The organism is Salinicoccus sp. RF5 (genome assembly GCF_020786625.1).
In the GTDB taxonomy this organism is placed as follows: domain Bacteria; phylum Bacillota; class Bacilli; order Staphylococcales; family Salinicoccaceae; genus Salinicoccus.
In genome coordinates, this window is the sequence record NZ_JAJGRC010000003.1 from 113,651 (window position 1) to 324,030 (window position 210,380).

At 49.8% G+C, this 210,380-nt stretch carries 214 protein-coding genes, 1 tRNA gene, 1 rRNA gene and 1 pseudogene (1 of these 217 cut by a window edge); 145 read left to right on the forward strand and 72 right to left on the reverse strand.

Annotation, left to right across the window (positions count from 1 at the left end):
- Positions 1-260: the end of a DUF2382 domain-containing protein gene (locus LLU09_RS09805; RefSeq protein ID WP_228311578.1), read on the forward strand. The gene continues 655 nt to the left of window position 1, outside the view; only the last 260 of its 915 coding nucleotides appear in the window; its start codon lies off the left edge, out of view; the stop codon is at positions 258-260.
- 50 nt (positions 261-310) lie between these two features.
- Here LLU09_RS09805 and LLU09_RS09810 read toward each other — a convergent pair whose 3' ends face one another.
- The gene (locus LLU09_RS09810; RefSeq protein ID WP_228311579.1) at positions 311-1,066 is read right to left on the reverse strand and encodes a hypothetical protein; all 756 of its coding nucleotides are present in this window, start codon (positions 1,064-1,066) and stop codon (positions 311-313) included.
- A 192-nt stretch (positions 1,067-1,258) separates the two neighbouring features.
- Here LLU09_RS09810 and LLU09_RS09815 point away from each other — a divergent pair, with 192 nt between their 5' ends.
- A complete protein-coding gene (locus LLU09_RS09815) occupies positions 1,259-1,966 on the forward strand; it encodes a DNA alkylation repair protein (protein WP_228311580.1) in 708 nt (235 codons plus the stop codon).
- Between the two features lies 1 nt (position 1,967).
- On the opposite strand, the gene LLU09_RS09820 is transcribed toward LLU09_RS09815, so the two are convergent.
- Complete coding sequence (locus LLU09_RS09820; protein ID WP_370632500.1) at positions 1,968-2,681, reverse strand: DUF554 domain-containing protein; 714 nt, start codon at positions 2,679-2,681, stop codon at positions 1,968-1,970.
- Positions 2,682-2,882: 201 nt separating this feature from the next.
- On the opposite strand from LLU09_RS09820, the gene LLU09_RS09825 reads away from it, so the two are divergent.
- A complete protein-coding gene (locus LLU09_RS09825) occupies positions 2,883-3,668 on the forward strand; it encodes an SDR family oxidoreductase (protein ID WP_228311581.1) in 786 nt (261 codons plus the stop codon).
- A 49-nt stretch (positions 3,669-3,717) separates the two neighbouring features.
- Here LLU09_RS09825 and LLU09_RS09830 read toward each other — a convergent pair whose 3' ends face one another.
- Positions 3,718-4,611: a YitT family protein gene (locus tag LLU09_RS09830; RefSeq protein WP_228311582.1), complete on the reverse strand. Its 894-nt coding sequence runs from the start codon at positions 4,609-4,611 to the stop codon at positions 3,718-3,720.
- Positions 4,612-4,939: 328 nt separating this feature from the next.
- Between LLU09_RS09830 and LLU09_RS09835 the strand changes: the two genes are divergently transcribed.
- Positions 4,940-5,662: a sulfite exporter TauE/SafE family protein gene (locus LLU09_RS09835; protein WP_228311583.1), complete on the forward strand. Its 723-nt coding sequence runs from the start codon at positions 4,940-4,942 to the stop codon at positions 5,660-5,662.
- A 95-nt stretch (positions 5,663-5,757) separates the two neighbouring features.
- On the opposite strand, the gene LLU09_RS09840 is transcribed toward LLU09_RS09835, so the two are convergent.
- Positions 5,758-6,495, reverse strand: coding sequence for an SDR family NAD(P)-dependent oxidoreductase (locus LLU09_RS09840; protein WP_228311584.1), 738 nt, complete (start codon positions 6,493-6,495; stop codon positions 5,758-5,760).
- Positions 6,496-6,577: 82 nt separating this feature from the next.
- Entirely contained in the window at positions 6,578-7,462 is an 885-nt protein-coding gene (locus tag LLU09_RS09845) for a c-type cytochrome (protein ID WP_228311585.1), read from the reverse strand.
- Positions 7,463-7,840: 378 nt separating this feature from the next.
- Between LLU09_RS09845 and LLU09_RS09850 the strand changes: the two genes are divergently transcribed.
- From LLU09_RS09850 to LLU09_RS09860, 3 genes are read left to right on the forward strand one after another with little or no spacing between them, the layout of a single operon-like run.
- Positions 7,841-8,464, forward strand: coding sequence for an NAD(P)H-binding protein (locus tag LLU09_RS09850; RefSeq protein WP_228311586.1), 624 nt, complete (start codon positions 7,841-7,843; stop codon positions 8,462-8,464).
- 34 nt (positions 8,465-8,498) lie between these two features.
- Complete coding sequence (locus LLU09_RS09855) at positions 8,499-10,079, forward strand: FMN-binding glutamate synthase family protein (protein WP_228311587.1); 1,581 nt, start codon at positions 8,499-8,501, stop codon at positions 10,077-10,079.
- A gap of 23 nt (positions 10,080-10,102) precedes the next feature.
- On the forward strand, positions 10,103-10,291 hold the full coding sequence (locus LLU09_RS09860) for a hypothetical protein (protein ID WP_228311588.1): 189 nt from the start codon (positions 10,103-10,105) through the stop codon (positions 10,289-10,291).
- A gap of 97 nt (positions 10,292-10,388) precedes the next feature.
- On the opposite strand, the gene LLU09_RS09865 is transcribed toward LLU09_RS09860, so the two are convergent.
- Positions 10,389-11,438, reverse strand: a complete 1,050-nt coding sequence (locus LLU09_RS09865; RefSeq protein WP_228311589.1) for a homocysteine S-methyltransferase family protein — start codon at positions 11,436-11,438, stop codon at positions 10,389-10,391.
- Positions 11,439-11,687: 249 nt separating this feature from the next.
- Between LLU09_RS09865 and LLU09_RS09870 the strand changes: the two genes are divergently transcribed.
- From LLU09_RS09870 to LLU09_RS09880, 3 genes are all read left to right on the forward strand, one after another.
- Entirely contained in the window at positions 11,688-12,332 is a 645-nt protein-coding gene (locus LLU09_RS09870; protein WP_228311590.1) for a helix-turn-helix transcriptional regulator, read from the forward strand.
- A 16-nt stretch (positions 12,333-12,348) separates the two neighbouring features.
- Positions 12,349-12,723, forward strand: coding sequence for a RidA family protein (locus LLU09_RS09875; protein WP_228311591.1), 375 nt, complete (start codon positions 12,349-12,351; stop codon positions 12,721-12,723).
- A gap of 72 nt (positions 12,724-12,795) precedes the next feature.
- The gene (locus LLU09_RS09880; protein WP_228311592.1) at positions 12,796-13,899 is read left to right on the forward strand and encodes a threonine synthase; all 1,104 of its coding nucleotides are present in this window, start codon (positions 12,796-12,798) and stop codon (positions 13,897-13,899) included.
- A gap of 56 nt (positions 13,900-13,955) precedes the next feature.
- Here the strand turns inward: LLU09_RS09880 and LLU09_RS09885 are convergent, their stop codons facing one another.
- Positions 13,956-14,579, reverse strand: coding sequence for a hypothetical protein (locus LLU09_RS09885; RefSeq protein WP_228311593.1), 624 nt, complete (start codon positions 14,577-14,579; stop codon positions 13,956-13,958).
- Between the two features lie 36 nt (positions 14,580-14,615).
- A complete protein-coding gene (locus LLU09_RS09890) occupies positions 14,616-15,446 on the reverse strand; it encodes an alpha/beta fold hydrolase (protein ID WP_228311594.1) in 831 nt (276 codons plus the stop codon).
- Between the two features lie 276 nt (positions 15,447-15,722).
- Between LLU09_RS09890 and LLU09_RS09895 the strand changes: the two genes are divergently transcribed.
- The 5 genes from LLU09_RS09895 to LLU09_RS09915 all read left to right on the forward strand — a co-directional run bounded on the left by LLU09_RS09895 (position 15,723) and on the right by LLU09_RS09915 (position 20,139).
- On the forward strand, positions 15,723-16,436 hold the full coding sequence (locus LLU09_RS09895; protein ID WP_228311595.1) for an alpha/beta fold hydrolase: 714 nt from the start codon (positions 15,723-15,725) through the stop codon (positions 16,434-16,436).
- Positions 16,437-16,491: 55 nt separating this feature from the next.
- Positions 16,492-17,736 (forward strand): amidohydrolase family protein, encoded by a 1,245-nt coding sequence (locus LLU09_RS09900; protein WP_228311596.1) that lies wholly within the window; start codon positions 16,492-16,494, stop codon positions 17,734-17,736.
- Positions 17,737-17,793: 57 nt separating this feature from the next.
- On the forward strand, positions 17,794-18,510 hold the full coding sequence (locus LLU09_RS09905; protein ID WP_228311597.1) for a DUF5694 domain-containing protein: 717 nt from the start codon (positions 17,794-17,796) through the stop codon (positions 18,508-18,510).
- Positions 18,511-18,524: 14 nt separating this feature from the next.
- A complete protein-coding gene (locus LLU09_RS09910; protein WP_228311598.1) occupies positions 18,525-18,812 on the forward strand; it encodes a hypothetical protein in 288 nt (95 codons plus the stop codon).
- Positions 18,813-18,933: 121 nt separating this feature from the next.
- Positions 18,934-20,139 carry a TraB/GumN family protein gene (locus LLU09_RS09915; RefSeq protein ID WP_228311599.1) on the forward strand — a complete coding sequence of 402 codons (1,206 nt, stop codon included), beginning with the start codon at positions 18,934-18,936 and terminating at the stop codon, positions 20,137-20,139.
- Positions 20,140-20,291: 152 nt separating this feature from the next.
- Here the strand turns inward: LLU09_RS09915 and LLU09_RS09920 are convergent, their stop codons facing one another.
- The 8 genes and pseudogenes from LLU09_RS09920 to LLU09_RS09955 form a co-directional block, all read right to left on the reverse strand.
- On the reverse strand, positions 20,292-21,110 hold the full coding sequence (locus tag LLU09_RS09920; RefSeq protein ID WP_228311600.1) for an alpha/beta hydrolase: 819 nt from the start codon (positions 21,108-21,110) through the stop codon (positions 20,292-20,294).
- Positions 21,111-21,195: 85 nt separating this feature from the next.
- Complete coding sequence (locus LLU09_RS09925) at positions 21,196-22,299, reverse strand: glycosyltransferase family 2 protein (RefSeq protein ID WP_228311601.1); 1,104 nt, start codon at positions 22,297-22,299, stop codon at positions 21,196-21,198.
- A gap of 17 nt (positions 22,300-22,316) precedes the next feature.
- Positions 22,317-23,834, reverse strand: a complete 1,518-nt coding sequence (locus LLU09_RS09930; RefSeq protein ID WP_228311602.1) for a phytoene desaturase family protein — start codon at positions 23,832-23,834, stop codon at positions 22,317-22,319.
- A gap of 54 nt (positions 23,835-23,888) precedes the next feature.
- Positions 23,889-24,362, reverse strand: coding sequence for a glycosyl-4,4'-diaponeurosporenoate acyltransferase CrtO family protein (locus tag LLU09_RS09935; protein WP_228311603.1), 474 nt, complete (start codon positions 24,360-24,362; stop codon positions 23,889-23,891).
- 84 nt (positions 24,363-24,446) lie between these two features.
- Complete coding sequence (locus LLU09_RS09940; RefSeq protein WP_228311604.1) at positions 24,447-25,937, reverse strand: phytoene desaturase family protein; 1,491 nt, start codon at positions 25,935-25,937, stop codon at positions 24,447-24,449.
- 168 nt (positions 25,938-26,105) lie between these two features.
- Positions 26,106-26,411, reverse strand: a pseudogene (locus LLU09_RS09945) (Lrp/AsnC family transcriptional regulator); the annotation flags it as partial.
- A gap of 276 nt (positions 26,412-26,687) precedes the next feature.
- The gene (locus LLU09_RS09950; RefSeq protein ID WP_228311605.1) at positions 26,688-26,882 is read right to left on the reverse strand and encodes a hypothetical protein; all 195 of its coding nucleotides are present in this window, start codon (positions 26,880-26,882) and stop codon (positions 26,688-26,690) included.
- Between the two features lie 404 nt (positions 26,883-27,286).
- Positions 27,287-27,778, reverse strand: coding sequence for an NUDIX hydrolase (locus tag LLU09_RS09955; protein WP_228311606.1), 492 nt, complete (start codon positions 27,776-27,778; stop codon positions 27,287-27,289).
- A 130-nt stretch (positions 27,779-27,908) separates the two neighbouring features.
- Between LLU09_RS09955 and LLU09_RS09960 the strand changes: the two genes are divergently transcribed.
- From LLU09_RS09960 to LLU09_RS10005, 11 genes are all read left to right on the forward strand, one after another.
- Positions 27,909-28,403 (forward strand): GNAT family N-acetyltransferase, encoded by a 495-nt coding sequence (locus LLU09_RS09960; RefSeq protein WP_228311607.1) that lies wholly within the window; start codon positions 27,909-27,911, stop codon positions 28,401-28,403.
- Positions 28,404-28,511: 108 nt separating this feature from the next.
- Positions 28,512-28,973 carry a GNAT family N-acetyltransferase gene (locus LLU09_RS09965; protein ID WP_228311608.1) on the forward strand — a complete coding sequence of 154 codons (462 nt, stop codon included), beginning with the start codon at positions 28,512-28,514 and terminating at the stop codon, positions 28,971-28,973.
- Between the two features lie 38 nt (positions 28,974-29,011).
- Complete coding sequence (locus LLU09_RS09970; protein WP_228311609.1) at positions 29,012-29,500, forward strand: GNAT family N-acetyltransferase; 489 nt, start codon at positions 29,012-29,014, stop codon at positions 29,498-29,500.
- A gap of 75 nt (positions 29,501-29,575) precedes the next feature.
- Positions 29,576-29,785 carry a hypothetical protein gene (locus LLU09_RS09975; RefSeq protein WP_228311610.1) on the forward strand — a complete coding sequence of 70 codons (210 nt, stop codon included), beginning with the start codon at positions 29,576-29,578 and terminating at the stop codon, positions 29,783-29,785.
- Positions 29,781-29,900 carry a DUF2188 domain-containing protein gene (locus tag LLU09_RS12690; protein WP_370632507.1) on the forward strand — a complete coding sequence of 40 codons (120 nt, stop codon included), beginning with the start codon at positions 29,781-29,783 and terminating at the stop codon, positions 29,898-29,900. The genes LLU09_RS09975 and LLU09_RS12690 overlap by 5 nt, the downstream gene beginning before the upstream one ends.
- A gap of 519 nt (positions 29,901-30,419) precedes the next feature.
- Positions 30,420-31,814, forward strand: a complete 1,395-nt coding sequence (locus LLU09_RS09980) for a PQQ-dependent sugar dehydrogenase (RefSeq protein ID WP_228311611.1) — start codon at positions 30,420-30,422, stop codon at positions 31,812-31,814.
- 234 nt (positions 31,815-32,048) lie between these two features.
- Entirely contained in the window at positions 32,049-32,549 is a 501-nt protein-coding gene (locus LLU09_RS09985; protein WP_228311612.1) for a ferritin, read from the forward strand.
- 346 nt (positions 32,550-32,895) lie between these two features.
- Entirely contained in the window at positions 32,896-33,975 is a 1,080-nt protein-coding gene (locus LLU09_RS09990; RefSeq protein WP_228311613.1) for a M24 family metallopeptidase, read from the forward strand.
- A gap of 19 nt (positions 33,976-33,994) precedes the next feature.
- On the forward strand, positions 33,995-35,572 hold the full coding sequence (locus LLU09_RS09995; RefSeq protein ID WP_228311614.1) for a glutathione ABC transporter substrate-binding protein: 1,578 nt from the start codon (positions 33,995-33,997) through the stop codon (positions 35,570-35,572).
- 223 nt (positions 35,573-35,795) lie between these two features.
- The gene (locus tag LLU09_RS10000) at positions 35,796-36,260 is read left to right on the forward strand and encodes a TspO/MBR family protein (RefSeq protein ID WP_228311615.1); all 465 of its coding nucleotides are present in this window, start codon (positions 35,796-35,798) and stop codon (positions 36,258-36,260) included.
- A gap of 303 nt (positions 36,261-36,563) precedes the next feature.
- Positions 36,564-37,766 (forward strand): hypothetical protein, encoded by a 1,203-nt coding sequence (locus LLU09_RS10005; protein ID WP_228311616.1) that lies wholly within the window; start codon positions 36,564-36,566, stop codon positions 37,764-37,766.
- A 218-nt stretch (positions 37,767-37,984) separates the two neighbouring features.
- Here the strand turns inward: LLU09_RS10005 and LLU09_RS10010 are convergent, their stop codons facing one another.
- Both LLU09_RS10010 and LLU09_RS10015 read right to left on the reverse strand, forming a co-directional pair.
- Positions 37,985-38,488 carry a DUF1648 domain-containing protein gene (locus LLU09_RS10010; protein WP_228311617.1) on the reverse strand — a complete coding sequence of 168 codons (504 nt, stop codon included), beginning with the start codon at positions 38,486-38,488 and terminating at the stop codon, positions 37,985-37,987.
- Positions 38,489-38,848: 360 nt separating this feature from the next.
- On the reverse strand, positions 38,849-39,670 hold the full coding sequence (locus LLU09_RS10015; RefSeq protein WP_228311618.1) for a YihY/virulence factor BrkB family protein: 822 nt from the start codon (positions 39,668-39,670) through the stop codon (positions 38,849-38,851).
- Between the two features lie 660 nt (positions 39,671-40,330).
- Here LLU09_RS10015 and LLU09_RS10020 point away from each other — a divergent pair.
- Both LLU09_RS10020 and LLU09_RS10025 read left to right on the forward strand, forming a co-directional pair.
- Positions 40,331-42,469 carry an LTA synthase family protein gene (locus tag LLU09_RS10020; protein ID WP_228311619.1) on the forward strand — a complete coding sequence of 713 codons (2,139 nt, stop codon included), beginning with the start codon at positions 40,331-40,333 and terminating at the stop codon, positions 42,467-42,469.
- A 378-nt stretch (positions 42,470-42,847) separates the two neighbouring features.
- The gene (locus tag LLU09_RS10025) at positions 42,848-43,849 is read left to right on the forward strand and encodes a restriction endonuclease (RefSeq protein WP_228311620.1); all 1,002 of its coding nucleotides are present in this window, start codon (positions 42,848-42,850) and stop codon (positions 43,847-43,849) included.
- 93 nt (positions 43,850-43,942) lie between these two features.
- Here LLU09_RS10025 and LLU09_RS10030 read toward each other — a convergent pair whose 3' ends face one another.
- Complete coding sequence (locus LLU09_RS10030) at positions 43,943-44,716, reverse strand: acetoin reductase (protein ID WP_046790385.1); 774 nt, start codon at positions 44,714-44,716, stop codon at positions 43,943-43,945.
- Between the two features lie 223 nt (positions 44,717-44,939).
- On the opposite strand from LLU09_RS10030, the gene LLU09_RS10035 reads away from it, so the two are divergent.
- Together LLU09_RS10035 and LLU09_RS10040 are read left to right on the forward strand one after the other, a co-directional pair.
- Positions 44,940-46,766 carry a DUF262 domain-containing protein gene (locus LLU09_RS10035; RefSeq protein ID WP_228311621.1) on the forward strand — a complete coding sequence of 609 codons (1,827 nt, stop codon included), beginning with the start codon at positions 44,940-44,942 and terminating at the stop codon, positions 46,764-46,766.
- Positions 46,767-46,861: 95 nt separating this feature from the next.
- The gene (locus tag LLU09_RS10040) at positions 46,862-47,827 is read left to right on the forward strand and encodes a bacteriophage abortive infection AbiH family protein (RefSeq protein WP_228311622.1); all 966 of its coding nucleotides are present in this window, start codon (positions 46,862-46,864) and stop codon (positions 47,825-47,827) included.
- A gap of 26 nt (positions 47,828-47,853) precedes the next feature.
- Here the strand turns inward: LLU09_RS10040 and LLU09_RS10045 are convergent, their stop codons facing one another.
- The 7 genes from LLU09_RS10045 to LLU09_RS10075 all read right to left on the reverse strand — a co-directional run bounded on the left by LLU09_RS10045 (position 47,854) and on the right by LLU09_RS10075 (position 57,591).
- On the reverse strand, positions 47,854-50,973 hold the full coding sequence (locus tag LLU09_RS10045; protein WP_228311623.1) for a type I restriction endonuclease subunit R: 3,120 nt from the start codon (positions 50,971-50,973) through the stop codon (positions 47,854-47,856).
- Positions 50,948-52,252: a restriction endonuclease subunit S gene (locus tag LLU09_RS10050; RefSeq protein WP_228311624.1), complete on the reverse strand. Its 1,305-nt coding sequence runs from the start codon at positions 52,250-52,252 to the stop codon at positions 50,948-50,950. The genes LLU09_RS10045 and LLU09_RS10050 overlap by 26 nt, the downstream gene beginning before the upstream one ends.
- Positions 52,242-53,756: a class I SAM-dependent DNA methyltransferase gene (locus tag LLU09_RS10055; RefSeq protein WP_228311625.1), complete on the reverse strand. Its 1,515-nt coding sequence runs from the start codon at positions 53,754-53,756 to the stop codon at positions 52,242-52,244. The genes LLU09_RS10050 and LLU09_RS10055 overlap by 11 nt, the downstream gene beginning before the upstream one ends.
- Before the next feature lie 199 nt (positions 53,757-53,955).
- Entirely contained in the window at positions 53,956-54,465 is a 510-nt protein-coding gene (locus tag LLU09_RS10060; RefSeq protein ID WP_228311626.1) for a cupin domain-containing protein, read from the reverse strand.
- A 155-nt stretch (positions 54,466-54,620) separates the two neighbouring features.
- Entirely contained in the window at positions 54,621-55,553 is a 933-nt protein-coding gene (locus LLU09_RS10065) for an ArsA family ATPase (RefSeq protein ID WP_228311627.1), read from the reverse strand.
- Between the two features lie 21 nt (positions 55,554-55,574).
- A complete protein-coding gene (locus tag LLU09_RS10070; RefSeq protein ID WP_040105886.1) occupies positions 55,575-55,832 on the reverse strand; it encodes a cory-CC-star protein in 258 nt (85 codons plus the stop codon).
- A gap of 13 nt (positions 55,833-55,845) precedes the next feature.
- Positions 55,846-57,591: a carbon starvation CstA family protein gene (locus tag LLU09_RS10075; RefSeq protein WP_228311628.1), complete on the reverse strand. Its 1,746-nt coding sequence runs from the start codon at positions 57,589-57,591 to the stop codon at positions 55,846-55,848.
- 386 nt (positions 57,592-57,977) lie between these two features.
- Here LLU09_RS10075 and abc-f point away from each other — a divergent pair, with 386 nt between their 5' ends.
- Positions 57,978-59,435 carry a ribosomal protection-like ABC-F family protein gene (gene abc-f / locus LLU09_RS10080; RefSeq protein ID WP_228311629.1) on the forward strand — a complete coding sequence of 486 codons (1,458 nt, stop codon included), beginning with the start codon at positions 57,978-57,980 and terminating at the stop codon, positions 59,433-59,435.
- A 101-nt stretch (positions 59,436-59,536) separates the two neighbouring features.
- Positions 59,537-59,632, forward strand: coding sequence for a type I toxin-antitoxin system Fst family toxin (locus LLU09_RS10085; protein ID WP_156964971.1), 96 nt, complete (start codon positions 59,537-59,539; stop codon positions 59,630-59,632).
- Between the two features lie 190 nt (positions 59,633-59,822).
- Here the strand turns inward: LLU09_RS10085 and LLU09_RS10090 are convergent, their stop codons facing one another.
- Together LLU09_RS10090 and LLU09_RS12695 are read right to left on the reverse strand one after the other, a co-directional pair.
- Positions 59,823-60,293, reverse strand: a complete 471-nt coding sequence (locus LLU09_RS10090; RefSeq protein WP_228311630.1) for a peptide-methionine (S)-S-oxide reductase — start codon at positions 60,291-60,293, stop codon at positions 59,823-59,825.
- A gap of 40 nt (positions 60,294-60,333) precedes the next feature.
- Positions 60,334-61,302, reverse strand: coding sequence for a M23 family metallopeptidase (locus LLU09_RS12695; protein WP_228311631.1), 969 nt, complete (start codon positions 61,300-61,302; stop codon positions 60,334-60,336).
- 141 nt (positions 61,303-61,443) lie between these two features.
- Between LLU09_RS12695 and LLU09_RS10100 the strand changes: the two genes are divergently transcribed.
- Entirely contained in the window at positions 61,444-62,850 is a 1,407-nt protein-coding gene (locus LLU09_RS10100) for a sodium/glutamate symporter (RefSeq protein ID WP_228311632.1), read from the forward strand.
- 121 nt (positions 62,851-62,971) lie between these two features.
- On the opposite strand, the gene LLU09_RS10105 is transcribed toward LLU09_RS10100, so the two are convergent.
- A complete protein-coding gene (locus tag LLU09_RS10105) occupies positions 62,972-64,105 on the reverse strand; it encodes a trans-sulfuration enzyme family protein (RefSeq protein WP_228311633.1) in 1,134 nt (377 codons plus the stop codon).
- 209 nt (positions 64,106-64,314) lie between these two features.
- Between LLU09_RS10105 and LLU09_RS10110 the strand changes: the two genes are divergently transcribed.
- Positions 64,315-65,529, forward strand: a complete 1,215-nt coding sequence (locus LLU09_RS10110; RefSeq protein WP_228311634.1) for an amidohydrolase — start codon at positions 64,315-64,317, stop codon at positions 65,527-65,529.
- The gene (locus tag LLU09_RS10115; protein WP_228311635.1) at positions 65,522-66,922 is read left to right on the forward strand and encodes an MFS transporter; all 1,401 of its coding nucleotides are present in this window, start codon (positions 65,522-65,524) and stop codon (positions 66,920-66,922) included. The genes LLU09_RS10110 and LLU09_RS10115 overlap by 8 nt, the downstream gene beginning before the upstream one ends.
- Positions 66,923-67,002: 80 nt before the next feature.
- Here LLU09_RS10115 and LLU09_RS10120 read toward each other — a convergent pair whose 3' ends face one another.
- Positions 67,003-68,286, reverse strand: coding sequence for a CBS domain-containing protein (locus LLU09_RS10120; protein ID WP_228311636.1), 1,284 nt, complete (start codon positions 68,284-68,286; stop codon positions 67,003-67,005).
- A 149-nt stretch (positions 68,287-68,435) separates the two neighbouring features.
- Positions 68,436-69,149 carry an aggregation-promoting factor C-terminal-like domain-containing protein gene (locus tag LLU09_RS10125; RefSeq protein ID WP_228311637.1) on the reverse strand — a complete coding sequence of 238 codons (714 nt, stop codon included), beginning with the start codon at positions 69,147-69,149 and terminating at the stop codon, positions 68,436-68,438.
- A gap of 410 nt (positions 69,150-69,559) precedes the next feature.
- Between LLU09_RS10125 and LLU09_RS10130 the strand changes: the two genes are divergently transcribed.
- A complete protein-coding gene (locus LLU09_RS10130; protein ID WP_228311638.1) occupies positions 69,560-70,561 on the forward strand; it encodes a hypothetical protein in 1,002 nt (333 codons plus the stop codon).
- A 75-nt stretch (positions 70,562-70,636) separates the two neighbouring features.
- Here LLU09_RS10130 and LLU09_RS10135 read toward each other — a convergent pair whose 3' ends face one another.
- Positions 70,637-71,485 (reverse strand): aldo/keto reductase, encoded by an 849-nt coding sequence (locus tag LLU09_RS10135; protein ID WP_228311639.1) that lies wholly within the window; start codon positions 71,483-71,485, stop codon positions 70,637-70,639.
- A 211-nt stretch (positions 71,486-71,696) separates the two neighbouring features.
- Here LLU09_RS10135 and LLU09_RS10140 point away from each other — a divergent pair, with 211 nt between their 5' ends.
- From LLU09_RS10140 to LLU09_RS10155, 4 genes are all read left to right on the forward strand, one after another.
- Positions 71,697-72,374: an RluA family pseudouridine synthase gene (locus LLU09_RS10140; RefSeq protein WP_228311640.1), complete on the forward strand. Its 678-nt coding sequence runs from the start codon at positions 71,697-71,699 to the stop codon at positions 72,372-72,374.
- Positions 72,375-72,568: 194 nt separating this feature from the next.
- Positions 72,569-74,212, forward strand: a complete 1,644-nt coding sequence (locus tag LLU09_RS10145; RefSeq protein ID WP_228311641.1) for an AAA family ATPase — start codon at positions 72,569-72,571, stop codon at positions 74,210-74,212.
- Complete coding sequence (locus LLU09_RS10150) at positions 74,205-75,251, forward strand: 5-methylcytosine restriction system specificity protein McrC (protein WP_175288426.1); 1,047 nt, start codon at positions 74,205-74,207, stop codon at positions 75,249-75,251. Before LLU09_RS10145 ends, LLU09_RS10150 begins: the two co-directional genes overlap by 8 nt.
- Positions 75,252-75,282: 31 nt before the next feature.
- Positions 75,283-75,720: an SRPBCC family protein gene (locus LLU09_RS10155; protein ID WP_228311642.1), complete on the forward strand. Its 438-nt coding sequence runs from the start codon at positions 75,283-75,285 to the stop codon at positions 75,718-75,720.
- A gap of 44 nt (positions 75,721-75,764) precedes the next feature.
- On the opposite strand, the gene LLU09_RS10160 is transcribed toward LLU09_RS10155, so the two are convergent.
- The 4 genes from LLU09_RS10160 to LLU09_RS10175 all read right to left on the reverse strand — a co-directional run bounded on the left by LLU09_RS10160 (position 75,765) and on the right by LLU09_RS10175 (position 78,645).
- Positions 75,765-77,111 carry a dihydrolipoyl dehydrogenase family protein gene (locus tag LLU09_RS10160; RefSeq protein WP_228311643.1) on the reverse strand — a complete coding sequence of 449 codons (1,347 nt, stop codon included), beginning with the start codon at positions 77,109-77,111 and terminating at the stop codon, positions 75,765-75,767.
- Positions 77,098-77,580, reverse strand: a complete 483-nt coding sequence (locus LLU09_RS10165; RefSeq protein ID WP_156964984.1) for a MarR family winged helix-turn-helix transcriptional regulator — start codon at positions 77,578-77,580, stop codon at positions 77,098-77,100. Before LLU09_RS10165 ends, LLU09_RS10160 begins: the two co-directional genes overlap by 14 nt.
- Before the next feature lie 134 nt (positions 77,581-77,714).
- Complete coding sequence (locus tag LLU09_RS10170) at positions 77,715-78,125, reverse strand: hypothetical protein (RefSeq protein WP_228311644.1); 411 nt, start codon at positions 78,123-78,125, stop codon at positions 77,715-77,717.
- Positions 78,126-78,195: 70 nt separating this feature from the next.
- Complete coding sequence (locus LLU09_RS10175; RefSeq protein ID WP_228311645.1) at positions 78,196-78,645, reverse strand: hypothetical protein; 450 nt, start codon at positions 78,643-78,645, stop codon at positions 78,196-78,198.
- Between the two features lie 231 nt (positions 78,646-78,876).
- Between LLU09_RS10175 and LLU09_RS10180 the strand changes: the two genes are divergently transcribed.
- Entirely contained in the window at positions 78,877-79,722 is an 846-nt protein-coding gene (locus LLU09_RS10180) for a putative RNA methyltransferase (protein ID WP_228311646.1), read from the forward strand.
- 19 nt (positions 79,723-79,741) lie between these two features.
- Here the strand turns inward: LLU09_RS10180 and LLU09_RS10185 are convergent, their stop codons facing one another.
- Positions 79,742-79,960, reverse strand: coding sequence for a hypothetical protein (locus tag LLU09_RS10185; protein ID WP_228311647.1), 219 nt, complete (start codon positions 79,958-79,960; stop codon positions 79,742-79,744).
- A gap of 200 nt (positions 79,961-80,160) precedes the next feature.
- On the opposite strand from LLU09_RS10185, the gene LLU09_RS10190 reads away from it, so the two are divergent.
- The 8 genes from LLU09_RS10190 (at position 80,161) to LLU09_RS10225 (ending at position 89,849) form a co-directional block, all read left to right on the forward strand.
- Positions 80,161-81,438, forward strand: a complete 1,278-nt coding sequence (locus LLU09_RS10190) for an alcohol acetyltransferase (RefSeq protein WP_228311648.1) — start codon at positions 80,161-80,163, stop codon at positions 81,436-81,438.
- Positions 81,435-82,094, forward strand: coding sequence for a DUF6320 domain-containing protein (locus tag LLU09_RS10195; protein WP_040106482.1), 660 nt, complete (start codon positions 81,435-81,437; stop codon positions 82,092-82,094). Before LLU09_RS10190 ends, LLU09_RS10195 begins: the two co-directional genes overlap by 4 nt.
- Positions 82,095-82,149: 55 nt before the next feature.
- On the forward strand, positions 82,150-83,118 hold the full coding sequence (locus tag LLU09_RS10200; RefSeq protein ID WP_228311649.1) for an alpha/beta hydrolase: 969 nt from the start codon (positions 82,150-82,152) through the stop codon (positions 83,116-83,118).
- Positions 83,119-83,225: 107 nt separating this feature from the next.
- Complete coding sequence (locus LLU09_RS10205; protein WP_228311650.1) at positions 83,226-84,212, forward strand: LacI family DNA-binding transcriptional regulator; 987 nt, start codon at positions 83,226-83,228, stop codon at positions 84,210-84,212.
- A gap of 97 nt (positions 84,213-84,309) precedes the next feature.
- Positions 84,310-85,716, forward strand: a complete 1,407-nt coding sequence (locus tag LLU09_RS10210) for a sucrose-specific PTS transporter subunit IIBC (RefSeq protein WP_228311651.1) — start codon at positions 84,310-84,312, stop codon at positions 85,714-85,716.
- 13 nt (positions 85,717-85,729) lie between these two features.
- On the forward strand, positions 85,730-87,181 hold the full coding sequence (locus LLU09_RS10215; RefSeq protein WP_228311652.1) for a glycoside hydrolase family 32 protein: 1,452 nt from the start codon (positions 85,730-85,732) through the stop codon (positions 87,179-87,181).
- Positions 87,182-87,254: 73 nt separating this feature from the next.
- Positions 87,255-88,436 carry a diaminopropionate ammonia-lyase gene (locus tag LLU09_RS10220; protein WP_228311653.1) on the forward strand — a complete coding sequence of 394 codons (1,182 nt, stop codon included), beginning with the start codon at positions 87,255-87,257 and terminating at the stop codon, positions 88,434-88,436.
- 135 nt (positions 88,437-88,571) lie between these two features.
- Positions 88,572-89,849 (forward strand): TolB family protein, encoded by a 1,278-nt coding sequence (locus LLU09_RS10225; RefSeq protein ID WP_228311654.1) that lies wholly within the window; start codon positions 88,572-88,574, stop codon positions 89,847-89,849.
- A 47-nt stretch (positions 89,850-89,896) separates the two neighbouring features.
- On the opposite strand, the gene LLU09_RS10230 is transcribed toward LLU09_RS10225, so the two are convergent.
- The gene (locus tag LLU09_RS10230) at positions 89,897-91,663 is read right to left on the reverse strand and encodes a V4R domain-containing protein (protein ID WP_228311655.1); all 1,767 of its coding nucleotides are present in this window, start codon (positions 91,661-91,663) and stop codon (positions 89,897-89,899) included.
- Positions 91,664-91,854: 191 nt separating this feature from the next.
- Between LLU09_RS10230 and LLU09_RS10235 the strand changes: the two genes are divergently transcribed.
- From LLU09_RS10235 to LLU09_RS10265, 7 genes are all read left to right on the forward strand, one after another.
- On the forward strand, positions 91,855-92,715 hold the full coding sequence (locus LLU09_RS10235) for an alpha/beta fold hydrolase (protein ID WP_228311656.1): 861 nt from the start codon (positions 91,855-91,857) through the stop codon (positions 92,713-92,715).
- A 19-nt stretch (positions 92,716-92,734) separates the two neighbouring features.
- Positions 92,735-93,901: an acyl-CoA dehydrogenase family protein gene (locus LLU09_RS10240; protein ID WP_228311657.1), complete on the forward strand. Its 1,167-nt coding sequence runs from the start codon at positions 92,735-92,737 to the stop codon at positions 93,899-93,901.
- Between the two features lie 24 nt (positions 93,902-93,925).
- On the forward strand, positions 93,926-94,930 hold the full coding sequence (locus tag LLU09_RS10245; protein WP_228311658.1) for a VOC family protein: 1,005 nt from the start codon (positions 93,926-93,928) through the stop codon (positions 94,928-94,930).
- A 15-nt stretch (positions 94,931-94,945) separates the two neighbouring features.
- Positions 94,946-95,425, forward strand: a complete 480-nt coding sequence (locus LLU09_RS10250) for a flavin reductase family protein (protein WP_228311659.1) — start codon at positions 94,946-94,948, stop codon at positions 95,423-95,425.
- 39 nt (positions 95,426-95,464) lie between these two features.
- The gene (locus LLU09_RS10255) at positions 95,465-96,292 is read left to right on the forward strand and encodes an FAD synthetase family protein (protein ID WP_228311660.1); all 828 of its coding nucleotides are present in this window, start codon (positions 95,465-95,467) and stop codon (positions 96,290-96,292) included.
- Between the two features lie 13 nt (positions 96,293-96,305).
- Entirely contained in the window at positions 96,306-97,082 is a 777-nt protein-coding gene (locus LLU09_RS10260) for a 2-keto-4-pentenoate hydratase (RefSeq protein ID WP_228311661.1), read from the forward strand.
- A 159-nt stretch (positions 97,083-97,241) separates the two neighbouring features.
- A complete protein-coding gene (locus LLU09_RS10265) occupies positions 97,242-98,111 on the forward strand; it encodes a DMT family transporter (protein WP_228311662.1) in 870 nt (289 codons plus the stop codon).
- Positions 98,112-98,173: 62 nt separating this feature from the next.
- On the opposite strand, the gene LLU09_RS10270 is transcribed toward LLU09_RS10265, so the two are convergent.
- Positions 98,174-100,429: an ATP-binding cassette domain-containing protein gene (locus LLU09_RS10270; RefSeq protein WP_228311663.1), complete on the reverse strand. Its 2,256-nt coding sequence runs from the start codon at positions 100,427-100,429 to the stop codon at positions 98,174-98,176.
- Positions 100,430-100,478: 49 nt separating this feature from the next.
- Here LLU09_RS10270 and LLU09_RS12605 point away from each other — a divergent pair, with 49 nt between their 5' ends.
- Both LLU09_RS12605 and LLU09_RS10275 read left to right on the forward strand, forming a co-directional pair.
- Complete coding sequence (locus LLU09_RS12605; protein ID WP_255620877.1) at positions 100,479-100,613, forward strand: hypothetical protein; 135 nt, start codon at positions 100,479-100,481, stop codon at positions 100,611-100,613.
- Entirely contained in the window at positions 100,600-102,273 is a 1,674-nt protein-coding gene (locus LLU09_RS10275) for a M20/M25/M40 family metallo-hydrolase (protein WP_228311664.1), read from the forward strand. Before LLU09_RS12605 ends, LLU09_RS10275 begins: the two co-directional genes overlap by 14 nt.
- 49 nt (positions 102,274-102,322) lie before the next feature.
- Here the strand turns inward: LLU09_RS10275 and LLU09_RS10280 are convergent, their stop codons facing one another.
- Positions 102,323-103,588, reverse strand: a complete 1,266-nt coding sequence (locus LLU09_RS10280; RefSeq protein WP_228311665.1) for a Zn-dependent hydrolase — start codon at positions 103,586-103,588, stop codon at positions 102,323-102,325.
- Between the two features lie 90 nt (positions 103,589-103,678).
- On the opposite strand from LLU09_RS10280, the gene pxpB reads away from it, so the two are divergent.
- The 11 genes from pxpB to msrA all read left to right on the forward strand — a co-directional run bounded on the left by pxpB (position 103,679) and on the right by msrA (position 113,770).
- Positions 103,679-104,398 (forward strand): 5-oxoprolinase subunit PxpB, encoded by a 720-nt coding sequence (gene pxpB / locus LLU09_RS10285; protein ID WP_228311666.1) that lies wholly within the window; start codon positions 103,679-103,681, stop codon positions 104,396-104,398.
- Positions 104,398-105,384 (forward strand): 5-oxoprolinase subunit C family protein, encoded by a 987-nt coding sequence (locus LLU09_RS10290; protein WP_228311667.1) that lies wholly within the window; start codon positions 104,398-104,400, stop codon positions 105,382-105,384. The genes pxpB and LLU09_RS10290 overlap by 1 nt, the downstream gene beginning before the upstream one ends.
- The gene (locus tag LLU09_RS10295) at positions 105,381-105,812 is read left to right on the forward strand and encodes an acetyl-CoA carboxylase biotin carboxyl carrier protein (protein ID WP_228311668.1); all 432 of its coding nucleotides are present in this window, start codon (positions 105,381-105,383) and stop codon (positions 105,810-105,812) included. The genes LLU09_RS10290 and LLU09_RS10295 overlap by 4 nt, the downstream gene beginning before the upstream one ends.
- Positions 105,772-107,172 carry an acetyl-CoA carboxylase biotin carboxylase subunit gene (gene accC / locus LLU09_RS10300; RefSeq protein WP_483314031.1) on the forward strand — a complete coding sequence of 467 codons (1,401 nt, stop codon included), beginning with the start codon at positions 105,772-105,774 and terminating at the stop codon, positions 107,170-107,172. Before LLU09_RS10295 ends, accC begins: the two co-directional genes overlap by 41 nt.
- A gap of 2 nt (positions 107,173-107,174) precedes the next feature.
- Positions 107,175-107,933: a LamB/YcsF family protein gene (locus LLU09_RS10305; RefSeq protein ID WP_040106460.1), complete on the forward strand. Its 759-nt coding sequence runs from the start codon at positions 107,175-107,177 to the stop codon at positions 107,931-107,933.
- Between the two features lie 15 nt (positions 107,934-107,948).
- The gene (locus LLU09_RS10310; RefSeq protein WP_228311670.1) at positions 107,949-109,160 is read left to right on the forward strand and encodes an NRAMP family divalent metal transporter; all 1,212 of its coding nucleotides are present in this window, start codon (positions 107,949-107,951) and stop codon (positions 109,158-109,160) included.
- A 12-nt stretch (positions 109,161-109,172) separates the two neighbouring features.
- Positions 109,173-109,943 (forward strand): putative hydro-lyase, encoded by a 771-nt coding sequence (locus tag LLU09_RS10315; RefSeq protein WP_228311671.1) that lies wholly within the window; start codon positions 109,173-109,175, stop codon positions 109,941-109,943.
- A gap of 113 nt (positions 109,944-110,056) precedes the next feature.
- A complete protein-coding gene (locus LLU09_RS10320) occupies positions 110,057-111,625 on the forward strand; it encodes a glutathione ABC transporter substrate-binding protein (protein WP_228311672.1) in 1,569 nt (522 codons plus the stop codon).
- A gap of 84 nt (positions 111,626-111,709) precedes the next feature.
- On the forward strand, positions 111,710-112,306 hold the full coding sequence (locus tag LLU09_RS10325; protein ID WP_228311673.1) for a pyroglutamyl-peptidase I: 597 nt from the start codon (positions 111,710-111,712) through the stop codon (positions 112,304-112,306).
- Positions 112,307-112,334: 28 nt separating this feature from the next.
- On the forward strand, positions 112,335-113,060 hold the full coding sequence (gene nagB / locus LLU09_RS10330; RefSeq protein ID WP_228311674.1) for a glucosamine-6-phosphate deaminase: 726 nt from the start codon (positions 112,335-112,337) through the stop codon (positions 113,058-113,060).
- Between the two features lie 26 nt (positions 113,061-113,086).
- Positions 113,087-113,770 (forward strand): peptide-methionine (S)-S-oxide reductase MsrA, encoded by a 684-nt coding sequence (gene msrA / locus LLU09_RS10335; RefSeq protein ID WP_228311675.1) that lies wholly within the window; start codon positions 113,087-113,089, stop codon positions 113,768-113,770.
- 45 nt (positions 113,771-113,815) lie between these two features.
- Here msrA and LLU09_RS10340 read toward each other — a convergent pair whose 3' ends face one another.
- Complete coding sequence (locus tag LLU09_RS10340) at positions 113,816-115,057, reverse strand: ABC transporter permease (protein ID WP_228311676.1); 1,242 nt, start codon at positions 115,055-115,057, stop codon at positions 113,816-113,818.
- Positions 115,054-115,950: an ABC transporter ATP-binding protein gene (locus LLU09_RS10345; protein ID WP_228311677.1), complete on the reverse strand. Its 897-nt coding sequence runs from the start codon at positions 115,948-115,950 to the stop codon at positions 115,054-115,056. Before LLU09_RS10345 ends, LLU09_RS10340 begins: the two co-directional genes overlap by 4 nt.
- Before the next feature lie 93 nt (positions 115,951-116,043).
- Between LLU09_RS10345 and LLU09_RS10350 the strand changes: the two genes are divergently transcribed.
- The 6 genes from LLU09_RS10350 (at position 116,044) to LLU09_RS10375 (ending at position 121,588) form a co-directional block, all read left to right on the forward strand.
- Positions 116,044-117,789: an ABC transporter ATP-binding protein gene (locus tag LLU09_RS10350; RefSeq protein ID WP_228311678.1), complete on the forward strand. Its 1,746-nt coding sequence runs from the start codon at positions 116,044-116,046 to the stop codon at positions 117,787-117,789.
- An 18-nt stretch (positions 117,790-117,807) separates the two neighbouring features.
- On the forward strand, positions 117,808-118,371 hold the full coding sequence (locus LLU09_RS10355) for a VanZ family protein (protein WP_228311679.1): 564 nt from the start codon (positions 117,808-117,810) through the stop codon (positions 118,369-118,371).
- Between the two features lie 12 nt (positions 118,372-118,383).
- The gene (locus tag LLU09_RS10360) at positions 118,384-118,797 is read left to right on the forward strand and encodes a hypothetical protein (protein WP_040106451.1); all 414 of its coding nucleotides are present in this window, start codon (positions 118,384-118,386) and stop codon (positions 118,795-118,797) included.
- A gap of 111 nt (positions 118,798-118,908) precedes the next feature.
- The gene (locus LLU09_RS10365) at positions 118,909-119,826 is read left to right on the forward strand and encodes an ABC transporter substrate-binding protein (protein ID WP_228311680.1); all 918 of its coding nucleotides are present in this window, start codon (positions 118,909-118,911) and stop codon (positions 119,824-119,826) included.
- A 14-nt stretch (positions 119,827-119,840) separates the two neighbouring features.
- Positions 119,841-120,716, forward strand: a complete 876-nt coding sequence (locus tag LLU09_RS10370; RefSeq protein WP_228311681.1) for a M23 family metallopeptidase — start codon at positions 119,841-119,843, stop codon at positions 120,714-120,716.
- Positions 120,713-121,588 carry a DNA-3-methyladenine glycosylase family protein gene (locus LLU09_RS10375; RefSeq protein ID WP_228311682.1) on the forward strand — a complete coding sequence of 292 codons (876 nt, stop codon included), beginning with the start codon at positions 120,713-120,715 and terminating at the stop codon, positions 121,586-121,588. Before LLU09_RS10370 ends, LLU09_RS10375 begins: the two co-directional genes overlap by 4 nt.
- 63 nt (positions 121,589-121,651) lie before the next feature.
- Here LLU09_RS10375 and LLU09_RS10380 read toward each other — a convergent pair whose 3' ends face one another.
- The gene (locus LLU09_RS10380) at positions 121,652-121,831 is read right to left on the reverse strand and encodes a hypothetical protein (protein ID WP_040106448.1); all 180 of its coding nucleotides are present in this window, start codon (positions 121,829-121,831) and stop codon (positions 121,652-121,654) included.
- A 97-nt stretch (positions 121,832-121,928) separates the two neighbouring features.
- On the opposite strand from LLU09_RS10380, the gene LLU09_RS10385 reads away from it, so the two are divergent.
- The gene (locus tag LLU09_RS10385) at positions 121,929-122,231 is read left to right on the forward strand and encodes a thiamine-binding protein (RefSeq protein WP_040106447.1); all 303 of its coding nucleotides are present in this window, start codon (positions 121,929-121,931) and stop codon (positions 122,229-122,231) included.
- Between the two features lie 154 nt (positions 122,232-122,385).
- Here LLU09_RS10385 and LLU09_RS10390 read toward each other — a convergent pair whose 3' ends face one another.
- From LLU09_RS10390 to exaC, 3 genes are all read right to left on the reverse strand, one after another.
- Complete coding sequence (locus LLU09_RS10390) at positions 122,386-123,117, reverse strand: metallophosphoesterase family protein (protein WP_370632502.1); 732 nt, start codon at positions 123,115-123,117, stop codon at positions 122,386-122,388.
- Positions 123,118-123,360: 243 nt separating this feature from the next.
- Entirely contained in the window at positions 123,361-123,696 is a 336-nt protein-coding gene (locus tag LLU09_RS10395) for a DUF779 domain-containing protein (RefSeq protein WP_040106446.1), read from the reverse strand.
- Positions 123,697-125,217: an acetaldehyde dehydrogenase ExaC gene (exaC, locus tag LLU09_RS10400; RefSeq protein WP_228311683.1), complete on the reverse strand. Its 1,521-nt coding sequence runs from the start codon at positions 125,215-125,217 to the stop codon at positions 123,697-123,699.
- Between the two features lie 104 nt (positions 125,218-125,321).
- Between exaC and LLU09_RS10405 the strand changes: the two genes are divergently transcribed.
- Both LLU09_RS10405 and LLU09_RS10410 read left to right on the forward strand, forming a co-directional pair.
- Positions 125,322-125,666 carry a hypothetical protein gene (locus LLU09_RS10405; RefSeq protein ID WP_228311684.1) on the forward strand — a complete coding sequence of 115 codons (345 nt, stop codon included), beginning with the start codon at positions 125,322-125,324 and terminating at the stop codon, positions 125,664-125,666.
- Positions 125,667-125,772: 106 nt separating this feature from the next.
- Positions 125,773-127,389: a BCCT family transporter gene (locus LLU09_RS10410; RefSeq protein WP_228311685.1), complete on the forward strand. Its 1,617-nt coding sequence runs from the start codon at positions 125,773-125,775 to the stop codon at positions 127,387-127,389.
- A 183-nt stretch (positions 127,390-127,572) separates the two neighbouring features.
- Here LLU09_RS10410 and nagA read toward each other — a convergent pair whose 3' ends face one another.
- Positions 127,573-128,709 carry an N-acetylglucosamine-6-phosphate deacetylase gene (gene nagA / locus LLU09_RS10415; protein WP_228311686.1) on the reverse strand — a complete coding sequence of 379 codons (1,137 nt, stop codon included), beginning with the start codon at positions 128,707-128,709 and terminating at the stop codon, positions 127,573-127,575.
- Positions 128,710-128,843: 134 nt separating this feature from the next.
- Here nagA and nagE point away from each other — a divergent pair, with 134 nt between their 5' ends.
- From nagE to LLU09_RS10435, 4 genes are all read left to right on the forward strand, one after another.
- Positions 128,844-130,310 carry an N-acetylglucosamine-specific PTS transporter subunit IIBC gene (nagE, locus tag LLU09_RS10420; protein ID WP_228311687.1) on the forward strand — a complete coding sequence of 489 codons (1,467 nt, stop codon included), beginning with the start codon at positions 128,844-128,846 and terminating at the stop codon, positions 130,308-130,310.
- A gap of 91 nt (positions 130,311-130,401) precedes the next feature.
- A complete protein-coding gene (locus tag LLU09_RS10425) occupies positions 130,402-131,508 on the forward strand; it encodes an iron-containing alcohol dehydrogenase (protein ID WP_228311688.1) in 1,107 nt (368 codons plus the stop codon).
- 10 nt (positions 131,509-131,518) lie between these two features.
- Positions 131,519-131,812, forward strand: coding sequence for a protease inhibitor I9 family protein (locus LLU09_RS10430; RefSeq protein ID WP_040106440.1), 294 nt, complete (start codon positions 131,519-131,521; stop codon positions 131,810-131,812).
- Entirely contained in the window at positions 131,809-132,312 is a 504-nt protein-coding gene (locus tag LLU09_RS10435; protein WP_228311689.1) for a GNAT family N-acetyltransferase, read from the forward strand. The genes LLU09_RS10430 and LLU09_RS10435 overlap by 4 nt, the downstream gene beginning before the upstream one ends.
- A 20-nt stretch (positions 132,313-132,332) precedes the next feature.
- On the opposite strand, the gene LLU09_RS10440 is transcribed toward LLU09_RS10435, so the two are convergent.
- Complete coding sequence (locus LLU09_RS10440) at positions 132,333-133,214, reverse strand: helix-turn-helix domain-containing protein (RefSeq protein ID WP_228311690.1); 882 nt, start codon at positions 133,212-133,214, stop codon at positions 132,333-132,335.
- Between the two features lie 110 nt (positions 133,215-133,324).
- On the opposite strand from LLU09_RS10440, the gene LLU09_RS10445 reads away from it, so the two are divergent.
- From LLU09_RS10445 to LLU09_RS10455, 3 genes are all read left to right on the forward strand, one after another.
- A complete protein-coding gene (locus LLU09_RS10445) occupies positions 133,325-133,504 on the forward strand; it encodes a hypothetical protein (RefSeq protein ID WP_228311691.1) in 180 nt (59 codons plus the stop codon).
- 240 nt (positions 133,505-133,744) lie between these two features.
- Positions 133,745-134,149, forward strand: a complete 405-nt coding sequence (locus LLU09_RS10450) for a (deoxy)nucleoside triphosphate pyrophosphohydrolase (RefSeq protein WP_222999484.1) — start codon at positions 133,745-133,747, stop codon at positions 134,147-134,149.
- Positions 134,150-134,248: 99 nt separating this feature from the next.
- Positions 134,249-135,313, forward strand: a complete 1,065-nt coding sequence (locus tag LLU09_RS10455; protein ID WP_228311692.1) for an NAD/NADP octopine/nopaline dehydrogenase family protein — start codon at positions 134,249-134,251, stop codon at positions 135,311-135,313.
- A 39-nt stretch (positions 135,314-135,352) separates the two neighbouring features.
- Here LLU09_RS10455 and LLU09_RS10460 read toward each other — a convergent pair whose 3' ends face one another.
- Entirely contained in the window at positions 135,353-135,769 is a 417-nt protein-coding gene (locus LLU09_RS10460; protein ID WP_228311693.1) for a DUF2188 domain-containing protein, read from the reverse strand.
- A 68-nt stretch (positions 135,770-135,837) separates the two neighbouring features.
- On the opposite strand from LLU09_RS10460, the gene LLU09_RS10465 reads away from it, so the two are divergent.
- Both LLU09_RS10465 and LLU09_RS10470 read left to right on the forward strand, forming a co-directional pair.
- Positions 135,838-136,236, forward strand: a complete 399-nt coding sequence (locus LLU09_RS10465) for a secondary thiamine-phosphate synthase enzyme YjbQ (protein ID WP_228311694.1) — start codon at positions 135,838-135,840, stop codon at positions 136,234-136,236.
- Positions 136,237-136,432: 196 nt separating this feature from the next.
- Complete coding sequence (locus LLU09_RS10470; protein ID WP_228311695.1) at positions 136,433-136,603, forward strand: hypothetical protein; 171 nt, start codon at positions 136,433-136,435, stop codon at positions 136,601-136,603.
- A 66-nt stretch (positions 136,604-136,669) separates the two neighbouring features.
- Here the strand turns inward: LLU09_RS10470 and LLU09_RS10475 are convergent, their stop codons facing one another.
- The gene (locus tag LLU09_RS10475; RefSeq protein WP_228311696.1) at positions 136,670-137,653 is read right to left on the reverse strand and encodes a metal ABC transporter solute-binding protein, Zn/Mn family; all 984 of its coding nucleotides are present in this window, start codon (positions 137,651-137,653) and stop codon (positions 136,670-136,672) included.
- A gap of 134 nt (positions 137,654-137,787) precedes the next feature.
- Positions 137,788-137,910 (reverse strand): hypothetical protein, encoded by a 123-nt coding sequence (locus LLU09_RS12610; protein ID WP_255620880.1) that lies wholly within the window; start codon positions 137,908-137,910, stop codon positions 137,788-137,790.
- 80 nt (positions 137,911-137,990) lie between these two features.
- On the opposite strand from LLU09_RS12610, the gene rpmG reads away from it, so the two are divergent.
- Together rpmG and LLU09_RS10485 are read left to right on the forward strand one after the other, a co-directional pair.
- The gene (gene rpmG, locus LLU09_RS10480; RefSeq protein ID WP_084184929.1) at positions 137,991-138,140 is read left to right on the forward strand and encodes a 50S ribosomal protein L33; all 150 of its coding nucleotides are present in this window, start codon (positions 137,991-137,993) and stop codon (positions 138,138-138,140) included.
- A 120-nt stretch (positions 138,141-138,260) separates the two neighbouring features.
- Positions 138,261-139,133 (forward strand): bifunctional 5,10-methylenetetrahydrofolate dehydrogenase/5,10-methenyltetrahydrofolate cyclohydrolase, encoded by an 873-nt coding sequence (locus LLU09_RS10485; protein ID WP_124010998.1) that lies wholly within the window; start codon positions 138,261-138,263, stop codon positions 139,131-139,133.
- Positions 139,134-139,180: 47 nt separating this feature from the next.
- Here LLU09_RS10485 and LLU09_RS10490 read toward each other — a convergent pair whose 3' ends face one another.
- A complete protein-coding gene (locus tag LLU09_RS10490; RefSeq protein WP_228311697.1) occupies positions 139,181-139,561 on the reverse strand; it encodes a YolD-like family protein in 381 nt (126 codons plus the stop codon).
- Between the two features lie 145 nt (positions 139,562-139,706).
- Here LLU09_RS10490 and LLU09_RS10495 point away from each other — a divergent pair, with 145 nt between their 5' ends.
- Both LLU09_RS10495 and LLU09_RS10500 read left to right on the forward strand, forming a co-directional pair.
- Positions 139,707-140,726, forward strand: a complete 1,020-nt coding sequence (locus LLU09_RS10495) for a lactonase family protein (RefSeq protein WP_228311698.1) — start codon at positions 139,707-139,709, stop codon at positions 140,724-140,726.
- Positions 140,727-141,017 (forward strand): alpha-amylase, encoded by a 291-nt coding sequence (locus LLU09_RS10500; RefSeq protein ID WP_228311699.1) that lies wholly within the window; start codon positions 140,727-140,729, stop codon positions 141,015-141,017.
- Positions 141,018-141,160: 143 nt separating this feature from the next.
- On the opposite strand, the gene LLU09_RS10505 is transcribed toward LLU09_RS10500, so the two are convergent.
- The 4 genes from LLU09_RS10505 to LLU09_RS10520 form a co-directional block, all read right to left on the reverse strand.
- Entirely contained in the window at positions 141,161-141,424 is a 264-nt protein-coding gene (locus LLU09_RS10505; RefSeq protein ID WP_228311700.1) for a GNAT family N-acetyltransferase, read from the reverse strand.
- Between the two features lie 12 nt (positions 141,425-141,436).
- The gene (locus LLU09_RS10510; protein WP_228311701.1) at positions 141,437-142,360 is read right to left on the reverse strand and encodes a manganese-dependent inorganic pyrophosphatase; all 924 of its coding nucleotides are present in this window, start codon (positions 142,358-142,360) and stop codon (positions 141,437-141,439) included.
- A 62-nt stretch (positions 142,361-142,422) separates the two neighbouring features.
- A complete protein-coding gene (locus LLU09_RS10515) occupies positions 142,423-142,974 on the reverse strand; it encodes a cysteine hydrolase family protein (RefSeq protein ID WP_228311702.1) in 552 nt (183 codons plus the stop codon).
- A gap of 37 nt (positions 142,975-143,011) precedes the next feature.
- Positions 143,012-144,190, reverse strand: a complete 1,179-nt coding sequence (locus LLU09_RS10520; protein ID WP_228311703.1) for an MFS transporter — start codon at positions 144,188-144,190, stop codon at positions 143,012-143,014.
- 95 nt (positions 144,191-144,285) lie between these two features.
- Between LLU09_RS10520 and LLU09_RS10525 the strand changes: the two genes are divergently transcribed.
- From LLU09_RS10525 to LLU09_RS10570, 10 genes are all read left to right on the forward strand, one after another.
- On the forward strand, positions 144,286-145,737 hold the full coding sequence (locus tag LLU09_RS10525; protein WP_228311704.1) for a nicotinate phosphoribosyltransferase: 1,452 nt from the start codon (positions 144,286-144,288) through the stop codon (positions 145,735-145,737).
- A gap of 7 nt (positions 145,738-145,744) precedes the next feature.
- On the forward strand, positions 145,745-146,590 hold the full coding sequence (gene nadE, locus LLU09_RS10530) for an ammonia-dependent NAD(+) synthetase (RefSeq protein ID WP_228311705.1): 846 nt from the start codon (positions 145,745-145,747) through the stop codon (positions 146,588-146,590).
- Positions 146,591-146,644: 54 nt separating this feature from the next.
- Positions 146,645-147,289, forward strand: coding sequence for a DUF2179 domain-containing protein (locus tag LLU09_RS10535; protein ID WP_255620887.1), 645 nt, complete (start codon positions 146,645-146,647; stop codon positions 147,287-147,289).
- Positions 147,267-147,452: an NETI motif-containing protein gene (locus LLU09_RS10540; protein WP_228311706.1), complete on the forward strand. Its 186-nt coding sequence runs from the start codon at positions 147,267-147,269 to the stop codon at positions 147,450-147,452. Before LLU09_RS10535 ends, LLU09_RS10540 begins: the two co-directional genes overlap by 23 nt.
- Before the next feature lie 120 nt (positions 147,453-147,572).
- Positions 147,573-148,868, forward strand: coding sequence for an adenylosuccinate lyase (gene purB / locus LLU09_RS10545; protein ID WP_094907037.1), 1,296 nt, complete (start codon positions 147,573-147,575; stop codon positions 148,866-148,868).
- A 72-nt stretch (positions 148,869-148,940) separates the two neighbouring features.
- Positions 148,941-149,627: a M15 family metallopeptidase gene (locus tag LLU09_RS10550; RefSeq protein ID WP_228311707.1), complete on the forward strand. Its 687-nt coding sequence runs from the start codon at positions 148,941-148,943 to the stop codon at positions 149,625-149,627.
- Between the two features lie 132 nt (positions 149,628-149,759).
- Positions 149,760-150,428 (forward strand): heptaprenylglyceryl phosphate synthase, encoded by a 669-nt coding sequence (gene pcrB / locus LLU09_RS10555; RefSeq protein WP_084217772.1) that lies wholly within the window; start codon positions 149,760-149,762, stop codon positions 150,426-150,428.
- Positions 150,429-150,443: 15 nt separating this feature from the next.
- Positions 150,444-152,618 (forward strand): DNA helicase PcrA, encoded by a 2,175-nt coding sequence (pcrA, locus tag LLU09_RS10560; RefSeq protein WP_228311708.1) that lies wholly within the window; start codon positions 150,444-150,446, stop codon positions 152,616-152,618.
- A gap of 8 nt (positions 152,619-152,626) precedes the next feature.
- A complete protein-coding gene (gene ligA / locus LLU09_RS10565; RefSeq protein WP_228311709.1) occupies positions 152,627-154,603 on the forward strand; it encodes an NAD-dependent DNA ligase LigA in 1,977 nt (658 codons plus the stop codon).
- Entirely contained in the window at positions 154,600-155,808 is a 1,209-nt protein-coding gene (locus tag LLU09_RS10570) for a CamS family sex pheromone protein (protein ID WP_228311710.1), read from the forward strand. Before ligA ends, LLU09_RS10570 begins: the two co-directional genes overlap by 4 nt.
- Before the next feature lie 47 nt (positions 155,809-155,855).
- Here the strand turns inward: LLU09_RS10570 and putP are convergent, their stop codons facing one another.
- Complete coding sequence (gene putP / locus LLU09_RS10575; RefSeq protein ID WP_228311711.1) at positions 155,856-157,415, reverse strand: sodium/proline symporter PutP; 1,560 nt, start codon at positions 157,413-157,415, stop codon at positions 155,856-155,858.
- 307 nt (positions 157,416-157,722) lie between these two features.
- On the opposite strand from putP, the gene gatC reads away from it, so the two are divergent.
- The 3 genes from gatC to gatB are packed head-to-tail and all read left to right on the forward strand — an operon-like array spanning position 157,723 to position 160,930.
- Entirely contained in the window at positions 157,723-158,013 is a 291-nt protein-coding gene (gene gatC, locus LLU09_RS10580; protein WP_040106417.1) for an Asp-tRNA(Asn)/Glu-tRNA(Gln) amidotransferase subunit GatC, read from the forward strand.
- 11 nt (positions 158,014-158,024) lie between these two features.
- On the forward strand, positions 158,025-159,500 hold the full coding sequence (gatA, locus tag LLU09_RS10585; RefSeq protein ID WP_228311712.1) for an Asp-tRNA(Asn)/Glu-tRNA(Gln) amidotransferase subunit GatA: 1,476 nt from the start codon (positions 158,025-158,027) through the stop codon (positions 159,498-159,500).
- On the forward strand, positions 159,500-160,930 hold the full coding sequence (gene gatB, locus LLU09_RS10590) for an Asp-tRNA(Asn)/Glu-tRNA(Gln) amidotransferase subunit GatB (RefSeq protein ID WP_228311713.1): 1,431 nt from the start codon (positions 159,500-159,502) through the stop codon (positions 160,928-160,930). Before gatA ends, gatB begins: the two co-directional genes overlap by 1 nt.
- Positions 160,931-160,984: 54 nt before the next feature.
- Here the strand turns inward: gatB and LLU09_RS10595 are convergent, their stop codons facing one another.
- A complete protein-coding gene (locus tag LLU09_RS10595) occupies positions 160,985-161,746 on the reverse strand; it encodes a hypothetical protein (RefSeq protein ID WP_228311714.1) in 762 nt (253 codons plus the stop codon).
- Positions 161,747-161,869: 123 nt separating this feature from the next.
- On the opposite strand from LLU09_RS10595, the gene LLU09_RS10600 reads away from it, so the two are divergent.
- The 4 genes from LLU09_RS10600 (at position 161,870) to LLU09_RS10615 (ending at position 164,245) form a co-directional block, all read left to right on the forward strand.
- On the forward strand, positions 161,870-162,376 hold the full coding sequence (locus tag LLU09_RS10600; protein ID WP_228311715.1) for a GrpB family protein: 507 nt from the start codon (positions 161,870-161,872) through the stop codon (positions 162,374-162,376).
- Positions 162,369-162,536, forward strand: a complete 168-nt coding sequence (locus LLU09_RS10605; RefSeq protein ID WP_228311716.1) for a hypothetical protein — start codon at positions 162,369-162,371, stop codon at positions 162,534-162,536. Before LLU09_RS10600 ends, LLU09_RS10605 begins: the two co-directional genes overlap by 8 nt.
- Positions 162,533-163,459, forward strand: coding sequence for a diacylglycerol kinase (locus LLU09_RS10610; protein WP_228311717.1), 927 nt, complete (start codon positions 162,533-162,535; stop codon positions 163,457-163,459). Before LLU09_RS10605 ends, LLU09_RS10610 begins: the two co-directional genes overlap by 4 nt.
- Positions 163,460-163,579: 120 nt before the next feature.
- Positions 163,580-164,245 carry a hypothetical protein gene (locus LLU09_RS10615; RefSeq protein ID WP_228311718.1) on the forward strand — a complete coding sequence of 222 codons (666 nt, stop codon included), beginning with the start codon at positions 163,580-163,582 and terminating at the stop codon, positions 164,243-164,245.
- Positions 164,246-164,278: 33 nt separating this feature from the next.
- Here LLU09_RS10615 and LLU09_RS10620 read toward each other — a convergent pair whose 3' ends face one another.
- A complete protein-coding gene (locus LLU09_RS10620; protein ID WP_040106410.1) occupies positions 164,279-165,070 on the reverse strand; it encodes a glucose 1-dehydrogenase in 792 nt (263 codons plus the stop codon).
- Positions 165,071-165,187: 117 nt separating this feature from the next.
- Here LLU09_RS10620 and LLU09_RS10625 point away from each other — a divergent pair, with 117 nt between their 5' ends.
- From LLU09_RS10625 to LLU09_RS10665, 9 genes are all read left to right on the forward strand, one after another.
- The gene (locus LLU09_RS10625) at positions 165,188-167,002 is read left to right on the forward strand and encodes a 5'-nucleotidase C-terminal domain-containing protein (protein WP_228311719.1); all 1,815 of its coding nucleotides are present in this window, start codon (positions 165,188-165,190) and stop codon (positions 167,000-167,002) included.
- Complete coding sequence (gene rlmD, locus LLU09_RS10630) at positions 166,980-168,335, forward strand: 23S rRNA (uracil(1939)-C(5))-methyltransferase RlmD (protein WP_228311720.1); 1,356 nt, start codon at positions 166,980-166,982, stop codon at positions 168,333-168,335. Before LLU09_RS10625 ends, rlmD (LLU09_RS10630) begins: the two co-directional genes overlap by 23 nt.
- A 184-nt stretch (positions 168,336-168,519) precedes the next feature.
- Positions 168,520-169,512, forward strand: a complete 993-nt coding sequence (locus tag LLU09_RS10635) for a tRNA dihydrouridine synthase (protein ID WP_228311721.1) — start codon at positions 168,520-168,522, stop codon at positions 169,510-169,512.
- Positions 169,513-169,791: 279 nt separating this feature from the next.
- Positions 169,792-170,322 carry a hypothetical protein gene (locus LLU09_RS10640; RefSeq protein WP_228311722.1) on the forward strand — a complete coding sequence of 177 codons (531 nt, stop codon included), beginning with the start codon at positions 169,792-169,794 and terminating at the stop codon, positions 170,320-170,322.
- Between the two features lie 36 nt (positions 170,323-170,358).
- Positions 170,359-170,637: an N-acetyltransferase gene (locus LLU09_RS10645; RefSeq protein WP_370632505.1), complete on the forward strand. Its 279-nt coding sequence runs from the start codon at positions 170,359-170,361 to the stop codon at positions 170,635-170,637.
- 65 nt (positions 170,638-170,702) lie between these two features.
- The gene (locus LLU09_RS10650; RefSeq protein ID WP_228311723.1) at positions 170,703-171,557 is read left to right on the forward strand and encodes a DUF6544 family protein; all 855 of its coding nucleotides are present in this window, start codon (positions 170,703-170,705) and stop codon (positions 171,555-171,557) included.
- 91 nt (positions 171,558-171,648) lie between these two features.
- Positions 171,649-172,566 (forward strand): cysteine synthase A, encoded by a 918-nt coding sequence (cysK, locus tag LLU09_RS10655; protein ID WP_040106403.1) that lies wholly within the window; start codon positions 171,649-171,651, stop codon positions 172,564-172,566.
- Between the two features lie 85 nt (positions 172,567-172,651).
- Positions 172,652-173,461 (forward strand): ABC transporter ATP-binding protein, encoded by an 810-nt coding sequence (locus LLU09_RS10660; RefSeq protein WP_228311724.1) that lies wholly within the window; start codon positions 172,652-172,654, stop codon positions 173,459-173,461.
- Entirely contained in the window at positions 173,458-174,402 is a 945-nt protein-coding gene (locus LLU09_RS10665; RefSeq protein ID WP_228311763.1) for a VOC family protein, read from the forward strand. The genes LLU09_RS10660 and LLU09_RS10665 overlap by 4 nt, the downstream gene beginning before the upstream one ends.
- 27 nt (positions 174,403-174,429) lie before the next feature.
- Here LLU09_RS10665 and LLU09_RS10670 read toward each other — a convergent pair whose 3' ends face one another.
- The gene (locus tag LLU09_RS10670; protein ID WP_228311725.1) at positions 174,430-175,359 is read right to left on the reverse strand and encodes a protein-ADP-ribose hydrolase; all 930 of its coding nucleotides are present in this window, start codon (positions 175,357-175,359) and stop codon (positions 174,430-174,432) included.
- Positions 175,360-175,479: 120 nt separating this feature from the next.
- Here LLU09_RS10670 and LLU09_RS10675 point away from each other — a divergent pair, with 120 nt between their 5' ends.
- The 4 genes from LLU09_RS10675 (at position 175,480) to LLU09_RS10690 (ending at position 178,957) form a co-directional block, all read left to right on the forward strand.
- The gene (locus LLU09_RS10675) at positions 175,480-175,932 is read left to right on the forward strand and encodes a hypothetical protein (protein WP_228311726.1); all 453 of its coding nucleotides are present in this window, start codon (positions 175,480-175,482) and stop codon (positions 175,930-175,932) included.
- 116 nt (positions 175,933-176,048) lie between these two features.
- Entirely contained in the window at positions 176,049-177,446 is a 1,398-nt protein-coding gene (gene rlmD / locus LLU09_RS10680; RefSeq protein WP_228311727.1) for a 23S rRNA (uracil(1939)-C(5))-methyltransferase RlmD, read from the forward strand.
- 42 nt (positions 177,447-177,488) lie between these two features.
- Positions 177,489-178,016: a hypothetical protein gene (locus tag LLU09_RS10685; RefSeq protein ID WP_228311728.1), complete on the forward strand. Its 528-nt coding sequence runs from the start codon at positions 177,489-177,491 to the stop codon at positions 178,014-178,016.
- An 8-nt stretch (positions 178,017-178,024) separates the two neighbouring features.
- On the forward strand, positions 178,025-178,957 hold the full coding sequence (locus LLU09_RS10690) for an arsenic resistance protein (RefSeq protein WP_228311729.1): 933 nt from the start codon (positions 178,025-178,027) through the stop codon (positions 178,955-178,957).
- Positions 178,958-179,282: 325 nt separating this feature from the next.
- Here the strand turns inward: LLU09_RS10690 and LLU09_RS10695 are convergent.
- Positions 179,283-179,354: transfer RNA gene (locus LLU09_RS10695), tRNA-Val, on the reverse strand.
- Between the two features lie 516 nt (positions 179,355-179,870).
- Here LLU09_RS10695 and LLU09_RS10700 point away from each other — a divergent pair.
- The 5 genes from LLU09_RS10700 to LLU09_RS10720 all read left to right on the forward strand — a co-directional run bounded on the left by LLU09_RS10700 (position 179,871) and on the right by LLU09_RS10720 (position 185,410).
- Positions 179,871-181,400 carry an MFS transporter gene (locus tag LLU09_RS10700; RefSeq protein ID WP_228311730.1) on the forward strand — a complete coding sequence of 510 codons (1,530 nt, stop codon included), beginning with the start codon at positions 179,871-179,873 and terminating at the stop codon, positions 181,398-181,400.
- 76 nt (positions 181,401-181,476) lie between these two features.
- Complete coding sequence (gene uidA / locus LLU09_RS10705; protein ID WP_228311731.1) at positions 181,477-183,279, forward strand: beta-glucuronidase; 1,803 nt, start codon at positions 181,477-181,479, stop codon at positions 183,277-183,279.
- A gap of 122 nt (positions 183,280-183,401) precedes the next feature.
- Complete coding sequence (locus LLU09_RS10710; RefSeq protein ID WP_228311732.1) at positions 183,402-184,412, forward strand: thermonuclease family protein; 1,011 nt, start codon at positions 183,402-183,404, stop codon at positions 184,410-184,412.
- Between the two features lie 76 nt (positions 184,413-184,488).
- Positions 184,489-184,914 (forward strand): Ohr family peroxiredoxin, encoded by a 426-nt coding sequence (locus tag LLU09_RS10715; protein ID WP_040106385.1) that lies wholly within the window; start codon positions 184,489-184,491, stop codon positions 184,912-184,914.
- Between the two features lie 121 nt (positions 184,915-185,035).
- Positions 185,036-185,410: a hypothetical protein gene (locus tag LLU09_RS10720; RefSeq protein ID WP_228311733.1), complete on the forward strand. Its 375-nt coding sequence runs from the start codon at positions 185,036-185,038 to the stop codon at positions 185,408-185,410.
- A gap of 36 nt (positions 185,411-185,446) precedes the next feature.
- On the opposite strand, the gene LLU09_RS10725 is transcribed toward LLU09_RS10720, so the two are convergent.
- Entirely contained in the window at positions 185,447-186,823 is a 1,377-nt protein-coding gene (locus tag LLU09_RS10725; RefSeq protein WP_228311734.1) for a hypothetical protein, read from the reverse strand.
- Positions 186,824-186,973: 150 nt separating this feature from the next.
- Positions 186,974-188,014 (reverse strand): NAD(P)/FAD-dependent oxidoreductase, encoded by a 1,041-nt coding sequence (locus LLU09_RS10730; RefSeq protein WP_228311735.1) that lies wholly within the window; start codon positions 188,012-188,014, stop codon positions 186,974-186,976.
- A 102-nt stretch (positions 188,015-188,116) separates the two neighbouring features.
- Here LLU09_RS10730 and LLU09_RS10735 point away from each other — a divergent pair, with 102 nt between their 5' ends.
- Together LLU09_RS10735 and dinB are read left to right on the forward strand one after the other, a co-directional pair.
- Positions 188,117-188,689 carry a DUF3267 domain-containing protein gene (locus LLU09_RS10735; RefSeq protein ID WP_228311736.1) on the forward strand — a complete coding sequence of 191 codons (573 nt, stop codon included), beginning with the start codon at positions 188,117-188,119 and terminating at the stop codon, positions 188,687-188,689.
- A gap of 58 nt (positions 188,690-188,747) precedes the next feature.
- Positions 188,748-189,815 (forward strand): DNA polymerase IV, encoded by a 1,068-nt coding sequence (gene dinB, locus LLU09_RS10740; protein WP_222998355.1) that lies wholly within the window; start codon positions 188,748-188,750, stop codon positions 189,813-189,815.
- On the opposite strand, the gene LLU09_RS10745 is transcribed toward dinB, so the two are convergent.
- Positions 189,808-190,839, reverse strand: coding sequence for an FUSC family protein (locus LLU09_RS10745; protein ID WP_228311737.1), 1,032 nt, complete (start codon positions 190,837-190,839; stop codon positions 189,808-189,810). The two genes, dinB and LLU09_RS10745, sit on opposite strands and share 8 nt — an antisense overlap.
- Positions 190,840-190,945: 106 nt before the next feature.
- On the opposite strand from LLU09_RS10745, the gene map reads away from it, so the two are divergent.
- Complete coding sequence (gene map, locus LLU09_RS10750) at positions 190,946-191,701, forward strand: type I methionyl aminopeptidase (protein WP_228311738.1); 756 nt, start codon at positions 190,946-190,948, stop codon at positions 191,699-191,701.
- A 58-nt stretch (positions 191,702-191,759) separates the two neighbouring features.
- Here the strand turns inward: map and LLU09_RS10755 are convergent, their stop codons facing one another.
- The 4 genes from LLU09_RS10755 to LLU09_RS10770 form a co-directional block, all read right to left on the reverse strand.
- Positions 191,760-191,951: a hypothetical protein gene (locus tag LLU09_RS10755; RefSeq protein ID WP_228311739.1), complete on the reverse strand. Its 192-nt coding sequence runs from the start codon at positions 191,949-191,951 to the stop codon at positions 191,760-191,762.
- Between the two features lie 135 nt (positions 191,952-192,086).
- Positions 192,087-192,653: a beta-class carbonic anhydrase gene (locus LLU09_RS10760; RefSeq protein ID WP_228311740.1), complete on the reverse strand. Its 567-nt coding sequence runs from the start codon at positions 192,651-192,653 to the stop codon at positions 192,087-192,089.
- Positions 192,637-193,680 carry a YihY/virulence factor BrkB family protein gene (locus LLU09_RS10765; RefSeq protein ID WP_228311741.1) on the reverse strand — a complete coding sequence of 348 codons (1,044 nt, stop codon included), beginning with the start codon at positions 193,678-193,680 and terminating at the stop codon, positions 192,637-192,639. Before LLU09_RS10765 ends, LLU09_RS10760 begins: the two co-directional genes overlap by 17 nt.
- A 56-nt stretch (positions 193,681-193,736) precedes the next feature.
- Complete coding sequence (locus LLU09_RS10770; protein WP_228311742.1) at positions 193,737-194,057, reverse strand: YtxH domain-containing protein; 321 nt, start codon at positions 194,055-194,057, stop codon at positions 193,737-193,739.
- Positions 194,058-194,214: 157 nt separating this feature from the next.
- Here LLU09_RS10770 and LLU09_RS10775 point away from each other — a divergent pair, with 157 nt between their 5' ends.
- The 8 genes from LLU09_RS10775 to LLU09_RS10810 all read left to right on the forward strand — a co-directional run bounded on the left by LLU09_RS10775 (position 194,215) and on the right by LLU09_RS10810 (position 199,860).
- A complete protein-coding gene (locus LLU09_RS10775) occupies positions 194,215-194,412 on the forward strand; it encodes a DUF1128 family protein (RefSeq protein WP_040106375.1) in 198 nt (65 codons plus the stop codon).
- 13 nt (positions 194,413-194,425) lie between these two features.
- Positions 194,426-195,658 (forward strand): aminopeptidase, encoded by a 1,233-nt coding sequence (locus LLU09_RS10780; protein WP_228311743.1) that lies wholly within the window; start codon positions 194,426-194,428, stop codon positions 195,656-195,658.
- A 74-nt stretch (positions 195,659-195,732) separates the two neighbouring features.
- Entirely contained in the window at positions 195,733-195,888 is a 156-nt protein-coding gene (locus LLU09_RS10785; RefSeq protein ID WP_175288352.1) for a hypothetical protein, read from the forward strand.
- A 101-nt stretch (positions 195,889-195,989) separates the two neighbouring features.
- Positions 195,990-196,499 carry an acyl-CoA thioesterase gene (locus LLU09_RS10790; RefSeq protein WP_040106373.1) on the forward strand — a complete coding sequence of 170 codons (510 nt, stop codon included), beginning with the start codon at positions 195,990-195,992 and terminating at the stop codon, positions 196,497-196,499.
- A gap of 10 nt (positions 196,500-196,509) precedes the next feature.
- Positions 196,510-197,304: a RecX family transcriptional regulator gene (locus LLU09_RS10795; RefSeq protein ID WP_228311744.1), complete on the forward strand. Its 795-nt coding sequence runs from the start codon at positions 196,510-196,512 to the stop codon at positions 197,302-197,304.
- Positions 197,273-197,593: a YfhH family protein gene (locus LLU09_RS10800; protein ID WP_370632506.1), complete on the forward strand. Its 321-nt coding sequence runs from the start codon at positions 197,273-197,275 to the stop codon at positions 197,591-197,593. The genes LLU09_RS10795 and LLU09_RS10800 overlap by 32 nt, the downstream gene beginning before the upstream one ends.
- Positions 197,594-197,597: 4 nt before the next feature.
- Positions 197,598-199,091 carry a hypothetical protein gene (locus tag LLU09_RS10805; protein ID WP_228311746.1) on the forward strand — a complete coding sequence of 498 codons (1,494 nt, stop codon included), beginning with the start codon at positions 197,598-197,600 and terminating at the stop codon, positions 199,089-199,091.
- Positions 199,092-199,101: 10 nt separating this feature from the next.
- Entirely contained in the window at positions 199,102-199,860 is a 759-nt protein-coding gene (locus LLU09_RS10810) for a hypothetical protein (RefSeq protein WP_228311747.1), read from the forward strand.
- A gap of 21 nt (positions 199,861-199,881) precedes the next feature.
- Here the strand turns inward: LLU09_RS10810 and LLU09_RS10815 are convergent, their stop codons facing one another.
- On the reverse strand, positions 199,882-200,859 hold the full coding sequence (locus LLU09_RS10815; protein ID WP_228311748.1) for a metal-dependent hydrolase: 978 nt from the start codon (positions 200,857-200,859) through the stop codon (positions 199,882-199,884).
- A 52-nt stretch (positions 200,860-200,911) separates the two neighbouring features.
- On the opposite strand from LLU09_RS10815, the gene mutY reads away from it, so the two are divergent.
- Genes mutY through LLU09_RS10835 form a run of 4 tightly spaced genes read left to right on the forward strand, consistent with a single transcriptional unit; the run spans position 200,912 to position 204,972 of the window.
- Entirely contained in the window at positions 200,912-201,946 is a 1,035-nt protein-coding gene (mutY, locus tag LLU09_RS10820; RefSeq protein ID WP_228311749.1) for an A/G-specific adenine glycosylase, read from the forward strand.
- 56 nt (positions 201,947-202,002) lie between these two features.
- Positions 202,003-202,548 (forward strand): nucleoside tri-diphosphate phosphatase, encoded by a 546-nt coding sequence (gene ntdP / locus LLU09_RS10825; protein ID WP_040106366.1) that lies wholly within the window; start codon positions 202,003-202,005, stop codon positions 202,546-202,548.
- A 57-nt stretch (positions 202,549-202,605) separates the two neighbouring features.
- Positions 202,606-204,342 (forward strand): ABC transporter ATP-binding protein, encoded by a 1,737-nt coding sequence (locus LLU09_RS10830; RefSeq protein ID WP_228311750.1) that lies wholly within the window; start codon positions 202,606-202,608, stop codon positions 204,340-204,342.
- Positions 204,343-204,357: 15 nt separating this feature from the next.
- The gene (locus LLU09_RS10835; protein WP_228311751.1) at positions 204,358-204,972 is read left to right on the forward strand and encodes a DNA-3-methyladenine glycosylase; all 615 of its coding nucleotides are present in this window, start codon (positions 204,358-204,360) and stop codon (positions 204,970-204,972) included.
- A gap of 33 nt (positions 204,973-205,005) precedes the next feature.
- Here LLU09_RS10835 and LLU09_RS10840 read toward each other — a convergent pair whose 3' ends face one another.
- Together LLU09_RS10840 and LLU09_RS10845 are read right to left on the reverse strand one after the other, a co-directional pair.
- Positions 205,006-206,118: an FUSC family protein gene (locus tag LLU09_RS10840; protein WP_175288343.1), complete on the reverse strand. Its 1,113-nt coding sequence runs from the start codon at positions 206,116-206,118 to the stop codon at positions 205,006-205,008.
- A gap of 11 nt (positions 206,119-206,129) precedes the next feature.
- The gene (locus LLU09_RS10845) at positions 206,130-207,422 is read right to left on the reverse strand and encodes a glutamate-1-semialdehyde 2,1-aminomutase (RefSeq protein WP_228311752.1); all 1,293 of its coding nucleotides are present in this window, start codon (positions 207,420-207,422) and stop codon (positions 206,130-206,132) included.
- Positions 207,423-207,568: 146 nt separating this feature from the next.
- Here LLU09_RS10845 and bcp point away from each other — a divergent pair, with 146 nt between their 5' ends.
- The 3 genes from bcp (at position 207,569) to perR (ending at position 209,490) form a co-directional block, all read left to right on the forward strand.
- Entirely contained in the window at positions 207,569-208,018 is a 450-nt protein-coding gene (gene bcp, locus LLU09_RS10850; RefSeq protein WP_040106361.1) for a thioredoxin-dependent thiol peroxidase, read from the forward strand.
- Position 208,019: 1 nt separating this feature from the next.
- On the forward strand, positions 208,020-208,964 hold the full coding sequence (locus LLU09_RS10855) for a D-2-hydroxyacid dehydrogenase (RefSeq protein ID WP_228311753.1): 945 nt from the start codon (positions 208,020-208,022) through the stop codon (positions 208,962-208,964).
- Positions 208,965-209,046: 82 nt separating this feature from the next.
- Positions 209,047-209,490, forward strand: coding sequence for a peroxide-responsive transcriptional repressor PerR (gene perR / locus LLU09_RS10860; RefSeq protein ID WP_304612940.1), 444 nt, complete (start codon positions 209,047-209,049; stop codon positions 209,488-209,490).
- A gap of 37 nt (positions 209,491-209,527) precedes the next feature.
- Here the strand turns inward: perR and LLU09_RS10865 are convergent, their stop codons facing one another.
- Positions 209,528-209,917, reverse strand: coding sequence for a YgzB family protein (locus LLU09_RS10865; RefSeq protein ID WP_228311754.1), 390 nt, complete (start codon positions 209,915-209,917; stop codon positions 209,528-209,530).
- Positions 209,918-210,318: 401 nt separating this feature from the next.
- On the opposite strand from LLU09_RS10865, the gene LLU09_RS10870 reads away from it, so the two are divergent.
- A 16S ribosomal RNA gene (locus LLU09_RS10870) occupies positions 210,319-210,380 on the forward strand; the annotation flags it as partial.

Below are 210,380 nucleotides of genomic sequence, written 5' to 3' on the forward strand. Positions count from 1 at the left end.
ATTCCATCAGGGTACCGGTCAATGAAGAACGCGTCAATGTAAATAAAGAAGACGTCGTTTCTGAAGAAGTCGTCGTCAAGAAGGATAAAGTCAGAGATACTGAACATGTCTCCGAAGATGTCCGTCGTGAAGATGTCGATATCGATGAGAATACGACCGGCCGTACCAGAGATGGTGTCGGCAGGGACGGTCTCAGAGATGACGATGAAACATTGAGGGACAGCCTGAGGGATGACGCGAGAAGAGACGATAAACTATAATAGTGCATTCCACATTTAATGCCGACCCGGATTTCCGGGCCGGCATTTTTTTAACTGTATATGGCGATGATTTCAATTTCCATACCAGCTGACCGCATCTCGATGGGTGACAGGATTCCGGAGTCGGGAAGCCTCTTTTCAACTGCTTTTATTGTGCCGGCATTGAGTGTGACGAAATCCTTCAGAGGGTCGAACAGGGTGAAGTGCGTCTCATGGGTCCTTCTGACCTTGGCCAGGACGATGTTATCCTCCGTCAGCTCCTCCAGTTCATTCTCCTCAATCAGCAGGCAGTCCTTATGAAGTTTGCTGAAGATGACCATGCCCATGTCATCATTGTAGACGGGCAGTCTGATCTTATCGAAGTCGAACACCATGTTGAACAGTTCGATATCATCCGATGTCCTTCCCATGAATCCGGCCTGCTCCAACTCCGCCTTCATCCGTTTCGTCATTTCATACATATCGAATGATTCATGTATCTTGAGGGGGAGGGTGGCCCGGAAGATCATCCGTCGACTTAGATCTTCGATCTGATGGAAGGATGGATCCGTCTCGAAATCGACGAAGAAGTCATTATCCACAAGGCTGTGTTCAAGGTTGATGAGCTTTGATGCCGGGTTATTGATGACTTCCCCCTTTATTACGGAGGATTTTCCTAAGCCCACATGTGTATCATTGAATCCCAGCTGGGCCCCTTTGTCGGTCTGGGATTCGATTTCATTGAACTGTACCGCCCGGCCGGCATTGGCGAATGTATAGTAGGTGTCATATAGGTTTTCGTTAAAATATATCAGGTTATAGAACATGTCCCAACCTCCAATGGTGTGGGGTGCGTGGATATGATGACAGTCTGTTCTGCCGATCATCACTGCACCCCGATATTTTCAATGTCACCCGAACGTAAATCCATTATAACACGAACGTATGTTCGATTAAATGATAACATCGGATATTGAAGGGTGGTATAATGGGTGCATATCATGAAGGGAGTGCTGCACATGGATTTTAATGCCGTCATGGAGGAACTTGAGGGTCTGGGAAAGGAACGCACGAAGAAGATGTATATATCGAACGGGGCGAAGGAACCTGTCTTCGGGGTGGCAACGGGTGCCATGAAACCGATGGTGAAGAAGATAAAGATCAACCAGCGGCTTGCAGAACAATTGTATTCGACAGGGAACTATGATGCGATGTATTTCGCAGGCATCATTGCAGATTCGAAAGCCATGACGCGGGCGGACTATGACCGTTGGATCGAAGATGCCTATTTCTATATGGTTTCGGATTACGTGGTGGCGGTCACTTTATCCGAGTCCGACATCGCCCAAGAGGTTGCCGATGAATGGATCGACAGTGGGGAAGAACTGAAGATGTCGGCCGGGTGGAGCTGCTACTGCTGGCTCCTCGGCAGCCGGAAGGATGAGGTGTTCGAAACCGGCAAGATATCCGGGATGCTCGACAGGGTTGAAGCGGAAATTCATTCAGCCCCCGAGCGGACGAAGGCTTCCATGAACAACTTCGTCTATACCGTCGCGATATCTTTCCTGCCGCTGCATGACAAGGCGGTCGAGACCGCCGGAAGAGTGGGGAAGATTGAAATTAGAAGGGAAAACAAAAATCCTGCCATACTGGATGCCCATGGAAATATCCAGAAGCAGGTCGAGAAGGATCGGATCGGCTTCAAAAGGAAGTATGTAAGGTGCTGAATCAGATCGCTGGTGTCCAGTAGTACAGTACGGCCACAATCAGCATGATGATCGGTATCGCTGGAAGCAGGTTCGCCACCCGGATGTTCAGGATGCCGAGGAGCCTCAGACCGATGGCGATGATCATGACGCCGCCTGCGCCGGTGATTTCGATGATGAACTGATCCATCAGTTCCGGTGGGATGAAGCGGTCGATCTGGGCGGCGAATATCGTGATGGAACCCTGGAACAGGAATACCGGAAAAGCGGAGAAGATGATGCCGATGCCGAGTGCCGAAGTCAGGAAGATGGACATGATGCCGTCGATCAGCGACTTCGTGAAGAGCACTGTATGATCGCCGCGGAGGCCGCTGTCAAGGGCACCGACGATGCCGACGGCCCCGACTACATAGACGAGGGTGGCCGTGACGAAAGCCGCCGCCACCCCGTCTTCCTTTGCCCCGGTCTTCGTCTCGAGCCATATGCCGAAGCGGTTCATCCGCTCCTCGATGCGCCATCTCTCCCCGAGCATTGCACCGAGTGCGATGCTGACCACAACGATGATGATCCGATTGCTTTCCAGAGCCATGTCGATGCCGAGGACGAGGACTGTGATCGAGAGTCCCTGGATGATGGTGGTCTTCATGTCCTCATTGATGTTGCGCCAGAATAGGCCGATGAAGCTGCCCGCGATGATCGCCAGGGCGTTGACCGCAGTACCGAGAAGTGACAGCATTGATTTTCCTCATTTCTGTGATGTACGCCACCAGACGGTGTGAAATACTCTGATGACTTTTGATTAGTATAAGGATATTACTGGATCGGGCGGTTGTCAAAGGGGAATCAGCAGATCCTCCGGCAGTTTGGGGAAGTTTATGATGCTCTGAAGAGGGAAAAATGGAAGCATCATACAAAACGTTAAAGGAGGCAACTATAAATGGCTAAAACCATCATGATTACAGGTGCGGGTTCCGGACTCGGTAAGGGGACGGCGCTCGGATTGGCAAAAGAGGGACATAAGGTCATCGCTGCTGTAGAGATCCATCCGCAGATCACCGGCCTGAAGGAAGCGGCGGAAGAAGCCGGGGTGGATCTTGAAATCTTCAAGATGGACATCACAAACCCGGATGATCGGGAACGGATGAAGCGCTATGACTATGATGTATTCGTCGCGAATGCTGCAGTCAATGAAGGCGGCCCGATATGGGAAGTGCCGATGTCGGCGCTGAGGCAGCTTTTTGAAGTGAACGTCTTCAGTACCCTTGAGACAGCCCGTATCGCAGCAGAGCACTTCGTCGAAAAGCGTCAGGGCAAGATCGTCTTCATGTCATCGATGGCCGGGACGATGGCTTCTGCCTATAAGGGACTCTATGCGTCCTCCAAGCATGCCTTGGAAGCCATCGCCAAATCGCTGAGGCAGGAGATGGAAGAATTCAATGTGCAGGTTGCGACGATCAACCCGGGACCATTCGACACCGGGTTCAATGACCGCGCCGTGGAAGAGAAGTGGGAATGGTTCGACTCGGAAAAGCACCATACTTCTGTTGAAAACCTGAAGGAGAGCGAGCAGGGACTCGACCAGCAGTATGATCCGCAGATGATGATCGACAAGATGGTGGAAGTCATTCCGAAGGACCACCACAAGTTCCGTACCGCATATCCTGAAGATACTGCAGAGAACATGCGCAAGGAAGAACAGGACAACTGGGATATCGAGATATAAAGAAACAGGGTGCAGCACCAAACGGTGCCGCACCCTGTTTTACTGTAATCTATACAAATGAACTGCCAAGTACACTGTTCACATCATTTACTACAACGAATGCTTCTTCATCATACTTTTGGATCAGACGCTTGAGGCGTGTCAACTTGGATTTATTGATGACGACATAAAGGATGTCGTTCTCTTCCCTGGAGTAGAATCCTTTACCGTTCATCATGGTGACGCCCCAGCCGATTTCACTGTTGATCAGCTTGCCGAGCATCTCAGGATTTTTGGAGATGATGGTGATGGCCTTCTTCGGATTCATACCTTCTATCATGAAGTCCATGACCTTCACGTTGATGTACATGGCTACAACGGTGAGCAGCACCTGTTCGATCGTAAGTACCGTCAGGCCGAGTGTGATGACCATGAGGTCGAATATCAATACGGCATTGGCGATCTTCACATCCAGATACTTGTGGGCGATCCTGCCGAGTATCGCAGAACCTGCTGTGGTTGCCCCGATCCGGATGACGAGCCCGTTGCCGAGTCCGAGGAACAGGCCGCCGAATATCACATTGAGCATCACTTCGTTCGTCTGCACGACCCACGACTCCGTAATGCCGAGGAATACGGACATCATGATTACTGCGAATATCGTATAGTACATCCCGCGTCTTGAGAGGAATCTGAACCCAACAATGAGCAGCAGGCCATTCAGTACGAGTGTGGAGATCGCCGGGGAGATGTCAAACGCATACAGGATTATGATGGCCAGTCCCGATACGCCTCCGTCCCCGAGATTCCCTGGAATCATGAATAGATTCACACCGATGGAAAAGAGGAAGGCCCCCAATATGACAGCCAGGATATTCATCCATGTCTGCATTGTAAATGCTGGCGCCAGGCCGGCTTTCACCTTCTCAAAGTTTGTTCTTTCCAGTCTATTTTTGATTATCATCATAACCCTCCTTGTATGTCGCTTGATTAGCTTCGATTCATAATACTAGAAAATCATGACAAATTACAATGCCTTTATATATAGTCCTAATTTACAGAATTTTAACGCTGTACCCCTTGGCATGACTGGAGTTTGATACACCTGGGGGTAAGCGCTTCCCAAACCGGATGTTGAATAGTGACAAAGTTGTGACAATATGTAATATGGTTGATGAAGAGGGGGTTTCCACACGGCTGATGAAGGGTTCCAGGAAGGCGATATTTGTGCCGGGTGCTGAACGGCTGGAAAAATGGTAGGATGTCATCATTCGGACAGATAGGAGGAGACTATGGAAATTGCTGTGTTCATCATGATCATACTGATCGCTTCCATACTGCAGACGAGTACAGGGTTCGGCTTCTCGATATTGGCGACGCCCTTTCTGCTGCTGATATTCGAACCTGCTGAAGCGATTCAGATCAATCTGGTCCTGTCCCTCGTCATTTCAGCTGCATTGATCCGGACCATCAGGCAGGACATCGACTATCCGGTACTCAGGCGTTTCATATCAGGCAGTGTCATTGGCCTTTTCATCGGAATAGGCCTCTTTCTGATGGCGGACATCGATGGATTGAAGCGTGTCATCGGCATCATCATCCTTGCATTGACGCTGCTTCTGCTCTTCAATTTCCGTATAGAGAGGAAGAAGGGCAGGGATTTCTTCGCGGGAGGCATCGCAGGCTCCCTTACGACCAGCATCGGCATGCCTGGACCACCGCTGCTTCTGTACTTCTCAGGGACAGACAGCCTGAAGGAGAAGGTGAGGGGGACGACGCTCGCATTCTATCTCTTCATCTATGCAGTGAGCCTTCTCATCCAGGTCGTCTTTGCCGGTACCGGACCAGTCGTATGGACCGCAAGCCTATGGGGGCTGCCCCTGGTTTTTATTGGACTGTATATAGGCCAGATGCTCTTCAGATACATCAACCAGAAAGGCTTCCGCATATTTACATACATCATCCTGGCGGCTACAGGCAGCTATCTCCTTCTCGATAGTTTCGGGATGCTTTAGAGGAGGGTGTAATAGAGCGGCCGAAGGCAAAAAACTGCCCCGGATCTGTAAGGACAGAACCGGGGCAGTCTTATTCGATATGCTTTTAAGTGATGTTATTGCGCAGTGAAGCCGCCGTCGACGGTCAGCGTATTTCCTGTCATGAAGCTGGAATCATCTGAAGCGAGGAACAATGCCGCTTTGGCCATTTCCTCGGACTGGCCGAGACGACCCATCGGTGTGATCTCGGAAAGTGTCTTCTTCTGATCTTCCGGAATGATCGGCGTGTCGATGAAGCCCGGACACAGTGCGTTGACACGGATGTTCTTTGCTGCATATTCGACACCGAGGGAGCGTGTGAGGTTGATGACGCCGCCCTTGGCTGCATTGTATGCTGCAGAGCCCGGTGCGCCGATCCAGCCGTACATTGAAGCGGTGTTGACGATGACCCCTTCACCCTGCTCAAGGAAGTGCTTGATGGCATGTTGTGCGAACAGGAATACCGCATCCAGATCGACATTAACGGTCTTGCGGTATTCGGCATAAGGGACTTCATGCGTCGGTTTCACCGCTCCGATTCCTGCGTTGTTGAAGAGGATGTCCACGCGGCCGAATTTCTTGATTGTCTTATTGAATACATTTTCCGCATCCGCTTCGCTCGTCACATCCGCTCTGATGAAGATGGCTTCATGACCGTTGGATGTATACTCTGAAGCAACCTCCTGGCCCTTCTCTTCATCCATGTCGACGAGTATGAGCTTGGCGCCTTCGGCTGCGAACAGATCTGCAGACGCCTTCCCGATGCCTGAAATTCCACCTGTGATGATCGTTACTTTGTCCTGTAGCTTACCCATGATTGACCTCCTGTAATTTTTAATCATATTCAACATGACACTGGACGATCGGAAGCACAGGAAACCTGCTTTCCTGAAGTTTCTATTCTGCTTCGACCTGCTTGAAATCCGTCCAGTCCATGAGGTTCTCCTTCAATGCTTCCCTTTTTTCCTTCGTTATATAGTCGCCAGGTCCATCGCCGTTCGGGAATCCTCTTTCTCCTTCGAATTCAGGGCGGTCCTGCATCAGGATGTATGCGGCGATGTTCGAAGCTTCCTGTTCACTTAAAGTACCGCCTTCCCCTTTTGGCATGTAGTTCTTGATATAGTACTGCAGCTTTGAAATCCTGGACAGCCCGGCGCCGTCATTGAATGAGTCCGGTCCCCAAAGGGCAGGGCCGGTGTTCGCTGCTTCCGGGCCGGATTGGCCGTGGCAGCTGAGGCAGTTGTATCGGGCGAGGTCTTGGGCGCCCTGTTCAACATTGGGAGCCGGCACGCTTTCTGCTGTATGCTGGACCGTCATGAATTCATACTGGTCCGGTGAATCGATATCCTTGCTCAAGTACTCATAATAGCTGATGAATGCTTCCATTTCCTCACTTTCGGGATCGATCGGTTTGCCGTTCATGCTTCTTGAGAAGCATCCGTTGATCCGCTCTTCAAGACTGACTTCCTTACCTGCACGCGCCATGTACTTCGGATATTTCTCCGTCACACCCACAAACGTAAGGTCCTTGGTCCTGCCCGCTCCGGCATGGCAGCTGACACAGCTCAAGTTGTTGCCGACATTTTCAGGAAGCAGGAGATGCGTGTCGGTATTGAGCTTCTCCCCATATTTGATCTTCTCCTGTTCCGCCTCGCTGAACTCCGAGAGGGGCGGACGGATCGTGGACATGTCCACTTCTTCTTCGATTGATGCTTCGTCATTTGAACAGGCCCCTAGAAAAATCAGCAGGGCGGGGACGAGTAGAATGAATTTGATTTTCATGACTGGTACCACCTTTATATATGTTGATTTATTGCTGTATTTTAAGGTGAAGAGCTGCCTTTACAATCCTCAATTTTCAAGTGAATATCTTTTAATGTATACCTTTTATGTAAAGATTGAGAATATTTGAACACACTTTCATTATATTGTATTGTGCAACTTTTATCAATATGATTTTAATTGAAGATACATCTTAAAAGCATCCCTATAGTCTGCATGTACGGATTAAAAAATATATAATTGAATATGGAAAGTGAATATGGAAAGAGATGCTCATCCCTGTGCAGAACCATTGAACATTCCCTCTATAATAGGTGGTTTCGACTGCTCGGGATAGGGAAGTTAGAAAATGAATTGATCAGCAGAAGGGGGCATTCGATGAAGGTATGCGTTTTTGGCGGTGGTGAAGCGGTAGGCGAGCATGTTGTGAAGTTTCTTGATGCAGCAGGACATGATGCCGCAACGATGGCGGAAACTGAGAACAGGGCGGAAGAACTGAAGATGCATGGTGCAGCAGAGGTGTTCATTTCTGAATCAGGGGATTTCTCCAAAGCGCTTGCCGGTGCCGATGCACTCATCTACATGCCGGGCGCAGGATCCGGTGCAGCTGAAAGCCAGGATGCACTGGTGGATCATGATGCCGTGAGTGCTGCACTTGAGGCGGCTCAGCGGGAGCAGGTCGGGCGCATCGTCTACTTGAGTGCCGTCCGCACGGATGAACCTGAGGAAACGAAGGAGACGGGAGGCAAGCATAAGCCGGAAGCATGGATGGAGGAGAGCGGACTCACCTACACGGTCATACGGGTCTCTAAAGCCGTCAGTAAGCCGGGGAAGGGCACGGTTAAAGCGGCAGAGTCGCTCGATGGAGAGGACGCTGAGATGCCGTATGAAGATGTGGCGGTCGTCCTTGTGGAGGCATTGGATAATGAAAATACATTCCGTAAGACATTTGAAGTGACAGCCGGGGAGACCGTGATAAAAGAGGCTTTGGATGCGCTATAAATGATAAGGTATATGAAAAGGAAAGGGGATTCATATGGGAAAGATAACGAAATATCTGCCGTCGGCGATCATGACGTCTTCGGTCGCCGCGCCGCTGGCCTATATGGCTTATATGTATCAGAAAGATGACCGGCAGCAACAGCACGCGATTCTGCGCAACTTCCCGCTGCTCGGGCGTGTACGGTATATATCCGAACATGTCGGGCCGGAACTGAGGCAGTACCTTTTTGCAGAGGATAATGAAGGGGAGCCGTTCTCAAGACTCGAGTTCCAGAACGTGGTCAAGGCGGGAAAATACAATGAACGGCTGCTCGGCTTCGGTTCCGACCGGGACTTCAAGGAAGAAGGCTATTTCATAAGGAACAGCGTATTTCCAAAGCTTGAGACCGAAATGCGGATCGACAATACACAGAAGACGAATACTTATAAATACATCGTCGACAATGAGGGGCTATTCTCCCGCAAGGAGCATCGTGAGGAAGCACAGGCCGATCCATATCTTCTGCGGGATGAGGACGCAATCGTGCTCGGAGAGGGCAGGTGCAGACAGCCATTCCATGTCAAAGGACAGGTCGGCATGTCCGGAATGAGCTATGGTGCGCTTGGCGAACGGGCGATCACCGCACTCTCGAGAGGGCTGGCTATTGCCGGCGGCACGTGGATGAACACCGGCGAAGGCGGGATATCCGACCATCACCTGGCCGGCAATGCGGACCTCATGATGCAGATCGGGCCGGGACTTTTCGGCGTCCGGACACCAGGCGGGGAATTCTCCTGGGACGCCTTCAGGGAAAAGGCGGAGATGGAGCAGGTGAAGGCCTTTGAAATCAAGCTTGCCCAGGGTGCCAAGACCCGGGGTGGCCACCTTGAAGGGAATAAGGTTACTGAAGAGATCGCCAGGATCCGGTTGATCGAACCGGGGAAGACCGTCAACAGTCCGAACCGTTTCGTCGAATACGATTCCTTCCCGAAGCTGTTCGACTTCATAGAGGAGCTGCGTGAAGTCGGCGGAAAGCCGGTGGGGATGAAGATCGTGGTGGGCGATAGTGAGAGCCTGGAAGAGATGGCCCAGATCATGAAGGAATCGGGGAAGGGCCCGGACTTCATCACCATCGACGGCGGTGAAGGCGGTACGGGTGCGACGTATCAGGAGCTTGCGGACTCCGTCGGTCTGCCGATCATGACCGCACTGCCGATCGTCGATGAGGTGCTTCGCGCATACGATATACGGGACCGCGTCAAACTGATTGCCTCCGGCAAGCTCATTACGCCCGACAAGGCGGCCATCGCGCTTGCGATGGGGGCGGATCTCATCCATATCGCACGCGGCTTCATGATCAGCGTGGGCTGCATCATGGCCGAAGTCTGCCATACCAATACATGTCCGGTCGGTGTAGCGACGACCGACGATAAGCTTCAGGAAGGACTCATCGTGGATGAGAAGCTCTACCGTGTCACCAACTATGTCACTTCGATGCGTGCCGGACTGTTCAATGTAGCCGCCGCTGCCGGGGTCGATTCACCGACCAAGATCGAGCGGAAGCATATCGTCTATAAGGATGGACAGGGTCGCATTTCATCAGTGGAAAGCATGATGGAGAAGCTTCAAAAATAAACATTTGATATAGGGGGGATCTTTTGGAACAGGTGGTATTCCTCATCGCCCTCACGTCATTTCTGCTTGCGCTCATATTTCTGGGCGTGAACATCATAAGGCTGGGATTCATGCCGGCCCTTTCAATCAGGACACGACTGTCCCAACTGGCATTGGTGTTTATGGGGATCTATGTCATCTTCCTGATTTCATTTCTCGTGATGGTAAATTGATGCTTATTTTCTAGACTCTCTGAACGGAGAAAGCAGAACAGTAACTGAAAGCCGGTCAGCACCCGATGATGGGGTGCCGACCGGCTTTTGTTGCTTCCTATGCCTTGGAACGATAACTGACATTGTGCGCCTGGAGTGATTCATCCTTGCCGAAAAGAAAATGCTTTTCCATATTGGGGGAATACTTGGAGTTGACGGTTTCTACACCGACGGCTTCCGCAACGGAGCGGAGCATGGCGGGAGAGGCCCCGCAGCACAATCCAATGTAGTTGACGCCTATATCCTTGGCGCTCTTTGCCCATTCGGCCAGCTCATATCGGTTATGGTAGAGCGGGTCGAGTGAAGTCGGGAATGTCGTCTCGAGCGGCAGGTGGCAGCTGCATCCGCCGTCAGGCAGATTAAAGAAGGTCGGATGTTCCTCTGTAGTCCGGTAAGGGATCGGCAGGCCCCCCACGTAGCCATCGACTGATGCACGTATCTTCTCGAGATAGGGCTGCATGGTATCAGGCCCGCGGAAGCAGTTCATCCCTACCACCAACGCACCTTTTTCGGATAGTATCCTGCAGGACTCCTCTACCGTAAAGCCATCCCTCAATATATTCTCTCCCATCAATCCCATCGTGATGACAGCCGGTATGCCGTGTCTTTGGATTTCTTCGAGAGCGATCACTGCTTCCTCATGATAATAGAATGTCTCTCCATTAATGTAGTCCACTTCCTCCTCCTTGCACCACTGGACCATCTCCCTGAACATCTGCCTCACCTGATCTTTTGATTCAGGGTTGTCCGGATCAAAGATGTTCGTATTGGAGATGTTGCCTGCTACCAGTGACTCTTCTGTCGGATGCTCCTTTGCCACTTCTTTTGCCAGCCGGATCGCATTTCTATTCAGAGGTTCCAGCAGCTCCTCCTTGCCGATGATCCGCATCTTCTCCCTGTGGGCGTTATATGTGAAGGCCAGGACGACATCGGAACCTGCATTCATGTAGTCGCGGTATGTCTGCTTGAGCGCCTCCGGATTATCCAATGCCACTTCGGGTACGAATGAGCCTGCCTGCAGATACCCTCTGCGTTCCAATTCGAATAGATATCCTTCTCCCGCGATGACGGGACCGTCCTCGAGTCTTTCTTCCAAACTGCGTTTCATATGAATCTCCCCCTTAAATTTAAAGAAAAGGTCTGGAATGAAGTCAACCTGATCTTTTTGATTAGGACAAGTCTATCATGATATTCAGGGTGTAAAATAATACTGATTATTCATGTATGGATATAGCGTTTGGCTATATCGAAGGGAATATGATGAATTCTCCTGAATAATATAAATAAATCTATTTATTGATTAAATCGTATAAAAAATTATATAATGACTTTGAAATCAAATGTGGGGGCGTAACATATGGAAGAATCGAAGAAAATTTTAGAGGGGTTCATCCCGGTTGCGAAATCCAACGCAAAGATGTTCGGGCCGAACTGTGAGGTCGTCATCCATGATTTGACGCACCCGCAGAATTCAGTGATGTTCACCGTCAATAATCACGTGACGGGCAGGGAGGTCGGCCAATCTTTTGATCATTTGGTCAAGACGGTACTGCAGGATGAAGACTTCAAGGAGGACCACCTGTCGGGCTATACATTCACGACCGAAGATGGACGGCTGATCCGTTCCTCGACTTCTTTGATACGTGATTCCGAGAGAAAGGTCATCGGTGCCTATTGTGTGAACTTTGATGTCGACGCACTGAACCGGATGCAGCAGTTCATGGATGACTTCCTGCCGGCACAGGCTGACGCGCAGGTGGAAAAAGACGAGGCGGATGAGGACCTTGAAAATGTCGAGGAGATAGTCGACCAGCTAATCCAGCAGATCATTAAAACCAGTGTGCATCCGGCAATGAAGCGCCATGAGAAAGTCGAATTGATACGGTTCATGGAAGAAAAGGGCATCTTCCTGATGAAAGGTTCGGTTGAGAAGGTTGCTTCTCTGCTGGGCATCTCCAAAGTGACCGTCTACAGTTATCTGGATGAAATCAAAAATAAATGAAAATAGGAGTGTCATCATGAAGCAGATCTTTGAAGTGGGAAATTTAAAATCAAATGGACATTATGCCTTGGCGACCATACATGGAGATACCGTGTATATATCCGGACAATTCGCGGTTGACCCGGAAACCCGGGAAAAGAAGTTAGGACCGATTGAAGAGGAGACACTGCAGGCACTCAAGAATGTGGAGGCCATTGTGGAAGCGGCCGGCAGCACGAAAGAGCAGATTGTGCGCATGAATCTGTATATCCCGGATGTAAAGCTGTGGGATAAGGTGGACGGCGTCTACAAGGAATTCTTCGGCGGGCACAAACCTGCCCGTACCGTGATACCGACGAACGAACTTCATTTTGGCTTCAAAATTGAAGTGGATGCCATCGCATATATCTAAGTATATTTTTTTGCATGAGGCGTATAAAAAAGTCTAATTAATATAAAAGATTATTTGAAAGGGTTGAGAAATGTGGAACAGTTCATCTGCAGCAGCTGTGGTAGAAAGCACGAGATTACTCCAACGTTATGGAAATGTGAATGTGGAGGTGTACTGGATATAGCGAAGGGAACCCCCAAGATTGATGTTGCAGCCTGGAATGCCTACCCGAACTCATTATGGCGCTATGTTGAAACCATGCCCTTCAAAAAGGATTCGAGGACATGGGAAGGCGTCACGATGGGAGAAGGTCAATCACCTCTAATTGTCCTGGATTCTGAAAACCCAAATTCATATGTGAAAGTCGACTACATGATGCCAACGTTATCCTTCAAGGATCGGGGCGCAGCCGTTCTGATGACACTGGCCAAGGAGTTGGGTGTGAAAAAGGTGATTGCCGACAGCAGCGGCAATGCAGGCACAGCAATCGCAGCCTATGCAGCACGCTCCAATATCGCCTGTGACATCTACTTGCGTGATACAACATCACCGAAGAAGATCGATCAGGTGAAGGCACATGGGGCCACAATCAAGGCGGTCCATGGTACCCGGGAGGATATTGCCGCGGTAGCCCAACAGGCTGTGGATGAAGAGGGGGTCTTCTACGCCAGTCATGTGTACAACCCGTATTTCTATGAAGGCACGAAGACATACGCCTACGAAATCTACGAACAGCTGAACGATGCGCCCGATTCGGTTATTGTTCCGGTGGGGAACGGGACACTGCTTCTTGGTGTCTATTACGGTTTTAAAGAGCTGTTTGAAAATGCCTTGATTGAGAAGATGCCGAAGATCATCGCCATCCAGGCGAAGCACTGTGCGCCCCTGGCTGAAGCCTACCGGAACGGTGAGGAGACTGCACAGGCCGTCGTCAATGAAGGGACGCTGGCGGAAGGGATCGCCATCGCCGCACCAGCGCGATCTAAGCAGATTCTTGAAGCTGTAAGAAATACGAATGGTACGTTCATTGAGATTGAAGAGGATGAAATCCTCGATGCACGAGCTGAACTGAGCGGAAAAGGATTCTATGTGGAAGTGACATCAGCAGTCAACTATGCCGGCTACCTCAAGTATGAAAAGCGTCCGGAAGAAAAAATAATCATCCCACTCTGTGGAGCGGGCATCAAATCGAAATAGGTTCGAGAAGTTAAGACATTAAATGAAAGGTGGATTCAGGGCAACTGATCAGCGAGTTATGGAAGCTTATAAGTAACCTCCCCATGTGCGTTCAGGAACTCCATCCTGGGCTCATCATTCTCATCTATGACCATCCGGATCCGATCCTTCCCTTTTGAATCCATAAGCTTCATGGATACATCACCATTTTGGGATTTACCCATGAAGGCACGTGGTGCGTTGCCTTTATACAATGCTTTATACGCGGTCTCTTTCTCCTCATCGCTCATATCAGATGATTCAATCTCACGATGTGCTTTGACGATATGTGAAAGTGGCCGATTGGGTCTATCAAAAACGGAAAATCCGTATTGGGTCTGTCCTTTTTCCTCTATGTAGCTCATCTGTACCACTTGATCCTGCCTGTACTCATCGAAGGTAAGGGAAGCGGTCATTGATGGGTTGCCATCTTCATCCTCTTCACTGCCAAAGATCAACCCGCCACATTCCTCTTCCCTTCCATTGTAGAACATCAGACCTGATATCGGATCATCTTGCCTATGGCCCGGCATGATATCTTGACCATCCAAAATCACTGGCGGAATATTCTCCTGATTGAAAAGTGTCATTTTGATTTTGCCATTGCTGTCGACAATATTAAGTTTCTCAACATCAAGCTCTGTGAACTTTTTCTTTTCCAATGAACAGCACTCCTTTTGATTTATGTAAAATGGGAATCACACTGTACTTTCTATAAAATGCTTAAACGCTTCTTCTTCCTCTACATCAGGATTGTGATTGCTGTCTTCGAATGTTGTGAGCGAGGCGTTTGGCATCAGGTCCGCGGCTTCTTCACTGAAAACGTGCGGACACTGGGCATCATGCCGCCCACAATATATGAAGGCTTTGACAGGTGTCGATTTCAACTGCTCCCTCACATCATAGTTTTTGAGCTCGGAAGTGAAGTAATCCAGCTTGTCCATCAACGTTCTGCCACTCTCTTTTTTGTCGATCACTTTGTAATAGGACGCTTCCTCATGAAGTGACATCATCAGCCATTCTTTCGACAACTTGATTCTTTCTTCCCTTGCTGTGCCGGGATTGCGAAGTTTCGAAAATATCTCCTTCATCCTCGGGTTATTTGGATTCTCAGGACAGTAGATGCTATCAGCATGATGCATATACCGATAGGATGCACTCAGCCCGCCTGCTATTATCTTATCGAGGCTTTCGGGGTACATGACGGCATACTTCAGGGCCAGGAAACCACCCGTAGAATGTCCTGAAAAAGTCCATGAGTCCATTTTGAGTGCTTTTCTTATCGTTTCCATGTCATGAATGGCATCATCCATGCTGTATGTATACGCTTCTGTGGGTCCCTCCGAGCCGCCAGCACCGCGCAGATTGATGATGTGCACTGTATAGTGTTCGGAGAGCATGTGCGACATGGTATTCCCGAGCGTGTTGAATTCACTATAAAGGTGGGTGAATGCCAAAGGCTTTCCATTTCCTTTCTTGAATATCTCGAATGTACCGCGTTCCGTCTCTATCATTTCACGCTCAAACATCAATGGCCTCCTCTAGTAAGATATTTAAAAATTTAGATATTTTGATATACTGATACCATACCAAATAATTACATCCAGTAAAATAAATTGAGGATGGATTCACTCGAAGCGGCAGCAGGAGGACAATACTATGAAGTAAGAATACGACTGTTCTATATGTCGAGTGAGATGACGATTGAAAATTCCTTTTTCTCATCACATATCTCGTAATGATAAATTAGGAGTCATCCTTTAGACAGTACCCATGCCAATAAAGAAGAGGAGGGAGCGACATCCATGATTCTGCATACCGACGTTTCAGGTGAAGGCGAGTCTGTCGTTTTTTTGCATACCGGGCTCCAGACAGGAGAAACTGAACTTGAAATACAGAAAGAATACTTTAATCAAGATAATCTGGTCATTCTCCCCGACCTCCGTGGCCATGGAAAATCCGTCGCGGAAGACTTTACAGACTACTTTGCCCAAACAGCCATCGATCTGTCTGAAACACTGGATGATTTGAAGATCCAGTCGGCACACATTGCAGGGTGTTCACTCGGTGGATTGGCAGCGCTGATGTTTGCCAAGGAATATCCTGAAAAGACGAAGAGCTTGACACTCTCCGGCATCATGGCGGAAAAGCCGTCAAACTGGGAGGAACTGAACCGTTTGGATGCGGAAAATGTAGAGAAGATGCTGGAGCATTCGGATACGGCTGCCTACTTTGATCGTCTCCACGAAGGGAACTGGCGGGAACTATTACGGCTGACCCAGGAGGGGAATTGGTATCCTTTCGGTGAAACGGCAGACCTCTCCATGCTCGATATGCCCGTCCTGTATATAGTGGGGGAGCAGAATATACATGAATTGAAGGGAACCATCACATATCCAAAAATGAATCCCAATATCCATGTTGCGACAATTCTTTTCGCGGGGCATGCTGTACACCTTGACCAGCCGGAGATCTACAACAAGATGCTCGAAACATTCATATCAAAGGTGTGTAGGTAGGAGATGGGAATGCTGCAATGCTTGAAGAATCTTTAAACGGTAGGGAGCAGTGGTGATGATCAGAATAAACAGCGTCAACTGGATTGATCTTGAGCAGGGAAAAATCGAAGTGAGGGATGTCGAAATCCCTTCGGAAACTGATGCAGTGATTGATGGGGCAGACAAGTACATGATGTCCGGTCTGGTCGACATGCATACCCATATTTCGCCGCTCAGTGCGAAACACTATCTGGCCAGCGGTGTCACTTCTGTCCGTAATACAGGAGGCAACTATGAGCTCATCCAGATGGTGGATGATATGGCTCCAAATACATACGCAACATACCGTTTCATCGATGGGGACCCGGGTCTGTGGGGCCCGACGTCCTACGGCACTGTGTCAACCAATGATATGGATACAGCTGTAGAAGCTGTCGAAGAACTTCATGCCCAGGGGGCGAAATTCATTAAAGTCTACGGAAATATTCAGGCGGATGTTCTCGAAGCAGTGGTTGAAAAGGGGGAGGCGCTCGGGTTGGAGGTTGCAGCCGACCTGCTGCACACGAAGTCCATCGACGCTATGAAGGCGGCAGAGTACGGAGTGAAGTGGCTCGAACATGCATCGAGCATCATCCAGCACCTGTTCCCCGGCTACCATACGCAGCTTTCAGATGAAGATTTCGCTGCCATCGCTGGAAAACCTATGGATGAGGACAAATTGAAAGATCTGCTGCTTTATCTGATGGAGAATGAAGTGAAGATTGTACCGACATTGACATTGTATCGTCATTTGGCTGAGGGGCGGGTATTCAACCCGCCTGAACTGGATGCATCCCGGCAGATGAAACTGTTGGGGTCGGATGAAATGTTATCCATTGATGCACAGTTCCGTTCTATCGATGATCAAATTAGTAGGGAGTTGCGGAAACGCCAGAAATGGGAGTATGAGCAGGTGAAGCGGATCACCGAAAAGTACCTCGAAATGGGCGGAGAAGTATATATCGGTACCGATGCCCCGGCAGGCACATGGGTATATCCTGGTCTCAGCATGGTTGAAGAGCTGAATGAGTTCAGAAATTTCGGTCTCGACAATTTTGAAATACTCAAGAAGGCGACCATTGAAGCAAAGAAAGTGGTTGGTGAAGATGAAGGATACCTAATCCTCAACAGCAATCCCATCGAGCGCCTGCAAAACATACTCGACATCGACACCGTATTTGTCGCAGACAAAGTGTTTACCTGTGATGAAATCACAGAGCATCAGGTCGATGGAGACGGCATGAGGGAAGTCTTTGAATCACTTGAGGCAAAATATAATTAGGGAGGGCCTGAAGAGAAGGCATCATCCTTAAAAATCCATGGGAATTGGAGCATCCATATGAAACCACAAGTTCTATTGGTGGGCACCTATCACTTTGCATCAAAACTCGATATGGTGAGCCACGAAGATACTTTTGACAAAGAGAAAGACCAGGATCAGATACAGACACTGATAGATATACTCGCTCGCTTCAAACCGACTGCCCTGGCGGTGGAAATCACCAAAGATAAGCAAAAGCATCTGAATGATGAGTACAGGTCATATTTGGCCGGGACGCTTTCGCTTGAAGCAAATGAAGTCCATCAAGTCATGTATCGGTTGGGTGAACGATTGGGGTTGACTGAAATCAATGCCGTGGACTGGATGGATTCGGTGGGCAACAGAGGCATGGGCGATGTGGTCGAGTGGGCGAAAGTCCATCAACCGGATACATATGAAGCGGTCTATAACATGTTCGTGGAAAGTAATCGCATTGAAGATGACAATACAATCATAGAGAACCTCAGGCTGATCAATGACGAAGAGAACATCCGTGAAAATCACCAGGCTTATATGAAGTTGGCTCAAATTGGTGTGGGGACGGAGTACGTAGGTATAGACTGGATGCGATGGTGGTACCAGCGCAACCTGATCATCTATAGGAATGTCATGGAACTGGTCGAGGGTGGACATGATAGGGTACTGCTGTATATAGGCGCCGCACATCTCCACCTTATGAGACAGTTTCTGACGGAGTCTGGAGAAGTGGAGGTTGTTTCTTTCAATGAATTTTAACAGGAGGGGTTCAAATGGAATTGATAGTTTTCCTGCTTATTTTTGGTCTTGTCCTCTTTGGCTATAACCGGCTGATGGGATATAGGAAGGGGCAGATTGTTCTGGATCTGGAGGATCGGTATACCGACCAGTCGAAGTATGTGGAAGCGGTGAAGCATGAGCTGGTTAAAGAGGGAAGAAGTGTAGAGTATCAAGGAAAAGGAAGGTTCCTGGTCGACGGTCAGACTTATATTCTGATCGAACGGAATGATTCCATGGGCGGAGGCATGATTCAGAGGACCATATTGAAGCCTGAAAGATGATTGTTATATGCCTCTCCTTATGAGTTTAATCCAATAGGTTGTGGCAATATTCACCTAGTGGAGAGAAAGGTAAGAAGAAACCGGTGTTCAATGTCATTAGATTATTAAAGGAGTTTATCAAATGCGGAAGAAGTTCTTAAAAGGAGTGGGTACGTTACTGATCACTACATCAATATTAGTTGGATGTGGTACTGATGCTGATGAGTCCAGTGAAAATTCTGCTGACTACTATGAATTGAATAATGAAATTGAGGATATCGGAGATATACTAGGAGACCATGACATTGTAATACTAGGTGAAAGTACGCATTGGTCATCTGAGATTGCGAAACAAAAGACCGATCTCATCGATCACTTGGCAGAGCACCACGACTTCAACATATTGTTCTTGGAGACGGGCGACTCGGAATTCAACTACTATCAACAGAGCGGTTTGCCAATGACAGAGGGGGTTTCAGATCAGTATCGCCAAGAGAGTTTTAACAAATATTTGGCTGGGATAGCTGAGAATATCAAAACGCTGCCTATGGATTGGAAACCCGTTTTCTCAGGCAATAGGGCAAGCGCCATCACAACTTTAGAAGAAAATATCGTGACCGAAATTTCTGGATACAGCCATGATCTTGCGGAAGAATTTAAGAGGTCTGAATTCGCGCTGCGTGACTGGTTTTCTAAAGGGGTTCTTCAAGGAAAAAAAGTGGGTCATCTTGAACGGTCTACAAATGTATATGAAGATATTAGAAATCAGTCTTTCTTTAATAAATTAACTTCTGAAACACAAAACTATATCATTTCAAGACAGGAGAATATTGAAAAATACTATTCAAAAATCAGCTTTGAGGATGGCGTTGCTGAGTACAACGACTATCGAGAAATCGGGATGTCAGAGAAGGTATTAGAGCAAATGGACAGTAATGATAAAGCCATTGTCTGGGTGGCAAACCTCCATTCAAATTACGATGTTGCATCCATAGATTATACGAATGAGGTATATGTCGAAGACAAAATGAATGAGCGTGTTGAATCATTGGGTGCATTGCTTCAGGAGAGTGACTACAGTGTGTATAATGCAGGGCTGTTCCACAACGAAGCAGATGATTATGAAATCCTTCCCGAGGACTATGCAACACCGCGAAGTGAGAGTGATGAAACTTTGGAAGGCTATATCGGAAATCGCGTCCAAAAAGATATCTTTATCGATTTTGCTACAAGTGACTTTATTGAAAAAAATCAGTATACAGTTTATTGGGCGGGATATTACGACTATAGAATGGTACCTCAGGAACAATTTGATGGCCTAATCTACATCGACCATATTAAAAAATGATGAGTTGAGATATAACAATAATAGAAGTGAAACCCCCTATAGCTTAATAAAAACCTCCATAAAACACTGACAAGAATACTAGGAGGTACAATGATGAAGTCGTTGATAAACAATGGCTTCATCATTTATTTTATTGGAAGAAAGTTAAAAGACTATTCATGATTGACAACTTCTCTGATGTTTTGTGCAATCAGCTGCCAAGCCTCACGGGCTTTTTCTTTCGGGCCGAAATGCGTAAAGGCATGACCGCAGCCTGTGAAGAGAACATCCTGGACGCTTACACCTGCAGCCTTTAATTTCTCAGCGTAAACTTCAGCTTCCGGTCTGAAGGCATCATGCTCAGCAATTAGGATGAGGGCAGGGGCCAAATGGTCGTCTACATCGGCAAAGACAGGGGAGGCGAGGGGATTCCTGGCCATTTCCTTTTCAGGCACATAGCATATGTTCAAAAAGTGTGCGGCCTGCGGGAATTGCGCGCGCAACTTATTTGGTTCGGGCTTCTCTGAATATGGTGTGACGAAATCTAGCATCGGATAGGACAGAACTTGCAGAAGCGGCTGCTTTTCCGATTTCTCCTCAAGTAGGAGGCAGAATGCAGCTGCAAAGTTGCCGCCTGAACTTTGGCCGCCCACCATCACTTTTTCAGAATCGATGGCGAGCTCTTTCGCATGCTCCTTCATCCATTGGAACACTTCATAGCTCTGTTCGATCGCTTTTGGGAATGGATACTCCGGCGCCTTCACATAATCGATGTTGAGGACGACGCATCCCGTCTCATTGGCGAGATAGCGGCAATACGGATCATCCATATCCTTATCATTCATAATGAAGGCACCCCCGTGGAAATTGATGTAGACGGGGTGCTTTTTTTGTTCTGCCTCCAATGGATAATACAGCGTTATTGCGGTGGGACCGATGGTTGTTTCCACCATGATATCCTTCTTGCTTCCTACAGGCTGCTGATCAATCATTGGATTTTTTGCTGCCTTATTTGGAAGAAGTCGCAGTAATTTGGCAAAGATGGTTTTGAGCATGACTGACCTCGCTTTTCTAGCATTATTTGACGTTGATTTTCCGACCTTTCCAGTTCACCGAACGCAGTACATGGACCCGGAAGATGGAGTATACGAATACACCGGCAAAAAAGGCGAACAGGATGGGATGGAAGATGAAGATATACCTTTTGAAGTTGCCGCATCTTCGGGCGAAAACCATGGTCTGGAGGGCATAGAGAAGATACACTGCCCCGGTAAGCACAATCAGCGCCGGGTCCAGTGCGGTGAGTGAAGAAACGAATGCTCCGGTGCTTATGAAGCTGCCGGAAATCCAGACGATGGTCATCAGCATGACTACAGGATGGGTCGCTTGTGAGCCGAGCGCGAAGCTTTTGCACCAGCCCTCGACAAGGCTTCTGAACCCTTCCGGATACATGCGGAAGGATATGACGTCTTTGCCGCCCATACAATGGACGGGCAAGTTCTGGTCGAGATACGCCTGTCCCAATGCCAGGTCGTCCATGATGGCCTCCTGGATTCCCCTATGCCCGCCTGTCGAAAGGTAGTCGTCCCTATCAGACAGGATGCAGGGGCCAAACGACCCTGCAGGTCTGAAGCGCTTCCCCCAGACGGTGAATACATTCATCCCCACGACAACAATCACATTGAAGATGGCTGAAAGATTCTCGTACATGTCCTCGATGCGATGGAACGGCTGCAGGGATAAGATGCCCCGGGCCCCTTTCCGTCGATAAAGCGCCAACAGATCCTGAAGGCTGTCGGGGGTGCTGAAGCGTGTATCGGCATCGAGGAAAAGGAGCCATTCCCCTTTCGAATGCTGGACACCGTGCCAGCAGGCTGACGATTTCCCTGCACCGGCCTCCTTGGATTCATTACGCAGTATTGTAGCATCAAAGGCCGATGCGACAGAAACTGTATCATCCGTGGAGTCATCGTCGATGACCAGAACTTCAAATGATCTGAAATTCTGCTCCTGCAGGGATCTGAGCAGGGCGGAAATCCTTTCTGCTTCATTCCTGGCCGGAATGATGATGGATACGAAAGGGTATTTGGCACCTTCCCCCCGGCCTGACGGGCGGGGGAGGGACCAGAACATGAGTGTCCCGACAACAATTGTAAAACCTCCGACTATAAGATTGATCATCATCTCCCCCTTTCATTTCATTCAGTGGATGGGCTGCCTTTGTCGTCCTGGATGAGTTCCCGGGCAGCGATTTGGGCGGACAGCAGTACAATCGGGACGCCTGCCCCTGGATGTGTGCTGCTGCCTGTGAAATACAAGTTGGAACAGCTCGGCGATTTGCTCTGCGGCCGCTTGTGGATGCTTTGAGAAAGGGTGGGCTGCAGCCCGAATGCGGCACCGTTGTAGGCATTGAACCTGGATTCGAAATCGAGTGGTGTGAAATGTGTTTCTGAAACGATCTCCTGCTCGATATTTTCAAACCCGCGTATCTGCTTCAAGGTGTCCAAAATGTATGTACGGTAGTATTCGATCGTCTCATCGTTCCACTCATAGTCCGCCGTACCGAGGTCGGACACCGGCATCAGGATATATAGTCCATCCTTTCCTTCCGGTGCGAGTGTCGGATCGAGCTTCGAGGCGATATAGACGTAGAAGGAGGCATGGTCCAGCTTTTTACCTTCAAAGATGTCCTTCATGTTCTTCTCGAGTGATTCATTGAAGATGAAATTATGGATGTGCTCGACATCATCATACTTCCGGTCCATACCCAGGTAGAGGAGGAAGGCGGAACAGGAATATTTCATGCCGTCGATCTTCCGATCGGTGAATTTCCCTTTGGCGCGGGGGCTTTTCACCAGGTTTTTCATCGCATACGGGAAATCGGCGTTGCAGACCACATATTCGGCATCGATCTTCCTGTCATCCACCTTGATGCCGGTCGCCCGTCCGGCATCGATGGAGATCTCCTGCACTGCGCTTCCATAGAAGATTTCCCCGCCAAGTTCCTCAAACAACCGTTCCATGGCCGTTGCCATCGTATACATACCGCCTTTGATGAACCATATCCCGTACAGGAACTGGATCATCGGAATCATCGAATAGAAGGACGGGCCGGTGAAGGGGGAGACGCCTATGTACAATGTCTGGAACCCCATGACCTGCTTCAGGCGTTCACTGTTTATATATCTTCCGATGAAGTTGTCCGCTGTACCCACCAGTTTCACTTTCGGTGCCTTCCTCAACATCGAAAGGTTATAGAAGTCGCTTCTTTTGTGGAAAGGCCGTCCGAGGATGTTGTCCTGGGCGAAGATATATCCTTTATAGATATCATGCATATAGTTGAGGAAGCCTTCCGTATCCCCCGGGCTGATGGACTCGATCATCCTGGTCAACTCGGTCAGGTCGGAGGAGATGTCGATGGGCCTATCCGGAGCATCGCTGAAGTACACACGGTACATGGGATCCAACTTCTCCATTGGAATGTAGTCGTCGGAGTCACGTCCGCAAAGTTCGAATATTTCACGGTACAGTTCCGGCATCATGACGATGCTCGGCCCGAGGTCGAACTGGTACCCATCCTTTTCAATCCGGTTCATTTTTCCGCCCGGAGTGGCATCCTTCTCATGGATCTCCACTTGATAGCCGGCGTGCTGCAGTCTGATGGCGCTTGCCAGCCCTGCCACACCCGCACCAATGACGATCACTTTCTTAGTCATGCATACACCTCTTTCTGAAATGAAGGACCCGGAAGGTTCTAAAACTCTCCCGAGTCACGACAGCATTCTTCTGATTCTTCCGCGGTTGTATCTTTGTGTGATGATGAGGGGCAGGTTGAAGACGACTGCATAGACGATCATCAGCCAGCCCACAAGCGGTGGGTTCCACAGGAAGAAGAGCGGAGCGGGCACGATCGACAGCCAATGTGTCAGCTCAGCCCGTTTCGTCTCCATGGCAAACATTTCGAGGTCTTCCCTGCCTGTGCCATGCAGTGATTTCTTTTGATATCCCCTCTTGAACAGGGTGGCCCCGTCGATCAATCTGCCTTTCCATGCCTTCACCCGAAACAGCTGCTGCCATATCTCGCCTGACTTTTCCCATGAATAGATGCGGGACCAGAAGGCATTGTTCTGGAATACTGCAGCCGGGAGCTTCAGGCAGAGGGCGGAGATGGCCATATGGAAGAAGAGCCAGGCGACTATGTCGATGACGATGGTCCAGAACAGGGATAATGAGATCACTTGCATGGCCGAACCTCCTAAGCATCTTCATTTTCGCAGGCGTCATTTGCGGCAGTGTCCTGAATCACGCACAAGCTTCAGAAGGAGACGTCACTCATCAACCGAATCCCTCTGGACGATCTGGTTGCTGACATGCTGGCCGCTCAATGTCACCATCGGCATCCCGCCTCCAGGGTTCACCGTACCGCCGACGAAGTAGAGGTTGTCATAGTGCGCGCTTTGCTTTGGATGCTTGAATCCCTTGTTCTTCTTGCGGTCGGAGAGGGTGCCGTAGATCGCCCCCCGGTCGGAGCCGTACACCCGCTGGATGTCCTCCGGCGTCCATACATCTCTTGTCACGATGTTCTCACGCAGATCCGTGAGGCCCATGCGTTCAAGCTTGATCAGCGTCTGTTCTGCAAACCGCTCGTAGGCTTCAGCCGTGAATGGCTCGTCCTGGATATATGGGATATGCGGGAGCACCTTCAAGTTCTCATGTCCCGGCGGCGCCTGGTCCGGATCCGTCTTATTGACGTTCACGAGATAGATGACCGGATCATCCGGCAGTTCATGCTTATGGAATATCTTATCCATCTGCTTCTTCATATCTTCTGCGAAGAAGAAGTTGTGGTGGGCAAGCTGGGGGTAGGTCTTTTTGACCCCGAGGTGCATGACCAGGCCGGAACTCGCAGGTTCGAATTTCTTTTTGATTTTCCGGACATAGTCCTCATGTCCGCCAATCAACTGTTCGTAGGTCGGAATGACCTCCATATTGGATACGTAATAGTCTGCATCCAGTTGTGTACCATCATCCAGTACGGCGCCGGTGATCCTGCCTTCTGAATTTCGGAGTTCAGAAATATGCTGCCCTGTATGGATCGTCACACCGACCTCCTCGGCAAGCTGGACGAGCCCTTTGGCCAGGTTGTCCATGCCACCCGGTACATACCATACGCCCTGGTCATGCTGCATATATATCATCATATTCAATACAGCCGGTGCATCGTAGGGGGAGGAGCCGACATATTTGATGAAGTAGGAAAGCATATCGCTCAGCTGCTTATTGCTGATCCGTTTGTCGATCGCCTGGCGTACCGTCGAAAACAGATCAAAGCCCTTCAGAGTACTGAATACCCCTTGATACTTCAAAATGTCCTTCTTATCATCGACCCCTTTGAAGTAGCTCTGTTCGGTTGTATCATACAGCTTCTTGGAGTAGGCGAGCAGTTTTTCATACTGCTTGATGTCCTTTTTATCCAATGATGGATTCTTTTCCAGCATGTCATCCATATCTTCATACAGATCGATGACATTGCCATCCGGGAAGAAGGAGCGCCACTGATGATCCAGCTTGACCGTCGGCACATAATCCGCCATCTTCTTTCCGCTCGCGGTAAAGAGCTTCTCAAACACTTTCGGCATCGTCAAAATGGAAGGGCCGAGGTCAAAGCCGAAGCCATCCTGCTCCAGACGGTTCAATTTCCCGCCCAAGTGGTCATTCTTCTCATATAACGATACATCATATCCCTTTTGTGCCAGGGAAATGGCGGCTGATAACCCACCAAGCCCGCCGCCGATGATCAATACGCTTTTTTGTGGCATTCAAGACATCTCCTTAAAATAGAAAATAGCTGCTGCTCATTTATATATGGACTTTAAAAATTTGGAAATTTAGTGATACTGGTATCATACCAAATAAATACAAGCATTAATATTTAGAGGTATGCGCCATGGGCGCATTGTGGAAGAGAAGGCATCTCTGTACTCCCGTCAATTGATGGCGATGGAGAGCTTGTAGTTCACATGGGATTCCAGCTGGACGAGAAATTCATCCAGTACTCTGTTTGAAGGGAAGCGGCATTCGAGGAGATAGCACCCGTCCCCACTGATCTTATGGTTTCGGACGACGTACTGTTCGTTGGCCGCCACCAGGTTCAAATAGGGTGTATGATAAGAGCTGCTTGTAAATATGGTGATGAAGGCATGGACCGGATAGCCCATCTTTTCCGAGTTCACTTTGATGGTGAACACTTAGATGACTCCCGCATCTTCCGGCTTTTCCACCCGGGCCGAAGCGCATCCAGAATGAGCGAATCTGTATCGTCGAGCATAGGGCGTCTGCTCCTTTCATTGGTCATCAAATATTATGGCATGACATATCAAATCCCCCATCCATTGAGATGGATTGGGGGTGATTTATTGTATTCTATATAATCATCAAAGGAATAGGTATGTTAAAAAAACCGACATGGCAAGTGTAGTGTTCCTCCGAAATTTAGACCTAAAATCTAACTTCCGGGGGCAACTCAAAGTCCGCATTGGGACGAAATTCTATCCATATCAGCTCTAGCATCATTTTCGTTGTAATTCATATTCTCTTTCCTGCATTTCTTCAAGTATGTGCTGTTTTTGTGGGTTCTTGCGTGGCCTATCGATTGTACGCATACCAGGCATGAAATCGGGATTGACACGCCTTGCTGCCCGGATTGCTTGTGACCTTCTTTTTGCATTTCTTTCACGAATATCTGATAATTTCGCAGTTTTCATCCTGGTCACCCCACTTTTGAGTTTCATTAATTTATATAGTATTTATTATACAGCGTTTTAGATTAAAATGGAAATTTACAACTTTTAAGGATTTAGCTCTATATATATAAATGATGGATGTAATTTTGAAGCAAGTTATAATCGGTAATCCATGATTATACTGTTAACCTAGCTTAAAAACCTTTGTGTCTGACTTCGCTTGTAAATAGTGACTGAAATCTTCAATATGATTAAACTATGCACTTATATAAATCTGTCATAGCAACCCTGATTTTCCAACAGATCTACCCTTCTCAATTTGAGAAATCAAACTATTAAAAATACTTTCTGAGGATGATTAGAAGCCCCCTAATCCAACACCAGAGAACCAGTGAAATAAATATCCTGTAATGTCTATTTAGGGTCTACCCAAAAAGGTCATTTATAGCTCTTTGATTTCGACCAGGTACACAAACATCAGAAGTTAAAAAGGAATATATCTCTTCATTGGGAATCCACTTGTAATGAATTGTTTCGTCTTCTTGTAAAACAATGCTGTCCTTTGGAATATCCACATGAGCAATAAAAGAGACGAAAATGGTATTGTATTCTTCAGAAATATAGATGTTCCGTTTTTCTAGGCTCGTTATTCTAACACCTGTCTCCTCCAGTGTTTCTCTTTCAGCAGCATCCGTCGGGTCTTCATCTTTTAAAACACTTCCACCTGCTGATACTTCATAAAAACCGGGATACGACGCTTTATTATAATCTCTCTTCATGGCTAAAAAGCTCCCATCTAGATTGATTACCATCACTTCTGAAACTAAATGAAATACATCATTAGGAATGTTCTCTCCTCTAGTTAAATCAAAATTCAACTTGTTTAACTTCCTGTCGTAAGCATCCCATTTCTCCATAGTAATGACTCGTTCCTTTTAAAAATTTCTAAAAATTAAGATTCGTTTGTTATACTCATACTATACCAAATAATTACATATACTGAAATGAACCATAAACGTCATGAATATACCGAGGGGAGCAAACATAATGGAGATCAGACAGTCGAAAAAGGAAGATGCAGAGCAGTTCCTAGAATTGAACAAACAGCTTGATGACACAGGATACATGCTATATGACCCAGGGGAAAGAAAAATGAATGTGGAAGTGCAGCGTAAGGCAATTGCTCAAATGAAGGCAGATCCATCGGCCCATTTCCTTGTGGCCGTTGAGAATAAAACATTAGTAGGGTTCATTGCAGTATTAAGAGGAAAACTCAAGAGGAATAGTCATTCTGCCTATCTTGTTTTGGGTGTCGATAAGAACTATAGGGGACAAGGAGTCGCCTCGGCACTATTTGAAGAAGTGTTCTCCTGGTCACAAATTCAGGGAGTCTCCAGACTGGAATTGACCGTGATTAAACATAATCATCCCGCTTTCAATCTCTATAGTAAGATGGGTTTCATTTTGGAAGGAGAAAAGGTGCGCTCCTTGATGATAGATGGGAAACCGGTCAATGAGTACTATATGTATAAGTTATTGTAAGTCTTAAAATCATCATTAGAGAATAAGTTTACTTAAAAAGGCGATTCTATTAGTAAGAACATTTTATTTTATAATTGATTTCACCAAAGGATAAAAGCGGGTGATTAAATGGAATTTGTTAATATTAACCTAAATTTTCATAAGGACATAGTGATTAAATTCCGAAAGGATTCATTCAAAGAAAGCTTCGGTCATTCAAAAGACCTTAATGAAGATGAGTATATATTGTGGCTAGAGGAAAAGGTACAAGAGTTTCCTGATGGCTTCTTACTTCTTAAAAAAGAAAACGAATATATCGGACAAATTGAACTGACAATCAAGAAATACAAAAATAGAATAGTTGGATACATCAACTTATACTATTTAACAAAGCCATATCGAGGAAAAGGGTATGCTGAAGAGATGCATACATACGCGTTGAGATATTTTGAGAACAATGGCTTAGAGGAATATCACCTTAGAGTTTCTCCAACAAATAGACGTGCAATAAAGTTCTACCAAAAAAATGGGTTGGAAAAGATAAATGAAGAACATGTGGGGAAAGTCATGCGTATGAGAGGTTATTTATAAAATTATCAGCCCAAATTAATTATAGTGGGGGAAGTTGAATGATACCGTTCAAATTAAAATTACTTGATAAGGAGAGGGAATTTAATCCCTTCTATAACTTCATCATGGGCAATACAGATCATTTCAGGGATTATATGGAGGTAGTCCCATCTTTTGATGAAGTTAAAGAAGAATTCCTATTGGATGTGCCTCCCGGCATAGATATAAAAAATAAAGAAGTATATGGCGTCTATAGAGAGGAGAATCTTATTGGCTTTCTGGACATCCTATTCAATTATCCCGAAAGCCACACCTGTATGATAGGATACTTGGTCATCGATCAAAATTATAGGAAGCAGGGTATCGGTCAGCAAGTATATAATCACGCTGTTGCTTATGCTAAAGAAAAAGACATGAGGAAGATTCGGCTCAGTGTTATCAAAGAAAACAAACCGGCTGTTAGAATGTGGAAAAAGCAAGGCTTTGAAACAATAGACGAAGAGGTAACGGAATATGGCACACAATTAATGATGGAGATTAGACTGTAGGGCCAAGCCTTGAAACATCAAGGACAAAAGCGCCAGTGGTAATAGCAGCTATCTTTTGTAGGGTAGGTGGTATATATGAGACTGCAAGTCGGTTTAGAAAAATTTAATCATGCTTTAAACAATATTGCTGGAAAAGGTAATGTTGATGCATGGATGGAATACTATACCTTTTACCGTAGACCTTTCAGTACTATATTTGAGACATTGTACATGATGGATGGAGGTCTAGAAAAGAAGGCGCTGATAGGCTCAGTAAAAAGTTCGATACCAAAAAGAAGCTATTAATTATTCTAGAGAGCAAGCTAGGAAAAATAATTCTGAGCATCGTATTCAGGGAAAAGATGGCAAGTTTCGAGATGCAGATTCTTATGGAAATGACTCCTATCCACCAAAAGGTTAAATATTTTACAACGAGTAGGACTGATAAGCCTTGCTCGTTTATTATTTTTCCTCCAACGTTCCAATAAACGACCGTTTATTGGAACGTTGGAGGAAGAAAAGATAGAGCTAATTTCACTACAGATCGACAATATAAAAACACGTACAATTATCTAAGTACAATATTTTAAAAACCTATTGAGTTTTTGTACTGTAACCAAGTCCTTTGAGGCTATTAGTCAATTTTGACTATCAATTGCATATATTTTAGGTTCTATTCTGCATACCTAGATTTAAAACCCGGCTATCTTGATGAGAGATAGCCTGGGTTTTTAAATTATATTAGTGCGAACCAGTACCTAAACCAAGAGAGTATAATTCCATTCATCATTAAAGTTATCTGATAATTGTGATAAAATTGTATATAAGGAAATCTATAATTTCAGTTATGACATGAAAGTCTGAATCGTTTTTGATGCTGGGTATTAAGAACTGGGTTTTAATACATTCGGTTCAATATTATATAAAGGGGAGGAAAATGATGGGGAAAGTTTCGTGGTCAAGATTAACGTTCCTTCTGATGCTGATCTTTGTATTGGCTTTGGCAGCATGTGGCAATGGTGGCTCTTCAGAGGAAGAAACCACTGAAGAATCAACAGAAGAATCGGATACTGCAACAGAAGAAACTGAAGAATCCACTGAGGAATCGGAGGAGACAACAGAAGAGAGTGAAGAATCCGAAGAATCAACAGAAGAAAGTGATGAAAGTGCAGATGGAGAATCTGAATCAGCAGAAACTGAACCAAAAGTTACTGATTTTGAACCAGCATTCCCAGAACAGACGAGGGCACCTGAAGTAGAGACTGAAGCAGAACTTGATGTGGAAGTTGTTACAGAGGGTCTTGGCGTACCTTGGGGTATGGTGGAGTTTGACACGAACCGCCTGCTTGTTACACGAAGGGACTCAGCAGAACTTCTTATCGTAAACCTTGAAGATGGCTCTGTATCCGACCCAATCGAAGGGACACCGGAAGTGAACAGTGAAGACCAGGGCGGTCTGCTTGATGTAACGGTTGCACCTGATTTCGACGAATCAAGAACAGTATTCATGACGTTTTCTCAGGATATCGAAGGGGGTACTGTAACGGCCGTCGGTAAAGGTATGCTGTCAGAAGATGAAACCGCACTAGAAGATTTTGAAGTGATCTTCCAGGCAACGCCAGCATATGAAGGCACCCTGCACTACGGTGGACGCATCATCTTTGACGATGATGGCAACCTGTTCCTGACAACTGGGGAACGTTCCGATGATCCGATCCGCGAACGTGCACAGGACTTGGATGCCTACTTGGGTAAAGTAATCCACATTACACCAGCTGGGGAACCAGTAGAGTCTAATCCGTTCATCGAAGATGAAGACGCACTGGATGGCATCTATAGCTATGGTCACCGTAATATTCAAGGTGTGGACTTCCACCCTGAAACAGGGGACCTATGGATTGTTGAATTTGGTCCACAGGCTGGGGATGAACTGAATATCATTGAACCAGGAAACAACTATGGCTGGCCGATCGTTTCCTATGGTATCGAGTACAGTGGTGAACTGATCAATGAGGGTGTTTCAGAACATGAAGCGCAAGGCTTTGTTGAACCAAGGTATTATTGGGATCCGACAAGTGCACCAAGTGGCATGTCATTCTATGACAACGATGCAATTCCTGAATGGGAGAACAACTTGTTCATCGGCGGTTTAGCGCCGAACTATATCGTACGTGTCGTTATTGAAGATGACACCATCGTTGGAGAAGAACGTCTATTGACTGAAGAGGGCGAACGTTTCCGTGATATTCTCGTAACCGAGGATGGCGCGCTTATTGCAAGCACTGATGGCGGTAAGGTCTATAGGATCACTGAAGCAGGTGAAGGCTCAGAATAAGGCGCCGAATGATTTTCTAAAGCATCCATGAAGAAGAATGACCACATTAAAGAAACAAACCTTCATATGAGGTGCTGCCTCCCAAGCTTACAGATGGAATGAAAAATCTGTGAACTTGGGAGGTTTTTTCATGTCTAGACGTCATAGTTTTGCTTTTTGCTGATGGTTCAAATGATATATTCCGTGATGAGAGGGTAATGATAAATAAGCAACCCAAAGGGAGGCATGTATAACATGTTATCGGAAAAACTCAAAGAAGCATTGAATGATCAGATGAACAATGAATTTGCAGCAGCACATGAGTATATGGCTATGGGCGCGTATTGTGAGTCCAGAAGTTATGATGGCTTCGCGAACTTTTATATCCAGCAGGCCAAAGAGGAGCGTTTCCACGGTATGAAACTCTATGATTATTTGAATGACCGTGGAATTCATGCCGTCTTTAAAGAAATTCCGGCTCCAAGGGCTAACTATGATTCCATACTGGATACTTTCAAAGCGGGGTTGGATCAGGAGAAGAAAGTCACGGAATCCTTCTACAACATTTCTGATATCGCGACTGAAGAGAAAGAGTATGCCACATTATCTTTCATCAGATGGTTCCTGGATGAGCAAGTTGAGGAAGAGTCCACTTTCGAACGTCATATCGACTATCTTGAACGGATTAAGGATGATAATAATGCGTTGTTCATTTATGAACGGGAGCTCGCTAAGCATAAGTTTGAGGGAGAATAAAATAATCAATTGAATGTGTAAAACCTGGCAGAATATATTTCTGCCAGGTTTTTTAATTTCCTATTTACATCGTTAAAATACAGAGCTCAAAAATGAATCATTGATAATATCAATTAAAAGAAGAATGCAACCATTACAACTGATAAGGTAATACTCTCAAAAGTTTTTGGACTTTAGAAAAGTAAGTCGCTTATATAATCAGAAAATTATAAATATTTAAAATAATTCATTGAGAAACAGTCATAAAATGTTAAAATGGCAGAAAGAAATATTTGTTTTAAAGTCGTCATAAGGCAGAAATGAATGTGAAACATATCATTTCAATATTAAACAGGAAAGGTGATGTATGAATACCCAATACAGAATTTCAAAATTACGTGAAGGCATGAAGAGAAAGGCCGTTGACACAGTTATCATTTATTCACTTGAGAATCGCCGGTATTTTTCCAACTTTACTGGTTCAAGCGGAGCATTGATCATTACGCAAGACAAAGTACAATTACTCACAGATTTCCGCTATTTTGAGCAGGCGAACACACAAGTGGATAGTGAAGTTGAGGTACTTAAGCATGAAGGTGGTTTATTGGATGAAAGTGTTGCTCAAAAAACAGCTTCTACAAAAGGCGCGATCGGTGTTGAAGGAAATTTGAGTCTCAATACATATCGCCTTTTAGAAGAAAGCAATAAAGGGGCTGAATATCCGATCATAGATGAGATGATTATGGATATTCGTCAAATAAAAGATGGGGATGAAATTGAGAATATACGTGAAGGGATTCGATTATGCGACCTTGCATTTGAACATATTCTAAGTTTCATTAAACCAGGTATGTCTGAAAAGGATATTGGACTGGAGCTTGAATATTTTATGAAGAAAAATGGTGCGGAAGGTATTAAAGCAAATCATGTTATTGCATCTGGCGAGCGTTCTGCGCTTCCGCATGGAAGCGCTTCCAAAAGAATTATAAGCGAAGGTGAATTTGTCAAAATGGACTATGGTGCTGTAGTGAATGGGTACTTCAGCGACTTTACCAGAACTGTGGTTCTTGGAGAGCCTTCTGAAAAGCAACGGGAGATCTATGATATTGTCCATACCGCCATAGAAGAAACACTTAAACACATTGGACCTGGAAAGATATGTTCAGAACTTGATGATATTGGACGATCAATCATTCGTGAAGCTGGCTATGGAGATAATTTCGGGCATAGCCTTGGCCATTCACTTGGTCTAAATATTCATGAAAAACCAGCAATGAGAAACACGGATCATACCAAGTTGCAACCTGGTATGGTGATAACTGTTGAGCCGGGAATCTATATTCCTGGTTGGGGAGGAGTACGGATCGAAGATTTGCTGGTAATTACAGAGGATGGTTACGAAAACTTTACAAAGTCGACTAAGGATCTTCAGATACTGGATAACTAGAATAAAGGAGAGGTTGCTTATGAAAAAGGTCTACAGCTTACTATTATTAGTGATTATGATATTTATAGTTAGTGCCTGCACTGATGGAGATGTAGAAGAAAATTCTGGTGGTGAAGGAGCGGGTGAAAATAATGGTGGCGAATCAGGTGATGATACTTTAGTCATTGCTGTGGATTCGGAGGTCACTCAAATAGATCCACACCTTGGCACAGATATTCCTTCAGCAAATGTGTACCATAATAAGATTTTCGAAACACTCGTAGTCCAGGATGAAAATATGGAAATCCAATCAGGTCTAGCAACAGAGTGGGAAAGGATCAATGATAATGAGTGGGAATTCCGACTGAGGGAAGATGTGGAATTTCACGATGGGGAACCTTTCGATGCAAATGCCGTTAAAGCAAACATCGATCGTGTACTTGATCCAGAGTTGGCTTCTCCACGGGCTTCTCTATTTGAAATGATTGAAGAAGTCGAGATTGTTGATGACTACACAGTCCGTCTTATAACTGAGTATCCATTCGCTCCTTTACTTGCGAACCTTGCCCATTATTCAGGGGGAATCATCAGTCCGGCGAGTATTCAGGCTGAAAGTGAAGGAGAAGTCAACTTAACTGAGGATCCTGTTGGAACTGGGCCCCTTACTTTTGACTCATGGGATCAAGGAAATGAAGTAGTCCTTTCAAAAAATGACAACTATTGGGGAGAGGAGATGCAGGTTGAAGAAGTCATTTTCCGTGTTGTCACAGAAAGCAGCTCCCGTTTTGCCATGATTGAGACGGGTCAGGCACATATCGCAGAGCCTATATCTTTCCAGAGCTTAGACATGGTGGAGGACTCTGATAACATGGAACTTTATCGAAGCGAAGGGCTGGGGATTGATTACATCGGTTTTAATGTTGAGACAGAGCCGTTTGATGACATTCGAGTAAGACAGGCCCTTAGCTATGCAATTGACACGGAAGCCATCATTGACGGTGTATACAATGGTGTGGGTACAGAAGCCATTGGGCCGATTGGACCAGCAAATTTTGGCTACCATCCTGACTTGGAAGGTTATGGCCATGATCCAGAACGTGCCCAGGAGCTGCTCAATGAAGCAGGTTATGAAGATGGATTCGATACGACATTCTGGACCAATGATGATGAAGCCCGTGTAACGACGGCTGAGATTGTCCAAGATCAGCTTAGTGAATACGGAATCAACGTGGAAATCAAACAGGTCGAGTGGGGAGCGTATCTTGAACAGACAGGTGAAGGCTTGCATGATATGTTCATTCTCGGATGGTCCAACATGACAGGAGACGGAGATTATAACCAGTATTATCTCTTCCATTCTGATGCTAGAGGCTCAGAAGGAAACCGTTCATTCTATGCGAATGAAGAGGTTGATTCCCTGATTGACGAAGCACGTCAGGAAAGTGACGAAGGTGAACGTTTGGAAATGTATCATCAGGCACAAGAAATAGAAGTGGAGGAAGCTCCTCTGGTTCCTGTCCGTCATACGGAGTATGTCGCTGCTATAAGTCCTGATGTTGAAGGATTCTGGATGCATCCATCCCGGGTCATGATGCTGAATGATGTTGAAATCAAATAAAATATTTGGATCACTGGAATGAGACTAGCAAATTAAGAAGATGTTCATGTAAATAACTGCAGACAGCAGTATGCTGGTCTGCAGTTATTTTTTCAGTGCGGGGGCCTCCCTGTTTCCATTATTCATTTATACAAATATTTTATGCTCTTTAGAGGCCCTTCAATATTACCTTAACCTGAATATGGTATATACTTGGTATCAAATTACGAAACGAGGAGATACCATGAAACCAATCATCCAGTTTGTATTTCATCTTGTCACTCCACTCATATTAGGTAAAACGGTCGGTAAATTATCTACCAAATCAGCACCAAGGCAATACAGGAAGCTTAAGCAGCCGCCATTTGCCCCGCCACGTAAAATCTTTGCCCCCATGTGGACTTTCCTTTATCTGACGATGGGACTGGCTCATGCCATCGTCAAAAGGAGAGGGGACCGTAAGGCAAGCAGGCTCTTCAAGGTTCATCTCATGATCAACTACACTTGGTCGTTCCTGTTCTTCCGTCTCAGAAAACGTCAATTGGCATTGGTGAACAGTATTATGATTTGGGTTACGATGTACGCTGTATTAGTGAAATTCTTCAAAGTAAGCAGACTGGCCGGCATCATTCTGCTGCCGTATACACTATGGACAACATTCGCAGCCTACCTGACACTGGGCAGCTGGTATCTGAACCGCGCAAAATAGTAAAGGGTGGGTCTGGGATATAAGTTCTAACTCTTAACTAAAGACGATCTCAGGAGCAATTGGGCCTCTGAGATCGTTTTATTTTTTAACTGATAAAACATATACAGTCTATCATCAAGAGTGACAAGCAGTAATCTAACCATCTTGATGGCATCTATTTGGAGTCTACTCTAATTTAAAACTGTTTCATTTGATTGTGTAACTTAAAAATATTTACAAATAGACTAATATTCACTTTCAAGGGTAGAGCAGTATAAAGAGGGTTAGGGAGAGAAAGCTCATTCTGGTAAAAGGAGATTTTTAATGCGTCTAGTTATATTTTCAACCATATCACTATTGATTTTAACCAGCTGCCAACCTAATGAAAATGATGTGGAACCAGATGATAACACAGAAGAAGAGACAGTAGAGTCCCCCGACAAAAGTGCCGATGACAGAACGTCGGAAGAAAAAACAAGCAATGAGCAACCTGAAACAAATGGCTCATCGGAAGCACCGACTGAAGAAGATGCAAATAGTGAGAAGGAAGGAGAGGGGACAGCGTCGTCAGAAGAATCCAGTGATGATTCGAGTAACCCAGCTGCCACTTCATTCGACATTCATTCTGACGAAGTGCAGCAGGCTTTGTTTGATTCAGGAAGTGTGAAGACGGAAAATCTGACATTTTCTCAAGATGTCATTACTAAAGGAATGTCACAGAGTGAAGTTGAGGAACGATATGGTCCATATGATTTCATTTATCCTGGCCATGGTAGTCCTGTAGTTATCTATGGAAATCTGGGTGTAAACTATTCGGAAGTTTTCCCATATGGAACAAATGACGAACAAGCGGATGAAGATATAAATCCGGATGAAAACATTGTAGAGGATGTTAAATTTTATGCCGGCCTGCCATACGATGAAGTGGTGGATGCGCTGGGAGCACCTGATGTGGATGTCTATGAAACAGAAGGGGGCCCAGTAAGCGGTCTGCAACTGATGGAATATGTAATTGAAGATAAAGAAGAGTCTACAATTACAGGTACGTTTTGGTTACATGATAATGAATCGGGAGAAAAAATAGTGGATTTGATGACTGTCGATGAAGTGCCCGACCATACGGAAGAAAGTACTGTCAGAGAACCTCAGGAATCAGAAGATGTGAGTGAGGATGAAGAAGAGCGGATGAAAGCATTTATCAGTAACTACACCGATGATCTAACGAACTATTATAACAACGATGAGGAAGACATACTCACTTTTACACGTGAGGAATCACCGAATTACGAGAAAATATCAGCCAATAAGGCTTCCGGTAACTATCGCAACCATCGGACATATGATGTAGATGTCATCGACATTAAGAACAATGAGACAAATGAATATGAAGTGACTGTTACCCGTAATTATGAACATATCTCCTCAAACGGAAGAAGGACAACAGTAGTAGAATATACGATCGTAAATACACCCCAAGGGTTTATGATTTATGATTATGAAGAGATAGACAATGAGACTGTTTATTAAAAGTGCCAGTACTCTATCAAAGTGAAACTGCTTTTGTTGAGCGATTAAGTTAGAAGCCCCCTATTCTGGTGTTATTTTATACTGGTTTACGATTGATTTTAATATAGTTAAGAAACCCAGCTCATCTTTTCAGAAAGATAGCTGGGTTTTAAGGTTGGTTATGCAGACGAACACTTAAGTCCTATGCACATTATCCACATAAATGGGGCTGGCCTGAATCATCTTATTTTCCTGCGCTCGATCATCCATCCTACCGGGCCTAGTGCAAACAAAAGAATCAATGGAAGCAGAAAAGATCCGAATGTGGATGTGCCGATAAGCCCGTAGTTGATGATTTCGATGAAGATAATCGCAAATACGATGAGCGCGCCATTCTTTCCAAAATTGGCTAGCATTCTGCTGTGCAAATAGAATTCTTCAATATTGGATTCGTCCATGCGTCGTGGATAGCTATGTATTTCCGGAAATCGCTCCAGCACCTCGAGCCCGGGAATGAGGAACAGTGGTGTGACGACGAGAACGATCATCTCATACTTCGATCCGTATCTGTTGACTTCACCATCCGCTCCGAAGTGGGCGGGCACTTCCGCGGGCAGGAAAGGGAATGTGATGATCATATAGATTAATGCTCCGATGAAAATACTGTAGCCGATGATGTTCGCGACCTTTTCCGTCATGGTCTTCGGAATCTCCAGTTTCGGCCTTTCTTTCATATCAATCATCCTCCTGATATACTTGTTTCCATTGTATCAGTAATAATGAACTTAATTTATAAATTACCTATTATTACTAGAAGTTATATGCTTCATTTTCTACATTCGAAAATTAATGTTCATTTAACGACTGATCATTGGAAGGTCGTTGGAAATTAAATCAGCCTCATTGTCGCTCCCCATATTATTTTATACTGGTTTAGGCGATTACTTTTAATATAGTTAAGAAACCCAGCTCATCTTTCCAGAAAGATAGCTGGGTTTTAAGGTTGGTTATGCAAACGAACACTTAAAATATATGCAATATATCATGAAAATTGATGACTGAGACACTCGATTGACTTGCTGATCACCCGGCAATAACAGTTTCTAGGTTTCACTCTTATTATCACTTACGATGGCGTTGATCTCACCGCCTAGCAAAACGATTAGGGAAGATAAATACAGCCAGATCAGCAGAATCACGATGGTTCCAAGATTTCCGTAAATGAGGGAATAATCAGCGATGCTCACATAGTATGAGAACCCAAGCGAAGCCAGCTGCCATCCGATCACAGCAAATAATGTACCTGGAATGATGTGGAGAAAACGCAGTTTTTTATTCGGGACAAAGTAATAAAGACCCGCAACCAGGCCTACTAATATAATGAAACTGAAAGTCCAACGGAATGTGTTCCAGTCCTGCAGGAAAGTGGAGTCGACGCCTAATAGGGAAGAAATGGACACCCCAATTTCTCTTCCGAACACCATCAATATTAAAGAAATGATCACGCCCAGAATCATGCCGATGGTGAGCAGAATGGCAACACCAAGAGCCCTGAAGAAAGGCCTGCTCTCTTCTACCTGGTGGGCACTGTTCAATGTCCGTACCAATGCACTGGCACCCATTGCGGACAGCCATATCGTTGCCACCATACTGATCGATAATAAGTCTCCCCGTGTAACCTCGAGCACCTGATAAAGATTGTCCTCAATCAACTGCATCGCCCCCTCTGGTGCATAGGGGGCGATAAAATCCAGTACTGAACCGGTGGAGATCGGCAAGAATCGCAGTAAGGTAAATATCAGAATCAAAAATGGGAAAATCGCGAGCAGCAGAAAATAAGAGAGCTGTGCAGCCATATCAAACACTTTATCTTTTAAGGAATAGTGGACCAATTTTTTGAAAAAGCCTTTTACCCGGATCGTCATTTAACATCCCTTCAGTCCTATTCATTTCGTAAAACATAAAGGAAAAACATCAACAGCTGTGATTATGAATACCACTTCACCACAAGGATTATAGCTTGCTTATACATACCCGGCTTTTTATGCGCCTACTCCAGTCTAATTCAGCAGTTCCACCTGGCAATCGATCAGCCATTGGAAGTGTTCTTGAGTTACATGGGTGACAAGCCACTGTCCAGCTTATTTTAACAAACGAAATTATTAATGCTAAATTGTTTTTCTTTATTAAATATTTGTAAATGTCATTGTTGATAGACGAGTATTTTTTGCTTAAAAACTACATATTGTTCTATAATAAAAAGTATTGATAAAGTTCGTAAAGGATTTGTAAAAATCCGAGGCTGTAAGTGTAAAGATAAGAATCATCAATATAGGCTCTGCAGAAGGGATAACACCTCAATGAAGTGGATGAAGTAACTGTCCATATATTGATGTTAAGTTTTTGCAACTCTTGATATTAAAGTATTTCAATTTCACTTGTTGCCCGTCACCAAAGCCTCCACGCCTATTTAAGGGTTTTTCTTATATTTTACTCTATCTTAATTCACTATGAATGATCCGTATAGGACCTTTATGAACCCATTGGAGGTTAAGAGACAAGATAGAGAATAGGGAAGTGAAAATATGTCAAACATAAAAGAATTATTGAATAAACGCTATGGATATTTCATCCTGTTCCTTTTTTTGTTCTGGTTGAAAACATACATGGCTTACTGGATTGAATTCAGTCTAGGCGTATCAGGTATATTCGAACACATCATATTGTTCATCAACCCGGTTGCGACCGGTATCATATTGTTGTCCATCGCGCTATTTTTCAGTAGTCCACGTTTAAGGAAATGGGCAATGTTCATAATGTTACTCTTAATGACTTTATTATTATATTCGAACATACTATATTACAGGGAATTCGCTGATTTTCTGACATTTAATATTGTATCGGGTACTAATAATGTGACCACCGCCTTATTTGCTTCCACATTTGAAATGATGAGGATTTGGGACTTGTTATATTGGGTCGATATCATGTTATTTGTCTATCTGTTCTTTTATAAAAGGGAGGCACCGCTCGCTGAAGATAAGAAAGAACATAAGAGGCGTACTAAAGCCATGGTTACATTAGTGGGTGTCCTACTTTTGATAGGGAACCTGATATTGGCGGAAATTGATCGCCCTCAATTATTAACGCGCACTTTTGACAGGAATTATATAGTCAAATACTTAGGTTTGAATTTCTTTACCGGTTATGATGTTTTCCAATCATCGCAAAACAGCCAGATGCGCGTGAGTGCCGACGAGTCAGATTTAGCGAAGGTGTTTAACTTTTCGGCCGAAAACCATGCAGCGCCAAATCCAGAATACTTTGGAGCGGCAGAGGACCGCAATGTTATTGTGATTGGATTGGAAAGTGTGCAGCAGTTTTTAATTGATTACGAGCTGGAAGATGAATATGGTCAAACCCACGAAGTCATGCCATTTCTTTCGAGTATATATGACAATGAGGACTCATACAGTTTTGAAAACTTTTTCCATCAGACTGGCCAGGGCAAGTCATCAGACGCTGAAGTTTTAGGTGAGTTGTCATTGTACGGTCTACCTCAAGGCAGTGTTTTTCAATCATTGGGGTCCACAAATACATTCCATTCAGCGCCAAATATTTTAGCCCAGCATGGGGACTATACCTCAGCTGCGTTTCACGGAAATGTCGGCTCTTTTTGGAACAGGACGGATACTTACCAAAGTTTCGGCTATGACTTCTTCTTTGATGCCGAGTTCTATGATGTGTCCGGGGACAGATCAATGGAATATGGCTTGAAAGATAAATTGTTTTTCCATGATTCGGTAGAGTACCTTGAACAGCTGCCTCAACCATTCTACTCCAAGTTCCTCACCGTCTCTCATCACTTCCCTTACCCTTTGGATGAGGAAAATGTGGAGTTTCCAGCTGCCCAAACAGAGGATGACACAATCAACAATTATTTCGTCACAGCACATTATGCTGACCAGGCGTTGGAGGAATTCTTCAATTATTTGAAGTCAAGCGGCTTATATGAGGATTCGATCATAGTCATGTATGGTGACCATTATGGTATTTCCGATATGAGAAACCCAGAATTGGCACCTTTAGTGGGTGAAGATCCGGAGGAGTGGAATCAATACCATGACACTCAAATGCAAAGAGTGCCGTTCATCATGCATGTTCCCGGCGTTGGAAATGGTGAAGTGTTTGACACATACAGTGGTCAGGTGGACATGCTTCCAACCTTAATGCATTTATTAGGCATGGAAACAGATGGCTATTTATTTATGGGGCAGGATATTTTATCAGAAGAACATGATAATACCGTCCCACTCAGAAATGGACGTGTAGTGACGCCTGAATATACTTTCTTTGAACAGGAAATCTATGATACAGAGTCAGGGGAATCACTGCAGGATCAATTTACCGAAGAAGAGTTGGAAGAACTTTATCGTTATAGAGACGAAGCGAGAGAAGAATTAAGCCATTCCAACGAAATTCTGATGAAAGATCTACTGCGTTTCTATAACCCTGAACCTCTGGATGGATTAAAAGAAATCGATTATCTGTATCGTGATCAATTGGATATCCTCGAAGAACACCCAGAGAAAGAAACGAGCCTGATTGAACAAAATGGTGGAGAATCGAGCATGGAACTATATGAAACAGATGCACCGGAGCTGGGAGAATATGAAAGTGGTGCATCCTATGAAGGCTCTAATCCGCCTAGTAGGCCGGAATGAACCAGATCAAAACTGAAATAAGAATATTGAAGCATAAAAGACAATATATTCATTTTTAAAAGCTCCCTTCAGAAAAGTATGGACTGGACACATTCAAGTAGACAGTAAAAAAAAGAAGCGGTTATGGTTGGCACAGCTCAGATGAGCTGTGCCATTTTTAATGTGATGCGTTCGGTGTTGAAGAATGTGACGAACCAATCGATATCGCGCTTCAATGCATCGAACATCTGATATCTTTTGAAACATTGAAAGAAGTCAAAATGAAAAATTTCAAAAAAGAAGACTTGGTTACATGATTCAAACGTCTTTAGGGAAGGATAGGAATAATTACAGTTATTTCTATTATTTCCAATACAAATTATAAAAGGAGTGTAGGTTATGTATTTGATGCATCGTATCAGTCATGAAAATAACGCTTCGGTAAAGTTGCTTAAAGAAGAGAACTTGCTTCCTATCGGTTGGTCCATGTTGAAAGGCGAGAAAGCCGAGAGGGTCTTAAGAAATGCAAAAGAAATGGAACAACATGAATTTAGAGACGATTTTGTAGAGTTGGGCAATGAAATCAACAACGATTGGTTGACTGCAAGGAGAAGCAATTACCTGTACAGGTTTTTGAAGTTGGATAAAGGAGATAGGGTGCTGATTCCGAAATCTGGTGAACTGGATCTTTGTGAAGTGACCGGGTCCCCTTACGCCTACGATAATCCGGAAGGTATAGATATAGGATTTGTAGTCCCGGTTAGAATGATCAGTACGGGAATAAGCAGGCATCGATATGTCCCAGCTGATTTAGCGTCCAAGTTGAAGTATAGAGGAACCAACCTATATCTTAATGATAAGGACAAAGATACAATAGAAAAGATGGTTATAAACCATGGAAATAAAGTCCCGGTCTATGACTTCACTCCTACAAGAGAGAGTATCGTAAAGAACATCCACAATTATCTCACGCGATTAAATGATCAGCATTTTGAAAAGTTAATCGAAGCCTATATGGTATCCATCGGTGCAGATGCGACTGAAATACCATCTAAAAATTCCAAGTCCCAAAAGAATAGTAGCATCGCAGATGTAGATGTAAAGGCAGCCTTCAATAGTTTAGGTCTAGTAATATATGTACAGGCAAAAAAGCATACTGGCAGGTCTGATGACACGGGAATCAGACAATTGCTTGCGTATGAATATGAAGAAGACAGTACCTTTGAATCCCTTCAGCCTTTCAAATGGTTCATCACTACAGGTAAATTTGATGAATATAAAGCAGACATCCCACAGGATGAGCAAGGTGCAAGAATTAGGGTAATCCAAGACACAGAATTTGCATCCATGTTGGTTGACTCAGGATTTGTCTTCACTGACGATATATTCAAAAGAGGCTGAATAAAACAGTGTTACCAATTGAAGTTAAGTACCAAAAATAAAACCTTTGGAAACATCTATCTGATGAATCCAAAGGTTTTTCTTGTCTTTTTATTACCTGTATACAAGTCCGCCATCCGTGACGATTGCCTGACCAGTAATATAGTCCGCCTTCTCGGAAGCTAGGAAGCTGACGAGGTTTGCAACGTCCTGCGGCTCCTGGTAACGGCCGAGTGAAATGGCACCAGAGAATTCCTTGAAGGCATCTCCTGGTTCCATATCGTCATTGTATTTGACCATCTCGGCATCAATACGATCCCACATTTCCGTCTTGGCAACACCAGGACAATAAGCATTGACGGTGATGTTGTCTTTAGCGAGTTCTTTGGAAGCGGAATGTGTCAGTGATTTCACAGCATGCTTGGTCGCCGAATATGCTCCAAGCATCTCATATGATTCATGACCTGCAATACTGCATGCATTGATGACTTTGCCTTTGCTGCCTTGGTCAATGAACTGTCTCGCAGCTGCTTGAGTACCAAACATGACACCATTGACATTGATTGCGAAGATTTTATTCATCTGTTCTTCTGTCGTTTCAAGGAATGGGGCAACGATGTCTATTCCGGCATTGTTCACATACACATCCAATTGGCCGAAGTTGTCGACTGCTGTCTTAACGAATTTTTCGTGGTCATCCTTCTTGGATACATCACCTGCAACAGATGCCACTTCATAACCGTCATTCTTGAATTCCTTTTCCGTTTCTTTAAGGCTGTCTTCGTTAATGTCCTGAAGCACGACTTTAAATCCGTCCTTAGCGAGCTGTTGTGCGATACCTTTGCCCAGACCTGCACCGGATCCGGTAATAATAGCAACTTTAGACATTCAAACATCCCTCCATTTTATGATTACACTCCTCTCTACCCAGAATCATGAGAGATTAAATGCTAGAGACAGTATGTAAATTCAATTTTGATTCCTAGCTTATCGAGTGGTTTAAATAATAGATGCCGCAAGCTGGTTCTTTAGAGTGGTCAATTTATTGTATAATGTTAGGAAAGTATAGTAGCTATAAAAGAATTCAAATCAGGAAAGAGAGGATATTGGCATGAACCATATCACAAGTGAAGCAACTGTTATAAGCAGTCTGTTGAACAATCGGTATAAAGTCCAATACTACCAGCGGGAGTACAGCTGGAAGACGAAGCAGATCCAGGAACTGATAGAAGACCTGACGAATGAATTCTATGAGAATTACGATAAAGGGCATACACAGGAGGATGTTGAACATTATGAAGGATATTTCCTTGGTCCAGTAATTATGACAAAGGATAAGGCAATCATTGATGGCCAACAGAGGCTGTCTTCCATTACACTGCTGCTGATCTATCTGAACCATCTCCAGCAATCACTAGATCAACAGGTCGACCTGAACCACCTCATATTCTCCTCAAAATTCGGCAAGAAAACCTTCAGTATCAATGTACCTGAAAGGAAGGACTGCCTCGAATCCCTTTATGAGAAGGGGAGTTATGATGAAAAGGAGAATGATACGGAAAGCGTCATCAACCTTTCTAATCGGTACAGGGATATTGAAGCACTCTTCCCCGATGATATGAAGGATGAAAAGCTTTTGATCTTCATCGAGTGGTTGATCGAGAAGGTGGTGCTTGTTGAAATCAATGCGAACAGCGAACAGGATGCGCATAAAGTGTTCGTCGCCATGAATGACCGTGGACTAAGATTGACGCCCGTGGAGATGTTGAAGGGTTATCTGCTTTCGGAAATAAAGGATAATGACACACGGAATAAGATCAACGACCTCTGGAAATACAGGGTACTCAGCCTGAAGGATCTTGAGAAGGATGGGGATACAGACTTCATCAAGACATGGCTCCGTTCACAGTATGCTGAATTCATGCGTGTGGGGAAGCGGGATTCAGAGAAGAAGGATTTTGAAATCATCGGAGATGCACCACATAAATGGGTGCGTGAGAACAGGGAAAGGCTTGGTCTCATCAGAAGCAAGGATTTCGAAGACTTTGTTGCAGTAAACTTCGAAAAGTATGCAGAAATCTATGGCATCTTAAAAAGGTATGCGACCAATTTCAACAAGGATTTTGAGTTCGTCTACTACAACGCTGACCGCAACTTCACCTTGCAGTATCAGATGATTCTTGCCGCCATCGACCCGGAAGATGACAAAGAGACCATTGAAAAGAAAATAAGACTCGTCTCTCGTTTCATCGACCAATGGATTATCAGAAGGGTGTTTTCTTTCCGTACGATGAACTATTCATCCGTGCTCTATACAGTGTTCAATATTACTAAGGAAATTCGGCGTAGATCGCTCGATGAGATTGCATCATACTTTAAGGATTACATCGAGCATAAGATTGACTATGGTCTCGAAGAACTCGACCGATTCTATCTCAATAGGTATACGGCGCGGTTCATGCTTCACATCCTTGCACGGATGACCGCATTCATAGAATCGGAATCCGGCATCAATAGCAGTTTCGTCGACTATGTCAATCGTGATCAGAAGAATCCGTATGATATTGAGCACCTGTGGGCCAATGATTACATGCAGGGGAAACACGAAGAGGAGTTTGAAAGTCGGCAGGAATTCGAATCCTTCAGGAACATGTTCGGTGGACTTGTACTGTTGCCTAAAGACAAGAACCGAAGTTTCCAGGATATGACCTATGAAGAGAAATCGCGGAAATACTTCAGTGAGAATCTGCTTGCCAGATCTTTGAACCAGGACTGCTACATCAATAATCCTTCATTCAAGAAGTTCATGGAAAAATACAACCTTAATTTCAAGCCATACGAGGAGTTCACAAAGAATGATCTTCTCGAGCGGCAGCAACTGTATAAAGAAATTAGTAAAGTCATCTGGAACCCTGATCTTCTGGATGCAGACACGTAACTTTTGAGAAAATGATTCTTTTGCTAAGAAATGATTATTTGGTTAAGATGATAAGTGGTTTTATAAATTAGTTAGTAATTTTAGGAGTATTTTTAATGGATAAACTTTTTGTAATAGGAAATGGTTTTGATTTGAGTCATGGTTTAAAAACTACTTACAAAGATTTTAGAGATTTTATAATAAATAAGTATGGAGTGAATTCAAGAGACTACATTTTTAAGGATATCGAAGGTAGTTACAATTCCGAAAATGATACATTAGAGTTTGAAGGAGAGGAACTCGCAACGTTTATTGTGAAGATAATAGATGAAGCTGAATTGGATGTACAATATAAAAACATGGGTAAGATTACTAGTAGTGGTAATTGGCAAGATTTTGAAAAATATCTTGGAGAAGTTGATTTTAATCCTTTTTTAGATGAGGTGAACATTTTATTCGACGAAGACGATGATGAAGAACTATTCAGGATGCCAAAAAGATATGAAGAAGCTTCAAATAATTATTATAATGCTTTTATTCATGTAAAAAGATTATTCAAAGAATGGATTAATTCAATCGATACTTCTCATGTTATACCTAAAGATGATTTTTTGGATTTAATTAATGATAATTGTGAATTTTTAACTTTTAATTACACTACTTTACTCGAAGATATTTATGAAGTTGATGAAGTGAGTTATATCCATGGTAATCATATAACATATGAAGATATAATTATGGGTCATGGAAATAAGTATAAGACAATTGAATATACATATCCGATTGTCGAAGAAAACTTCCACAAAATTCATTCTATTTTAGAGAAAGATGTTGATAAGTGTATACAAAATCATAAGGGCTTTTTTGACTCTCTGAAGCATATTACAGAAATATATTCTTATGGCTTTTCTTTTGCCGAAGTTGATCTGCCATATATTGATGAAATATGTAAAAACGTAAATACTAAGAAAGTGACATGGTACTTATCTGACTACTCGTCTCCTAAGGAAACAGAAGAATTCAAAATGAAAGTAACAAAGAGTGGATTTAAAGGTTATTTTGACACTTTTCATATAAAATGAGACCGTCTAAGTACGGTCTCATTTTATTAAGTGTTACTTGCCATCAGTTCTGCCTGTTCCACAACATTTTCAACAGCCATTCGTTGGAGATCAGGTGGGTAACCATATTCTTTTAGTAACCTTCTAACAGTGACTCTTATCTTGGCCTGAACATTTTCTCTTTTATGCCAATCAATCGTCATATTTTCCTTAATCGCTTTGGTCAATTCGTGAGCGATGGCTCTCAGTTTCTCATCTCCCATGACTGCTTTGGCAGTTTCATGGTTTGAGAGGGCATCGTAGAATGCAATTTCATCTGCACTTAAGCCGAGTGCCTCTCCTTTTTTTCTGGCTTCTTCCAACTTTTTTGCAATGTCTATTAGTTCTTCGACTGTTATGGCAGAAGTGATAGATCGTTTATTATATTGATTGATGGCATTGTCCAGCATCTCAGAGAACTTCTTCGACTGGGTCGCGTTGGTGCGCATCAGGGACTTTACTTTCCCTTTCAATAGCCGATCCAGCAATGCAATGGCGACATTTTTCTGTGGGAGGGCTTTGACATCCTCCAGAAACTCATCAGAGAGAATCGAGAGGTCCGGATGTTCGAGGCCCAGTGACTCATAGATATCTACCACTTCATCGGTAACGACGGATTTGGACACCAGCTGATTGATTTCTGCATCAATTTCGGCAGGTGTTTTTTTAGGTTTATCTCCATCCGGTGGGGATAACAGTTTGACGAGTCCGGATTTCACGGACTTCAGGAAGGCTATCTCCTTGTTTAGCGCCTGAGCATCAGGTTCGGTGGCGCAGAGGGCATAAGCTTTGGAGAGTTCCGTGACAGTATTGATGAAACGTTTTTTCTCTGTTTCTCCAAGAGACAAGATGTAGTTGATTGTATCGTTGAAAGCTTTATAACGGGTGCTACGACTGTCTGAGCTGTAACCCGAGTAGTCATGCTGGTACAACATATCCTGGATGACATCATACTTCATCAACATCAGTTCTACGGCTTTATCCGTATCGATGCCAGTCTGATCCCGGTCGTCTGCCGTGTACTCCTTGAGGGCTTCCTTCAGACTGTCCGCGATACCGATGTAGTCGACAATCAATCCACCCGGCTTATCCTTGAACACCCGATTGACCCGGGCAATGGCCTGCATCAGGTTATGCCCCTTCATTGGTTTATCAATATACATCGTATGCAGGGACGGCACGTCAAAGCCGGTCAGCCACATGTCCCGGACGATGACCAGTTTCAGTTCATCGTCAACATCCTTCATCCGTTTCTCGAGCAGATCCCGGCGTTTCTTGGGGCCGATATGGCGTTGGAAATTTGGTGGGTCACTTGACTGGCCGGTCATTACTACTTTGAGGACGCCCTTATGGTCATCATCCGAGTGCCATTCCGGTTTCTGACGAATGATTTCATCATACAGGTTCACTGCGATGCGACGGCTCATCGTGACAATCATGCCTTTGCCGATTGTGGCTTCCTGCCGGGTTTCAAAATGTTGAATGATGTCCTGGGCCATTTTTTTAAGGCGGGGTTCCGATCCGGCAAGCGCCTCGACCCGAGACCACTTGGATTTCAGCCGATCTTTGATGCTGTCCTCTTGGCCCTCGGTAATGTCTTCGTAGTCCGAATCAATATCCAGGCCTTTTGGCATATTCAATGGAATGATGCGGCTCTCATAATAGATTTTGACAGTGGAGCCATCTTTAACGGACTGGGTCATATCATATACATCGATATAGTTGCCAAACACCATTTCTGTATTTTTATCTGTGGAGGCCACAGGAGTCCCCGTGAATCCAACGAAAGATGCGTTCGGCAGGGCATCCCGCAAATATTTCGCATAACCGTATTTGACAGCGTCCCCTTTTGCCCCCATTCTTGCACTGAAGCCATATTGGGTGCGGTGGGCTTCATCTGCCAGAACCACCACATTTTTTCGGTCGGTCAGGGTCCGCATGGCGGCTTCCTCTTCCTCCGGTGCGAACTTCTGCATGGTGGTGAAGACAATACCGCCGGATTCCACAGACAACAGATCAATCAGTTCCTTGCGGCTCTCGGCCTGCTTCGGGGTCTGCCGGAGCAGGCCCTTGCCTGCACGGCCTTTAGAGGCAGCGAAAGTACCGAAGAGTTGATTGTCCAGATCATTCCGATCGGTCAAAACGACGATGGTGGGGTTGTTCATAACCTGAATCAATTTGCCACTGAAAAAGACCATGGTCAAACTTTTCCCGGACCCTTGTGTATGCCAAATGACCCCACCTTTGCCATCCCCAGTTTCTGATGATGCATTGAGTGTGCTTTCCACCGCTTTATTTACAGCATAATACTGGTGATAGGCCGCGACGATCTTGACCACTTTCCCATCTCCACTATCCTGAAACAGCGTAAAATACTTGAGAATATCCAAAAGAACATGCTTATTGAGCATGCCATGGATGAGGACTTCAAGGCTTGGGACACTGGAAGTGGCTTCCGTCCGACCATCCTGTGAGCGCCAATGCATGAATCGATCAAAATCGGCCGTCAATGAACCGAACCGGGTGTTCACCCCATCCGAGGTCACCATAAAGGCATTGTGGTTGAAAAGTTGAGGGATGGTGGTCTTGTAGGTCTGGAGCTGATTGAAGCCTTCAAACATGCCGACCTGCTCATTGGTCGCATTTTTGAGTTCCAGTACCACGAGCGGCAATCCGTTAACGAAAAGCACAATATCCGGTATCTTCTGGACGCCCCCTTTATTTACCACCAACTGACTTACAGCCAGGAAGTCATTCTGTTCCGGATTATGGAAATCAAAGAGATAGACGAGGTCCACGAGTGTTTCTCCGTCGGCGTTATAGTGTTCGACTTCAATACCGTTGGTCATATACTCGTGAAAGATCCGGTTGTTTTCAATCAGGCGGGGCGACTGTTCCACAGAAATCTGATGGACTGCTTGTTTAATGGCGCTGTCAGCGACGTCCGGATTGATTCTTCGGAGTGTGGATTCCAGCCGATGGTTAAGGATCACATCCTCATTGCTGGTGCGTTCTGCGGCGATGCCGGTATGATCGATGTCATTCCCATGTTTAATTTCATAGCCCAAGGATTCAAACCATTCCAAAGACAGGTGTTCCAGGTCATCCTCGTTGAAGAAGCTCTGCATCTTCTGTCACCTCCAGAGTGTCCGGGAGTTCGATTTCCCCAGACATAAGTTTAGGGAGTAGAGTATCACGTAATAGAGTTAGGGATTGTATCTCCTTTCTAAGAAGTAATATCTTTTTAGTCATTGGATTTAAGATTTTAGATAAACGGTCTATTATTTCAGGATTTAAGGGCATTGAAAATTCCATTGCTTTATCAGGTTTAACCCTTTGTCTACTATTTGTGGATCCTGTGGCATTTGAGACAAGGTAATCGGAGAACTTCTGGCTACTACATAAGGCATAAATAAAAGAATTTTTTAATTCATCAGGACTTTTTAAGACAATAAATTCAGTAGATGCAACATTTAAAAAATCCGGTTCTGGATTAGGAAGCCACACTCTCATAGTATTTGGGTTCATTTTTGAAAAAAGGATACAGTTGTCTTCTATAATCCATTTATTACTTTTAATATCTTTTGTCATATCATGGGAAGGAATTTGACCATTATCAAAAGCTGGCAAGCTAAAATGTATTACACTTTCTTCTGAAGACTTTTTAGGATTAAATGAGTTCTTTTTTTGAGAAACAATATCTTTTAATTCTACTATCTTCCAGGTTGAGGGAATCTTTCCGTGCTGACTATCAATCATCGCGCCCCCACTAGATTTATAAGGGTTTCCATTTTCATCGGGAAATTCGAAATCCACAAACCAACGCTTGAATAGGACTTGGGAGAGTTCTTCGAGGTTTGCTATTAATTTGTTGTTGGTTTCTATTTTATTGTCTATATCAATTAATATATTTGTAAGTTTTTTTTGAATATCAATGGAGGGGACTGGGATATTCATTTTTTTAAGTAAAGGAATTCTCAAATTACTTACTACTGATCCAGTACCTTCATTAATCATAATTTGATGTCTTAACATCTTTGTTTGCAAACTATAGTATAGAAACTCTGGAATGATTATATTCTCTTTAGCTTTCAGTTGTAACATACGTTGCCCTAAGAAAAATTGGTACTTGTCATTATCTCTTATTATTGCGACTTCACCCATAGGCGCTTCTCTAGTTAAAATTACATCGTTTGTTTCTAAATAACCTCTTATACTCCATTTTTCATAAGTATCTTGTGTCACTGATTTTGTACTTTCTATATTTTGCAGCTTACCATTGCGAATATTATTTGTTCTTAACATTCTATATTTTGTCGGATAATCCACTGTTGGAGCAGTTTTGTGCAGACAATCAGTGACAGTACAAACTTCATCAATTATTTTATTTTGAAATTTATATACCATATCCTAATTCCTCCAGTGACTTTCGGATTTTATCCTCAAGTTCTTTGGATTTCGCAAACTGTTCTCCCAGCTCTCCAGTGATGCGTTCCATCTTCTGTTCAAATGGTTCGCTATCTTCTTCTACATCTGCCAACCCTACATATCGTCCAGGTGTCAAAATATACTCGTGACTCCTCACTTCATCGATCGTAGCAACTTTACAGAATCCGGATAGGTCTTCATATTTGTCGTCACTTGTACCTCTCCATGCGTGGAAGACATTTGAAACCTTGTTGATTTCTTCATCGGAGAATTCTTTTAATGTCCGAGAAACCATATGTCCAATATCTCTTGCATCAATGAAGAGAATTTCATTTTTCCGTTCATTCTTACCATTCTTTTCTTTATTTTTGGTAAGGAACCAGAGACATACAGGAATTTGCGTGGAGTAGAATAGCTGACCTGGTAGAGTAACAATGCACTCGACAAGATCCTCTTCAATCAAGTTCTTGCGAATTTCCAGCTCTGCTGTTGAACTCGTGGACATAGAACCATTCGCTAGGACAAACCCGGCAGTGCCGCTTGGTGCCAGCTTGGAAACAATATGTTGGATCCATGCATAGTTGGCATTGCCTTTTGGTGGAATCCCAAATTGCCAGCGATAATCATCGAGCAGTCGCTCTTGTCCCCAGTCACTGGCGTTGAACGGTGGGTTGGCCAGAATATAATCTGCTTTTAGCCCTTTATGCTGATCATTATGGAATGTGTCTGCATGTGACTCACCCAGGTCATTATCAATCCCTCGAATAGCGAGATTCATCTTGGCGAGTTTCCAGGTGGTCAGATTATACTCCTGGCCATAGATTGCGACGTCATCAAGACGGCCTTGATGCTCTTCGATAAAACGTTCACTCTGTACAAACATGCCGCCTGACCCACAACACGGGTCATAGATTCTACCCTTATAGGGCTCAATCATTTCAACGAGCAATTTAACGACAGAAGACGGGGTGTAGAACTCCCCGGCATTTTTACCTTCTGCACTGGCAAACTTGGAGATGAAGTATTCGTATACACGTCCAAGAACATCCTGTTTACGACTTTCCGCATCCCCTACTTTGAAAGTGAAGAGATCGATGATGCCACCGAGCTTGTCCTTGTCGAGTGCAGGGCGGGCAAAATCTTTCGGAAGAACACCTTTGAGCGACTCATTCTCTTTCTCAATCGCAATCATGGCTTTGTCTATAATCTGTCCGATTTCTGGTTTCTTGGAGTTGCTGTTTATGTAGGACCAGCGTGCTTCTTTCGGCACCCAGAAGATATTTTCAGCCATGTATTCATCCTTATCCTCCGGGTCAGCATACTCATCTTCTTGCAATTCTTCATACTTCTCTTCAAATGAATCGGATACATACTTCAGGAATATCAATCCAAGTACAACGCTTTTATATTCAGCAGCATCCATGCTGCCCCTCAACTTATCTGCCGCTTGCCAGAGTTTTTCCTCGTAACCTATTGTTGCCATTGTTATTACCTCCGTTTTTATACTAGATTCAAGTATATCAATATTATGCGAAGTTTTTTAACAGTTTGTATAAAATTGTTAGTATACGTAAAAACAATAATCATAAAAGATCTTTGTTTCCATAGAATATATTTATTTTTTTAATAATATACTTTTTCAAGCTTTTATTTGTATTTGAATATTTCAATTTTTGTAATAGTTATTTTGTCCAGTAATTGAACAACAATCCATCCTGACTAAACACAGGATCATATTCTGGCATCCGTACCTCCCTTATATTCTTTACCTTCTCAGGCCGTTCTTCCGGTTTTCCATAGCACATGTCAAAACTGACACCTCCTGGGTAGGCGCCATAATTCGCATAATCGTCACTTGCCTCTATCTTCTTATGTCCATAGCCGGCAGGAAGAATGATGACATCGCCTTTCTCCGTTTCTACCACTTCACCTTGCTCACCGCCAAGCTGCAGTGTGGCATATCCTTCCTTGACCGCAAGCACTTCATGAGTGTTGCTGTGGTAGTGGTGGAAAGGGTGGATGGAGCCGAGCCATTCTCCGGACCAGCCATTGGAGTTGAGGATGGCAGGGATGTCATCTCCATATTCAAACACGCTCTTATAGATCAGCAGGGGGAAGTCGGGGTGGTTGGGTATCTTGCCATCGTTTTCGACCTTTATTGGAATGATTTCAATGTCTTCAGCACGTTTCATCTTCATCCCTCCATATAGTGATTAGTATACTTTTACCGCTTCTGACTGAAACTAACCATTACTTTTAAAGTCCATAAAAAAGGAGCAGATTGCTCTGCTCCAATAGATTCAACATATAGGAGTCTCCACAGTGGTGGAGGCTCCTATTATTTTTCTCAGTCCATCTCATAGTACTCACTGAATCGGTCTAGCTCCTCGATCGTCGTGATGTCATGGGGGAGCAGGGGCACCCGGATGAGGTTCTGATCCGTGAAGGTGTCTTCAATCTCCTTCAGGTACCGTTGTTCATGCTCCCGCCTCTGTGCGAGGAAGGTGCCGTCGGCTTCATCGGGCAGCACCTTATTGATGATGAGTGTCTTCACATGCAGGTGATACTTGTCGAGGAGGCCCACAGCCTTCTTGGTTTCAAGTATCGGCAGCCTTTCCGGGTTCAGGACGAATATGAAACCCGTCTTGCCGGACTCGAGCATGATTTCCCGTGCCCGTGAGAAGCGGTTCTGCCGGGTGAGCAGCACGTCATAGATCGGGTCCTCAACCGGTTCCCCGTCATTCAGGAGCTGGGTATAGTTCTCGTTCGTCTTCTGCCGCTTCTTCAAGAGCCCCTCGATCCACACGCCCATCAGTTCCGGCAGTGTAAGCAGCCGGATGGTATGGCCGGTGGGGGCGGTGTCGAAGACGAGATGGTCGTATTCGCCTTCCTCCTCGAGGATGATGGAGACGAGCTTGTCGAACAGCGCCGATTCATCCGCACCGGGTGATGCCTGGGCGGTATCGAGCTGGCGGTTGACCTCCTCGATCATGCTGGACTGGACGGTGCCCTTGATGTTCTCCTTCACCGAGTCGATGTACTTCTTCGTCTCATGCTCCGGATCGATCTCAAGCGCATGGAGGTTATCGGCAATTTCCACTGTTTCCCCGCCGATGTCCCGCGAGAAGATATGCCCGAGGTTATGGGCCGGATCGGTCGAGACGAGCAGCGTCTTCTTCCCCGATTTTGCGAGTTGCCATGCGATGGCGGCAGCGGATGTGGATTTTCCCACGCCGCCCTTACCGCCGATGAACAGGATCTTCTTTGTATGAATGCTCATGGATATGCTCCTTTAGTATAGTCAGCAGCAGCGGATGCCGGTCAACGGCGACTTGTCCATCCCCATGCGGAGATGCCAGTCGTGGAAGTCCTCGATGATGTGCGGATACAGTTCCAGCGTGTAGTAGTAGACCGGATTCGGTATGCCGATCATCTCGGAGTAGAGGAGGAGCAGGAAGAGATCATCCTGGTCCCTCAGCTCCCTGGCGACTTCCGTACGGTGTGGCATTTCGAGCACTTCCTCGTAGTACCGGATCAGCTTCTTGATATTGTCGAGCATGGGTTATCCCTCCTTACTCGTCATTGCGGTGCTTCTCGAGTTCATCATCGAACTTGCCGGAGAGCGCCTGGATGGAAGTGATGACGATCCAGATGGCGAAGACGAAGATGATGGCACCGAGTACAAACAGCAGCAGGTTGGAGCCGTCGGCGTACCAGGCCCATTCGAAGAACACCTGGACGAACATGGCATAAAGCGTCATGAACATCAGGAAGATCATCGGGATGAGCGTGACGGCATAGTTGATGCCTTGGCGCTTCAGCCAGATGGAAATCAGCAGCAGACTGATGCCCGCAAGCAGCTGGTTGGATGTACCGAACAGCGGCCAGATGAGATAGCCGCCGGAACCGAATCCGTTCGGACCTTCCGGAATCAGTACAAGTGCAGCAGTGGAAACAACGGCGATGCTTGTTGCCACATGCTTCTTCGTGAGTGACGGTACTTTATATTCAGTGCCGATTTCGGCAATGATGTAGCGCATGAGTCGGACTGCCGTATCGAGCGTCGTGGCAGCGAAGCTGACGACGATGATGGATACGATCGTTGTCGCGACAGCCGCCGGGATGCCGAGGCCACCGGCAAGAATCGCAGCCCCTTCGACGAAGTTGCCGAGGCCGGTTGCATTGGCTTCATTGAAGCTCGAGTAGGTGGCAGAGAAGTCATCCACACTGCTGAACAGCGTTACGACGGCGATGATGGAGATGAGTGCAAGGATCCCCTCGCCGACGGCACCGAAGTAGCCGACGAAGCGGGCATCCGTTTCCTTATCCAGTTGCTTGGATGAGGTACCCGAAGATACGAGTCCGTGGAAACCGGAGATCGCACCACAGGCAACCGTGATGAAGAGCAACGGCAGCCAGGATGTGTCCGCATCGGCGTTCGTCGCCGGTGCATTGATCGTCGGATTCGTCAGAAGCAGACCTGCATACAGGATGAGCAGTCCGACGGTCAGCTGGTGGGAGTTGATGAAATCCCGTGGCTGGAGCAGCTTCCATACCGGCAGGGTCGATGCGATATAGACATAGATGAGCAGGATGACGATCCAGATCATGAAGGCCGTCGATACGGCACCGAGGCCGAACAGTCCCGCAGCCTCCTCACCGCCCATATAGGACACGAGGTCGATCTGCAGCCAGGATACTTCCGCCGTGATGACGGCGAAGAAGTACATGACCGCAAGCGCAATCAGTGACGGGACGAGCATCTTCATGTTCTTCTTGTATGCCGCATACCCGATCCATATCGCGAGTGGAATCTGGATGAAGACGGGCAGGACGCTTGCCGGGTATGTAATGAACAGGTTCGCGATGACCCAGGCGAATACCGCATTGATCATCAGCACGAGTGTCAAGATGATGAACAGGAACAGGATCTTCCCGCGCCGGCCGATGAACTTCTCTGCGATCGTACCGATCGACTGGCCTTTATTCCTGACGGATACTGCGAGTGTACCGAAGTCGTGGACCCCGGCGGCGAATACGGTCCCGAGGATGACCCACAGGAAGGCCGGCAGCCAGCCCCAGTAGACGGCGATGGCAGGCCCGAGGATCGGTGCCGCCCCCGCGACGGATGTGAAGTGGTGGCCCCAGAGGACGAATTTGTTCGTAGGTACGAAGTCGACGCCGTCCTTGTACTTGTGGGCAGGCGTCATGTAGTTGGGATCGAGCCGGTAGATGCGTTCTGCGATGAACTTGGAGTAGTAGCGGTAGCCCAGGACGAAGACGCCGAGGCCGATGATTGCGACGAGTATGGCATTCATTGAAGTTCCTCCTTCTTGTATTATATTTACATATAAGCTTACCGAATTTTCTAACAATTGTAAATGTGATGTTGAGGGAAAGAGGAAGAAATACTTTGGTTTGGTGGACAGGTGAGGGCGGCTTCTGTTTCTCCCATAAATATGCTAGAATAAAGGCAAATAAACGTAAGGAGGTTCTGGAAATGGGTATCCCGAGAATTTGGCAGACTGATTTGAATAGCTAACAGAATAGAATATTCAAAAGTCTTGCCAAACTATATTCTCAAAGGGATGAGTGTGTCCATTTTAAGGACCGTCCTGTAACAAGAGTGGGAGATGGCTTAGGCTGTCTCTTTTTTGTGCGCGAAATAATATAGTTTGCAGGCTCATAAGGAGTGCAAATTATAATGAACGAACTATCAGTAAGATTGAAAGATGTACATGTCACATTCGGCAACAAAGATCTATTCCACATTGAAGCACTATCGGCGTATATGAACGACAGGATAGCCATCATCGGCCCGAACGGGGCAGGCAAGTCGACACTGCTGAAGATGATTGCAGGCACATTCAACGATTTCGAGGGCAGTGTGCAGGTGGAGACGGACTTCAATTATTTCTCCCAGATCGGGGAACCCGCGGTTCCAGTCGGTGAAGATTTCAACTTCGAACTACTGAGCCGGCTGAATGTGCCGGACAACGAAGGACTCAGTGGCGGTGAGGAGACGAAGTTCCGTCTCGCTCACACATTGTCCGAGTACAAGCTCGGTCTGCTGCTGGATGAACCGACGACGCATCTTGATGAGGCGGGCGTCGAACTGCTGATCGATGAACTGAAGTACTATTACGGTACTTTGATATGCGTCAGCCACGACCGGCATTTCATCAACAGCATCGTTGAAAAGATATGGGAAGTGTCGGATGGTAACGTAAAGGAATATATAGGAAACTATGATGACTACGTCGCTCAGAAGGAAATCGAGCGGCTCGAGACTGAAAGGCAGCATGAAAACTTTATAAAAGAGAAGAAAAGGCTTGAGGAGGCGGCCAGGAAGCAGCTGGAGAAGGCGAGCAGGATGGGGTCTGGAGACAAGTCCAGAAAGCAGGATGTGAAACCCGACCGTCTGAGCTCAAGCAAGCAGAAGGACACGGTGCAGAAACAGGCATTCAAGGCCGCGAAAGCGATTGAATCGAGAATAGGCCAGTTGGATGAAGTCGAACAGTTGGCGGCGGACAGACAACTGAGGTTCCCCATGCCGAAATCGATGGAGATCCATAACAAATTCCCGATCATGGCGCAGGACCTCACCGTTCAGCGGGGAGAAAAGGTGCTGCTCGATAATGTCAGCTTCCAGTTTCCCCTGGGGAAAGTCATAGCAATAACCGGCAGCAATGGCTCGGGTAAATCGAGCTTGCTTCATGAAATCAGGAACTATGCCCCAGGCATGGACATTTCTCCGAAAGTCACAATCGAGACCTACAGGCAGATGGACTACAGGATGTCTACAGACGCGCCCGTCCTCAGTCATCTCATGAAACAGACGGAGTACAGGGAGCCGGTCGTGAGGAGCATCCTTCAGAATCTCGGGTTTAAAAAAGATGAGGTGTCGAAGCCACTGCATAACTTGAGTGGCGGTGAGGCGACCCGTGTCTCCCTGGCACTGCTGTTCGTGAAGCCGTCGAATGTCATCATACTCGATGAGCCGACGAACTTCATCGACCTGGATACGATCGAAGCACTGGAGTCCTTCATCGAAGCTTACGAAGGCACAGTCATCCTGACCTCCCACGACAAGTACTTCGTCGAACGGGTGGCGGATATCGTCTACCGGATTGAAGATGGGAAGCTTAAGATTGTAGATTGAACAGTACCCGGCAACAATAATGGAAGGGTGCATTTATGATAAAATGATGGCAGTCATCTGGTCCACTTCCGTGCTGTAACAGCATGGAAGGAGGTGAAGTCATGTACAGCACCCTATTTGAAGTTTTGGTTGCACCTGTCATCACAGGTGTAACCCTCACGTTGTTCGCCTATTGGCTCAACAATCGTGACGACTGACCAGATGGCGAAGACAATACACCAAATAAAACCCCCAATCTACTGCCATAGATTGGGGGTTCGGTGTTTCATATACAGCATCCTATTTGTTACTTGTATTATAACACCGTCGCGCCCTGAAATCCAGTGCAATGGGAACGGTAGCTTTAACCTTTGATTCGAAGCATTGTCCCATTGATGAAAGGTACATTCATTGGTATTTCATAAGCAGTTCCTTCGGGATATGGCAATAGTCATTGGGGCACTTATCCAGCCGGTCCTGATGCTCCTCTGCACTTCTTACATAATTGGTGAGGGGCAGTACTTCGACGGCGATTTGTGCGTGGTCATCCCTCTGTTTTATGAATGCTTCCGCTTCTTCCAGATGCTTCGGGTCTTCGCTATATAATCCAGTCCTGTACTTCTTGCCGACATCCTCACCCTGGCGGTCCACACTGTATGGATCGATGATCTCGAACAGGTGGCCCATCAGGGCATCGATGGAGGTGACTGCCGGATCGAATGCCGTCTTTACACATTCAGCGTACCCGTCATATTCGCCATCGAGTGTATCACTGGTGCCGTTTGCCCGGCCTGCTTCTGTTGAAGTGACACCGGGCAGGGTCTTGATGAAGGCCTGGACGCCCCATAGGCATCCGCCGGCCAAGTATACGGTTTCCATGTTGATTGCTCCTCAAATATTTATTCTGATGCATAATGCATCACTTGAATATTCTTGTCAGAAACTCCGGGATGAGGGGACTGCCTTCAGGCCCGAGTGCATCCGGATCGAATTTTTTGGCTGTGTCACCCAAAGTGCGTGTGACGATGTCTCCCTGGACCGGGCTGCTCTGGTCGTTGAAGCGGATGGGGATGGACTTGCATTTGTGGATCTTCGGTGCGTCCATCACCTGGAAGTGGATGTGGGCTTCCGAGGAATTGCCGGAGTTGCCGGATTTCGCTATGATATCTCCCGTCTGAACGATATCGCCCTTATCGACCTTGATCGAGTTTTCCTTCAGGTGGGCGAGGAGGCTGTATTCCTTATTGGCATGCTGGAGGATGATGTAGTTGCCGGCGGGCTGCTTTTCATTCATCTCACCCGGCATATTATCCGGTATATTGTTGAGCACCTTGACCACCCTGCCACCGGCGGGGGCGATGATGTCCTTATTGAAGGCATGGTAGTTTTCATTTTTCATCGGTGTGCCCTTATGGGTCTTTCCCTTCTCCATGATCAGCAGGTCGTATGCATACCTCTGGGAAGGGTAGGCGTAATGGTAGTTGATGAATTCATTGGCACCGCCCCAGAAGACGAGCCAGTCGTCTTTGACCGGCATGGTGTAGGAGATCTCCGACAGGGTGGCGTCGGTTTTCGGGAACGTCTTATACTCATGCACCACGAGCCGGTGGATCAGGTCGGCCGAGTCGAAATAGACACTGAGTGCCTTCTTGCCACTCTGATCGCGCCACAGATAGTGCCGGTGCTCCCCAAGATGGGAGATGTGCTCCAGCTTATACTGGTTGACTCCCTGGTTGTATCCGTGCACCATCTTCTCGAACTGGTCTAAGGGGATGATGTGCTTGAAGTCCGAGATGCACTGGTCATAAATGGACTTAGGGCTTTCATTCAGGAAAGCCTCCCCGAAATTATCGGGATCGATTTTGCCGTTGGAACGATGATTACTCACAGAACCCCTCCGTTTTGTCATTGGTTTCACGTTTCCATATTATCATTGTTGGGAAGAGGGGGATAACACTAACTATCGTTTATGGGCGGTAATTAGGGGAAGGTGCGTATTTTTTAAGAAATATTTGAGAGGAGTGTAAATATGAGTCCGGAGCACATCGGATTTGCGCTGCTGATCCTGGGAATCTTACTCCTGCTCGGAAAATGGATCCGGATGCGTGTTGAATTGATGCAGAACCTTTTCCTCCCGGCGTCGGTCATCGGAGGATTTTTGGCGTTGTTTTTGGGCCCGGGCGTACTGGGGCGGATTGCCGGTAACTTCGTCGGGGAGGACTCATTCTGGACGACCGGAATATTGACCGAAGAGATCATGGAAGTCTGGTCGTCACTTCCCGGACTCATGATCAATATCGTATTTGCGACGTTGTTCATCGGCACTGTCCTGCCGGGGTTGAAGCGGATCTGGAATGTCGGGGGGCCGCAGCTGGCGTTCGGCTGGTCCCTTGGCTGGGGGCAGTATGTCATCGGCCTGCTGCTGGCACTGCTGGTCCTGGTCCCGTTCTATGACATGCCGCCGTTTGTCGGTGCACTCATTGAGATCGGCTTCGAGGGCGGACATGGTACGGCTGCCGGGCTGCAGGAGACATTCGCGGACCTAGGATTTCCGGAAGCGTATGACCTCGCTGTCGGTATGGCCACTGTCGGCATCCTGAGCGGGGTGATCATCGGCATCATCCTGATCAACTGGGGTGTCCGAAGGGACAAGACGAAGATCATCAGCAATGTAAAAGGGATGTCAGCGATGAAGAAGGCAGGCATCGTCGAGGAGGAAGACCGCAATTCCGGACCTGAGAAGACGGTCAGGTCGGAATCGATCGAGACGCTTACATTCCATTTCACCATCGTCGGACTCGCCATCTTCATCGGCTATCTGCTGCTGGAGGGCATCACGTGGCTCGAAGCTGCGCTGTTCGGATCGGACTTCATGACATATGTGCCGCTGTTCCCGTTGGCGATGTTCGGGGGATTGGCCGTCCAGTTCTTCGTGGACAAATATGACAAGCACCGTCTCGTCGACAGGCAGATGATTACAAGCATCCAGGGCTTCGCCCTCGATATACTCATCATCAGTGCCATTGCGACCGTGTCGTTGGCGGTCCTCGGGGAGTACCTTGTACCGTTCCTGCTGCTCGCCCTGTTCGGCATCTTGTGGAACGTATTCGGGTTCTTCGTCTTCGGACCAAGGATGTTGCCGGACTACTGGCTTGAGCGGGCCATCGGTGACTTCGGCCAGTCGACGGGTGTTACAGCCACCGGTCTGATGCTGATCCGCGTGGCCGACCCTGAAACCGAATCCCCTGCACTTGAAGGTTTCGGCTACAAGCAGCTCGTGTTCGAGCCGTTCCTTGGCGGCGGCCTCGTCACAGCATTATCCGCGCCGCTCATCTTCCAGTTCGGCCCGATTCCGTTCCTCATCTTTGCATCGGCCATGCTGCTGATCGGGCTGCTCATGGGACTGCTTTATTTCGGCAGGAAGAAGGCGGAATAGAGTGCTCTCCATGCACTATAGATAGAAAAATATGCTAAAGGACGAATGGCAGTCCATCCACTTTCTGGTGATGGGCCATTCGTCCTTTTTTGATCTAGCGGGATTGCATCAATTGTCTGATCTATATGTTACTCAGCGCCTGATCGAGATCTTCCTTCAGGTCATCGATATTTTCTATGCCGACGGACAGGCGGAGCAGGTTCTCGGGCGCACGTGTCAATTCCTTTTCCACAGAGTAGCGGTGCTCGATATAGCTGTGGGTGCCACCGAGGCTCGTGGCCTGCGTGATGAGCGCGACAGTATTGGCGACTGTGAGCGCCTCCTTCTCTCCGCCTTTGACCTGGAACGACAAGAGTCCGCCGAAATCGCTCATCTGCTTCTTGGCGACCTCATGGCTCGGATGGTTTTCAAGCCCTGGATAATGGACGACTTCGACCCTGTCATGCTGCTTCAGGAAGTCGGCGATCTCTTTGGCATTGGCGCAGTGGACACGCATCCGTGCAGACAGGCTCTGCACACCGCGTAGGGCCAGCCAGCAGTCGAATGAAGATGGCACAGCGCCTTTGGCATGCTGCCAGTTGCGCAGGTTGGTGAGCATCTGTGTATCCTCTTTCGCAACGACCGCGCCGAGGAGCAGGTCGCTGTGGCCGCCGATGTACTTGGTGACGGAATGGAGCGAGAAGTCGACGCCGAGGGCGAGCGGATTCTGCAGCATCGGTGTGGCGGCTGTATTGTCTATGACGGTGTAGGCGCCGGCTTCTGTGGCAATCTCGACGACGGCTTCGATGTCGGTGATCTTGATCTGGGGATTGGACGGGGTTTCCATCCAGACGAGTCCGGTATCCGCCTCCTCGACCGTTTCCCTCACGGCGTTGAGGTCGGTCATGTCGACTGTGACAATGTCATACCGTCTGCCGATGTCCGTCTCGCCGATCAATGTGCGGACGCCGAAATACATATCATCAGCCATGACGATGCGCTGGGATTTCTCAGCAGGCAGGGATTCGATCACCGAGGCGATCGCCGCCATGCCTGAAGCATATGTCACGCAGTCATATCCATTTTCAAGTTCCGTCAGGCATGCTTCCAGCGACCGGCGGTTCGGGTTGTCCCCCCGGCTGTACATGAAGCCATCCGTATAGGACCCATCTTCAGCCCGCTCATATGTAGTGGATAGGTGGATTGGTGTCGTGACCGCGCCTGTGACGGGGTCGACCTTGCGTCCTGCATGGACGGCTTTTGTTTCAAAACGCATAAATATCCCTCTCTTCTAAAATGTATACTCCCCATTATATAACTTATTGACTGAATAATCATTCAATGGAATGCGATTTCGATATGTCTTTGATGAGGGCCATTGAAATTATGCTTAAAATTTCATATCTGTTTCACGTATGGAAAGCTGATATATGTTTTAATGGTAGTGAAGAATAATGTGAATTTTTTAATAAAGGAGTCATTAAGATGCAATTGAAGGAAAAATTATTCAAGAAGCTGGAAGAGAAGGAAGAACGGATGGTGGAAATCCGCCGCCATCTGCATGAGAATCCGGAACTGTCGTTTGAAGAAGCGGAGACGGCAAAGTACATCCTCAATTTCTATAAGGATCAGGATGTGAAGGTCAAATCCGAAGTCGGGAATGGCCATGGCATCATTGTGGAAATCGAAGGGAAGGGGGACGGCCCCGTAATCGGACTGCGGGCGGACTTTGACGCACTGCCGATCCAGGAGCAGGCGGATGTGCCATTCAAATCCAAGAATGACGGCGTGATGCATGCATGCGGCCATGACGCACATACGGCGTACCTCCTGATACTGGGTGAATCACTGATCGAGCTGAAGGATGAATGGAATGGCCGGATCAAACTGATCCACCAGCATGCTGAAGAAGTGCCGCCGGGCGGTGCGAAGAGCATCATGGCATCAGGCGTACTCGATGACCTGGATGAAGTCTACGGCATCCATGTCCTGCCGACGATCGACCAGGGCGAAATCGGCCTTGTGAAGGGAAATGCACTCACGGGCCGTTCGAACTTCGACCTCAAGATAAAAGGGCAGGGCGGCCACGGTGCCATGCCGCATACGACGAAGGATGCCCTCGTCGCGGGCGCCTACTTCATCACCAACGCCCAGACGATCATCTCGAGGTTCTCCAATCCCATGCATTCGACGGTCCTGTCCGTGACGGCCTTCGATGCACCGGGCGGCTATAACGTCATCCAGGACAGCGTCACATTGAGGGGGACTGCGCGGTATCTCGAGACCGACAGCAAAGAGTTCCTCTACGAATCGATGAAGAAGGCCGTGCAGAGCATCGAAGACATGTTTGATGTCGAATGTGAGCTGGACTACGTCTATGATTATCCTGTAACCCATAACCATGCGGAACAATGCGAGTTCCTGGAGGAGATCCTCATGGCGTCGGAGGGCACGTATTTCGACAAGTATACAAACCCTGAACCGCAGTCCGCCTCCGAGGACTTCGCATACTACCTGGAGAAGATACCGGGCGTATTCCTGTTCGTCGGGGCGAAGCCGGAAGGCGTGGAGACCGCCTATCCAAACCACCATCCGAAATTTGAAGTCAATGAAGACAGCCTCCTGATCTGTGCCAAATCATTGGGTGAGATTGTACTCAGCCGTCTGGAAAATCTGGGCAAGGGTGACGGAAATGAATAATGAAGCCGGGGGCGTGTCGAACCGCTCGGGGAATATGATCATCCTCGGAATCGTGCTTGCGATCCTGACCTATTGGCTGTTTGCACAGACCTTCCTGAACCTGGGTGCGAATCTGCAGAACACCTTCAATACATCACAGGGCATCATCAACCTGTCGATCAGCCTGACCTCGCTCATCACAGGCATATTCATGGTGGCTGCCGGGAACCTGTCGGATAAGCTCGGGAAGGTCCGGTTCACCTTCATCGGCATCATACTGAGCATCATCGGTTCCGTGATGCTGATCATCACCGGCAATGCATACATCATGCTGGCGGGACGTGTCATCCAAGGCTTCTCGGCCGCAATGCTCATGCCGGCGACGATTTCCATACTGAACAGCATATTTGAAGGGGAGAAGCGCCGCGGTGCATTGAGCTGGTGGTCCATCGGTGCGTTCGGTGGTACCGGATTCGCCTCGTTCTTCGGCGGTGCCGTCTCCACCTACCTGGGATGGCAATGGATCTTCATCATCTCCATTGCACTCTCATTCCTCGCGCTGTTCCTTTTGAAGGAATTGAGGCACCATACGGTGCCACTGCCAAAAGGCGGATTATCATTCGACTATGCAGGTCTTGCGATCTTCACCATCCTGATGGCAGCCCTCAGCATATTCATCACCCAGGGTGACACGTTCGGATGGCTCAGCCCCATCTCACTCGTGCTCATTGCGGTGGTCGTAATCAGTGCAGCCACCTTCTACTTGGTGGAAAAGAAGAAGGAAAAACCGCTCATCGACTTCTCGCTCTTCGCCAATCGCTCCTATACCGGCGTCACGGCAGGGAACTTCCTGCTGAACATGTCCGTCGGGAGCATCGCGGTGTTCAACATCTACACACAGTCGAACCTTGGGCTGACTGCTTTCCAGTCGGGACTGGTGACACTGCCGTATGTGATCCTGCTGCTGCTCCTCGTGCGGGTAGGCGAAAAGAGCATCGCCAAGTATGGACCGAAGAAGGCATTGATGGCCGCACCGGTACTGCTTTCGGTCGGCGTGGTCTTCCTGACGCTGACGTTCTTCGATGGGCTCGGGTTCATCATCAGCGCACTGATCGGATTTTCATTCTTTGGTGCGGGCGTCGGACTGTTCGCCACCCCTGCACTGGATACCGCAGTGTCCTCGCTGCCATCGGATAAGACAGGTGTCGCCTCCGCGATATTCAAAATGGCGTCGACATTGGGGCAGGGGTTCGGCATTGCGATTCTCGTCTCGGCCTATTCCCTGCTGAACGGCCTGTTCGGCATCGAGTGGGCGGCGAGCGGCGCCTTCATGGTGAACATCGCCATCATCATCACGGCATTCCTCTTCATCAAAGTATTCCTGCCGGAAAAAGTGGATGAGATTGTAGAATGAATTGAAAATTGCCCATGCTACAAAACTGGAGCGTGGGCAATTTTTTATGTTGTATCCGTTTCGCTGTCGGAGAAACCAAATCAGCTGTGCAGTACCTGAATGATGTCCGTCCGGGTGACGATGCCGATTGGCTGGCCGTCCTCCATCACCGGCAGCCGGCCGATATTATGGGTGATGATCAGTTCCTCTATTTCCTCCATGGTCGTTTCAGGCTTGATGGTGACCGGGTCCTCACGCATGAAGGCCTTGACGGGGGCATGGCCGAGATCATGCCGATTCGCCTTGTCGATATCCCGCAGCGTGATGATGCCGATCAGACTGCCGTCTTCCATGACGGGACACCCGGAGTATCCACGCTGTTCGATCAGACTTTCGACATCTTCGACTCTGGTATCGGGCGTAATGGTTTCGACAGGATGCGACATGATGTCGCGGGCGATGACCGCCTTTTTCAGAATAAGGTCAAGATGATCATCCACCTGTGCCACCACATCCTCCAGTTCACTTTTCCGGACTGTGGCTGAACCCGCCCGGGGATGTCCGCCGCCCCCGAATGCTTCAAGCAGGGGACGGAGATCGATCCTGTTCGAATTCCCGCGGCCCACGATGTGTACATGCTTCTCCATCTTGACCACAGTCAGCACGGCATCGGCACCGCTCAGTTCCAGCAGTTTGTCGGTGATCGTCGCAAGCTCTATCAGGAAGCCGTCGATCTGGTGGGCACTGACAATCAGCGTCAGCCCATCCTGATCGATCGTCTTTGCATCGCTGAATAGCTCGGTCAGGAGATGCTGCTGGTCGGGGTTCAGCTTATAGTCGGAGAACCGCTGGATCACTTCTAGGTTCATATCCTGTTCCAGCAGGAAGCTCGCGGCGATGAAGTCCCGGCTGGTGGTGTTCGGGAATGTGAAGGCGCCTGTATCCGTATAGATGCCGAGACCGAATAGGGTGGCTTCAAGCGGGGACACGGAAAGCCCCCGCTTTATGATCTCTTCAATCAGCAGGGTCACCGTCGCACCGACCGGTTCTATCACTTCATGATCGCTTTTGACATTATTTTCACCCGGCGTATGGTGATCATAGACGGTGATGGTCATCTGTCCTTCATCGAGTTTGCCGGTGTGGTTGCCGAGCCTTGATATGGACGCTACATCCACCAGGATCAGGTCGGTCACTTCCGTCCAGTCGACATGCGTATCCTCGATCAGATTGAAGCTGTCCCTGTAGATGGCGAGGAACTGCCTGACAGGAGCCGTCTGTTCATTCGGGATGACGACTGCTGCGTCCGGGTGGAGCCTGCTTGCTGCAATCAATGAAGCAAGCGCATCAAAGTCGGTATTCACATGTGAAATGATCACCTGCATCTACATCACCTCCGTACCACGTAGTCATTGATTCAATTATATCACTACATCAGGAATGAAAATATTCATATTATATTTTTCAGCTGGATAACAAAAAAAATCCGCATCACCTGTCTGAGGTGATGCGGATTTTGAATGGGGTGAAGATCTTACCACCAGTTGTTCGCTTGACGGAATTCAATCGCTGCTTCTACGGAACCGTAACGTTCAACAGCATAGTCGAGCATGCCTTCAGTCTGTGTTTCTACAGAACCAGTGCCCCAATATTCCTTCGTCTGACCAAGGCCTCTGTAGCCAAGCTCATTGACGGCCTGCGGGTTACCGCTGGATTCAGGCATTACGATGTGCTGCCACATTGCTTCTGAACCGCCTGCTGCAAGGAACTGCTCCTTAGTGGAACCGTTCGCTGCTGGTGCTGCTGCCTGTACATCTTCAACCTGTTGTGTCTGTTGTACCGGCTCTTCTTCAACGACCTGTGGTGCTTCTTCTTGAGTTTCCACTTCAGCTGGCTGTTGTGGCGCAGCTTCCTGCGTTTCTTCTTCAGTCACCTGCGGTGCCGCTTGTTGAGGCGCCTCTTGTGGTGCTGCCTCTGCCACTTCCGGTGTTTCTACGCTGTAGCCGCCATAGGACCATGTGTAGTACGTGCCATCGGATTCGAAGTTGTAGTTGACGCCATCAACAGTGAAGTTGTAGCTGTATTCACCTTCGTGGATCGGTGCATTGTTCAGTGCGCTTGAGTTGTTCTGCGCCATCTGCGCGAGTTGGTCTTTATTGACCTCTGAAGCTTCTGCATTCTGGTCGGCTGCGATGCCGGATACGCCAAGTCCAAGTGCGAGTGTCGTCGTCAGTATTGTTTTCTTCATAAAAAAATCTCATCCTCCATGAATGGGTATATTATTTATCAATTGATTGTTTTTAATCTTCAGGGTGCATCATGTTTTGATGTCCTGCTTTTTCCAAGACAAGACACACTATAACACGTGTATTCCCGCCTGTGGTTACAGGCAAATAATAATGATATTACAAAATACACGGGTGTCTGTAATGTGGAGATATGACTGTAATATTTGAGAAAATTACAACCCCATGGATAATTATATTTTCTAAGGTTTGATTTTCATTGAGCCAACATAACGATGTAGTAATAAGAGCATCTGTTATCACTTTAATAGAATAACAAGGTGATTAAAAATAACCACTATGTTACAGTATATGTAAATGATTACATCCTAATAGCTGAGAGCAAATACATAAATGAGGAGAGGGTTTGATTATGAAGAGAATAGTCGCTTTCTGGAATAACAATAAAAAAGAAAGTTGGTTTATTGTTATGTTCCTTCTATTGTTTTTTCCAGTAGGTCTATATCTTATGTGGCGTTATTCTGAATGGGACAAGAAACCTAAATGGATTGTTACAGGAGTTTTTGCTTTGTTTGTGGTATTTAATCAAGGCGACGACGAAGCAGAAGACATAATCACCGATGAACCGGACGAGGTTCAAGCTGTCGAAGAGTCTGATGAAGTCCATGAAGAAACTAATAAAGAAGAAGCAAAGAAGGCAGCCGAAGAGGAGCGTAAGCAGGAAGAAGCAGAGAAGGCAGCCGAAGAGGGGCGTAAGCAGGAAGAAGCAGAGAAGGCAGCCGAAGAGGAGCGTAAGCAGGAAGAAGCGGAGAAAGCAGCTGAAGAGGAACGTAAGCAGGAAGAAGCGGAGAAGGCAGCTGAAGAGGAACGTAAGCAGGAGGAAGCGGAGAAGGCAGCTGAAGAGGAACGTAAGCAGGAAGAAGCGGAGAAGGCAGCTGAAGAGGAACGTAAGCAGGAAGAAGCGGAGAAGGCAGCTGAAGAGGAGCCTGAGCAAGAGGAAGCGGAGAAAGCAGCTGAAGAAGTTGCTGAGCTATCTACAGAAGAGTATAAGGAAATAGTGGAATCTTATATGGTGCAGCTTATAACTGTAGGTGAAGATTTAAGCGAGTTTGGGCTGGAGTTGGAAAACGCAGGACTGACTTTAAGAGCTAAAGATCTAATTTATAGTGCTCATATGGGTTACGATTTAATGAGTGAACGTTTAGATGAGGAACTCGCGGGAAAAATGGTACCGGTTGAATACCAAAGATTTCATGAGGAGTTATTGGACTTTGATCGAAACATAGGAGAATACTTAAGAGATACATTTAATGCAAGCGAGAATGAAGACTTATTTGCCATGGAAAATGCAGCTTCGACCTCGGAACAATTAATAACTCAAATGAATGATTTGGTTTATTTATATCCATTTTAATAACTTAAGCATTCATGATAAGTATAAAAGGGAAGCTGTCCTAACTTCTGACAGCTTCCCTTTTTGTATTACATATTAGAAATCCACGTCGTTCGGGTCCATGCCGGAGAAACCGATATTTTCCATCGCATCGATCGTCTTCATGTCCTCATCCATGATTTCGAAATCGAAGATGTCCGTGTTCTCTTCGATGCGGGATGGGGTGACGGATTTCGGCAGTGGCAGCACATCGTTCTGCAGTACATAACGGATGCACAGCTGTGCGACGGACTTTTCGTATTTATCGGCGATCTTTGTGAGGTCTTCATTCTCGAGCAGGCGGCCGGAACCGATCGGGCTCCATGCTTCGACCAGGATGTCATGCTCCCGGCAGAGGTCGACGACCGCGTCCTGCGTGTGGCCCGGGTGGTATTCGATCTGGTTGACCATCGGCTTCACTTCCGCATCGAGGAGTGCTTCCAGATGGTTCGTCATGAAGTTCGAGACCCCGATGGCCTTTATCTTTCCTTCATTATAGAGCTCAGTCATCGCCTTCCATGTATCCAGGTTGATCTCTTTCCAGTCGTCGAACTGCTTTTCGTTCGCCGGCCAGTGGATGAGATAGAGGTCGAGGTAATCCGTGCCGAGTTCCTTGAGTGTGTTCTCGAAAGCGTTCTTCGTATTCTCATAGCCACGGTCTTCATTCCACAGCTTGCTTGTGATGAAGATGTCTTCACGGGCAACTCCCGATTCCCTGATCGCCTTGCCGACACTGCCTTCATTCTTATAGGCCGCTGCCGTATCTATATGACGGTAGCCGGATACGAGTGCCTGTGTGACGGCGTTCACTGCCGTGTCGCCATCCGGCGTCTGCCATGTGCCGAAACCGACCTTCGGGATTTCGACTCCGTTGGATAGCTTGAATGTACTAGTCAAATGTTCCATATCTATACCCCTTACATTTTCTGGTTTGTGGTGCAGAATTCATTTTACCACTCATGAAAATTGATGGGTAGGAATGCGCCCATACCTGCTCCAATCTTATATTTCCATTAAAGGTTGCAATACCATTGGAAGTGATTGAAACCTGTAGTAGAATAGGTGGTTATGACAATTCGTCATCAGATTATATATTGTAATGTAGAGGAGAGATTCTGTGCATGTCAAAGTGCTCTATGAGGACAACCACCTTCTGATCGTCGAAAAGCCCGTGAACATACCGGTGCAGGGAGACAGCTCGAAGGACAGGGACCTGCAGGAGATGCTGAAGCAGTACATAAAGGATAAGTACAACAAGCCCGGCAACGTATATCTTGGTCTCATCCACAGGCTGGACCGCCCGGTGGGCGGGGCGATGGTATTTGCGAAGACTTCAAAGGCCGCCTCCCGCCTGTCGGATGAGCTGCGCCGCCAGAAAATCGACAGGAAGTATGTCGCCGTCATCCATGGCCGGCCGAAGCGGAAGGCAGGAAGACTGGTTGATTATTTGTGGAAGGACAGGAAGAAGAATATCGTCAAAGTTGCCGACCGTAAAAAGAATGGTGCGAAAGAAGCCATACTCGACTACAAGGTGCTCGATCAGAATGGGAAACACAGTCTGGCTGAAGTGCAGCTGCAGACCGGCCGTTCCCATCAGATAAGGGTACAGATGGCCAACCAGGGCACACCGCTCTATGGCGACCAGAAGTACGGCCGCCACATGAACAAGGTTGGGCAGCAGATCGCCCTTTGGGCATGCAGCCTCAGCGTGAAGCATCCGACAAAGGATGAAATCATATCCGTCGACTGCCCGCCACCTTCCGTCCATCCATGGAATAAGTTCCAGCTGCCATGACAGCCGGCGAAATGATGCAGCCCCTTGGAAATAGTCCAAGGGGCTTTGGGTTTTCTTCAGGTGCTGGAAATAGACATACTTCCTGTTTAAATCAGAGATGGGAAAGATGGTATGATTGAAGAAATATATACTTGTAATGACAATATTCTTTAGAAGAACTTATCTTCTTATTGTCAGCAAAGGGGGATCATACTATGGAAGGTGAATTCAAACCGGAGAAAGACATCAAGTATTGGATGTTCCAACCCGGCAGGGGCGCCGAGCATTGGGATGAATTCTATGAAAAAGGTTATATTGCCATTGGTTGGGGTTACTTGGGGGACCTCAGTAAGTTTCAAAGTAAAGATGAGATAAAAGACGCCATGATCAGGCATGAGAAGTTGAACAGTGTACCCTTGAACAAATCGCTGGCTGCATGGGAATTCTATAAGGATATGAATGTTGGTGATATTGTATATGTCAAAAATGGCACTAAAAAAATCATTGGAAAGGGGCGCATTACCGGGGAATATATGTATGATGTGACATTGGATGGATATAACCATACACGCAATGTGGAGTGGCTGGAGAAAGGGGAATGGAAACTGGACGCCCCGATTGCCCAGAAGACTCTGACTAATTTCACAGACTATACGGATTGGCTTTTCAAATTTGAAAATATCATAAAAAAGCGGAATCCTGGCTTGCCGATTCTCCAGAAGGAATTTAAGCAATGGCTTAGGACGCGGGAGATGGACGGAGAGCCCTTGGACGAATCGGATATAGATTCGAGGATCAATGTGCTGCTGCAGCTGGAATCAGATTTCTCCGTTTCCATATTCAACGACCCGGAAATTGAACAGCTTAAGAGACTTAAGGGGAAAGTCGATTCCCAACAGAAAGAGGGGGTCTATACTGACCATATCTCAACCGCAAATATCAGCATTGAGAGTTTCATAAAATTCCTTGAAACGAGACCCGAAACTGTTACGGGAGCCACTTCGTATGGGAAAGCGGATTTTCTGGAAGAAGTCTTTATGGACGAAGCGGATTTCAATCGTCTGCAATCGCTCCTAAAGCGCAAAAAGAACATTATACTAAGGGGAGCGCCGGGAGTCGGAAAAACATATATTGCGGATCGTCTGGCATATACATTCATGGGTGAAGAAGATGCGTCTAGACTTCGCTTTGTGCAATTCCATCAGAGCTACAGCTATGAGGAATTTATAGAAGGGTTCCGTCCCAATGAAAGTGGAGAAGGGTTCTCTCTGTCAGAAGGACCATTTATCGACTTCTGTGACAAGGCGTCCCAGGATGACCGCCCTTACTTCTTCGTCATCGATGAAATCAATAGGGGAAACATGAGCCGTATTTTCGGGGAACTGATGATGCTGATCGAGGCGGATAAGCGCGGACAGGAAATCAGCCTGCTCTATTCCAAAAGAAAGTTCTCTGTGCCGGAAAATGTCTTCATCATCGGTACAATGAATACGGCTGACAGAAGTTTGGCGATGCTCGATTACGCATTGAGAAGGAGGTTCGCCTTCTTCAATCTGGAGCCCGCATTTGACACACAGACGTTCCAAAGCTTCATTGAAAGTTATCAGAACCCCTCTCTGATCAACCGCTTCATCCCACAAGTCAAACAGTTGAATGGGAAGATAAAGGACACATTCGGGCCAGGTTTCCAAATAGGGCACAGCTATTTCATCGACCCGTCCCTAAAGGAAGATACAAGGGACGCCCTATACGAAATATTGGAATATGAAATAAAGCCCCAGCTCGAAGAATATTGGTTTGACGACTTGGACATCGTAGAGGCGGAATACGATAAATTGAAGGATGTCTTGGATGAATAACCCGACCGGCATTCCAATCAGAAACATATTCTATATGCTCAGCTATGCCTATCGCTCATTGAAGATTGAAGACGAGTTTTCGTATTCAGCTGAAAAATTCAAGAATCTGATTGAACTTTATACGGAGCTGTTGATCATCAGCACCACCAAAATAGTCAAACGCGGAATGTGGAAGGAATATCGGGAAGTTAAAGAGGACTCCACCTTCATCCGGGGAAAGATTGATATTGGAAAGACTATAGGCGCTTCCAATGCAATGAAGCATAAGCTTGCGGTACAGTATGATGAGCTTACTGAGAACAATTTACTGAACCAGATCCTCAAATCAGTGCTTCTGAAGCTCGCTGTTCATGGGGAGACCGGAACTGAACATAGGAAGAAGTTGAGGAATCTGCTCGTCTTTTTTACGGATGTAGAGGAAATCACGTTGGATACTGAGTTATGGAATCATATAAAGTTTACAAACCAGAATGTGTTCTATCAACTGCCCATAGACCTATGTCAATATCTTTATGAAGAATTGTTGGTGGGAGAGGATGGAGGCTCCGATAAACAACAGGCTATTGGGGATGAGCAGCAGTTATCTTCTCTGTTTGAAAAATTTATTCTCAACTTCTACAAGAAGGAAACGGACTATAAAGTCTACAGTCCACATATAGAATGGGATACAGCTGATGGCTATTCAGACGGGCTGCCCGTCATGAAGACAGATGTCGTTTTAAAGAAGGGGACCAACACCCTGATCATCGACACGAAATTTTATCAGCAGAACATGAGACGCTTCAACGAAAATTCTTCCCTGAAGCATCTATCAGGAAACTTATATCAGATATTTTCGTATTTGGAGAACTATAATGAAAAAGAAGAGGAGAGGGTCAGCGGCTTGCTGCTGTATGCCAAGACCAATGCAGCCATTCAGCCAAACCACTCGTATATGATTAAAGGTAAAAATATACGTATCGAGACATTGGACCTTTCGCTCGATTTCCATGAGATGAAGGCACAACTGCTTGAAATGGCTGAACGTAGCTTGAAATGATGATATATCAATGTGAGAAAGAGGAATGCATATGGAACTGTACCGTTATGAAGGGGAGTTGGATGCCACACCGGAAGAGACCTTCAAAGTGGTGAATGATGACGAAAAGCTCAAATCCTGGAGCCCTATATTCGAAGGGAATGAATACCTGACAGAAGAGAAGCGGGCTGTGGGAACGAAGTTCAAAACGCGCATGAAGGTGCTGAACCGGGCATATCAGTTCCGCTCGGAAATCATCGAATATGAAGCGGGACGGTATATTAAGGTGAAGACTGTCCTCAAGCAGGGGGACATCATCTCGGACTTCAGGCTTGAACCTTTGGAGAGCGGCGTGACGAAGGTTGGGGTGACGAGCCATTTCGACACCGAGAGCCGTAGGTACAAGCTTGTGCTGAAGGGGGCAAAGCCTGTCATGAAGCGGGTGCTGGATCATCAGATGAAGAAACTTGGAGATGTAGTGGAAAGATAAAAACAGTCTGGAATATATTTTCCAGACTGTTTTTGTTTACATCATTACAGCAGCTCGAACTTGAGCAGGTCGATGGCGCCGCTTGATGGACTTGGGAAGGCGAAGATCATGGTGGAGAGGTCCTGGGCGGTGACCTTCTGGTTGACTGCGAATGTCAGTACGTTGATGAGGTCTGCAGCATCATTGCCGTAGATTTCAGCACCGACGAGGCGTTTCTGGTCATCGATGATGATGTCCATCTCCGCTTCTGTCTCATTCTTATATTCAAACAGCAGCCTTTCTCCGAACGGAATGGTCTTCACGGTATAGCGGTCATCCTGCTTCGCCTCTTCGACGGTGACGCCGATGGAGGACAGGCGCGGCAGTGTATACAGCACCATCGGGATGGCCGGATACTTGAGCGGCTCGGGATTGATGCCGAGTATATGTGCTGCGATATAGTCCGATTCGAACGTGGCCGTCGGTGTGAGCTTCGGCACAGCCTTATCGAGGACATCACCACTTGCATAGATGTTCGGCTGGGCGGTGCGCAGGTATTCATCAACCTGGATGCCCTTCTTCGTAAACTTGACACCGGCGTTCTCGAGTCCAATGCCGGACACATTCGGGACTCGGCCCGTCGCATCGACGACATAATCCGTTTCGAGTGTAAGGCCGGATTCGGTCTTCAGTATATAGCTGTCGCCGTCCTTTGCGATTTCGTTCGTATCTTCATTGTAGTGGAGCTGGATGCCTTCGGCTTCGAGCTTTCCGGTGAGCTTGTCGACATGGCCGCGGTGGAAGCCGCCGAGGACTTCATCGGAATGGCTCACGATGTGCACTTCCGCACCGGTCTTCACGGCAATGGAGGCAAATTCGAATGTGATGATGCCGCCGCCGATGAACGTGATGCGCTTCGGCATCTCCTCCATATCCATAAAGTCACGGCTTGTATGCGTGTATTCGCTGCCTTTGATGTCGAGGGCGTTGCTGTGCTGGCCGGTGGCGACGACGAATTTGTCGGAGGTGAATGTCTGTCCTTCGACTTCGACGGTGTGGGCATCCTGCAGGGTGCCGTGTCCCATATGGATGTCGATGCCGGCATGTTCGAACATCTGCTTCAGACCATCGGACATCGGGTTGATCACTTTTTTCTTATATTCCATGAGGGACGGCCAGTCGACGTTCACATCCTGATCGAGGATGCCCTTGTAGTGGCCGAGCTCCTCGAGGACTTCAAATGGGCCTTCGAGCAGTATTTTCGGGTTGCAGCCGAAATTCGTGCAGGTACCTGCGATGGTGTCCTTTTCGATGATGGCGACCTTCATGTCCCCCTGCCTCAGTGTCATTGCCGCATGCCATGCAGCATGTCCGCTGCCGATGAATGTAACATCATAATCATATTGTGCCATTGAAATTCTCCTTTGATTTGTCTGTGTCTTCAGCCAGGGCTGTGCGCAGTGTCTCTTCGAGTTTGACAATCGTTTCATGTGCTTCGCGATATTGTGAAATATCAAGATGTTCATGGCCAAGACAGTCCGCGATGGCCTGTTGGATCGGTTCTTTGGCATCACGCCCCTTATCCTTCAGCCGGATGCCGAGCTGGCGTTTGTCCTGCGGTGACTTCTCGCGGATGATCCAGCCCGCCTGTTCCATACGGCGGAGGAGGGGTGTCAGCGTATTGCTTTCGAGATGCAGCCGTCTGCCGATCTGATGGAGCGTCTGATGGTCTTCTTCCCACAAGGCGAGCAACACGAGGTATTGCGGGTAGGTCAGGTTGAACTCCTCCAGGGCCTTCTGATAGAACTTCGTGAACAACCGGCTCGTGTTGTAGACGGAAAAGCACAGCTGGTTGGCGAGTTTGATGTCTTCCATGAATATACCCCTCCTTCAAATAATTAATCGTGCGCGATTGATTAAAGTGTAGGACAGATGGATACAGGGTTCAAATCATATGCCTGTAAAGAAAATGCCCCGGACCAGCATGTCCGGAGCAGCAAAGAATCTATTTTTCATCAGGTGACAGGTTTCGCATCATTTGAACCTGCAGATTGTGGTATTACGTTGAATATCAGGAGGGAGGCGAAGATATATATCGGAAAGATAATCATGCCGGCAATCATGAACAGGCCCACCACAGGCGGCGGCACATCGCCGCGATCGGTGATGGGAAGCAGGTGATTGAATATCTGCAGCCCGATATAATAGTAGGGGAACCACAGGATGCCTGAAAGGTATATCATCCTGCCTGCATTTCGCTGGAAGAGATAAATGCAGACGCCTGAAATGAGCAGAAGCATGAGCATCAGGATAATCGAGAGGATTATGACCGTATCCCCCTCGATACTGACCAGCCTAGACAGCCGATAGGTGTTGAGCATCAATTGGATGCCGCCGAGGAACAGGAGGCCGAGGATCAGACTCAATAGATTGGTTTTAAGGAAATGGATGATACCTTCCCCCTTCCGTCTCATAAAATAACTTATTTAAGAAGTTTTAATTGCTTTTATAGAACCCCACATATCCATCCAGGGAAAAATTGCTGCCTACCCTATGACGTCCATCCGTTTTAATATCCAGCTTCGAAATGGTGCCGGTATATAAATTTTCATTCTGTTCATGCGGGGTAAAATCCCTGAATTCCATTGCCAACGATTCTTCACCATCTTCATTCTTCAAATCCAGACTCAATGTATCATTTTCCAAAGAATAATCTCCTTCAAATGTCTTTCCTTGTGATGCTACCTCAACTGTATCCGATGATTTGAAATCGAATTCCAAACTGGAAGAAGGGTTGAGGTTGTCTGAGGCTATGTCTCCGGGAGCAATGTCAGGCGTCCATGAAAAAACGCTAAAAGCTTCTCCCTGCAGCTCATTGCTGGTGTCTGAACAGGCACCCAATACCAAAGCTGAAAATACGAATAAAGTGACAAATGCTTTTTTCATCCAAATTATCTCCCGTCATTTAAGATTGTATGTACCAGCCTTAACTTCTGACTTTATTCCAGAATAGACAAGAGCGCGCTGCAAAACAATGGTTTGTAAATACTTGTCATGATTTTTGCATATGTGAAATGTTTTCCATGAGCGATCGGGTGAATTATCACAGTGTAATTGAATTATCAATCCAATACCTCTAATATTAAGGCAACAGAGATGACGGAGCGGAGGAGAACCATGAAGAAGAAAGAACAGATGGCTGCATTGGTCGAAGGGCATGCAGGCATGCTGCGCTGCCCGATATGCGGGGGTGCAATGCATGTTGAAGCACTAAAAAGCCTCGCGTGCGAAAACAATCATTCATTCGATTTCGCAAAGCAGGGCTATGTGAACATGATGACCCGCCCGGTGAAGACACAATATGATAAAAATCTGTTCCAGCATCGGCGGGCGTTCATTTTGGAAAGTGGGTTCTACCGGCAGATGCATGAGGAAGTATCTGGGATCATCAGACGGCTTCCGGGCAGGCCATTGGTGCTTGATGCAGGTAGCGGGGAAGGCTCGCACCTTGATCGGATACTGGATGGCGTGGATGGTGTCGGCGTCGGCGTCGACATCGCCAAAGAGGGCATCATGCTGGCGGCGAAGCACTACCCTCATTCCATATGGTTCGTCGGGGATTTGGCGAAGCTGCCTATCCGGGACGGAAGCATGGATGCGATCGTGAATATCCTGTCGCCTGCAAACTATGTCGAGTTCAACCGCGTCCTCTCATCGGACGGGCTGGTCGTGAAGGTCGTGCCGGAGTCGGGGTACTTGAAGGAACTGCGTGAGGCGTTGTATAAGGATACTGACAGGGAGACATATGACAACACCGGTACCGTATCCCTTTTCGAGGAAAATTATGAGATTGTGGAACGGCGGCGTGTGACGGATGAAATGACGCTCGACCGTACGGCACTCGAACATCTGATAGAAATGTCGCCGCTGGCGTGGAATCATGCGCCCGGTGAACTGGATGATTTCATTGCTGCGGATAAGACGGTGACGCTCGACCTTGAAATACTGGTCGGGCGCAGATGAATCAACCCGATGGCTCGGTTCATAGATCCGACTGATCCCTGCTGTTGAGCTGATGATGGAGTATAAGGTAGACCATCAGGCCGATCAGATAGCCTGCGGTCGTTCCGGCAGCCAAAGTGTAGATCATGATTTCAGCGTTGATCAAGAAACCGGCGATCATGCCTATGAGGGTGCCTGCCATCATGCCAAAGGGCAACGCCAGTGCAATGAAGTCTGAGGAACGGTTTTTCTGGGACATCCTCTTCACCTTCCTATTCCGAGAATATGCAGATTCTCCTTCATTATGAAAATGATGCCGGTTAAAAGCAAGGGGGGTCTTCACGGTTGGATGGTGTATGGAGAGAATTCTGAGGGGACGCACGGAGCGTCGGCCGGCATCACAATTTCCCGGCAGATGATACAATAAATGGACAACCAATGATAAAGGGAGGCGGACTCATGGATGAATGGTACAGGATAGACAACACGGGCAAGATCTTCCATGCGGTCTCCGATACGACGAACTCGTCGGTCTTCCGGGTGGCGATGATCCTGAAGGAGCAGGTCGATCCGGAATGTCTGCAGTCGGCGCTCGACATCGTGGCGGTCCGCTTTCCGACGCTCACCGTCCGGGTGCGCAAGGGCCTGTTCTGGGACTTCATGGAACATAATGATGAACAGCTGCTCGTAAAGCAGGAAGTGGATCATCCTTGCGCCCCGATCGACAGGAAGGAGAACAATGCCTATCTGATCCGTGTCCTCTATTATGAGCAACGGATTTCGGTAGAAATCTTCCATTCCCTGACGGATGGCGGGGGTGCGATGGAATTCCTGAAGACGCTGGTCTACCAGTATCTGCGCCTGAAGGAGAATGATGTCACGACGGATGATAAGGTGCTCAGGCCTGAGGATTCGCCGAAGCGCGAAGAGACGGAGGACAGTTTTGAAAGGTATGCGACATCGCACTCGGTCAGACGGCCGGAGAAGCGGGGGGAGAAGGCCTATCAGATTGAAGGAAAGACGCTCGATCCGCCGGGCATCCATGTCGTACACGGTGTGGTCGATGCCTCTGCCCTCAACCGTCATGCCAAAAGCCTTGGGACATCGCTGACCGGCCTGCTTACAAGTGTCCTGATCGATGTCGTCCATGAAGAGAAGATCCGGCAGGGGTCCCCGGAAGGGAACGTAGTCATTGCGCTGCCGATCAGCCTGCGCAGGGCGTTTCCATCCGAAACGTTGAGGAACTTCTTTTCGGTGGCCAATATCGGTGTGCCGATGGATGGCTATATGCAGTTCGATGACATCATCGGAACGGTGACGGAACAGCTCGTGGAAAAGACGGATAAGGCGCGCCTGCAGCAGGGCATCAACCGGTTCGTCTCCCTTCAGAGCAGCCTGTTCATACGTGCGACGCCGGTGTTCCTGAAATATCCCATCATGCGCTTCGGGTTCAATCAGATCGGTGAACGGGCGAAGACGATGACGCTCTCGAATCTTGGGAATCTGGCTCTGCCCGAGTCGATGAAACCGCATGTGGAACGGATGGAAATCATCCTCTATCCCACAAGGAAAAGCCCGATCAACTGCGGTGTCGGAACACTGAATGATCAGCTGACCGTGACATTCGCCCGGTCGATCGAGGAGAGTACCATCATCCGGTCGTTCTTCCGTCGGCTGCGGCAGATGACGGGGCTTGAAGTCATGGTCTATTCGAACCGATGGGGGGAGGAGCGATGAACCGTTGTCCAGAATGTGATGTCATGACGGCGCACAGGCGGTGCCCGTTGTGTCAGACGGAATTGTCAGAAGCACAGGCGGCCATCCGTTGGTACCCTGATTACGACAGGAAGCAGCAGCGGATCCGCGCACGCATATCGCGTCTTGCGATTTTCATCGGCATCCTGGCCGTACTCGTCTGCTTCTTCATCAACCTCATCGTCCTCCCGCAGTTCCTGTGGGTGTTCTATGTGGCGGTCGCCGTCTTCTATGCGCTGGTATCACTCAGCCATACGATCCTCTCGGCCTCGCACATCGGCGGGAAGATCACCGCCCAGGTCATCAGCCTGACCATCGTACTGCTCGTCATAGATGCCATGTCGGGTGCCGTGCAGTGGTCGGTGGACTATGTCGTGCCGGCCCTCATCATCGCGGGCATCCTGGTGATTACAATCATCATGGTGACGGTGCGCCTGAAGTGGACGGGCTATGTCAGCTTTCTGCTGATGATGATCGGGCTTGGATTCGTACCTGCGGTACTCTACCTGACGGGATTGGCCACAGTATTATGGCCAAGTCTCGTTGCGGCATTGTACGCGGTGGCGACATTTGCGCTGATGCTGGTCTTCGCCAACCAGGCATTCATGACGCAGCTTGGACGCCGGTTCCACCTGTAAAATATTCGGCACGATCCGTTTGACGGAAGCAACATGACCTGAAAGGAATGATTGGATGAAGAAAATGCTCAAGGCCACAGCTTTATTGGCAGGGGTGGGTGCCCTGTCCTATGCAGGACGGGCAGTCCTCATCGAAGGCAGAAGTGTCGGCAGCAGGCTGGCCGAGGATATCATCAGAATCGTCAACTTCGACCTCGAAGATGTCGATGCGGAGATGCTTGCGAAGAATTTCAAGGAGAACCGTAAGGAATACAGGATTCCAGAGGGCATCATGCGGTCGGAAATCGAACACTTCCAGGAAGCAGGGATGAAGGTGTACAGGATGCGTCCCCGGCATAAGAGGGGCGCCCGCCGGGTCCTTTATCTGCATGGCGGCGGCTATATCCATCAGCCGTCACTGTTCCATTGGCTGTTCCTCGACCGCATGGTGCAGGACACGGGGCTCGAGTTCATCGTGCCGATCTATCCGAAGACGCCTGAGCATTCATTTGAGAAAGCGTACAGCGCCGTCGCAGCACTATATCAGAAGCTCCTCGCAGATTCGTCCGAACCACTGGTGCTGATGGGGGACTCTGCAGGCGGCGGCCTGGCCATCGGATTCTCCCAATGGCTATCTGAAGAAGGACTGCCAATGCCGAAGGGGATCATCGTCATCTCGCCATGGCTCGATGTCACGATGGAGCACCCCGAAATCGCCAAGTATGCCAAGCTCGATCCGATGCTGAAGACGGAGAATCTGAAGGTCATCGGGGGAATCTGGGCAGGCAACCATGACCCCGCCCATTACCGGGTCTCCCCGATCAACGGGCCGATCGAAGGCCTGCCAAAACTGTACATGTTCGTCGGGGAACGTGAGATCTGCCTCCCCGATACACGGAAGTTCGCCGGCATGCTCAAGGCAGCCGGTGTGGACCACGAATACTACGAATATCCGATGATGAACCATGTCTTCCCTCAGTATCCGATTCCCGAAGGGGCGGATGCACGCAGGAAGATGAGAACTATATTGGAGTCGCTGGAGTAGGAAAAGAATCTAAGGAACAGCTCCAGATTATATTTCCCGGATGCAGTTAATTTGGTATAGTCGGTTAAAGAAAAAGCAATACATGATGAAGGTGCGGGTGAAATCTGATGATAACCATCAACGATATAGCGGAAATGGCGGGTGTCTCTCGGACTACGGTATCCCGTGTAATCAACAATACAGGATACGTCAGCGAGAAGGCCCGCAGACGGGTGATGGATGTCATCGAGGAGACGGGCTATGTTCCGAGCCAGCATGCGAAATCGCTACGGACGAAGGAGACGAAGATCATCGGGGTGATACTGCCCAAGATCAGCACGGATACTTCTTCCCGGACGGTTAATGGGATGAACAGTGTATTCGAAGACGTGGGATACCAGATCCTGTTGACGACGACGGATCTCGACCAGCAGAAGGAGATTGAACATCTTCGCCTGCTGCAGAACCGGCAGGTGGATGGCATCATCCTCATCGCGACGAATGTGGATCAGACACTGGTGGATGAAATCAAGGCGTCCAAAGTGCCCGTGGTCGTAGTCGGCCAGGAGATGACAGGTGTGCCGTCGGTCATCTTCGATGATCATGCGGCAGCACATCGTATGACGGAACTGCTGATCGAAAAGGGACGCCGGTCGATCGGCTACATAGGTGTGGACGAAGCAGACCATTCAGTTGGTGTACAGAGGAAGGCTGGGTACCTGGAGAGGATGGCCCACCACGGCATTGAAGTGCCGGATGCCTGGGTGGAGACCGGGGACTTTTCCATAGACTCCGGATATGAAGCGATGGCACGGATGCTGGAAGCACCTGAAAAGGTGGACGCGGTGTTTGCCGCAACCGACCGGATGGGGCTCGGGGCGTGGAGATGCATCAGACGCCACGGCTATGATATTCCCGGGGATATCGCGGTCGTCGGCATCGGGTCTTCCGAAACATCACGCTTCATCGAACCTGCGCTGACGACGATCGAATACGAACATGAGCAGGCAGGAAGTGAAGCGGCGCGCATGATGATGCAGCTGCTGCAGGGAAAAAAGAAGATTCCAGATAAAAAAGTGCTTGACTTTAAGTTGGTTGAGCGCGATAGTATATAGTAAGAATGAAAGCGTAATCATGCGCCTTTCATTTTTTCTTCCACAAATGTGGAATCGATTCCCTAATTCATATAATTCAGAAAAAAGGAGTGTTGAAATGTCGGATAACAGCAGAATCGCCAAAGAGATCATTGAAGCTGTAGGCGGAGAGGAGAACATCTCTTCCGTCGCCCATTGCGCTACACGACTGCGACTGATCATAGAGGACAGAAGCAAGATCGACCAGGAGGCGGTCGAGAACATCGACAAGGTGAAGGGGGCCTTCTACAATTCCGGACAGTACCAGGTCATCCTCGGTACGGGCACGGTCAACCGGATCCATGATGAAATGGTCAAATCCGGATTCGAAGGCACGACGAAGTCGCAAGCGAAGAAGGAGGGCGCCAAGAAGGGCAATGTCGTCCAGCGTGCCATCCGTTCATTCGGTGATGTATTCGTGCCGATCATCCCGGTCCTCGTTGCCACCGGTCTTTTCATGGGTCTGCGCGGACTCGTCCTGCAGGAGGAGATACTCGCCCTGTTCGGCATGACGGCCGATGACATCTCGGACAACTTCATCCTGTTTACTGAAATACTGACGGATACCGCCTTCATCTTCCTGCCGGCACTTGTGGCATGGTCCACATTCCGCGTGTTCGGCGGGACGCCGATCATCGGACTTGTGCTTGGTCTGATGCTCGTCAGTCCATCCCTGCCAAATGCATGGGATGTTGCAGGCGGCGGTGTCGAGCCGATCATGTTCGCCGGTTTCATCCCGGTCGTCGGTTATCAGGCATCCGTACTGCCGGCCTTCATCGCCGGCATCATCGGGGCCAAAGTGGAACGCTTCATACGTAACAGGACACCGGAGTCGCTGGACCTGATCGTCACGCCGTTCCTGACACTGCTCATCATGATCACGCTGGCGCTCTTCCTGATCGGTCCGGTCTTCCACGCGCTGGAAGGGGTCATCCTGGATGTGACGCTCGCCGTACTCGCCTGGCCTTTCGGAATCAGCGGCATACTGATCGGTGGTCTGAACCAGATCATCGTCATCACCGGCGTGCACCATATCTTCAACCTGCTTGAAATCCAGCTGCTCGATGAGCTTGGCGTCAACCCGTACAATGCGATCATCACAGCTTCCGTTGCTGCACAGGGTGGGGCGACACTCGCCGTCGGCCTGAAGACGAAGTCGAAGAAGCTCAAGGCGCTTGCGCTGCCGTCGTCATTTTCAGCATTCCTCGGCATCACGGAACCGGCCATATTCGGTGTGAACCTGCGCTACATCTGGCCATTCGTCATGGGACTCATCGGCGGTGCTGCCGGCGGGTTCGTAGCCTCCATCTCAGGGTTGGCGGGAACAGGCATGGCGATCACCGTCATCCCGGGAACGCTGCTCTATCTGAATGAAAACATCTTCATGTACATCCTCGTCAATGTTGTGGCAATCGGCGTGGCCTTCACGTTGACATGGCTGTTCGGCTATTCCGATAAGAAGGCGGAAGAAATCACTGAAGAGTAGAAGGAGTTTTGGAATGGACCAGAAAAGTGACTACCAGACACATATAGATGCCGAGATCAGCGATAATGTACAGAACCTTGAGATGGATCCTTATCGGCTCGATTATCATCTGATGCCGCCTGTCGGGCTGCTGAACGATCCGAATGGTCTGATACAGTTCAATGGCACCTACCACGTCTTCTTCCAGTGGAATCCGTTTGAAACGACACATGGAAAGAAGGCCTGGGGCCATTACACATCAAGGGACCTCATCAACTGGACACTGGAGCCTGCGGCACTCGTGCCGGATGCGTGGTATGACAAGAATGGATGCTATTCCGGAAGTGCCATCGAGCATGACGGGAAGATGTACCTCTTCTACACGGGCAATGTGAAGGATGATGAGGACAGACGGTCGACCTACCAGTGCCTTGCTGTGTCGGAGGACGGCATCCATTTCGAGAAAAAGGGTCCTGTGCTCCATCTGCCTGACGGGTACACCCCGCATTTTCGGGATCCGAAAGTGTGGAAAACGGATGGGCAATGGCTGATGATCCTCGGTGCACAGAATGAACAAGGGCACGGTGAAGCTGTCATCGCGGCTTCTGAAAACCTGGTGGACTGGGATTTCATCGGACCGATCGCCGGCAGCAACATCAACGGGCTCGGCGACTTCGGCTACATGTGGGAGTGTCCGGATCTGTTTGAACTGGATGGAAGGGATATCCTCATCGTCTGCCCACAGGGGCTTGAAGCGGATGGGGACAAGTACCATAACCTCTTTCAGGCCGGATACTTCACCGGAGCCTTCGATTCATCCATGTACACCTACAGCCACGGTGATTTTAAAGAGCTTGACCGGGGCTTCGACTTCTACGCTCCGCAGACATTCATTGATGAAGCGGGCAGACACATCCTGATTGCCTGGATGGGCATCACGGATGATGATGAACAGGATCAGCCGACCATCGGGAAGAATTGGATCCATGGGCTGACGATTCCGCGGGTGCTCGAAATGAAAGGGGACAGGGTGATTCAGACCCCTGCACCGGAACTGCGCGAGCTGCGGGATGAGAGGGTGAGTCATGCGGTCATGCTTAATCCCGAGACCTCATTTCATGCCGGAATCGAACCGCTCAGTGAAATCAGTATGGACTTCAAGAATGACATCACGGATGGATTTGAGATGGTTCTGAGGAATGATGTGAGGGTCATCTACGATGGCCAACGCTTCATCATCGAAAGAAGGAAGTTTTCGGGAGAAGGGCGAGAGCAGCGTGCCTTCCAGCTGGAACAACTTGTGAACCTCCGCATATTCCTTGACCGCTCCTCGGTGGAGATCTTCGTCAATGGCGGGGAGGAAGTGTGCTCATCCCGCTTCTTCCCTGAAGTAGATGAAAGGAATATCGAACTGAAGGCGCGTGGGGCAGTACAGTGTGAGATGACCGTATGGAACCTTAAAGAGAATACGATCGACATGTACTGATGGTAATGATCGGACCGGGTGAAAACCCGGTCCTTTTTTCTGTTATCATTGAGGAAAAGGGGGAGGGATGATTATGGATTTGGCATGGAATGGCTTCAGGAAGAAAAGGATTGAATCGGCGCTCCTTGAACACTTCGATCCGGAACGGCTGGAAGCGGTGAAGATGTTTCATGAGAGCGTGCCGGGTTATGATGAGACGCCGCTGGTTCATTTGGACAATCTTGCAGAAAGCATGGGTGTCGGGAATATATTTGTGAAGGACGAGTCGAAGCGGTTCGGGCTGAACGCCTTCAAAGGGCTCGGGGGCATCTATGCGGTGGCTGAATACTTCAGGAATCATGAGAGGATAGAGTTTGATGGTTTTGATGGGCTCCTCTCTGCACTTGAAAACCGCCCACCAGTCACATTTGCGACGGCGACGGACGGCAACCACGGCAAGGGGCTTGCGTGGGCCGCATCACTGCTCGGCCAGCAGGCGAAGGTGTTCATGCCGGAAGGATCGGAAGCTTCCCGTCTGGAAGCGATACGGGAGCTTGGAGCAGAAGCGGAGATCATGAACCTGAACTACGACGACACGGTGGAACGGGTGGCCGCACTGGCAGAGGAGCACGGCTGGGTACTGGTCCAGGATACGGCGTGGCCAGGGTATGAAGAGATTCCGCTCTCGATCATGAAAGGCTATACGACAATCATCACGGAAGTGCAGTCACAGCTTGGAAAGAATGATTTCCATGGCATCACACATGTGTTCCTGCAGGCTGGTGTCGGTTCATTCGCCGGTGCTATGGCAGCGGCGCTCTTCAACCTGACTGGTGGAGAAGGTCCAACGATCGTCGTCGTGGAGCCGGACCAGGCCGATTGCTTCCAACGCTCGATCCAGAACCCTTCCGGAGACCCACAGCGGGTGACAGGCGCCCTTGATACGATGATGGCCGGCCTCGCATGCGGCGAACCAAGCATTCAGGGCTGGGAGATACTGAAAGCCTCGGCCGATGCCTTCATCAGCTGCGGGGATGAGACGAGCGCCAGGGGCATGCGGCTGCTTGGAAGACCTGAGGGTGACGATCAAAGCATCGTTTCCGGTGAATCCGGTGCCGTACCGTTCGGTGCATTCCACCGATTGATGACGGAAGAAGAATATCAGGAGGAAAGCCAACGGCTCGGACTGGATGACACTTCAAATGTCCTGTTCATCAGTACCGAGGGCGATACCGATGCCGCGAACTACGAAAGGGTTATGACTCGGAGGCTATGAGTATTAGAATAGTCATTCCATCATGGCAAGAAGATATTCATGAACACGGATGCTTCTTTATTCTTGGCAACCGGTATGAGATAGACGACAACATTTGACGGAGGGGATACTATCAGCAGGAAAAAGACGCTGTTGGTGCTGATCGGTGCAGTGGCCATACTGTTCGCTGCATCAGTTGCCTACAGTATGTTGAGTGACAACGACCCAACCCGCCATCACACGGGCTTCGGGGAAGCCATCGGCGTCTCCCCGGATGACGAACAGTTGGCATTTTCCTATTTTGAACAGGGCAGGGAGTCGCTTCATGTCGGGAATTTGGAGGATGGCAGTACAACGCAACTCACATCTCCCGAAGCGGAAAATCACAGTCATCCGACGTTCACACCTGATGGGGAAGGACTTTTCTACATCGCCACCGTCGAGGATCGAATCCAGACGCTGCGCTACTTACCTGAGCCGGATGCGGATCCGCTGGAGCTGACTGACCCCGACATGCATGTATTTGAAGCAGTCATGTCGCCTGATGGTGAAACATTCTATTATATCGCCATGCCGGCAGAAGATCTGCTGGCGCGGGAAGGCGAGGCTGAGAATGGAATGGATATTCATCGGGTCAGTGCTGATGGTACTGATCATGAGCAGCTGACCGATAAGGACGCCGTGGATATGAATAGCCTCAATATATCAGAGGATGGCAGTACACTTCATTTTATAGACGACATGCGGGGTGCAGCGCTGCGGACATATGATATTGAAACCGGAGCAGAAACGCCGTTTGAGGGAGATCCACTCCCGGGCGAGGCATTTAATGTCACGCTCTCTCCGGATGGGAGCTCGGCAGCCTATACGACAATGACGAATCCGGAAGGTGGCGGGACGTACATCTACGAACTTTTCCTCATGGATATGGGAGGTGGTGAAACGAGGCAGCTGACGGATTATGGTGCATCCGTCACCTCACCGGCGTTCTTCCATGACGAAGATAGGATTGCCTTTCTGGCACAGCCGAACTGGCCTGGTGCGCCGGCATCCTATGAATTGATGACGGCAGACCATGACGGTGAGGAAGTGGTGCTGCTCGCTATGGACCTCCCGGATTCAGAAGGCGGCTTTCAGCCTGGGGCGGTGGTGGACCGGATGGTCAATACAGCGACCCTGACCATCCTTTATCTCCTGATGTTCGGGCTTGCCACCCTTTATATGCATACGGAGGGCAGGACATATCTGCCGTCCATCGTCAGTGCGGCACTTGCGGCATTCACACTCATCGGCTCGATCATCGCATCATTCAATAACGCATGGATTGGCATCGGGCTGATGATGATTGCGATCTGGCTCCTGGGATGCACCGTCGTGCTACTTGCTTTCGCCTTCATCCATAAGCGGGTGTCTTCAATCAACCAAACCATGTAGAAAAATGAACACCGTTGGACTCCCTGACAGGAGTCCAACGGTGTTTTTCATTTGAAGGATAAGCGTCCCATGAGGATCAACGTCTCCATCATCAACAGAAGATGGGCGGTTGTGGCTGCATCTTTAAAGTCCTTCTCAAGCATCTTTTCAATCTTGCCGATGCGGTATTTGACCCCGCCGATGGACAGGGACAGGTCATTCATGGTCTTTTCGAGTCTCTGGTTGTTCTTGAGGAAGACATAGAGTGTATAAAGCAATTCCTTGTTCTTCTCCCCCGGCTCCAGCAGGGTCCCCAGTTCCTGCTGTGCGACACCTGCGATGACTTCAGGGTCGATATTCTCCAGCAGGGTGCTCAATATGCCGAGATCCGCATGGTGTACAATGGCTGCTTCGGTCGGGAAGTTTGCAGCCTGGCCGGCTTCCTTGACCTTGGCGGAAAACTGGTCCAGTGCATCGAATTCCCGGCTGACCCCGGCTTTGAAGGTGAGGTGGGGAAAATCCTGAGTTATGCTTTTCATGGCCTGGGAGAGGGTGTCCATGGTATGGGTTTCCTTCTTCAAGGCATAGAGGAAGATGAGTATATCATCATCCTTCTGCGTCAGGAGGCCGTGGACATCATGGAGCTTCAACAGTTTTGCGATGTTGATCAGGATCTGATAATGATCCGTCAGCATTTCATTGTCGGTAACCGGTATGGGCTTGAGCGAAATGATCTGGAAGGGCGGCATGACCTTCGGCTGGATATAGCTTGCATGCAGGGCCAGTTCGGAATTGTTTTCGAACTGGCTGTAGAGCATCCTGTCGAGGAAGTTGATCTTCATCCGCTCGGTCGTCTCGAACTTCACCTTCTCGTTCAGGAAGCACAGGCTCGCCGCCACCGCCAGTCGCTCGAGGTACATGTGATCATTGCGGGGGACTTCCTTCCCGTTCGTATAAAGGAAGCAGCAATAGCCTTCAGTACGGCCATTCAGAAGGATCGGCGCCGCCATAATGGAACCGCTTTCAAAATCGCGTATGACAGTGGCGGTCGGATCCAATATTTTGTCCCCCAACAGTGTGGTGTCGGTGGATGGCATATCTCCCTTCTTCGTTACGATGCTTCCGCCGGCGTCGGTGATGAGTGTGGTGACGTCAAGGACCTCAGAGGAAATCTTCGCAAGTTCAGAGACGTCGTTTTCTTTTGCCACACTTTCGGTGATGCGGCTGTGGAAATCAGAGACCTTATCCAGCACCTCGCTCTTCTCGAGCAGCTGGTCGTATGTCATCTCAAGTTCGTCCACGATCTTCTGTTCGTCGAAGATGGCGAGGGGGCCCCCTTCAATGCTTTCCCACTCGCTCCGCGTCTTCACTTCGTATGTGCAGTGGGCATCACCCCGTGCTCGGCAGGTCATCTCCTTGACGAAAATATCCTCCCTGCCGAGCTTCGTCATCATTCCACTTGCGAATCCACTCAATATGTAGCAGGAACATTCATCGGACATGCCGAAACTCTCAAGCTGCATATCCACTTCGAAGGAATCGTGCCATATACCGTGCAGGTTGCTGAATTTCAGGACGTTATCCTTGTAGAAGAGCTCGCCTTCGCGTGAGAGGTTTGATATATGACCAAGACCGATGTGAATCCTCGGAATCTCACCCACCATCCCTTCCAGGTCATATGGGCCGCCGAGCAATTCATTCGCCTTCTCCTCACCAAGATCTTTGCCGAAACGCAGCAGGAACCGCTTCGCCTTCTCCTGGCCGAGATTTTCCATCAGTACTTTCCGCATCAGACCGAATGTACCTGAGGTTACTACAAGATCATTGGTTTTCATTCTTCCGGATTCGAACAAGGGCATGAACAGACCTCCCATATATTGATAATGTCAATAATATACAACGTTATTTGAATTTTCAATAAATTATTCAGAAAATTCATTCCTTTTCAATAAAAAGCGATATTATAAATATATTATACATCCCTTATCATGAAGATGTAGCAACAAAACAAAGGGGGATATAAAAAATGGCAACATTCGAAGTAAAGAATTTACAGACAGAGGGATTCAATACGGTATATGCCCATGGTGGAGAAGCAAATGACGAGGCGGTCTTCTTCCTGCACGGGTCCGGCCCGGGAGCGAACGGTCTGTCCAACTGGAATAAGGTGCTGGAGGTCATGGGGGAGAAGTACCAGGTATTTGCACCGGACTTCGTAGGGTTCGGCAATACTGAAGTACCCGAAAATACAAACCTGACATTCTGGGAATGGACGACACTGCGCGTCAAACAGGTCCTCAGGATCATGGAGCACCATAATATCGAAAAGGCCCACCTGGTCGGCAACTCAATGGGCGGAGTCATTTCAATGCATGCCATCATGTACGATGAATCTAAGTTCGATAAATTGATACTTATGGGCAGCGGGGGCGGCAAGACGCCGGGTCCGACACCTGAAATCATAAGGATGAAGGGATTCTTCAATGATCCATCGATTGAATCGCTGCGCAACCTGATCAAATGGTTCGTATACGATGAGAGTGTACTCGGCGATGATCTTGAAGCCATCGTACAGACAAGATATGAGAATCTGATGCGTTCAGGCATGGAGGAACTTTATCCGACACTCTTCCCGAAAGATCCGATGGAACTTCTGATTCCGCCAAGTGCACTGCGCCGCATCAAGCAGCAGACATTGATGATCCATGGATACGAGGATCAGTTCGTACCGGTCGAGGCGAGTCTGGACCTGATGAAGCATATCCCGAATGCTGAACTGGTCATATTGAAGCAGTGCGGCCACTGGGCGCAGATCGAGAAGGCTGAAAGATTCTTGGAACTGGTAGATCAATTTTTATCGGAAAAAGTGAAAGCGCTATCAAAATAGCCTTTAAGGGGGCGGAACAATGAAAGCTCAATTATCAGATGAAAAGCTCTACAACGAATTGATGGAAAGTGCCAAAAGGGTGGGCATCATCGCGGAGCAGGAGGCGGTTGAAGCCGATGATAATGCGACGGTTTCGCAGAATGTCGCAGACGCCATCGTCGAAGGCGGACTCAACCGGCTGATCATGCCGAAGGAATATGGCTTCCCGCAGATTGATTTCAACACTTTCGCGGATATCGTCAGAACAGTCGGCTACCATAACCTGTCCGCTGCCTGGCTGACATACTTCTACGCGCTGCACAATTCCTGGGTTGCATTCCTGCCGAAGCACCGGATGGATGAAATCTATGATGACGGCGGCCTCCTCGCCGACATCTTTGCCCCTATGGGCAAGGTCGAGAAGGTGGAGGGCGGCTTCATACTCAATGGCAGGTGGAATTTCGTGAGCGGCGTCAACTACTCCGAATGGATTTCAGTCGGTGCGACCTACTATGCAGAAGGGGCGGAAGTGCCGGACCGCATCGGGCTCTGCATGCGCGTATCCGACCTTGAAGTCATCGAAAACTGGGATTCGCTCGGTCTGCGCGGTTCCGGAAGCAACAGCGTGGCTGCAAAAGACCTTTTCGTACCGGATGATATGGTCATCTCCTTCAATGAGATGATGATGAACCGGAAGCCGTACAAGCCTCAAATTGATGAGGACTACCTCTATTATAATGTTTCCTTCTTCCCGGCCTTCTATGTCGGGTTCCCGGCGATGGCGATCGGGGCGGCGGAACGTGCAATAGAGGAATTCATCGCACGGACGAAGAAACGGCAGCGCTTTGACGGGACCAATGAAGGGGAGTCCCCGAAGAGCCAGCGTGTCGCAGCGGAGATGACGCTCAAACTGAAATCTGCGAAGGGTCTGATGAAGGAATATATCGAGATGCTGGAGAGTGACCAGGGTCAATATGATCCTGCCGAATACAACGGCATCCGTGTACACATCATCAAAAATTGCCTTGATATAGCGAATCGTGCCGTGGCGACACTCGGGGCGAGTGCACTGGCAAAAGGACAGCCGCTCGAGATGATCCTGAGGGACCTGATGGCGATCAGCACCCATGTCACGTCACTTTATGAAGATGGCATCGACAATTACGGAAAATCGTTATTCGGTGTCCAGTCCATGGCGATGGGATAAAAAGAAGACAAAGGGGATGACAATATGGAAAATGTGAGATATGAAATTTTACCTGAGATTGCGAAGCTTGGACATGTGGCACTTGAAACGACAGACCTTGAGAAGTCGTTGTGGTTCTTCGAGGAGGTAGTGGGACTGGAGAAGACCGAGACTGTCGATGGTGTGCACTACTTGCGTGCCTGGGGGGATTTCGACCATCATACGCTGTCCATCAAAGAAGGGCCTGAGGCGCGTGTGGATCATATCGCATGGAAAGCAAAGAGGCGGGAAGACATCGGGAACTTCGCCAATCTACTCCGGGAAGCGGATGTGGAAGTGGAGGAAGTGAAGGCGGGCACGGAAACGGGCCAGGGGGACGCCATCCGCTTCCAGCTTCCTTCAGGGCATAACTTTGAAATCTATTTCGATATGGAGAAGCCGGCTGCAGCGGATCCGAAGCACAAGTCCATCCTGAAGAACCAGCCATACAAGGCTTGGCGCAAGGGGATTTCACCACGACGGATCGACCACGTCAATATCGGAACGAACACGGATGCGTCAGTCATCACGGATTTCCTGCAGGAGAAGCTTGGATTCAAGATGCGTGAATATTTGAAGACTCCTGATGGGAATCTCGGTGCGGGATGGCTCAGCGTGACGAACCTCGTCCACGATATTGCGGTGATGGGACGTCCGGACATCAAATCATCGCACGAAATCCATCATCTGTCCTATTGGTCCGACAATGCACAGGATATTCTCAGGGCGGCGGACATCCTGGCCGATCAGGGCATATCATTCGTAGGCCCCGGCAAACACGGCATTTCACAGGCGATGTACATCTATGTGGTGGACCCGGGCAGCGGCGTGCGGCTGGAACTGTTCTCGAATGGATATCTGATCTTCGAGCCGGATTGGGAGCCGATCGAATGGAAGGCGGATGAAATGGCAGCCGGATTCACATTCTGGGGTGAGCAGTCCGGCATGAAACCGGAAGATTTGACGACGATCTCGGCCGGGGAGCCTTTGAAGAGTCCAAAAAAAGTATAAGGAAGGGTGACAGCAATGGAAGATCGCCAGTTCAGGAATGCCATGGGGAAGTTCGCCACGGGAGTCAACGTGATTGCTGCAGAAGTGGACGGTGAGGTGTACGGCATGACCGCCAATGCGTTCATGTCCGTCTCACTCGACCCGAAGCTGATCGTCATCTCCATCGGAAACCATGCGAAGATGCTGGAGCGGATCCGCCAGAGCGGCAAGTTCTCAGTGAATGTACTCTCCTGCGAGCAGCAGGAGGAATCCATGCGGTTCGCCGGGCAGAAGAAATTCGAAGACAAGTTCGACTTCGGCCGGCTGGGGGACACACCGGTGGTTGAAGGCGCATTATGCCAGCTCTCGTGTGAAGTATACAATGAGCATACGGAAGGAGATCACGTCCTCTTCATCGGGAAAGTGAATGACCTTGTACTTGAGGAGGGTGACCCGCTGATCTTCAACTGCGGCAAATACCGGAAACTGGAAGCAATTGAAGAAGCCGTCAAATAAATAGAGGCAGCCCAATACCATTGGAGGGAGGTGGGCCGGATGGAAATCATACATTTGAATGATGGGAATATTAGTGAATGGCAGGATTGCTCCAGAAGGAATGTCATTGCATTGGGGTTCTTTGATGGCGTACACATGGGCCATCAGAAGGTCATCCGGACTGCGCGCAACATTGCACGGAGGGAAGGTGCCATGCTCGATGTGATGAGTTTCTTCCCGCATCCGAAAACGGTGCTCTCAGGCGGGCGGGTCCAGGTGGACTATCTGATGCCGCTTGAGGAGAAGGCCCGCGCACTCGAGGCCCTCGGGGTCGACCGCTTCTATATCGTGAAATTCACGAAAGCGTTCGCCTCCCTTCTGAAAGAAGACTATGTCGAGTCCTATCTGAGCCGCTTTAATACGATACATGCGGTGGCGGGCTATGATTTCTCCTACGGCTTCAAAGGACAGGGGACGATTGACAGCCTTGAAGCGGACTCCGGCGGGGGGATTGCCGCCACCCGGGTCGAACAGGTTTCATTTGAAGGGGAGAAGATCAGCTCGACCCGCATCAGAAGTGCGATACTGGAGGGGAGGATATCCGATGTCCAACAGCTGATGGGCCGGAAATACCGGACATGTGCTGAAGTATCACAGGGATATCTTTCACTGAAGCCGTACTATATGCTGCCGCCGGATGGCATCTATGATGTCGTCATCGATACGGGAGCACGGCGTCATCCTTCGCAGATCCATGTGGACAGAGCAGCGCAGAAGATTACATTCACAAGGCAGTGCCTGATGGATGAAATCGATTTGAAGGAAATCTCCATCACCTGGGAGGGAAGGGTTGCATCCCATTCCCTCTACCAATTGATGGCACAATAGGAGGCATACATCAATGGCGGTTACGAGGTTGTTCAGCGAAGAAATATATGAAGCGGAAAGGCAGTTGAAGCCGATTGCCCCGCTTACGGAAACATACCCGGACATCACGGCGGAAGAGGCCTACCGGATCCAGCTCCAATATGTCGAAAGAAGGTTGGCCGACGGGGTGGATGTAGTGGGCAAGAAGATCGGTTTGACGAGCAGGGCCATGCAGGAGATGCTTGGCGTCGATCGCCCCGACTATGGCCACCTGCTGGATGACATGATCTTCGAAAGTGATGTGCCTGTCGAGGCAGGCCGTTTCATTGCCCCGAGGGTGGAATTTGAAATAGCATTCGTGCTGAAAAAGGACATTGATGGCGCGGATGCCACAGCGGAAAGCGTTAGAGATGCGATCGACTATGTGATTCCAGCTGCCGAAATCATCGACAGCCGCATCCGCGACTGGAAGATCAAGTTCGAAGACACTGTTGCAGACAACGGCTCATCAGCGGGGGCGGTCCTGGGCCGGGATCATGTGGCACTGAACGATATCGACCTCCCGTCGGTGGAGATGACGGTATACAAGAATGGTGAAAAACTGGATGAAGGACTGGGTTCTGCTGTTCTTGGCAATCCGCTTGAAGCGGTGGTGTGGCTGTCAAAAGCCCTCCATCAGTACGGCATTTCACTGAAAGCCGGGGAGGTCGTCCTGGCTGGCGCGCTGACGAAGGCTGTAGACGTCGTGCCGGGGGACCGGTTCAAGGCGACATTTGAAGGATTGGGTGAAGTGGAAGTTTCTTTCTCATAAAATGACGGGGTGCCTTAAGGGCATCCTTTTTTTGCGTGCTGCCTCCCTGTATCCTCGAACCTTCAATTCATAAGTGTAGAACGGTTGAATTACGGGTACGCGATAACACAGACTATTTGACACTGCAGGTTGGTGATTATTAGGCAGAAGGACGCAATTATGAAATACACTGGCATCGTGCTCGTCATGCTGGCGGCCATGTTCTGGGGCATCAGCGGGGGGATTGCGGATATATGGATGGAGAAGGATTGGGATCCCCTTGTAATCTCATTCTACCGCGGAGCGGTCGGGTTCATATTCTTCTTCGTATGGTTCATCATGCACTTTAAACAGAACTGGATCACCACGCCGCGTTTCCACCTCTGGTCGGTGCTCGGGGGCATCGGCGTCGCAGAGAACTTCACATTCTATTTCCTCGCCATCCAGGAATCGAGTGTAGCTGTTGCGGCGACACTGATGTATACGGCACCGATCTTCGTCCTGCTGATTTCATTCCTCTTCAGGATAGAACAATCGACATGGTTCAAGTGGGGCTGCGTCGTTTCGGTCATCATCGGGATCGTCCTGCTCACGGGCGCCTATGATCCCGAGTCCATTTCGACCGGTATATTCGGCATTGCGGCCGGACTTGCCGCGGGACTGTCGTATGCCCTCTTCATCTTCGGGTTCAAGAATGCTTCCGCAATCGGCAGCCCGCAGACGGTGCTGACCGTCGCCTTCTTCGCATTCTGTCTTATCCTGGTCTGGATTATCGACCTCGGTGAGGCGCTCAGTGTCCTGACTTCACCTGACGTGTGGTGGTTCCTGCTGCTCGGTGCGGTGGGCGCCGGCGTCTCCTTCATCATCTATGTGATCGGTGTGCGCCGGACGGCACCGACGACCGCTTCAATGGTCGCCATGGTGGAGCCGGTGACGGCGTCGCTCTTTGGTGTGCTGCTGCTCGGCGATCAGCTCGCGATCATACAGATCCTCGGCATGGCGATCATCCTTGTGACGATCACCGTGCTCAGTGTCAAACAGGCAGGATAGATGAATACGTGAAAAAGCATCCGACATACACGTCGGATGCTTTTTTTGGTTTCGGGTCATTCCTATTCTATATACCGTCTGATGTGCCTGGCGGTGACCGATCCTTCTACATCAAGAAGACCTTCAGGTGCTCCGCTGTAGAGGATGTTCCCGCCGCGCATGCCGGCGCCAGGCCCGACATCGATGATCCAGTCGGCATGGGTCATCATGGTCAGGTTGTGCTCGATCAGGATGACGGTGTTGCCCTGTTCGATGAGCTGGCTGAAGCAGTCGAGCAGGGTCGGGATATCATCCTCATGGAGGCCGGTCGTCGGTTCGTCGAAGACGAAGACCTTGCCGCTGGCGTCACTGTCGAGGTGGCGGCTCAGTTTCACACGCTGTATTTCACCGCCCGAGAGCGTATCGAGGGACTGGCCGAGGGTCATGTAGTGCAGGCCGGTGTCCTGGATATTCTTAAGGCGGCTGATGACGTGCGTGTTCGTCGTGAATATCTCGAGCGCCTCCTCGACGGTCAGTGCGAGGATGTCCGCGATGGAGTAGCCATCAACTTTCGCCTCGAGGACTTCGGGTTTGTACCGCGTCCCCCCACAGACTTCACAGACTTGTGAGAAGTCCGGCATGAAGGCAAGTTCGGTCTTGAGTATCCCCTTGCCGCCGCATTCGGGACAGGCGCCTTCTGAATTGTAGCTGAACATGCCCTTCCTGAGCCCCGTCTGCTGGCTGAAGAATGTCCGGATGTCGTCGAAGAGGTCCATATAGGTCAACAGGTTCGACCGGTTGGAGGCATGGACCGGCTTCTGGTCGATGAATACCGCCTCCGGATCCTTTTTGAAGCCGGCCTTGATGAGCGTACTCTTGCCGGAGCCTGCGACACCGGTGATGACCGACATGACATTTTTCGGTATGTCGACCGACACATCCTCGAGGTTGTTCTTCGTGATGTGTTCGAGGCTGATGAAGCCTTCCGGTTCCCTGGGATGTGCCTTCAGTCCATGCGTCCTGCCGAGGGCGGTTGCGGTCGGCGTGCTTGAAGCCATCAGCTCCTCGTATGAGCCGGTGAATATGATTTCGCCGCCATGCTGGCCTGCACCGGGTCCGATATCGATGACGTGGTCGGCGATCCGGACGACATCCGGATCGTGTTCGACGACGAGGACGGTGTTGCCCTTATCGCGTATCGAGCGCATGATGGTGTTGATCTTCTCGATATCCTCCGGGTGCAGCCCGACACTCGGTTCGTCGATGATGTAGACAAGATCCGACAGTGGACTGTTCAGGTGGCGGATCAGCTTGATGCGCTGTGATTCCCCGCCCGAGAGCGATGGCGTCTCCCGGTCCAATGTCAGGTAGTTGAGTCCGACATAGGCGAGAGATTCCATCTGTGCAAGCAGCGGACGGATGATGTATTCCGACTTCGGATCATCCAGCTTCTTCAGGAACGGAATCGCCTCCTCGATGGAGAGGGCGGTGAAGTCTGCAATGTCGAGGCCGTCGATCTTGCATGAGAGCACCTTCCTGTTGAGCCGCTTCCCTTCGCATTCCGGACATTTGCGGCTCGTGACGACACGTTCCACATCGGCCAGGAAACGCTTCTTCTCGAAGTTGTCGTTCAACAGGAATGAACGCCTGAAGCGGTGGATGAGGCCTTCGAACTTCGCCGTCCGCGGCCAGTTGTCCGGGGGATCCTTCAGCTTCGTCGGCTTCGTGTAGAGGAAGGTGTCCATCTCCTCCTTCGTATAGTCCCTGAGCTTCTTGTCATTATCGAAGAGCCCCGTGTACAGGTAGCGTTTCCCGCGCCAGCTGTCCGGTCTGAATGAAGGGAACTTGATCGCATCCTCATTGAGCGACCGGTCGAAGTCGAGCAGTTCCTCAAGATCGATGTCCTCCACATAGCCGAGCCCCTGGCACTCTTCACACATGCCGCCCGGATTATTGAAGGAGAAGATGTTGGAGTAGCCGACGAATGGTTCTCCGATGCGCGACCATAGGAGTCTTACCGAAGAGTATATATCGGAAATGGTTCCGACCGTGGAACGCGAGTTCCCGCCGAGCCGCTTCTGGTTGATGATCATGGCGACGGGGAGGTTCTCTATCTGATCCACATCGGGCTTCTCATAGTGTGTCATCTGGTTCTGGATGTAGCTTGAGTATGTTTCATTGAGCAGACGTTCCGATTCCGCGGCGAGCGTATTGAACACAAGGGATGACTTGCCCGAACCCGACCGTCCTGTAAATACAGTCAGTTTATGCTTTGGTATGTCGACGCTCACATTCTTCAGATTGTTCTGATTGGCGCCTTTTATTCGTATCATTGACATGCGTTTCACCTCTATCCTCCAGTCTACCCGAATGGAGGGGGGAAATCACATGGAAGCGGGCTGGGATTTGGAATCGATGAAATATTTTACTGGTGCGGCGGTGGAGGGGGATTGCTATAATTGTGTTATGAAAATGAAAGGCGGAGCGATACATAGAAGGAGGCATATTTATGGAAGAGGGTAATGAGAGGCTCGACTGCCGGGAGGAGCTGCTGGCGATCACGAAGCGGCTCGTCGGTATACGGAGCGAAGTCAATACGGACGGGGAGCGGGTGGTTGCTGCATCCATCCACGGGATGCTTGCGGCCCATCCGTATTTTGAGGCGCACCCGTCACAGCTCGTCATGGAGCCGACGGTCAATGATGAGCGGAAGCGGTACAATGTCATGGCGCATGTCAGGGGGACTAAAGGGAACAGCCGCCGTACAGTCGTGCTGATGGGGCACATGGATACGGTCGGTGTGGAGGACTTCGGCGCGCAGCAGGAGTTGGCATTCCGACCCGATGAATGGATGGCGCATCTTAAGGGCGAGGGGCTGCCGGAGACGGTGCAGGCCCAGCTCGAGTCGGATGACTGGCTTTTCGGCCGGGGTGTGCTGGATATGAAGAGCGGGGTGGCGAGCAACCTCTACCTGCTTACCCACTATGCCTCAAATCCGGAACAACTCGATGGCAACATCGTCTTCATCGCCGAATGTGACGAGGAGGATGGTTCGCACGGCATCTTGTCTGCCCTGAAGACATTGAAGCGCTGGCAGTCGGAGGAGGGGTTCGAGTACGTCGCCGCCATCAACAGCGATTTCGTCGCACCAGCCCACGAGGGGGACGAGAACCGCTACATATACAAGGGGACGGTCGGCAAACTGCTTCCATCCTTCTTCATCACAGGGGAGGAGACGCATGTCGGCTCGGCATTCGACGGGCTCGACCCGAACTTCATCGCAGCAGAACTGACTCGGCAGATCAGCTATAACCCGGAACTGTGCGATGTGGCGCTCGGAGAGGCGACCCTGCCGCCGGTCTCACTCAAGCAGACGGATCTGAAGCCGTCATATACCGTGCAGACGGCGCTGGCATCCTATGTGTACTACAACTTCTTCGTTCATTCCTGGTCGCCGGAGAAGGTGCTCGAGCTGCTGAAGGCACAGGCGGAAACGGCCTTCCGGAATGCGATTGAAACATTCCGTACACGCTACCGGAAATACGAAGCGGTGAGCGGTCGTCCGGGACGGGAGGTCACCTGGGAACCGAGGGTCTATACGTATGATGAAATGGATACGCTGCTCAAGGAGGCGCATGGTGAAGATTATGTACAGCATATGAAGGACTTCAAGGACGCGCTTGAGGAGGATGAAAGCCTCGATTCACGCATGCTTGCGGCCCGCGTCGTCGAGGAGGCATGGAAGTTCATGCCGGACAAGCGACCGGCGATCATCGTCTTCTACTCCTCCCTCTATTCCCCGAGGGTGGCCCTGACGGGTGAGTGGGAGAACGAGCGCCGGCTGCTCGATGCACTGGATGATGCAATCGAAGCGGTGCAGCCGGAGTATGGCCATCCGATCGTGGCGAAAAACTTCTTTCCGCACATATCCGATATGAGTTTTGTGGCGATGAGCGACGATATGTCGGAAATCGATGATATGGTCGCGAATACCCCGTCATGGGGAAAGAAGCTGTATGTCGACTACCAGGATGTGGCCGACCTGAACATCCCCGTGGTCAACATCGGCCCGTATGGCGAAGATGGACACAAGCGGCTTGAACGCATGGAGATGACCTATTCGCTCGAAGTGGTGCCGAACCTGACCAATCGTGTCCTGCGAGGCGTGCTAGAATCTGAATAGATGGCAATAGTAAAGACCGCATGCATTGGCAGGCGGTCTTTGTCGTCTTCTAATAGTTTTCGAAAAAGTCCTTCAGTACTTGGACGCTTTTGTTCAGGTCTTCGATATGGGTGAACTCTTCCGGGTTGTGGCTGATGCCCCTGATGCTCTTTACGAAAAGCATGGTGATCGGGAACTCGGTACCGATGCTCATGGCATCGTGCCCCGCACCGCTCGGCAGGTGGACCGGAAGCAGGTCCTGCCTTTTGAATGATTTCTCCATTTTGGAGATGACTTCCGGATCGACCGGGATCGGCAGGACGCGTGTCGTGAGGTCGACTTCAACATTGACCGGACTGTCTTTGACCGTATCTTCAGCGTGTCTCGCAACGGCTTCAATCAGCCTGGCCTGATTGTCCTCATCGATATCCCTGGCATCGACGACGAGGTTCACTTCACCCGGTATGACATTGACGCCGCCGGGTTTCACATCCATCTTGCCGACGGTGGCGACGGCTTCTTGGCTGATGCCCTTGGCGACTTCCGGCAGGGTGCTGATGAATTCAGATGCCTTGACGAGGGCGTCCTTGCGCTCGGTCATCGGGGTGCTGCCGGCATGCCCCGCTTCCCCGCGGAAGGTGACGTTCGTCCGTGTGGCACCGGCGATGCCGCTTACGATGCCGACGGGCAAATCCTTCTGCTCGAGCTGCTTTGCCTGTTCGATGTGCACTTCGGCATAGATTTCAATCGGATGATCGGGGCCTTCCGCCTTCATGAACTGCTCCCTGTCCGAGCCGATGGCACTTAGGACATCATCGATCGTCTGACCGTCAGGGTCGCGGTACTTATTGATCTCCTCTTCAGTGAGCATGCCCATGAATGCACGGCTTCCTGTCAATCCGCTGCCGAAGCGGCTGCCTTCCTCATCCGAGAAGATGACGACTTCGTAGGAATATTTCGGCCTGTATCCTGCCTCATGCCACAGCGTTGCGATTTCGAGTGCCGTGATGACGCCTGCAGCACCGTCGAAGTGGCCGCCGTCGGGGACGGAATCGATATGGGATCCGGCCATGAAGACTCTGGAATCATCCTTCCCCTCATATCTTCCGAATACATTTCCGGCACCGTCGGTGCGTACACGCATGCCGATCTCCTCCATCCAGCCTGCCACCTTGTTCTTTGCCGCGAGTTCGTCTTCCGAGTACCCCATCCTTTTTGAACCCTGATTCTCCGTGCGTCCGACTTCGGAAATTTCGAGTATGCGTGCGTGGAGGCGGCGGCTGGAATCGCTCTCCAGTGTTTCAGCTTTCATCTTGTCGAGGAAGTCATTTGTCATCGCTCATTCTCCTTTTCTCCTATTTGTCCTTTGATAATATACCATCACCATTTATAATAAAAGTGGGAATATTCAGAGGAGGGTGAAAAAATGGAGATCAGGCAGTTTGCGGAAAATGCACTGACCATCTATATGGGGGATGAAATAGATGAGAAGATCAACAGGAAGCTTGTGGCGCTGCGCCATCATATAGAAGGGATGGACATCGAGGGCATCGATGAGATCGTCCTGTCATACACGAGCCTCATCATCTATTTTGATATTTTCAGGACGGATGCCGGGACGCTTGAGGCAATGATGGAAAGCATCGATGAGGCGGCACTCCTCGAGGAGGAAATCGAATACAGGGTCATCGAAATCCCCGTCTGCTACGGCGGGGAGTACGGGCCGGACATCGGAAACTTCGAGGAGAACGGGCTGTCGGAACAGGAAGTCATCGACATGCATGCAGACAAGGAATACCTCGTATATATGCTCGGTTTCATGCCGGGCTTTCCTTATCTCGGTGGACTGGATGAGAAATTACATAAGGCGCGGCTGGAAACACCAAGGGTTCGCATACCAGCCGGTTCGGTCGGCATCGGCGGCAGGCAGACGGGCATGTATCCGTTCGAATCCCCGGGCGGATGGCATCTTTTGGGACGCACGCCGGTCCCCCTGTTCGATCCCGGCCGTGAGGAGACGATTCTCTACGCAGCGGGCGACCGCATCATCTACCGTCCGATCGATGAGGATGAATACAAACGTATTGAGGAAGAAATCGCCTCCGGTGAATACGAAGTCAAATATGAAGTGAAAGGGGGCGGATGATGGTGCTCAAAGTGAAGAATCCGGGACTCTACACGACGGTCCAGGACCTTGGACGCTACGGCCACCAGGCGGAGGGGTTCTCCCCAGCCGGTGCGATGGACTACCGTGCATTCATGCTGGCCAATCAGCTGCTCGGTAATGATGAGAATGCGCCTGGTCTCGAAATGACCTTGCAGGGGGCATCTTTTGAAGTGATGAAGGACACGGTCATTGCGGCGGCCGGTGCCGATATGGCACTCAAGGTCGATGGGGAGGAATTCTCCACAGGTGTGCCGATTCCAGTATTCAAGGGGAGCCTGATCGAGTTCGGGGCTGCCGAAGATGGGTCGCGTACATATCTCGCAGCGGCCGGAGGCTTCAAGGTGGAGCCCGTGCTCGGCAGTGCCTCGACACATGTCAGAAGCGGCATCGGCGGCTATCATGGGCGTACGCTCGAGGCGGGAGATGTCATCGGTACCGGGGATGCGGCCGCTGCGCCGCGACCATTCAGAATCAGCGCAATTGAAGAGACGGAGGCGGTCCGGGTCATCCCCGGCCAGCAGTATGACCGCTTCAGCGAAGAGATGCGGCAGAAGCTGTTTGGTGAAGGCTATACGCTGACGAAGGACTGTGATCGGATGGGCTACCGCCTCGACGGACCGGAACTGGTTGCTGAAGGTGGACATGACGTCCTGTCCGAGCCCACACAGCTCGGCAGCGTACAGGTGCCGAAAGGCGGCATGCCGATCGTGCTGTTGAACGACAGGCAGACGGCAGGCGGTTATGCACGCATCGCCACCGTGGCACGCGTCGACATCCCCAAGCTGGTCCAGAAGCAGCCGGGGGACGCGGTGAAGTTCGAAGAAATATCGGTGGAGGCGGCGGCGAGGCTCTACCGGGATGAAATGGAAAAGATAAGGGACGGCGGCTACCTTGAAATGAACAATGATTTCAGGTCGCATGTCAGACCGACAGCAGGCAAGCTGAAAAGAATAATGGAGAGGTGATCGGGTTGGATATAGAAGAAGTGAAAGCATATGCAAAATTACTGAAGGAAGAGGATCTGAAGGTCCTGACCGTAAAGGATGGGGATTTCAAGATCCATCTGGAGGCGAATGTGGCTGATGCGCCTCCTGCCGGACAGCAGGCTGCACCAAAGTCCGAGGCTGCTGGTGAAGCATCATCCGGACATACGGTCAAAGCCGGACAGGTCGGCACGTTCTTCATCGAGAAGGAAGAGAACAGCGATGAGATGTTCGTATCCGTCGGCGACGATGTGTCGGAAGGGGATACGCTCGGAGTCATCGAAGCAATGAAGGTATTCAATGATGTCAAAGCGGATGTATCGGGTACCGTTGAAGAAATTCTTGTCGGAAATGGAGAGAGCGTCGAATATGACCAGCCGCTCTTCATTCTGCGGCCGAAGGAGGACTAGCGTGGAAAAGGTTCTCGTAGCAAACCGTGGAGAAATTGCCGTCCGTGTCATCCGGTCGCTCAAGGAAATGGGCATCCCGAGTGTCGCCATCCATTCCACTGCAGACCGGGACAGTCTGCATGTCGCGCTTGCGGATGAAGCGATATGCATCGGTCCGGCGAAGAGCACCGAGAGCTATCTGGATATCGACCGGATCATTGCCGCAATTGAAGTGAGCGGGGCAGATGCGGTGCACCCCGGATATGGCTTCCTCTCGGAGTCGGCGACTTTTGCCGAACGTCTTGAGGAGATCGGCGTCATCTTCATCGGTCCCACTTCAGAAACGATTTCCAGGATGGGCGACAAGGCGGAGGCCCGCCAGACGATGAAGGATGCCGGCGTACCGGTCATCCCCGGAAGTGACGGTGTCATCGAAAGTTTCGATGAAGTCGGTTCCGTTGCCGAGACGGTCGGCTATCCGCTCGTCATCAAGGCGGTCTCGGGCGGAGGCGGCAAGGGCATGCGCTTCGTCCATGAGCCGGATCAGCTTGAGAAAGCCTACAAGGAAGCGAAGAAGGAAGCGAAGAATGCCTTCGGCGACGACCGGATCTACATCGAAAAGTTCATAGAGAAGGCCCGGCATATCGAGGTGCAGGTGGTCGGGGACGGCCAGGGGCATGCTGTCCATCTCTACGAGCGGGACTGCTCGATCCAGCGGAACAACCAGAAGCTGATCGAAGAAGCGCCGGCAGCCATACTGGATGAGGCATCAAGAATAGACATCACGGAACGGACGGCTGAAGCCGTTGCCAAACTCAACTACCGGGGCGCCGGAACGGTCGAGTACCTGTATGTCGAAGAGGAGGATGCCTTCTATTTCATCGAAATGAATACGCGTATCCAAGTGGAGCACACCGTATCTGAAGAAATCACCGGCGTGGACATCGTAAGGCTGCAGCTTGAAGTGGCGCAGGGGCAGCCACTTGAACTGACGCAGGACGACATCTCGATCAATGGCTTCGCGATCGAGTGCCGGATCAATGCGGAAAATCCCGCAGAGCACTTCATGCCCGCCCCGGGCACGATCGAGACGCTGCATTTCGGCATGGGGCAGGGTGTGCGCCTCGATTCCCATGTCTATCCGGGCTATATGATCCCGCCGCACTACGACTCGATGATCGGAAAGGTCATCGTCCATGCGGAATCACGGGAGGCTGCAATACGGAAGATGACGCATGTGCTGGATGAGACGGTGATCGGACCGATCCACACGAACCTCGACTTCCAGCACTATTTGATGAACCATCCGAACTACCGGAAAAATGATGTGGAGATCAAGTTTCTTCTGCACAATGACATTATCGGACAGGAAGGGGAATGACCATGTATACAGTAGATTTGAATGCGGACCTCGGGGAGAGCTACGGCAACTATACGATCGGCAATGACGAGGAGATCATCCCATTGATTTCCTCAGCGAATGTCGCCTGCGGCTTCCACGCGGCCGACCCGTCGGTCATGCTCGAGACGGTCCAGATGATCAGGGAGAGCGGTTCGACGGGCGTCGGCGCCCATCCTGGATTCCCGGACCTCATGGGATTCGGCAGACGGTATATGGACATGTCCATGGCTGAAGTCAGGAGCATGATGTTCTATCAGCTCGGTGCACTCGACGGATTCTGCCGTGTCGAAGGTGTCCTGATGAACCACGTCAAACCGCACGGTGCACTGTATAATGCCACATTCAAGGATGCGGAACTGGCCCGGACGATCGCAGAAGCGGTCAAGGACTATAATCCGGAACTCAAACTCATGGGGCTGTCCAACCAGAATCTCGTGCGTGCCGGGGAAGAGGCGGGGCTTGAAGTGCGCCACGAAGTGTTCGCCGACCGCGCCTATGAGGATGACGGGACGCTCGTCAGCCGGAAGAAGGAGGGCGCCATGGTGACGGATACGAAGCAGGCTGTCGACCGCGTCGTCCGCATGGTAAAGGAAGGAAAGGTCGAGAGCATCAACGGTCGTGACATCGATATAAAAGCCGACAGCATATGCGTCCATGGGGATGGACCGAAAGCCCTGGAATTCGTCAAGGAAATCAGAAGTGCACTTGGAAAAGAAGATATCACCATCCAAACAATGTAGAGGGGACTTGGGAATATGGACAATAAACCAAAAATGACCGGTGTGCAGCGGCGTCTGCTGTTCGGTGCGATATTCCTGATGGCGACATCATCCATCGGACCGGCATTCCTGACGCAGACCAGCGTATTTACGGAACAGTTCCTGGCAAGCTTCGCATTCGCAATCCTTGCTTCCATCATCATCGACATCGGCGCCCAGCTGAACATCTGGCGCATACTGAGCGTCTCCGGCAAAAGGGGGCAGGATGTCGCGAACCAGGTCTTCCCGGGACTCGGGTATCTGATCGCCTTCCTGATCGTCCTCGGCGGTTTCGCCTTCAACATCGGCAACGTCGCCGGCGCGGGCCTCGGGTTCAATGCGATCTTCGGCTGGGACCCGAGAATCGGCGCAGCACTGGCCGGCATCATCGCCATCATCGTCTTCCTGCTGAAAAACGGCCGGGCGGTGATGGATGTCATCATCCAGATCCTCGGTGTGCTCATGATCGCCATTACGGCATTCGTCATGATACGGTCCAACCCGCCATACGGTGAAGCAGCCTATCGGGCAGTCATGCCGGAGGAGCCGATGACGCTCTTCCTGCCGGTGGTGACGCTCGTCGGCGGTACGGTCGGCGGATACATCACATTCGCCGGTGCCCACCGTCTGATCGAGGCTGGCGTGACCGGCAAGGAGAACCTCGGGTTCGTCAGTACGGCGGCAAACCTCGGGATCCTCACGACAGGCGTCATGCGTACGCTGCTCTTCCTTGCCGTGCTCGGTGTGGTTTCCGGAGGGGTTGCATTGAACCCTGAGAATCCACCGGCGTCCGTCTTCCAGATTGCGCTCGGCGACATCGGCATGCAGATATTCGGTGTCGTACTCGTTGCAGCCGCACTGTCATCGGTCATCGGATCCGCCTACACGAGCGCCTCATTCCTGAGGTCGCTGCACCGTGTATTCGATGACTACAACAATATCGTCATCATTTCATTCATCGTCATTTCCACCGTCATCTTTACATTCGTCGGCCGTCCGGTCGTGCTGCTGATCCTTGCAGGGGCCTTCAACGGACTCATCCTGCCGCTGACGCTGGGCGCGGTGCTCATCGCCTCGAGGAACAGAAAGATCGTCGGCGACTACAAGCACCCCATGTGGATGATCATCTTCGGCATCGTCGCCGTCATCATCACACTGATTGCCGGATTCATGTCGCTGCAGGGTCTGCAGGACCTCTGGACCCAGTAAGGAGGAATGTTCATGGAAGCAAAAGCACTGCGTGAAAAGATAAGGAATGGAACATTCGACAGGACGACATCCGGGGCCGCCGGGGACAATGTGCAGGCCAACATCGTCATTCTGCCTAAATCCTATGCATTCGATTTTCTGCTCTATGCGATGCGGAACAGGAAGGCCGTCCCCATCATCGAGGTGATGGAGGATGGCAGGGTGGAAAGCAGCTATGCCGAAGGCTCCGACATCCGTACCGATGTGCCGAAGTACAACATATACAGGGACGGGGAGTTGAAGGAGACGGTTACAGATATCACAGAGTACTGGCAGGATGATTTCGTGACCTTCCTCATCGGCTGCAGCTTCACATTCGAACAGGCGCTGCTTGAAGCGGGGCTTGAAGTGAAGCACATCAAGGAGCAGAAGAACGTCGCCATGTACAGGACGAACATCCCGACAGAACCCGCCGGCATCTTCAGCGGGGAACTTGTCGTATCCATGCGGCCGTTCAAAAGGGAGCTGGTTGAAAAGGCTTCCGATGTGACTGCACAGTTTCCGGACATGCACGGCCGCCCGGTGCATCACGGGGAGCCGTCTGAAATCGGCATCCGTGACATCAATGCACCGGAATACGGTGAGCCGATCGATATCTATTCTGATGAAGAGCCGGTGTTCTGGGCATGCGGAGTCACGCCGCAGAATGCGGCACTCAATGCCAGGCCTTCCATCATGATCACCCACAATCCAGGGCACATGTTCGTTATGGATATCAAGAATGAAGACTTCAAGGAAAAATAGTATATTTGCATTTTCAGCGGAATTTCAGCCGGTTGGCGGGGGTTCCGCTTTATTTGCCCTTTATTTCCGAGTGTTAATATAGGTATAATAAGTAAATGAAGGGAGAGTGGAATATGAAGAAATTATATTTATTTTTATTCGTATGTATACTGGCATTGGCGGGATGTGCGGACGACAGCAACGTGGAAGAGGAGACTGAGGAAGCGGGCGGTTCTGAACCGTCAGGTGAGGACGTTGCCTTCAGCCTGCAGGCATTGCCGAATTCACTGGATCCCCATGCGGCGAATGATGGCTATTCGCTGTATGTAATGATCAACATATACGAAACGCTGGTGAAACTGAACCAGGACCTGGAACTCGAACCGGGACTGGCGGAATCCTACGAGCAGCTGGATGATACGACGTGGGAATTCAAACTGCGTGAAGATGTGACATTCCACGACGGCAGTCCGTTCAATGCTGAAGTGGTCAAGGCGAATCTGGATCGTGTGCGTGACCCGGAAGTCGGGGCACCGCTTGAATTCCTGTTTACAGAAATCGATGAAGTGGAAGTGGTGGATGACTACACTGTGAATATACATACGAAAGGGCCGTTTGCAGCACTGCCTGCGCACCTGGCTCATCCGGGTGGCCATATGATCAGTAAGGAAGTCATCGACAGCGACTATGAAGGTATGGAATCAGGTGGAGATCCGCTGACTGAAGTCAATGCCAATCCGGTAGGAACGGGCTTCTTCAAGTTCGAGGAGATCGAGGAGGGCGACCACATCACATTGAGCCGCAACGAGGACTACTGGGGCGAACCGGCAAATCCGTCTTCCGTCACCTTCAAGGCGGTGCCTGAAGACGGTACGCGTATTGCGGAACTCTCGACAGGCGACGCGGACCTCATCTATCCGGTGAATCCGAGTGACGTGGCACAGATCGACGGTGCCGACGGTACACGGGTCGAGCAGCATGAGAGCGCAAGCATGTCGTATCTCGGCTTCAACCTTGAAAAGGAACCATTCGACGACCCGGTGGTAAGGCAGGCGATTGCGATGTCGATCGACAAGGAGGCCATCATCAACGAGATGCTGGAAGGCATACCGGCTGTGGCAGAGACACCCCTGAACCCGACAGTGAAGGGCTACAGTGACGATCTCGATCCAATCGAGTACGATAAGGAAGCCGCACAGGCACTGCTTGAGGAGAACGGCTATGGCGATGGGTTTACGGCTGAAATCATCGTGCGTGACCGGACGACTGCCGATATCGCAACGTTCATTCAGGAAGAGCTCTCCGACCTCGGCATCACGCTTGAAATCCGTCAGATGGAATCCGGTGCCTATCAGGAATATACCGCCAATGGCCAGCATGACATGTTCATGGGCAGCTGGGGCACGGTGACGCTTGATGCGGACTACGGGCTCTATCCGATGTTCCATTCCGACAACCATGGCGCACCAGGGAACCGGACACGGTATTCGAATGATGAAGTGGACCAGCTGCTGGATGCGGCGCGGACGGAGACGGATGAGGCGGCACGCATGCAGCAGTATGCTGAAGCGCAGCAGATCATCATCGACGAGTCCCCGCTTGTGCCGATCTATCATTCTGTGTTGCTTGCAGGCATCAATGATGAGCTGGATGGCTACTTCCAGTATCCGAGCAGCTTCCCGTATTTGAAGGAATTGGAATAATATTCTGCTCCCATCGTTTGGATGGGAGCTTTTATTATAATCTGGTATAGTGTAATGACATATGATTCTTGAAAGGATGATTGCATGAAGACATTGCTGTTGACGGGGTTCGAACCCTTTCTGCAGTTCAGGGAGAATCCGACTGCAGCTGCTGTGAAAATGTTCGACGGAGAGGTCATCGGGGACTACCGGATCACTGGCCGGGTCTACCCGGTTGCATTCGACCAGATCAACGAACTGATCACATCGGACATCGATGCTTTGAATCCGGATGTTGTGGTCAATCTCGGACTTGCAGGCGGCAGGCATACGATAGATATCGAACGCATCGCCATCAACTGCATCGATGGGCGGACGGACAACGAAGGCTTCACCCCGGATGGTGAGAAGATAGATGAGGCAGGGCCGGATGGGCTCTTCTCGACGCTGCCGGTCAAGCGTCTGGAGAAGGCTTTGAAGGCGAACCATATCCCAGCAAGGATTTCGAACTCTGCAGGGACGTACCTCTGCAACAATCTGATGTATTCATCACTGAATCATATAAGGCAGTCGGGAAAATCCACCCCGGCCGGCTTCATCCATGTGCCTGCCCATCACGAAATCGGGATGGAGCTCAATGTTTCGAGCTGGTCCCAGGATGACATAAACAAAGCAGTGGGCATCATATTGGGCAATATATGACAAGAATGTTCAGAGAAGGAGAAAGACAATGAAATTGGTACATGTAGAAAATTATGATGAAATGAGCATGCAGGCGGCACGTACCGTCTTCGACAAGATTACGGCGTCCGAGCGTGTGGTGCTCGGACTTGCCACAGGGTCGACACCGGAGAAGATGTACGACTACCTGGTGGATATGCTGAACAAGAACAAGGTGGACCTCTCGCATGTCTATACAGTCAACCTCGATGAGTACGTCGGACTTGACGCAGACCACCCGCAGAGCTACCACCAATATATGAACAGGATATTCTTCGACCGGATCGACATTCCGGAAAATCATACGTTCCTGCCGAATGGTGCGGCGGAAGACTTGGACGCGGAAGTGGCGGAGTATGAACAGCTGATTGCAGAACTCGGGGGTGTCGATCTCCAGATTCTCGGCATCGGCCGGAATGGACATATCGCATTCAATGAGCCGGGGACTGCCTTCGACTCGGAGACACATGTCGTCGATCTGACGGAAACGACTGTGAATGACAATGCTAGATTCTTCGATACGGTCGATGAAGTGCCGAAGCAGGCCATCTCGATGGGGCTCAGTACCATCATGAATGCGAAATCCATCATCATGATGGCTTCCGGTGAAGAGAAGGCGGATGCCATCACCGCAATGATGGAAGGGGAAGTGGATGAGTCGCTTCCGGCATCCATACTGCAGCGGCATCATGATGTGACCGTAATCGCCGACAGGAAGGCACTGAGAGAGGGATGACCAGATCCCGAAACGAGGGTTTAAGGATGACTGTACAAAACCATCAGCACCATCAGCTACCGGAGTTGGAAGCGGGTCTCGCATCATTGCCTTGTGAAACCGCAACCTTCGGCATGGGGTGCTTCTGGGGCCCGGATGCACGTTTCGGTGCACTGGCCGGCGTCCTCCGGACACGTACCGGCTACGCGGGTGGAACGACGGAAAATCCAACATACAAGGAGATGGGGGATCATACCGAAACGATCGAAGTGGACTTCGATCCGTCCATCATTTCCTATGAGGAGACCCTGCGCCATTTCTGGCGCAGCCATTATCCGAACCGGGACGCCTACAGGGGAAGGCAATACATCTCATTGCTGCGTTTCCATGATGAAAAGCAGGAAGCGGCAGTGGAGAGGATCAAAGGTGAGATGGAGGCTGAACTTGGCTTCTCCATTGAAACCGAGATCGCACCGTTTGAAGGGTTCACCCTGGCGGAAGAACGCCATCAAAAATACTATTTGAAGCGCTATCCGGGTGCGCTCAACCAGCTTGAGTGTATGGCCCCTGAACCGTCAATACTGACGGATTCCATTTTCGCAGCCCGTCTGAACGGTTTCGTGAAAGGCTTCGGAAACCGGGAGGCACTGCTGGAGGAAATTTCCGGCTGGCCCATCCGCCCTGAAGCGAGGGAGCAGCTGAAGGAAAAGCTCAAGCATATGAAATGGTAAAAAAAGGCATGTCCCCCCGGGGGACATGCCTTTTGAATGACGCTGCTATTCCTTCTTTATACGTTTCAAGTTCTTGAAGATGCCGTTCGATGTCGACAGCACACTGTTGCGGTAGATGCTTGCTGCAAGAAGTATGGCCAGTATGATCGATACGAGTAGTATGGCGACGCCGATCAGGAGCGGTGCCTGTCCCGTTTCCTCATGCATCGCACGGAGCGGCATGACGAATGGGGTGAAGAGCGGGAAGTAGCTGGATATTCTGACCAGGAGACTGTCCGCGCTGCCCCAGATGTTGAAGATGGCAATGTAGAAACCGATGAGCGAGAACATGGTCACCGGCAGCAGTGCCTGCTGCAGGTCCTCCATCCGGCTGATGAATGAACCGAGCATCGCCGCGATCGACAAGTAGAGGATGAGCCCGAGGATCAGGAAGATGACCGAGTAGATGATCATGGTGACCGTCTGGTCATTTGTCTCAAGGCCGAAATCGCTGATGATTTCACTGAAATCGAAGAGCTGTATCGCAATGAGGATTGCAATGATGAAGATGGCAAGCTGCGTCAGGCTGACTGAAATCATCGCGCTGATCTTTGCAAGCAGGTGCGTGACCGGTGCCACGCTCGAGACGATCATCTCGATGACTCTTGAGGTCTTCTCCATGGCCACTTCAGTACCGATTTGGCTCGCATAGTTGATGATGATGAAGAACATGACGATGACCGTTACATAGAAGACGACCGTATTCAGCGGATTGATGTCTGGCATTTCACCGCCTTCAGCTGCACTTTCTGAAGCTTCTCCATCTCCTTCGTCCTGTCCGGCAATATCATAGGTGATGTCCGGTGATGCATTGAGCCGCTCCGCATCCGCCTGAGTCAGGTTCAGTGACTGGATGGTCATCATCCTCTGCACCTGGCCGAGAGCCATCTCGATGTCGTTCATCTGGCTGCCGGGGATCTCCTGGTCGGCTTCAAGCGTCACAGCGAGCGGTTCTGTTCCATCGACCCGTAGCAGCGCTTCATTGGCGCCGGCGTCCCCATCATTTTGGGCGATGTCGAAGTCCGGCTCGATCGGTTCCATCACCGCCTCGAACTGGGCGTAGAACGCATCGTCGCTTTCGATATTGAGTGTGGTGATTTCTTCGGACGAATCGAAAATATTGATGATCTTGTCGAAGTTCGCCCCGACGAAGATCAGCAGGACGATGATTGCGGTACTGATCATGAATGATTTGGCGCGTACTTTGGACAGATAGGTCTGTGAAAAGGTTGCGAGGAATTTACTCATAGTTCATGTCCCACCTTCGAAATGAATATGTCATTGATGGATGGCTCGTTGACTTGGAATCTCTTGAAGTAGCCGAGCTTGACGATTTCATTGAAGATCGGCTCTGCATACTTTTCATCCTCGATCTTGAGGATGCTTTTCCTGCGTATCTGCTTCATGTCGAGGACGCCGGGCATGTTGCGCAGGAATTCGACGTCATGGTCGCCTTCGATGATGATCTCCTTCTGCCCGAAGTCGCTTTTGATCTGGTCGATATTGCCGCTGACCACCTGTTTCCCCTTATTCAGGATGCACAATGATTCGCACAGCTCCTCGACATGCTCCATGCGGTGCGTACTGAAGATGATGGTCGCCCCCCGCCGGTTCAGTTCCTTGACCGCGGTCTTAAGGATTTCCACATTGACCGGGTCGAGTCCGCTGAATGGTTCATCGAGTATAATCAATTTCGGATCATGGATGATCGAGGCGATCAGCTGGATCTTCTGCTGGTTCCCCTTGGAAAGTTTTTCTATGCGCTTGCTCCGGTTCTCCGGCACTTCAAACCGCTCGAGCCACTCGGTGAGCTTCGTATCGATGTCACGCTTCGACATGCCCTTCAGCTGCCCGAGATAGCGGATCTGCTCATCGACCTTCAGTTTCGGGTGCAGCCCCCGTTCTTCGGGAAGGTATCCGATTTCATTCGTAACGTTATAGTCGATTTTTCTGTCGTTGTAGGTGATGCTGCCTGATGAAGGCTGAAGCAGGCCGAGGATCATACGGAATGTCGTCGTTTTTCCGGCCCCGTTGCCTCCAAGGAATCCGTACATGCTGCCTGCAGGAACTTTAAGATTGATGTCGTCTACTGCAACCTGTCCGTTGAAGCTTTTGGAGAGGCCGTTCAGTTCCAGTGTCATAGGTGTATCCTCCTTAGTCATTATGATTTTATTTTACCATAGAGCATTATTGCAGGATAATATATACTGTAGAGCAAATGGGGGTGCGGTTGGATGGATAAAGGCAAGAGGGACGAAAAAGCATCGTTCAATGATTTCATGGGTCTGCTGAAGCGGACGGAACTGAATCGCGGATTGTTTGCGACGGGCATCATACTGACCCTGGTGGGGACGATCGGTTCGCTGATCGTTCCGCTTTTGACGCAGAGTTTCATAGACGGCTACAGTCCTGAAGTGTTCTCGACAGGACTTATTGCGCTGATCATCATGGTATTTGTGCTCAGCGCCGTCCTGGACGGGATCGCCTACTACATACTGGCGAAGATCGGCCAGACGATCATACTGAAGTTGAGGGAGAACGTATGGGACAAGTTCCTGAGGCTGCCGATCGGATACTTCGATCAGACGAAGAGCGGTGAATCGGTCAGCCGGGTGGTCAATGACACCGCCATCATCAAAGACCTGATCACCCGACACTTCCCGCAGCTGATCAGCGGAATCGTCTCCGTCATCGGGGCGGTGGTGATCCTGTTCATCCTCGACTGGCGCATGTCGCTGATCATGTTCATCGCGGTGCCGGTCTCGATCGTCATCATCCTCCCGCTCGGCAGGCGGATGAGCCGGATTTCGCGGGCGCTGCAGGATGAGACCGCAGCATTCACCGGCCTCATCCAGGAGACGCTCAGCGAGATGCGTCTCGTGAAGTCTTTCAATGGGGAGGCATTCGAACGGCAGAAGGGCAGGCAGGGGATACGCACCCTCTACGGATATGGAATGAAGGAGGCGGCGATCAACGCCTTCCTATCACCGATCATGAGCACCGTCATGATGTTTGTCATCATACTGATCATCGCGTACGGTGGACTCAGGGTTTCGGAGGGGACGCTTACGATCGGCACGATGGTGGCCTTTCTGCTCTACCTGTTCCAGATCATCATGCCGATGACGATGTTCGCCATGTTCTTTACGGAATACAACAAGGCGCTCGGCGCCACGGAACGCCTCATACTGATCCTCGGCAAAGAGGAGGAGCAGGGCGGGGCTACGGCATTCGACCAGCCGCTTGATTTCAATGTGCTTGAGTTTGAGGATGTCTCATTCGGCTATGACCCTGAAAATAAAGTGCTGCATCACGTCGATTTCACAGCACGGAACAGTGAAAAGGTTGCATTCGTCGGCCCGAGCGGCAGCGGAAAGTCGACCATATTCGCATTGATCGAGCGGTATTATGATATTGATGCCGGCCGGATCATGGTGGATGGCATCGACATACGGGATATCCCGCTTTCCCTGCTGCGGCGGCACATCGGCTATGTGGCCCAGGAGAGTGCCATCATTTCCGGAACGATCCGTGACAACATCACCTATGGCCTGACATCCGATGAATATACGGAGGCGGACGTCGAGCTGGCAGTCAGACGCTCCTATTCGCATGAATTCATCGGCGCCCTTGAAGAGGGGCTCGATACGGAGGTAGGGGAGCGCGGCATCAAGCTCTCAGGCGGCCAGCGCCAGCGCATCGGCATTGCGCGTGCCTTCCTGAAGAACCCGAAGTTGCTGATGCTTGATGAGGCGACGGCAAGCCTCGATTCGAGGTCCGAGCGGTTCGTGCAGGAGGCGCTGGACGACCTGATGGAGGGCCGGACGGTGCTCGTCATCGCCCACAGGCTGTCGACGGTCATCAATTCCGACCGGATATTCTTTCTCGACAACGGCCACATCACCGGTGAAGGCACGCATCAGGAACTGATGGCAGATCATGCAATGTACCGGATTTTTACGGAACAACAATTTGGATAAAGTGAAGAGGAATCTACCATGCGTCAATTATATGAAGCGTTTCAGCCGGTCATCCCGGTGTTCATACTGTTATTTATACTGGTCATCGCGATGACCCTCATCATACACAGGAAGTCCGGCTATCGGCTCGACACCATGAGGAAGCGGATGGATTTCCTCCTCTATCTTGGACTGATGATGACGATCATCGGCATTCTGCTGCTCACGCTGCTGCCGAGTTCGAATCCCGAGAAGGTGACCCAGTTCATCCCGTTCTACAGCATCATCGACACGTTCGAGTATGCGACGGACTATGCAATCATCAATTCGATAGGGATGAACATCCTCCTGTTCGTGCCGCTCGGTATGTTCCTGTACATTTTTACAAAGAGCGAATTCCTGACGACGGTGCTCGCCTGCCTGTTCTCGATCTTCATAGAGTTCCTGCAGTATGTGCTGCCGATCGGCAGAATATCCAATGTCGACGATGTCATCTTGAACACGGTGGGCGGCATCATCGGCATGATCCTCGGTCTCATATTCTCAAAATTGGGAATTGTTTATTATTTCTTTGGAGCGGGTAAGGGAAATAATAAGGATTAGGGGGGATGGAATATGCATAGGAAACTGAAGAGTCTTGAAGATGTGGAACTGTATAAGGATGAGGTAATCGGACCTGAACTGGTCGGTACCATCGAATATGAGAAGGATGGGGAACATTCCTTCTATGGTGCAATCATTCCAACCACACACAGGTTGTTCGTCAATATAAGGGAAGCGGATACGGTGAAGCATCATCCGGTGGAGTACAAGGAGATTACAGGCATCACCACTGAAAATCTGCTGATGGTCGGCAACATCATCCATATATGGATCGGCAACGAAATCATCATCAGCATGAAGAGCGTCTCTGACGGGAAACTGGACAAGTTCCTGAATTACCTCTATAAGCATAGGGCCCGCAGGCTGCGGCTGGATTCTGATGCATCAATCAGCCATACCCAGCATCATGACCAGCAGGTCGTATGATATTAAGACGAAGAATCAGGCACATGCCTGATTTTTTTGCGTTATGGTTCATTTTCTTTGGAAAATCCATTCGTGTATAATGGGGATGAATCAAAGGAAGAGGATGAATCGATGAAAACAAGACTTGTACTGATGGTGCTGCTCATTGGCGTCCTGTCGGCATGCAGCAGCTTCAGGGAAACCGGTGTCTCGGAAGATGGCTCAGTGCGGCAGATCATGACGGAGCATACGGAAGAGATAGAAATACCGGCCGAACCGGAGCGCGTGGTACTGCTCCGGCCGATAGATGCCGGCAATGCCAGCCTCCTCGGAGGCAATGTAGCGGGGGTGGTCGATGCCGTAAGGGATACGCGTCTGGCCGAAGAAGTCCTGGAGGAGGATGTGGCATACTTGGAGCATGGTGACATCGAGGCGCTGAAGGCGCTCGATCCCGACCTGATCATCACGTTCACTCCGGATGACCACCTTTTTGAATACCAGGAAATCGCTCCGACTGTGCAGATCAACTACAGCACCGCCGCATTCAGCCCCTTCAGGGACAGGCTGTATCTGGCACACCTCTATAATCTTGGTGTGATACTGAACAGGCAGGAGGAAGCGGAGACGCTCGGGGATGAATGGATGGAGGAGACGACCCGTCTGCAGCGTGAAGTGGGCGGTTTGACGGCGGACAGGAAAGCACTGGTACTCGTGGAAGGGCCGGATTCATATTACATATATGGCAGGCATTCGGCGTTCGGCACGGAAGCGGTGTATGATGTCCTTGGCTTCCAGATGGATGAAGACCTTGAAGAAGCGCTTGAAGATGGACCGGTGGAGGTTTCGATCGACGACCTTGACGGCTACGAGGCCGATCATGTCTTCGTCAATACCAAGCAACAGGATGATGGATTGGATACAGAGATCGCCCAGGTGATGGGCATCGATGAAGAAAATGTCATCATGCAGGATTATGACGATTACCGCCTGAACGATCTGATTTCGATTGAAATGCAGGCGGAAGATATAATAGAACGCATCAAACCGTAAGGGAGAGGACCATTATGGCACAGGACAGAGTATTCCCGGAGGAATTCGGATACCATTTTTCCAATGGGAACTTTGAACAGATATACAGACAGACGGTGCAGGATTTCCAGCTCCAGATGGATATGGAGACATTCCGGGAAGCCGCCGCTGATTTCAGCCGCAACGCCGGCAGCTTCGAACTGAAGCATTCGAACCAGCTTGAGCCGGGGATCAGGAGATACCAGTGGGTGGACACGGGCGACGCCAGGATGATCACCGTCGCCTACGACAGTGCAGGGGACATCATCGGCATCCAGTTCGACATCTATGAACAGTTCACTTCCGACCGGGAAGTGACGATAAACACGTACCGTCTGCCCTTTGAAGGAGAATGGTTTGTACTTTGGGGCGGGAACGACGCATTCCTGAACTACCACTATCCATATGAGCATCAGCGGTATGCCTATGACTTCATCCGCAAAGTGGACGGCTCGGCATTCGAAGGGGACGCGGAGATGCTCGAGTCCTACCATGCATTCGGCTCGAGCATCGTTGCCCCAAGAGGTGGGGAAGTCGTGAAGGTGGTGGATGATGCGGAGGACAACCTGCCGCACTACCCGAACATGTCGGCACCTGAAGGCAACCATATCATCATATCCCACGGCTACAATGAATATTCTCTGCTTGCCCACCTGAGGAAGCATTCGGTCACGGTGAAGGCAGGGGATACGGTGGAGACAGGGGAGCGCATTGCACAATGCGGCAACAGCGGCGCCTCCGATACACCGCACCTCCATTTCCATGTGATGGATGGCGTTGATCCCTATACTTCGAAGTCCATACGCATCCAGTTTTCCCCTTCCGGCGAACCAAGACAGGGAGACCGGGTCTGGGGCAGAAGCGGCCAATGATGATCAGGGCGAACGGGCCTTTCGATTATGGATTGGCCTATGACTTCATGGACCAACAGGATGACTGCCTTTACCAGACAGAGGCGGGCACCGTCAGGAAAGCAGTGGTGCTTGAGGGGGCGCGTGTGCTGTTTGAGGTTTCGGAAGGACCGGAGGACAACTCGGTGGAAGTGGCCATCCTCATGAATGAAGGAGTGCCGGAATCCCTCGTCAAGGACTATGTCACGGAATGGTTCGACCTTGAATATGATCTTGATGCCTTCTACCGCTTTGCCCGTGGGGACGATCGCCTCAGTCCTGTTGTGGAAACTCTGCACGGCTACCGCATGAACTGCACCGTAAATATGATGGAGGGGCTGCTCTGGTCGGTACTCGGGCAGCAGATCAACATGCGGTTTGCCTTCACATTGAAAAGGAGTCTCATCGAACACTTCGGCCACCATATTGAGTTTGAAGGGGAGCGGTATTGGCTGATGCCTGAAGCCCGGGAATTCCTGTCACTGGATGCGGAATCGATGCGCAGCATGCAGGTGTCCTATAGGAAAGCCGAATATATCCACCGCTGTGCCGCGGGCATCGAGGAAGGGACACTCTCAAAGGCGCATTTGGAACGGATGGCGGACTATGAGACGGCGCTTGCCCATCTTACAAGCTTCAAAGGCATAGGACCATGGAGTGCCAATTCGGTATTGATGCGTACCCTGAAATTCAGGAATGCCGTTCCGGTAGGGGACGCAGGCTTGAAGAATGCGATCCGGATGACGGATGACCTCGAGGAGAAGCCGGACCGGGCATACATCCAGTCGGTTACAGACACGTGGGGTGGTTATGGTGCCTACGCCACGCTCTACATGTGGCGTGTACTCGGCTAACGGCGGCTGCACAATAAGACCCACCATAGTCATATGGTGGGTCTTATTGCTGATATGATGGCGTCATTCTCCGTTCTCCCGCTTCAGGACGAGGACAAGGGAAACCATGCCGATGAGCACCAGGCCGACGATCATCAGACCGTGCATGGATGGGTCGACGATACCGTCCAGGAATACGTATATTGCGAATAGTGCAATGACCGTCAGCGTGAAGTTCAGCCATTTGATCGTATTTCGATTCATGCATCTGCTCCTTTTGTATAAACACCGAGTTTCTTTAAAAGCGCTTTTTATAATGATATCATAATAGTGAACAAAAATTAAAAGAGGAGGCTTAATGATGAACTATATTATGAGTGTGCAGCTACTTCCTCACCATCCGGAGTCGAATGATCTCTATAGTCATGTGGGCGGTGCGATTGAAATCATTGAAGAAAGCGGCCTGACGCATTTCGTCGGACCGATGGAAACGACGGTTGAAGGCAGCATCGACGAACTGATGAACCTGATCAAGAAATTGAACAGTCATCTTGCGAGCGAAGGATGCGACAAGGTCATATCGAACATTAAACTGATCCAGTCCGAAGAGGCAATCAAGATCAAGGACATCCTGTCTGATTACTACGAGTTCGATGATGAATAATTGCTGTTAAAAAGGACTGATATCCGTCATTTAAATCCTTATTATCAAGTGTATATGAGGAAGGACGATAGGTTAACGCCCACGCTCTTGAGCGTGGGCGTTTGTTATTTAAGTGTGTTTCCATTCACAGTTGGAAATCTGGTGATGTCTATCATTACTGTGGCAACGAACCGCGTTCGATTACGCCAGTCAGAAATCCGAGGTTCGGATAATCTTTCTCTTCCAATTGCTTTTTAACTTTTTCTACATCGTATTGTACACGTTGAATACCTATATTGAACTGCTCTTTATCCCCTTCCGCCATAAGGTAGGAAGCATGGTTCAAACCATCGAACGGCAATCCGACACTTCCTAAGTTAGCCACACATTTTCCATTGATATAACGGACATATGGAAGATGGATGTGACCATATAAGTAGATATCCGCTTCCTGGTTCTGCATCAGCTTCTCTTCCAGTGCCTTATCTGATTCTGTCGGTTTGACAACCTCAAAGAGACTTTCCGGTGTGGCATGGAAGCAATGTACTTTAATCTTATCTGTCAGATCAACAGTCACTTCTGATGGAAGGTTTCTTAAATATTCCATATTCTCATCTGATAACTGGCCGACCGCCCATTCCCGTTCTCCTCTCATGGTATCCAAAACCTGATCCGGAACTTCTCCATCCTTTATTCCACGGTGGAGCCATTCATCTGCATTGCCCTTTATGACTGCCGTATTCAAATTCCTGACCAGGTCGAGTGATTTCTTCGGTTCCGGGCCACGGTAGGAAATATCGCCCATTACTACAATCTTATCTGCCTTCTTCTTTTCAATGTCTGCCAGCACTGCTTCGAGCGCAGTTGCATTTCCATGTATATCCGAAACAAATGCAATTTTCATCATGAAACACCGCCTTTTGTTATTGTTACTTCCTCAAATTATATATCGTTATAGAAAAAGACATCAAGAAATTAAAATGAATGGCAGTTTCAGTTTTGATTCCATATATAAATTGTATTCGACCATAAAAGTAATCCCCGGAAGTTAGATTTCAGGTCCAACTTCCGGGGGATCAGCTCAAAATGATAAGATTCTTTTTGCTAGTGTCTAATTTATAAGATCCAGTGTGAAGTGTACAGAGTTTTCCTATTTGATGGGTTCACTCCGTATATGGAAGCGGACGCCACGGGGTCCCTCCACACTGAACATGCCGCCGATGCCGTCGACGACATCGAGGGTGAGGCGTGTATGCTTCCAGTATTCGTACTGGCGGTGATGCATGTAGAAGGGGACGCCTTCGACTTCCCCGAGCTTCACATCCGCATCACCGATGATCATGGTGCCTTCCTTCAGGCACATGGGGCTGGAGCCATCGCAGCAGCCGCCGGATTGGTGGAAGATGAGATTTCCGTGTTCCTCCTTGAGCTCCCGTATAAGGGACCTGGCCGCTTCTGTCGCGTCAACGGCCTTCAATTGTTCCATTTAGAAGAATCCTTTTGGAGACTCGCCGTAGCTGACGAGCATATTCTTCGTCTGCTGATAATGACTGAGCATCATCAGGTGGTTTTCACGGCCGATGCCGCTCATCTTATAACCGCCGAATGCAGCGTGGGCAGGGTAGTCGTGATAGGTGTTCACCCATACACGGCCTGCCTGGATGGCACGCCCGAACCTGTATGCCTTGTTCTGGGAGCGGGTCCATACGCCCGCGCCGAGGCCATACAGCGTATCGTTGGCAATGGCGATCGCTTCGTCATCGTCCTTGTATGTTGCGACAGCAAGGACAGGTCCGAAAATCTCTTCCTGGAAAATACGCATCTTATTGTCACCCTTGAAGATGGTCGGCTCGAAATAGTAGCCGCCTTCGATCTCTCCATCGACTTTCTTGATGCTGCCGCCTGTCAGCACCTCAGCACCTTCTTTCCTGCCGATGTCAAGATAGGAGCTGATCTTCTCCTTCTGTTCCTTGGAAGTCTGCGCACCCATCATGGTATTTTCGTCGAACGGGTTGCCGACCTTGATCTGCTCGACCCGCTCGATGACGCGTTTCATGAATTCGTCGAATATATCTTCGTGGATCAATGCGCGTGAAGGGCAGGTACATACTTCACCCTGGTTGAGCGCGAACATCACGAGGCCTTCAATCGCCTTATCGAGGAATCCATCATCTGCGTCCATGACATCCTTGGCAAAGATGTTCGGGGACTTCCCGCCAAGCTCCAGTGTGACCGGAATGATGTTCTGGCTGGCGTTCTGCATGATGATGCGTCCCGTAGTCGTCTCTCCTGTGAAGGCGAGCTTGTTGATCTTGTCATGTGTCGCAAGTGCCTGGCCGGCTTCGGAACCGAATCCATTCACCACATTGACGACGCCTTTCGGAAGGATGTCGCTGATGAGCTCCATCAGGTGCAGGATCGTCGATGGTGTCTGCTCTGCCGGTTTGAGTACGACGGAGTTTCCAGCAGCAAGCGCCGGTGCAAGCTTCCATGTCGCCATCAGAAGCGGGAAGTTCCATGGGATGATTTGTCCCACGACACCCAGCGGCTCGTGGAAGTGATAGGCCACGGTGTCCTCATCAAGCTGAGATATGCCGCCTTCCTGGGCGCGGATGGCGCCGGCGAAATATCTGTAGTGGTCGACGACGAGCGGCAGGTCGGCGTTCAACGTCTCCCTGACGGCCTTGCCGTTCTCGAAAGTTTCAAGTACGGCAAGTTCTTCGAGGTTCTGCTCGATGCGGTCCGCAATCCTGAGCAGGATGTTGCTCCTCTCGGTCGGGGAGGTCTTTCCCCATTCCTCCTGGGCCTTATGGGCAGCTTCGACCGCCTTATCGATATCCTCCTTTGTGGAACGCGGTACTCTTGAGACGACTTTGCCGATGACCGGAGATTCGTTGTCGAAATACTTTCCGTTTACCGGCGGCACCCATTCCCCGCCGATGAAGTTCTCATACTGTTCCTTGATTTTGTATTGTGCATTCTCTTTATGTGGAAACTCATATACCATTATGCATACCCCCTGTTTAATGTACCTTCATTTTATTCCAATATTGAGATGTTTGCAAGCGCTTACATTTATGGAGTTTGGCTGAATGCAAGTTTTCGATTATAATGGGTCTACAGTTTATGAGCGGAGTGATGGAATTGGGGAAATGTCCGTATTGCAGTCATGAGTGGACGTATAAGGAGAAGCTTCTGGGATATGCACTGAAGCCGCGCACGCGGATCAGATGTCCCAGGTGCAGGGAATATCTGGAGCCGTCGACATTGACGCTCATCTATGATTATATCGCGATCATCGGCCTGGCCATGATGGTATTCCTGCTGATCCCGATCATGGGCTGGCCGGTATCGATATCGGTCGGGTTGAGTGCGCTGCTGCTGGTGATCTATATGGCAGTGTTCCTGCCGCTGACGATACGCTTCAAGAGATACAGCTATAACATGAAGGAGTGAAGGTGGACCCCGGTCCATCTTTTTTTGTCAACTTGCTTATATCTCCCACTGTGTTAATATAAGACAGTCTTTTGAAATGGAAAATAAATTTATACGAGGTGAAGATATGAAGAAATTTCGATTGATGGACTGGCCGACATTCATTGCGTCACTATTGATCCTGCTGTCGGTGGTCGTCCCGCTCATCGTTTTCCCTGAAGCGAGCCGGAATACGATCCTTCAGTTGAATGAATGGGTGACCACGGGACTTGGGGCGGTGTATCTGGCAGTCGGTCTTGCGGTATTCTTTTTCGTCCTCTATATCGCATTCGGCAAATATGGACAGGTGACACTCGGTAAGGAATCCGATGAGCCTGAATTCGGCACTTTCAGCTGGGCGGCCATGCTGTTCTGTGCGGGTATCGGCTCGAGCATCCTGTACTGGGGCGTCATCGAGTGGGTCTACTATTATCAGGCACCACCGTTCCATCTGGATCCTGCAAGCGAAGAAGCGATCAATTATGCGACTACATATGGAATATTCCACTGGGGACCGATCGCGTGGGCGATATATGTACTGCCCGCTTTGCCGATCGCATACTCCCTATACGTCAAGAAAAGACCGATACTGAAGATCAGTCTGGCATGTGAACCGATACTCGGGAAATATACCACCAGATGGCCCGGAAAACTGATCGATGTGCTGTTCATCTTCGGTCTGCTGGGCGGTGCTGGTACGACACTCGGCCTTGCGACACCGATGATTGCAGCAGGTATGGAATCACTGTTCGGCATCGATGGGGAAGGGGCGGCCCTGCGGCTGGGAATCCTGATTGCAGCGACGGTAATCTTTGCGGTCAGCTCCTACTCGGGACTCAAGCGCGGCATCAAAGTGCTCAGCGACATCAACCTGTGGCTGACCTTCATTCTGCTTGGGTTCGTCTTCATCGTCGGACCGACGGTCTTCATCATGGAGACGACGGTTTCAAGCGTGGGCCTCATGATCAAGGACTTCTTCAGGATGGCTACATGGCTTGAACCGTTCGGCGGCTACGGCGATGTGCCTGAAACATCGTTCCCACAGAGCTGGACCGTGTTCTACTGGGCATGGTGGCTCGTCTATGCGCCATTCGTCGGGCTCTTCATTGCACGAATTTCGAAAGGCCGCAGGCTGAAGGAGGTCGTGCTCGGCACACTGCTTTATGGTACGCTCGGCTGTGCGCTGTTCTTCGGCATCCTCGGAAACTACGGCCTATGGCTGGAACTTTCCGGAACATTCTCCGTCACGGAAGTGCTCAATAACCAAAGCGGGGAAGCGGCAATCATGGCAGTCATCGGCCAGCTGCCATTCGGCAAGCTGACCACAGCGGTATTCGTACTTACTGCACTCATCTACCTGGCGACTACATTCGATTCCGGTTCCTACATCCTTTCTGCAACGACTCAGACCGAAGTCGATGGGGAGCCGTACAGATGGAACCGCCTCTTCTGGGCATTCGCACTATCCGTACTGCCGTTCTCGCTGATGCTCATCAGCGGTGAGGACTCACTCGGCCTGCTGCAGACGGCATCCATTGTGGCCGGTGCGCCTCTGATCATCATATTCGTCATGCTGATGATATCGTTCATACGGACGCTCGGTGACGACCGGGTCAAACTCGAAGAGCGGCATAGGGCACATAAGGAAAAAGAAAGAAGAACACTCTCCATTTCGTATGCCAAACGAGACAAGTGGTGGGAATAGGATAGATAGGAAAAGCTCCGGAATTTAAAGTTCCGGAGATTTTTTGTGTGGAATGGGCTGGCGGGGGAGTATCGGATGTTAACTCGCACTCGGAATCGCTGCGACTGCAAGTTGGAAGGCTAACTCACACTCGGACCCGTTGCGACTGCAAGTTGGGCTGTTCATTCCTACCCGCAATCCAACTTAGAAATACATCTTTCCGTCAATGATGGTGTGCTTCAGGTCGGCATCCTCATCGTAGATGACAAGGTCGGCATCGGCGCCTTTCCTGATGACACCTTTTGAATCGGTTAGGCCGAGTTCGACTGCCGGATTGTAGGCGCTCATCCTGACGATGTCGGTCCATCCGCAACCTGTGAATTCACGCATGTTCCTGACGGCCTGCTTCATGGTGAGTACGCTGCCCGCAAGTGTGCCGTCAGCGAGCCTGGCTTCTTTTCCGGCCACATGGACGGTCTGGCCGCCGAGGTCATATTCGCCATCAGGCAGCCCCTGGGCCCGCATGGCATCGGTGATCATGACGAGGCGGTCGGGGGTGATGACATCGAATGCAAGCTTCACCATTTCTGGAGTCGAATGGATGCCATCTGATATCAGTTCCACATAGGCGTCCGACATGTAGGAGAATCCGACGGTGCCGGGTTCACGGTGATGAAGCCCGCGCATGCCATTGTATAGGTGGGTCACATGGGAGAGGCCGAGTGCCTGGGCCTGCTTCAAGGTTTCAAATGTAGCGTCGGTATGGCCAGCGGAAGGGATGATGTCGAGCGCCTTCAATGCATCGAGGAATTCCCCGTCATCTTCTTCGGGGGCATAGGTGATCAGGCGGATCTGATTTCCGGAAATATCCTGCAGATGATGGATGGCTTCCCTGTCCGGAACAAGTATATGTTTTGGGTCCTGGGCGCCAGGATGCTTCTTTGAAATGAAGGGCCCCTCCTGATGGATGCCGAGCATTCTGGCACCGGCGACATATCTATAGTCTGCAAGGTTCATGAGGGCCCGCTCGATGTCCTCAAGCGGCGCAGTCATTGTGGTGGCAAGGAAGGAAGTCGAACCGGTTCCCGGCAGGTGTGCCGAAATCTTTTCTATATATTCCATGTCTGCATCCATGGCGTCCACCCCGTCTGCACCATGGATGTGCATCTCTATGGCACCGGGCAGTACATTCATCCCTTTGGCATCGACAACCTCCCCGACGTCTGGACAGCTTTCCATCGGGCCGAAATCTTCAATCCTGCCATCGGTGCACAGCAGCCAATGGTCCTCAAGCCTCTCTTCATGTGTTGTCAGGCATGCATTTTTAATCAGGAGCCGCATAGTCCTTTCATCCTTTCCATAATCATTTGTAATCTTATTATAGTATATATGAAATAAATTCCTATACATTGGTGCATAGGCATGTGCTATATTGGATGTAAGCATTTACATAAAAAGGGTGAAGGAGGATTTACATGTTACGTTATATTCAGAATATGGGACGTGCTTTCATGCTTCCGGTGGCAGTGCTTCCGGCAGCGGCGCTTCTGCTTGGTATCGGCTACGCGATCGACCCCGAAGGGTGGGGCGGCGGCAGCGCCATTGCCGGCATGTTCATCAATGCAGGCCTCGCGATACTTGACCATCTCGCGATTCTTTTTGCAGTGGGACTCGCCTTCGGCATGTCGAAGGACAAGAATGGGGCGGCGGCACTTGCCGGCCTCGTGTCATTCCTTGTTGTGACGAATCTTCTGAGTGCAGATTCCGTGGCACTGCTGCGCGGTGTTGAAGTCGAAGAGGTCGGGGAGGCCTTCGGCGTCATTGAAAACAACGTCTTTCTCGGAATCATCACAGGTCTGATCAGTGCAGCACTCTACAACCGCTTCAGCGGCACGAAACTGCCGGATTATCTGGCATTCTTCAGTGGACGGCGTGCCGTTCCGATCATCGCAGTGTTCGTCATGATCCTGCTCAGCGGCATACTCTACTTCGTATGGCCGCTGCTCTACAACGGATTGTTCAGCTTCGGTGAATGGATCAGTGGAATGGGTGCCCTTGGGGCCGGCATCTACGGATTCTTCAACCGTCTCCTGATTCCGACGGGTCTGCACCACGCATTGAACTCGGTGTTCTGGTTCGATACAGTCGGCATCAACGACATCGGCAACTTCTGGGACAATGCCGGTGAACAGGGCATTACGGGACGCTACCAGGCCGGGTTCTTCCCGATCATGATGTTCGGCCTGCCGGGTGCGGCGCTTGCCATGTACCATACGGCGAAGACGGAATACAAGAAGGCGGCGGGCTCGATCCTGCTTGCTGCATCGCTGACGGCCTTCCTTACAGGTGTGACGGAGCCGCTTGAATTTTCATTCATGTTCCTGGCACCATTGCTCTATCTGGTGCATGCACTCCTGACAGGCCTTTCCCTGTTCATTGCAGCGTTGTTCGAATGGACTGCGGGGTTCGGCTTCAGTGCAGGGCTGATCGACTTTGTACTGAGTACACAGGTACCGATTGCCAACCAGCCATATATGCTGCTCGTCCAGGGCCTCGTGTTCTTCGTCCTCTACTACTTCATCTTCCGGGTCATCATCAAAGCGATGGACCTTAAGACGCCGGGACGCGATGATGCGGTGCTGTCCGCAGAAGCGCCGGCCGGAACAGAGGAAGGGGAGGACCTCAAGACTGCCCATGATGACAGATATTCCCGCAAAGCCGACCAGATCCTGATCGGCCTCGGCGGCAAGGACAACATCGATACGGTCGACTATTGTACGACACGCCTCAGGGTGAATGTCCATGATGATTCATTGATCGATGAAGATCAGATCAAGTCATCAGGGGCCCACGGCATTGCGAAACCAGGCAAAAATAATATCCAGGTCGTGGTGGGGACGGAAGTCGAACATGTTGCTGAAGAAATGAAGCGTCTCCTATAGATACATGCAGGGCACCTCTTGGAGGTGCCCTGTTATATTCTCTACCGGTTTAGTATATAATGGAGGAAAGAATGCATGGAGGAGGAGCTTGATGTTTAATTTTCACCATCCAGTCGAGATCAAATTTGGGGAAGGGATCATTTCCCAGATCAATGAAGTTGCAGAAGCCAAAGACTACAGCCGCATCATTGTCGTCTCTTCGAATTCCCAGATGAAGAACGGTACCACAGAGTTCATCAATACACAGCTTGGCGAGCGCGTAAAAGCGACCGTTTCCGACATCGAACCGAATCCGACCCTGCAGAATGTCGGCACAATCGTAGACGCGATGAACCAGCATAATGCCCACGCCGTAGTGGCCGTCGGGGGCGGATCAGCCATGGATGCCTCGAAGGCTGCCGCTGCTGCATACATGCAGGGGATTGCGATGGAAGACCTGCTCGAACATGACGACTTTACACGGGCACTGCCGGTCATAGCGATACCGACCACAAGCGGTTCAGCATCCGAAGTCACTGCAGCCAGCATCATCAGCGACAAGGAAAAGGAACTTAAAGTGCCATTGATCGGTCCGGCACTCTATCCGCAGACGGCCGTGGTCGATCCCGAGCTGACACTGACATGTCCTCCGGGCGTCACTGCGGTATCGGGGATAGACATCCTCTGCCATGCGCTCGATTGCCTGGGGTCGGTCAAGCACAATCCTGTATCCGACGCATTGGCGATCCGTGCGTCGAAGCTCGCATTTGAAAATCTGCTTGCTGCTTATACGGAGCCATCCAACAGGGAGGCACGGAATAATCTCTCCCTGGCGAGCATGCTGGCAGGAATGGCGTTCAGTCAGACCGGCACTTCGGGCTCGCATGCAACGAGCTACTACCTGACTTCCCATTACGGGGTGCCGCATGGCGAAGCGTGTGCATTCACGATGGATGCATGGTTTGTGATCAACGCAGAAGCGCACCCTGAACTTCAACAGCACGCCAGAGACATTGGTTTTGATGATGCTGAAGCATTGAGTGAAGCATTCAATGCCTTGAAGCGTGAGATGGGGCTTGCGATGACATTCGAAGACCTCGGCATCAGCCGGGAGGATATTCCGCAGATTGCAGAAGAAAGCATGCAGCCTGCAAATATGAAGAATAATATTGCACAGCTGTCCAAAGATGAAATTATCGGGATGCTTGAAAAGAAATAGGGGTGATGCCATGAAGAAGCGTGTCTGCCTGGTATTTTTCCTATCAATCCTAATGATGGCGGGGTGTGGCGGCATGGAAGAAAAGTCGGACTATCTGGTTGGTGTCAGGGGAGAGCTGACTGAAGAAGACCTCGATTCGGCCGGTCTGGAACCTGATGATGTCAAACAGCGCTTTTCGATGATGAAGGTGTATGTCATTTCAATGTCGGAAGAAGAGGCCGAGAAGATGGAACGCTTGGATAAGGTGAATTATGTCGAACTGGACCAGGAAGTGAATGTGCCTGATCCTCCGGGTGAGAAATGACTTCGATGAAGCCTGATATCCGGCGGCCCGAACCGAAAGACGCACCAGCCATCGCACGGATCTGCCGTAACGGATGGAAACAGACGGTGGAAGGTCTGCTCTCCCGAAGCCACCAACATGAAACCGTCCAATTCTGGTATGGTGAAAAGAAGGTCATGCAGGATATCGGAAGAGGCCGCTACAGCTATGTAGCCGAACTCGATGGTGCAGTGGTGGGCGTAATCGGAGGCGGCAGGGCTTCCGTCCGGAGCGGGGAGATATATGTATTCTATGTGGATGAAGCCCATAGGTATAAGGGCATCGGTCGAATGCTCCTTGACCGCCTGACGGAGGATCACAGGAATAAAGGTCTGGTGGAGCAGTGCGTTTCCGTGCAGGAGGGCAACCGGCATGGCCAGCCCTTCTATGAGGCCAGGGGCTTCGAGTACATCGGAAAGAAATCGCAGAGGACGGGAACGGGTGAAGTGCAGATTTCACTGAGGTTCAGACGTCATATATAAGAAGCGCTGGGGCAGATGATCTACCCCAGCGCTTCTATTTCCTCCCTGGCAATCTGTATATGGTATTCCAATTTGTCGTCCAAGTCTTCGAGCAGGAATGCAGCTTCGCATTTGGTCAGGTGCTCTCTGGCAGGCTTGGGGTCCCTCAACGCGATGTAGATCAGTGTCATCAGGTGATGTGTTTTGCCCAGATAGAACATGGAGTTGTTTTCCTGGATGCGGATGAGCAGTTTGTAGCATACTTCCAGGGCTTGGACATAGGATGCACTGTTATAGAGGCATATTGCATAGCCGTAGTGGAGCTGCTTGATCATGAAGCGTTCGAAACCGTCCACACGGGGGAAATCGAGAATGCGATTTCGGTGCTTATGGAAGAGGGTGAGGGCCTCATCATACCGATCCATAATGAGATAAAGGTCACCCAGGGTGTTGATGATCTCGAGTTCCAGCGACTTTATATTTTTGGCTTCCTCCATTAGTTCGAGGAGGATCTTTTCGGCCTGCACATACTTATCGTCGTTCCTTAAGTCGATTGCCGTGTATGTGCGGTAGAGCCGGTCATAGTTGCGGTATTTCAGATCGAAGCTGGGCTTTTCATTAATCGTTTTCTTGGCATCCTGAAGGGTCTGTTTGAGCATCTCCGGATGCTTGAAATAGACATAGTCCCGCAGCTTGTCGAGATAGTAGTCGATCAGAGCATATTCGGATTCTTCATCTATGAACAGCGTCTGCATGCTGATGCTGAGGCGCTGGCACAGTTTGTAGAGCACTTCCGCTGTAATTGCCGTATCCCCCCGTTCAAAACGGTAGATCGTCGTCATCCCACATATCCCCTCGGAAACTTCTTTGTGGGTCAGACCTTTTTGTTGTCGAATTTCCTTGAAGCGTTCATAATATCTCATCGGTATCCTCCCCAATCAATTGAATGTTCACAATTTTTGCATATGTGAATATTGATAGAATATTTGGAATGCTGCATAATATAGTTATAAACATCGAAGGTGGTGATGGCATGAAAAAGATTATCAGTGCTTTGGTAGTGAGTACAATTCTATTGGGCTCATTCTCAGCAGTCAATACTTCTACAGCAGAAGCGAGTGTTGTAAAAGGTGGCTATGAAGAAGTTGGGACTTTCGGTAAAGGTTCCGGTTATCTTCCTGATGGAAGGCCAGCCCCTATCGGTGTTTATTAGCAACTTCTAGTAAGTTCATTTTTTCCTTACCCTTAATTGGATTCCCTCTGCCCCGAAATGCACCCGACCTCTTAATAATTTTGGGCAGAGGGTCTTTTTTTTGTTCCAAATGAGGTCAGGTTAAATTTTTTAGGACATGATAATAATACCATATACTATATATTAAACTCGACTGTGAAGGGGAGATCCGGCGCAGTCTTTTTGTTATAATGGCCGTATTATAAAACTTTGGAGGATATCATGAAGAAATATATCAGAGTCGTTGGTGCTGTCATAGTGAATGAAAAGGATGAGATATTGTGTGCACAGAGGCCTGAAGGCAAGAATCTGGCGCTGATGTGGGAATTCCCCGGAGGCAAGATTGAAGCGGGTGAGGCACCGGCCGAAGCGCTGAAGCGTGAGCTGATGGAAGAGATGGAATGCGAAATAGAAGTGGGGGAGCGGATCACCACCACAGTGCATGACTATGACTTCGGAACGGTCGAACTGACGACCTATTATGCGAAGCAGCTGTCGGGGGAAATCCAGCTCCTCGAGCATATCGATATGAAATGGCTGGCACGCAGGGACATCGAAGCACTCGACTGGGCACCTGCTGACATTCCGGCCATCGAACTGATCAAAAATGGCAGCCCGGCGAAATAGGGCAGGGACCCGGTTCTTCGGAACCGGGTTTTATAGTGGAAGAATATCGGAATTTTCAGTATAATGTTCCCTATACAAATTAAGGAGTGTTCTGATTAAATGAAAGTTTCCATAGTTGGTGCAGGCAATGGGGGAGTTGTAGCTGCAGCAGATCTGACCGCAAGAGGCCACGAAGTGACGCTGTACCACTCCCTCCAGGCGTTGAAGGACCCCCATGAGGACATCATGCAGGGTAAAGTGAATTTCAAGGGCGAGGCGCTCTATTTCCACAATTTCACCCAAGATCCGCTCGAAGCGGTGAAGGATGCAGAAGTGATCATGACATGTCTGCCGACCCATATACTCGCGCAGATGTTCGATGAACTCATCCCATATCTCGAGGATGGCCAGATGGTCTTCATAAATGGTGCAAGTGCGATGAACAGCATGATGCTCACCAATCTGTTGAAGGAGAAGCGACCCGAAGTTTCGGTTCTGATCGGGGAATCGATGTCCCTGACATATGCTGCACGATATGATTATGAAGAAAACGATGCGGATATCATACTGAGGAGCAAGCATAATCTGTTCAGTGCATATCCGAGCAGTGATACTGAGATAATGATGGAAAAGCTCGGCGTGCTATATGATACGCTCGTACCGGCTGCGAACATCATTGAAACAGCATTGAACAATGGAAACCCGGAGAGCCATCCGGCCCCTTCCATATTGAATACGGGCTTCATCGACAATCATGGGGAGGAGTTCTACCTCTACCGCGACGGGGTGACCCATCATACGGTCAAAGTGATCGAGGCGATAGATGAAGAGCGCCAGAAGATATGCGAGGCCCTCGAATTTGAAGCGCTGGACAAAGCCGCACGTTCGGAAAGAAGCACCTATTTCGAGCCGGGCAAGCCGCTTAAGGAGCAGTACAACGAAAGCCCGGTACTGAAGGATCTGGTAGGTCCCGTGACGTTGAACAACCGGTATGTCGTGGAGGATGTGGGCTACGGTCTTGTCCTGTGGAAGAGCATTGCTGAAGCGGTGGGTGTCGAGACGCCTTCGATCGATTCCATCATCCATCTGACTTCACTGATGCTTGAAGTTGATTTCACGCGGGAGGGACTGACGCTTGAGAAGATTGGTCTGGACGGCACAAAGGACCTGAACGCACAAGTATAGAAATATCCCCGGCTCATCAAGAAGCCAGGGATATCCATCCTATTCATTCTTATTATGGACGATGGTTTCAGCACCGCGGTTTTCGGCAATTTCCTTTGCCCGACTGATTGCGTCATTCTTGTTGTCGTATGTGTTGCTCGGGCGTTTTGCCCCCTTGGTCTGGACTTTCCATTCGTCATCCTCAAAGAAGACCTCCACATTATTGTCTGCAATCTTGCCTCCCTGTGAACCGGGATCCTTTTCATGGTCGGTGACCTTTTCATTTTTGAGTTCATCCAGTTCCTTCTGGGAAGCATCCTGGTACCATTCCTGCGCCTGCTCGGTGCCGATCGGGATGGCACGGCCTTCGTCGTAGCCTTCCTCAAGCAGGGCATTGATGATGTCAATCGCCTTTTTACGCTCCAGCTTCTCCATGTTCTTCAAAGAATCCGGATAGTCGTTCATTGTATAAGGCATCTCCATTTCCCCTTTCATCAATATTTAGTATTATAATACCCATACAGAGGAAAGTTAAAGGTGATAATATGCTGTTTACATTTACCGTAACATCCAAAATGAGGGAAGAGTACATCAATATCGATGCACTTGTCGAGGAAGCACTCGAAAAGAGCGGAGTCGAAGCGGGCATCATGACAATCTTCACTCCGCACACGACGGCCGGAATCACGATCAATGAAAATGCAGACCCTGATGTGACACGTGACCTGGTCTATGGAATGAACATGACGTTCGACAATAAGAAGGAGTACAGGCATGCAGAGGGCAATTCGGACTCCCATATGAAGTCCTCGTTGACGGGTGCCAGCGAGACCCTGATCATAGATGGCGGCGAAGTCATCTATGGCACATGGCAGAGTACCTATTTTGCCGAGTTCGACGGACCGAGGGACCGCAAGGTGCACATCAAAGTGATTGAAGGGTAGAAATAAAAAAACCTGCACCGTGTGGATGCAGGAAAAATAGGAGAAATTTTTAAGAAAATGGAATAGGTTAGTTAATAGTGATTAACTACTATTATAATACTGAATTTTCAGATAAATATCAACCCTCTTTCAAAAGTTTTTGAATGAATTTTAGATTCTCAGGGTAGAGGGGATAAAATACTTCATGGAGGTCAATATGGAATTCATAAAATCATTGCTCAGTTTTTTGCTTAAGCTGATTCTTGTGCTTGTTGTGGTGGGCACCGCCGGTGTGGCCATCCTCGCCTTCTTCCTGAAGAAGGATGTCGATGAGATCAAGGAGTTCACTGAGAAGCTCAAGCATGAACTGGAAGCGGAAAATAAGTAGATCAAAAAAGCTGACCCTCGGGTCAGCTTTTTTGATGGTGCAGGATCACGCGATCCCGTTTCCAGTCTATTCGTTCAGCACACGGTCCAATACTTCAATATTATCCTGCATGATGGACTGGTAGGTGGCTTCCGGGTCATCTTCGTCATTCAATACAGAGAGGTTGTGGAACTCGAGTGGCTCTGTGTCGGTCTCTTCACGTATCGTGTCGGTGATTTTTGAAGTGATGTTCTGCTCGTAAAGGATATAAGGTATTTCCTTGGCTTCAATATCCTCGATGATCTGGGTCAGTTCCTGCTGTGAAGGCTCCTGGTTGTTCAATCCGGATATCCCGACCTGCTCGAAATGGTATCTGTCGGCAAGGTAGCCGATGGATTCATGGGAGATGTAGACGGTGTCACGGAGGGGGGCTTCTGTAATGGAGGCAAGTTCCGCATCAATGTCAGTCAGTTCCTCTTCCAGCGCTTCGAAGTTTTCAGTGTAGTCGGAAGCGTTGTCGGGATCCATTTCCACAAGCTGGTCTTTGATGGCCGAGGCCATTTCTATAGAAAGGTTGGGATCGAGCCAGATATGGGGGTCTGTCCCATTTTCGTGTCCGTGGTCTTCATGTCCTTCTTCACTTTCGTGGTCATGTTCGTCTTCATGTCCTTCTTCAGCTTCCTCATGAGCATGATCGTGCTCAAATGCTTCTTCAGGGATGCCGTCGGCGGCCGGGAAGAATACAGTATGATCTTCTACTGCCCCCCGGATCTTTTGGGAGACCGGATCGAGGTCATCTGCCGTATAGATGAAGAGGTCGCCTTCTGCATATTCGAGCATATCCTTCTGAGTAGGTTCATAAGTATGGATATCGGCACCGTTCGGGTAGATGGTCTCGACCGAAACAGACCCGCCGCCGATCTGCTCGGCAAAACTCTTCAATGGGAATACGGTCGTATAGATTGTCAGTACATCATCGTCTGTTTCATTGGAATCTGTAGTCGATGAACCGCATGCAGCGAGGGCCATCATCAAAAGGGCCATCAAGCCCGGGAATAGATATTTTTTCATAATATACTCCTTCATAACGTAATGATTACGATTTAAAATTATATCGTAATGATTTCGATTAGGCAAGTGCAATTTTAAATTTTAGGCCCTTTCCACAAAAGTGTTGAAAAAATATCGATAAACCTTTAAAATAGTTAAGGCGGTTCAATGTTGATGAGGAACCTGTTATCATTGAAGACCATCGTTTCATCCCCCGGGATGATCAACTGGCCAGTTGAAACGGAGTCCGGGTCAGCTTCCAACAAGCCCCTGGACATGGTATAATAGCAACATTATCCCAATTTGGATGTTCCTCACCGCAAAGCGGAACAGGTAATGAATAAAGGAGGCGTAACTGATGAGAGTAAATGTAACTTTGGCTTGCACTGATTGTGGAGATCGTAACTATATTACGACTAAAAACAAAAGAAACAATCCTGAGCGTATTGAAATGAAGAAATACTGCCCAAGATCCAATAGCTATACAATCCACCGTGAAACAAAGTAACGGGGATGCCGCCCATCGGGCGGCTTTTTTATTTTGTCATAAAGGTGGCGCTTTTGGGTGTATGCTTCGATCTGTAGTGTGGTATATTGGGATAAAAAGGGTATGAAGGAGCGCATTTTTATGACAACGATTATGGATGGCAAAGCAGTTGCGGCACATTTATCAGAAGGGATCCAGCATGCTCTCGAAGAATCGCATAAGCATGGGATCCAGCCGAAGGTCGCCTTTGTGAGGGTGGGGGACCTGTCGGATTCCATCTCCTATGAACGGGCGGCTATGAAAAGGTTCGAGAAGCTGTCCATCGAGACGGAACAGTACCACTTTCCGGAGGATATTTCCGCCAGGGCCTTTCTGACGAAATTCAGGGAGATCAATGAGGATTATTCGATAAATGGCATACTGCTTCTGCAGCCGCTTCCCGAGCACATCGATATGAAGCGGGTGGTGGAACTGATGAACCCGATGAAGGATATCGATGGGATGACGCCTTTCAACCTCGGTCAGGTATTGACCAATGAGAAGAACAGGCTTGAACCATGTACACCGGCGGGTGTGATGGAGATGCTTGATTTCTATGACATAGATCTGAAAGGAAAGAACGTGACAGTCGTTGGAGCGAGTGCCGTAGTCGGCAAGCCGCTCTCACTGCTGTTCATGAACCGGGATGCGACGGTGACGACATGCAACCTCTATACCGATGACCTGGTGGCCAAATGCAGCAATGCAGATGTCATCGTCAGTGCAGCCGGTGCGATGAACCTGATACGCGCCGAGCATGTGAAGGAGGGGGCGATCGTCATCGATGTCGGCATCAACTTCAACGATGAAGGAAAGATGGTCGGCGATGTCGATTATGAAGGAGTAAAGGACAAGGCCTCCTATATCACACCTGTTCCCGGCGGCGTCGGAGCGATTACGACGACCGTCCTCGCCTATCATCTGATGATGGCAACCGACTATCAGAAGGAACCGGTCCTCTTCCTGGAACGCTAGAGAAAAGCCATGCAGAAAATTTTCTGCATGGCTTTTCTGATATCACGCTACAGCATGGTGATGTCCAGGATGTCTATGAATGAAATGAATGTCATTTCGGCATCATCGTCCGGATGATGGCCGATCAGCACCATGCTCCATGTATCGACCTGGACGAGTCTGAGTTCGGCATGGAAACGGAAGCCATCGTAGTAATATTCGACATCTACACACCGTTTCTCATGCAGCGCCTTCTTCAGGATGTGGTTCATCTCATCCAGCCGGTCATCGGACAGGACCGGCCGCTCGATCCGGGTCTGGTCCTCGATCATCCGGTCGACCCTTTCAAACTGTTCGGGCATGGTGGCGAAGGGCGCCCATTTGATCATCCCGCGCCCCTGTGGAATATTGGAGTCGAGTTCATCCATCGGCATATCCCTGTAGTCCATCTGCACCCCCCCTTATTGTCCTGTGCGTCTGTCAACTCCAATTATACGAACATATGTTCGCTATTTCAAGGAGAATTTATCTTTTCATTTAGGGTATGGGAGAGGGTATGCTACTATAATAGAAAAAGATGGAGGAGGAATCAGCATGATCGGGTACGTCGGTACTTATACAAAAGAGCATGGAAAAGGGATATACAAGTTCGATCTGGACACGGAAGCAGTAAAACTGACTGCCGTGGAAGAGGCGGCGGAATCTCCAAACGCGACCTATCTGGATATCGAAAACGACCGTGTATATGCAGTGAAGAAGGGCAAGTCGAAGGCGGGCATCGCCACATTCGAAATCAGCGATCTCGAGACGGGGGAGTTGCGCTTCATCGAAGACTGCTTGGAGGAAGGCGCTTCAGGCTGCCATCTGACGCTCACTTCAGATCAGAATTATATAGTGGATGCGGTCTACCTCTCCGGGGAAATCAGGCTGTACCGCGTGGATGAACGTGGCGTGGCATCAGAGCGTCTGGATATTTTCCAGGTGGAGGGGGATGGCCCCCATGAACGCCAGGACAATCCCCACTCCCATTTCGTCACCGAAACGCCGGATAGGAGATACATCGCAGCGGTGGATCTCGGGGCGGACAAGATTGTGACGCTTGAGATCAGGGACGACAAGCTGCATAAGGTTTCGGAATGCACGGTTGCGGCAGGGAGCGGGCCAAGACATCTGGTTTTTGACGACAGCGGCACCCATGCCTATATTTTCACTGAGCTTTCCAACGAAGTGATCGTCGCCAACTATCATGATGGGGAATTCTTCCCGGTGGAGACATATTCCACACTTCCCGAATCATTCGAGGGGCATTCCCAGGGCGCTGCAATCCGCAAGCATCCGAATGGGAAATACATCTATGTATCGAACCGCGGCCATGACAGCATCGCCGCATTTGAAATCATTGAGGAGGGCAAAGCGCTGAAACGCCTCCAGATCGAGTCCACGAACGGGGACTGGCCGAGGGACTTCAACCTCACACCGGATGGGGACTATCTGATATGTGCCCACGAGCGTTCCCACAACCTTGTACTGTTCAGGGTGAATGACGACGGCACCATCGAACGGCAGGAAGGCGAACTGGAAGTGCCGGAAGGCGTCTTTGTCGGATTCGTCTAAATGAACAGTAGAGGCATATGGGCTGTCCTGGTTCTGATGGCAGTTGCGGTCGGATTGCTTTTTCTGCCGCTGGCGGACCGGACGAGCGGTTCCGAACGGGTCATCGTCGACCATACACTCGAGAAGATCGTCCATCCCGGGTGCTACGACCAGGCGGAGCTCACAAACTATATCGATGAGGTGTCATTCTCCAGGGCGACGGACGAGCTGGGATACCGGATTGAGGATGAATGTTCAAAGGAGCGTCTTCAGGAAGGCAAGGAGAGTGTAATAAGTAAAATATTTAATTGATTCAAGTATGCTGATAATATTGATTTTTCAGAAAACTGGTGATATTATTTGTTCATACCATTTTTTCATTCTTTCAACTATTTTTGGAATTGCCTTCCATAGGAAAACCCCGCCACATTTCAGTGTGGCGGGGTTTTCTGATGTCATTTTATTTTTATATCGTCATACTTCGGGTCACGGATGGCATATGCGACATAGGGACACGTCGGCTGGACTTTCTTGCCGTCCTCACGTGCCATTTCAACCACTTCATCCACCAGGTCCTTTGCCAGTCCCCTGTTGCGGTGGCTTGGCTTCGTGTATGTGCTGGTCACATCATAGTACTCCTCATGATTGTTGTAGATGAGTTCCGCAACGACTTCGTGTCCTTCTTCCAGATAAAGTCTGCCATCTTCCTTCTTCAGCATATAGATGCCTCCTTATGACAATGCTTTTGTAATCTGTGGAACTACCTGCTTCTTGCGTGATACGACACCTTCAAGAACCGCTGAATTCTCATCAAGGGCAACATCGAACGCCTTTTCGATGGATTTGGCATGTGTACCGAGTGCGAGAACCCTGGAGTTGGAGTTCAGGATGTCTGTAACGACGAGTACGAAAAGGTCGTAGCCGTCCTTCTCGATCTGCTCATTGATGGCGGATTCGAGTTCTTCCTTGCGCTCGAAGACTTCATCCACATCGACAACGTTGACCTGGGCGATGCGGGTAGAACGCTCACCCATCTCGAATGTCTTTGCATCACCGGTGATGAGCGCCTCTGCAGACTTGTCGCTCGTGGATGCGCCGGCCTTCAGCATTTCGATTCCATATTCCTCGAGGTCGACTTCTGCAATCCCCCTCAATGCTTCGGCAGCTTTCCTATCCTCATCCGTCGTAGTCGGTGATTTGAACAGCAGAGTATCCGAGATGATTGCGGAAAGCATGAGTCCTGCCATCTCCCTCGAGATGGTGAGGTCGTTTTCCGCATATACCTTCTTCAGGATCGTCGCCGTACAGCCGACGGGCTCTGCACGATAGTAGAGCGGGGACTCCGTACGGAAGTTGGATATGCGGTGATGGTCGAAGACCTTCAGTATAGCGGCCTTCTCGATGTTCTCTGCGGACTGCTGGAACTCATTGTGATCCACCAGGATGACCGGTGCATCGTCTTCGAGCGGTTCAAGCAATGCAGGAGCTTCGACACCGAAATGGTCGAGCGCATACTGAGTCTCAGGGTTGACTTCACCAAGGCGCCGGGCTGCAGCATCATTGCCGAGCTGCTGCTCGATGTCCGCTGCAACGAGTGCGGAAGTGATCGTATCCGTATCCGGGTTCTGGTGTCCGAAAATTTTTGTCTGGGTCATGTTTCATTCTCCTTTTGATATGTTATTACTCTTCCCATTTTATCATTGTAGTATGCATCCTTCTACGGTTCTACAGTGGCACCGAGTGCATTTTTGAAATGATCGAGTGCGCTCTCATGTCCCGCCGGGTTGAAGGAGGCGACGCATGAGGCGGGGACGACGATGCCATAGGCATTGTTGTAGGCGTCGACGGCGGTATGCATGATGCATATGTCGGTCACAAGGCCGGTCAGCGTCACGGTGTCGATCTTGCGCTCCTGTAGCAGCTGGTTGAGGGGTGTGCCGGCAAATGCGCTGTAGCGGCGCTTGTCGATGAAGAAGATATTCTGTTCATCCTTGATTTCCTCGTAGACATCATGGACCCTGCCATAGAGTGCACGTCCCTCCGTCCCTTCTATGTTGTGGGGTGGAAACAGCTTCGATTCGGGGTGCAGGTCGTCCTGTTCGAAATGAAGGTCCATCATGAAGAATATCGGCTGACGGGCTTCGTGGGCCTCACGGATCCTGTCCACGATGGCCGCCTCGATTGCCTGGGCGGCTTCTCCTGCGGTCAACTTACCGTCGGGTGCTGCAAAATCATATGAATAGTCGATGACGAGCAGTGCATTGTTCATCTGTAATCCTCCTTGTGCTTCATTATTTTCATATCCATTATGCCACATCCCGGCGCCTATACATAAATGATACATTCAGCAGGGTGATGATGGCGATGGCGATCGTGAAGAAGATGAAGTAGTAGTTCCCGCCCGAGGCGGTGATGATGTACCCGCCGATGACAGGTCCGACGATGCTGCCGAGGCTGAACATGATGCCCGCCATCAAATTGCCCGCCGGAAGGTTGGACTTCGGTGTGATGTCCGTCATGTAGCTGATGCCTAAGGAGTACATGGAGCCGACGAAGACGCCGGCGAGTATGAACAGCACCACCAGCACGGCAAACGACGTACTGTAGAGTTCCATGAACAGGAACGTCACACCTCCGAGGGAGAGCAGTACAGTGATGAGCCGGCTGCGTCCGACGCGGTCCCCGAGCGCACCGATCGGCACCTGCAGGAGTATGGCGCCGAAGCTGAAGGCAGGCAGTATCCAGGTGATGTCGGAAATGGTGAATCCATTCCTGACTGCAAAGACCGGGAAGTTGCTGTTGAGCGATGCCTCGAAGATGCCGAACAGCATCGGGAACAGGAAGGCGATCCAGCTCGTTGCGAGCACAGCCTTGAAATTCCTGAAGGTATTGAACAGCGTGATGGGCGCGCCGGAATCGACCGGCATCGCATCTTCAGCCCCCTTCAGCAGGAAGATGAGCGGCCAGCCCATCATGGTGAGTACGCCCGAGACGACGAAGGGCAGCGGTTCCCAGATGACCACGAGCTCGCTGATCTTCGGTCCGATCATGAAGCCGAACGAGAAGAACAGGCCATAGAAGGCGATGACACGTCCGAGCTTGTGCTGCGGGGTGCTCTGGGTCAGCCATGTCTGTGTACTGAAATGGAGCACATTGTCGCCGACTCCGACGAGGAGGCGGAGCAGGAACCAGATCCATATCGATTCCAGAACCGGGAACAGCAGCATGGATATGCCGACGATGACCCCTCCGGTGATGATCATGGGCCTGAAGCCGTATTTCCTGAGCGGTGCCTCGATGAATAGGGCGGACACGAGCACCCCTATGTAGAGTCCTGAGGCATGCAGTCCGTTGAGGGTGGCATGCACTTCCCGGTTCTCCAGGATGAAGGAGATGAGGGGGAGGAGCATGCCCTGCGAGAATCCGGATATGCAGACAATCAGGGAGAGGATGACGAAGCGTGCCCTGAAACTTGCAAATTTCATGGTATTCCTCCAATGATATTTATGTTGGTATGGAATTTGGTTGTGTTAGAATGATTATAACTGATTTGGAGCACTTCATGGAGGGACTGTAGAAAATGTATCAATTTGAAGATGACAGTTTTATGCTGCACACGGATCTGTATCAGATCAATATGGGCAAGACCTACCTGGAACAGGGGCTGGGGAACCGGACTGCCGTATTCGACCTTTATTTCAGGAGCATGCCGTTCGATAATGGCTATGCGGTCTTCGCCGGCCTCGAGCGCATCATCGATTTCCTCAAGAATCTGAGATTCACGGAATCGGATATCGAGTATTTGAGGTCCATCGGATATGAGGAGGACTTCCTGACATATTTGAAGGATCTGCGCTTCACCGGAAAAGTGCGCGCCGTACAGGAAGGCGAGCTTGTATTCGCCAACATGCCGCTCGTCCAGGTGGAGGCGCCAATCATCGAAGCCCAGCTCGTCGAGACCGCACTGCTTAATATCGTCAATTTCCAGACGCTGATCGCAACGAAGGCGAGCCGCATCCGTCAGCTCGTGCCGGACAGCACCCTGATGGAGTTCGGCACACGCCGGGCGCATGAGTTAGATGCGGCACTCTGGGGCGCCCGCGCTGCCATCATCGGCGGATTCGACGGGACAAGCAATGTACGGGCCGCGAAACTCTTCGGCTTGAATGCAAGCGGTACACATGCCCATGCCATGGTCCAGGCGTATGGCGACGATTACGATGCTTTCAAGGCCTATGCAGAGTCTCATAAGGACTGTGTCTTCCTCGTCGATACTTTCGATACACTGAAGTCCGGTGTTCCGAATGCGATCAAAGTGGCCAAGGAGTACGGCGACAAGATCAATTTCATCGGCATCCGACTCGATTCCGGCGATATCGCATACCTTTCCAAAGAGGCGCGGAAGATGCTGGATGATGCAGGGTTCCATGACGTGAAGATCATCGTATCGAATGACCTGGACGAAGTGACGATCCTGTCACTCCTCTCCCAGGGGGCAAAGGTAGACAGCTGGGGCATCGGCACCAAGTTGATTACAGCCTATGACCAACCGGCGCTCGGCGCCGTCTACAAACTCGTGGCCATCGAAAATGATGAAGGGGTGCTTGAGAACAGGATAAAGATTTCAGGCAACCCGGAAAAGGTGACGACACCCGGCAAAAAGAACATCCACCGGATCATCAACAAAAATACGGGGATGTCTGAAGGTGAATACATTACGCATTTTGGGGAAGAGATAAAGCAGGATGAGCCACTGCTCATGTTCCACCCGATCCATACGATGAAAAGGAAGCTCATCCGCTCCTACAGGGCGGTGGAGCTGCTGAAAGATATCTTCATCGATGGGGAGTGCGTGTACGAGCCGGAGAGTGTCGACACGATAAAGCGCCGGCACGAGGAACGTCTCGGACTGCTCTGGGAAGAATACAAGCGGTTCCTCAATCCGGAGGAGTACCCTGTAGACCTTTCAAAGGAACTATGGCAGATCAAACAGGATCTCATCGAGGAATCAAGTAATAAAACATTGGAGTGATGTAGAAATGAGACCTTTACAGAAAGAGATTGTTGAACAGTTCAATGTAAAACCGGAAATCGATCCTGAAACGGAAGTAAGGGAGATCATCGATTTCATGAAGGACTATGTAAAGAACTATACATTCATCAAATCATTCGTCCTCGGCATTTCAGGCGGCCAGGATTCGACCCTGCTCGGAAAACTTGCCCAGATGACGGTCGATGAACTCAACGAGGAAGTCGAAGGGGGCGGCTATGAATTCCATGCGTTGCGCCTGCCGTACGGCAAGCAGAATGACGAGCAGGATGCCATCGATGCGGTCCAATACATCCAGCCGACTGTTTCCGCAACGATCGACATCCAGCCCAATGTGGATCAGAGCATCGCTTCATTGAAGGAAGCCGGATATGAACTGACGGACTTCCTGGAAGGCAACGAAAAGGCCCGTGAACGGATGAAGGCCCATTATGCAGTGGCGGCCGTGTCCGATGGTGTCGTGCTCGGAACGGACCATCCAGCCGAAGCCATCACAGGCTTCTATACGAAATTCGGCGATGGGGCGGCCGACCTTGTTCCGCTGTTCGGCCTGAACAAACGTCAGGGCAAGATGCTCCTGGAATATCTTGAGGCCCCTGAGCACCTGGCCAATAAGGTGCCGACGGCCGACCTTGAGGATGACAAGCCGATGCTCAGCGATGAAGAGGCGCTCGGTGTCAGCTACAATGCGATCGACGACTTCCTGGAAGGCCGGGAAGTCTCGGATAAGGACTATGAGACCATCATCGGATGGTTCAAGAAGACCCAGCACAAGCGGGACCTCCCTTACCACCGCTACAACAAGCCTGCCTATGGAGAGAAGCAGGAGGAGTAGCTCTTCCTGTGGGGCAGGAGAGGCATATTCAAGCAGAAAGAAAGGTAGAATTGAATGATAACAGCCATATCACAAGACCCGTGGCTGATGGTACTGGTCATCTTCGTCATCAACATCATCTATGTAAGTTTCCTGACGATGCGTACCATCTCTACACTCAAGGGGTACCGTTATACAGCAGCAATATTCAGCATCCTGGAAACCTTTGTGTACGTAATCGGATTGGGTCTGGTACTTGAGAACCTCGACCAGTTCCAGAATGTCGTCGCCTATGCCCTCGGTTTCGGGGCGGGCATACTGGTCGGCATGAAGATTGAAGAGAAGCTCGCGCTCGGCTACCTGGTCGTCAACGTGATCACATCCGAAATAGACAAGGATCTTCCGAAGAACCTCAGGGATCTGGGCTATGGTGTCACCCATGGCTATCAATATGGACGTGATGGTGAGCGGATGACCCTGCAGATACTTACGCCGAGGAAATATGAACGGAAGCTCATCGCAACGATCAAGGAACTCGATGAACGGGCGTTCATCATCACGCACGAGCCGAAGAACATCAATGGCGGTTTCTGGACGAAGGGCGTCAGACGCAGGCGACTCAGAAACTATGAGCCTGAAAACGTAGAAGAAGTATTGGAGGAGATTTCCGAAGCAGGAGAATCGGAAAGTGATAAAGATGCCGAAAAAGAAAAAATTTAAAGTCGAAGAGGGTGAACCCCTGGAGGGATGCCTTGCGCGGATGCGGGAAGAAGGGTATCAGCCGGTCCGCCGCGTGGAGCGCCCAGTATTCATCGAGAAGGATGGCAGACGCATCGTCGACCATCAGGAAATTGTATTTGAAGGAAAAAAGATTGAAAAATAGACGGATATATTAATTATCCGTCTATTTTTTCGAACATTTTTATTTTATATCAAAAAAATGTTCGTTTTTTGATATGTTTTGTTATAATGGAGAGGAAATAAAACTAAGGAGCGTGTATGCATGATTTCTCGTTATTCCCGTGAGGAAATGTCAAAGATATGGACGGAAGAAAATAGGTTCAGAGCATGGCTGGAAGTGGAGATCCTCGCATCTGAAGCATGGGCGGAACTCGGTTACATACCAAAGGATGAAGTGCAGGAAATCCGCAGGAATGCCCGGATCGACGTGGACCGCATCAAGGAAATCGAAGCGGAGACGCGCCATGATGTCGTGGCATTTACACGCCAGGTGTCGGAGACGCTCGGCGAAGAAAGGAAATGGGTGCATTACGGCCTGACTTCGACCGATGTCGTGGATACAGCCCAGAGCTATCTCATCAAGCAGGCGAATGCACTGATTGAAGAAGATCTTGAGAAATTCATTGAAGTGCTCGGCGATAAGGCAAGGGAGCATAAGACGACATTGATGATGGGACGTACGCACGGTGTCCATGCGGAACCGACGACCTTCGGCATCAAGATGGCGCTGTGGTATACGGAGATGAAGCGCAATCTCGAGCGTTTCAGGAATGTCAGGAAGGAGATAGAGGTCGGCAAGATGAGCGGTGCGGTCGGCACCTTCGCGAACATCCCGCCGGAAGTGGAGGCCTATGTATGCGAACACCTCGGGCTCGATACTGCAGAAGTGTCCACACAGACATTGCAGCGTGACCGCCATGCCTACTACATAGCGACACTCGGCCTGATTGCAACCTCGATCGAGAAGTTTGCGGTGGAAGTGCGCGGACTGCAGAAGACCGAGACGCGGGAAGTGGAAGAGGCATTCGGCAAAGGGCAGAAGGGCTCCAGTGCCATGCCGCATAAGCGCAATCCGATCGGCAGTGAAAATGTGACGGGCCTCTCCCGTGTCATCCGCGGCTACATCACAACCGCCTACGAAAACGTACCGCTCTGGCATGAACGGGACATCTCACACTCTTCCGCCGAGCGGATCATGCTGCCGGATGTGACGATCGGACTCGACTACATGCTGAGCCGGTTTACAAACATCATCAAAAACCTCACAGTGTTCGAGGACAACATGAAGGCGAACATCGACAAGACTTTCGGCCTCGTGTACTCCCAGCGCGTCATGCTCACGCTGATCGACAAGGGGCTTGTACGTGAAGAGGCATATGACCTCGTCCAGCCGAAGGCGATGGAATCATGGGAGACGAAAGTACCGTTCAGGGAACTGGTGCAGGATGATGCACGAATCAGGGAACTGCTGACTCCAGAGGAGCTTGAGGAATGCTTCGATGAAAACCACCACTTGAAGCGCGTGGACATCATCTTCCAGAGGGCAGGGCTGGAATAGGTGCATTTATCCTTAAAACAGCAGACGGGAATGTGATAAGATGAATCTACCGAATGCTGAAGGAGCGGTTCAATGTACAAAAGTGTGAAATCAGGTCTGCTGCCTGTGCTGGTTCTTGCTGTAGCCGGGTGCGGCATCACCCTGGATGAAGCCGAGACACAGGCGCATGACACCTTCGAAAAAGACTATGCCACAGCTGAAGTGGGTGAGCTCGAAGCACTCCCGGACATCGAGGTCATCGATGGTGTCACCTATGTCGATGACATCCTGGTCGCCAATAAGGAGATACCGCTGCCGTCCGACTATAATCCGGGACTCCAGCCGGAAGTCATAGAGGCCTATCAGCAGATGTTCCGTGACGGAGCGGAACGCGGCCTCGACTTCGTATTGGTCAGCGATTTCAGGACCTACCAGTATCAGGAGCAGCTGTACAACAACTATGTCGCCCGTGACGGACAGGAAGCGGCCGACCAGTACAGTGCGAGACCCGGGCACTCGGAGCACCAGACCGGCCTCGCTGTCGATGTCGGCTCCACCGACAGTGCCTCCAACCTGACCGTCGAGTTCGGTGATACGCCGGAATATGAATGGATGAAGGATGTGGCCCACGAGTATGGTTTCATCGTCCGCTACCCTGAAGGCAAGGAGCATATCACGGGATATCAGTATGAGCCGTGGCACCTCAGGTATATAGGTGACGAAGCGGAAGCGATATACGAAAGCGGACTGTCCCTTGAGGAATATCTGGGCATCGATTAGAATGACCTGACCGGCATCAGCCGGGCGGGTCATTTTTGCTTTTGAAGAGTTTCTGAAATCCCGTATATAATAAAACAGTAGCATGCTAAAAATGCTATAATATCCTTATGAATTCTGATGGGAGTTTTATATATGCTTAAAGATTGCAAACATGTATTCAAGCTGGATCCTGCAAAGGAAATCAGTGACGAGGATCTGACACGGATCTGCGAGTCGGATACAGATGCCGTCATCATCGGCGGCACGGACGGCATCACGGAGGACAACGTGCTGAACCTGATGGCGCGCGTGCGGCGCTTCTCTGTGCCGGTGGCGCTCGAAGTGACATCGACTGAAGCGGTTGTACCCGGATTCGACCATTATTTCATACCGGCGGTCTTCAACACGGGAGACATGAAGTGGCAGCACGGGCTGATGCTCGAGGCACTGGCGGAATATGGGCACCTGCTCGACTATGATGAGATTTCCCTCCTGCCGTACATCATCATGAATCCGGAATGCAAGGCATTCAAAAAGGCGGAAGGGAAGCATGTGACGCCCGAGATGCTTCCGCACTACATCAATATGATGGACAAGCTCTATCAGACAGAGTATATATATATTGAATACAGTGGCACCTACGGGGATGCGGAGATCATGAATGCCGTGCGCGAAAATGCCGGCCGCTCCCATATCATCTATGGCGGCGGGATCTCTTCACGGGAGGAAGCCGCGGAGATGTCACAGTACGCCGGCACCATCGTCGTGGGGAATGTCATATACGACAGTCCGAAGAAGGCACTCAGGACAATCATTAAATAAATTGGAGTTTTTATAATGGATCTAAGTTTGATGAATAAAGAACAGAAGAAGGCCATCCAGACGACCGAGGGGCCGCTGCTCATCATGGCAGGGGCAGGTAGTGGGAAGACGCGGGTGCTGACGCACCGTGTCGCCTACCTGCTCGGTGAGAAGGAGGTGCCGGCGAGGAACATCCTGGCCATCACATTCACCAACAAGGCGGCAAGGGAGATGAAGGACCGTGTCGGTGCACTGGTGTCGGAAGGCGCGGAGCATATGTGGATCTCCACCTTCCACTCCATGTGTGTGCGGATACTGCGGAGCAACATAAACCATCTGGGTTATGAAAACAGCTTTTCCATCCTCGACCCGACGGACCAGAAATCCGTCGTCAAGGATATATTGAAGCGGCGCAACCTGGATATAAAGCAGCATAACCCAAGGAGCATCATCGGTTTCATTTCGGACAAGAAGAACCAACTGATCCGTCCCGAAGAGAGCATCAGGGAGGCGGCGGCCTATCCGGATACGCTCTACAGCGAAATCTACCATGACTACCAGCAGATCCTCTACCGCAACAGCGCCCTGGACTTCGATGATCTGATCATGCTGACGATCGAACTGTTCGACAAGGAGCCGAAGGTGCTCGAGTACTACCAGAACCGTTTCCAGTACATCCATGTCGATGAATATCAGGATACGAACCATGCGCAGTATCGCCTGATCAGCCAACTTGCGGCGAAATACCGCAATATATGCGTGGTCGGGGATTCCGACCAGTCCATCTACAAGTTCAGGGGAGCGGACATCACGAACATCCTCAACTTCGAGGACGACTATCCGGAAGCGGTCGTCATCAAACTGGAGCAGAACTACCGCTCCAGCAAGAACATCCTCGATGCGGCAAATGCCGTAATCGAGAACAATACGGAGCGCAAGCCGAAGGCGCTGCGCACCGATCGTGACGGTGGACCGAAACTCAAAAATCTCGTCGCCGATTCCGAGCGGGGGGAGGCCGAGGAGGTCGTCCGGAACATACTGGACCTCTCAGGGAAGTACAGCTACAGCGACATGGCGATACTGTATCGGACGAATGCCCAGTCGCGGGCAATAGAGGATACGCTCGTCAAATCGAACATCGCATACAAGATGGTCGGCGGCATCAAGTTCTACGACCGTAAGGAGATCAAGGATCTCATGAGCTATCTGAAGGTCATCCTGAACCCGAATGATGACATCAGCTTCGAACGCATCATCAATACGCCGAAGCGGGGCCTTGGACCGAAGACGGTGGATAAGCTGAAGGCGCATGGTCAGAATACCGGCATCAGCATTTTCGAGGCGATCAAGGAATCCGACTTCATCGGCATCCCGAAGACGGCCGTCGTCAAGCTGATGGGACTTGTGGACCTGCTCGAGAAGCTCCAGCAGAAGTCCAGGTTCATCACGATCACGGAACTTGTGGACGAAGTGCTGAAGACGACCGGCTATATGGAGATGCTTGAGGCGGAGAAGACGATCGAGTCGAGAAGCCGCATCGAGAACCTTGAGGAGTTCAAGACGGTCACAAGTGAATTCGACAGGGACAATGAAATCTCCGATGAACTGCTTTTCACCTTCCTGAGCGATATGGCACTTGTGTCCGACCAGGACGGCGTCGAAGATGACAGCGGGGTGACACTCATGACGATGCATGCCTCAAAAGGGCTCGAGTTCAAGATCGTCTTCATCGTCGGTCTAGAGGAGGGCATCTTCCCATCAAGGCGTGTCGCCTATGATGACAAGGAACTGGAGGAGGAGCGGCGCCTGATGTACGTGGCGCTGACCCGGGCAGAGGATCAGTTGTTCCTTTCGCGGGCCAACAGCCGCATGATCTACGGGAAGACGGAGGCGAACATGCAGAGCCGATTCCTGGCTGAAATTCCGGAGACATTGGTGGAAGGCGGCGATGGTGCCGCAGCGCAGGACTTCTTCTCCAGCAGTTCGGGCAGTGCACGGAAGAAGCAGGCGCCGAAGAGGAGCCGTGTAGTGACGAACAACAGCGGCGTCAGCTTCTCCATCGGAGACAAGGTGGAACACAAGAAATTTGGAGATGGCATCATCTCGGCGATCAAGGGCGAGGGTGACAGCCAGGAACTGGACATCATCTTCACCAAAGTCGGTGTCAAGCGGCTACTTGCCAATTTTGCGCCGATTGAAAAGAAGGAGTAGGTGGATCAATGGAAGAGAAAATCAAAGCACTGCAGAATAAGCTGAACCGCTATAACTATGAATATCATGTGCTCGATGACCCGACCATCCCCGACAGCGAATATGACCGTTTGCTGCACGAGCTCATCGCCCTGGAGGAGCAGTATCCTGAATTCAAATCGGACACTTCCCCCACTGTAAGGGTGGGCGGCGAGGTGCTCAGCCGCTTTGAAAAGGTGGCGCATGACACACCGATGCTCAGTCTCGGCAATGCCTTCAATGAAGAGGAATTGAGGGCATTCGACAAACGTGTCCGGGAAGCCGTCGGTGATGTCGAATATATGTGCGAACTGAAGATAGACGGCCTGGCCGTTTCATTGAAATATGAGTCGGGACGCTTCGTCCAGGGCACGACGCGGGGGGACGGGACCATCGGTGAGAATATCACCGCAAACCTCCGGACCATCCGTGCGATTCCGCTGACCCTGGATCGTCCACTCTCCTTTGAAGTACGGGGCGAGGCATACATGCCGAAATCCTCTTTCGAGAAGCTCAATGAAGAAAAGGAGAAGAATGGTGATACGCCGTTCCAGAATCCAAGGAATGCGGCAGCAGGCTCGCTACGACAGCTTGATCCGAAGCTTGCCGCCAAGCGGAACCTGTCGATCTTCCTCTACAGCGTGAATGATCTGACGGAGCTCGAAGCGGAGACGCAGAGCGAGGCGCTGGATGAATTGGATGCGGAAGGCTTCAGGACGAACAGGGAAAGAAGACTTGTCGGCAGCATCGATGAAGTCCTCGAGTACATAGAATACTGGGAGAACCACCGCAATGACCTTGAATATGACATCGACGGGATCGTCATCAAGGTGAATGCCTTCAGCGGCCAGGAGGAGATGGGCTATACTGCGAAATCGCCGAGGTGGGCGATCGCCTACAAGTTTCCTGCCGAAGAAGTGGTCACTGATCTGATCGACATCGAATTGACTGTCGGCCGTACAGGGGCCATCACTCCGACTGCCATACTGAAGCCGGTAAAGGTGGCCGGAACGACTGTGGCAAGAGCATCCCTGCACAATCATGAACTGATAGAGGAGAAGGACATCCGCATCAATGATAAGGTTGTGATCCGTAAGGCCGGGGATATCATACCGGAGGTCGTCCGCCCGATACTTGAGGAAAGGACGAACCAGGAAATATACGAAGCACCGACCAAGTGCCCGGGATGCGGACATGCTACGGTCAAGCTCGAAGATGAGGTGGCGATCCGCTGCATCAATCCGGGATGTCCGGCACAGCTTGTCGAGGGCATGATCCACTTCGTCTCAAGAAGTGCCATGAACATCGATGGGCTTGGTGAAAAAGTGGTACGCCAGCTGTTCGATGCCGGACTCATAAAAGATGTCGGGGATATATATGCCCTGACATACGACGACCTCATTCCACTGGAGAGGATGGGGGACAAGAAAATCGAAAATCTGCTTTCAGCAATCGAAGCTTCCAAGGAGAATCCCCTCAGGAAGCTGCTGGTGGGACTCGGCATCAGATTCCTGGGAACGAAGGCGTCTGAACTCATCGCCCGGGAATTCGGTTCCATGGAGGCAATCATGGAACAGCCGAAGGAACGCTTCATAGAAATTCCTGAAATCGGTGAGAAGATCGCCGACTCCATCGTGACATATACCGCACATCCGGACTTCAGGGAACTGATAGACAAATTGGCGCGGTATGGCGTGAATATGACGGAGGAAGTCCAGGAAGCATCAAGTGGCGCACTTGAGGGAATGACATTCGTCCTGACGGGGAAACTTGCAGAGCTGACAAGGAATGAAGCCAAGTCGATGATAGAGGATGCTGGTGGAAAGGTGACCGGCAGCGTCTCCAGTAAAACGGATGTGGTCGTTGCGGGGGAGGATGCCGGAAGCAAACTTGAAAAGGCACAATCCCTTGGCGTGACGGTCTGGAACGAACAGGAATTCATAGAGAAGATGGGGCCACGGTCATGATGAAGAAATATATATTGCCACTGTTGCTTATGATGTCCCTTCTGGCGGCATGCAGCTCAGAGGAAGCGGTGCAGCAGAACGAGGATGAGGGGGAGCGCGAGCAGGAAATGAACACGGCCCCGGTGGAGGAGCAGGAGGAGACGGTGACTTCGAATGATGAAGCGGGATATTACCGTACCGTCATCCCATACGAACTTTCACCATCCCGTGGGCTCACCAGCTCCAATATGGTATCGAACTACAACATCGAAGCATTTGAAAAGGGACTCTTCGAGTTGAGCAAAGGCTCATTCAGCCCGGATGAATACGTCTTCCGCGAAGGTCAGGTGTTCACCGAGGAGATGATCCGCGGCTACCTCGGGCGCAGCTACACGATGGAAGAGATCGAAGGGATGTCTGAAGAGGAGAAGGCACAGAACAATGCATTCAGCAATCTTGGCCTCAACCCTTCTGCCGAAGGGGAAACAGACCCTGAAGCCATCGCTCAGAAAGCCCCCCTCTACCTCTCCCATATATTGGAGCAAAATTATATGATTCCTTCAGAAGATGGGGAGGATCTTGAGTTCGGAGGCATGACGATCGGGTTGGCGATGAACAGTGAATACCATTATCAGAAAGAGCAGTATGGGCCGACCTTCACAAGGGAACTCGATGCAGAGACGGTCAGGCAGGAAGGGGAGCAGATGGCTGAGGAAATTCTTGAGCGTTTGCGTGCCAATGAAGACTACAAGGAAATGAAGATCGTTTTCGGCATCTTCATCCAGTCCACAGATACGTCCATCACACCCGGAAATTTCGTCTCCACTGCAGTGGTGGAGGGAGGCGCAGATGAGATTTCAAGCTTCGAAGAGGTCAATGAGAACTATGTCCTCCTGCCTTCTTCCGATGCCAGTGCCGTCAGCGAAGAAATAAACAGCGAGTATCAGAACTTCAACAGGAAGCTGGAATCATACTTCGACAGCTTCACGACCTCCATCGGCCATGGGTACTTTGTCGATGGGGCGCTTGAGCAGCTGACTATAGAGATTCCGGTGGAATACAGCAGCCGCGGTGAAATCATCGGCCTGACGCAGTATGTAAGGGGTCTCGTTGCAGAGCATTTCAGGAGTACGGAAGTCGAGGTTTCGATTAAAGACAAAAACCAGTCCTATGCGCTGATCACCAAGGATGAGCAAGAGAACATCAACGTGCACATATACGAATAGAAGAACAAAAAAGGAGCACCCCGTGCGGGTGCTCCTTTTCGTGTATCCTACTTGCTCTGTTTAAGGATGTTCGTCGTTTCATCGAATTCGGCTTCCATCTCTTTGGAGATGCCTGTACCTTGGGTCATCTTACTTACAATGATTGCTGCAAGTGTGGATACGATGACACCAGGGATGATTTCGTAGAGGCCGGTACCGAATGTGCCCGCTGCGATCCAGATGATGACAGTTGCGGCACCACCGATGATGGCTGCAACTGCACCTGCCCGTGTCAGGCCTTTCCAATGGAGTGAAAGGACGACGAGCGGTCCGAATGCTGCACCGAACCCTGCCCAGGCATTGGCGACGATGTTGAGGATGACGGATTCATCATCCCATGCAATGATGATTGCAACGATGGCGACGAGTACGACGGAAAGGCGTCCAAGAAGCACGAAGTGCTTGTCGAGCTCCTCTTTCGATTTCGTCTCCTTATCGACCGTTTTGCGTCTCATGATCTTGTAGAAATCCTGAACCAGTGAACTGGATGTAACGAGAAGCTGTGAAGAAATCGTACTCATGATTGCTGCAAGAATCGCTGCCAGGAAGAATCCACCGATAAGCGGATGGAAGAGCACCTGGCTCATGAGGATGAGGATCGTCTCAGGGTCTGCCACGTCATTCGCTGTGGCATCCGTGAATGCGATCCCGAGCAGACCTGTCAGACACGCACCGACGAGTGCGATGGACATCCAAGTGATGCCGATCCGACGGGCTTTCGGAATGATCTTATGGGATCTAATGGACATGAAGCGCACGATGATGTGCGGCTGTCCAAAGTAGCCGAAGCCCCATGCCAGGTTGCTCAGGATGGTGATGATCGATACACCGCTGATGAATGACAGATAGTTGACATCCGCAGCTGCACCGAGGTCCTCTATCCTGACGAAAGGTTCGACTCCCTGTCCTGTAAGGTTCATCCATGCAACGATCGGAATCAGGACGATTGCGATGAACATGATCGTCCCCTGGAAGAAGTCGGTCAGACTGACTGCCAGATATCCCCCGACGAATGTATAGATGACCACGACAGCTGCTGTGACGAAAAGTCCCCAGTGGTAGGGCACATCAAATGCACTTTGGAAAAGCTTACCGCCGGATACCATGCCGCTTGCCGTGTAGACCGCAAAGAATATTACTATAACGAGACCGGAAACGATTTTCAGAATATGTTTGTCATCTTTAAAGCGGTTCTCGAAGAAGTCCGGCAGTGTGATGGAGTCTTCGGAAACCTCCGAGTAGACACGCAGTCTTGGTGCCACCACCCAATAGTTGATGTATGCACCGATTGTGAGACCGATGGCGATCCAGATGCTGGACAGGCCGACGCTGTACATGCTGCCCGGCAGACCCATGAGCATCCAGCCACTCATATCCGATGCACCTGCGGATAGTGCAGTGACCCAAGGGCCGATGTTACGGCCGCCAAGCATGTATCCACTTAGGTCTGATGTGGATTGCTTATAGGCATAGAGTCCGATGATGATCAGAACGATGAAGTACAATGCCATCATTATGTACTCCTGCCATCCAGCCGTGAATGTAAATTGTGCTGAATTCAGTATCATTTTTAATCTCCTCCCCTTAGACACAATACAAAACCTGGTCTTGCATTGCAAATTGGTTTCGTGAAAATATACCGCAAAAATGCGCGGAACCCCTGATATGAAAGGGATTTTCCGGGTATAAATTTACACGGTTTAATTATACTATACTGGTCAGGCATTACAATGAATATTTAGAAAATAAAGAAAACAATTTTACACTATATTTCCATTTTTACAGTAAGAAAGAGTAAAAAGGCGGATGGAATAGATTTTTGAAGGAATGTTTGATAAAATTTATATGTTCTTTATTAGAAATGGAGGGAACAGGATGTCTGAGATTAATCTGGATACGGTAAAACACGTGGCGAATCTGGCACGTATCGAAATACAGGATGAGAAAGCAGCAGAAGCTTTCACGAAGGAATTGGACAAGATTGTGGACTACGCCCACCTTCTCGATGAAGTGGATCTGAGTGAGACGGAGCCGATGTTCCACGCGTTGGATCTGACCAACGTCATGCGTGAAGATGTTCCAAGTGAACCTTTATCGCAGGAAGAAGCGATGAGCAATGCGAAATCTACAAAAGACGGCCACTTCAAAGTGCCGAAAATGTTATAAGGAGGGCTAGTGTGAACATTCATGAAATGACAGTGGAAACACTGTATGAAAAGATACAATCCAAAGAGATCAAACCTTCTGAAGTAGTGGGTGCGCTATTCGATAGAATCGAAGCGTCTGATGAGACAATCGGTTCTTTTTTGTTTGTCAATAAAGAAGAGGCGATGAAACAGGCTGAGGCACTCGACCAGCTTCAGGCGGAAGATAGGATGGAGGGGCCGCTGTTCGGCATTCCGATGGGCATCAAAGACAACATCTGCACCAAGGATGTACTGACGACATGCGCGAGCCGTATGCTGGAGGACTTCATTCCGGTATATGACGCGACGGTCATGGAGAAGCTCAATGATGCGAATGCAGTCATGATGGGCAAGCAGAATATGGACGAGTTCGCCATGGGCGGCTCCACGGAGAACTCCTACTTCAAGGAGACGCGCAATCCATGGGACATCAAAGCTGTTCCAGGCGGCTCTTCAGGCGGCTCTGCAGCAGCAGTGGCGGCTGGTTTCGTTCCATTCTCCCTCGGCTCCGATACGGGTGGTTCGGTCCGTCAGCCTGCAGCCTTCTGTGGTGTGGTGGGCATGAAGCCGACATACGGACGTGTGTCCAGGTACGGCCTCGTGGCATTCGCGTCATCACTTGATCAGATCGGTCCGATCACAAGGAATGTCAGGGACAACGCAAAGGTCCTTGAACTGATTTCAGGTTCCCACAATAAGGATGCGACAAGCAAACCAGGTATGGACAACAACTTCCTGGAGGGCATAGACAAGGATCTATCCGGCATGAAGATCGCCCTTCCGAAGGAGTTCATCGGGGAAGGCATCAGCGAAGAAGTGGAGGCATCCGTCAGAAAGGCTGCCGAAACATTCGAATCCCTCGGTGCGACAGTGGAGGAAGTATCCATTCCCCACACCAAATATGTGGTCAGTGCATACTACCTGATCGCCTCCAGTGAAGCGAGCTCAAACCTTGCCCGCTTTGACGGCATACGCTACGGCTACAAGGCTGAAGGTACGAAGACGCTTGAGGAGCACTATAAGAAGACACGTGCAGAAGGGTTCGGCGAAGAGGTCAAACGCCGCATACTCCTCGGAACATTCGTGCTCAGTGCCGGCCACTATGACCAGCACTACATCCGTGCCCAGAAGCTGCGCGGCGTCATCGAGCGTGAGATGAAGGATCTCTTCAATGAATATGATCTAATCATCGGCCCGACGACGCCGACACCTGCATACGACCTCGGAGAGAAGTCCGACGATCAGCTGGAGATGTACAAGGATGATATCCTGACCATTCCAGCGAACTTGACAGGGATGCCGGCCCTCTCCATCCCGAGTGGCCTGAGCACATCCGGCCGTCCAATCGGGCTGCAGCTCATCGGCAACCACTTTGATGAGAAGAAAATATACAATGCGGCATTGAAATTCGAAGAGCAGTTCAATCTCCACGAAGAACTGAAGTCGCTGCAACTGGAGGTGCAATAATGCATTTTGAAACGGTCATTGGACTGGAAGTCCACGTTGAACTTAAAACAAACACCAAAATGTTCTCGGATGCACCTGCACACTTTGGTGCCGAGCCGAACACGAACTTGAGCGTCATTGACCTCGCCTATCCGGGCACGCTGCCTGTACCGAACAAGGAAGCTGTCAACTTCGGCATGAAGGCGGCCATGGCCCTCAATATGGATATTGCAGACGTGACGAAATTCGACAGGAAGAACTATTTCTATCCGGACAACCCGAAAGCATATCAGATTTCACAATTCGACCAGCCGATCGGAGAGAACGGCTGGATCGAAATCGAAGTCGGCGGGGAGACGCGGCGCATTGGCATCACCCGTCTGCACCTTGAGGAAGATGCTGGCAAATCGACGCATAAGGAAGACCATTCACTGGTCGACCTGAACCGTCAGGGGACGCCGCTTGTCGAAATCGTCTCCGAGCCGGACATCAGGACGCCTGAGGAGGCGTATGCCTATCTCGAGAAGCTGAAGGCGATCATCCAGTATACAGGCGTTTCCGACTGCAAGATGGAGGAGGGCTCACTCCGCTGTGATGCCAACATCTCCCTGAGACCGTATGGCCAGGAGGAATTCGGCACGAAGGCTGAATTGAAGAACCTGAATTCCTTCAACTATGTCAGGAAAGGTCTGGAATTCGAAGAGAAGCGCCAGGAAAAAGTGCTGATGAAGGGCGGGGAGATCGCCCAGGAGACCCGCCGCTTCGATGAGAAGAGCGGGGACACGGTCCTCATGCGCGTCAAGGAAGGATCGGACGACTACAGATACTTCCCGGAACCGGACCTTGTGGAAATCCATATCGACCAGGAGTGGAAGGACAGGATCCGCGAAAGCATCCCGCTCCTGCCTGATGCCCTCAAAGAAAAGTATGTGGATGAATACGGACTTCCGGCATATGATGCCCACGTACTCACACTCAAGAAGGAGACTTCGGACTTCTTCAATGAAATGGTGGAGTCCCATCAAGCAGACGTGAAGCTCGCCTCCAACTGGCTGATGGGCGGCGTGAATGAATACCTCAACAAGCAGCAGGTCGAACTCGGTGAGACGGCGCTTACGCCGGAGAACCTGTCCGACATGATCAAGCTGATCGAGGACGGCACCATCTCAAGCAAACAGGCGAAGAAGGTCTTCAATGTACTTGTGGAAAAAGGCGGGGATGCGAAGAAGGTCGTCAAGGACCTCGGCATGGAACAGATTTCCGATCCGGCAGTCCTTACCGGCATGGTGACGGAAGTAGTGGATGCCAATCCGCAGTCGATCGAAGACTTCAAGAACGGCAAGGACCGTGCAATCGGCTTCCTTGTCGGCCAGATCATGAAGAAATCAAAAGGCCAGGCGAATCCGAAGATGGTCAACCAGATACTGCTGGAAGAGATCGACAAGAGATAGACGATTCATTCGGCACATTGAAAAAACCTTGGGTGCATGCACCCAAGGTTTTTTCTATTCGATCATATATTCATGGATATTCTGTGCGATGCGCGTTTCCACCGGCCCGGTCAGCGTCCCGGAATCGTAGTCATAGTATGCATCTTCAACGGTGATGTCCTGGTTGTCGATGTAGTAGTAGTCATGCTCCGGAAAATGTTCCGCGTCCGCTTCCAGTACCTGTGCGAGGTTCTCGTGCTGGTGGACATTGGGGTTTCCAAGCAGATATACGACTTTGCCCGCATCATAGAGCTTCATGTATGCATCCTCAAGACGCTCCACCGCACGATCTGGCAGGGCCTCCTGGTTATAGTCCATGATCTGCAGGGCATCGATGATGACCCCATCGCTGTTTTCGTTGACTGTGAGCGTTTCAAGCTCTGGAGAGGCGGCATCGAGGTCGACCCGGTTGAATTCTATGCGGTTCTTGCCGAATTGCTGCGTCAGGAGATCGACGAAGTCTTCGGTGTAGTATGAGGGGATGACGACATCGATGATGACGGGTTCATCCTCTGCCACCGCCTCTTCATGGATTCCGTTCAGCGCTTCCTGATTGAATGGACGCATATCTTCTTCATTGGTGGCTTCAGCAGTTTCAGGCTCCTCCTGGGGAGCCTCTTCTTCATCAGGTTCTTCTTCGGATGGCGGTTCTGCGGATGCCGTTGAGGCAGGTGCTTCTTTGATGGTGGCCTCTTCGACGCTCTTTCCCATGCCGAAATTCATGTATATGCCGATGCCGAAGATGACGAGAAGTATAATCATCAGTGCTTTCTTCATGATGTCCTCCTTTAATGTATACACATACTATACTTCAAATATGATATAATGTTGAAAATTAAATTTTTTCAAATATAGTATACACAAAACTTTTAATGAATGACACATTTAGGATGATTATAGATGAATACCACTACTATTTATGAGAAGGCGTCGGAATGCTATATCCAGGCATCACTGGAGATCCTGAACCATTTCAGGACGAGTGTGAAGGAAATCCACCATGTCGGTTCCACCAGCCTCCCGAAGATGGGCCTCCCGGGAGCTGTCGATGTCCTTTTACTGATGAAGTATGAAGAAAATATAAATATGCTGGCGAACGGAATGATCCAGGAGGGGTACGACAAGGTGAGCGGCCTCCCCACCGACTACATTGAAGAGGTCGTTTTGCGTGATACCCTGGAGGATTTCGAGGTGAATTTCATCCTGATGCACCATGAATCGGAAAGGAAGGATGAAATACTCTACTGCAGGGACTGCCTCAATGGGGACGACAGGTATATCGAGCAGTTCCGAAAGATCAAGAAGGCCTATCTGGACCAGAAGCTGGATCAGAAGAGGTATGAACTGAAAAAAGCAGAGCTGTATAGTACCATCATGGAACAGCAGGGGGACATGGACATTGTATAGATTCCTCTTCATCCTGAACTGTGTGCTCATCGCGGTGATGATCATCGTCTCCACGACCGGGTATTCTGCACTGCTCAGGACGTTCCAGGTTGTCGTTTTTCTGCTGAGCGTCTATCTGTTCTACGCATATACAAAACACAAAAATAGGAGAAGGAAATGAAGACTGCGAGAATTATCTATAACCCGACTTCCGGACGCGAAGCGTTCAAGGAATCCCTGGCAGAAGTGTTGGAGCGCCTGGAGGTCGGCGGCTACATAACAAGTACACATGCGACGACATGTGCCGGGGATGCCACACAGGCTGCAGCAAAAGCGTGCGATCTGGGATTCGATCTGATTGTTGCAGCTGGCGGCGATGGTACGGTGAATGAAGTGGTCAACGGTATGGCGGCGTATGATGAAAGGCCGGCACTCGGCATCATACCGATGGGGACGGTGAATGACTTTGCCAAGGCGCTGCATATCCCACCAACGATAGACGAAGCTGTGGAGATGATTGTCACTGGACGGTCCGCACGCATCGACATCGGCCGCATGAACAGCAAATATTTCATAAATATTGCAGGCGGAGGGAAGATCACTGAAGTCTCCTATGAAGCGCCGAGCAAATTGAAATCCATCATCGGTCCCCTGGCATACTATGTAAAGGGGATAGAGATGCTGCCGAAGATAAGGAGCACCAATGTCAAGATAGAGTATGACGACAATGTCTTTGAAGGCAAAGTGATGCTGTTCATGCTCGGACTGACGAATTCCATCGGCGGCTTCGAAAAGCTTGTGCCGGATGCACGGCTGAACGACGGCAAGTTCACCCTGATCATCGTCGAAGAGGCGGGCCTTGCAGAAATCGGGCACATCATGACCCTGGCCACACGGGGGGAGCATCTGAAGCATCCAAAAGTCCATTTCTTCAAAGCTGAGGAAGTGGACATCTCCTCGTTCGAAGAAGTCCATCTCAACCTGGATGGGGAATTCGGAGGCGTCCTCCCCGCCCACTTCATCAACTTGAAGGAACATCTGGAAGTCCGGGTGCCGGCGTCCTTCTACGAGGAATATATAGTGGCGGAGAAAGAGGGACAATAATATTTCATTCCGTTTACCATTCCATTACATCCGGTTTTTTCCGGGAGGAGTGGGTAAAGGATATGCCAAGTGCATTGCACTTCTAAAATACTCAATGTCTTATAAAGAGAGGTCCATTTCATGTTTGGCATACCCGACTTGATATCACTCATCATTTCCGCATTCATCATATTGCCTGTCGTCGTCGTACTCAGAGAAACAGGATATGTGGTGGCCGGCTTCATCTTCGGTGCGACCAACAGCCGGCTTACACTCGGTTCCGGTCCCCGGCTGTTCAAGATAGGAATACTGGATGTCCGCAGGCATTATCACCTGTACAGCTGGTTCTCGTACGATGAATTGAAGAACCAGAGCAGGTTCGCCTATGTCATGGTCTATGCGAGTCCAATCCTGGTCAATGCGATACTTGGCCTCACCATCAATGCACTGCTTGCGAATGGGTTCATGGAGGATCAGGCGACCTTCTGGAACCGGTTCATCTTCTATATATTCTACTTCGTCCTGTTTGATGCCGTACCGATGAAGACCGTAAACGGTATGCCGAACAACGGGCTGCTGATCTATGAGATGCTCCGCTATGGCAAACGTACCGACCATAATAAGGAACCGTTCCTGCCGTCCACGTCCGAAGTGGAGCAGGAGTATCAGGAAGAGATGCAGGAACTGGAAGAAGAAGTGGAAGAGGAGAAGCAGGAGCGCAAGGAAGAGGAAGAGAAGAAGGAACGGGCAAGGGAAAAGGCGAAGGAAGAAAGAGAAGAGCGCAAGGAAGCAGAAAAAGAAAGCTGAATGGTCCAATGGACCATTCAGCTTTTTCCATTATCAATCGTATTCCGGGTTCTTGTGGGAAGGATAGAGGCTCAGACCGCCATCGGCTACGATGGTCTGGCCCGTAATATAGACGGACTGTTCCGAAGCCATGAAGGCTGCGATGTTCGAGATATGCTCAGGCTCTGCAACATAGCCCATCGGTACGAAGTCGTCTGCACCTTCCTTCTCTTCCGGTGTGGAGAAGAACTCTTCATTGATCGGTGTATTTACACTGCCGGGAGCGATATTGTTTACCCTTATGCCAAGGCCTGAATACTCGAGGGCAAGGGACTGCGTCAACAGCTTCACGCCGCCCTTGCTTGCAGTGTAGTGGGCGTAGTGCGGCCAGGGGATGATCTCATGGACGCTTGAGATATTGATGATGCTGCCCTTCTTATCCGTATCGAGGTAATGCTTCAATGCCTCGCGGGCCCCGATGAATGTGCCGCGGAGGTTCGTATTGATGACCTTGTCGAACTCGTCGACCGAGAGCTCGTGACTTGGTACATCCTTCTGGATGCCGGCATTGTTGACCATGACATCGAGGCCCCCGAACTTTTCGATCGTCTGTCTTACTGCATCGACGACTTCCTGTTCCTCTGTCACATCACACTTCATCGTGGCGACGGATGCGCCGCTCCCATCATTCAGTTCATCGACGATTTCGTTCGCTTCATCGTCTCCGCTGTGATAAGTAAACATTACATTCATGCCCTCTTCATGATATCTTTTCACAATCGCCTTACCGATACCGCTTGACCCGCCTGTCACAAGGGCTGTTTTTCCTTTCAGATCTTCATACATAGATTCACCACTCCCATTCTATTTTCTTTACTATGTATACCCGAAATTTTCCGCTTCAAGCCTAAAGGACGGGCGCATTTGATATAATGGAATGAACCAATGAATCAGAGGTGGCTTATGAGACTGACGATATTTGCAACGACAGACATACATGGCGCACTCTATCCGTACGACTATTTTGAAGGGGTGGATAAATCATCCAGCCTGCTCCATCTGTACTCCCACATCAGAAGATATGGGAAGGCCCACCCTGACGATATCGTTCTGACGGTGGATAACGGGGACATCCTGCAGGGGGATGTCTGGAGCGATTATGACTATAGGCACAGCGGAGGGGGAGCGCTGTTCGCACCAAGGATGATCAATGAAGTCTATGATGCCGTCGGGATCGGCAATCATGAATTCAACTTCGGCCTGGATTACCTTCTTACTACCTGCAAGCAGGTGGAGGCTGACATCATCAATGCGAATGTGGACTTCAGGGATCATCCATTGAAGGACTGCATCAAACCCTATGTGATTTTGGAGAAGGAGACATCCGAAGGGCCATTGAAGATAGGTTTCCTCAGTGTCGTCCCCACCCAGATCATGAAGTGGGATGCCTTCCATCTTGAGGGCAGGGTGGATGTCGAGGATATGCGTCTGACTGTGGAGGCGACCGCACGGGAGATGAAGGGGGCGGGCGCCGACATCATCATACTGCTGTCCCATTCCGGCATGAGCAAGGATCCGGAGCATATCAGAAGCTATGGTGAGAACCAGACATTCCTCATGACCATGATCCAGGATATAGACGGCATCGTATTCGGCCATACCCACGAGTTCTTCCCGGACCCCGATTTTGAACTCGAGGTGGATAACATCGACTTCAGGCGGGGTGCGGTCAACGGCAAGCCGATGGTGCAGCCCGGCGTCTCTGCAAGCCACCTCGGGCAGCTCACATTCGACCTTGAATATGAAGCAGGGTGGCGCATCAAATCCGCGGATGCGAACCTCATCGAGTCCCATGCGATCCAGATGGACGAATCGCTCAAATCACGCTATCTGCCGGAGCACCAGCAGGTACTCGATTATTTGTCGCAGCCGATCGGCCATATAGAAGAGACGTGGCATACCTATTTTTCCAGGGTAGTGCCCTCGAAGGCGGTGCAGGTGGTCGCAGAAGCGGGCAGAAAATATGCATTGGAACTCATGGACAGGGGTGAGGTCGAAACATTGCCGGTGCTCGGCTTCAATGCAGCAACCAAGGCAGGGCGGGACGGAGCCCATGACTTCACTGTGATCGAAGCGGGGGAGATCACCCTGTCCTCAGCCATCGACCTCTACAAGCACACCAATACGATGGTCCTCATAAAGGTCGACGGCAGCATACTGAAGGAGTGGCTGGAGTGGAGCGCTTCCCAGTTCAACGTGCCCGGGGAGGATAATGATCTGCTCAAGCCGAACAGTTCAAAGAACGGCTTTCCGAGCTATAACTTCGATACATTCTTCGACCTCGAGTATACATTCGACATTTCACAGCCGCCAAGGTACAGTGGAACGGCAAAAAAGCTCAATGATACGGAACGGGTCGTCGAAATGATGTATAATGGAAAACCTGTCCAGCCCGATGACTGCTTCATCGTGCCCGCGAACAACTACAGGGCCGCCTATACTGCATTCCTCAGAAAGGCGGAGGTCGTGCATGAATCGCAGAACAGCGTGCGGGATATCGTGACAGAGTATATGGGGACAGGCCCCGATTTTGAATATAAGAATCCGATGACCATCATTCCCGGGGGAAAATACAGAATGAAGACCGCCACGAAGGCGCAGGAATATATAGGAAAAGACAGCAATATGCGCCACCTGGAGACAATCGGGGACGGATTCAGCTGGTACGAAATCGATCTGACCAAGGAGGAAGGACATGACCCCAGTCAAGAAGAATGACTATTTGACCGCAACCGTTGAAGACTATACACATGAAGGGCAGGGCGTCGTCAAAGTGGACGGCTATCCGATCTTCATCCCCAATGTACTGAAGGGGGAGGAGATAGAGTTCAAGGTGCTGAAGGTAAACCAGAAATTCGGCTTCGGGAAAAGCGAGAAGCTGCTCGCTCCCGCCGCAAACCGCATCACCCCGCCATGCCCGTACTACTATGAATGCGGTGGCTGTCAGATTCAGCCGCTGAACTACGAAGAGCAGCAGGCATTCAAGAAGGGGACCGTGGATAACAGCATCAACCGCATGGGCAGGCTCGACCGCGAGACTATGGATGTCATGGCGATGGAGAACCCATTCAACTACCGCAACAAATCTCAGATTCCGGTCCAGTTCAAGGATGGCAGGATCGAGATGGGATTCTACCGCCCGCGCAGCCACAACATCGTAGATATCGAATACTGCCTCATCCAGAAGGACATCCACAACAAACTGATGCTTTTCATCAAGGAGCAGTTCAACCGGGAGCACGTATCCGTATATGACGAAGCACTGCATCAGGGGCTCATCCGCCACGTCGTCATCCGTTCGAACCACGATGACAGTGAAGTGCAGGTGGCCTTCGTCACCAACGGCAAGAAGAACATCTTCTCCAATATCATCAATGAGATGATCGAAGCCTTCCCGATGGTCACCAGTGTCGTCCAGAACATCAATGACCAGAAGACGAATGTCATTTTTGGGGACAAGACGATCACACTTCGCGGCAAAGACTATATCACCGACACACTGCTCGGCAAAGACTTCCGCATCCGCGCGAAATCCTTCTATCAGGTCAACCATGCCCAGACGGAGAAACTGTACCGGAAGGCCATCGAACTCGCCGACCTCAAGGGTGATGAAACCATCATCGATACGTACTGCGGCATCGGCACGATTGGTCTGTGCGCATCCGACAGTGCCAAGAAGATCATCGGCATCGAAGTCGTCCAGTCCGCAGTCGAAGACGCGAAGGAGAATGCGAAGCTCAACGGTGTGGACAATGCGGAGTACCACCTTGGCAAATCCGAGCAGGTCATGAAGAAGCTCGTCAGCGAGGGCGTCAATCCCGATGTCGTCTTCGTCGACCCGCCGAGAAAAGGGTGCCACCCAGAATTCCTGGAGTCGCTCGTCGAAGTGAAGCCCGAGAAAATCATCTATGTCTCCTGCAACCCGAGCACACTGCAGCGTGATTTGAAGTATCTGAACTCAGAAGGCTATGACATCAGCCCCGTCACACCTGTCGACATGTTCCCGCAGACGAATCATGTCGAGAGTGTGGTTATGTTGGAGAAGCAGTAACATCTGCCTGAAAATATTCCATATAGATCCTGGATGCGGGGAAGTACTCCTTCCCGTCTCCAGTTTTTTTTCGGAAGATTCAACTCTTGATATGGAAAGCTTAAGAGAGTAAAATTACTTATGTTCTTATAAGATGATGAATAATTGATGAGATATACCGTAATGAGAGGGATTGAATTTTGATATGAAAGATAATTTTTGGAAGGAACTGCCCCGTCCGTTCTTCGTGTTGGCGCCGATGGAGGAAGTGACGGATGTGGTCTTCCGTCATGTAGTGGCGGAAGCGGCACGTCCTGATGTGTTCTTCACGGAGTTCACGAATTCGGACAGCTACTGCCATCCGAAGGGCAGACAGAGTGTACAGGGCCGTCTGACCTTCACGGAAGATGAACAGCCGCTCGTGGCCCACATATGGGGGGATAAGCCTGAACATTTCCGCGAAATGAGCATCGGTATGGCTGAAGCGGGATTCAAGGGCATCGACCTCAATATGGGATGTCCTGTCCCGAACGTCGCTGGAGACGGCAAGGGCAGCGGACTCATCCAGCGTCCCGAAGTGGCGGCCGACCTCATCGAGGCGGCGAAGGCCGGCGGACTGCCGGTCAGTGTGAAGACGCGCCTCGGCTATACGGAGATTGATGAATGGAAGACATGGCTCAAGCATGTGCTGGAGCAGGATATTGCGAACCTGTCGATCCATCTGCGTACACGCAAGGAAATGAGCAAATACGATGCACACTGGGAACTGATTCCTGAAATCAAGCAGCTGAGGGATGAAATCGCTCCGGAGACGCTGCTGACGATCAATGGAGATATACCGGATTATGAGACGGGCATGGCACTTGCCGAGAAGTATGGTATTGATGGTGTCATGATCGGCCGCGGCATCTTCAAGAATCCGTTCGCTTTTGAGAAGGAACCAAAAGTCCACACCAGCCGGGAACTCCTCAATCTTCTGAGGTTGCATCTCGATCTGCATGACGAATATGCGCATCTCGGCCTCCGTAAATATACAGCGCTCCACCGCTTCTTCAAGATATACGTCAAAGGCTTCCGGGGTGCGAGTGCCCTCCGGAACGCACTGATGCAGACGAAGGAGACGGATGAGGCGCGTGCACTGATCGACCAGTTCGCGCAGAACCTGTCGGAAGAAGAGATGGAGACACAGCACTCGTGATGATGTGCTGTAGACATTAGAATGAATGATTACCGGAAGACTCAGGGCATCTGTCTTGAGTCTTTTTTGCATTCTAGGTGATTGATCAATGTCTGGTGTGCCATAAAGTTCGATTATTCGGTAGTAGGCTCTCGTAAGTGCTGGAAATGTGGTAAAATGTAAATAAAATGACAGGTGTTTATATTGTAAAAGACGGCCGACTTATCATAACGCGGTAAAGTGGCACATTACGGAAAAACTTTAGAATGAAGAAGAATATATATTGATAAGGATGATACTATGGCGATCAATTACTATCAATGTCCGGAATGTGAAGCACGGGAGACCCGGCGCATTTTAAGGGCGGATGCCCATTATGCGTCATATCAAAAATCGCGGATGCCCGACTATCGCTGCAACAGCTGTGGAAATGAATGGACGAAAGAGGACTCCATCGATTATTCATATAGGCGCATTAAAGTGCTCGAAGCAACGGTAGGCAGCTATTTCAGCGGTGATACGAAAGTGACCATCAATTTTGAAAGGAATCTTGTGAAGTGGGAGCATGGGCTCCTCACGCCGATGGAAATCCATTATGCAAGGTTCGAATCGTCAGAGATGGAGAGGATAAGAGATGAGTTGAAAGCGGTGAATCTCCTGAACTGGAAGCGGGACTATCATGATCCGTATATACTGGACGGCACGCAGTGGGAGATCGTCGTCCACAAAAGCGGACGGAATCTCTATAAGAGCGGGAGCAACATGTTTCCCGAAGAATGGGAAGCATTCTGCAGACTCGTAAAGAAGGTCAGTAGCAAGGAATTCAGCTGACGGCCAGGACGGAGGATTAGATGAGGATACGGAAGATTGCACCGGGCGAAGCGCCGCCCATGGCACTGCTGCTTTTGGCGGATCCGTCTGAGGAGGCTGCTCCAGGATGCGGTTGACCGCCATCGTGCCAAGGGGTGGCGTGAGCTTCACATCGGTACCGGCAATTCAGGCATCGGACAATTGGCGCTGTATCAGAAATGCGGTTTCAGGATTTATAGTGTCGTAAAGGACTTCTTCACGGACAAATACGAAGGGAAGATCCATGAAAACGGCATATGGTGCCGGGATATGATCCGGCTGGTGAAAGTGCTGTGATATGGAAGCGGGGGAATTCCGGTCAAGGAGCATCATATCTGATTACCAAACAGGGGGAATGGATCATGTCCAAAACGAAAATTTTGCTTGCTGGAATCGGAGGTCTTCCGGTTGTGCTGCTGGGTGGTGCCTTCGCCGCCAGGAAAAGGTTCAACAGGATGGTGGATGAGGAAGTGGAAGCACTTTTTGAAAAGGTGGAAAAAGATGTCCGGAAGATATCGGAAGCAGACCTCGAAGGGCTGCCTGATGCGGTCCGGAGATGGCTTGGAAATTCCGGCATCATGGATCGTGGGGATATAAAGGCGGTGCGGCTCAGGCAGAATGCAGAGATGCGGCTGGCTGAAGACAAGCCATGGATGCCTGTCCGGGCGGAACAGTATTTCATTCCCCACCAGCCGGGGTTCGTCTGGAAGGCGGATATCCGCATGGCGCCCTTCATCCACATTTCGGGGAGGGACAAGTATGATGATGCCCGGGGGAATATGCTGATCAAGGTGCTTTCCATGTTTACAGTCGCCGACTCGAGCGGCCCCGAAATCGATCAGGGGACGATGTTGAGGTACTTGGCGGAAACGATATGGTTTCCGAGTGCTGCGTTGAATGACTATATAATATGGAAACATATCGATGAAAACAATGCGGAGGCAACCATGACATATGGCGACGTTTCAGCAACAGGTGTGTTCACCTTCAACAGTGATGGAGATCCCACGCATTTCGAGGCGGAACGGTATGGGGAATTCGATGGTGAGACGCGTCTTGAGACATGGGCAATCCCTTTGAAGTCGTACAGGGAGTTTGAAGGGGTGAGGGTCCCGACTGAAGGTGAAGTGACCTGGAAACTGGATGCCGGAGACTTCAACTGGTTCAATTTCGAAGTGACGGAAATCGAGTACGATAGCCCCCACCCATATCAGTGAATTCAGGGAGCGCCTCTCTTTGACCCGCAAGACATAAATGTTATAGTATACTAATGAAATAGGATTAATAGAGAAGAGAGGTAGCATCCATATGGATAGGGTCGATAGTATTGTTGATGTGATAGGAAATACACCTGTAGTGAAATTGAATAGGCTGGTGCCTGAAGGGGCTGCGGATGTCTATGTGAAACTTGAAATGTTCAACCCCAGCAAAAGTGTGAAGGACCGTGCAGCATACAATATGCTGAGGCAGGCGGAAGCGGATGGCCTTGTCGAACCGGGCGGCACGATCATCGAGCCGACGAGCGGCAACACCGGGATCGGTCTGGCGATGAACGCAGCAGCCAAAGGCTACGAGGCGATATTCGTCCTGCCTGACAGCTCCACAAGCGAACGCATCAATCTGCTGAAGGCATATGGTGCAAAAGTGGTGCTGACGCCTGCAGATGAAAAGATGCCCGGATGCATCAGGAAGGCCAAGGAGCTCCAGGCGGAAATCCCGAACAGCTTCATCCCCCAGCAGTTTGAAAACTATGCGAACCCGGACATCCACCGTACGACGACGGCGGTCGAGATTCTGGAGGACTTCGACTATGATCTCGATGCGTTTGTGGCGACAGCGGGCACTGGCGGTACGATCACAGGCACCGGCGAGGTGCTCAAGCAGCATCTCAAGGATCTCCATATTGCCGTTGTGGAACCGCAGGGGTCCCCTGTACTCTCCGGGGGAGAGCCGGGCAAGCACAAGCTTGTGGGCACGAGTCCGGGATTCATCCCGAACATACTGAATACGGATGTATATGATGAGATCATCCAGATTGCCGACGAGGACGCGATCGACATGTTCCGCAGGCTGGCAACGGAAGAGGGCATCTTTGTAGGACCTTCTGCCGGCGCTTCCGTCTTTGCGGCAATCAGCGTGGCGAAGAAGCTTGGTGCAGGCAAGCGTGTTGTTGCGATTGCACCGGATACGGGCGAACGCTACATGAGCATGGGCTTGATAGAATAATGGAGACAGAGGCGATGGATTGGATTCCATCGCCTTTTTTCTGTATATTTACAGATGAATACAGTGATTGGATGGGGGATGCGATATGGATCAGATCATCAAGCTTGAGGATGTATCATGGAGAAGGGATGGCAAGGAAATCCTGAAGGATATAAATTGGGAAGTGAAGCCCGGAGAACATTGGGCGATCCTTGGTCTGAACGGCTCCGGAAAGACATCGTTATTGAATATCGTCACGGGCTACAACTATCCGACTGCCGGACGGGTCAAGGTGCTGGGGACTGAATTCGGCAAGGCAAGCCTGCCTGAGATGCGCAAAAAGATCGGTTTCGTGAGCAATGCGCTCGGCAGATTTGCACAGACACTGAACCGGGAGACGGCGGAGAACATCGTATTGAGCGGCAAGTTCGCCTCCTTCGGCATCTATCAGGATATTACGGAGGCGGAGGCACAGCGTGCGGCAAACATCTTGAAGGATCTCAGGCTGGAATACATAGCGGATCAGCGCTATTCGGTACTCTCACAGGGGGAGCAGAGAAGGACGCTTCTGGGGCGTGCCCTCATGAGCAATCCTGAGCTGCTGATCCTGGATGAACCGTGTGCCGGACTGGATGTGCTGGCACGAGAGGATGTGCTGGCTATGACGGAGCAGGTAGCCGAAGAGACACGGCCGCTGCTCTATGTCACCCATCATATAGAAGAGATTACGGAAGCCATCTCCCATGTGCTACTGATCCGGGACGGCCAGATCATCGCACAGGGACCGAAACAGGATGTCCTGACGGGCGAAAACCTGACCGAAACGTATAAGATTCCGATCAATCTGCATTGGGAAGGCGGCCGTCCATGGATGTCAGTGGAGCGGATGGCAAAGGAAAGTGGGGGCAGGACATGATTTCAGGACACCATCATATTTCGATGTTCACGAAGGACCTCAAGGAGAATAATCATTTCTATACCAGAGTGCTGGGTTTGCGACGGGTCAAAGTATCCGTAAACCAGAGTGATGTGAAGATGTATCACGTCTTCTATGGAGATGCTGAAGGCAGTCCGGGCAATGACCTGACATTCTTCGAGATGCCGAATATCGGCAGCACACACCGGGGCACCAATATGATCTCCGGCATCGGTCTTCTGGTGCCTTCCCATGACAGTCTGGAATATTGGGGCAGACGACTGGATTCCTATGATGTCGATCACGATGGCATCATCAGTTATGCCGGACGGGAAGCGCTGCGTTTCCGGGATCCGGATGGGCTCGTGCTCATTCTGCTCAATCATGAAAATAAGGATATTCCTGAGGGATGGCGCCCATGGGAGGAAAATGACATAGAGGATGAGCACTGCATCCTCGGCATGGGTACTGTGGAGATTACAGTGAAGGACAGGGATAGCCTCACATCACTGCTCCATACCATGTTCGGCTACACCATCGCCCAAGAAGACGAGGAGGAAACGCTGCTTGAAGCGATGGAAGGTGAAGCTTTCGGAGAAATCTTTATCCGGCACGGAGCGGGCGGCAGGGCGCGCGCAGGACGGGGAAGTGTCCATCATCTTGCGATTGAATCAAAGTCACGGCCTCTTGCCGAATGGGACCGTATACTGAAGGAAGCGGGCTATATGACGACCGGCGTCAAGGACCGGTATTATTTCGAGAGCCTGTACTTCAGGGAGGAGAATGGCATCATGTTTGAAATCGTCGGGCCCGATGAGCGGGGATTCACTGCAGACCGTGATTTTGAGGAACTGGGTGAAGGACTGGATCTTCCACCGTTTCTTGAAAACAGGCGTGATGAGATAGAAGCTGGATTGCGGCCGATTGAAGAGTGGACGTAAAAAGAGCGGAATATTTTCCGCTCTTTTTTACGACTTGATTTTGGTTTCATAGATCTGCTTGTCAGCCTCGCTGAAAACATTGAATATGACGGCATCGAAATGATGGTCGTGCGACTTGAGCCAGCTGCCGACGGTTTCAAGGGCGATTTCTGCCGCCCGCTGTTTCGGGAAACCGAATACGCCTGTGGAAATGGAAGGGAAGACGACTGTCCTGATATCCTCCATTTCGTCGGCAAGATCAAGAGCGGAACGGTAGCTTGAAGCGAGTGCCGCTTCGTGTGCCTCCGTCACGGTTTCGTTCCCGGTGAGGGCCGGTCCGACCGTATGGATCACATATCGGGCTGGCAGATGGTACCCGCGTGTGATTTTAGCATTGCCCGTCTCCTCATCCGATTTCTGTCGGTGGATGATTTCTGCACAATCATCCCGGAGCATTGGGCCGGCGCCTGAGTGGATGGCGTTGTCTATGCAGTCATGGAGAGGCTGCATACATCCAAGCAGCTTCTCATTCGCCGCATTTATAATCACATCTGCCTCGATGGATGTGATGTCACCTTGCCACAGGGCCATCCTGTCCGACCCGGATACATCCGTTTCTGGATACTCCTGGCTGATGACAGGCAGTTCGTGTGCTGCGACGGTCTGCTTTTCCCTCTTTTCAATCTGAAGCAGTGTGTCCAGCTTGAGCATCATTTCCTTATTGAGCGGCTTTGGCTGCCGGATGTTGAGAAGTGCCCGGATGAGGCGCCGTTTTGCTTCATAATCGTCAGGGATGTCGATGTCCTGGGTGCCCGCCTGCTCATTACGCAGAATCACCAGTACGTCATCCACCAGTGCCTCCCTATTCATCGTTTCATCAAGTTTCGGTTCGAATGGATCGTTCAATCTGATCGCATCCGCATATTCCTGTAGTCCGATGTTGGCCATTACAATCACCTCTTCATCCCATTTTGTCATGAAAATTCCCTGAATGCCATTTAGAGGTTTCAACTGTCCATCCATTATTTTCCGTTGTCTAGTATAATGATCTTTTCCAATGGGTATAGTGTCTATGAACATTCTCCCGTGTTTTATTTGATGGCAGTGATACTTATGGATTGGAGTGATGGGATGGGGACATTTTTGAAACTGGTGGTGATCGGTGCGATTTCGGGGATGGTGCTTGCCGCGGTGATGAAGGTCATCTGCAGGATTACGGGCAATAAAGCCGACATATTGCTGTATAACATGGATTATATTCCGATACTTAAGCAGTGGAGCGACAAAAAGATAACCGGCATACTATTCCACTATGGCACATGCATAGCGAGTGCAGTCGTGCTGTATTATCTGCTCATTCCATTCGGATGGGAGATGGAGATATGGCCGTATATCCTTGTATTTACTGTGGGCGGAGGCATCCTCTACTTCCTCAGTGCATTGACGGAGACGCCGCCGGCGCCGAACGACTTCATGGCGTGGTTCTACTGGACGCTCGGACACGGGGTATTCGGACTGTTTGTGGGCCTGCTGATCACTTTATGGATATAAAGCTTTTTCCATCTTGCGAAAACCGCATAATCTCTTTAGAATATTTGGAGCATTTGTGAATGCGCTCATGGATAATGTAGAATGGATATAAAGAGATAAGGATAGGAGATGCTGTTGTGTCCAATCAGGAATTCGAAACGCACAATGTAAAAATAGATAAGCTTGATAAGAAGGGGTCCGGCATGGGGCATGTCTGGCGCGATACCGGCGGCAGCAATCCTCGGAAACTGAAGCTGAACGTCCCCCAGACGCTCATCGGGGAGGAGGCGAAGGTCACCGTACCGAACCCCGACAGGAAGCTTGCCCGTGTACTGCCGGATGAAATCATCACCCAGCATCCGGAGCGTGTCGCACCGCCATGCCCGCATTTCGAGAAGTGCGGCGGATGTGTGTGGCAGCACTGGACATACGAAGGACAGCTCGCCTATAAGACAGGCGAAGTGAAATCATTCCTTGAGTCTGAAGGGTTCGACTCTGGTGTCGTGGCCGATGCGCTTGGCATGGAGACCCCATGGGAGTACCGCAACAAGATGGAATTCACTTTCGGCAGGGACGGAGCCCTCGGCCTGCATGAACTCGGGAATTTCCGCAATGTCATCGACCTCGACACGTGTCTGATCGCCGGTGATGAAATGGTCGAGGCGATGCTCGAAGTCTCCAATTGGGCCCGGGAACACGAACTCAGCGGATATGACAAGGATAAGCATGAGGGGCTGCTAAGAAATCTCATGACAAGACAGTCACAGAAGACCGGCGAACTGATGCTGGCGATTTTCTCAACCGGCACTCCGGAGGAGAACCAGGCAGCTGTGGATGACCTCGTCAGCCGGCTGACATCAAAGTTCGGTAACCTCAAGAGCCTGATGTGGATGGAGAACAGGGACTGGGCGGATATGGCGCAGTCGGAGAAGACGCATGTACTCCATGGCCGCGACTATATCAATGATGAAATGTATGGCTACAAATACAGGATCTGGTTCGATACCTTCTTCCAGACGAACCCGCTCCAGGCGGAGAAGCTCGTTGATCTGGCGATAGAGATGGCGGAAGTCACTGAAGATGAACGGATGATCGACCTCTTCTGCGGTGTCGGGACATTTTCACTGCCTTTTGCAGCCAGGGTCAAGGCAATTGCAGGCATCGAGATTGTAGAAACATCCATCGATTCTGCTAAAAGGAATGCCGAAGACAACGGCCTCGACAACACCTACTTCCTCGCCAAGGACGCAAGGCGCGGCATGGATGAAATCCTTGAAACATGGGGGAGGCCGGACCTGCTCATGCTGGATCCGCCGCGTTCCGGGGCAGGTGGAAAGGTCATGCGCCGAATCGGCCGGCTTGGGACCGACCGCGTCGTCTATGTATCCTGCAATCCGGAATCATTTGCCGATGACATCACATGGCTGAGGGAATATGGATATGAACTTGAGCGCGTACAGCCTGTAGACCTTTTTCCACATACGGTACACGTGGAGCTTGTCGCATTGCTGAGGAAAAAAGATTCAACATTATAGAGATATGCATGGGTGGGTGGAGAGATTATGGAGGAGGCAGTTATGAAGCAATATCAATTCAAGCTTTCCGTAGATTCAAACAGAAAATCGGTAGCGATAGAAAATGATCATAATGATCCAGTCGGTTATGTTGAAAAAGCAGCCTTGAGGAATTGTGAAAAGCGGAATACCTATTCATATACCTCCACTCAAGGGGAGTCACTGATACTGGGGTTGAAGAAGCGGAAATTCAGGGATATGAACATTTCAAAATATATCATCGTAGCAGATGACATCGAGCTTGTATTCAAGGAAAGGCCGGGGACCAGTCTGCTCCATTTCCGTGTCGATGGCCGGATTGACGATCAGTTCATGAGCATCGAGGAGAACTGGAGTGGGGATATGGAAGTCTACTTCCATGGATATCATATTGCGACGGTAAAGGAGGATGTTGCCAGTGGAGATACCCTCATTCTGGCGGACCCTCACCTGGATGACCACTCCCTCAAATTCGGCATTCTCGTCCTCATGTACTTCATGTTCAAAGTCTATAAACGGGAATCCTGGGATATTGCCAATCTGCTGGCATAGGGGGCGCCATGAACAGGCTTGAAAAATATCAGCCGCTGATTCTGCTCATTGCCATATTTATGGGAGTTACGATGGGCGGCGTCGACAGTGTCCAACAGCATGCCGGTGCCTTCATCGCTCCCTTCCTCATGCTCATGCTTTATGGATTGTTTCTGCTGATGCCATTGAAACGGATATTCACTTCATTCAAAAAGGTGAAGTTCGTGCTCGTTTCACTCGGCATCAATTTTTTATGGACGCCCGTCATTGCATATGCAATCGGCATGGTCTTCCTTTCAGAGCATCCATTGATATGGGTCGGGTTCGTCATGTTGACAGTGACCCCGTGCACCGACTGGTACCTTGTATTCACCGGCCTGGCGAAAGGGGATACGGTGCTGTCGGCGTCGCTGCTTCCGATCAATCTGATTCTGCAGCTGATCCTGCTGCCCGCCTATCTTTATCTGTTCTTCGGATTTGAACAGAGCACCGGACTGTCATTCCCGGGCATCATACAGAGTGTGCTGCTTGTGGTCGGCATCCCTTTTCTACTTGCACTGCTGACGAAGCGCTTCCTTCCTTCAGAAGGCAGAGTGGAGGGCTTCTTCGACACCTTCAATGTCATCTTTCTTGGACTTGCCGTGACCGCAATGTTCGCTTCCGAACGCGATACACTGCTTGAGAACTTTGATGTCGTCATTCTTCTGCTGCCGCCGTTGCTGCTGTTCTTCCTGATTACCTTCATAGTGGGGAAGGGGGCAGGCAGACTGTTCCGGTTCGGCAGGAAGGAATCCGTCAGTCTGATCATGATGACACTGGCACGCAATTCTCCGCTTGCACTCGCCATCGCCGTTACAGCATTTCCGGAGCAGCCGCTGATCGCCCTGTCCCTCGTCATCGGTCCCATCATCGAACTGCCGGTACTGGGTCTTGCTTCGAGAATACTGATCAGGCATAAATAAAAGGTAGAAAAAGAATTCCGAGTAGTCTAACGCAGACGAACCTTTGAATGTAGTAAAGTAGAGGAGGTGCTCATCATCAAGTGAATTGGTTTAACTATAATGTTACTAGGCGCATTGATGTATCGGACCTCTGTAGCCAATGGAGCAGAGACCTTTTGGACCAGTGTGTCCATGGTGCTACTGTTTATTGCTGCTTACATACTGGCTGTTGGAAGCATAAGAGATAAGCGAAAGAAATAAAATTAAGTTATTGTTTTATTACTTGATATTCAAAACATAAAAAACATCCAGTCTATTGACTGGATGTTTGCGTTGTGGTGCTGGATGGTCTGTACTGGGATCGAACCAGTGACCCCTTCGATGTCAACGAAGTGCTCTCCCGCTGAGCTAACAGACCCTACTTTTATTTATCCGTCGGGACCCTGAAACAATAATTTCAACACCTGATGTACAAGTGCCTGTCTGATGGATCACGATTTAAAAACTACATGTTCAAATTTACAATGTTATCCCGGAATTGTCAATAACCAAATGACGATTCCGGGAATTATTTTTTCCTTGGTGATATCAGACTTCTCTACGGCTATGAAGACCGTCATTTATTGTCTATTACTCCATCTCCTCATCTTTGTCATTTATTGCTTCAGTGGGCAGGCAATGCCATCAGGATGACGGCTGCTCAATATATGTTTATTGAAATATGATGAACGGAATTAGTTAAGATGCCATGTTTCATTGTTATATGTCGCTAAATTAGTTTACTTGTAAAATCAACTACCATAGCTTTTTCAGATAATTGCATATAATACATTGAAAGCGCTTTTAAATTATGCTATATTCTAAACATAATTAGTTTATCGTATAAATTAATTGTTTCTAAATTATGTCCAACGCAAAAAGGGGAGCAAAGATCATGGCGAGACCAAGAATTGAAGGTGAATTTTCAAGGGAGCAGTACCATACGGCGAAACTGTGGCAGATTGGTGCCTTTGCACTGAACAACACAGCGACGAACCTATTCCTATTCGGTATGGGGTTTGTCACATACTATGCGACGGGCGTTGCGGGGCTGACGGTGATGGTCGTCAGTACGATACTTGCACTCATGCGGGTGTTCGACAGCATCACCGATCCGCTGATCGGCTTCATCATCGATAAGACCGAGACGAAGTTCGGAAAATTCCGGCCAATCATGGTGTTTGGGAATGCAATACTCATTCTGACATTCCTGCTGATGTTCAATGTCATCCACCTGTTTCCGGAAAGTCTGCACCTCATCATATTCATCATACTGCAGTTCTTCTACATCATCGGCTATACGATGCAGACGACTGTCACCCGGGCAGCTCAGACGGTTCTGACGAATCATCCGAGACAGCGGCCGCTGTTTTCGATCTTTGATGCGATATTCTCGCTTTCACTATTCACATTCGGTCAGCTCTATGCCTCCCAGTACATGATCGGTAAATATGGAGATTTCACCGAAGCCTACTTCACGGAACTCTCCTTTACTTTTGCGGCCATCTCAGCACTCTTCACAGTGCTGGCGGTAGTGGCGATATGGGGGAAGGACAGGAAAGAATTCTATGGTATTGAAGATATCAATGTCAAGACGCGGTTCCGCGACTACTGGCCTGTACTGAAGCGCAACAGGGCGCTCCAGATGCTCGTCCTATCTGCTGCGACCGACAAGTTCGCAGCGATGTTCATGAACCAGCAGGTGGTGCAGGTCATGCTGTTCGGCATCCTGATGGGCAATTTCGCCCTGAGCGGACAATTCAGCCTGATCATCCTGATACCTAGCCTTTTCATCGTCTTCTTCGGTGTAAGATACGCCCAGAACCTTGGTCTCAGACGTGCATTGATTCTTTTCTCCTATATCGGGACAATCTCCTTCACGCTGCTATTCGTACTGATGGTCCTTTTCGATACGGAACGCTTTGCGCTCGGCAACTGGGGAATCCTGTCCATAACGTTCCTGGTCCTGTATTCCATTGGGCGCTCCGTCAGCACCCTGACGCCGTCCATCGTCATACCGATGATTGCCGATGTCTCGGACTATGAGACTTATGAGTCCGGGAGGTATATCCCAGGCATGATTGCAGCACTTTTCTCCTTCGTCGATAAGCTGGTTTCGAGTACAGCACCATTCGTTGTTGGTGTGCTCGTGGCCATGATTGGATTTGGAGATGAGTTTCCGACGGTCAACGATGAACTGACGACAGGACTGTTGTGGGTGTCCCTCATGACAGCACTCGGCTTCCCGATACTTGGTTGGATCATATCCATCATAGCAATGCGCTTCTATCCATTGACGAAGGAAAAGATGGCGGAGATCCAGACCGAACTCAACAACACGAAGAACTTCATCTTGGATGAGCGGGATCGGAAACTGGCAGAACAGCAAGCAGCTGATGAAGAAGGAAAAGGTGACGGAAAGTAGGCGATGTTTCAGAGCAGCCTATAGTCTGAAGAAAGTTTAAAGATAAACCAACAATTAAAAATGAGGAGAGATATTGATGCTTTATCCAATAACCACTGAAACGAGAAACCTGATCGATTTGTCTGGGGTATGGAACTTCAAACTGGATGACGGCCAAGGACACGAAGAAAAATGGTATGCTGGAAAACTCGATACGAAGGATCATATGGCTGTACCTGCTTCATACAATGATGCGGCAGTATATGAGAAGGCGAGGAACCATGTAGGCACGGTCTGGTACGAAAAGGAATTCACACTGCCGAAACATATCCTTGAAGAGCAGATCATACTGCGCTTCGGTTCAGTGACGCATAACGCGGAAGTGTATCTCAATGGTGAAAAGATCACCGAACACAAGGGTGGTTTCCTGCCATTCGAAGTGAAGATCAACGACCATCTTAAAAATGGAAAGAACAGGGTGACGGTTGCAGTGGACAACATCCTCGATGAATCCACACTGCCGGTCGGCATGTACAAGGAAGAGACCGTAAACGGCCGTACCAAGAAGTATAACGATCCGAACTTCGACTTCTTCAACTATGCCGGCATCCACCGTCCAGTCAAGATATATACGGTGCCGGAAGTCCATGTCACTGATCTGACAGTGTCCCCGGTGAATGAGGGTGGCAACTATGCTTTCGACTATGAAGTGGAAACAAGCGGTGAAGCAGAAAAGGTTGAAGTCGTCGTACAGGACGAAGACGGCAATATAGTGTATGAAGGTGAAGGAAAGACCGGCAAGGCCGCCATCGAGGAGCCTAGGCTCTGGGAACCGATGGACAGCTACCTGTACGATTTCAACGTCTATCTCAAAGATGGTTCCGGAGAAGTGGTGGATCATTATGTGCTGCCTGCCGGCATCAGAACAGTCGAAGTGGCAGAAGGCCAGTTCAGGATAAATGACAAGCCATTCTACTTCAAAGGCTTCGGCAAGCACGAGGATACGTATATCCACGGACGGGGATTCAATGAAGCGGCAAACATTCTCGACTTCAATCTGATGAAGTGGATCGGCGCCAATTCGTTCAGGACGGCCCACTACCCATACTCTGAAGAAATGATGCGCCTTGCCGACAAGGAAGGATTCGTCGTCATCGATGAAACGCCGGCTGTCGGTGTGCATCTCAACTTCATGGCCACAATGTTCGGGCCGGGTGAGAAACGCAACACATGGCAGGAGATCCGGACGATGGACCACCACAGGGAAGTCATCAAAGATCTCGTGAAGCGCGACAAGAACCATGCTTCCGTCGTGATGTGGAGCATTGCGAATGAACCTGCTTCTGAAGAAGAAGGTGCCTATGACTACTTCAAACCGCTTTATGACCTGACGAAGGAATGTGACCCGCAGAAACGTCCAGCGACAGTGGTCACACACCTCATGGCGACTCCTGAGAAGGAACAGGTCGCAGATCTTGTCGATGTCCTTGCGATGAACAGATATTATGGCTGGTATACACAAAGTGGTGACCTGGAAGATGCCAAAATCGCATTGGAGAATGAATTCCAGCACTATGCGGAATCCCATCCGGATAAACCGATCATCATGACGGAATACGGGGCGGATACGGTGGCCGGCTTCCACGCCGTCGACCCGATCATGTTCACGGAGGAGTACCAGAAGCTCTTCCTTGAAGCCAACCACGAAATCTTCGATAAGACGAAGAACTTCGTCGGAGAACATATCTGGAACTTTGCAGATTTCGAAACAAGCCAGGGTGTCATCAGGGTCCAGGGCAATAAGAAAGGCATATTCACCAGGGACCGCAAGCCTAAGATGGCGGCCCACTATATGAAAGAAAGATGGGAAAGCATCCCACACTACAACTATAAAAAATAGCGGCTGAGTGAGGCGTATGATCTGAAAACTGGTCATACGCTTTTTAGTATCAAATTCTATCCCCCTCTGGGTTCCTCCCGTGGTATAGTAGCTGATATAAACACACGGATTAGAGGGATTTTATGGATTTGCTTTTTCTAGTATTATCATTTCTCGCTGCACTGGCGGCTGTAGTCGTCTTTGGTGTAGGCCTGTTCAGATATGTCGGACAGGGGAAGTATAGGCAGGCATGGCAGATGTCGTTCATGATGATGACGATCGCCTCTGTGCTTGCGCTCATGGCAACCCTGATGGGTGCCGGTATGAGTTTGGGGGCGGGACTCATGGTGATGGGCATATACCTCCTTTTGACTGCAGCGGGCATTCTATTAGTGTACATCGTCAAAAAAGCTAAAAATGACAATGCCCAGGGATATGTGAGGTATGCTGCCATCACGCTGCTTGCTGGGCTGGCAGTTATGATTATCCCGCTCTTCATGATGGACGACGCTGATGATCCAGTGCGGGAGATCAATGAAACATTCGGTTCGGAAGAGAAGTCTGAAGAGGCTGGAGAAAGGATTCCGGTGGAGGTGGCGTCATTCGTCGACGGTGATACGACGAAGTTCCATTTCGAGGGGGAGGCAGCCTCCTTCAGATATCTGCTCATCGACACACCTGAAACGAACCATCCGAGAATCGGGGAGCAGCCCCTGGGCAAGGAAGCATCAGCCCGGACGAAGGAGCTCCTGGAGGAAGCCGAAGAAATCGAAGTTGAGTTCGATGTGGGCCCGAGGCAGGATCATTACGAGAGGTATCTGGCATACGTCTATGCAGACGGTGAGATGGTCAATGAAATTCTTGTCAGGGAAGGTCTCGCACAGGTCAAATATGTCAATCCGCCGAATACGACCCACCTGGACCGACTGGAAGAAGCGGAGCAGGAAGCTGAAGCGGAAGGGTTGGGGATATGGTCCCTAGATCAGCCGTATGACTCTGAGGGAGAAGAAGATGGGGCGGAATCGGACGCCGGAAATGAGGAATTCCAAAACTGCGCTGAGCTGAGGGAGGTATATCCGGAAGGTGTCCCTGAAGGCCATCCCGCCTATACCCTTCAGATGGATGGGGACCGGGATGGCATGGCTTGCGAATGACGTGAATCTGTTTGTTTGATAGTTGGGCGAAAGTTCCATACAATGTAGGTAGACTATAAAAGGAGTTGAGCTTTTGATGAAACCTTTGTATGAGGTAACGATGATCAACACAGGCGGTAGGGACGGCGAAGTCCACAGTGAAGACAAATCGTTTTCAATGAACGTCAAGCAGCCGAAGCAGATGTCTGGAGAAGACACTAAGGAAACGAACCCAGAACAGCTTTTCGCAGCAGCCTACAGTGCCTGCTTCAATAGTGCGCTGGATGGTGTGCTGAAAAAGGCGAAAGAGGAAAATACCGACCGTGTAGTCAACGCAACGGCAAGACTCTTGAAGGACGAATCGGACGGCGGCTTCAAACTTTCTGCAGCAATCGAAGTGGAATTCGATGGTGTGGCAGAGGATAAGGCCCAGCAATATGTTGAAGATGCACACAAACTGTGTCCTTACTCCAAGATGGCACGTGATGGCATCGATGTGGAACTGAAGGGTACAACGAAATAGCACGGAATAGAAGAATGGGAGGCCCTTCGGGCTTCCCATTTTTTATTGGAAAAGATGGTACAATTGTACTGGTCCATTCAATGGCGGGCCTAAAGATTCCGTCAAAAGAGGAGGAAACCGTATGATATATTTTTTGAGCGTCCTTTACATAGCAGGTATACTGATTTCTACATATCTCCTGGCACGGAAGGAGGCACCACGGACGAGGTGGGGAATCCTCGGATATTTCGGCTTCATCACGATAGGCTTCCTCATCAGCCTGATCCTGATCGGCCTCCTCGATGTCAGTGGAGAGTCCGCCCGTCGGATACTGGTATTCGCCTATCTCTATGTCATACCCTTCATGATGCTGATCGGCTACAAGCTGTTGGGCTTCATAAAAGTGTATCAGAGGTGGCAGATGATCATACTCGGCATTGTGGGACTTTTCAACTTGATGATATTCGGCTATCTGCTGTTGTTCATCTTCACGATACTATTCTATTACCTGGTATAGGCGCGAAAAAGAGGCATCCATATGGATGCCTCTTTTTTAAATCATGAGGGCGATCATCGCAATCAGTATGCCGGTCAGGCCCATCCTGAGCGAGAAGCCCATATTCATTTTCGTGATCCTGTAAGGGTTGATGCCCATGCTCTGGGCGGTCATGGTCGCATTGATGCCGTACGGTGCGGCAGCGGATATCCCCATGCCGCAGACGACCATCACGATGCCGATGGAAAGCACATTCTCAGGGTTCATTACCGGAACGAGCACTTCCGCCAGTATGGCGAGTGTGGCCACTGGATGGACACCGAACATGGCGAGCCCATAGATGACCAGCATGATGAGCAGGAGAATCAGTATAAGGAATGAGTCGACATAGCCGAAAACCTGCTGCATCACTCCAGGGACACTGCTGCTGTTGAATCCGCCCGAAAAGATGCCGAGTGACAGGAAGAGCACCGAAAAGTTCTGGAGGTGATTGTTGTGGTTCTTCCATGTCTCCCAGCCGGTCCGGAGGAATATCGGAAACCGCTTCATGATGAACGCCGTGGCAAAGGAGAATGGGATGATGATCAGTGCGACGGTCATGACGAAGCCGAGGTCGGAATTCATATTGAAGACCATCACGATGCTGAGGAAACTGATCAGCAGGATGACCATCTTTATGATCGATTGGCCGAGTGCCCGACGGTCTATTTCATTGAAAGGCGCATCGAGTGTGATGTCGTTGAACTCACGTTTCGTCAGAAAGACTTCTGTCAGGCCGACGATTATCGATGTCACCAGCAGCCAGGGCAGGAGGGTGAAGTAGGAGACACCCGTCGAGTCGACCGTCAGGCCGACGATGACTTCAAGCGGACTCCATATGACTGCAAGCGCAAATGCCCGGAGGGTGGATTTGATGATGAATTCATTCCTGAATCCGACCGACGTCTTCCTGAACAGCTCCCGGAGCACCTGCTGGATGATGTATATGGCCGACAGGTTCAAAAAAACCGCCAGGAAATAGGAGGTGACGACGCTTCTGCCATAGATGTTCTCGACCCTGTTCGCCCGGTCCTGAATCATCTCCGTAATGCTTTCATCAAGCCCCCCCACCTTTACAACGGTACCGATCCATGGCAGTGTGCTGAAGAACAGCAGAAGCGGGAGATTGCTTGTAGTATTGCTGATGATCGTGCCTATATTTCCTCCTGAGGTGAGGGTGAAGAGAGCCCCTGCAATGATGAAGAGGCCGCCAATCAGCTTGAACAGTCTTGTGCTGAAGACCCAGGAGATGATCAGCACACCGATCGCCAAGTAGTCGACGAGGGTCCCAAGCACCCCGATGTCACTGAAGAAATAGATCAGGAATAGGATGAACAGAACAGCATATATGTAGAAGAAGTTCCTAAGTATGGTCTGATTGTATAGGATATTCAATGTAATACCTGCTTTCACGATAAATATGCATCAGATGGAGCTTGTGGGTATATTCATTTATTATATGATAGATAAGGACGCTTTGCCAAAGCTATTTGATTATTCCCACAAATTGAATGGCAATAGAAAAAAGGCAGATGTGTTCTGCCTTCAGATATAAGAGTAGTCACCTATGTCGAGTATCGTTTCTTCACCGCTGAGGTGGCTGGCGACTTCATGCCCGACGAATGGGCTTGCGGTCAGGCCGGTCGCCCCCATGCCGTTGATGACGAAGACATCTTCTTCCACCTGTCCAAGGAAAGGGAGGAAGTCCCGTGTATAGGGCTTCAGCCCCACCATCATTTTGACATCCTCGATTTCGGAGTCGGGGAAGTAGCGGTGTGCGAGTCCCCGCAGATATTCATGGTTTTCCGCTGAAGGTTCTGCTGAAAAACTTTCTGTATCTTCATGTGTCGTCCCGATGGCATACTGGTTCAAGCCCATCTCTACGATATAGATTGGCCCCAGGGCCATGACGACGGGGGCGTGGTCCTCATTCCGTCCATCCTTGAGCCTGAAATGCAGCACTTCGGACCGCTGGTGGCGGATTTTCGGATCGGTATCCTGTTCGATGCCCCATGCACCTGTCGCATAGATGACGGTGCCTTCAGCCGTCTCGGCATCAAAATCTGCAGTGATCCATTCGCCGCCATGTTTCAGGAATCCGGCCTTCAGTGCCTTGAGCAGGCTGGCCCCCTTCACCTGGCCTCCGCCTTCGACGAATACACCAGGGTAGAGTCCCGTCAGGTCCGGATGCATCTGTTTCACTTCTTCACGGGAGACCATGCGGACTTCCCCCATCTCCGGTGCATCGGGCTTTTTTGCACTTATCCTGTCGAAGGCCAGGCTTTGTATATGGTCATCCTTGAACAGGCTGATCGAGCCCTCACGCCGGTAACCGGTGTCGAGCCCCGTCTCCTCCTGGAGCCGGGCGATGAAGTCAGGATAGTATTTGGCACTTTCCTTGACCAGGCGGTACCATTTTTTATTCCTCCTCTGGCTGACCCAGGGGCATATGATTCCGGCGGAGGCGTCTGTCGCCTGACCGGTATCGGCACGGTCGTAGACTGTCACCTGATGCCCCTTCCGGGCGAGATGATAGGCTGTCGAAGCACCCGCGATGCCGCCGCCGACGATTGTAAAACTTGCCATTTGATCCACTCCTATCGCTTGTTTTGGATGCAATCATTTATAGGATAGTCTAACATTATTTGCTCCGGTTGTGTTACAGTGCTTTTGAAAGGGGGAGGGATATTGAAAGATAAATATGTACTAGACATCTTCAGGGATCGATCTGCGATCCGGACTTTGAATATACTGGCCATATCACTCACCGTCCTGTCGTTCATCGCATTCTACCTGCTGGACCTGTTCCTGGCTGATGACGCAGGATCTGCCCTGATCGGAATGGAATCCTTCGGCATCATCGGTGCGGTCCTCCTGATCATGGCGATCCTGTTTGCAATCATCACTGTCCACGAAGGCATACATGGCTTGTTCTTCAAGTTATTCAATCCAAAAGGGAACGTCCGTTTCGGCTACACGTCAGGCATGTTCTATGCTGCAGCGCCGGGAGAGATATTTACTAGGCGGCAGTTTATGACCGTGATTCTGATGCCGTTCGTCATCATCACTTCCGTGTTGCTGATCATGATGTTCACAGTGCCCCACGGAGCCTATAAATATCTGCTGGCGCTCCACACGGGGGCGTGCGCAGGCGACTTCTACTACATATATCTTATAATGAAGCATCGGAATATGAAGTATGTGGAGGATACGGAAGTCGGCATGACGATGTATGAAGGCAATCCAGCAGATTCAAGATAGGAACGTCTGTTCGTTCTATGTTATAATTTAGGTAAATATTTTAAAATAGGTGGATGCTATGGAGAGAAGAATCATTCATATCGATATGGATGCTTTTTACGCCCAGGTGGAGCAGCGTGACAATCCGTCCTATCGGGGAAAACCGGTCATCGTCGGCGGAAAATCCGCAAGCCGGGGTGTAGTGGCGACAGCAAGCTATGAAGCGAGGAAATTCGGCGTGCATTCGGCGATGCCGACGAAGCAGGCCTACAAGCTCTGCCCTGACGGAATATATGTCAGGCCGCGATTCGACCAGTACAAGGCGGTTTCAAAGCAGATCATGGACATCTTCCTATCCTACACTGAAATAGTGGAGCCGCTTTCCCTGGACGAAGCATACCTGGACATCACCCACCTCGTTTCAAGGGAGCGCTCCGCCCAGTCGGTGGCATTGGATATACAGCGTGATATTTTTGATGCGACACGCCTGACATCATCAAGCGGCGTATCATACAATAAATACTTGGCCAAAATCGCCTCAGGCATGAACAAGCCTGCCGGGACGACGGTCATCCACTACGATAATGTACAGGACATCCTTTTTGGACTGGATATAGGAGATTTCCCGGGAGTGGGGCGTGTCACTGAAGAAAAGATGAAGTCACTGGATATCCATACGGGAGAGGAACTCTACCAATGGAGTGAAGCGGCCCTCATCGAGCAGTTCGGCAAGAAGGGGGCGAGCCTCCATCAGAAGGCCAGGGGCATCGGGACTTCCGAACTCAAGGTCGAAAGGGTCAGGAAATCAATCGGGAAAGAGACGACCTTCAACTATGACATCAATGAGGATGAGGAGATACTGAAGGTGATCGAAGAATTGTGCGGCAAGGTGAGCGCCCGGCTTGAGCTGCAGCAATTTGCCGGGAAGGTGGTCACCGTCAAGATGAAGACGGCTGATTATGTTTCGCACACTAGACAGATGATGACGAACAACCCGGTTTTTACGGAAGACGAGATATACCGTTACGCCTACAGCCTCTACCATGAACTGAAAGACCCCGATGTGCCCATAAGGCTCATCGGGGTGACTGTGTCCCAGCTCTCGGATAGGACGTATCGCAACTTGACGATATATGATTTCATGTAGTGCCGTCTTTCGGCCTGCTGTTGGTCTGCACCTTCTTATGGGTGCTGGAGCCGGCCTTGTGGTGCTGGACGATCATCTGATAGATGATGATGATTTCATAAAGCAGATGAATCTTGAAGGCATCCTGCTCATCATCCAAGCTCCTGATGTGACGTCTGATGAAACGGACAGCGGAATTGGTCATGGTCAATTCGTCCAGGTCACGGTTGAGGTAGTCGATGATCTCTTCCACTGCCGCCTTTTCCTGGGAAGTGAACTTCATGGAAATGTCTTCAGGCAGGTAGATCAGATTACCCAGATGCGTGAAGTACAGTTTCTTGAACTGGAGTTCGCGCTCGAGCTGGTTCATCAGGCGCATCTCTTCACGGTTTGATTTGTGGTAGCGGTACTCATCCTGCTGATATTTGAGCAGTTTTTCGGCCTCGGTGATGGCGTTCTGCACTTTGGTATAGGCCTTCTCACTTTTATCCGATTCATACTTTCCGGCCACCAGTTCCCCGAGCCTCTGGATGAGCAGGCTGTGGGTCTGCTTAGTCGAGGCTTTCGTGAGCGCCTCGATCTGGCCGGCATATTTCGGCGGCAATATGAGGAAGTTGACCAGAGTGCTGGTAGCCAGTCCGATGGTCGTGGTCGCCAGCCTGGAAAGGAAGTTGAAGACGTAGGCATCCTGTACAGAAGGGACCATGGCGACTGCAGTGATGGCTGCAACAAGGACACCTGAATGCAGGTTCAGCCGATAGGTGACAAGTATGGTCAGCGTCGCCGCCAGGGAGTAGGTGAAGGCATTCTCACCGAAGATGTACAGTGATGTCACCGCAATGAAGGCACCGATGATGGAGGCCGGGAAACGGACATACGCCTTCTTCAATGAAGCATAGGCCGTCGGCTCGATCGTCACGATGGCGGTGATGACGGCGAAGATCGGCGGCAGGTCAAGCGCCATGCATATCAGGGCTGTCAGAAAGGTTGAGAGTCCTGTTTTAATGATTCTTGGGCCAATGATTTTGCGGATGTCAAATTTCATATTCATGCTTCTTTCACTAATTTTAAGTATACGACTCTAGTATAGCATGAAGAGTTTGTTATAATAATCGATAGAAGAAAAATTTTTAAAGTAAGTAGGGTAGCAAATGATCATTAAAACTGATGAAGAAATGAAGCAGCTTGAAGAAATCGGACAGATTTGCGGCAAGGTGCTGAAGGAACTTGTAGAAACGACGAAAGTGGGGATGACCACTAAGGAAATCGATGAGCTGGGAGGCAGGCTCCTTGAAGAGATGGGCGCCGAGAGTGCCCCGATCAGTGAATACGAATTTCCAGGCCATACATGCATAAGCGTAAACGAAGAGGTGGCCCATGGCATCCCGGGCAGCCGCGTCATCAACGAAGGGGACATCGTCAATATAGATGTCTCCGCCAAGAAGAATGGCTATTTCGCAGATACAGGCCTTTCCTTCATCGCCGGCACTTCCACAGACCCATTGAAGCAGAAGGTCATCGATGTGTGTGAGGCATCTTTCGAAGAAGCACTGAAGAAGATCAAGCCCGGCACCAAGGTCAGCCAGATTGGACGTGCAGTGCACAAAGTGGCACGGCAGAACGGGCTCACGGTCATCAAGAATCTTACAGGACACGGTGTAGGAAGAAGTCTTCATGATGCACCGAAGCACATAATGAACTACTACGAGCCTGGAAATAGTGAGCTGCTGAAGGAAGGCATGGTCATCGCAGTGGAGCCGTTCATTTCCACGAAGGCCGCCTTTGTCACAGACGGCAAGAACGACTGGGCGTTTGAAACGAAGGACGGCAGCTATGTAGCCCAGAAGGAGCATACAATCGTCGTTACAAAGGAAGGTCCGAAACTGCTGACGCTGGTGGAGGACTAGAACGCAAAGAAGCGTGGCATACGATCGTATGCCACGCTTCTTTCCGTCGGACCGGCCGTCAGCCGGCTTCTTTATACTCTGGTGAAGCCTCGTTCTCTTCTGTTTGAGAAAGGGCTTCATCAGTTTCATCCGGCTGAGGAGCTTCAATCTCATGATGAAAGTCATCGAAGTAGTACATGAAGCCGCCACCGCCTTCGTTGATCATGCGGTCAATATCAACATTCCGACTACTTCTCCTGTCTCTATTCATCACTATCCCCTCCTTTATTTACATTATACACCTTTTAGGAGCGATTACAAACTATTAGACTGAATAATCAGACACTTTTAAGGTTGAAAAACCCCTCTACTGTAAAGTGAATTACAGTGGAGGGGATTGTTGTCTCTATTCTTCTTCATACCCGTTGATTACGAGGTCGACCTTCCCATTTGCAGGGTTGATGACCGTGCCGTGTATCGGCACATCCGGCACCATCAGCGGATGATGTTTGATCTTTCCAACACTTTCTGTGATGCTCTCCTCGACGCTGTCGAAGCCCTTCAGCCAATTTTTGATGTCTATATCCGAGTTTTCGAGGGTCTCGAAAGTCTCTTCCGTGATGCCGCGGGCTTTCATGTTGTCGATCATCGGCTCAGGCTTCAGGGCGCCGAACCCACAGTCGTGGTGGCCCATGACCATGACTTCATCTGCACCGAGCATATAGACCGCAACCAGTATACTCCGCATCGTACTGCCGTATGGATGGGAGATGACTGCACCTGCATTCTGTATGTGCTTGATGTCGCCATTCCTGAGGCCGAGGGCTTTGGTGGAAAGTTCCGTCAGCCGGGTGTCCATACAGGAAATCAGGACAAGCTTCTTGTCCGGTGATTTGTCGGTTACATACTTTTCGTATTCCTTGCTGTTTACAAACTGTTCGTTGAATTCAAGCAGATCATGCAGTAGACTCATTATTCGCAGTTTCCTCTCCTTGTTTCCTCATTGCCCGCTTATGCAGTATCGCATTGATCTGGGCGCCGAGTATGATGATGACTCCGGTGATATACAACCATAATATCAGAATGATGACGCCGGCGATACTGCCGTATGTTGCAGAATAGTTGCCGAAGTTGGAAATATAGAAACTGAAGCCCCATGATGCGACCAGGAATGCGATTGTCGTGAATAGGGCCCCCGGTATGACTGCTTTGACCTGCAGTTTGATGTTCGGCGCCGTCGTATAGATGACGACGAAGACGATGAACACGAGAAGTACTGGGAGCAGGCTTCTGACCCAGTTCCATATTACCTGGAACTGCTGATCGAGACCGATGACCCCGAACATCAGGTTACCAATCTGTTCACCAAACACGATGAGTACGAATGTAAGCAATACGGATACTGCCAGGATGATGGTGAATACTATGGAAAGCAGCTTGGCAACGACGAAGTTCCTGTTGTCTTCCACATCATAGGCGACGTTGAAGGCATTCATGAGTGCCGTCATACCGTTCGATGCGGACCACAGTGTCACCAGCAGACCCACTGAGAGCAGTCCGCCGTTAGAATTCTGCATAACGTCAGAAATTACGCCTTCAAGCATGCCGGCTATATCGGATGGTGCATAATCCTGGATGAACTGGGTGATCATCTGCTGGTCGATCTGGAATAGCGGGACCAACGTCAGCAGGAAGATCAGCAGCGGGAAGATCGCAAGCAGGAAGTAGTAGGCGAGCTGCGCCCCCATGCCGGATGTATTATCCTTTGAAAACTGGAATATAAGACTTTGGAAAAAATTAGGATTATCCTTGTGCTTTGCCGGCTTGTTGATTTTAGAGACATAGAATGTCTCATCCGGCTTCTTTGAGGCTTTGGATTTGAACTTTACATTATCGACGAACGTTTCGCCTTCTGCATTCTGTGACTTTTTCGCCTGGGATTCCTTGGATTCCTGTTTGGCCTGGTTCAAGTAATCCGAATTGGTCGGTTTATCAGCCATATCCTCACTCCTTTAAAAATAAAAGGGCCAACAGTCGTCAGCCCTTCCATGAATCATCAGTTCAACTGCTTCTGTTCACGCTTCTTCTGGAATGTATCTTTCGCATCCTTGATGGATTGTTCAAGTTCAGGGTTGTTCTGTCTGATCTCTTCAATTGTTTCCTTCCAGAACATGATTTCATCCTTGAGTCCTTCGATCTTGGATGGTTGACCGGAATCGGAGGAAAGTTTATTCTTCGCCTCATCCGGATTCTGTGCATAGTACTTCAGGTCCTTCGAACGGCTGAGTACGGATTGTCTTGTATTTTTGTCGATCAGGCTGAGTCCAGCACCTACGACTGCTCCAATGAGAACAGCGGGTATCAATTTGTTATCCATGTAGAATTCTCCTTTGTATGTGATTTATAGTTGCTTATAACCATTTTAAACTAACTTCAAACTTTATTCATCGAATAACTGAATTATAAATTTTATTATCATATGAACTTTGTTACTATTGTAATGTCATTTAATATATTGGTATGGAGGAATTCAAATGAACAAGGCGGATATGCTGAAAGAGATAGAAGAATCGCTGAATGTTGTAAACAAGGGGCTTTTCAATGCGGATGATTTCGACGATGGGAACACTGAGGAAATCCGGGAGATCCACGAGATGGTGACGGGCAGGAACCAGATAACGGCAATCGAGCAGTCGGCAATCATCGAAGAGCTTTCAAAACTGAGGAAATGAAGGAGAAATACATATGACACAATTTGAAGAGAAACTTGAAAAATATGCAGATCTGCTCGTGGACGTGGGACTCAATGTCCAGCCGGATGGCCGGGTATTCATCAGGGGGGCCCAGGACGCACTCCCGCTGATCAGACTCGTGACCGAGAAAGCCTACCAGAAAGGTGCAAAGGAAGTGAAGGTCGTCCTTTCCGATGACAGGCTGACGCAGCTGCATGCCAAAAACCAGTCCAAGGAGGAACTGAGCATGATCCACCAATGGGCCATAGATGAGCGGATGTTCTACTCGGATGAAAAGGCCGGGTTCCTGAGCATCACCTCCTCATCACCGGAACTGCTGAAGGATGTGGATCCGGAGAAGCTGCAGGCAATGCAGGTGGCTTCAGGCCGTGCTTTCAAAGATTTCTCGAACCGCATCCAGTCGGACTACCACAGCTGGTGTGTGGCAGGCTATCCGTCCGTCGAATGGGCAAGGCTGGTGTTCCCAGATAAGGATGATGAAGCGGCTGTTGAAGCACTGATGGACCTCATCTTCTATACCGTCCGTGCAGATGTCGACAATCCTGTAGCGGCATGGGAGCAGCATGATGCAACGCTCCACGAGAAGGTGGACTACCTGAATGCCAGGAAGTATAAGGCGCTCAGATATGAAGCACCAGGCACAGACCTCGTAATCGGTCTGCCAAAAGGCCATCTGTGGGCCGGCGCCTCCAGCCTGAATGCAGATGGTGAGAAGTTCATGGCGAACATGCCGACCGAAGAGGTGTTCAGTGTACCGGATCGCAACCGGGTGGACGGCTATGTATCCAATACGCTGCCGCTCAGCCATGGAGGCAATCTGATCGATGACTTCAAGCTGACATTCAAGGACGGCAGAGTCGTCGATTTCGAAGCGGGCAGAGGATATGAAGTGCTGAAGAACATACTGGATGCCGATGAAGGGGCAAGACACCTTGGAGAGGTGGCGCTGGTGCCTGATGATTCACCGATCTCCAATGCGGGTAAACTCTTCTACAACACACTGTTCGACGAAAATGCCTCATGTCACATCGCTCTCGGCAGTGCCTATGCTTTCTGTCTCGAAGGGGGCAAGTCCATGTCACGGGAAGAACTGGAGGCGGCGGGACTCAACGATTCTATCACGCACGTCGACTTCATGATCGGTTCCGACCAGCTGGACATATACGGCATCACTGAAGAGGGTACGGAAGAGAAAGTGTTTGAAAAAGGAAACTGGGCCTTTTAAATTATAGATAGTACAAGCGCGGCCTTTATGTTAAAATATAAGCAATAGGAAAAGTACCAATAGGAGGGTTTTTCATGAGCTTTGCAATGATGTTTCTCGTAATGCTGGCATTTCTTTTTGCCATCTTTGCATTTGCCCTGATCCTGCACCACTTCCTGTCCAAGGCGCTTCCAGGCAAGGATGCGATTGTGATCGATACACCGGAAGAGGCGCTGGAACGTCAGGACTAGCAGTTTCCAATAGAAGAAATCAGGAAGGGATAATGATTATCCCTTCCTTTTTAATGCCCAAAATGTGCTATTATAGTAGTGCTTGGAATGGAGGAAAAAATATGGAAAAGAAAATGTCGGAATCCTATACAGTCAAGACATCAAACGTCATGCCGCCGGATACGAACAATCATCATACATTGTACGGAGGCAGGCTGATGGCATACATAGATGACGTGGCAGCAATCGCTGCACGCCGTCATTCTCGTTCAAAGGTGGTGACCGCTTCAATCGACTCGGTCGATTTTCTGGAGCCGATCCATCTTGGGGACGTCGTCATCCTCGAGGCACTGGTGACCCATACGGGGAAATCCTCGATGGAAATTCTGGTCAAGGTTTCGAAGGAACAGCTAGAGAACGGTACAGAAAAGAAGCTTGCCGCCTTCAGCTTCCTTACATTCGTTGCGTTGGATGATGACCTCAAGCCTCTGGAAGTACCGACGCTCATCCCTGATAACGAGCGCTTGAAATGGCTCGATGAGACGGGGGAGGAACGTGCGGAGCACCGTCGCCATAGAAGGGAACGTTCGAAGGCATTGCGCGAGTTCTTTGCGACAGATCTTTTTGACTAGGGGGGATCGTATGCAGATAAAGAAAGTGGCGCTTCTGAAGAACAGTATGTATGAAATACACATGGATGACGACACTTCATTCAAGGCCCATGAGGAGTCGGTTGTGAAGTACCGGCTGATTCCGGAACGTATACTCGAAACGGGTGAGTACAATCAGGTGCTCGAAGCGATCCAGTATGACCAGGCATACGTCAAGGCACTCGGATACATCAGCTACAAACTGCGTTCCGAGTCGGAGATGAGGAAGTACCTGGCAGAGGACTACCATCCGGAAATGATCGACAGGACCATCCAGAGACTCAGGGAGGAAGGGTATGTCAATGATGCGCATTACGCCAAGGCCCTGAAGAATACGATGATTGCCACGACGGACAAAGGACCTTTCGCCCTGGAGCGGGAGCTGAAGAAGCACCGCATCGATGAGGCGGTCATCCGTGAGAATGTGGATGCCTTCAGCAGTGAAGTGGACGAAGAACGTATGAACAAGCTTAAAGACAAGCAGCTGAAAAGGCATAAGGGTGCCTATCGTCAGTTCAGGATGAAGCTGACTGAAAAACTGTACCAGAAAGGGTATGGCAAGGCTCATATCGACATGATCGATTTCGATGATGATTATGACGAAGCGGCGCATTTCGAAAAGGATTTTGAAAAGTACTTCAATAAATATCGGAAAAAGGAAACAGGCCATACCATAAAGCAGAAGCTGATACAGGCACTGATGAGAAAAGGGTATGGCTATGATCTGATCCAGGAAAAGTTAGGCGGTATAGATGATGAAACCTTTGAATACTATGACGAGACGTGAACTTGAAGCATATATTGCCGAGAAGCGCGAGGCAATGAGGAAGGCCGAGATGATGGGTGTGGAAAATGAATACAGGGTGCTTGAACGCCAGGTACTCATAGCAGAAAGCTATTTCATCGACCTCTCCCTGATCGAACCGGGGAAGATCTATAAGGTCATCAGCAATGAAGACCACTACTTCAAAGTGGAATACATCAAGGGCATCTTTGCCTGGGGGTTCTTCGTCGGAGGAGAAGAGAGAGAGACAGGCATTCCTGTCAGCATGCTGCAGTTGAACAAGAAGGGATGATCTGATGCAGAACATCATTCTACTCAGGGCACTGAACCTGACATATGCCAAGGAATCAAAAAAGTTCATGGACCGGATGCTGGGCAGGGAAGGCGGCCTTCTGCTCAAAGATGTCACCTTCCATCTCTATAAGGGGGAAGTGCTCGGCATCTTTTCGGACTACAGGACGCTGAACTACCTGAAGGAGATGGTCAACGGCAGCCTTGACCCCAAAAAGGGGCGGGTAAAGACGGACAGCTCGATCTTGAGCCTCGATGTGCTCGACCACATCAGCCATCCCCACCCATTGAACATCTTCGTTTCTGAGATGCTCGATGAATACATGCAGGCGGATGAGGCCGCTGAAGCGGTCGAGCAGCTCTGGTCCCATCCCCTGTTCAGGAAGTACTGGAATACACCGGTCAAGGAGATGACACGCAGGGAAATCGCCCTGGTCCTCCTCGAGATGTCCAACGTCTCGGACGCTGAAATCATCCTCTACTGTAACGTTTACCGGCACTTGGGAGCTCAGGATGCCGCGGTGTTCAAATCGACAATCAATGGGCAGGAAGAGAAGGGGCGTGGGGTGCTCCTGCTTGAGAGCAGCATGGAGCCGATCGAATCCCTCGCCAACTATTTCCTGTGGCTTAGCTATGGCCAGATACGCTACGACGGCAGCGTCAAGCAGGGCATCATGGAATATAATGCTTATATGAAAAAGAAGAGCCAGCTCAAAAGTGTGGACGAAGAAGCCCATTTTGATATCGAATGGAAACGGAATCTGGATTCGTCAGGGAAATATGCCCATGGGCTGAAGCGCCTGAGCCGCAAGCATTCGGGGCTCATCGACACCATGAACATGAGGAAGATCATCCTGTCCCTCATCCTGATGTTTACGATGCTTATGGCGAGCATCGTAATATTCATGGATATCTCCTTTACGGGTTCTGCCAATACCGGACAGGAGCAGACCGTGGCTGCTCCGGAAGAGGAAGAAGACAACCGCATCGCATATGCCGTGGTCACTGAAGAAAACCTCGAAGTGAATGGGGAAAACTATCCCTACCTGTCTCTGCTCCAGGTGAGCGACAGGTCAGGGGAGACGTACACCATACTGGATGATGGGACGCCTGTGGAGATGGACAGCTCGTCCTTCATATACTTCAACCCGGCAAGCCTGTACCCTGAAACGACGCTGGAAGCATTGCTGCCCTACACGGATGAAGTGTTCGAGAACAACTACCTCTATTATTCGAGGGTCCTCAACGGGGGAACGGAGAGGGTGACGGATGAGATGAACCTGTCCGCATCAAGCGCCAGGCATGCTGAACTCTCAGGCATACCGATCTCGTACCAGTTCAAAGACGGGATTATATTCTCGATGTCCTTCCCGGCCCGGGGTATGGAAGGGATGTACGAGGCATTCGGCATAACGACAGAAGATGTGATATTCAGGCTGCCCGAGGGCTATATGATACTCGATGCATCAAATCAGACATGGCTATATATACAGCGTTAGGAGAGGTGCTATGAATTACAAAATGAAATATCTGTTCCGCCACTTCTTCAAACAGACATCCTATTTCTCCACACACAACCTCACACCACTTCTGATCTATACGATCGGACTTGTGTTCCTGCTTGTGGCGATGGCACTGATGGATGCCGGGGAAGTCCTGGAGTATCTGTATGTACTGGTTGGGCTGGCGGCGGCCGTCTGGCTGTTCAGCATGACGGTACTGAACAAGAACACGGCATTCTATAAGGATTCGGTGCTGAAGGTGAACTACATCCCCCTTTATATGCGTATACTCCCGACCATCGTCTTCCAGACCTTCATCTTCCTCATGTTCGTTGTACTGTACAGTGCACTTGCGGCTCTGGTCATGGATGATTGGCTGATAGGCATATTCACATTGCTGTACTATGTACTGCTCGGGGTGCTCCTGATCATCCCATTCACACTGGTCTACCTTTCAGTGCAGATCGACAGGATAGGAAGTGTGAACATCATCGTGTTCATCATCCTGGTGGTTTCAGTGCCGATCCTTTATCTGCCGGAGAATATTCCTTCGTGGCTGCAGCACATGCTCAGCCTGAACCCGTTCTACTATGTCATCAACGGTCTCCAGTCGAATGCGGTGCATATTTCTTGGAACATCAACCGTCTTCCCAACGATGTCCTGTTCTTTGCGCAGATCATCTTCCTCTACATGTGGGTGTTCGAATACTACAGCAAGATGAAGTTTTCGATATATCACCATCTAAAAAAGCGACCGGGCGTATAGCCCAGTCGCTTTGTCTTTATATCAGCTGTCGAGCAGCTTCTTTTGGAGCTTGCTTTCAGAGAAGACCCACCCCGTATAGCTGTGCAGCACTTCATTGGTGTCCCTGTCCAGAAGCATGATGCATACGAATGGATAATGCCCCTCCTTCAGATATCTCAGGTCGATGTACCTGATCTCCTCCTGATCTTCGGATATCTCCTCGATTTCATATGTGTATATGGAGGAGAAGAAGGTGAAGGCCTTGAAGTTCGGGTCCTCCTTGATGCTTTGGAACTTCTCCTCATCCAACGGGCCGCTCTTGTTGAAGCGGTCATAGAACAGGATGTTCCCCCGGAAACTGCGGCCGACATAATAGGCTGTCTGCGTGACTACGACAATGCGCCATTCGAAGAAGTGGATCGTCGGCATGCAGAAGGTGCGGGTCACATATTCATTCGGCAGCTGCCTGTCGACCTTTGCAGTAATCGAACGCTGCATGAAGAACCTGACCACATAGTACATGAAGAGCACCAGGTAGAGGGCTAGGAACAGCGGCACCGGGTCCGCCCCAAAATACCATAGGATGAAATACAGCACATGCATGACGATGATCGGGATGTCCACCGTGTTGATGACGCTGAGCTGTATCCATGTATGGCTGATGGGCCGCATCGCCTGGGTGCCGTATGAATTGAATATATCGACAAATACATGCAGGAAGACTGCGAACTGTATCCACAAGTACATATTCAATGCAGGCAGGTCGAACAGAAGCACACTGAGTGCAGTAAGGAGTACCGGCCAGATGAAGAACGTAAATGGCAGGGAGTGGGTGATGCCCCGGTGATGGGTGATGTAGACTGCATTATTTTTCATCTTCATGACCGTGTCTATGTCAGGCACAAGGGATGCGCCGACTACAGTCGTGATGAAGCCGACGGAAATGGGGTCGATAGAAGGGTCTATTGCAGCAAGGCCGACGATTGTGCCCCCCATTAGTGTATGTGTTAAAGTATCCATGTTCATTCTCCCCATTCAAATGGAATATATCAAGCAGAGGAAGGTGTCATTCATGCTGAATAGTTCAGAATTCAATCATAATCTGTTGGCGTGGTATCAGGCCAACAAAAGGACATTGCCGTGGCGGCAGACCCGTGATCCCTATCTGATATGGCTGAGCGAAGTGATGCTCCAGCAGACTCAGGTCACTACTGTTATACCCTATTACGAGAAATTCATAACCAAATATCCGGATATAGACAGCATGGCGGAAGCGGATGAAGAAGCGCTGCTCAAGGACTGGGAGGGGCTCGGGTACTACAATAGGATCCGCAATTTCCAGGCTGCCGTGAAAGAGGTCCAAGAGCGCTATGATTCGACCGTCCCCGAGCAGCCGGAAGCATTCTTCTCGCTGAAGGGCGTGGGCCCCTATATTGGTGGTGCCGTGCAGAGCATCGCATTCAACCATCTGCTTGCTGCAGTGGATGGGAATGTATTGCGTGTCATCTCCCGGCTCGATGCCGATGATCGGGATATGACGAAGGCCTCCGTACAGAAGGACATCAAGAAGCGGATTGAAGAGATCATTCCGCTTGAAGCGGGTGACTTCAACCAGGCGTTGATGGAACTTGGAGCGACCATCTGCACCCCGCGGGCGCCCAAATGCATCATGTGTCCGGTGCAGGAGCATTGCGAGGCCTACAGCCGGAACATCGTATCGGAGCTGCCGGTCAAGAAGAAGGCGAAAAGGAAGAATGAACTTTTCTATAATGTATATTTCATCCTCAACGACCGGAATGAGATACTGCTGAGGAAACAGGAAGGCACACTGCTGCAGGGCATGTATGAACTGCCGAAATATGATGTTGATACGTCAATCGAGTCGATGGAGGAGGATCTCGGGCTGACGATCGATACATCCGGCCTTCACATCGGCAGCGGAAAGCATGTATTCACCCACCAGGTCTGGTATATGGAGGGGTATATGCTCCATACACGCGACCAGCATCCGGACTTCGTCCCCCTGGAGGCGGTCGAGGGGCTGCCGATGAGCCGGGCGATGCAGAAGATATACGGGCAGTTTGAAGTCTCGGACGAAAGAATGTGAATATATTCCCACCTATGATATAATATAAAAGTATTATTTTAAAGGTGGTGTGGAATATGGGTTTGGAATCCATACCGAAAGAAGGCAGCAAGGTTAAGATACAGAGCTATAAGCATGACGGAAGCATCCACCGTGTGTGGTCCGAGACGACCATACTCAAAGGGACGGACCATGTCGTCATCGGCGGGAACAACCGGACACTCGTCACGGAAAGTGATGGACGCACCTGGGTCACCCGGGAACCGGCGATCGTCTATTTCCATGTCGACTACTGGTTCAATGTCATCTGCATGTTCAGGGAAGATGGGGTGTACTACTACTGTAATCTGTCATCCCCTTTCATCTATGATGAGGAAGCATTGAAATACATCGACTATGACCTCGACATCAAGGTCTATCCGGATGGCAAATATCATCTGCTCGATGAAGATGAATACAAGCTTCACAAGAGCCGCATGAAATATCCGGAGGATATCGACAAGATACTCAGGCATAATGTGGATGTGCTTCAGCAGTGGATCGAAAGGAAAAAGGGGCCGTTTGCTCCGGACTTCATAAAAGTCTGGCAGGGCCGTTTCAATAATGATTACAAATCATACTAAAGATCAATCAACTTAACCGGTTGGTTGTTTTTTATGTAAGAAAAGGAAGTTTTTTGTGTGATTAGACGTTATATGCAATTCGTCAAACCCTATAAATGGCTGATCATATTGACGATCATCATCGGTATACTGAAGTTCGGCATCCCGTTGCTGCTGCCGCTTCTGATCAAGTATACGATCGATGACATCATCATGCCTGACGGGCTGACGACCGAAGCCAGGGTGAATATGCTGATTCAGGTGCTCCTGATCTTCTCCTTCATATTCGTCATCATCAGGCCGCCTGTCGAATACTTCAGGCAGTATCTGGCCCAATGGACGAGCAACAAGATACTCTATGATATAAGGAAGAAGATGTACGGGCACCTGCAGATGCTGAGTGCAAAATTCTATTCCAACAGTAAAGTGGGGGAGATCATCTCCCGCGTCATCAACGACGTTGAACAGACGAAGGATTTCATCATGACGGGGCTGATGAACATATGGCTCGATCTGGTGACGATCATCATCGCGCTTGCGATCATGTTCTCGCTGAACGGCGAATTGACTCTGGTGTCGATCATCGTCTTCCCGTTCTACATCTTCGGCGTATGGTATTTCTTCGGCAGGCTGCGCAGCCTCACCAGGCAGAGATCCCAGGCACTTGCGGAAGTCCAGGGCTTCCTGCATGAGCGCATACAGGGCATCAATGTCATCAAAAGTTTTGCTGTGGAGAATCATGCTGCAGAGCACTTCAACAAGCGCAACGGTAATTTTCTGAACAAGGCGACGGACCACGCCAAGTGGACCGCCAGAAGCTTCTCGGTCGTCAATACGATCACCGATATCGGTCCATTGCTCGTCGTCGGTTATGGTGCCTACCAGGTCATCCAGGGCAACCTGACAGTCGGGACGCTGGCTGCGTTCATCGCCTATCTCGACAGGCTGTATGGCCCATTGCGCAGACTCGTGTCCTCTTCCACGACGCTGACGCAGAGCATCGCATCGATGGATAGGGTATTCGATTTGTTCGATGAGAAATATGATGTCAAAGATCGTCCAGGCGCCCGTGACCTGACGCATACCGACGGCAACCTGGAATTCAGGGACGTCGGCTTCGGATACAATGGCGAAGACACGAGTGCGCTCAAACATATCAACTTTGACGTCAAAAGCGGAGAGACAGTCGCATTCGTCGGCATGAGCGGGGGCGGCAAGTCCACACTGGTTACGCTCATACCGAGGTTCTATGATGTCACCACGGGAAAAGTCATGCTCGATGGGACGGATATCAGGGACTATACGATCGAATCCTTGAGGAATAATGTCGGACTCGTCATGCAGGATAATATCCTGTTCTCCGACACGATCAGGGAGAACATCCTGCTTGCCCGTCCTGAAGCGACGGAAGAGGAAATGATAGGGGCTGCCAAACGGGCGAACGCCCACGATTTCATCATGGAACTCCCTGAAGGATATGATACTGAGGTTGGCGAACGCGGTGTCAAACTCTCGGGCGGACAGAAGCAGCGGATTGCGATTGCACGGGTCTTCCTGAAGAATCCACCGATCCTGATCCTTGATGAGGCGACGAGTGCACTAGACCTCGAGAGTGAGAGCATCATACAGGATACGCTGCTCGAGCTCTCCGAGAACCGGACGACGATCGTCGTTGCCCACAGGCTCTCGACGATCACCCATGCGGATCGCATATTCGTCATGGTGGATGGTCAGATCCAGGAATCCGGGCCGCATTCGGAACTGATGAAGAAAAAAGGCGAATACTACAAACTCTATAGTATCCAGAATCTATAAGTAAAGGGTGTCATCATGACAGAGGCATTGGATATAGGATTTTTGGCTGATGATACACTGGATGCCGCAAGAAGGCTGCTTGGTATCGAGATCATCACCTGTATCGACGGTGTAGAGACGAGCGGGTTCATCACAGAAGTCGAAGCCTACCTCGGTGTAGATGATCGTGCTGCGCATACATTCGGCGGAAGGAAGAACAAGAAGAACAGCATGATGTTCAACGACTTCGGCCATCTCTATGTATATACGATGCACGGCCACCACTGCATGAACATACTGACGAAAGAAAAGACGCATCCGGAAGGGGTCCTCATCCGGGGAATCGAGCCCCATATCGGCAGGGATGTCATGATCGAAAGGCGGGGGCGCGAAACCGGCCTTACGGATGGACCGGGCAAGTTGACCAAGTCTCTCGGTGTCCGGCGCGAATTCCATAACGGCATGGAACTGAACAATGGCATCCTAACCCTCAGGCCGGGCAGGGCCCCGCGTGAAATTGAGGCGACGAAACGGATAGGCATCGACAACAAAGAGGAAGCGGTGCATTATCCATACCGCTTCATCGTCAAAGGCAACCCGCATGTCAGCAGATTCCGCGGACGGCCGGCGGAGAACAACGGCTGGAAATAGAACAGGCGCAGGGAAATCCCCTGCGCCTGTTTTCTATATATCCAGTGTTTCATCCTGTATATTGATCTTGTTCTTATCCGCATGGAAACGGAAGAAGCTTGATGCGAGCCGGTCGAGGCGGTCCAATGAATTGGAGTATTCGTGTATGGCTGAGATGAATTCCAGTATGTTCTCGTACTGGATCTTCTCCTCGGGGGTTTCCGCTTCATAATAGAGGCGGACGAAATCATCCATCATGGAGTGCTCGAATTGCTCATCGTTATCATAGGTTTCAAATGCGGCTTCGGGCCTGATCTTTTCAGTAATCTTCATGAAGATCTGTTCATGGTAGGCCATGAGCTGGTCCATCTCATGTCTAATCCGGTACTTGAAGTCATCATCCAGATGGTTGTAGTCATTTTCATACCGGTTCAGCTTCCTCAGCAACTCAAATGCCCGGCGGGTCGAGGCGATCAGATGCCTGAACAGGATCTTGCGCCGTGCGTCGGCAAAGCTGCTCCGCTTGAAGTAGTTCTTCTCCTCCCGGTACCAAAGATACATCGTCTCCAGGGTGACGACGCGTGTCCGCAGCGATTCGATATCTTTTTTGACGATCTGGTATTCGCTGACGGCGTTCAGTTCGAGCCGTATCCATTTGAATATGTCACTCGTGATGTTGAAGCAGTTGTGGTACATCTTCGTTTCATACTTCGGTGGAATGAACAGCAGGTTCACCACGAGGGACGACAGCACCCCGATCATGACGAGTGAAAATCGGATGCCGGCCGCTTCCAGAAAGTCCATGGTTGTAGAATTTTCCATGAGGGTCGGTGCGTCCATTATGGCAATCATCGTCACGACAGCCAGGGTGGATACGCTCTGCAGATTGAAGAACAATAGTATGGCGAGCACCAGAATGACCGTCAGACCGATGACGATGACATTATTGCCGAAGAGCAGTACCATGACGATGGCTGATACGGCCCCGAGAGCATTGCCCTGGAACTGCTCCCAAGTCCTCATGACAGACCGGTGCACATTCGGCTGCAGGGCAAACACTGCAGCGATGGCAGCGATGAGCGAAGGCTCGAGACCCAGCAGGTTGGTGATGAATAATGTAAGTACGACTGTTACACCGGTTTTGAATACTCTAGCACCAAATCGCATGGCACCATCTCCTAAAATTCATTTTTGAATACTTCCTCCACAATGGACAGTGTTTCTTTGATATCCTCTTCGGTATGCTCCGTCGTCAGGAACCAGGCTTCATATTTTGAAGGAGCGATGTTTATGCCGCGCCTGATCAGACCGTTGAAGAATTTGGCGAACTGTTCCCCGTCGCTTGCTTCAGCCATTGTATAATTGGTGACCGTCTCATCGGTGAAATAGATCGTCAATGCACCGACAAGGCGGTTTATCGTTGCCTTAATACTATATTTATTTATCAACTCTATCAACCCGTCTTCGAGCATGCCGCCGAGACGCTCCATTTCACTATAGACGCCGGGCTTCTCGAGCACTTCAAGGCAGGCGATGCCCGCGGCCATGCTGAGGGGATTGCCCGCCATGGTGCCGGCCTGATAGGCGGGACCGAGCGGGGCGACGCTTTCCATGATGTCCCTGCGGCCGCCATAGGCACCGATCGGTGTGCCGCCGCCGATGATCTTGCCGAGCGCAGTCAGGTCCGGCTCGACACCGAGCAGATTCTGGGCGCCTCCATACATGAAGCGGAAAGCGGTGATGACTTCATCATAGATGACGAGGGATCCGTTATCGTGCGCAATGTCGTTCACTGCTTCCAAAAAGCCTTCCATCGGTTCCACGATGCCGAAGTTGCCTACGATCGGTTCGACGAGGACTGCTGCTATTTCGTCACCAAAGTGGGAAATGGCCGTCTTGAAGTCCTCCAGATCATTGAAGGGCACTGTGATGACATCCTCCGCAACCCCCTTCGGGACACCCGCTGAATCCGGCGTGCCGAGCTGGGACGGGCCGCTCCCCGCTGCAACGAGCACAAGGTCGGAGTGGCCGTGATAGCACCCTTCAAATTTGAGTATCTTGTTTCTGGATGTGTAGGCCCTGGCCACCCGGATCGTCGTCATCACAGCTTCAGTTCCCGAGTTGACGAATCTGACACGTTCAAGGGAGGGGATTGCATCCCTGAGCTTGTTGGCAAAGTCGATTTCGAGTTCCGTCGGCGCACCATACAGTATGCCCTTGCTGCTCTGTTCCGCAATCGCCTCGTGGATGCGCGGGTGGGCATGCCCGGTGATGATCGGTCCATACGCCGCCAAGTAGTCGATATAGCGGTTGCCGTCCACATCGTAGAAATGGGCACCTTCACCCCTGTCCATGACGACCGGCGCACCGCCGCCCACAGCTTTATATGATCGGGAAGGGGAATTCACTCCACCGAGTATCACATCTTCTGCCTGAGTTTGAAGTGTTCGAGATTTTTCATGACTGTACATATTTCCCATCCTTTGGTCAGTAATTTTTCACAATGAGTATTCTACCACATCCAGGGAACATAATTAAGGAAGATCCTACTATTGAGAGCGGGACGTAAGTTGGGTATCATCAATATATATGCATATACAATCAAGGAGGCAGACAAATGGAGAAATTCCCGGAATTTGAACTAGAAAATCAGGATGGGGAGAAAGTCGGCAATAAGGATTTTGAAGGAAAGACGGTCATCTATTTCTATCCGAAAGACAATACACCTGGATGCACCACCCAGGCATGCGACCTGAGGGACAACCTGGGTCACCTGAATGAACTTGGCGTGAAGGTGTATGGCGTAAATGGCGATTCCAAAAGGAAGCACAAGAACTTCATAGAGAAGAATGATCTGAATTTCGACCTTCTGGTCGATGAGGACTTCGGGCTTGCCGAGTCACTCGGCGTCTATAGGATGAAGAAAGTATTCGGCAAGGAATCCAAAGGCATCGTCAGAACGACATTCCTGGTCGATGAAGCCAGCAATATCCTGAAAAGGTGGGATAATGTCAAGGCGAAGGACCACATCGATGAATTGAAGACTTATCTGGAAGAGGAAGCATAGGATGAAGAACATATTATCGACAGTCAACCTGAAGCCGCATATGATCGAGTACATCAATGAGCATCACCCGGATATGGAGTACCGTTTCTCAAAGACAAGGGATCTTACGGAAGCGGACAAGGAGTGGTGCGAGATCTTCGTCACCTACGGTTCCAATTTCGACAGGGAGGATGTCGACCTCTACAAAAACCTGGAATGGATGATGGTCATGAGCGCTGGGCTTGATGATCTGCCGCTCGATGCCTTGGAACATGTGCATATCACGAACGCCAAAGGCATCCATAAGATACAGATGACCGAGTATACTGTCGGCCTGCTGCTCGACTTCCATAAGGACTTCCACCAGTTGAAGGTCGATCAGGAGAATGCCCACTGGAGGAAGAACGCACGGACCGAGGAGATATATGAAAAGACCGTCCACATCCTCGGCACCGGGAGCATCGGTGCGCACTTGGCCAAAGTGCTTCAGGCATTCGGCACCCAGGTGGCCGGCTATAACACGACGGGGCATGCAGTGGAAGGGTTCCACCACACCTATGCCATCAGTGCGCTCGATGACCATATCGGTGAAGCGGACATCGTCATCAACATCCTGCCGAGCACCGATAAGACGCGGGGACTGCTTGATGCCGACTTTTTTGGTAGAATGAAGGAAACAGCAGTCTTCGTCAACATCGGACGCGGGGACATCATGACCGATGAAACGATATCCCATGTGCTGGAAGCAGGCATGATACGCCATATGATCCTCGATGTATTCAATCAGGAGCCACTTCCGGAGGACCATATCTTCTATACGTATGATAATCTGACGATTACACCGCATGCTTCATCGAAGACGGAAGGGTACTTGAAGCGGGGATTTGAAATATTCGCCCACAATCTTCAGTATATAGAAGAAAAGGGATCGATGATGAATATCATTGATAATAGCAGGGGATATTGATGGAAAGTGATTTGACAAACAATTTCAGTACAAAGTACAATATTCATATTACAGTAGTCTGCTAGAGAAGGAAGGTATCAATATGAAGATGATGGATGCCCATGACCAGTTCACTGAATCGATCAATGCGCTGAAGAAGACTGGTGTTCGCATTACGCCGCAGAGGAAAGCAGTGCTCAGGTACATGATAGAAACAGAAGAACATCCGACTGCTGATGATATTTTCAAAGCGCTTTCTAATGAATATCCAAATATGAGTGTGGCCACTATATATAATAACCTGAAGCTCTTCAAAGAGACGGGGTTGGTAAAAGAACTCACATACGGTGACGCTTCAAGCCGTTTCGACTTCATTACAGATACGCATTATCATATCATCTGCAGCGAATGCGGAAAGATCACGGATTTCCACTATCCGGGCCTGGAGGAAGTGGAACATCTCGCAGGTTCAGTGACATCCTACGATGTCAGCCACCACAGGCTAGAAATCTATGGCGTGTGTCCGGAATGTCGGAGTGCGGAATGAGCCAAAAAGAAAATGAGCAGGGGGATCATCCCCCTGCTCATTTTTCGTTCTCGGCATTCTTTTCGTCAATTGCCTTTTTCCTTCGGTGTTCAACATTGTAGTCGAGGGAGAATTCCTCACCCTCTAGCTCCTTGTCGATGGTCAGCGGTTCCTTGCAGTGCTGGCAGAAATCGACGTGACCCAATATTTTCGTATGCTTTTCGCAGTTCGGGCACTGCACAGTGACAGCACGCGTGCTGATGAGTCCCACCCAGAAGTAGATGACGAAGCTCAGAAGGATGGGTAGCAATCCTATAAGAAGGAATATGCTGAACAGCCATTGGTACTCACGGAAGAATACACCGAGGTACATTATTCCCATACCTATAAAAATCAGGGCCAGTGCATAGCCACGGATACGCAGTATTTTGTTTCCTGGTTTTTTCATAAAACATTTCACCTCTGAAATTCATTATATACAAGTTATGGCATTTATGATAATCTAATATTTAGCATTTGGTGAACAACACGGCACAGATAAAACGAATTAAAAAAGTTTTCGAAAGTCGTTGACATCGGATAGCCAACTTGGTATGATATAAAGGTCGCTGATTTGGGAAACACAACAGCAGCCGACAAGGGCAACAAAACATTTTATTTCAAAAAAATGTTCGAAAGTGTAAAATTAACGCTTGAATAGTTTTGAGAAGTAAGGTAGTATTATAAGAGTGATTTCGAGAGAACATTGAAAACTGAATGACAATATGTCAACGTTAATTCCGATAAAACGAATGCTACGGCATTCACTTGGGCGACAAGTAAAACCGCAACGGAGTCAGAGAACTTCCAATTATGGAGAGTTTGATCCTGGCTCAGGATGAACGCTGGCGGCGTGCCTAATACATGCAAGT

Bases quoted from the DNA above. Each gene is read 5' to 3' on its own strand.
- LLU09_RS09810 (WP_228311579.1), bottom strand. From the start codon at position 1,066: ATGTTCTATAACCTGATATATTTTAACGAAAACCTATATGACACCTAC.
- LLU09_RS09815 (WP_228311580.1), top strand. From the start codon at position 1,259: ATGGATTTTAATGCCGTCATGGAGGAACTTGAGGGTCTGGGAAAGGAA.
- LLU09_RS09820 (WP_370632500.1), bottom strand. From the start codon at position 2,681: ATGCTGTCACTTCTCGGTACTGCGGTCAACGCCCTGGCGATCATCGCG.
- LLU09_RS09825 (WP_228311581.1), top strand. From the start codon at position 2,883: ATGGCTAAAACCATCATGATTACAGGTGCGGGTTCCGGACTCGGTAAG.
- LLU09_RS09830 (WP_228311582.1), bottom strand. From the start codon at position 4,611: ATGATAATCAAAAATAGACTGGAAAGAACAAACTTTGAGAAGGTGAAA.
- LLU09_RS09835 (WP_228311583.1), top strand. From the start codon at position 4,940: ATGGAAATTGCTGTGTTCATCATGATCATACTGATCGCTTCCATACTG.
- LLU09_RS09840 (WP_228311584.1), bottom strand. From the start codon at position 6,495: ATGGGTAAGCTACAGGACAAAGTAACGATCATCACAGGTGGAATTTCA.
- LLU09_RS09845 (WP_228311585.1), bottom strand. From the start codon at position 7,462: ATGAAAATCAAATTCATTCTACTCGTCCCCGCCCTGCTGATTTTTCTA.
- LLU09_RS09850 (WP_228311586.1), top strand. From the start codon at position 7,841: ATGAAGGTATGCGTTTTTGGCGGTGGTGAAGCGGTAGGCGAGCATGTT.
- LLU09_RS09855 (WP_228311587.1), top strand. From the start codon at position 8,499: ATGGGAAAGATAACGAAATATCTGCCGTCGGCGATCATGACGTCTTCG.
- LLU09_RS09865 (WP_228311589.1), bottom strand. From the start codon at position 11,438: ATGAAACGCAGTTTGGAAGAAAGACTCGAGGACGGTCCCGTCATCGCG.
- LLU09_RS09870 (WP_228311590.1), top strand. From the start codon at position 11,688: ATGGAAGAATCGAAGAAAATTTTAGAGGGGTTCATCCCGGTTGCGAAA.
- LLU09_RS09875 (WP_228311591.1), top strand. From the start codon at position 12,349: ATGAAGCAGATCTTTGAAGTGGGAAATTTAAAATCAAATGGACATTAT.
- LLU09_RS09890 (WP_228311594.1), bottom strand. From the start codon at position 15,446: ATGTTTGAGCGTGAAATGATAGAGACGGAACGCGGTACATTCGAGATA.
- LLU09_RS09895 (WP_228311595.1), top strand. From the start codon at position 15,723: ATGATTCTGCATACCGACGTTTCAGGTGAAGGCGAGTCTGTCGTTTTT.
- LLU09_RS09900 (WP_228311596.1), top strand. From the start codon at position 16,492: ATGATCAGAATAAACAGCGTCAACTGGATTGATCTTGAGCAGGGAAAA.
- LLU09_RS09905 (WP_228311597.1), top strand. From the start codon at position 17,794: ATGAAACCACAAGTTCTATTGGTGGGCACCTATCACTTTGCATCAAAA.
- LLU09_RS09910 (WP_228311598.1), top strand. From the start codon at position 18,525: ATGGAATTGATAGTTTTCCTGCTTATTTTTGGTCTTGTCCTCTTTGGC.
- LLU09_RS09915 (WP_228311599.1), top strand. From the start codon at position 18,934: ATGCGGAAGAAGTTCTTAAAAGGAGTGGGTACGTTACTGATCACTACA.
- LLU09_RS09920 (WP_228311600.1), bottom strand. From the start codon at position 21,110: ATGATTGATCAGCAGCCTGTAGGAAGCAAGAAGGATATCATGGTGGAA.
- LLU09_RS09925 (WP_228311601.1), bottom strand. From the start codon at position 22,299: ATGATCAATCTTATAGTCGGAGGTTTTACAATTGTTGTCGGGACACTC.
- LLU09_RS09930 (WP_228311602.1), bottom strand. From the start codon at position 23,834: ATGACTAAGAAAGTGATCGTCATTGGTGCGGGTGTGGCAGGGCTGGCA.
- LLU09_RS09935 (WP_228311603.1), bottom strand. From the start codon at position 24,362: ATGCAAGTGATCTCATTATCCCTGTTCTGGACCATCGTCATCGACATA.
- LLU09_RS09940 (WP_228311604.1), bottom strand. From the start codon at position 25,937: ATGCCACAAAAAAGCGTATTGATCATCGGCGGCGGGCTTGGTGGGTTA.
- LLU09_RS09950 (WP_228311605.1), bottom strand. From the start codon at position 26,882: ATGAAAACTGCGAAATTATCAGATATTCGTGAAAGAAATGCAAAAAGA.
- LLU09_RS09955 (WP_228311606.1), bottom strand. From the start codon at position 27,778: ATGGAGAAATGGGATGCTTACGACAGGAAGTTAAACAAGTTGAATTTT.
- LLU09_RS09960 (WP_228311607.1), top strand. From the start codon at position 27,909: ATGGAGATCAGACAGTCGAAAAAGGAAGATGCAGAGCAGTTCCTAGAA.
- LLU09_RS09965 (WP_228311608.1), top strand. From the start codon at position 28,512: ATGGAATTTGTTAATATTAACCTAAATTTTCATAAGGACATAGTGATT.
- LLU09_RS09970 (WP_228311609.1), top strand. From the start codon at position 29,012: ATGATACCGTTCAAATTAAAATTACTTGATAAGGAGAGGGAATTTAAT.
- LLU09_RS09975 (WP_228311610.1), top strand. From the start codon at position 29,576: ATGAGACTGCAAGTCGGTTTAGAAAAATTTAATCATGCTTTAAACAAT.
- LLU09_RS09980 (WP_228311611.1), top strand. From the start codon at position 30,420: ATGGGGAAAGTTTCGTGGTCAAGATTAACGTTCCTTCTGATGCTGATC.
- LLU09_RS09985 (WP_228311612.1), top strand. From the start codon at position 32,049: ATGTTATCGGAAAAACTCAAAGAAGCATTGAATGATCAGATGAACAAT.
- LLU09_RS09990 (WP_228311613.1), top strand. From the start codon at position 32,896: ATGAATACCCAATACAGAATTTCAAAATTACGTGAAGGCATGAAGAGA.
- LLU09_RS09995 (WP_228311614.1), top strand. From the start codon at position 33,995: ATGAAAAAGGTCTACAGCTTACTATTATTAGTGATTATGATATTTATA.
- LLU09_RS10000 (WP_228311615.1), top strand. From the start codon at position 35,796: ATGAAACCAATCATCCAGTTTGTATTTCATCTTGTCACTCCACTCATA.
- LLU09_RS10005 (WP_228311616.1), top strand. From the start codon at position 36,564: ATGCGTCTAGTTATATTTTCAACCATATCACTATTGATTTTAACCAGC.
- LLU09_RS10010 (WP_228311617.1), bottom strand. From the start codon at position 38,488: ATGATTGATATGAAAGAAAGGCCGAAACTGGAGATTCCGAAGACCATG.
- LLU09_RS10015 (WP_228311618.1), bottom strand. From the start codon at position 39,670: ATGACGATCCGGGTAAAAGGCTTTTTCAAAAAATTGGTCCACTATTCC.
- LLU09_RS10020 (WP_228311619.1), top strand. From the start codon at position 40,331: ATGTCAAACATAAAAGAATTATTGAATAAACGCTATGGATATTTCATC.
- LLU09_RS10025 (WP_228311620.1), top strand. From the start codon at position 42,848: ATGTATTTGATGCATCGTATCAGTCATGAAAATAACGCTTCGGTAAAG.
- LLU09_RS10030 (WP_046790385.1), bottom strand. From the start codon at position 44,716: ATGTCTAAAGTTGCTATTATTACCGGATCCGGTGCAGGTCTGGGCAAA.
- LLU09_RS10035 (WP_228311621.1), top strand. From the start codon at position 44,940: ATGAACCATATCACAAGTGAAGCAACTGTTATAAGCAGTCTGTTGAAC.
- LLU09_RS10040 (WP_228311622.1), top strand. From the start codon at position 46,862: ATGGATAAACTTTTTGTAATAGGAAATGGTTTTGATTTGAGTCATGGT.
- LLU09_RS10045 (WP_228311623.1), bottom strand. From the start codon at position 50,973: ATGCAGAGCTTCTTCAACGAGGATGACCTGGAACACCTGTCTTTGGAA.
- LLU09_RS10050 (WP_228311624.1), bottom strand. From the start codon at position 52,252: ATGGTATATAAATTTCAAAATAAAATAATTGATGAAGTTTGTACTGTC.
- LLU09_RS10055 (WP_228311625.1), bottom strand. From the start codon at position 53,756: ATGGCAACAATAGGTTACGAGGAAAAACTCTGGCAAGCGGCAGATAAG.
- LLU09_RS10060 (WP_228311626.1), bottom strand. From the start codon at position 54,465: ATGAAACGTGCTGAAGACATTGAAATCATTCCAATAAAGGTCGAAAAC.
- LLU09_RS10065 (WP_228311627.1), bottom strand. From the start codon at position 55,553: ATGAGCATTCATACAAAGAAGATCCTGTTCATCGGCGGTAAGGGCGGC.
- LLU09_RS10070 (WP_040105886.1), bottom strand. From the start codon at position 55,832: ATGCTCGACAATATCAAGAAGCTGATCCGGTACTACGAGGAAGTGCTC.
- LLU09_RS10075 (WP_228311628.1), bottom strand. From the start codon at position 57,591: ATGAATGCCATACTCGTCGCAATCATCGGCCTCGGCGTCTTCGTCCTG.
- abc-f (WP_228311629.1), top strand. From the start codon at position 57,978: ATGAACGAACTATCAGTAAGATTGAAAGATGTACATGTCACATTCGGC.
- LLU09_RS10085 (WP_156964971.1), top strand. From the start codon at position 59,537: ATGTACAGCACCCTATTTGAAGTTTTGGTTGCACCTGTCATCACAGGT.
- LLU09_RS10090 (WP_228311630.1), bottom strand. From the start codon at position 60,293: ATGGAAACCGTATACTTGGCCGGCGGATGCCTATGGGGCGTCCAGGCC.
- LLU09_RS10100 (WP_228311632.1), top strand. From the start codon at position 61,444: ATGAGTCCGGAGCACATCGGATTTGCGCTGCTGATCCTGGGAATCTTA.
- LLU09_RS10105 (WP_228311633.1), bottom strand. From the start codon at position 64,105: ATGCGTTTTGAAACAAAAGCCGTCCATGCAGGACGCAAGGTCGACCCC.
- LLU09_RS10110 (WP_228311634.1), top strand. From the start codon at position 64,315: ATGCAATTGAAGGAAAAATTATTCAAGAAGCTGGAAGAGAAGGAAGAA.
- LLU09_RS10115 (WP_228311635.1), top strand. From the start codon at position 65,522: ATGAATAATGAAGCCGGGGGCGTGTCGAACCGCTCGGGGAATATGATC.
- LLU09_RS10120 (WP_228311636.1), bottom strand. From the start codon at position 68,286: ATGCAGGTGATCATTTCACATGTGAATACCGACTTTGATGCGCTTGCT.
- LLU09_RS10125 (WP_228311637.1), bottom strand. From the start codon at position 69,149: ATGAAGAAAACAATACTGACGACGACACTCGCACTTGGACTTGGCGTA.
- LLU09_RS10130 (WP_228311638.1), top strand. From the start codon at position 69,560: ATGAAGAGAATAGTCGCTTTCTGGAATAACAATAAAAAAGAAAGTTGG.
- LLU09_RS10135 (WP_228311639.1), bottom strand. From the start codon at position 71,485: ATGGAACATTTGACTAGTACATTCAAGCTATCCAACGGAGTCGAAATC.
- LLU09_RS10145 (WP_228311641.1), top strand. From the start codon at position 72,569: ATGGAAGGTGAATTCAAACCGGAGAAAGACATCAAGTATTGGATGTTC.
- LLU09_RS10150 (WP_175288426.1), top strand. From the start codon at position 74,205: ATGAATAACCCGACCGGCATTCCAATCAGAAACATATTCTATATGCTC.
- LLU09_RS10155 (WP_228311642.1), top strand. From the start codon at position 75,283: ATGGAACTGTACCGTTATGAAGGGGAGTTGGATGCCACACCGGAAGAG.
- LLU09_RS10160 (WP_228311643.1), bottom strand. From the start codon at position 77,111: ATGGCACAATATGATTATGATGTTACATTCATCGGCAGCGGACATGCT.
- LLU09_RS10175 (WP_228311645.1), bottom strand. From the start codon at position 78,645: ATGAAAAAAGCATTTGTCACTTTATTCGTATTTTCAGCTTTGGTATTG.
- LLU09_RS10180 (WP_228311646.1), top strand. From the start codon at position 78,877: ATGAAGAAGAAAGAACAGATGGCTGCATTGGTCGAAGGGCATGCAGGC.
- LLU09_RS10185 (WP_228311647.1), bottom strand. From the start codon at position 79,960: ATGTCCCAGAAAAACCGTTCCTCAGACTTCATTGCACTGGCGTTGCCC.
- LLU09_RS10190 (WP_228311648.1), top strand. From the start codon at position 80,161: ATGGATGAATGGTACAGGATAGACAACACGGGCAAGATCTTCCATGCG.
- LLU09_RS10195 (WP_040106482.1), top strand. From the start codon at position 81,435: ATGAACCGTTGTCCAGAATGTGATGTCATGACGGCGCACAGGCGGTGC.
- LLU09_RS10200 (WP_228311649.1), top strand. From the start codon at position 82,150: ATGAAGAAAATGCTCAAGGCCACAGCTTTATTGGCAGGGGTGGGTGCC.
- LLU09_RS10205 (WP_228311650.1), top strand. From the start codon at position 83,226: ATGATAACCATCAACGATATAGCGGAAATGGCGGGTGTCTCTCGGACT.
- LLU09_RS10210 (WP_228311651.1), top strand. From the start codon at position 84,310: ATGTCGGATAACAGCAGAATCGCCAAAGAGATCATTGAAGCTGTAGGC.
- LLU09_RS10215 (WP_228311652.1), top strand. From the start codon at position 85,730: ATGGACCAGAAAAGTGACTACCAGACACATATAGATGCCGAGATCAGC.
- LLU09_RS10220 (WP_228311653.1), top strand. From the start codon at position 87,255: ATGGATTTGGCATGGAATGGCTTCAGGAAGAAAAGGATTGAATCGGCG.
- LLU09_RS10230 (WP_228311655.1), bottom strand. From the start codon at position 91,663: ATGAAAACCAATGATCTTGTAGTAACCTCAGGTACATTCGGTCTGATG.
- LLU09_RS10235 (WP_228311656.1), top strand. From the start codon at position 91,855: ATGGCAACATTCGAAGTAAAGAATTTACAGACAGAGGGATTCAATACG.
- LLU09_RS10240 (WP_228311657.1), top strand. From the start codon at position 92,735: ATGAAAGCTCAATTATCAGATGAAAAGCTCTACAACGAATTGATGGAA.
- LLU09_RS10245 (WP_228311658.1), top strand. From the start codon at position 93,926: ATGGAAAATGTGAGATATGAAATTTTACCTGAGATTGCGAAGCTTGGA.
- LLU09_RS10250 (WP_228311659.1), top strand. From the start codon at position 94,946: ATGGAAGATCGCCAGTTCAGGAATGCCATGGGGAAGTTCGCCACGGGA.
- LLU09_RS10255 (WP_228311660.1), top strand. From the start codon at position 95,465: ATGGAAATCATACATTTGAATGATGGGAATATTAGTGAATGGCAGGAT.
- LLU09_RS10260 (WP_228311661.1), top strand. From the start codon at position 96,306: ATGGCGGTTACGAGGTTGTTCAGCGAAGAAATATATGAAGCGGAAAGG.
- LLU09_RS10265 (WP_228311662.1), top strand. From the start codon at position 97,242: ATGAAATACACTGGCATCGTGCTCGTCATGCTGGCGGCCATGTTCTGG.
- LLU09_RS10270 (WP_228311663.1), bottom strand. From the start codon at position 100,429: ATGTCAATGATACGAATAAAAGGCGCCAATCAGAACAATCTGAAGAAT.
- LLU09_RS12605 (WP_255620877.1), top strand. From the start codon at position 100,479: ATGGAAGCGGGCTGGGATTTGGAATCGATGAAATATTTTACTGGTGCG.
- LLU09_RS10275 (WP_228311664.1), top strand. From the start codon at position 100,600: ATGGAAGAGGGTAATGAGAGGCTCGACTGCCGGGAGGAGCTGCTGGCG.
- LLU09_RS10280 (WP_228311665.1), bottom strand. From the start codon at position 103,588: ATGACAAATGACTTCCTCGACAAGATGAAAGCTGAAACACTGGAGAGC.
- pxpB (WP_228311666.1), top strand. From the start codon at position 103,679: ATGGAGATCAGGCAGTTTGCGGAAAATGCACTGACCATCTATATGGGG.
- LLU09_RS10290 (WP_228311667.1), top strand. From the start codon at position 104,398: ATGGTGCTCAAAGTGAAGAATCCGGGACTCTACACGACGGTCCAGGAC.
- accC (WP_483314031.1), top strand. From the start codon at position 105,772: ATGACCAGCCGCTCTTCATTCTGCGGCCGAAGGAGGACTAGCGTGGAA.
- LLU09_RS10305 (WP_040106460.1), top strand. From the start codon at position 107,175: ATGTATACAGTAGATTTGAATGCGGACCTCGGGGAGAGCTACGGCAAC.
- LLU09_RS10310 (WP_228311670.1), top strand. From the start codon at position 107,949: ATGGACAATAAACCAAAAATGACCGGTGTGCAGCGGCGTCTGCTGTTC.
- LLU09_RS10315 (WP_228311671.1), top strand. From the start codon at position 109,173: ATGGAAGCAAAAGCACTGCGTGAAAAGATAAGGAATGGAACATTCGAC.
- LLU09_RS10320 (WP_228311672.1), top strand. From the start codon at position 110,057: ATGAAGAAATTATATTTATTTTTATTCGTATGTATACTGGCATTGGCG.
- LLU09_RS10325 (WP_228311673.1), top strand. From the start codon at position 111,710: ATGAAGACATTGCTGTTGACGGGGTTCGAACCCTTTCTGCAGTTCAGG.
- nagB (WP_228311674.1), top strand. From the start codon at position 112,335: ATGAAATTGGTACATGTAGAAAATTATGATGAAATGAGCATGCAGGCG.
- msrA (WP_228311675.1), top strand. From the start codon at position 113,087: ATGACTGTACAAAACCATCAGCACCATCAGCTACCGGAGTTGGAAGCG.
- LLU09_RS10340 (WP_228311676.1), bottom strand. From the start codon at position 115,057: ATGAGTAAATTCCTCGCAACCTTTTCACAGACCTATCTGTCCAAAGTA.
- LLU09_RS10345 (WP_228311677.1), bottom strand. From the start codon at position 115,950: ATGACACTGGAACTGAACGGCCTCTCCAAAAGCTTCAACGGACAGGTT.
- LLU09_RS10350 (WP_228311678.1), top strand. From the start codon at position 116,044: ATGGATAAAGGCAAGAGGGACGAAAAAGCATCGTTCAATGATTTCATG.
- LLU09_RS10355 (WP_228311679.1), top strand. From the start codon at position 117,808: ATGCGTCAATTATATGAAGCGTTTCAGCCGGTCATCCCGGTGTTCATA.
- LLU09_RS10360 (WP_040106451.1), top strand. From the start codon at position 118,384: ATGCATAGGAAACTGAAGAGTCTTGAAGATGTGGAACTGTATAAGGAT.
- LLU09_RS10365 (WP_228311680.1), top strand. From the start codon at position 118,909: ATGAAAACAAGACTTGTACTGATGGTGCTGCTCATTGGCGTCCTGTCG.
- LLU09_RS10370 (WP_228311681.1), top strand. From the start codon at position 119,841: ATGGCACAGGACAGAGTATTCCCGGAGGAATTCGGATACCATTTTTCC.
- LLU09_RS10375 (WP_228311682.1), top strand. From the start codon at position 120,713: ATGATGATCAGGGCGAACGGGCCTTTCGATTATGGATTGGCCTATGAC.
- LLU09_RS10380 (WP_040106448.1), bottom strand. From the start codon at position 121,831: ATGAATCGAAATACGATCAAATGGCTGAACTTCACGCTGACGGTCATT.
- LLU09_RS10385 (WP_040106447.1), top strand. From the start codon at position 121,929: ATGAACTATATTATGAGTGTGCAGCTACTTCCTCACCATCCGGAGTCG.
- LLU09_RS10390 (WP_370632502.1), bottom strand. From the start codon at position 123,117: ATGATGAAAATTGCATTTGTTTCGGATATACATGGAAATGCAACTGCG.
- LLU09_RS10395 (WP_040106446.1), bottom strand. From the start codon at position 123,696: ATGGAACAATTGAAGGCCGTTGACGCGACAGAAGCGGCCAGGTCCCTT.
- exaC (WP_228311683.1), bottom strand. From the start codon at position 125,217: ATGGTATATGAGTTTCCACATAAAGAGAATGCACAATACAAAATCAAG.
- LLU09_RS10405 (WP_228311684.1), top strand. From the start codon at position 125,322: ATGGGTCTACAGTTTATGAGCGGAGTGATGGAATTGGGGAAATGTCCG.
- LLU09_RS10410 (WP_228311685.1), top strand. From the start codon at position 125,773: ATGAAGAAATTTCGATTGATGGACTGGCCGACATTCATTGCGTCACTA.
- nagA (WP_228311686.1), bottom strand. From the start codon at position 128,709: ATGCGGCTCCTGATTAAAAATGCATGCCTGACAACACATGAAGAGAGG.
- nagE (WP_228311687.1), top strand. From the start codon at position 128,844: ATGTTACGTTATATTCAGAATATGGGACGTGCTTTCATGCTTCCGGTG.
- LLU09_RS10425 (WP_228311688.1), top strand. From the start codon at position 130,402: ATGTTTAATTTTCACCATCCAGTCGAGATCAAATTTGGGGAAGGGATC.
- LLU09_RS10430 (WP_040106440.1), top strand. From the start codon at position 131,519: ATGAAGAAGCGTGTCTGCCTGGTATTTTTCCTATCAATCCTAATGATG.
- LLU09_RS10435 (WP_228311689.1), top strand. From the start codon at position 131,809: ATGACTTCGATGAAGCCTGATATCCGGCGGCCCGAACCGAAAGACGCA.
- LLU09_RS10440 (WP_228311690.1), bottom strand. From the start codon at position 133,214: ATGAGATATTATGAACGCTTCAAGGAAATTCGACAACAAAAAGGTCTG.
- LLU09_RS10445 (WP_228311691.1), top strand. From the start codon at position 133,325: ATGAAAAAGATTATCAGTGCTTTGGTAGTGAGTACAATTCTATTGGGC.
- LLU09_RS10450 (WP_222999484.1), top strand. From the start codon at position 133,745: ATGAAGAAATATATCAGAGTCGTTGGTGCTGTCATAGTGAATGAAAAG.
- LLU09_RS10455 (WP_228311692.1), top strand. From the start codon at position 134,249: ATGAAAGTTTCCATAGTTGGTGCAGGCAATGGGGGAGTTGTAGCTGCA.
- LLU09_RS10460 (WP_228311693.1), bottom strand. From the start codon at position 135,769: ATGCCTTATACAATGAACGACTATCCGGATTCTTTGAAGAACATGGAG.
- LLU09_RS10465 (WP_228311694.1), top strand. From the start codon at position 135,838: ATGCTGTTTACATTTACCGTAACATCCAAAATGAGGGAAGAGTACATC.
- LLU09_RS10470 (WP_228311695.1), top strand. From the start codon at position 136,433: ATGGAATTCATAAAATCATTGCTCAGTTTTTTGCTTAAGCTGATTCTT.
- LLU09_RS10475 (WP_228311696.1), bottom strand. From the start codon at position 137,653: ATGAAAAAATATCTATTCCCGGGCTTGATGGCCCTTTTGATGATGGCC.
- LLU09_RS12610 (WP_255620880.1), bottom strand. From the start codon at position 137,910: ATGTCCAGGGGCTTGTTGGAAGCTGACCCGGACTCCGTTTCAACTGGC.
- rpmG (WP_084184929.1), top strand. From the start codon at position 137,991: ATGAGAGTAAATGTAACTTTGGCTTGCACTGATTGTGGAGATCGTAAC.
- LLU09_RS10485 (WP_124010998.1), top strand. From the start codon at position 138,261: ATGACAACGATTATGGATGGCAAAGCAGTTGCGGCACATTTATCAGAA.
- LLU09_RS10490 (WP_228311697.1), bottom strand. From the start codon at position 139,561: ATGGACTACAGGGATATGCCGATGGATGAACTCGACTCCAATATTCCA.
- LLU09_RS10495 (WP_228311698.1), top strand. From the start codon at position 139,707: ATGATCGGGTACGTCGGTACTTATACAAAAGAGCATGGAAAAGGGATA.
- LLU09_RS10500 (WP_228311699.1), top strand. From the start codon at position 140,727: ATGAACAGTAGAGGCATATGGGCTGTCCTGGTTCTGATGGCAGTTGCG.
- LLU09_RS10505 (WP_228311700.1), bottom strand. From the start codon at position 141,424: ATGCTGAAGAAGGAAGATGGCAGACTTTATCTGGAAGAAGGACACGAA.
- LLU09_RS10510 (WP_228311701.1), bottom strand. From the start codon at position 142,360: ATGACCCAGACAAAAATTTTCGGACACCAGAACCCGGATACGGATACG.
- LLU09_RS10515 (WP_228311702.1), bottom strand. From the start codon at position 142,974: ATGAACAATGCACTGCTCGTCATCGACTATTCATATGATTTTGCAGCA.
- LLU09_RS10520 (WP_228311703.1), bottom strand. From the start codon at position 144,190: ATGAAATTTGCAAGTTTCAGGGCACGCTTCGTCATCCTCTCCCTGATT.
- LLU09_RS10525 (WP_228311704.1), top strand. From the start codon at position 144,286: ATGTATCAATTTGAAGATGACAGTTTTATGCTGCACACGGATCTGTAT.
- nadE (WP_228311705.1), top strand. From the start codon at position 145,745: ATGAGACCTTTACAGAAAGAGATTGTTGAACAGTTCAATGTAAAACCG.
- LLU09_RS10535 (WP_255620887.1), top strand. From the start codon at position 146,645: ATGATAACAGCCATATCACAAGACCCGTGGCTGATGGTACTGGTCATC.
- LLU09_RS10540 (WP_228311706.1), top strand. From the start codon at position 147,267: ATGCCGAAAAAGAAAAAATTTAAAGTCGAAGAGGGTGAACCCCTGGAG.
- purB (WP_094907037.1), top strand. From the start codon at position 147,573: ATGATTTCTCGTTATTCCCGTGAGGAAATGTCAAAGATATGGACGGAA.
- LLU09_RS10550 (WP_228311707.1), top strand. From the start codon at position 148,941: ATGTACAAAAGTGTGAAATCAGGTCTGCTGCCTGTGCTGGTTCTTGCT.
- pcrB (WP_084217772.1), top strand. From the start codon at position 149,760: ATGCTTAAAGATTGCAAACATGTATTCAAGCTGGATCCTGCAAAGGAA.
- pcrA (WP_228311708.1), top strand. From the start codon at position 150,444: ATGGATCTAAGTTTGATGAATAAAGAACAGAAGAAGGCCATCCAGACG.
- ligA (WP_228311709.1), top strand. From the start codon at position 152,627: ATGGAAGAGAAAATCAAAGCACTGCAGAATAAGCTGAACCGCTATAAC.
- LLU09_RS10570 (WP_228311710.1), top strand. From the start codon at position 154,600: ATGATGAAGAAATATATATTGCCACTGTTGCTTATGATGTCCCTTCTG.
- putP (WP_228311711.1), bottom strand. From the start codon at position 157,415: ATGATACTGAATTCAGCACAATTTACATTCACGGCTGGATGGCAGGAG.
- gatC (WP_040106417.1), top strand. From the start codon at position 157,723: ATGTCTGAGATTAATCTGGATACGGTAAAACACGTGGCGAATCTGGCA.
- gatB (WP_228311713.1), top strand. From the start codon at position 159,500: ATGCATTTTGAAACGGTCATTGGACTGGAAGTCCACGTTGAACTTAAA.
- LLU09_RS10595 (WP_228311714.1), bottom strand. From the start codon at position 161,746: ATGAAGAAAGCACTGATGATTATACTTCTCGTCATCTTCGGCATCGGC.
- LLU09_RS10600 (WP_228311715.1), top strand. From the start codon at position 161,870: ATGAATACCACTACTATTTATGAGAAGGCGTCGGAATGCTATATCCAG.
- LLU09_RS10610 (WP_228311717.1), top strand. From the start codon at position 162,533: ATGAAGACTGCGAGAATTATCTATAACCCGACTTCCGGACGCGAAGCG.
- LLU09_RS10615 (WP_228311718.1), top strand. From the start codon at position 163,580: ATGTTTGGCATACCCGACTTGATATCACTCATCATTTCCGCATTCATC.
- LLU09_RS10620 (WP_040106410.1), bottom strand. From the start codon at position 165,070: ATGTATGAAGATCTGAAAGGAAAAACAGCCCTTGTGACAGGCGGGTCA.
- LLU09_RS10625 (WP_228311719.1), top strand. From the start codon at position 165,188: ATGAGACTGACGATATTTGCAACGACAGACATACATGGCGCACTCTAT.
- rlmD (WP_228311720.1), top strand. From the start codon at position 166,980: ATGACCCCAGTCAAGAAGAATGACTATTTGACCGCAACCGTTGAAGAC.
- LLU09_RS10635 (WP_228311721.1), top strand. From the start codon at position 168,520: ATGAAAGATAATTTTTGGAAGGAACTGCCCCGTCCGTTCTTCGTGTTG.
- LLU09_RS10640 (WP_228311722.1), top strand. From the start codon at position 169,792: ATGGCGATCAATTACTATCAATGTCCGGAATGTGAAGCACGGGAGACC.
- LLU09_RS10650 (WP_228311723.1), top strand. From the start codon at position 170,703: ATGTCCAAAACGAAAATTTTGCTTGCTGGAATCGGAGGTCTTCCGGTT.
- cysK (WP_040106403.1), top strand. From the start codon at position 171,649: ATGGATAGGGTCGATAGTATTGTTGATGTGATAGGAAATACACCTGTA.
- LLU09_RS10660 (WP_228311724.1), top strand. From the start codon at position 172,652: ATGGATCAGATCATCAAGCTTGAGGATGTATCATGGAGAAGGGATGGC.
- LLU09_RS10665 (WP_228311763.1), top strand. From the start codon at position 173,458: ATGATTTCAGGACACCATCATATTTCGATGTTCACGAAGGACCTCAAG.
- LLU09_RS10670 (WP_228311725.1), bottom strand. From the start codon at position 175,359: ATGACAAAATGGGATGAAGAGGTGATTGTAATGGCCAACATCGGACTA.
- LLU09_RS10675 (WP_228311726.1), top strand. From the start codon at position 175,480: ATGGCAGTGATACTTATGGATTGGAGTGATGGGATGGGGACATTTTTG.
- LLU09_RS10685 (WP_228311728.1), top strand. From the start codon at position 177,489: ATGAAGCAATATCAATTCAAGCTTTCCGTAGATTCAAACAGAAAATCG.
- LLU09_RS10690 (WP_228311729.1), top strand. From the start codon at position 178,025: ATGAACAGGCTTGAAAAATATCAGCCGCTGATTCTGCTCATTGCCATA.
- LLU09_RS10700 (WP_228311730.1), top strand. From the start codon at position 179,871: ATGGCGAGACCAAGAATTGAAGGTGAATTTTCAAGGGAGCAGTACCAT.
- uidA (WP_228311731.1), top strand. From the start codon at position 181,477: ATGCTTTATCCAATAACCACTGAAACGAGAAACCTGATCGATTTGTCT.
- LLU09_RS10710 (WP_228311732.1), top strand. From the start codon at position 183,402: ATGGATTTGCTTTTTCTAGTATTATCATTTCTCGCTGCACTGGCGGCT.
- LLU09_RS10715 (WP_040106385.1), top strand. From the start codon at position 184,489: ATGAAACCTTTGTATGAGGTAACGATGATCAACACAGGCGGTAGGGAC.
- LLU09_RS10720 (WP_228311733.1), top strand. From the start codon at position 185,036: ATGATATATTTTTTGAGCGTCCTTTACATAGCAGGTATACTGATTTCT.
- LLU09_RS10730 (WP_228311735.1), bottom strand. From the start codon at position 188,014: ATGGCAAGTTTTACAATCGTCGGCGGCGGCATCGCGGGTGCTTCGACA.
- dinB (WP_222998355.1), top strand. From the start codon at position 188,748: ATGGAGAGAAGAATCATTCATATCGATATGGATGCTTTTTACGCCCAG.
- LLU09_RS10745 (WP_228311737.1), bottom strand. From the start codon at position 190,839: ATGAAATTTGACATCCGCAAAATCATTGGCCCAAGAATCATTAAAACA.
- map (WP_228311738.1), top strand. From the start codon at position 190,946: ATGATCATTAAAACTGATGAAGAAATGAAGCAGCTTGAAGAAATCGGA.
- LLU09_RS10755 (WP_228311739.1), bottom strand. From the start codon at position 191,951: ATGAATAGAGACAGGAGAAGTAGTCGGAATGTTGATATTGACCGCATG.
- LLU09_RS10760 (WP_228311740.1), bottom strand. From the start codon at position 192,653: ATGAGTCTACTGCATGATCTGCTTGAATTCAACGAACAGTTTGTAAAC.
- LLU09_RS10765 (WP_228311741.1), bottom strand. From the start codon at position 193,680: ATGGCTGATAAACCGACCAATTCGGATTACTTGAACCAGGCCAAACAG.
- LLU09_RS10770 (WP_228311742.1), bottom strand. From the start codon at position 194,057: ATGGATAACAAATTGATACCCGCTGTTCTCATTGGAGCAGTCGTAGGT.
- LLU09_RS10775 (WP_040106375.1), top strand. From the start codon at position 194,215: ATGAACAAGGCGGATATGCTGAAAGAGATAGAAGAATCGCTGAATGTT.
- LLU09_RS10780 (WP_228311743.1), top strand. From the start codon at position 194,426: ATGACACAATTTGAAGAGAAACTTGAAAAATATGCAGATCTGCTCGTG.
- LLU09_RS10785 (WP_175288352.1), top strand. From the start codon at position 195,733: ATGAGCTTTGCAATGATGTTTCTCGTAATGCTGGCATTTCTTTTTGCC.
- LLU09_RS10790 (WP_040106373.1), top strand. From the start codon at position 195,990: ATGGAAAAGAAAATGTCGGAATCCTATACAGTCAAGACATCAAACGTC.
- LLU09_RS10795 (WP_228311744.1), top strand. From the start codon at position 196,510: ATGCAGATAAAGAAAGTGGCGCTTCTGAAGAACAGTATGTATGAAATA.
- LLU09_RS10800 (WP_370632506.1), top strand. From the start codon at position 197,273: ATGAAACCTTTGAATACTATGACGAGACGTGAACTTGAAGCATATATT.
- LLU09_RS10805 (WP_228311746.1), top strand. From the start codon at position 197,598: ATGCAGAACATCATTCTACTCAGGGCACTGAACCTGACATATGCCAAG.
- LLU09_RS10810 (WP_228311747.1), top strand. From the start codon at position 199,102: ATGAATTACAAAATGAAATATCTGTTCCGCCACTTCTTCAAACAGACA.
- LLU09_RS10815 (WP_228311748.1), bottom strand. From the start codon at position 200,859: ATGGATACTTTAACACATACACTAATGGGGGGCACAATCGTCGGCCTT.
- mutY (WP_228311749.1), top strand. From the start codon at position 200,912: ATGCTGAATAGTTCAGAATTCAATCATAATCTGTTGGCGTGGTATCAG.
- ntdP (WP_040106366.1), top strand. From the start codon at position 202,003: ATGGGTTTGGAATCCATACCGAAAGAAGGCAGCAAGGTTAAGATACAG.
- LLU09_RS10835 (WP_228311751.1), top strand. From the start codon at position 204,358: ATGACAGAGGCATTGGATATAGGATTTTTGGCTGATGATACACTGGAT.
- LLU09_RS10840 (WP_175288343.1), bottom strand. From the start codon at position 206,118: ATGCGATTTGGTGCTAGAGTATTCAAAACCGGTGTAACAGTCGTACTT.
- LLU09_RS10845 (WP_228311752.1), bottom strand. From the start codon at position 207,422: ATGTACAGTCATGAAAAATCTCGAACACTTCAAACTCAGGCAGAAGAT.
- bcp (WP_040106361.1), top strand. From the start codon at position 207,569: ATGGAGAAATTCCCGGAATTTGAACTAGAAAATCAGGATGGGGAGAAA.
- LLU09_RS10855 (WP_228311753.1), top strand. From the start codon at position 208,020: ATGAAGAACATATTATCGACAGTCAACCTGAAGCCGCATATGATCGAG.
- perR (WP_304612940.1), top strand. From the start codon at position 209,047: ATGAAGATGATGGATGCCCATGACCAGTTCACTGAATCGATCAATGCG.
- LLU09_RS10865 (WP_228311754.1), bottom strand. From the start codon at position 209,917: ATGAAAAAACCAGGAAACAAAATACTGCGTATCCGTGGCTATGCACTG.